Source organism: Streptomyces sp. NBC_00377 (assembly GCF_036075115.1).
Lineage (GTDB): Bacteria > Actinomycetota > Actinomycetes > Streptomycetales > Streptomycetaceae > Streptomyces.
Genome location: NZ_CP107958.1, coordinates 1144949 through 1375634 on the forward strand (window position 1 = coordinate 1144949; position 230686 = coordinate 1375634).

Genomic DNA, 230686 nt, shown 5'->3' on the forward strand with positions numbered 1-230686 from the left:
TCGCCGCGGCGCTGGCCGGGGACTTCCCCGAGGCCTGAGCCGAAGGCGCCCGGGAACCGGGCCGAAGCCCTGGCCCGAAGCGACGAGCGGCCCGGCGGTGCGCGTCACCGCCGGGCCGCTCGTCGTACCCGGGACCGCTCCGACCCCTGGCCCGGACCCCGGACCGCTCAGGCGGTCGTCCGCTGTCCCCGCCGGTGCGCGATCTCGCCGAGGACGACGTCGACGACGAGGAAGCCGGCCAGCGGGATGCCGAGCAGCGGGACGAAGTAACCGAGCACGGCGATCGCCGCCATCAGCGGGACGAGGACGTACGGCGGGACCTGCGCCCAGGCGCCGCGGGGGATCGGGCGGCCGAAGGCGGAACCGCGGCCGCGCTGCCACCACATCCGGTAGCCCCACACGATCAGCAGGACCAGGGACGCCGCGAGGAGCATCAGTGCCAGCTGGTTGGCCAGGCCGAACAGGACGCCGGTGTGCAGGTCGATGCCCCAGCGGGTCAGCTTGGCGAGCAGCGGGTGGTCGTCGAAGCGCAGGACGTCGGTCACCTTTCCGGTGCCCGGGTCGATGGCCACCGCGTCCTGCTTCTCGGGCCAGCTGCGCTGCACCTGCTTGACCACATAGGCGGAGGAGGCGTCCGCGGGCGGGACGATCTCGACGGGGTCGCCCAGTCCCTCGGCGCGTGCGGCGGCCAGGATCGTGTCGAGACCGACGCCGTGCTCGCCGTCCCCGCCGGTGCCGGAGGCCGCTTCGTGGCCGGCGTGGTCACCGCCGCTCGCGGTCGCGGAGACCGACGGCGTGGCCTGGCCGAGGGAGGTGCGCAGCACGTCGATGTTGGCGCCCGCGTAGGTGGACCAGGTCAGGCCGGTCGCCGACAGGAAGATGAAGCCGGCCGCGGCCCACACCCCGACGGTGCCGTGCAGGCCGAGGGTGCGGCGTCGCCCGCTCGTGCCGCGGACCCTGCGCAGGGCGCGGCGGCGGGAGAACCACAGGACCAGGCCGCCGCCGGCTGTCACCCACAGCCAGCTGGCGGCGAGTTCGCTGTAGAGGCGGCCGTTCTCGCCGAGGTGCAGATCGCGGTGGAACTCGTCGATCCAGGTGCGCAGGGGCAGCGCGCCGGTCGAGCCGTACTGCTCCAGCGCCCCGCGCACCTCGGCGGTGTAGGGGTCGACGAACACGGCGAGGGTGTGGGTGGCGCCGACTCCCTCGACGCCGGACAGCATCACGCGGGTGGTGGCGTCGTCCTGCGGCGAGGGGCGCACTGCCGAGACGGTGCCCTCGGGGTGGGCCTTGCGGGCGGCGTCCACCTGCCGGGAGATCGGCAGCTTCGTGTCGCCGGCCGGCACGGTCATCTCGTGGGAGTAGACGAGCTTCTCGGCCTGGAAGGCGCCGGCGTACAGGAATCCGGTGACGGCGGCGACCAGCAGGAACGGCGCCACGAACACGCCGGCGTAGAAGTGCAGGCGTAGCACCAGCGGGCGCAGCGGGGCCCACGGGCCGCGGGACCTCGGCGCGGGGGCCGCCGCTTGCGGGGCCTCGTCCGACGGGAGTTCCTCCGCTCGGGCGGAGCCGGCTGCGGGGGAGGTCGAGGGAGGGGTGGACATGGGTGGGCTTCTCCGAGGGCAGGGGACGGGGCCGGGGACAGCGCTCCGGGGGAGGTTCTCAGCCGTGACGCACCAGTAGTCGGAGGGAGCCGGCGCCGAGTTCCCGGCGCATTTGGTGATGTGCGTCACACACCCTCTCGCCGTGGCATGCTGGCCGGATGGCATCTCCCCGTCCCCTCACGTCCCTTGCCGACCGGATCGAGGAACTCCTCGCCCCCGGTGGCCCGTTGCCCGTCGTCGCGGCCGGCGACCCGGTCCTGCGGTCGGGCACGTCGCGCTACGAGGGCCAGCTCGAACCCGCCCTGCTGGCCCGGTTCGTCGAAGCCCTGCGCGTCACCATGCACGCGGCGCCGGGCGTCGGGCTCGCCGCCCCACAGGTGGGTGTGGGACTGCGGATCGCCGTCATCGAGGACCCGGCGCCGGTGCCGGAGGAGGTGCGGCTGGCCCGCGGCCGGGTGCCCCAGCCGTTCCGGGTCCTCGTCAACCCGTCGTACGAGCCCACGGGTTCCGCCCGCGCCGCCTTCTTCGAAGGATGTCTGAGCGTGCCGGGCTACCAGGCGGTGGTGGCCCGGCACGCCGAGGTGCGCCTCACGGGCGAGGACGAGCACGGCCGGCCGCTGGACGAGGTGTTCGGCGGCTGGCCCGCCCGTATCGTCCAGCACGAGACGGACCACCTCGACGGTCTGCTCTACCTCGACCGGGCCGAACCGCGCTCGCTCTGCGCCAACCAGACCCTGCTCGAGCGCTGGACGCAGCCGACGGCGCAGGAGGCGGCGAAGGCGCTGGGCTTCGAACTGCCCTAGGCGGGCGGGCGGTTCGCCCGTGCGGTGTCAGTGGTCCCGGTACGCCTCGAGGAGCCGCAGCCACACCTCGCTGAGCGTGGGGTAGGACGGGACGGCGTGCCACAGGCGGGCGATCGGCACCTGGCCTACCACGGCGACGGTCGCGGAGTGGATCAGCTCTCCGACGCCGGGGCCGACGAAGGTGACCCCGCGCAGGATCTCCTGCTCCAGGTCGACGACCATCCGGGCGCGCCCCTTGTAGCCCTCGGCGTACAGGCCCGCTCCGGCCACCGAGGACATGTCGACGTCGACGGCGCGCACCCGGTGTCCGGCCGCTTCCGCCTCGGCGAGCGAGAGCCCGACGGCGGCCGCCTCCGGGTCGGTGAAGACGACCTGGGGGACGCACTCGTGGTCGGCCGTCGCGGCGTAGTCGCTCCACGGGTCGGTCTCCGTGAGGGGCGTGCCGGCGGCGCGGGCGGCGATGGCGGCGCCCGCGATCCGTGCCTGGTACTTGCCCTGGTGGGTGAGGAGCGCGCGGTGGTTGACGTCGCCCACCCCGTAGAGCCAGTCGGTGCCGGTGACGCGCAGGCTGTCGTCCACGGTGAGCGAGGAGCCGGGTGCCAGGCCGACCGTCTCGAGGCCGATGTCGTCGGTGCGCGGGGCACGGCCCACGGCGAAGAGGATCTCGTCGGCCTCGATGCGTTCGCCGGTGTCGGTGACGACCACGACGATGCCGTCGGAGCGGGTCACCGACGTCACCGAGGTGCCCGTGCGCACGTCCGCGCCGGCCTCGGTGAGCGCCTCGGCGACCAGTTCGCCCGCGAACGGCTCCATCCGGTCGAGCAGGCCCTTGCCCCGCACCAGCAGGGTGACCTGGGAGCCGAGGGCCTGCCAGGCGGTGGCCATCTCGGTGGCGACGACACCTCCGCCGACGACGACGAGCCGGCCGGGCGCGCTCTGGGCGCTGGTGGCTTCCCGGCTGGTCCAGGGCCTGACCTCGGCGAGGCCGGGCAGGTCGGGCAGTGCGGCACGGGTGCCGGTGGCGACGACGACAGCGTGGCGGGCCGTCAGCACGGTGTCCCCCACCGTCACCGTGCGCGGGCCGCTCAGCCTGCCGTGGCCGCGGTGGAGGTCCGCGCCGATGCTCTTGAGCCAGTCGACCTGGCCGTCGTCCGTCCAGTCGCCGGTGAACCAGTTGCGGCGGGCGAGGACCGCCTCCGTGTCGAGCGGGCCCTGCACCGACTGCCGCAGGCCGGGCAGCCGGCGGGCGTCGGCGCGGGCGATCACCGGGCGCAGCAGGGCCTTGCTGGGCATACAGGCCCAGTACGAGCACTCGCCGCCGACGAGTTCGCTCTCCACGACCGCGGTGGTGAGGCCGGCCGCACGGGTGCGGTCGGCGACGTTCTCCCCCACGGGCCCGGCCCCGAGCACCACGACGTCGTATGTGTTGGTTTCCGTTTCCGTCATGGGGTCAGTCTGGTGGGTGGTGTGCGGCGTGGCCACACGGGTAAGGGCGCGGAATACGCGTCCGGCCGGCCGTGTTGTCGCCGACGGCTTCACCCCATGTCAGGGCACCCCTGACAGGAAGCACCGGGAAGAGGGAATCACGCCATGAGCAGCACCGTGGAGCTCACCAAGGAGAACTTCGACCAGACGGTCACCGACAACGACTTCGTCCTGATCGACTTCTGGGCGTCCTGGTGCGGCCCGTGCCGGCAGTTCGCCCCGGTCTACGACAAGGCGGCGCAGGAGAACCCGGATCTGGTGTTCGGCAAGGTGGACACCGAGGCGCAGCCCGAGCTGGCCGCGGCCTTCGGTATCCAGTCGATCCCGACGCTGATGATCGTGCGGGACCGGGTGGCGGTGTTCGCCCAGCCCGGCGCCCTGCCCGAGGCCGCCCTCACGGACGTCATCGGACAGGCACGCGGACTCGACATGGACGAGGTCCGCAAGTCGATCGAGGAGCAGCAGGCCAAGGCCGGGGCCGACGGCTCCCCGGCCGCCGAGGGCGAGTGACCCCTAGAAGGGGTACGGCGCCACGTCACCCCGTACGGTCGTCCAGCGCACGTCGGTGAAGGCCTCCAGGTTGGCCTCGCCGCCGAAGCGGGCGCCGGTGCCGGACGCGGCGACCCCGCCGAAGGGCGCGACGGCCTCGTCGTTCACCGTCTGGTCGTTGATGTGCACGATGCCGGTCGGGATGCGGTCGGCGAGGTCGAGGCCGCGGGCGGGGTCGCGGGTGACGATGCCGAGCGAGAGGCCGTAGGAGCTGCGCGCGGCCAGCGCCGCGGCCTCGTCCGCCGTGGTGAAGGAACGCACGGGGGCCACCGGGCCGAAGACCTCCTCCGCGTAGGCGGGGGTGTCGTCGTCGACGCCCGCGAGGACGGTCGGCCGGTAGAAGAGGTCGTCGTGCGTGCCTCCGGCGGCGAGTTTCGCGCCTGCCGCGGTGCTGGCCTCGACCAGGCCGTGCACCTTGGCGAGCTGGCCGCCGTCGATGAGCGGGCCGAGGTGGACCTGCGCGCGGTGCGGGTCGCCGACGGCGAGGGCGTCGGCCTTCGCCGCGAGCCGCTGGACGTACTCCTCGTAGAGGGAGGCGTGCACCAGGTGGCGGCCGGTGGTCATGCAGATCTGGCCCTGGTGGAAGAACGAGCCCCAGGCCGCCGTGGAGATCACCGCGTCCAGATCGGCGTCCTCGAGCACGATCAGGGCGGAGTTGCCGCCGAGTTCCAGGTGGGCCCGCTTGAGGTGGCGTCCGGCGGCCTCCCCCACGGCCCGTCCGGCGCCGGTGGACCCGGTGAAGGAGATCACCGGCACGCGCGGGTCCGAGACCAGGGCCGCGCCGGTCTCGGCGCCGCCGGGGAGGATGTGCAGCAGGCCCTCGGGCAGGCCGGCCTCCGCGAAGACCGCGGCGAGGGCCAGGCCGCCGCAGACCGCCGTGCGCGGGTCCGGCTTGAGGACGACCGCGTTGCCGAGAGCGAGGGCGGGCGCCACGGAGCGGATCGACAGGATCAGCGGGGCGTTGAACGGCGAGATCACGCCCACGACGCCGACGGGCACGCGCCGGGTGTAGGACAGCCGGGGCGCCTCACTGGGCAGCACCTGTCCGGCCGGACGGGAGGCCAGGGCGGCGGCCTCGTAGCACTCCTGGGCGGCGACGTGCAGTTCGAAGTCGGCCTTGCCGGCTATGGAGCCGGACTCGCGGACGATCCACTCGCGCAGTTCGTCGGCGTGCGCGCTGAAGAGGTCGCCGGCCTTGCGCAGCACTGCGGCGCGCACGAAGTGGGGCAGGCGGGCCCACTCGGTCTGCGCGGCGCGGGCGGCCTCGGCGGCCGGACGGACGTCCTCGGCGCCGGCCAGGAAGACGGTGCCCAGCGAGTCGCCTGTGGCGGGCTCGGTGATCGTGTAGCGGGGGCCCGACAGGGTACGGGACTGCCAGTTCTTGGGGTCGAGCAACGGCATGAAGGCTCTCCGATCGGTGTCCCGCGGGACTCGCGGCTCTCACAGGGGGAGGGGAAGTCCCGTGTAGTTGGCCGCCAGTTCGGCGGCGGCGTGGCGCGATGCGGTGATGCGGCGCAGCCGGGCGAGCTGCATCCGGTGGTCGAACGCATCTCCATCTGGTTGAGCATGCAACATCTTAGTCATGTCGTCGGAAAAGCGCGTCGCCTGCCACACACGTCGCAGACAGAGATCCGAGTACCCGTCCAGCAGCCGGGTGGACCCGTCGGCGTACAGGCCGGCGAAGGCGCCGGCGAGCAGCCGGACGTCCGAGACGGCCAGGTTGAGCCCCTTGGCGCCGGTCGGCGGGACGATGTGGGCGGCGTCGCCGGCGAGCAGCAGCCGGCCGTGGCGCATCGGCTCGTGGACGAGGCTGCGCATCGGCGTGACGGACTTGGCGGTGATCGGGCCACGGCGCAGCGTCCAGTCGGCGTCGACGGCGAAGCGGGTGGAGAGTTCGTCCCATATCCGGTCGTCGGGCCAGTCCTGCGGCCGGGCGCCCCTGGGGACCTGGAGGTAGAGCCGGGAGAAGCGGGGCGGCCGCATGCTGTGCAGGGCGAAGCCGCGTTCATGACGTGCGTAGATCAACTCGTCGCAGGAGGGCGGCACTTCGGCGAGGATGCCGAGCCAGGAGTACGGATAGTCGTGCGCGTACGTCCGGCAGGCGGCGGCCGGGAAGGCGCCGCGGGCGATGCCGTGCGAGCCGTCGCAGCCGACCACCCAGTCGCAGGCGAGGGTCCGCTCGCGGCCCTCGTGCAGGAACCGCACGACGGGCTCCCCGCTCTGCGGCTTCTCCACCGCGAGCGCCTCCGCCTCGAACAACAGGGGCGGGCCGTCGGCGAGTTGGAGGGCGACGAGATCCTTCACGATCTCCGTCTGGGCGTAGATCGTCACCGTGCGGCCGCCGGTGAGGGCGGGGAAGTCGAGGTGGTGGCGTTCCCGGTCGAAGCGCAGCTCGATGCCGTGGTGCACCAGGCCCTCGGCGTCGAGCCGGTCGGCGGCGCCGGCCGCCCGCAGGGCCTCTACCGTCCCCTGCTCCAGCATTCCGGCCCGCTGGCGCCGCTGCACGTACTGCCGCGTCCTGCTCTCCAGGACCACGCAGTCGACGCCCGCGAGGTGCAGCAGGCGGGCGAGGAGCAGCCCCGCGGGGCCGCCGCCGATGATGCCGACCGTCGTACGCATGGGCATGCCTCCCCTCGGACCGTAGTTCAGGTGGAGTCGCGCTGCACCACGGAGGCTCCGAACGGCTCGTGCGGCTCGGGGGCTGCCGCGGGGCTGCGGACCGCCCGGTCGACCAGCGAAGCGAGGTCGCGGCCGGAGGGGAGTTCGATCCGGACGGTGCTGAGCCGGGGCCGCAGCAGCCGCCCGAGCATCAGGTCGTCGGCGCCGATGACCGCCACGTCCTCCGGGACGCGTACACCCTCGTCCTGGAGGGCGCGCATCAGCAGCATGGCGTACTCGTCGTTGTAGGCGAACACGCCGTCGAGGCCGAGGGCCGGCCAGCGGCCGGCGAGGGCGGCCGCGGACTCCTCCGTGAAGGCGAGGGGCAGCTCGGCGACCGTGGCGTCCGTACCGTCGAGCGCCTCCCGGGCGCCGGCCAGACGGGGCGCGGAGAAGATCTCCATGCCGCGTTCGGCCGGGACGACCACACCGATGCGGCGGCGGCCGCGGGCGTACAGATGCCCGGCGGCGCTGCGGCCGACGTCGGCGTGGTCCAGGAGCACCGCGCGGGCGCCCTCGACCGGCTCGGGGCTGAGGGTCACCACGGCCCGGGCGCCGGACCGCTTGAGGACCGCGACCCCCTCCGGACCGATGCCGGGGCTGGGCACCAGCACGGCGACGGGCCGCAGTTCGGCCCAGGCGCGGGCGGCGTCGTCGCCGTGCAGACCGGTGGCGCCGTACTGGACGACGGTGTAGTCGAGTCGGCTCAGCGCCCCCTGGAACTCGTGCACGAACCGGGAGTACAGCGGTCCGGCCGGGACGGGCAGGGTGGGCATCAGGACCATCCGGCTGTGTCCGGCCCGCAGGGTGCGGGCGGCCGCGTGCGGCACGTACCCGAGTTCCTCGGCGGCCTCGTGGACGCGGCGGCGGGTCGGCTCGCTGATGCGTACGGCGCTGGCGTTGTTCAGGACGTAGGAGACGGTCGCGCGGGAGACGCCGGCCAGGCGGGCCACGTCGGCGCTCGTGGGCACGGGGCCCGGCTCCGGCGACTTCGTCGGCGCGGGCGGGTTCGGTATCTGCACCATGACGTACGGCATCTTGGCAGAAGCTGTGCGCGGGGTTCCGGGCGGGGGACGCCGAATCCGACGGCCCCACCGCCCCGCGGGTCCCCGAGGACCGGGCGGCCGGCGTCGATCTCGGTGACGCGGAGACCGCCGGGGCCTCTGCCCTGGATCACTGCGCGGACGGGGACGAGAGCCTGCGGGCCCTGGTCGCCGACGCCGAGGGCCCCGGGTGCCGCGCCTGGTCCACGCCCTGCCGACGGGTCACCGCGGGGACCGCGCCCCCGGCGTCACCCTGCTCGGCGACGCCGCCCACCTGAGGTCGCCGTTCGCGGGCGAGCGCGCCGACCGGCCCTGCCGGACGGCGCAGAACGGGGACGCGCCCAGACCGCACGTACGGGCGAGCCCGAGCCGGTGCTCGCCGCCTACGAGGAGAAGCTGCTCCCGCGCGGCGCGGCAGCCGCCGCCCAGTCCGCGCACAGAGGCACGGCCCTGTTCGCCGAGGACGCGCCGCGGGCCGTGGTCGACCTGTTCACGGCGCGGGTACGACCGACGCACCCCCGGTCGCACCGCCCGTGACGGCGCTGGTCACCCGGTCGACCAGTTCGCCCCAGCCGGCCTCCAGCCGTGCCGGCGGCATACCGCACTGCCGGGTGAGGTGATGGACGAGGACCGGGTTGAGATATCCCATCAGCGTGTGGGCCAGCAGGTCGGCGTCCGCGTCGGGCAGGGCCTGGCGCAGCAGCAGCGCCACATGACTGTGATGCAGACGGCGCGGGGGCACGGAGTACCGGCGGTCCGGTCCGGGCTCGGCCGCCAGTTGCAGGTCCAGTTCGTCGACCGCGCGCCGCAGCATGGCGACGCCGAACGCCCTCAGCCGCTCCACGGGCGAGGCGCCGGGCCCCAGGGGCGGGGGGCCGCCCAGGAACGCGGCCTGGAAGTTGCGCTCCGAGTGGTCGAGAAGCGCGGTCAGGAGCCCGGTCCGGTCACCGAAGCGGCGGAACACGGTGCCCTTGCCCACGTTCGCCGCGGTCGCCACCGCCTCCATCGTGACCCCGGCCGCGCCGTGCTCGGCGATCAGCCGGGCGGCGGCGTCCAGCAGCCGGGCCCGGTTGCGGGCCGCGTCGGCGCGCAGGCACGGCTCGTCGCCGGCCGGTCCCACTTGCAGGAGTTCGGACTCGGTCGTGCTCTCCTCGGGCTCCGGACGGGGAGGCAGAACAACGGACATGAACTCAGCGTAAAGCATCGGGAAGATAACTGGACCGCGGTCCGGTTAGGGTGCTAGAACAATAAACGGACCTCGGTCCGGATTCGTCACTGCATGTTTCAGCCTCTGGGAGTTCCCATGTCTGTCCGCATCCTCGCGCTCGTCGGCAGCCTTCGCGCCGGTTCGACCAACCGCCAGCTCGCCGAGGCGGCCGTCAAGGTCGCGCCCGAGGGCGCCGAGGTCGACCTCTTCGAGGGCCTTGCCGAGATCCCGTTCTACAACGAGGACCTCGACGTCGAGGGCAGCGTCCCGGCCGCCGCCGCCAAGCTGCGCGAGGCCGCCCAGGCCGCCGACGCCTTCCTGCTGTTCTCCCCCGAGTACAACGGCACCATCCCGGCCGTCCTGAAGAACGCCATCGACTGGCTGTCCCGCCCGTACGGCGCGAGCGCCTTCGGCGGCAAGCCCGTCGCCGTGGTCGGCACCGCGTTCGGTCAGTTCGGTGGCGTGTGGGCCCAGGACGAGGCCCGCAAGGCCGTGGGCATCGCCGGCGGCAAGGTCATCGAGGACCTCAAGCTCTCCATCCCGGGCTCGCTGACCCGTTTCGCCGAGACCCACCCGGTGGACGACGCCGAGGTCGCCGCCCAGCTGACCGAGGTCGTGGCCCGTCTGCACGGCCACGCGGGCGAGACCGTGGCCGCCTGACCACGACTCCCACCGGCCCGGCACCGGGCCGGGACGACGCAGCACCATGACGAAGGTCCGAAGGGGTCCGGAGCGTTCTCCGGGCCCCTTCGGCCGTGTGCGACCGTCCTCCCGTCGTCCGAGAACACACCGGACCCGCCCCGACACGCCGACCGGGCTCCCCGGAACACCGCCGGCGTCCCCGGGCACACCCCGCCGGGCACCCCCGCAGGACCGGCTCCCGCGTTTCCGTCGAGTAACCGGATCGGCGAATGTCGGCCAACCCGCTGACCGTTCCTCGCCACGTCTGATAGTGCTGGGGAATGCAGACCCTCTATCGACGACTGCTCGACCTGATGCCCCGGATCGGCGTCCGGGTGACCGACCTGGGGCCGGGGACCGCGGTGGTCTCGCGGCGCGGCGGCCCCTACCGGGTGACCGGCGCGGGCAAGGACACCTGGGTGCTGCGGCGGGCCGGGGACGGGGAACGGCCCGGCGTCGCCGAGGGCAGCGCCGTACGGCTGGGCGACACCGGCGCGCTGCTCCTCATGGAGGCCGCGAGCGGGCAGGACGAGCGCAGACTTCAGCTGGCCGCCGCCGAGTACCTCTGCACCCAGCACGTGACCGCGATGCTGGAGCTCTACGGCGTGAACTGCGTCTTCGACGTCGGTGCGAACAACGGCCAGTACGCCAAGCGGCTGCGCCGACTCGGCTACACCGGCCGGATCGTGTCCTTCGAGCCCACCTCGGAGACGTTCGCGCGGCTGGAGAAGGCCGCCGCGGACGACCCCGACTGGCACGTGCACCGGTGCGGGCTGGGCCGCGAGGAGACGACGGCCGAGATCCACATCGGCTGGAAGACGATGAACTCCCTGCTGCCGGCCAGCGACTACGGCAAGGGCCGCTACAGCCGGTTCGCGAAGGCCGACACCGAGGAGATCCGCGTCCGCAGGCTGGACGAGGTCATGGCCGAGGCGCTGGACGGCCTCGCCGATCCACGCCCCTACCTGAAGATGGACACCCAGGGCTACGACCTCGAGGTGTTCGCCGGGGCCGGGGAGCGGATCGCCGAGTTCGTGGGGATGCAGTCCGAGGTCGCGGTGCTGAAGCTGTACGAAGGCAGTCCGGGAATGGGCGAGGCCGTGGCGAAGTACGAGGCCGCCGGGTTCGGCATCACCGGCATGTACCCGGTGACGCGCGAGGCGGCCACGGGCCGGGTGATCGAGTTCGACTGCGTGATGATGCGCGCGGACGCGGCGCCCGCACGGTAGAGCGGTCCACGCGGCGCCTACCCGGCGGAACCGTCCCCCAGCGCCTCCTCCTGGCGTCCCGACACCCGCAGGCGGGTGAAGGTCATCACCGCGAGGACCACCACGATGAAGCCGAGCGAGAAGGGGATGCCGATCTCGGGGACGTGGACCCCGGACTCGTGCAGCGCGTGCAGCAGCCTTCACGCCGATGAATCCGAGGATGACCGACGTGGCGGGGTGCGGCCGTCACCCGCCGGACGGCGGGCAGGTTCCGCCGGACGGCGGTGCTCGGACAGGCGGATGGTGCGCAGATCATGGGCCGTACGAGCCGCCGCGCAAACCACGCTCTGCGCCCCGCGTGAGGAGACCCCATGACGTCCGTCCCACCGCCCTTCGACCCCGAACTCGGCGCCGCCCTGGAACTCATCGCGGAGATGATCCAGCCGGGGCTGGCCGCCGAGGACATCGAGGCCGTCCGTCAGGGGCCGGGGATCGCCCTGCTCGCCGAACTCGACCTGACCCTGGGCGGGGCCTTCACGGTCGAGGACCGGGTGGTGCCGGGGCCCCAGGGCTCCCCCGACATCTCGCTGCTCATCTGCCGGCCCACGTCACCGGCCCCGGGCCGCCCGCGGCCGGTCGTCTACCACGTGCACGGCGGCGGCATGGTCCTCGGCAACAACCGGGTCGGCGTGGACGTCATCCTGGAGTGGGCGCGGGAACTGGACATGGTCGTGGTCTCCGTCGAGTACCGCCTCGCTCCCGAGCACCCGCACCCGGCGCCCGTCGACGACGTGTACGCCGGTCTGCTGTGGACCGCGGAGCACGCCGACGAGCTGGGCGCGGACCCCGAGCGGATCGTGCTCGCCGGGGCCAGCGCGGGCGGCGGCCTCACCGCGGCCCTCGCCCTGCTGCTCCGCGACCGTCAGGGCCCCCGGCCGCTCGGTCAGGTACTGATGTGCCCGATGCTGGACGACCGCAACGACACCCCCTCCAGCCACCAGATGGCGGGCCTCGGCGTCTGGGACCGCACGGCCAACGAGACCGGGTGGACGGCCCTGCTCGGCGAGCGGCGCGGCGGCCCGGAGGTCTCCCCGTACGCGGCCCCCGCCCGCGCCGAGGACCTCGCCGGGCTGCCGCCGGCCTTTCTCGACGTGGGCTCCGCCGAGACGTTCCGGGACGAGGTCGTCGCCTACGCCTCGCGGATCTGGCAGGCCGGCGGTATCGCGGAACTGCACGTCTGGCCGGGCGGTTTCCACGGCTTCGACGGCTTCGCGCCCCAAGCCGCACTGTCGAAGTCGGCCCGGGCAGCCCACCTGAACTGGCTGCGCAGGCTCCTCGCGGAGTAGGAGCCACCACGCCGCCGCCGGCCGCCGGGAAGGGGCAAGGGCGTCACCGCCGCCCGAAGGCCCAGGGGCCGGCGGGCACCCGCAAGGGGCCGGGGCGCAGCGGCGCCCGTAGGGGTCAGGGGCTGGCGGCACCCGTAAGAAGCCGGGGGCTCGGATGGGCGGCGCCTGCCAGAAGCCGGGGCTCGGCCGGACGGCGCCCACCAGAAACCGGGACTCGACCGGACGGCGCCCGCAAGGGGAAAGGGCTCGGCGGCGCTCGGACCGTACGGAACCGCCTTCATGTCGGTGGTCCCGTGCGGCAGGGCGTCCCACGGGCCCCCCTGCGGGCCCGTCCACCCTTCGCCACCGGTCACGGGTCGCTCGGAAGCGACCGCCGAGGCGGGGTCCCGACGAGAGGCCGGGGCCGCACCCCTGCTGTTCGGTGCTCGCGTGGCGCATCATGGCCGTATGAAAGAGCTGGCCGGGCGCCTGACCGCGCTGGATCCGGACGCCGGTGCCGCCGTGCGGGTCATCGCCTACTTCGACCGGCTGGCCGAGTCACGGGCCGGGGTCGAGGCCCTGGTGCGCGGGGCGGCGGTCCTCGCCGGGGTGCCCGCGCGGCTCGTGGACGCCGACCGGCGGGTGCGGATCCGGGTGGAGCCGGACGGCACGCGCCGGGACACGGATCTGCCACCCGACCCGGACTGGCCCTGCACCTCCCTGACCCCCGACGGCGCTCCGGCCCTGTGGCTGGAACGCGCCGGTGCGCTGCCCAGCGTCGTGGACGCGGTGATCCTGGAACGGGCGGCCGGCGCGGCACGCGTCGTGCTCGACCGCACCCGCGGACGGGCGCCGCTCGACGATCCCGCCCTGGTGGAGACCCTGCTCGACGCCACGGCCGCCGAACCGGCCCGGCTGCACGCGGCCCGCCGTCTCGGTCTCGGTCCCGGCCCGGCCCGTGCCCTGGCCACGCCCGGCGGACGGCCACGGGTGCTGCCCGCGGACGCCGCGGACGCGGTGCCGGCCGGCCGGGTGGGGGTCGGGCAGGCCGTGCCCGTCCCTGAGCTGCCCGCTTCCTGGGCGGCGGCCCGCACCGCGCTCCGCTTCGCCTCGGACGGCACCGCGCAGGACCCGGGCCCCCGGGTCGTGTACGCCGACGAACTCGGCGGCATCGCCCTGCTGGCCGACCTGGTGAGGCCGGGGGCCGAGCCCCCGCCGGACGTCCACGCGGTCGAGGCGGCCGCCGCGGACGCCCCCTGGCTGCTCACCACCCTGCACGCCGTCACCGCCACCGCGAGTCTGCGGGCGGCCGCGGCCGAGGCGAACGTCCACCACTCCACGCTCCAGGACCGGCTGACCCATGCCGAGCATCTGCTGGGGTGGCCGGTGCGCACGCCCCAGGGCCGGCTGCGGCTGCATCTCGCGCTGACGATGCGGCGGCTGACGCGTCCGTAGGCGGCATCCCCTCGCCGAGGAGGGCGGGAGCGCGGGAGGGCGTTCAACCGATCGGTTGAACGGGGACCGCACCGTCCGCGCGTCGTCCGCTCCGTCCGGACGACGCGCACCGACCGCCGGGGGCGGCAGGATCGACCTCGGCCGTGGCGCCCGGTCCCGCATCCCCCTCAGCGTTCGAAAGAGGTTCCCCCGCCATGCCCAGTTTCCCCAGCCGAAGGCGCCTGCTCACCACCGGAGCCGGTGCCGCCCTCGGCCTCGGTGCCCTCGGCGCCGCCCCCGCCCCGGCAGCCGCGTCCTCGGCGCCGACCGCTCCCCGTCGGGCCTCCGGCGCCGAGGAGACCAGGTCGCTCGACGAGCTGTACCGGGCCGCGCTCGCGGAAGGGGGCAAGCTCGTCATCTACGCCGGCGGGGACACCCCGACCCAGCAGGACGGCACCAAGGCCGCCTTCCTGAAAGCCTTCCCCGGCATCGACCTCACCCTGGTCGTGGACTACAGCAAGTACCACGACGTCCGCGTCGACAACCAGTTCGCGACCCGCACCCTCGTCCCCGACGTCGTGCAGCTCCAGACCCTTCAGGACTTCGAGCGCTGGAAGTCCCAGGGCCGGCTGCTGCACTACAAGCCGGCCGGGTTCTCCAAGGTGTACGACGGTTTCAAGGACCCGCAGGGCGCCTGGGTCGCGATCGGCGCGATCGCGTTCAGCTTCATGTACGGGACGGCAGCGGTCGGTTCGGACGCCCCGCGCACCCCGCTGGATCTGGTCGACGCCAAGTGGAGGGGGCGGATCGCCTCGTCCTTCCCGCACGACGACGACGCGGTCCTCTACCTGTACTCGCTGTACGTCAAGCACTACGGCTGGGACTGGGTGGCGAAGCTCGCCGCCCAGGACGTGCGGTTCGCGCGCGGCAGCAACTCCCCCGGGGAGGCCGTGCGTGCCGGCACCCACGCGATCGGCGTCGGTGGCTCGGGCTCGCCCCTGTCGACCGGCCCGGTGAGGTTCGTCGCGTCGGACAGCACTCCCTTCATGGCCTGGGGCCAGCGAGCGGCGATCCTCAAGGCGGCCAGGAACACCACGGCCGCCCGGCTCTACCTCAACTGGCAGTTGTCCACCGCCACGCAGCAGAACTCCTTCAACGGCTGGTCGGTGCGCACCGACATCACTCCCCCGGCCGGTCTGAAGCCGATCTGGGAGTACGCCAACGCCAACGTCGACGGCTTCCCGCGCTTCATGTCCGACCGTGCCGAGGTGGAGCGGCTGAAGCAGACGTTCGCCCTGTACTTCGGTGAGGTGAAGGGCGACCCGACGCCGGGCACGCTCGGTCTGCACCCGGGGGCGTGACGGAGGGCGCCCGTCGCCCTCACACCCTCCCTACAGTCAACGGATAGACTCGCGACCCCTGTTCGAACGGATCATCCTCCGAGGGGTTCCGCCGTGTCCGACCTTGCTCCCGTCCCTTCCTCCACGAGGACCGCCGGCGGGAGCCGGTCGGCGTTGGACCACGTCTCCCATCTGACGTTCTTCCTCGTCCTCGGTGCCGGGCTGGTCCGGCTGGCCCAGCTGAGGATCGGGCTGTGCTGGGAGATGGTGACCGTCAGCGGGCTGCTCGCGGTCGTCTACGCGTGCGGGCCGGCCGCCGGGGCGCGGCTCGGACGGTACGCGCGGCCGGTGTGGGTCGGGGCGCTGCTGGCGCTGTGGACCGCCCTCGTCCTCCTGGCCCCCGGGTCACTGACCGCCGCTTACATGTGGTGCGCGCTGCCGTTGGCCTGCGCGGCGCTGCGGGTGCTCGGCCCCCGGGCGGCCGGGGTGGCCGTGGCCGTGCTCACCCTGATCCTCGCCGCTCAGCTCAAGCGCAGCGCCGATCAGTTCGACCTGGAGTTCGTGCTGATCCCGGTGGCCGCCGTGTGGGGCACCGTGGCCCTCTACCGCGGCCAGCAACACGACGCCGCGCAACGGCTGCGGCTCGTCGAGGAGTTGCGGGGCACCCGGGACGTTCTGGCCCGGCAGCAGCGGCAGGCCGGTGTGCTGACGGAGCGGGCCCGGATCGCCCGTGATCTGCACGACACCCTGGCCCAGGAGCTCGCGGGCGGCGTCATGCTGCTCCAGGCGGTCGAACGGGACTGGGAGGCCCGTCCGGACGTGGCCCGCACCCGGGTCCGGGCCGTCGCCGACGGTCTGCACGCCAACCTCGTGGAGACCCGCAGGATCATTCGGGACCTGACGCCTTCGGCCGTGGACGAGGCCGGTCTCGAGGGTGCGCTGCGGCTGCTGTGCGCCCGGGCGGAGGCGGAGGGGGCGGCGACCCGCGTACGGTTCCGCTCGCTGGGCGCGCCCCGCCCCGTCGTGGACGGCTCGACGGCCGCGACCCTGTTCCGGGTGGCCCAGAGCACCCTGGCCAACGTGCGCGAGCACTCCCGGGCGGTGAACGTCATGGTGACCCTGCACGGCCACGCCGACCGGGTGGAACTCGAAGTGCGCGACGACGGCACCGGGTTCGAGGCGGGAGCCGGCGCTCCCGGTCAGGACCGCGGGTTCGGGCTTCCGGCGGCCCGGGCGCGGCTGCGTGAGTGCGGCGGCGATCTGGAGGTCGGCAGCGTGCCGGGCCGGGGCACCTCGGTGCGGGCCACGGTGCCCGCGACGTCCGCCTCCCGGCCGGCCGGAGTGCCGAGCGCGGTGGCCGTGCGGTGACCGGCTCTCCGTTGCGTCTGCTGCTCGCGGACGACCATGCGGTCGTCCGGGCGGGGCTGCGCGCGCTGCTGGAGGGCGAGCCGGACCTGGCGGTGGTCGGCGAGGCGGGCACCGGGGAGGAGGCCGTCCGGCTGGCGGCGCAGCTCGTCCCGGACGTGGTGTTGATGGACCTGCGGTTCGCCGGTGACGGAGCCTCGGTGGACGGCGTCGAGGCCGTGCGTCGGCTCGCCGTCGCAGCCCCGGGGGTACCCGTGGTGATGCTGACGAGTTTCTCGGGCCGGGCCGACGTCGTGCGGGCGCTCGAAGCGGGGGCGCGGGGCTATGTCCTCAAGGCGGGACCGCCCCGGGAACTGTTTCGGGCCGTGCGCGGCGCGGCCGTCGGGGCGCTCGGGCTGGCCTCCGCGGTGGTGGGCGACCTCGTCGGCCAAGTGCCTGACCCGGAGCGGCAGTTGAGCGGGCGGGAGGTGGAGGTGGTGCGGCTGCTGGCCGACGGGCTGAGCAACCGCTCGATCGCCGAGGCCCTGTTCCTGAGCGAGGCGACGGTCAAGACGCACCTGGTGCGCGTCTACCGCAAGCTGGGTGTGGACAACCGGGCGGGAGCCGTGTCGGAGGCAGTGCGCAGGGGGCTGCTGGATCTCGCGTGAGACATCCGGACGGGGCGCCCGGCGTGCGGGGCCCCGTCCGGGCGGGTCAGACCTTGGCCTGCTCGGGTGCGGCGGCCTGGTCGGGCGTGTCCTCGCCGGCCGGCGACGTGCGGGCGGCGGGGATGACGGCGGCGATGCCCGCGGAGATCAGGGCGAGTCCGCCGCCGACCAGGAGCGCGGTGCGGAACCCGGCCTCGGAGGCGAGGGTGTGACCGCCCATGGTCGTCGTCATCTGGGAGAGGATCACGCCGATGACGGCGGAGCCGATGGATGTGCCTAGCGACCGCATCAGGGTGTTGAAACCGTTGGCCGCGGCGGTCTCCGTGATCGGGGCCGAGCTCATGATCAGGGCCGGCATGGCGCCGTAGGCGAGGCCCACACCGCTGCTGGTGATGATCGTGACCACCATGACGCCCCAGGCCGAGCCGATCAGACCCATCGAGGCGAAGTAGCCGGCGGCCAGCACCAGGGTGCCGCAGACCAGCGTGAACTTCGGGCCGCGGGCGTTGGTGAGCTTTCCGCCGAGCGGGGAGACCAGCATCATCATCAGACCGCCGGGCGCGATCCACAGGCCGGCCGCGAGCATCGACTGACCGAGGCCGTAGCCGGTGGCCTCCGGGAACTGGAGCAGCTGCGGCATGACCAGCATGCTCGCGTACATGCCGAAGCCGACGAAGATCGAGGCCACGTTGGTCAGGAGCACCCGGGGGCGGGCCGTGGTGCGCAGGTCGACCAGCGGGTCGGTGGTGCGCACCTCCCACACGCCCCAGCCGGCCAGTGCCACCACGGCGACGGTGAACAGGCCGAGGGTGGTGCCCGAGGCCCAGCCCCAGTCGGCGCCCTTGGAGACCGCGAGCAGCAGCGAGACCAGGCCGACGCCGAGGCCGAGCGCGCCGGGCAGGTCGAAGCGCTGGCCCTTGGCGCCGGCGGGGACGTCCGGGACGAGCAGATGGATCAGAACGGCGACGACGACGGCCAGGACTGCCGAGCCCCAGAACAGCACGCGCCAGTTCGCGTACTGGGCGACCGCGGCGGCCAGCGGCAGGCCGATGGCGCCGCCGATGCCCATGGAGGCGCTGACCAGCGCGATGGAGCCGCTGAGCTTCTCGGCCGGTACGACGTCGCGCAGCAGTGCGATCCCGAGGGGCACCATCCCCATGCCCATGCCCTGAAGACCGCGTCCGACGATCATGGTCACGACGTCGGAGGCGAACGCGCACACCACCGACCCCACGATCAGCGGCACGGAGCAGGCGAGCAGCATCCGGCGCTTGCCGACCAGGTCGCCGAGGCGGCCGACGACCGGCACGCACACGGCGGCCACCAGCAGGGTGACCGTGATCACCCAGGCGGCGTTCGAGGACGAGGTGTCCAGGATCTGCGGCAGCTCGGCGATGAGCGGGGTGACCAGGGTCTGCATGATCGCCGCGGTGGTACCGGCGAAGGCCAGCGTGGCGATCACGGCGCCCGGGCGGGCCGTGGGTGGGAGAGCGGGGGCGCCCATGGGACTCCTCGACGTGGAGGTGGTGAAGGATCCGCGCACAGGTCTGCGCGAAGGAACGACCTGAAGGATGTGCATCGTACATGTCTTATGTATCGAGCACATGCTGTGGTCGTTGCACAGTGGTGTGCCAGGATGGTGCGGGCGCACGGAAGCAGGAGGTCGGGCACATGGAGTCGCCGACGCACGAGGTCGAGTACGAGCAGATGCTGCTCAGCCGTCACACGTTCCTGAACCAGCGGGGCGGCCGCCGCAACAACAGCCTCATGGAGCGCAGCGCCTACATCCTGCTGAGCCGGATCCGGGTGCAGGGACCCATGTCGATCGGTGAGCTCAGTGACGCCTTCGGCCTGGACGCCTCCACCCTGAACCGGCAGACGGCGGCGGCGGTGCGGGCGGGTCTCATCGAGCGGATCCCCGACCCGGAGGGCGGGATGGCCCGCAAGTTCCGGCTCACGGACGAGGGCACGCGCCTGCTGGACTCCGAGCGCGAGGGCATCGTGGAGATCCTGGACCAGGTGATGACCGACTGGCCGGACGACGACATCGCCGCCTTCGCGGAGTACCTGCGGCGCTTCAACTACGGCATCGAGGCCATCGGCGGGCGCCCCTGGCCCCGCCCCTGACGGCGGATCCCGGCGGGCCCGTCGCGCGCGGCGGGGCAGCGGCCCCCCGGGACGGCGGCCGGGTCAGCTGCGGGTCCTGGTGACCCGCACCATGGAACCGGCTGCTGGGCGCCCGAGCACGGCGCTGACGCCGGTGTCCCGGCGAGCGCGACCAGTCGGGGCCTGCGGGTGAGGAAGGCCAGGTTATGGCGGTCACCTCTGCTGCCGCGGCCTTGCGTCCGGCGCCGTCGGACGGGAGGCGGGCACCCTTCGGCAACGCGGTGAAGCGGCTCGCCGGCGCGCGCTGTCGGCGGCGAGGCCGTGCGCTACGGCACCGTGGGCGCCGCGGACGGGCCCGCGCCGCCCAGTTGCCGGATCGTCCCGCCGAGCGCGGGCCGGAATCCCGAGAGCATCTTCGGCTGCGCGCTGACGACCCAGCGGGAGCCCACGAGGTACTGCCCTCCGTAGATGGCGGCGGCCTCGAGCCACGACTCCTTGTACCGCTCCTCGGGGAAGGTGGTGATGAGGTAGTCGGCCTCCTGCGTGTGGCAGACGCCCTGGCGCAGCTCGTCCGCGTCGATGCGGATCTTGGCCGTGCACCCGGTCAGGCCGGCGATCACCTCGACCTTCGCCGGCGCCACGACGCCGGCCGCGGGAGCCGCGGTGACGGTGGCCGCCGTGGGCGTGCCCTTCGCGACGCCGATGTCCTCCTCGGAGCCGCTGCACGCGGTGGTGAAGGTGAGCATGGCCAGGCTGCCGGCCAGTGCGGCACCGCGCACGAGGCGGGCCGTGGGCTGCTGAAGCACGTACAACTCCGTAGTCGGCACTCTCCCCGTCACCTCCCGTGCGCCCGCGGGGACGCCTGTGGACGGGCTTCGGCAAGGGGTACGGGTGCAGGTGGACGCCCGTTCAGCCGTCGCCGTGGCACCGAGCGGTCCTGCTGCCGGAGCGGGCGGTCCCGCCGGGGAACGGGCTCGGCGCCCGTCAGGCAGGCGACTTGTCTAAGGTGAGAGGGAGCACCGCCTGCCCGGGAGTCCTCATGACCGGTCCCCGTCGGAAGCGCCCCACCGACGTCAACGGCGCCATCGAGCCCCCGGGCAACGCCGAGACGGTGGTCGGCGTGCTGTCGGTGACGGTGCTGGTGGAGGTCCTCGGCGTCCTGTCCGGTTCCGAGGTGTGGCTCCTGGGGCTCCTGGTCATCCTGCCGGGCACGGCGTCGGCGCTGTGCACCGTCCAGCAGACGAGGTTCGTCGCCGCCTGGACCACCCTGTTCGTCAGTCTCACCCTGTTCCTGCGGGCCGGTGACGGCGGCCGGTGGCTGGACCGGGCCCTGCTGGTGCTGCTCACCCTCGCGCTGGGAGTCGTCTCCGTCTACGCCTGCCACCGGCGTATCGCACGCGAGCAGGAGATGCTGCGGCTGCGCTCCACCGCCGCCGCCATGCAGCGGCACATCCTGCACCCGCTGCCCCTGATCACCGACGACGTGCTGGTCAACGGGGTCTACGAGCCCGTGCAGGAGGACCGGCTCGTCGGCGGCGACATCTACGACGTGGTCGCCTCGCCCTGGGGCACGCGCGTGCTGATCGGAGACGTGCAGGGCAAGGGACTGGCCGCCGTGGGCGCCGCGTTCGCCGTGATCGGCGCCTTCCGTGAGGCGGCCCACCGGGAGCCCACGCTCACCGCGCTCGTCGACGCCCTGGACGCCTCGGTCGTGCGGCACAACTCCTACGCCGAACAGAGCGGCGACGACGAGCGGTTCGTCACCGCGCTGATCATCGGCGTGGACACGGGTTCGGAGGCGCAGGTCGTCAACTGCGGGCACATTCCGCCCTGGCTGCTGCACGAGGGCGCCGTCACCGTCCCGGCGGTGGACTCCGGCGTCCCGCTCGGGCTCGGAGAGCTCGCCATCGAGCCCACCACGGTGGACTGGTTCGCGTTCCCGGCCGGGGCGACGCTCCTGCTGAGCACCGACGGCCTCACCGAGACCCGCGCCCACGACGGCACGTTCTACCCGGTCGACGAGCGGCTGATGAAGCACCTCGACCTCTCCCCCACCGAGCTGCCCCTCGCGCTGCACGAGGACGCCCGCGCTTTCGCCGGACACGACCGCCGCCAGGACGACGTCGCCGTGCTGACCGTGCGCCGGTCACCGCGGTACTGAGCCGGCCGCGGCGGCGGACCACCGGGCCGGGCCCCCGCTTCGTCCCGGCCCCGGTCCACCACGCGCAGGTGGCGAGGGGCGGCTCAGGCCCAGGCGGTCGCCGCCACGAACGAGCTGTCCTGACGGAACAGGTCGGTGCCGTCCGGCTGTTCCACCCGCAGCTGGTAGTTGTAGTGGCGCAGGTAGTAGCCGGGGTAGTTGTACGACTCGAAGCGGACCGAGCCGCTCGCCGCGCCCGTGCGGGCGATGAACGTGGCGTCCCTCGCGAAGGTGGAGGTGCCGTCGTTGGGGTCGAAACGCCCCCGGAAGGAGTAGTGACGGAGGTAGTTGCCGGCGGCGTCGCGGAAGGAGTACGCGTTGGCGTCGGCGAGACCGGCCACCACGGTGAAGGTGGACGCCTGCTTCTCGGCGGTGCTGCTGGAGCTCGTCACCACGGGCAGGTTGAGCAGCGCGGACTGCTCCTGCCAGTAGCGGGTGGTGTAGTTGGCGGAGCGGAAGGAGCGGGTGGCGTTCTTCGTGAGGCTCGGGCCGCCGGTCACCGTCTCCTTGATGACCGTGAAGTGCCGTGCCGTGCCCGAGATGCCCGGCAGTGCCTTGGGCGCGCTCCAGCTGGCGAAGGAGTCGTAGCTGTCGCTGTAGTAGTAGTTGCCGTCGCCGTAACCGTCGAAGAAGATCCGCCAGGCGCCGTTGTCGAGCTGGATGACCGACGGGCCCTCCCGGTAGCTGCCCCAGCCCGCCCAGTCGCCGGTCCTGGTGATCGTGTAGGGGCCGGCGAGGCTCGAAGCCGTGCCGTACTCGATGTACTTCGCCGTCTCGTTCTTCGTGAACGCGTGGTAGGTCGAGCCGGTCCTCACGATGCAGGTGTCGATGTGGTTCGCTCCGATGCCGGACAACGCGACCGGTGAACTCCAGCTGGTGAGGGCGGAGTTGGTGGCCTTCAGCAGATACGGGGTGAAGATCCACTCGTCGCTGGTCACCGAGCAGGACACGATGACGTTGACGCTGCCGTCGCTGTCGACGAACCACTCCGGCGCCCAGGCGCGGGAGAGGCCCGCGATCGGGACCGTGTAGTCGTACAGGAAGGTCCAGTTGACCCGGTCGGAGCTGCGGGCGAAGCCGATGGTGGTGCTGGCGTCCTGCCAGGTGTGGGTGGTGTAGGTGATGTAGTAGTAGCCGTTGGTGTGCTTGAAGACGCTCGCGTCGCGGATGCGGTTGGCCGGCGGGGTGTAGGCGGAGGACTGCACCAGCCGGAAGTCGGTGGCGTCGTCGGACTGGTAGACGTTCACCGTTCCGTCATCACTGTTGAGGAACGGCACGATGGTGTAGCGCGTGGCCGATCCGGCGGCCGGCGCGGCGGCGAGGGCCGTGCCCAGCAGGCCGGGGGCCTCGCCGACCACCAGGGCCGCGACGGGCAGCGCGGCCATCGCGCGCAGCAGGGCACGGCGGGACGGGGTGGAGGGACGTGTCGTCATTGGTGCGGCTCCCCTACGACTCAAGGTTCGAAATTCCGAACGAAGTTCGGAAAGTCGATCAGAAGGTAGGGGCGAGGCAGGTACGCGTCAATCCTTTGCACAGGAACGGGCGATGCCTGTGGGACAGCTGTGGCGGAGGGGCGCCCGCTCCGCGGCGGACCACCGAGGCCCTCCCGCCCCGCGCGCCGTTCCGCCGTCCGGCCGCCAGAGGTTACCGTGCGGTAGACAACGTCGTTCCGGAGGTGCCCCGTATGACGCCCGACCGTGCCGCAGGTCTGACAGCCACCGCCCGCGCACTGGCCGAGGGCGAGGTCTCCTCCCGCGCGCTCGTGGAGCGGACCCTCGCCCGGATCGAGGCGAGCCAGGGCACTTTGAACGCCTTCAGGATCGTCCGGTCCGAGGCCGCACTCGCCGAAGCCGACGCCGCCGACCGGCAGTTGGCGGCCGGGAAGCGGGGTCCGCTCCTCGGAGTCCCGGTCGCCGTCAAGGACGACATGGACGTCGCGGGTGAGCCGACCGCCTTCGGCTGCCAGGGCACGCACCCGGCGGTCACCGAGGACGGTGAAGCGGTACGGCGGCTGCGCGCGGCCGGAGCCGTGATCGTCGGCAAGACGAACACCTGCGAGCTGGGGCAGTGGCCGTTCACCGAGGGGCCGGCCTTCGGCGCGACCCGCAACCCGTGGAGCACCGAGCACACCCCGGGCGGCTCCTCCGGCGGCTCGGCGGCCGCGGTCGCGGCGGGGCTGGTACCGGCCGCGCTCGGCTCGGACGGCGCCGGCTCCGTACGCATCCCCGCCTCCTGGACGCATCTGGTCGGCATCAAGCCGCAGCGCGGACGCGTCTCGACCTGGCCGCGCGGCGAGTCCTTCCACGGCATCACGGTCAACGGCACGCTGGCCCGCACGGTCGCGGACGCGGCGCTGCTGCTCGACGCGGCGAGCGGCAACCACGCGCACGACCCGCACCGGCCGCCCGCGGTCGACGCCTCGGCGGCGGCGGGCCGCGACCCCGGCCGGCTGCGGATCGCGCTGTCGCTGAAGCCACCGTTCACCGCCGTGCCCGCGAGGCTGCGCCCCGAGGTGCGCGCCCGGGTTCTCGAACTCGCCGAGAGACTGGCGTCGTCGGGCCACACCGTCGAGGAGGCGGACCCGCCGTACGGGCAGATCGGCCTCACCTTCGTGCCCCGGGCGACGGCCGGTCTCGCCGAGCGGGTCGCCGAGGCGCCCTTCCCCACGCTCCTGGACCGGCGCACCCGGGGCTCCGCCCGGCTGGGCCGACTGCTCGGCGGGGTCCCGCTGCGCGCGGCCCGTCGCGCGGAAGCGGTGCTGCACCGCCGCATCGGCGCCTTCTTCGAGACCTACGACGTGATCCTCGCGCCGACGACGGCCGCGCCCCCGCCCCGCATCGGCGCCATGCTGCACCTGAGCGGCTTCGCCACCGACCGCGCCATGATCGCCGCCTGTCCCTACGCCTGGCCGTGGAACGTGCTGGGCTGGCCCGGCGTCAACGTCCCCGCGGGCTTCACGCCCGACGGGCTGCCGGTCGGAGCGCAGTTGCTCGGTCCGGCGAACAGCGAGCCGCTGCTGATCTCGCTCGCCGCCCAACTGGAGGCGGAGCTGCGCTGGCACGAACGGTGGCCGCGGGAAGCCGTCGCCGACTCCCCTGCCGGATGAGCGCGTTCCACCCGTACCCTGTGACCATGGACGACGCGTCGATGGTCGGGCTCATGGGGCGGGTCACCGGGACGATCGGGCCGGGGCTCGTCGGCGAGGTGATCGTGCGGGTGCGCGGCGGGGCCGAACACTTCCTCGCGCACGCGGCGGACGGCACGGGCCGCATCGAGTGCGGCACGGTGGTGATGGTGGTGGAGCATCTCCCTCCCAGGACGGTCTATGTCACCCGCGCATACGACAGTTGAGCCCTCCGCGGCGCAGGTGAGAGCGGTTCTGTGCGTCTTCGGGAACGTACGCGTCAAGATTGCAACAAGGATTCACCGACGTCTTCAACCCTGATCCGGACAGGCGCACACTCCCTTCGTTCGGTGCCGAAAGGGCACCATCACAAGGGGGCGTATGCCGATGGTTGTCGGCGTCGTTGCGGGGGCGGCGGTTGTCGCCGTTCTCGTTCTGATCGGTCTGTTCAAGATGATGTGGCGAGTCGCCGAACCCAACGAGGCACTCGTCATCTCCGGCTCCAACCACCGCACGGAGGGCCTCGAGGCGGGAATGGGTTTCCGCATCGTCACGGGGCGGGGGACGATGGTGATGCCCGGGGTCCAGGTGGTGCGCAAGCTGTCGCTCGACCTGAAGGAGACCGAACTGCACGTGGACTGCGTGACCCACCAGGGCGTTCCGCTCAAGGTGCGGGGCGTGGTCATCTTCAAGGTGGGCGACGACTTCGTGTCGATCGCCAACGCGGCCCGGCGTTTCCTGGACCAGCAGAAACTGATGTCGGAGCGGGTGCACAACGTCTTCGCCGGTCATCTGCGGTCCATCGTGGGCGGGTTGACGGTCGAGGACATGATCCGCGACCGGGAGAAACTCACCGGGCAGACCCGTGCCGCCTGCGGCACGGAGATGGAGAAGCTGGGCCTGATCGTGGACTCGCTCCAGATCCACGAGATCGAGGACCCGACCGGCTACATCCGCAACCTGGCGATGCCGCACGCGGCGGCGGTGCAGCGGGACGCGCGCATCGCGCAGGCGGAGGCGAACCGTCTCGCCACGGAGGCGGAGCAGGCCTCGTTCGCCCGGATGGCGGAGGCCACCCGTGACAGCGAGATCCTCCAGGCCGGTTACCAGGCCGAGCGGGACAAGGCGGGCGCGAGGGCCCGTCAGGCGGGGCCCCTCGCTGACGCCGCCTCCCGGCAGGAGGTCGTCGTCCAGGAGACGCGGGTCGCCGAACTCGAGGCGCACCGGCGGGAGCAGCAGCTCCAGGCGGACGTCCGCAAGCCCGCGGACGCCAAGGCCTACGAGAAGCGGACCCTGGCCGAGGCGGAGCGCGACGCCCGGATCTCGGCGGCACAGGCCAAGGCGAGGGAGACGGAGCTCGCGGCCGCCGCCGAGGCGACCCGGGTGAAGGCCGCCGCCGGCGCCGAGGCCGAGGCGACCAGGAGCCGGGGCGAGGCCACCGCGGCCGCCACCCGGGCCACCGGTGAGGCCGAGGCGGCAGCCGCGCAGGCCAGGGGACTCGCGGACGCCGAAGCGGCGAAGGCACAGGGTCTCGCCGAGGCGGAGGCCATCAAGGCCCGCGCCGCCGCGCTCGCCGAGAACCAGGAGGCGGTCGTCGCCCAGCAACTCGCCGAGAACTGGCCGGAGATCGTGAAGGCGGGCGCGTCCGCCTTCGGCAACGTCGACAACATGGTGCTGCTCAACGGCGCCGACGGCATGGCGGACGTCTTCGCCAAGGCACTCACGATGGGAGGGACGGGACTCGGTCTGGCCCGTCAGCTGCTCGCCTCGATGAATCAGAACGGGCAGGCGGTGAACGGGACTTCGGCTCTCAACGGGGTACCGGGCCCGCCTTCGCAGAAGGTGCCGGTCGAGGAGGGCTGACCCTCGGACGACGCGGTCACGGGGGCAGCCCTTAAGGTGCCCCCGTGACCGCGTTTACCGATGCAGACGTCCCGGGCCGCTTCGGCCCCTCCGCCACGACCGAGGCCGACCCCCGCGAGGTCGGCCGGGTGCGTACCGAGTACGCCCCCGCCCACGACGGCGACCCGGACCCCGGCGAGATCGTGTGGACCTGGGTGCCCTTCGAGGAGAACGACGGCCGGGGCAAGGACCGCCCAGTGCTGGTCGTCGCCCGGGAGGCGGGCGGAACCGTCCTCGCCGTGCAGCTGTCCAGCAAGCGGCACGACGGCGACCGCGAGTGGGTACCGATCGGCAGCGGGCCCTGGGACCGGACCGGGCGGGACTCCTGGGTGGACGTCGACCGCGTCCTGCGGCTGCACGAGGACGGCATGCGACGCGAGGCCTGCGCACTGGACCGGATGCGTTTCGACCTGGTCCGCCACCGGCTGCACCTGCGCTACGGCTGGACCTGAGGACGCCCGGGGCCCCGGGAACCCGCCCCACCCTCGCCGCTCGGCCGGGCCGTGTCCCCCGGCCGGGCCGGGCCGCCGGGCCGGCTCGTGTCGGTCAACCCCGTCGAACACCTCGGCCCGATCATGTCGCCCGGCCATGGCGAGTCGCCCGGCCGGTCGGCTCATGTCCCTCAACCCGTTCGTACACCCCGGCCCGGCCGTGCCGCCCGGCCATGGCGAGTCGCCCGGCCGGTCCGCGCCGCCCGACCCGGCTGTCGCCCGACCCGGTTGAGCCGGGCACGGCCCCGGGCACCCGATCAGTCGAAGGCCGTCCGGAAAGCGCCCAGCACCGCGTTGCCGGGGGTGCGGTCCAGCACGCCGAACACCACATGGTCGAATGTCCGCTCGAACCGGCCGCCGAGGCCGAGCAGCGCCCTGAACGCCCCCGCCACCTGGGCGGGGTCGTTGCGGAACACCCCGCAGCCCCAGGCGCCCAGCACCAGGCGCCGGTAGCCGTGCGCGGCGGCCGTCTCCAGGACCCGCCCGGCCCGGACGGCCAGCGCGCGCGGTATCTCGGACGCCCGCTGCGGGGCCGTCCTCAGCACCACGCCCGCGTTCGGGGCGGCGGACGTCAGGAAGCCGGCGCCGTAGGGCTCGTCGAGCAGGCGGCCCCGGTCGTCGCGGAAGACCGGCACGGCAGGTGAGTGGATGACGCGGTCCGTGTAGAACGGGTCCCGGTGGGCACGGTGATGGTCGTAGAACTCCCGGGCCTCGAGCAGGCAGGTGTACAGCGCGGAGGCCCGGCACAGGGCCTCCTCCTGCGCCTGGGCGCCGTTGAGGTAGCCGCCGCCGGGATTGCGTGCCGAAGCGAAGTTCAGGACGGCGACCGGGCCGGAGCCGGCCAGCCGCCGGGCGGCCTCCAGGCTGCTCTCACCGGTGACCTCCACGAACGTGCGCCCGGCGAGCCGGTCCCCGCCCGCCTCTCCCCCGGCGACGGTGTCGCCGCGGGAGGGCGCCGGGGAGGGCGCCAGGGAGGTCACGGACGGGCTCGCCGGCACCTGGACCGGCCCCGGTCCCAGCATCCGCGTCCCCGTCCGGGCGGCCTCGATCGCCGCGCCGAGGAACACCTCGCGCCCGCCGGACGCGCGGTAGGACCCCGCCTCGACGATCTCCTCCGTCTCCCGCGCGATGCCCCGCAACCGGGCGCTCATGGCGCCACCCCCGTGGACGCCATGACCGCTCGCAGCGCGGCCACATCCGCCCCGCCCGTCTCCCCCGTCGTGCTCACACACGCATCGTGAGCGATGCTGGACATCGCACGCAACGGGGTTTCCCGGTCCCGGGAACGCTTCGAGGACCGGTCGGGAACGTCTGGGAAACAGATCGAATCCGATCCGGAATGCACCATTGTGCACCCTTGTGCGAATCCGTTCGAGGGTTTTGGGTGGAACGAGCGATGCCGGGCCGGCCACACCGAGGCCGATCCGGTGGCATGGTGGAATCTCAGGAGGATCCCGACATGTCCGACTCGGTAAGCGACTGTACCGACGAGACGGAATCCCGCAGCGCCCTCACCGAAGCCGAGGTGGAGGCCCTGGTCAGGGGGATCTGTTTCAAGACCGGCCCGCCCCGCACCGTCGGGGTCGAGGTGGAATGGATCGTCCACGAGCTGCGCGCGCCGCAGCTCCCCGTCACACCCGAACGACTCGAAACGGCCTACGCCGCACTGCGGACCGTTCCCCTGAGCTCACCGCTCACCGTCGAACCCGGCGGCCAGCTGGAACTGAGCTCACCGCCCGCCGCCTCCCTGATGGAGTGCGTGAACACCGTCTCCGCCGATCTGGCCGCCGTCCGCACGGCCCTGGGAGAGCAGGGACTCGCCCTCTCCGGCAACGGCACCGATCCCTGGCGCACCCCCCGGCGGTTCCTGCGTGAACCCCGCTACGACGCCATGGAGGCGTGCCTGGACCGCACCGGCCCGGCCGGTCGCGCCATGATGTGCACCTCGGCCTCCGTGCAGGTCTGCCTGGACGCCGGGCACGACGAGCCCGGCCCCCTCGGGCACGGGCGGCGCTGGTGGCTGGCGCACACCTTGGGCGCGGTCCTGGTGGCGGCCTTCGCCAACTCGCCGCTGCTCGCCGGCGCCCCCACCGGCTGGCGTTCCACGCGGCAGCTGCTGTGGATGGAGATCGGCGCCGGCCGCGCCGGCGGACCCGTGCTGGACGGCGATCCGCGCACGGCCTGGGCCCGTCATGTGCTGGACGCGCCGGTGATGTGCCTGCGGCGGGAGAGCGGGCCGTGGGAGGTGCCCGACCGGCTCACCTTCCGGCAGTGGACCCGGACGGGAGCACCGACCCGCGACGATCTCGACTACCACCTCACCACGCTGTTCCCGCCGGTCAGACCGCGCGGCCATCTGGAGCTGCGCATGATCGACGCGCAGCCGGGCGACGACGGCTGGATCGTGCCGCTCGCCGTGACGACAGCCCTGTTCGACGACCCGGAGGCCGCCGAGATCGTCTACCGCGCGGTGAAGCCGCTGGCCGAGCGGGCCCGGCCGCGGCCGGCCCCGCACAATCCGCTGTGGATCGACGCGGCCCGGTACGGGCTCACCGACCCGGAGCTGCACGAGGCCGCCGTCACCTGCTTCACCACGGCCCTGCGCGCCCTTCCACGCCTCGGCGCCACCGAGGCGGTGACGGACACCGTGACGGACTACCTGGAGCGGTACGTCCGCCGGGGCCGCACTCCCGCCGACGACCAGCTCGACCGCCTGCGCGGCACGGACACCCGCGCGTACGGGAAGGACCTTCGCTCATGACCGACCCCGCCCTGGACACCGGGCCCGCCGTGGACGCGGATGCCCCGCAGGCCGGTACCGCCCCGGACGCGGACACCCTCCGGACCCGCGTGCTCGCCTCCCTCACCACGGCCCGGGAACGCACCACACTGCTGACCAGCTGTGTCGAGGAGCCCGAACTCACCGCTCAGCACTCTCCGTTGATGTCCCCGCTGGTGTGGGACCTCGCGCACATCGGCAACCAGGAGGAGCTGTGGCTGCTGCGCACGGTGGCCGGCCGTGACCCGATGCGCCCCGAGATCGACGGTCTGTACGACGCCTTCGAGCACTCGCGTGCCGAACGGCCCTCCCTGCCGCTGCTGGCGCCGGACGAGGCCCGCCGGTACGCGGCGGAGGTGCGCGGCCGGGTGATGGACGTGCTGGAGTCGGCCGACTTCGGCGGCAGCCGGCTGACGGAGGCCGGCTTCGCCTTCGGAATGATCGCGCAGCACGAACAGCAGCACGACGAGACCATGCTGAGCACCCATCAGCTACGGGCCGGGCCGCAGGCGCTGACCGCGCCCGATCCCGAGCCGGCGCCGCTGTTCACCGGCCCGGCCGAAGTCCTCGTGCCCGGCGGCCCGTTCACCATGGGCACCTCGGGCGAACCCTGGGCACTGGACAACGAACGGCCGGCACACCGGCGCGAGGTGGCTCCCTTCCACATCGACACGACCCCGGTGACGAACGGCGCGTACCAGGCGTTCATCGCGGACGGCGGCTACGACGACGAGCGCTGGTGGACGAAGGAGGGGTGGGCGCACGTCCGTCGCGGCGGCATCCACGCACCGCTGTTCTGGCAGCGCGACGGCGGGCAGTGGCTGCGGCGCCGCTTCGGAGTCACCGAGGTGGTACCGCCCGACGAACCGGTACTGCACGTGTGCTGGTACGAGGCCGACGCCTACGCCCGCTGGGCCGGGCGCCGCCTGCCCACCGAGGCGGAGTGGGAGAAGGCCGCCCGCTTCGACCCGGCGACGGGCGGCTCGATGCGCTACCCGTGGGGTGACGCCGACCCCGCCCCCGAACACGCCAACCTGGGCCAGCGCCATCTTCGCCCGGCCCCGGCGGGCAGCTACCCCGCCGGTGAATCCCCGCTCGGGGTGCGGCAGCTGATCGGTGACGTGTGGGAGTGGACGTCCAGCGACTTCCTGCCGTACCCCGGTTTCCGGATGTTCCCGTACAAGGAGTACTCGGAGGTGTTCTTCGGCCGCGACTACAAGGTGCTGCGCGGCGGTTCGTTCGCGGTGGATCCGGTGGCCTGCCGGGGCACGTTCCGCAACTGGGACCACCCGATCCGGCGGCAGATCTTCTCCGGGTTCCGCACGGCTCGCACGGGAGCCGTCTGATGTGCCGTCACCTGGCGTACCTGGGGTCCGCCGAGCCGCTCGGCCGGCTCCTCTCGGAACCCCCGCACAGCCTGTACCGCCAGTCCTGGGCACCCCGGCGCCAGCGGCACGGGACGGTCAACGCCGATGGTTTCGGGGTGGGCTGGTACGCGGAGGGCGACCCGGTGCCGGCCCGGTACCGCCGGGCGGGACCCATCTGGGCGGACCTGTCCTTCACCGACCTGGCCCGGGTCGTCCGCAGCAGGGCCCTGCTGGCCGCGGTACGGGACGCGACGCTGGCCGGCGCCGACGCGGAGGCCGCCGCGGCGCCGTACGCGGCCGGGACCTGGCTGTTCAGCCACAACGGGGCGGTCCCGGGCTGGCCGGGCGCGCTGGAGTCGCTCACCGGTTCGCTGCCCGCCGTGGACCTGCTGTCGATGGAGGCGCGCAACGACTCCGCGTTCGTCTGGGCACTGGTCCTCGCCCGGCTGCGCGCCGGGGACACCGGGAGCCAGGCCCTGGCGGACACGGTGACCGAGGTCGCCGCGGCGGCTCCCGGCGCGCGTCTCAACCTGCTCCTCACCGACGGGGAGTCGATCACCGCGACCGCCTGGGGCGACACCCTCTGGTACCTGGCCGAGCCCGGCAGGGGCACGGTCGTCGCCTCGGAACCGTACGACGACGATCCGCGCTGGCAGGAGGTCCCCGACCGCACCCTGCTCGCGGCGAGCCGCGCCGACGTCCTGCTGACCCCCCTGAAGGAACCGAGCACGGACACGGCGTCCGCACCACCCGAGGAGACCGGCACGTGACCCCGTTCCCCATCATCCGCACCCTCCCCGAGGACGCGACGGACGCCGCCCTGCGCGCCGACGTCCCGCGCGTTCTCACCGCAACCCCGAAGACGCTGCCGCCGAAGTGGTCGCCGGGTGTCCCCGGAACGAGCTTCCGGAACGCCCACAGTCTGCTGTCAACCGAAGCGAGGCACCCGTGACCGGCATCCGCACCTACGGCTACACCGACACCCTGGACGCCGAGCATTACGCCAGGGCGCTGCGCGCCGACATCCGAGACGGCCTGACACGTACTCCGAAGTCCACGGCGCCCACCTGGTTCTACGACGCCCGGGGCAGCGAACTGTTCGAGGAGATCACCCAGCTCAAGGAATACCCGCTGTGGCGTGCGGAACTCGGGTTGTTCCAGCTCCATGCCCGCGACATCGCCGAGCGGACGCGGGCCCGCAGTCTCGTGGAACTCGGCTCGGGCAGCAGCACGAAGACGAAGCTGATCCTGGAGGCCCTCGGCCCGGCGGGCCTGCACTACGTCCCCGTCGATGTCAGCGAGGACGCCCTGCACCAGGCCGGCGCCCAACTCGCACAGGAGTATCCGGGACTCGTACTCCACGCCCTCCGCGCCGACTTCACGGCTCCTCTGGTACTGCCCGAACTCCCGTCGGACGAACCGCGGTTGCTGGCCTTCATCGGCAGCACCCTCGGGAACTTCCGCCGACCCGCGCGCGTCCCCTTTCTGCGGAAACTCCGCAGCATCATGCGCCCGGAGGACTTCCTGCTGCTCGGCGCCGACCTGGTCAAGGACACGGAGGAGATGATCGCCGCCTACGACGACGGCGAAGGCGTCACCGCAGCGTTCGACAAGAATCTCCTGTACGTCCTCAACCGTGAACTGGACGCCGATTTCGAACCCGATGCCTTCGAGCATCGGGCGGTGTGGAACAGCGAGGAACAGCACATCGAGATGAGGCTGCGCAGCCTCGCCGATCAGGACGTGGAGATCCGGCGGCTCGGCCTCACGGTGCATTTCGACCGTGACGAAGAGTGGATCACCGAACGCAGCGCGAAATTCACCACGGACGGGCTGCGGGCGGAACTGGCCGCCGCGGGCCTGAAGATCGACCAGATGTGGACCGATCCCGACGCCGACTTCGCGGTCGTCCTCGCGGCTGCTCCCTAGGCAGATCCGACTGCCCGACGTGGCACAGGGCGGGCAGTCGGTACACGGCTCGTGATCCTGGTACTCCGGTTCCCGACCGGAGTACCAGGATCCGCCGGCGGAGTACGGGCCACCGGTGGAACGCCACCCCCTGAATCGCCGTCAGTCCGGGAGGAGCAGCCGGCGGCTCTCTCCCGGTCGCACGCGGACCGTACGGCCCGGCAGCCTGATCTCGATCGGTGAACGGTCGGAGGGCGGCACCGTCACTTCCAGCCGACCGCGTTCGAGACGCAGCCGAACGCCCCAGTGCCCTCGGTAGTGCAGGGAGAACCCGTAGGCCGACAGCTCGGGCAGGGGCACCGGATCCAGCCACAGCGCGCCCGCGCGGGTCTCCAGTCCGGGCAGTCCGCGCTGGACGAGGTCGAGCGTGCCGGCCATCGCGCCCAGGTGGATGCCCTCGCCCGTGGTACCGCCCTGAAGATCGGCGACGTCGCCGAGCAGGGCTTCCTGGCAGTACGTCCACGCCTCCGCCCACCTCGCCCGGGCCAGGACCCAGCCGTGGACCAGGCCGCTGAGAGTGGAACCGTGGCTGGTGCGGCGGAAGTAGTGGTCGACCGTCCGGCGCCAGGAGTCGTCGTCGAGCCGATGGCCCAACCGGTCGAAGAGTTCGCGGAGTTCGGCCGGCGGGAACAGGTAGCCGAGCATCAGCACGTCGGCCTGTTTGGACGCCTTGTAGCGGTTGACGGTGTCGCCCTCCGCCTCCAGGATCCGGTCCAGGCGCCGGATGTCGCCGTACCGCTCGCGGTAGCCGTCCCAGTCCAGTTCCGCGAGATCGCCGTAGCCCTCGAACTGGCTGATGACACCGTCGTGGAAGGGTATGTGGAGGGTGCGGGAGACGTCCTCCCACTGTTCGAGTTCGCCGTCGTCCAGGCCCGTACGCTCCGCGAGTTCGCGCCGCCGCGGTTCCGGCAGGGTCCGCAGCACCTCGGAACCGCGGGTGAGCACCCAGGCGGCCATGACGTTGGTGTAGGCGTTGTCGTCAAGGCCGGGCCGCCGCGCGCCCGGATACGCGTCGTGGTACTCGTCGGGGCCCATCACGCCCCGGATGCGGTGCCGGCCCAGCTGCTCGTCCCAGGTGGCCGAGTCGGCCCAGAAGCGGGCGATCTGGAGCAGCATCTCAGCGCCCTTGGTGTGCAGGAACTCGGCGTCACCGCTGGCCTCGCAGTACCGCCACACGTTGTACGCGACCGCCGAGCCGACGTGCCGCTGGAGACGTGAGTGGTCGGGCAGCCAGTGCCCCGAGCGGGGGTTGAGGTGGAACTGCTGCGTCTCCTCACGTCCGTCGCTGCCGCTCTGCCACGGGTACATCGCCCCCCGGCGGCCGACGGCGCGGGCGGCGGCACAGGCGCGGTCCAGGCGGCGGTGACGATAGCGGAGCAGGGCGCGGGAGATCTCCGGGAAGTGCAGGACGAGGTAGGGGAGCACGAACAGCTCGTCCCAGAAGACGTGGCCGCGGTAGGCCTCGCCGTGCAGTCCCCGGGCGGGGACACCGACGTCCAGGTCCGCTGTGTGCGGTGACAGCGTTTGCAGGACGTGGAAGAGGTGCAGCCGCAGGACCTGGCCCGCTTCGCCGGGAACGTCCAGTTCGGCCCGCCGCCACAGCTGGTCCCAGGCCGTCAGATGCCCTTCGAGCAGTTCGTCGTAGGGCGGCGCCGCGCTCACCCGGTCGATCGCGGCGTCCAGCGGGTCGCTGATGGCGGGGTCGCGGGAGGTGTGCAGGGCGACGGTCTTGTCGACCGTGGAGGGACGGCCGGGAAGCAGGCGCAGCCGCATGCGTTGAGCGACGCGCGCCGCCTCGTGCCGGTCGGCGACCGGGGCGTCGGCGGTCAACCGGGACGCCATGCCGATGCGGATGTCGGAGGTGCGGGTCCGGCAGCGCAGCCACACCGTGCCCGGATGCGCCGAGCCGGTGTGCAGCCGTGTGAGATGGCGGCCGTCCAGGTCCTGGTAGCGGGCCACCCCGGCGTTGGAGACCCCACCGTCCAGCACCGCCTCCACCTCGAGGTCCCCCGCGAATCCCTCGGCCGTGAACTCGGTGCGCAGGGCCGCCAGATGGGGGTCGGCCATGTGCACGAGCCGTTGCTGCCGCACCGCGAGCACCCGGTCCTCGCCGAGCGCGTACCGTGTGCGGCGTTCCAGGAGCCCTGAGGCCAGGTGCAGGACCTGCCGGTGATCGAGCACGTCCGCCGTGTCGGGCGTGAGCCATTGCTGCCCGGCGGGGCGGAACCGGAGGGGCAACCAGTTCACGACGTTGACCATGTCCTCGTTCTCCACCCGGCGCCCGGCCACGTCCGTGGTGAGCCGGTCGTAGCAACCGGCCACATAGGTCCCGGGATAGTGCACGTCGTCGGCGGCGCACTCCGGCAGCGCCCCACGGGTGGCGAAGTAGCCGTTGCCCAGCGTGCACAGCGACTCCCGCAGGCGCTCCTGAGCCGGTTCGTAGCCGTCGTACTCCCAGGTCCAGCCCGTCACCGCCGCACCCCCTCGTCGAACAGGTCCGCGAGGTCGTCCACCGGGGCGGTCCCCGGGGCGCCGTGCACCCGCGCCGGGTCGGTGACCACTTTGCCGGTGTCGCCCGGGACCGCCGAGGCGTCCCGCAGCTCGGCGGCGAGCGCGCCACAGGGTCGGGTCGCGGCCATGGCTCTCCCTCCGGGTGGCCGACTACCACGTTCACACCGTCCGCGGCAGGACCGCCACCGGGACGGGGCCACGACCGTGTCCGGGCCGGCCGCCGGGAGCCCGGCCGTCGTCCGGCCGGCACACCCGGTGCTGCCGGGGGCGAAGGGCCAGCACCTGGGCCGCCTCGCCCACCCCCCGTACCGCGCGGGCCCGCAGGCCCGCCTCCCGACCGCCGTCCCGGGTCCGAGGCCGAAGACCGTCGATCCGCCGTCGGTCCCCGACCGCCCCGAGAAGGGCCCGGTTCGGACCCCGGTCCGGCGCCCCCCGAGACGGGCGGTCCGACGCGCACCCACGGCTCGCGCGGGCCCCCGGCGTGCTCTCCATGTGTCTCGCGAGCCGCTGCTCCTCACCGGGAGCCGTCACCGTGCGCGCCCGGCCGCGCACCAGCACGCTCCGGCTCCGCCGAACGCCTCGTCAAGGCCTCGGCGACGCCCTTCGCCCAGGTCTCGATCGCGCCGAAGTCGCGGAAGTCACCGCCCTTTCCGGCACGGAGGATCATCCCGGCGACCCGTCCCTCGGCGCCCTCCTCCAGGCGCCCGCCGAAGGTGACGTGCTCCCGGACGTCCAGCCGTGTCATGGCATGGCGTACACCCCGCACGGGTGGGATGTCCCGCTCGGAGGCGGAGGCGTCGAGCGGTCCGCTGCTGAAGAACCACACCGGGCGCTCGGCCAGCTCGGTGCGGTGCCGGCGGACGAACCGCCGCGCTTCCTTGTGCCAGCGCCCGGCGTAGAGCGCGCCTCCGACCACGACGGCGTCGTAGCGCGCGACGCTCCGCACGGAGCGGGCCGGACAGGACTCGACGGTCAGGCCGCCCTTGCGCAGGACGTCGGCGACGGCTTCGGCGATCTCCGCCGTGGACCCGTTCGTCGTTCCGTAGGTGACCAACACGGTGTCGGTCATGGTCGTCCGCCTCCTCTCACAGGCGGCGCAGCCAGTCGTCGGCCACGCCGTGCACCGCCCGCTCATCGACGCAGGCGAGCGTCGTCCAGCCGGTAGGTGAGCTCACCGGCCACGTCGACCGCACCGTCGGTTTGGCGGGTCGTGGCGGTGACGCTCTCGCAGGTCTTCTCCATGGCTCTGGTCACTTCGATGGTCCGGCGGAGCGACGTGCGTGCACAGGGCTGTACGGGGGCGGACACGGGCCGACCGGCCCTCCCCTCGGCGGCCGAACGGCCCTCCCCCGGTGGCCGGCCGGCCCCGCCGGCCCGGCGTAGCGCCCCGTCCGCACCGGTCGGTCGTCCGCGACCGGTCCGGGCCCGCCGGAGAACAGAGGGTGGTGGTCCCGTGCGCGGCCGAGCCGGCGCCTGTCCGGCCGTGGCGGGTCGACTCCCTCGCAGCGACGGCGACGCCGCTGCGCAAGCCCTCGGCCGGTGAGCCGGCGCCGGCTTCGGAAGGTCCGCCACCGCCGGGGCGAACGGCTCTGTGTGCAGGGGGCGTTGGGTTCGCCGCGGTGCGGTGGGCACGCGCGCGGGCGCCGCAGGCCTCGCTCCCGACCACGCATCGGTGGATCATGAGGTCAGACGACGGAAGGCGGCGGATGTCCCAGGTCTCGCTCGGACCGGTCCCGGGGTGGCGGCGGCTCGCGCCCGGCCTCGCGGCCCTCCTCGGCTACCGGCGTTCCTGGCTCGCGGGCGACCTTCTCGCGGGCGGGACGGTGGCCGCGTATCTCGTGCCGCAGGTCATGGCGTACGCGGGCGTGGCCGGTCTGCCGCCGGTCGCCGGGCTGTGGGCGATCCTGCCGGCCCTCGGCCTGTACGCCCTGTTCGGCTCCTCGCGCCTGCTCTCGGTGGGGCCCGAGTCCACGACGGCCCTGATGACCGCAGCCGTGGTCGCGCCGCTCGCGGCCGGCTCCCCGCAACGGTACGCATCACTGGCGGCGGCCCTCGCCGTCACGGTGGGCCTGCTGTGCCTGCTGGCGCGGGCGGTGCGGCTGGGCTTCCTCGCGGACCTGCTGTCCCGGCCCGTCCTGATCGGCTATCTCGCCGGGGTGGCGCTGATCATGATGGTGGACCAGCTGGCCAAACTCACCGGGGTGCGGACGGCCGGCTCGGAGTTCTTCCCCCAGTTGTGGTCCTTCCTCACGCACCTTCCGCAGGCGCACCCGGCCACGGTGGTCTTCTCGGCGGCCACGCTCACGTTCCTCTTCCTGGTGTCCCACTACCTGCGCGCCGTGCCCGGCCCGCTGCTCGCCGTCGTCCTCGGCACCACGGCCGTGGCGGTCTTCGATCTCGACGGTCGCTACGGCCTGAAGGTCATCGGAGAGGTGCCGTCCGGTCTGCCCGGCGTGGCCCTGCCGGACCTGGGCGAACTGCCTGACCTCGTCCTGCCCGCCCTGGGCGTGCTCCTGGTCGCCTACACGGACTTCATCCTGACCGCACGGGCGTTCACGGACCCCGACGACCCGGGCCCCGGGCTCGACGCGAACCAGGAGTTCCTCGCCCTGGGGGCGGCCAATCTGGGCGCCGGGGTCCTGCACGGCTTCCCGGTGAGCAGCAGTGCCAGCCGTACGGCCCTCGCGTCTTCGGCCGGCGCCCGCAGTCAGGCGTACTCCCTGGTCGCCGGAGCGGTGGTGCTCGCCGTTCTGCTCTTCCTCAGCCCGTTCCTCAGCCGCACCCCGTCCGCCGTGCTCGGGACGCTCGTCGTGTACGCCGCGGTCCGCATGATCGACCTCGCCGGGTTCCGCCGGCTGGCCTCCTTCCGGCGCCGCGAGCTGCTCCTGTCCTTCGGCTGTCTTGCCGGGGTCCTCGCCCTGGACATCCTGTACGGGGTGATCGTCGCCGTGGGTCTGTCGGTGGCCGAACTCCTGACGCGCGTGGCACGCCCGCACGACGCGGTCGAGGGTCTGGTGCCGGGGGTGGCGGGCATGCACGACGTGGACGACTACCCGCAGGCCCGCACCATCCCGGGCCTGCTCGTCTACCGCTACGACTCACCGCTGTTCTTCGCCAACGCGGAGGACTTCCGCCGCCGGGCACTGGCCGCCGTCGACGACCAGCGCGAGCCCGTCCGCTGGTTCGTTCTCAACACCGAGGCCAACGTCGAGGTCGACATCACCGCGCTGGACGCCGTCGACGAGCTGCGCCGCGAACTCGTCCGCCGGGGCATCGTGTTCGCCCTCGCCAGGGTGAAGCAGGACCTGCGCGACGACCTCGACGCGTACGGTCTGACGGACTCCGTGGGCGAGGGCCTGGTCTTCCCCACGCTGCCCACCGCGGTTGCCGCGTACCGGAAATGGGACGGCGAGCGGTGACGGACCGGTGCCGAACGGTCCGGCCGTTGGACCAGGTGGCCCATGGCCGGGCCGCAGGGCCCGGCCCACGCTGGTCCTGAAAGTCCGTACACCACGCCGGGAGGCATGCCATGAACGCGTCCCTCACCCCCAGCATGCTGCGCTCACTGTCCGCCGAGCACCGCCGGCGGCTCATGCGTCTGGCCCGGGAGGTATCCATCCCCCAGGGGACGCGCCTCTTCGAGGAGGGCCAGCGAGCCGACCGCTTCTGGATCATCCGCACCGGCAGCGTCGACCTGGACATGCATGTGCCGGGCCGCCGGGCGGCCGTCATCGAGAACCTCGGGCACAACGAGCTGATCGGCTGGTCCTGGCTGTTCACCCCGCACAACTGGCATCTGGGCGCCGAGGCGATCACCCCGGTGCGGGCCTACGAGTTCGACGCGACGGCGGTCCGCTCCCTGTGCCAGGAGGACCCGGCCCTGGGCAACGACGTCACCCGGTGGGTGGGCGAGATAGTCGCCCACCGTCTCCGCTCGGCCAGGACCCGCCTTCTGGACCTGTACGCCCCCTACGGCGCGGGCAGCACCCTCTGACCCCGCCCTGACAACGGACGAAGGAGCGCACACCCGGCGCCCGCTGCGGGCGGGTCCGTCCGCAGCGGGCGCCGGGAGCCGTGATGTCGCCTGACCGGGCCGGGGACCCGGCGGGCGGAGAGGCTCCGCCGCACTAACGGGCGAGCGACCCGTTCTGGGCGTCGGACGCGGAATGCCACGCGTGCATACCCGCCCGGGACGCCTCCTTGGCCTGCTGCCACTTCGCGGCCGCCTGCTGGGACGGGGGCACGTCCATGTCACGGATCATGCGCCGCCCTGCCGCGAACAGAGCCGAGGCCCCGACAGCCATGCCGGCCCATGCCACCACGGCGCCGGCCGCGGTGAGCACGGCGCCGATCCTGACGAGCCTGGTGTCGATGTCGATCATCCGATGGGACTGCATGTGGTGGTTCATGACTCCACCATCCAACGGGGGGAACCGCCTCGCATCCCGACCGACCGACGGTTCGGGAAGCCGTACGCGATCGGCTCCACATCGCGGGGATGCCTTCGGCACGTTCTGGACCGGGGCCGAGCCCGCTCGCCGGAAGGTGTCCACCGGCTCACCGGCACTTCCTCGCGAGTCGGCGGCACGGTGGAAAGGGGCCGCTCTGCGCTGCCCGTCCCCCGGCCGCCTACTGACCGGCGGGCGCGATGCGGCGGCCGGTGAGACTTTCGACCCGGATCGATCACCCACGTCTCGCGTTCGCCGCCCACCCATGGTGTGGAATGGGCCCGCTGGGTGAGTTCGCGAACGGCCTCGGGCGGCCCGTCACCTGCCGGCCGCTGCCGCGAGGGGAGGCGACGGGTTCGCAGGGGGGACGGCAGCCGGATCGGCGGTCGGCGGGGTCGCGGTCGTCGCCGGACCGCCGGGCGGCGCCGGCGCGGGCGGGGGCGGGGCGTCGGCTCCCGGCTCCTCCAGGCAGTCGACGAAGCTGACGAAATCACGCTGGTCGATCCCTTCGGCGACCACGAACCCCTTCGCGTCGTGACTGCGCAGCAGGCACATGTCGTAGCGGGCGACGGCCGGGAGTGACTCCTCCGGTTCGGCGGTCCGGTACTCGTGGCGGCCGACCAACTGACAGGAGTCATAGCGGATCAGAGGGCCTCTCGGTCCCACCGTGTAGCGGTGCGCCCGGAGTTCGGTGGCGAAGTCCTTGAAGGCGACGCCGGTGTCGTCGCAGTCACTGAAGTGGACCGTGCCGCTCTTCCAGACGCAGTCGATGATCCGCGCGTCGGGGTTGCGCACCTCGAACCGGATGTCCTGGGCGTGGAACCGCTGCACCGAGTCGTGGTGCTGGGCGACGGGAAAGCGGAAGAAGGTGCTGGTGGTGCCGTATTCCTCGGTGCTCTCCGGGCGTGTGCCGGTGATGATGTACGAGCCGCCCCGGCAGGCGATCGATCCGCCATAGGGGAATTCGAGGAAGTTGCCCCACTCGTACTCGACCTTCATGTCGGTGAACCAGTAGTTGAGGAACTGGTCCTGCTCGTTGGGGTCCTGCCCGTGTCCGGTGACCCCCGAGTACAGGAACGCACGGCGGTAGCTTCCGCCGACCCGGCACGCGTCCCACTGCATCTCGGAGTTGGTGTCGGTGCCGTCCAGGGCCAGCCCGTACTCCCACTCCCCCATCCACTCGCACTCCGAGAACCGGTAGTCCTGCGCCTGCCCCGTGGAGTAGGAGGTGAAGAAGGAGGCGCCCGGCGTGGCCGACCGGAACTGCATCCGCTCGAAGGAGATGTTCGACCAGATGTCCTCGTTGCGGCAGAGGTAGGAGCCCGGGCCCTGGGCCGGGCGGAAGATCAGCGTGGTCATGCGCTTGCCGGCTCCGGAGAAGCGCAGGCCGTTGGCCGACCGCAGTGGGGCGACGCCGTTCAGCAGCGCGTTCGGACGCGTGATGAGGTACTCGCCGGCCGGGATCTCGATCACGGTGCGCCCGACCCCGCGGAAGATCCGGGCGGCGGCGAGCGCGTAGGCGAGCTCGAACGCCGCACTGTCGTCGACGCGTCCGTCGCCGACCGCTCCGAGGTCGGCCACGTTGATCACGCGCGCCAGCAGGTCGGCGGACGAGCGGTCCCGCCAGGGCCCCTCGGCGCCGACCGGTCCCGCGAGGCCCCCTCCCGTCGCCACGGCGGCGGACGCGCTGTGGCCGGTCAAGGCCGTGGCGGCCAGCACCGTCAGTCCGCCACGCAGAATGTGCCGACGGCTGACACGAGACATCCCACCTTCTCGCTCTGCCATAATTGCCTTCTTTCCAGCGATTTCTTGCATTGTGGGAGAAAATGACCGAGTTCGCCGAAACGCTCAGACAGCTGTCCGCAGCACAGAAGCCCGCGAAGGGGACGTCGCTCTACACCCGGTTCGTCAACCGGCCGGCCGGCCGGCTCCTGGCCGCTCTGGCCTTCCGGGTGGGGGCGACACCGAACCAGTTGACCGTCCTCGGGGCCGCGTTCACCTTTCCGGCACTGGTCACGGTGGCCCTGCTGCCGCCGGGGCCGACGACGTCGCTCTGCATTGCCGCGTCGTTGGCCGTGGGGTTCGCGCTGGACGCCGCGGACGGTCAACTGGCGCGGAGTCAGCGCTCCGGCAGCCCGTCGGGTGAGTGGCTCGACCACGTCCTGGACTGCGCGAAGATCGTCACCCTCCACCTGGTGGTGCTGGTGTCGTTCTACCGGTTCTTCGCGCTGCCCAGCCGGGCCTTTCTGCTGGCGCCGATGCTCTTCCAGCTCGCGGCCGTGGTGATCTTCTTCGCCGGAATCCTGACGGAGAAGCTCAAGCGGCCGGCGCCGGGCGACGCCCGGGCCGGGTCGGCCCCCGCCCCGGCCCCGGCCCTTCGGTCCGTGCTGCTGCTGCCGGTCGACTACGGCCTGACCTGCCTCAGCTTCCTATTCCTGGGGAGCCAGGACCTCTTCCTCGCGTTGTACTGCACGCTGCTGGTGGCCCACGTGCTGTTCATGGCCGCCTTCCTGGTGAAGTGGTACCGGGAGTTGAGCTGAGCGGATCTCCGGCGAAGGCTGCGCGGAGAGCAGTTGCAGAGCTCCGCGCAGCACGGTGCTGGAGGTGTGCGGGGTGTACGGGAAGTAGACGACCTCGACGCCGACCCGTGCGAAGCGGCGCTCGAACTCCTCCCACTTGGGCGTTCCCCGCCAGTCGTCGCCTTTGAAGATGACGTCGAAGTTGACCCGCTCCCACGTCTTCAGCTTGTCGACGTCCCACTCCACCACGGCCTCGTCCACGTAACGCACGCTGCGGACGATGTCCAGGCGCTCGGCGAGCGGGACGATCGGGGGCCGGCCCTTCAGATGACTGACCAAGGCGTCGGAGGTCACCCCCGCCACGAGCCGGTCGCAGTGCCGACGTGCTTCCCGCAGGATGTTGAGGTGTCCGACGTGGAACAGGTCGTAGACCCCCGGAGCGAAGCCGATGCGTGTCATCGCGCCTCACCCGTGACGTGTCCGGGGGCCTCGGACGGTGCGGCCCCGTGGTCGGCCGTGCCCCGCTCCGGGGCGTTCGACGGCCGGTTCGCCGCGTCACCCGCCGCCCGCGTCGCGGGCTTCTTCGGCACGGTCACGTCCAGGGCGCGGGACTTGGCCGAGGTGTTCGTCCCGTCCGTCACCTCGATGCGGTAGCTGTGCCGGGAACCGGGGCGCACCGGGTCGGTGTAGGTCATCTTCGGAAGGTTCCAGTACGTGGACCGCTTGGTCTGGCGTGCCACGAGCTTGCCGTCCCGGTAGATCCGGTACGTCAGTGACGCGTCGTCCCGGTCCCAGGTGGCGCGCCAGGCGAGGGTGACCTTGTCGGCCGTCGCGGAGGACAGGGACAGGCCGGGAACCTTCGGGGCTCCGGTGTCGCGGCTCCCGAAGCGGGTGAGTCCCTGCTGCGGTTGCTCGTTGACCTGAGTGAACTCGCCGCCCACCCACAGGACGCCCTTCGACACCACCAGGGCGCGGGGACCCACCTCTTCGCCGAGTCCGCCGTTGGTGTCGGGGAACCAGTGCAGGATCCTCCGGTCCGTGACGGACTGGGCGAGGAGGTGCTGGCGGTCTCCCCTGTCGGGGAACCCGCCGGGCGTCTCGTTGCAGTTGTGCGCGTGCGAGGCGCTGTAGAGGACGCCCTTGAAGGGGACCACCGCCTGGGTCGCCCCGAAGCAGGTGTCCTTCCAGACCATGGTTCCGTTGGCGAGCCGGCCGGCGATACGGCCGTCGTAGATGCCCGGCCCGTGGCCCTCGGCGCCGACGAAGAAGCGGCTGTCGTCGCGTGCGATGGTCTTCACCGAGGACTGGGAGGGGAACCAGCCCGGGTAGGAGAGCACCGTCGCGCCGCTGGTGGGGTTCAGCGCGACCAGTGAGCGCGCCGGCCGTCCGTTGACCGTCTCGAAGTCGCCTCCGACGAAGAGCCGGCCGTGCGACGGTGCGGCCGACAGGGCACGCACCGGCTGGTCGATGTCCGCCTTGAACGGCAGCAGCGCGCCCTTGGTGTCGACCGCGGCGATACGGCTCCTGACCTGGCCGGCCACCCGGCCGAAGTCACCTCCCAGGTACACCACGCCGCCCGTCGCCTCGATGGCCCGGACCGTGGCGGACACCCCTGGATGGAACTCCTTGCGCACCGAGCAGCCCGCGGTGTCGACAGCGGCCATGTTGGCCACGGGGGCGGATGCGGCGCGGTCGAAGGAGCCGCCGACGTAGAGGACCCGCCCGTCGGGGGAGGCCTTCATGGCGCGCACCGTGTGGCCGAGGCCCGTGAACGACGGGGCGCACGGCAGGAGTTTGCCGGTGGCGGCGTCGAACGCGGCGAAGTTGTGACGCGCCACCTGGCCCTGGCCGCGCGCGGCGCCCGGTGGACGGATCGAGTCGAAGGAGCCGCCGACGTAGACGACGCCGTTCGCGGCGGCCAGCGACCAGACGATGCCGTCCGTCTGCCAGGTGGACAGCGCGTCGGCGGCGAGGGTTCCTGGGTCACCCCCGGCGGCCACGGCCTGGGAGGCGTCGAGCAGGGCCGTGGTGCAGACGAGGGCCGCGACGGCGGTCCTCGTGACCGATTTCGTACGAAGCTTTCTCAGGCGCAAGGCAAACCCCGGGATCGCAGTGGTGTGAGTGGTACGAGCGGAGAGGCGCCGCCTGGGAGCTCACGCAGCGCGGCGACGCAGCACTCCGACCAGCTCATCCAGGCTCAGCGACGCCCGATATCTCCACAAACTAGTACTAAATACACACACCCCCAAGGCCATTCCCACGGCGAGTCCTGACGGAGTGTCACCCATCCTCACGTGGACGACCGCCGGCACCACCGAGGCGAGCAGCCCGACGCCGAGGGCGCTGCGGTAGCCGCGGTCCACGGTCGTGAAGCCGAGGCACAGCCGGACGACCACGGCCGCCGCGAGGTTCTCCACGACCATGGCCGCGCCCCAGGAAACGGCGGCGCCGAGCACGCCCCAGGCCGGAACCGCGAGTACGCCGACGGTCAGCTGCACGGTGAACGCCACCGTCGTGACCGCCAGATGCCAGGAACTCCTGCCGGACATGAGGAGCACCGTCTGGGCGTTGCCGACCGCGACGTTGGCCATCGAGGCGACGCACAGCACCACCAGGGCGGGCGCGCCCTCGGCGAACTCCGGTCCGAACACGGACAGGACCGTCGTCGGGAACCCGGCCACGAGGACGAACAGCGGCCAGGAGAAGAGCACGACCCAGCAGGTCGAGACGCGGTGCAGGCCCTGCGCGCCGGCGGTCTCGCCGACGGCGAGCAGACGGCTGAGCTCCGGTGCGACGGCGAGCCGGACGGCGAGTTGGACGAGGGTGCCCGCGGTGACGACGCGCGCGACGGCGGTGTACACCCCCGCCTCGCCCGACGTGGCCAGGACCGACAGCAGGACGACACCGACCCAGACCGCGCCGATGTCGAAGACGGAGGAGACCGCGCGGGGCGCGGCGAAGCTCCAGAAGGTACGCCAGGGCACGGGTTCATGCCCGGTGGAGGGCACGGCGTCGCGGCCTGCGCGGCAGCGGCGCAGGGCGAACCAGGCGGCCAGGGAACCCGCCAGGGTGGGCAGCACCCAGGCCGCGGCCAGCGACAGCACTCCGGGCACATAGCAGGCGACGGGGATCGCGATCAGCACCCGCAGGACCGGTTTGCCGATCTGCTCCACGCCGACGAACGGCACCACCGTGCCGTATCCCCGGGTGGCGCCCAGCAGAACGGCGCCGGCGGTGGCGACGGGCAGGAAGGATCCGAAGATCCGCACCAGGGCCACGGCGTCGGCGGGCGGCAGGTGCGGCAGCAGTGTGGTGGCCACCGCGGGGAAGATCAGCAGGGGCACGGCGGCCGCGGTGCCGGCCAGCGTGGCCGGCAGGACGGCCGTGCGCAGCAGTGCGTCGACCGAGCGGCCGTCGTTGACGGCGAGGTCGCGCGGAACGAAGCGGACGAGCCCGGTGTCCGCGCCGAGCTTGCAGGCGCTGCCGGCGATGGTGAACAGGGCGACGCCCGTGAAGATCGCTCCCGCCCCCTGGGCGCCGACGGCCCGGGTGATCAGGCCGACGAGAAGGAACGAGAAGACGGCGTTCGCGACGGAGCCCGCCATGCCCCACCACCCGCCCCGCGCGGCCGCGGCCACCCCGCTCGGGGCCGGGGCGGCCCCTGCGCGGGGCGGAGCGGTCGCTTCGGATGCCGTCACCGGCGGGAGACCGTGAGCGTGCCGTCCTGAACGGGGAGGTCCATGGTCGACGAGTCCGTGTACGAGGCGGGCCCGTACTGCCGGCGACGGCGCAGCATGCGGGGGACGGCGAGACGCCGGCGCGGGCGTCCGGCGTCGAGCACGGTCCCGAGCAGGCGTCCGCCGGCGCAGCCGATCAGCTCCTGCACCTGTCGGAGGTCGTCGCGCCGGGTGCCGCCCAGGTCGGCGACGACGACGATGCCGTCGACCCGCTGGGCGACCACCAGGGCGTCGGCGTTGTCGATGAAGGGTCCGGTGACCACGACGGTGGACGAGCCGCCGTCGGGCAGTGCCCGGTGGGCCGCACGGGTGTGCGCTCCGTAGGCTCCGCTCGAGGAGAAGGCGAACCGGCCGGTGACGTCGGCGTCGACGAGGACGCTCCCGGCCGGGAGGAACGCCTCCTCCAGGGTGGGGGCCTCGTAGGGCATCAGCGGCATGCGGGTGGCGAGGTCGGAGGTGTCGGGGGCGGCGTCCACGAGCAGCACCTCGTCCCCGTCGTCGGCGAGCGCGGCCGCCAGGTTGGCGGCGACCTCCTCGGCGGCGGCGGCTTGGCGGGGAGCCACGACGAGCACCCGGCCGAGGCCGGACGGTCCGGCGATCTGCCGCAGCCGGAAGGCCATCGCACGGTAGGCCTCGGCACGCAGGCCCTCCGTTCGGCCGACCCTCAGCAGATCGTCACCCGATCCGCCTTCCCTCGGCAGCATGCCGAGCACCGGTGCGCCCATGGCGGTCTGCGCCTCGCCGACCGACCGGATGCGGGTGTCCAGGGACGAGCGCACCCAGGCCATCACGATGCCGAGGAGGAGACCGCAGACCAGCCCGAGGGCGAGCAGGGTGCGCAGACCGGGTCCCACCGGCAGGGCGGGCGGCACGGCCCTGCGGACGACGTCACCGGCGTCGGTGTCGCGGGACCGGATGTCCAGAACGCGCTTCTGCAAGGTGTAGAGCTGGTTCTGCGCGGCGGACTTGGCGGCCAGCTGGTCGCCCGCCAGCTGCTGGTTGAGGACGGAGATCTGCTGGTCGAGGGCGCGCGTGGCCCGCTGCACGGCGGCCTCGTTACGGCTCTTGCGGTCGCCGAGATAGGCCTCGGCGAAGGCGTTGGCGCCACGCGCCGCCCGCTGGGGGGTGCCGGCGGTGAACTCGAAGCGGAGCACCTGGGACTTCTGCGGATTGGTGACCCGCACCCGGGCCCCGAGGCCGGCGGCCCGGGTGTCGGGCTGTCCCATGAGGCGTGCCGCGCGCAGGGCGACGGCCGCGCTGCCCGCGATCTGCATCTCGGTGGTCATGCTGACCTGGTTGTCGGCGCTGACGCCCACCGCGCCGAACGGGTCGGCGGTGGAGCGCACGAGGGCTTCACTGGTGGAGGTGTAGGTGTGGGCGCGCTGCTGGGCGAGGGCCAGCCCGCTCAGCACTCCCAGGAGGAGTCCTAGTGCGATGAGGACGCGGTGGCGCAGGAGCCGGCGCAATTGGTCGCGTAGTTGGTCCGGCTCGTCGTACCGGTCGTCGAAGTGGATGGGTCCGGTCACGGGTGCCCTCCTGTTCCGGGGATCGATGCGTGACGGGTGGGTGCGGTCGGCATGGCCGTTGAGGGGAACCGGAACGGCCGGGCCGTGGGGGTGCTGATCAGCAGCGGAATGGCCACCAGGAGCGTCAGCGGGCCCGCGATGGCGAGCAGGCTGCCGCGCAGGAAGACCATCTGGTAGAAGGCGAAGGCCGGAACGAGGAGGGCCGCGAGGGTGCCCGGTTGCTCGCGCAACCGGTGGCAGACGTCGTCCGCACGCCGTCCGGCCGCGCCCAGCAGACAGAACACGAGGATCACCGCGAAGGGGCCCGCCCACAGGTAACTCTCGATCCACAGCGGCGCGGAAAGGTTGTGGAAGTCGTATCCCGCGAACCGGGCCAGGGTGATGCCGGTGTCCTCGGGCTTCTCCGGCCACATGGAGCGCGGCACCATGAACAGCGGCGGGCCCAGTACGCCCTCGGGCGAGAATCCGTTGTCCCGTGCGTAGTCGAGCCCGGTCTCCAGTTGCTGGAAGGCGTCGAAGTCGCCGTTGCTGGTGAACTGGTAGGCCAGGGAGACGACGGCGAGCTCCTCCCGGTCGCTGTAGCGGAAGTAGTCGCTGTAGGGGAAGAGGACCAGCAGCGCCGCGACGAGGGCTGCCGCCATGGCGCGGAAGGCACGCGGCCGGCGCAGCAGAGGAATCGTGAACAGCAGCGTCAGCAGGACCATGCCGGCCCAGAACCTCGGCTTGCTGATGGGGTTGTTGACGACGACGTTGAGCGCGACGAGCACGGGCAGGAGGAGCCAGCGGACCCCGCGCAGCCACCGGTCGCCGCCGGGCAGGAGCCGTACGCGCAGCAGACCCAGCAGGGCCCAGAACGCGGGCACCGACAGCGACCAGGTGACCAGGGACCGCAGGGAGGCGTCCGCGGCGCCGGTCTCGGTGATGGCCTGACGGCTGGTGAAGTACGCGCCCAGCCGCCCTGGCTGGCCCGAGATCACCAGCACCGCGAGAGCGAGAGCGACCGCGCAGAGCGCCAGCAGGCGCCAGGGCGCGAGACGGCGGGAGAGCAGGCGTTCCACGAGCCCCGGCCGGGCGGTGCCCTCGCGGGTGGCGAGGGTGTGCTCGCGACGGGCGGCGAAGGCCGTGCCGGCGCTGTAGGCCAGGAGTCCTAGTTCGATGACCGCCGCCGCTCCGAGCGCGGTCCCCTCACCGGTCCGATAGGGCCAGGGGTAGGCGTCGGCGGCGAGCATGGCCAGGGGTGCCAGACCGAGCCAGATGTAGGCGAAGACCCAGAATCCGAGGGCGACGAAGCGCAGCGTGCGGGCGGTGAGCACCCGGGAGAGCGCACCGCCGGCGTGGGCCACGACGACACCTTGCAGAGCCAGTGCGGCCGACATGTGCACGCCGCGCGACTGGAGGATCAGCCCGGGCAGCAGGACGGTCAGCGTCACGGCCCAGAGGAAGACCCCAGTCACACTGCGGACGCGAAGGTCCTGCATCCCGACCCCTCTGCCGAGCGAGTATTTAGGGTGAAACATCACTGAACGATATATAGCGCTCATATCCTCGGAATCCGGCTTGGCGCGCACAAATCATCAACCTCTACACATTGAGTCCGTGCCAAATCTCCCCACGACGAAGCCATCGGGTGACGCGCAGGACCGGGCGGCGCGTCAATCACCATAAATCATGACAAACGTGCTTGCTTACTGGCGCGGGTCTCACTGACCGCACATCAGATCGCCGGATAAGCAGAGGAGTTGCGCCATGAGCAAGCAGGTCGACGTCGTCGTCGCCGGCGGTGGGGGATTCATCGGTGGTCATCTCGTGGGCGACCTTCTTGCCCAGGGGCTGACGGTCCGCTCCATCGACGTCAAGCCCCGCCACGAGTGGTACCAGGTCCACCAGGACGCCGAGAACGTGATCGCCGACCTGTCGCTCCTGGAGAACGCCCGCGCGGGTGTCCGGGGCGCCCGCCAGGTGTACATGCTCGCCGCCGACATGGGCGGCATGGGCTTCATCGAGAACAACAAGGCCGCCTGCATGATGTCCGTGCTCACCAGCACCCACATGCTCCAGGCCGCGCACGAGGCCGGAGTGGAGCGCTACTTCTACTCCTCGTCCGCCTGCGTGTACGCCGCCGACCGCCAGACCGACGCGGACGTCACGGCGCTCAGGGAGCAGGACGCCTATCCGGCGCAGCCGGAGGACGGCTACGGCTGGGAGAAGCTCTTCTCCGAGCGCATGTGCCGCCACTACAGCGAGGACCACGGGTTCGTCACCCGCGTCGCCCGCTACCACAACGTGTACGGTCCGCACGGCACCTGGACCGGCGGACGGGAAAAGGCGCCGGCCGCCGTCTCCCGCAAGGTGGCCGAGGCGGTCCTCTCCGGCGACCACCGGATCGAGATCTGGGGCGACGGCCGGCAGAGCCGTTCCTTCATGTACATCGACGACTGCCTCCAGGGCAGCCAGATGATCATGAACGGGGACAGTGGCGAACCGGTCAACCTCGGATCGTCGGAGCTGGTCACCATCAACCAACTCGTCGACATCGTGGAGCAGATCGCGGGTGTCCGCTGCGAGCGCACCTACCTGCTCGACGCTCCGCAGGGCGTGCGTGGCCGCAACTCCGACAACACCCTGATCCGGCAGATCCACGGCTGGGAACCGTCGATCGCCCTGGTCGACGGTCTGGAGAAGACCTACGCCTGGGTCTACGACCAGGTCAAGTTCTCCCACTCGTGAGGCCCATCGAACACCAGGGCAGGGAGAGCCGATGAGGATCCTCGTCCACGACTACAGCGGTCACCCGTTCCAGGTCCAGCTGAGCCGGGAGCTGGCCCGCCGCGGTCACGACATCGTCCACTCGACGTGCACGGCCTACGTCTCCGGCAAGGGCGACCTCACCTCGGACACGGCCGGCCTGCGCTTCGTCACCATCGGGGACGGCACGGCGCTCAGGAAGGAGGCGTACTTCCACCGGCTCCGCCAGGAGACACTGCTGGGCTTCGAACTGGCCCGGCAGGTACGGCGGGAGAAGCCCGATGTGGTGATGCTGTCCAACATGCCCATCCCGACGCTGGTCGTGACGACCGCCGTTCTGCGGCGGCTGCGCATCCCATGGGTGCTGTGGCATCAGGACGTCACCGCCGTCGCGCTCAAGACCTTCGCCGCCGCCGACGTCGCCAAGGCGATGGGCGTGGCGGCCAAGGTCTTCGAGGCGGGCGAGAAGTGGTCGGCGCGCCGGGCCTCGGCCATCGTGGTGATCGCCGAGTCCTTCGTACGGGTGCACCGGCAGTGGGGCACCGCCGGCAAGGTCACGGTCATTCCCAACTGGGCGCCCCTGGACGAGATCGTCCCGGTGCCCCGGGACAACGCCTGGTCGGACGAGCACGGGCTGACCGGTGTACGGACCGTGCTGTACTCCGGCACCCTGGGCCTGAAGCACAACCCGGTCCTGCTGGTGCGGCTGGCGGAGCGGCTGCGCGACCGGGGCGCTCCGGTGCGGCTCGTCGTCGTCAACGACGGTCCGGCCGTGCCCGTCCTCAGACGGGCGGCGGCCGACGCGGGCATCGAGCTGACCCTGCTGCCCTTCCAGCCCTACGAGCGGCTGCCCGAGGTGCTGGGCACGGGCGATCTGCTCGTCGTTCTGCTGGCGGCGGACGCGGGTGAGTTCTCGGTCCCGTCCAAGACGCTGTCGTATCTGTGCGCCGGGCGCCCCGTGCTCGGCCTGCTGCCCTCGGACAACCTGGCCGCGCAGTTGCTCCGGCAGGCGGGGTCGGCGGTCTTCCCACCGCTGGAGTCCTCGCTCGACGACGCCTCCGCCTGGGCTCAGGAGGTCCTGGCCGACCCGGCGCACGCCGAGTCCCTGGGCAAGGAGAGCCGGGCCCTGGCCGAGCGGGAGTTCGCCCTGGAGGACTGCGCCGCACGCTTCGAGGACATCCTCCGTGCGGTGAGCCGCGGTTCGGCGCGCTGAACCGGGCCGCCGGTCGCCTCGGCCTCACCCCGGGTGAGGCGGATCCGAGGCGGCCGGCGGCCGCGGCGTCTCAGGTCGCGGCCTGCCCCGGACCTTCCCGGTAGACGTCCTCGAGCCGGTCCACGACCGCGCGGATGGAGAAGACCTCGTCGATCGCACGCCGGCCGGCGTCGGCCAGCCGGCGGCGCAGCGCCTCGTCGACGAGCAGCCGGGCCACCGCGTCGGCCAGGGCCTGCGGACTGCCGTCGGTGACCAGTGCCGCCTCCCGGCGCGCCAGTTCGGCCGCGATGCCGCTGCTGTCCGTGCACACGACCGGAGTTCCCTCGGCAAGCGCTTCGAGGACCGTCATCGGGAACGGCTCGTCCACGCTCGGCAGGACGTACACGGCGGCCTTGCGATAGGCCTCGAGTGCCGCGGCGTGCTCCAGCGCCCCGCCGTAGGAGACCTCCTCGTCCACGCCCCGGTCGGCGACCAGCCGGTTCACCGCGGCCAGTGACCCTTCGTCAGCCCCGTAGAGCGTGAACCTCGCCTCGGGGATCTCCTTGTGGACCAGGGCCGCCATCTCGACGAAGGCCTCGGGCCTCTTGCGCGGATGCAGCCGGGCGAGGAAGATCACCTCCCGTTCGTCGCGCGGACGCGCGCCCGCTCCGTCGGCGGACACGCGCAGCCCGTTGGACAAAAACACCAGCGGGGGCCCGTCGGGGCCCAGCACCTCGGTCAGTGCCCGCCGCTCCCGCTCGGTGAGCACCAGGCAGCAGCGCGCCCGGCGCAGCAGGGGCACGTACAGACGGTCGAAGACACGCGCCACGGCACCGGTGCGGGGCTCGACCATCCCGTGCGTCTGGGTGACGAACTCCTTGCGGCGCAGACGGGCGACGACGAGCCCGGCGAGGGAGACGAGGTCGCGTCCCGCATGAAGGTGAACCGTGTCGGCGCGCCCCATGGCCCGCCACAGATCCACCAGCAGCCGGGGGTTCATGAGTCCGAGGCACCCCCGGCCCGGAACGAGGCGCCGAGCCGGGCGGGAGACGAAACGGACGCCTCCGATGCGTTCCGCGGCCCGTTCCCTGCCACGCCACAGCGCCACGAGCGTCACGTCGTGACCGCGCGCGGCGCACTCCTCAAGCTGGGCGACGGCCACACTCGTCGGACCTCCGAAGGCCCCGTCGTCGCTGACGAGCGTGACCACATGGACCAGTCTCACGCCGTGGCTCCTTTCGCGGATGCGGGCGCAGCCGTCGTCGACGGGCCACCCGTGGTGAGGACCGAATCCGGCGCGAGATCGTGGTGCGCGACGGCGCAGGCGCCCACCACGGCGCCCCGGCCGACGGTGACCCCGCGCAGCACGACCGCGCGGGCGGCGACCCAGCTGCCCGGCTCCAGACGGATGGGGCCGTTGTCGAACTCGAAGGTGGCCGAACGACGACGATGGCTGCCCGTGCACAGCAGGGCGCTCTGCGAGAGGCAGGAGTCGCTGCCGATGGTGACGGGTTCGAGGTTGAGGATCCAGGCGTCCTCGCCGATCCAGACGTCGTCGCCGACGTCCAGTTTCCACGGCCAGTGGACGCGCACCCCGCGCCTGATCAGCACCCGCTGTCCGATGCGGGCGCCGAACGCGCGCAGCAGCACCGGCCGCAGGCGGGCCGGGAACCACCACTTGACGAACAGCAGATGGAGAGCGGCGTACCAGGCCGCCTGGACGAGCAGGGGGCGTCCCTTGTCGTATCCGGCACCGGTGAACCCGCGCAGGGATCGCCGTGCGCCGGGGGTCGGTGCCGACGGGGCCTGTATGGCCGGCGTCCGTGCGGACGGATGCTGTGCGGCTGTGGTGTGTGCCATGACGGTGTCCCTTCCGAGGAGCCCAAGACGTCCACGTCCGGGATCCTTCACGCCCCAGGGGACGGATCGCCCGCGATCACCGCGTGTTGGCCGCACACCGGCCCGGATGGAGGATGTGGCCCCGAGGGGCCACACCCCTCCTCAGTAGGCGCCCTGACCGTCCAGCACCGCGCGAAGGGTGCGGGCCATGACGCTCAGGTCGCCGGACAGCGACCAGTTGTCGACATAGCGCAGGTCGAGCGCGACCGTTTCCCGCCAGGACAGGTCGGACCGTCCGCTCACCTGCCACAACCCGGTCAGGCCCGGTTTGACGTGCAGCCGGCGCATCTCGGTCCCGTTGTACCCGGCGACCTCCTCCGGCAGAGGGGGACGCGGGCCGACCAGGGACATGTGACCGAACAGGATGTTGAACAACTGGGGCAGTTCGTCGAGCGAGTAACGGCGCAGGATGCGCCCCACAGGGGTGACCCGGGGGTCCTGGCGCATCTTGAACATGTGCCCGTCGTTCTCGTTCTCCTCCTTCAGCGCGCTCTTGAGGCGGTCCGCGTCGACCACCATCGTGCGGAACTTCCACATGGCGAACGACCTGAGGTGCCGGCCGACCCTGGTCTGGCGGTAGAGGACCGGGCCGGGTGAGCCGAGCGGCACGGCCAGCGCCAGCAGGAGCAGCAGCGGCGAGAGCAGGACGATCAGCGCCAGGGCTCCCACCCGGTCGACGACGGCTTTGACCAGCGTGTGCACACCGCGCTGCAACGGTGGTGCGATGTCCAGCAGGGTGAGGCCGGCCGCCGAGGTCAGCCGCACCCGTCGGCGTGCCACGTCGATGATGCCGGGCAGCACCATCAGCGAGCGGCCCCCTTCGTACAGCGCCCAGGACAGCCGGCGGATCCGCTCGCCGGACATGTACGGGCCCGGTGCCACGAAGACCAGGTCGGCCGCGAGTTCGTCGGCCGCGCCCAGCACGGCGGCGGCGTCCGTCTCGGGCTCGTCGCAGGGCAGCGTCACGCACACCGGCACCCCGGAACGCACCTCGCCGTCGCCCACCGGACAGGCTCCGACGATGACGTACTCGTGGTCGGTGCGCTGGGCGAGTTGCTCGACCACCGCGTCGAGTGCCGAGGCCTCGCCGACGACCAGCACATGGCGCAGGGCGCGGGCGTTGCGGCGGGCGGCCAGCAGATGACGGTGGATCATCGTCTGGCAGACCGCCGTGAGGATCAGGGCGGGGATGAGCGCGGTGAAGGCCTCAGCGGGAACACTGCCCAGTCCGCAGACCACGCGGAGCGTCGCCAGGGCGCCGACCAGGACGAACCAGTCCCGCATCACCGCCCGCAGAACGCCCCCGTCGCCCCAGGCCAGGGGGGTGTAACGCTTGCTGACCACGCCGATGAGCGGCCACAGCAGGGCCGCGGCGGCCGCCAGGCGCAACGGGTGGGGTTCATGGACTTTCACGATCGTCGCCGCCACGGGCAGGGCCGCGGCGAACAGGTCCACGCATACGGAGAGCGGGTAATACCAGAGAGTGCGCCTTTCCTGACGGTGGAGGGGATGGCGCGCCACGGGGATCGGCGCCTGTCGGGACATCGCGATTCTGAACCGCCGCATGGTCTCTTTCGAACCCCCAAATCGCAGTTCACGGGCGCAGCCGCATGGACCACAGACGCACAGCCACACCCTTGACGTGATCCTTATATCATCAGATGGATAGCTAAATCAGACTTTCAACCCTCGCCATGCGCGGCTGTCGGGAAGACCCACGAACAGGGGAACGAGGACCCGACGTATCGCGCCCCGCCACGGCTTGGGGCACCGTGGAGACGTGTGACACACGTGACGAGGCCGTCATGGCCGAGAGGAGCACCCCGATGTCGAACCACACCTACCGGGTCACGGAGATCGTCGGCACCTCGCCGGACGGCGTCGACGACGCCATCCGCAACGGCATCACCCGCGCGTCGCAGACCCTGCGCAACCTCGACTGGTTCGAGGTGACCCAGGTGCGCGGACAGATCGAGAACGGCGACATCGCGCACTGGCAGGTGGGACTGAAGGTCGGCTTCCGCCTGGACGAGTCGGACTGACACCGAGCGCCGGCCCCGGGTCGGGCCCGGTCCGCACCCCCGCCCACGCCCCCCGGGCCCGGAGGCCGTGAAGCCGCCCCTCGGGCCCGCCGGGCCACGGCCTGTCAGGTACGCCCCTCGCCCTCCTGCGCCTGCTTCAGTTCACCCGAGGAAGCGGCCCAGCGCGCCCGGACGACGGTGAAGCCCGCCCGCTCCGCGTCGTCGCACACCAACTCGTCGTCGTCCACCAGGACGCGCACCTCGCGGCCGCGGGCCAGCCCGCGAAGGATCTCCAGCTTGGTGCGCCGGGCGGGCCGGCGGTCGTCGTTGCGCCGCATGTGCACACGCCCGTTCGGCAGCCCCTGCGCGGCGAGCCACTCCAGCGTGTCGCGCCGGCAGCGCTCGGGCCGGCCGGTGAGGTAGACGACCTCGCACTCCTCGGCGGCGGCCAGCGCCAGCGTCACGCCCTGAGGGAGCGGCGGGTCCTGCGGCGCGGCCGCGAAGAACGCGTCCCAGTCGCGCGGCCTGCGCTCCAGGAACCGCTGCCGGTGCGCCGTGTCGGCGAGGGTGTTGTCCAGGTCGAAGACGGCGACGGGCCGCTTGGTGCTGTCGGTCACGCCATACACCCTAGACAGTGCGCCCTCGGGCCCGTCATCTCAGCCCGTCATCGCAGCAGCCCGCCCTCGGCCCGCCCGCGCATCCGTGCAACGGCGTCGTGGTGACGGCGTACGGGCGCGATCCGCTGCGCCCCGGGGCCGATCCGGGGCGGCACACCGGGTGACCCCGGACACGACGTCGCGCCGTACGGAATCCGGCGGGATCCGCGGTGTTGAACCCTGTATGAGCTCCGTGATCGCCTCGGCCCGCTTCTCCGTCCTCGACCGCTCCCGCACACGCGAGGGGCACACCGGAGCCGAGGCGCTCCGGGACACCGTGCTGCTGGCGCGGGAGGCGGAGGCGCTGGGCTACCACCGGTTCTGGGTCTCGGAGCACCACGGCGTACCGGGGGTCGCCGGGTCCGCGCCCACCGTGCTGGCCGCCGCCGTGGCCGGCGCGACGGACCGGATCCGGGTCGGCACCGGCGGCGTGATGCTGCCCAACCACCGGCCCCTGGTGGTGGCCGAGCAGTTCGGCGTCCTGGAGTCCCTCTTCCCCGGGCGCGTCGACATGGGGCTGGGGCGCTCGGTGGGCTTCACCGACGGCGTGCGCAGGGCACTGGGCAGGGGCAAGGACGACGCGGACGACTTCGCCGAGCAGCTCGAGGAGCTGCTCGGCTGGTTCATCGGCACCTCCCCCACGGGGGTGCGGGCGCGGCCCTCAAACGGGCTGACCGTGCCGCCGTTCGTGCTGGCCATGGGCGAGGGCGCGGACATCGCCGCCCGCGCGGGGCTGCCGATGGTCATCGGCGACCTCCGCGACCGCGAGAGGATGCGGCGCGGCATCGACCGTTACCGCGCCCGTTTCCGGCCCTCGCCCTGGGCGCCGGAGCCCTACGTCGTCGTCTCCGGGACGATCGCCGTGGCAGGGACGCCCGAGGCGGCACGACGGCTGCTGATCCCCGAGGCCTGGTCGATGGCGTACTCGCGCACCCACGGCACCTTCCCGCCGCTGCCTCCCGCCGAGGAGGCGCAGGCCCGCGCGATGACCGCGAAGGAGCGCGGCTTCTACGAGTCCGGCCTCACCGGCCACCTCGCGGGCACCGAGGAGCAGGTCGCGCAGGAACTGGAGACCGTGCTGAAGGAGACGGGGGCGCAGGAGGTCCTGGTCACCACCAGCACCTACGACCGCGCCGCGCTGCTGGACTCCTACCGCCGGCTGGCCGGCATCGTGCAGGCCGAGCGGAGCGACGGCTGACGGCCCGTCGCCGATCGGCCCCCAGCCGGCCGGCCGGCCCGTCACCGGGCGTGGGCGGCCTTCGCGCATCGGCTTGCGGGGTTTGTCCCGCCCCGCACCGGCCGCGCGGCCGAAGATCCGTACGGCGTCTCCCCCACGCCGAGCCCGGACGAGCCGTACGGCGACGAGCCGTCCACGCGGGACGGTCCCGTCCGGGTCAGGGAGCCCGCGAGCACAATCTCCGGAACGTGGACGGCGACATCCCGCGTGACGTGGTGACCCAGGGCGTGTCTGACAATTCCCGCCGGGCGCGCGGCGTCCGGCACGGCACTCCCCCAGCCTTCGGCCGGGGGTGCCCCCACGCCGCGTTGTCGCATCACCCGAGTACATCCAGTACGCGGGCGATGCTCCGCCTTGCGATGCACCGCACCGGACGCCACGCGCTGATCCGACGCGAATTGTCAGACACGCCCTAGCCCCGTTGCTCCCGCCACACCCGGTAGTGGTCCAGCAGGGTCTCCTCGATCGGGCGGTAGGAGAGGCCCAGTTCCTCGGTGCTCCTGCGGTTGTCGACCCTGAAGCGGATGCCGAGGTGGTTGCGGATGTACTCCTGGGAAAGGCCGAAGGCGGGGCCGAGGATACGGACCGGCCAGTGCGGGAGGGCGGTCCGGGGCAGCCGCCGGTTCTTCGGATGATGCTTCAGCAGGGCCTGCGACATCTGGTGGAAGGAGGTCATCTCCTGTGCGGCGACGATGTAGCGGCCCTGGGCGTCGGGTCGTTCCGCCGCCGCTATGTGGGCCGTCGCGACGTCCCGTACGTCGGCCGTGGTGAAGCTGAAGTCCGGTGCGCCGTAGAAGAAGTACCCCTTGAAGAGTTCGTCCAGGAGGAACAGGCTGCCGGAGTCCGAGGCGGGGGTGAGGGACGGGCCCAGGATGAGGCCGGGGTTGACGGAGACCATGCGCCAGCGGCTCTGGGCGGCCTCCGCCTCCCAGGCGGCCCGCTCGGCCACCGTCTTGGCGTAGTGGTACGGGTTGTTCTCCACGGTGCTGGTGGTGTTGAAGTACCTCTCCGACAGGGTGTGGTCGTCCATCTTCCGTACGTCGGCGTAGTCGCCGAAGATCGCGCCCACCGTCGAGGTGAACACGAGGCGTTGGACGGTCTCCGTGCGCTCGATGGCCGCCAGGACGTTGCGGGTGCCGGTCAGGGCCGGCTCCACCATGTCCCGTCGGCCGTCCTTGATCTTCTCCGGCATGAGGAAGGGGGAGGCCACATGGAAGACCACCGCGCAGCCCTTCATCGCCTCGTCGAAGGAGCCCTCTTCCAGGAGGTCCGCCTCGAAGAGGTCGAGGCGGCCGGGCTGTGCCTCCCCGAGGGCGCGCAGGGGCTGGAGTCTGGCGGTGTCCGTCGTGCCGCGCACGGTGGCGTGCACGTGGTAACCGCGCTCCAGGAGCTGCCGTACGAGATGGGCGGCCAGGAAGCCGCTGCCCCCCGTCACGAGTGCCGTCCGGCCGGCCTGGCTTCCGTTCACACGCGCCCCCCTCAGAGACCGAGACGCGTCATGATCCCATCAAGTCACCCCGACGGCCCCTCCCCCGCCCCGAATCGCTCCGGCCCGCGCGGTGGCACCCACGTCCTCGACCGGCACCCTGCGGTCGGGATGACCTCCCGGCGCGAGCGCGGGCATGACCTCGATCTCCGCGCCGGCCTCGCCCCGCACCCGGGCTCCGGCCGCCGTGGCCAGCGTTCTGCGGTCGGGGTGGGTGTCCGGCGCGAGCGCGGGCAGCACTTCGACCTCCGCCACCAGCCCCCGCGTCGACGCCACCCGCCACAGTGAGGTGAGAAGCGGGTCGTCGCCGACGAACGCGGCCGCGGTGCCGGCCGCTCCGTCACGGTCCCGGTAGCGGATGCGTACGGGCTGCACCGGGACCCGGGCGTCCAGGGCGGCCTGGAACACCGCCCGGCGGAAGTGCCCCTGGGCGCGGCCGCACCAGGTGCTGCCCTCGGGGAACACGGCGACCGCCTGTCCGGCGCGCAGCGCGTCGGCGATCCGGGCGACCGTGGCGGGCAGGGCGCGCAGCCGGTCCCGGTCGATGAACAGGACACCGCCGCGGGCGACCAGCGTGCCCGCCACCGGCCACCGCCGGATCTCGGCCTTGGCGAGCATCCGGGCCGGGCGGACGGCGGCCAGCAGCGGGATGTCCAGCCAGGAGATGTGGTTCGCGACCAGGAGCAGCCCGGTGCCGGTGGGCGCGGTCGCGCCGGTGATCCGGACCCGCACTCCCGCCGCCCGTACGACGGTCCGGCTCCACCACCGCACGGTGCGGGCCGGGAGCCGGCCGCTCATCGGCGCCAGCATCACCCCGGCCAGGACCAGCACGACCACCGCCGTGAGCCGCAGCGCGGCGCGGAGTGCGGTCGCCCGGGACGCCGTCGGCGCCACGCACGCGCGCGGGGTGCAGGGCGCGCTGGGCAGCCAGACGCTCATCAGGCCGGGACGAGGGAGAGGAAGTGCCGCAGGTAGCGCTGGTTGCCCCGGCTCATCGGCAGCAGCACATAGAGGTCGGCGACGCCGAAGTCGGGGTCGAAGGCGGGTTCCCCGCACACCCAGGCGCCGAGGCGGAGATAGCCGCGCAGCAGTGCCGGCAGTTCGGTGCGGGCGGCCCGGCCGGCGGGGACCGGGGTCCAGGGCAGCAGCGGCCGTACCCGGTACTCCGGCGGCGCGAGGTGCTTGTCACGCACCCGGTCCCAGGTCGCCGCCGCCAGGGCGCCGCCGTCGGCCAGCGGGACGGAGCAGCAGCCGGCCAGCCACTCGTGGCCCCGGTCCACCATGTAGCGGGCTATCCCGGCCCAGATGAGTCCGATGACGGCTCCGTCGCGGTGGTCGGGGTGCACGCACGAGCGGCCGACCTCGACCAGGCCGGGCCGGATCGCGTCGAGCGGGCTCAGGTCGAACTCGGCTTCGGAGTAGAGCCGTCCGGCGACCGCGGCCCGCTCGGGGGGCAGCAGCCGGTAGGTGCCGACCACTTCACCGGTGGCGTTGTCCCGGATGAGCAGGTGGTCGCAGTAGGCGTCGAAGGCGTCGGTGTCCAGATCCGGTTCGGGGCCGTCGAGCCGGGCGCCCAGTTCCCCGGCGAACACCTGGTGACGCAGCCGCTGGGCGGCCCGGACGTCCTCCTGGGTGCGGGCGAGCGACACGAGGTAGCCGGAACCGGCCGGCGGTACGGCGAGAGCGGGAGGGGAGAGGGGCATGGCGGTCATGGAGGTCTCCTGCGCCGGGCGGAAGAAGCGTGGGGTCGGTGCACGGGGAATCCGCACCTGCTTTCTTCCGCGCCCGGCTGGCCTCGGCGTGACCGGCGCGGGGCTCGTGGATGTGCGGCTGCTGAATGCCGGGAGTCGGCGGCCGTCCCGCGCCTCACATGCCTGGCGGGGCCGGGGATGAGCACCACTCCCGGCCCCGCCCGTCCGCACCTTGTCGGCGAACGTCTCTTCTCGAAGCGGGCGTCCGGGCAGCCCCCTTGGGCCCCTAGGGCACGGGAAGCCGCGCGACCGGCGGCCGGACCCGGCAGCCCCGGGGACCCGCGGACCCGCGGACCGGGGACTGCGAGCGGCGGGCGGCGGGCGGCGGGCGGGAACCGGGGGCTGGGGAAGGCGGGCGGGGACCGGGACCCGGGGGACGGCGGGCGGGGACCGGGGGACGGCGGGCGGGGACCGGGGGCCGGGGACGGCGGGCGGCGGCCGGGGACCGGGGGGCATCCTCCGTCTGCGGACCTACCGCTTCGTGACCTTCCTGGTGGCCCGCAGCCACTCCTTGTTCATCCCGGTGATGGACATCAGCGGGATGCCCTTCGGGCAGGCGGTCGCGCACTCGCCCGCGAGGGTGCATCCGCCGAACCCCTCCTCGTCCATCTGCGCCACCATGTCCAGCACCCGCGTCTCCCGCTCGGGCGCCCCCTGCGGCAGTACGTTCAGGTGGTTGACCTTGGCGGAGGTGAAGAGCATGGCCGCCCCGTTCGGGCAGGCGGCCACGCAGGCCCCGCATCCGATGCACTCCGCGTGCTCGAAGGCGAAGTCGGCGTCGGGCTTGGGCACGGGCGTCGCGTGGGCCTCGGGCGCGGCGCCCGTCGGGGCGGTGACGTAGCCGCCCGCCTGGATGATCCGGTCGAAGGCGCTCCGGTCGACGACCAGGTCCTTGACGACCGGGAAGGCCGCGGCCCGCCACGGCTCGACGTCGATCGTGTCGCCGTCGCGGAAGGACCGCATGTGCAGCTGGCAGGTGGTGGTCCGCTCCGGACCGTGCGCGTCGCCGTTGATGACCAGCGAGCACGCGCCGCAGATGCCCTCGCGGCAGTCGTGGTCGAAGGCGACCGGGTCGTCGCCGCGCAGGATGAGTTCCTCGTTGAGGGTGTCGAGCATCTCGAGGAAGGACATGTCGGGGGAGATGCCGTCCACCTCGTACGTGGACATGGCGCCGTCGGCGTCGGCGTTCTTCTGCCGCCAGACGCGCAGGTTGAGCCTCATGCGTAGCTCCGCTGGGTGGGGTGGACGTACTCGAAGACCAGGTCTTCCCTGTGCAGGACGGGCGCCTCGCCCGTCTCGGTGAACTCCCAGGCGGCCGCGTACCCGAACTCCTCGTCGCGCCGGGCCGCTTCACCGTCGGCGGTCTGTGACTCCTCGCGGAGGTGGCCGCCGCAGGACTCGGCGCGGTGCAGTGCGTCGAGGCACATCAGCTCGGCGAGTTCCAGGTAGTCGACGACGCGGTTCGCCTTCTCCAGCGACTGGTTGAACTGCTCTCCGGTGCCCGGCACCTTGATGCGGCGCCAGAACTCCTCGCGGATCTGCGGGATCCGCTCGAGGGCCTTGCGCAGGCCGGCGTCGCTGCGGGCCATGCCGCAGAACTCCCACATGAGTTCGCCGACCTCGCGGTGGAAGGAGTCCGGAGTGCGGTCGCCGTCGACCGAGAGCAGCAGGTCGAGGCGGTCCTGGGTCTCCGCCAGCACCTCCTGGACGACGGGGTGTCCGGGGGTCACCTCGCCCTGGTGCGGATGGCGGGCGAGGTAGTCGTTGATGGTCGACGGGAGGACGAAGTAGCCGTCGGCGAGGCCCTGCATGAGGGCGCTCGCGCCGAGCCGGTTGGCTCCGTGGTCGGAGAAGTTGGCCTCCCCGATCGCGAACAGGCCGGGGACGGTGGTCTGGAGGTCGTAGTCGACCCACAGCCCGCCCATCGTGTAGTGCACGGCGGGGTAGATCCGCATCGGGACCTCGTACGGATCCTCGTCGGTGATCCGCTGGTACATGTCGAAGAGGTTGCCGTACTTCGCCTCGACGGCGGCCCGCCCCATTCGTGCGACGGCGTCGGCGAAGTCGAGGTAGACGCCCTGTCCTGCGGGGCCCACTCCCCTGCCCTCGTCGCAGACGTTCTTCGCGGCGCGGGAGGCGATGTCCCGGGGGACCAGGTTGCCGAAGGAGGGGTAGACGCGCTCCAGGTAGTAGTCGCGCTCGTCCTCGGGGATCCGGTTCGGCGGGCGGTCGTCGCCCTTGGCCTTCGGCACCCAGATCCGGCCGTCGTTGCGCAGGGACTCGCTCATCAGCGTCAGCTTGGACTGGTGGTCGCCGGTGCGAGGGATGCAGGTCGGATGGATCTGGGTGAAGCAGGGGTTGGCGAAGTACGCGCCGCGCCGGTGGGCCCGCCAGATCGCGGTGGCGTTGGAGTTCATGGCGTTGGTGGACAGGTAGAAGACGTTCCCGTATCCGCCGCTCGCGAGAACGACGGCGTCAGCGAAGTACGTGTCGATCCTGCCGGTGATCAGGTCCCTGGCGACGATCCCGCGGGCTCGGCCGTCGACGACGATCAGGTCGAGCATCTCGGTGCGAGGGTGCATCTCGATGTTGCCGGCGGCGATCTGCCTGCTGAGGGCCTGGTAGGCGCCCAGCAGGAGCTGCTGGCCCGTCTGGCCGCGGGCGTAGAACGTACGGGACACCTGGACGCCGCCGAAGGAGCGGGTGTCGAGCAGACCGCCGTACTCCCGGGCGAAGGGCACGCCCTGCGCCACGCACTGGTCGATGATCTCGACCGAGATCTGCGCGAGCCGGTGCACGTTGGACTCCCGCGCCCTGAAGTCGCCGCCCTTGACGGTGTCGTAGAAGAGGCGGTGGACGGAGTCGCCGTCGTTGCGGTAGTTCTTCGCCGCGTTGATGCCGCCCTGGGCGGCGATGGAGTGGGCGCGGCGCGGGGAGTCCTGGTAGCAGAACTGCACGACGCGGTAGCCCTGTTCGGCGAGTGTGGCGCCGGCCGAGCCGCCCGCGAGGCCGGTGCCCACGACGATCACCGTGTGCTTGCGCCGGTTGGCCGGGTTGACGAGTTTCGCCTCGAAGCGGCGCTTGTCCCAGCGTTCGGCGACGGGGCCGGAGGGCGCCCTGGTGTCGGCGAGGGGCTCGCCGGTCGAGTATGCGGTGTAGGTCATCTTCAGTTCACCACTCCGGTCATGACGCCCACGGGGACGGCGACGAAGCCGGCCGTGAGCATCAGCGCGAGGACGTCGGCCGTCGCCTTCAGGGCGCGGTCGCGGGTGCGGCTGCCCGCCCCGAGGGTCTGGGCGGCGGCCCAGAAGCCGTGCCGGACGTGCAGGCCGAGCGCCAGCATCGCGAGGATGTAGACGACGTTGCCGTACCAGGTGGAGAAGGTGTCCACGACGTTCTGGTACGGGTGGCCCTCCTGGAAGCCGCCGCTGTGGACCGTGCCGGTCGTCAGGTCCAGGAGGTGCCAGACGATGAACAGGGCGAGGATGATCCCGCCCCAGCGCATGGTGCGGGTGGCGTAGCTCGCCCGGGGCTTGCTGTGCACGTACCTGCTGGGCCGCGCCCTGATGTCGCGGCGGCTGAGCTGGTAGGCGGAGGTGGCGTGGGCGACGACGGCGGCCACCAGCACGACGCGGATCAGCCAGAGCGTCCACTCGTAGTGCATGAACGGTTCGCCGACGGTGCGCAGCCAGTGCGCGTAGTGGTTGAACTCGCCCGGCCCGAAGAAGATCTTCAGGTTTCCGATCATGTGGGCGACCAGGTACAGCAGCATGATCAGGCCGCTGACGGCCATCACCGTCTTCTTGCCGACGGAGGAGTTCCACACCGTGCGTGCCATGGACGGCCGTCGGCCCGTCCGCGTTGCCAGAGCCATGTACCGAGACGCTAGGGGCGGTACCCCCCATCGGTCCAAGACATGGTCCGGCTCGTTTCCATAGCCTGCGCCTATCATGGTTGGATGCAGTTCCAGCAGCTCCAGTACTTCGTGGCCGTGGCCGAGACCCGGCACTTCACCCGCGCCGCCGAGCTCGTGCATGTCGCGCAGCCCTCGCTGTCGCAGCAGATCAAGGCGCTGGAACGGGAGTTGGGCGCGGATCTGTTCCAGCGCGCGCGGGGCAACATCACGCTCACCGACGCCGGTGAGGCGCTGCTGCCGCTGGCCCGGCGGATCCTCGCGGACACCGAGACCGCGCGGTACGAGGTGCAGGAACTGGCGCAGCTGCGCAGCGGGCGGGTGCGGCTGGGGGCGACGCCGAGTCTGTGCACGGGTCTGCTGCCGGATGTGCTGCGCGCCTTCCACGACCGCTACCCGGGCATCCGGCTGATGATCGAGGAGGGCGGCTCGCACGACCTCGTGCGGGAGCTGGCGCGCGGCGCCCTCGATCTCGCCCTGGTCGTGCTGCCCCTGCCGACCCCGTCCCCGGCGCTGACGACGGTGGAACTGCTGCGCGAGGACCTGGTGGTGGTGTCCTCCCCGGAGGCCTCCCGGCCGGGGACGGGGCGGCGGACCGTACGGATCGCCGATCTGGAGGGCGAGCGTCTGGTGATGTTCCGGCACGGCTACGACCTGCGGGAACTGACCGTGGCCGCGTGCCGGGCGGAGGGGTTCGAGCCGGACTTCGCGGTGGAGGGCGGAGAGATGGACGCGGTGCTCGGCTTTGTGCGGGCCGGGCTCGGGATGGCCGTCGTTCCGCGGATGGTGGCCGCCCGCTCGGGCCGGGGCCTGCGGGTCACCCCGCTCGCCCGGCCCGGCCTGCACCGCGCGATCGCCCTCGCCCACCGCAGCGATGTGGCACCGCCCAGGGCGGCCCGCGAACTCCAGCGGATGCTGCTGGAGCGGTGAGAGCCGCCCGTGGCCGATCTGCTCACCGGACGGGCCGGACCCCGCGTCCGCGGCGGTCCCGTGTCCTTCGCATGACGGGCCCGGCCGATGTCAGCCCCGGACGGCCGGCTCGAGTACCTCCTCGCACCACTGACGGAAACCCGTGGGAGCCGTGTGGGGAGTGCTGGGCTGTGCGGCGCCGTAGAAGCCCTGGCTGTTCAGGGCGTCCACCATGTCGGCGATGCCCTGCGCCCAGGCCTCGTCGGCGCCGTGGCGCGTCAGCATCGCCTTCTGCTCGGCGGCGGTGATCTGCCGTACCCGCACGGGACGGTTCAGCACCTCCGAGAGGACGCGGGCCATGCCCTCGGGGGTCAGCTCGTCGGGACCCACCAGGGGAACGTCCTGGTACCCGGTCCAGGAGGTGTCGAGGAGCAGCCGGGCCGCCTCGGCGGCGATGTCCCGGGTGGCGCAGGTGCGCAGCACACGGTCCTGCGCGAGCGCCTCGGTCCAGACGCCCTCGTCGCGGATCGATGCCGTCTGACGGAGCAGGTTCTCCATCAGGGCCGGTGGACACAGCGCCCGGTAGTGCACGCCCGTGGCGGCGACGGCCTCGTCCATGGCCAGGCCGGCCGAGATCAGCCCGGCGTTCTCGGCGATGCCCCGGCCCAGGGTCGAGACGGCCACGACCCGGCCGACGCCCTGGGTGCGGATCACCTCGCACAGCGGCTCGGTGAAGGCGCGGAAGTGGCCCGTGACACTGTCGGCCGAGGGCGTCGGCGGCACCAGCCAGAAAATCTGGTCGGCGCCCTCGCACGCCTCCTTCAGGACGGCCGGGTCGGCGTGCGACCCCTGGACGACCTCGACCCTTTCGCGGTTCTCCGGGGAGAGCCGGGCGGGGTCGCGGACGATCACCCGGACGGGGGGCGAGGCGGTGCCGGCGTCCAGCAGACGGGCCAGGACCTCACGGCCGATCTGCCCGGTCGGAGTGGTGACGACGATCATGAACTGCTCCAGGATCAACGGTGGTCGGTACGGCGTCGAGCCTGCTGCGCCGGGCATCCGAACGGAAGGATCGATCGGCTCCCGGTTGTTACCCTCAGGGCAATACCGATCGGAGGGCCACCCGTGGAGTCCCGTCCGCTGCGCTATTTCGTCGCCGTCGCCGAGGAGCTGAACTTCGCCCGTGCGGCCGAGCGGCTCGGCATCTCCTCGCCACCCCTGTCCCGTGCGATCCGCTCTGTGGAGACGGAGCTGGGCGTCACCCTGTTCGAGCGGACCACCCACCGCGTCGCGCTGACCCCGGCGGGGGAGGTCCTCCTGGAGGAGGCCAGATGGGCCCTGGACGCCCTGGACGCGGCCGGGCTCCGGGCGCGCCGCGCGGCCGCAGCCGAACCGAAGCTGGTGCTGGCCGTGAAGGCCGACGGGGACGCGGGGCTGCTGGAGGCGATCCTCGCGCGCTACGCGGCCGGTCCCGCGGCACTGCCGGTCGCCGTCCGGCTGTCCGCGTGGCAGGAACAGTCCCGGCTGCTGCGCCAGGGCGAGGCCGATGTCGCCCTGGTGTACGAGCCGTACGACCGCACCGGCCTCGACACGGAGGATCTGACCGCCGAACCGCGGGTCGCCGCCCTCTCCGTGAGCCATCCGCTCGCGGCCCGGACCGGGCTGCGCCTCGCCGACCTGGGGCTGCGCGAGGACGAGGCACTCCGGTTCATCGACGAGGTCCGCGGCAGGGGCCAGGACCTCGCCCAGCTCCTCGCGCTCGTGGGCCTGGGCGATCTGGTCGCCCTGCTGCCCGCCTCCGTCGCCGACCGCTACCCCCGGCCGGGAGTCGTCTACCGGCCCGTGCTCGACGCGCCCGCCGCCGTCATGGCCGTCGCCTGGCCCCAGCAGTCGCGCTCGACGGCGACGGCGGCGCTCGTGCGGGCGGCCGTCGCGGCCGCGGAGGCCGCGCGGGGTCGGGTCGCGGGCTGACCGCGGCGACCCCTGGGGCCTGTCGTTCGGATCAAGTCGCGCGTCACGCCGGCCTGCAAGGCACCGTGAGTCAGGCCGACCTGCTCCAGACGACAGGCGCTAACCGGCGGCGGGCGGCACCGGCGTGCCCTGGTGGTAATACATCCGCCAGCCGGTCTCCTCGCTCTGTTTGCGCCACAGCGAGCTGCGCCGGGCCCGGCGGCCGTCGAAGTCGGTGTCGTACGTCAGGTGCACCAGGCCGGGGGCCAGGACGACGCCCGTGATGTCCGACGGCTCATAGCGCGGGCCGCTCGCCGAGCCGCCCGGGTGGACGGGCAGCTGGGCGAGCATGTCCGCGCACGTGTAGCGCCGCCCCGAGGAGCCGACCTCGACGAACTCGGGGTCGAGGAGCCGCTCGAAGCGGGCGCGGGAGGAGCGGACGGTGGGGTCCATGAGCGCCAGCTCGCCCGCGATCGCCTTGTTCACGTCGTCTGTTTCTTCGGTCACCCGGAGATCGTCCGTGCTCACCCGGCACGTCCGCAACCGGGTTGTCCCTCATCCCGTCGCGTCCACCAGGGCCAGGTGGTGGAGCCTGTCCGGCGGGCCCGGGCGGGCGTAGTACCAGCCCTGGGCCGTGTCGCAGCCCAGTATCCGCAGCTGCTCGGCCTGCGCGCCGGTCTCCACGCCCTCCACCGTGACCGCGAGGTCCAGGCTGTGGGCGAGCGAGACGATCCCCTCGACGATCTTGAGGTCGACGGGGTCCGCCGGGAACTGCTGCATGCCCTGGGTGAAGGAGCGGTCCAGCTTGAGCACGCTCACCGGGAGGCGACGCAGGTTGGCCAGGTTGGAGTAGCCGGTGCCGAAGTCGTCCAGGGCGATGTCGACGCCCATCTCGGCGAGCCGGCGCAGCGGCTTGAGCAGGTCGTCGTCGGCGCCGATCAACGCCGACTCCGTCACCTCCAGGCACAGGGCCTCCGGTGCGACGCCCGCGCGTTCCAGGATGTCGACGGTGTCCTGCACCAGACCGGGATGGGTGAGCTGGCACGGGGAGAGGTTGACGTTGATGCGCAGAGGGTCGGTGTCGCCACCCCTCTCCCGCCACTCGCCGACCTGGCGGACCGACTCCTCCAGGACCCAGCGGCCCAGCGGCACGATCAGCCCGGTGTGCTCGGCGAGCGGGATGAAGCGGTCGGGTCCGAGTACCCCGTGCTGCGGGTGCAGCCAGCGCACCAGCGCCTCCGCGCCGCGCACGCTGCCGTCGCCGAGGTGGACGAGCGGCTGGTACTCGATGAAGAACTCGCCGCGGTCGAGGGCCGCCGGGAGCGCCGTGGTGAGACCGTGGCGGGTGATCGCGCGGGCGTCGGCCTCCGCGTCGGCGAGCTCGAAGCGGTTGCCGCCCGCCGACTTGGCCCGGTACATGGTGATGTCGGCGCTGCGCAGCACCTCGGCCGCGCTGCGCTCCCCCGCCGGGCCCTCGACGATGCCGATGCTGCCGCGCACGGTCAGCTCCCGGCCGTCGATGCGCACCGGCGCGAGCAGGGCGTTCATGATGCGCGCGGCGAGCTCGTCGACCTCACCCCGGGTGTCGGGGCCGGTGGTCAGCGCCACGAACTCGTCGCCGCCGAGGCGCGCGACCATCTCGCCCTGCGCGGTCGCGCAGGACTGCAACCGGTCGGCGACCTCGACGAGCAGCCGGTCGCCCGCCGCGTGACCGAGACTGTCGTTGATGGTCTTGAAGCCGTCCAGGTCGAGGTAGCACAGACCGAAACGCTGGCCCTCGCCCGTCGCGCCGAGCGCCTTCTCCAGGCGTTCGAAGAACAGGGTGCGGTTGGGCAGGCCGGTGAGCGCGTCGTGGGTGGCCTCGTAGCGCAGGCGGAGGTTGAGCAGCCGGCGCTCGGTGGTGTCCTCCATCAGGGCCAGCGAGTACTGCGGGTTGCCGTCGGCGTCCCGCAGCAGGGACACCGTCAGGTTGGTCCACAGAACCGTTCCGTCGGGGCGGCTGAACGCCTTCTCCGTGTGGTAGTGCTCCCGTTCGCCGCGGACCAGCTCGTCGTAGAGTTTCCACAGCTGGGGTGCGTCCTCGGGATGGGTCAGGTCCTGCACCCTGCGGCCCCTCAGGGTCTGCTCGGAGCCGCCGAACATGCGCAGCAGGGCGCCGTTGACCTGGAGGACGTTGCCGTCCAGGTCGGCGATGGCGATTCCTATCGCGGCGCCTTCGAAGACCGCCCGGAAGCGGGCCTCGCTCGTGTGCAGCGCCTGCGCGACCACGCCCTGGGCGCGGAGCGCGGCCTGGGCGATGGCCTCCTGTTCGGCGAGCGTGCGCTCACGCAGCGCCTGCGCGTACCCGGCCGCCATGGCGTGCTGGAGCCGTGAGGCGCGGGTGCGCAGGTCCTCCGGGGGGCCGTCCTCGCCGCAGTAGAGCACCAGGTAGGCGTCGACGCAGTCGAGGGAACGGCTGAGGGCCTCGGGGTCGGTGCAGTGCGCGTCGACGAGGGCGGCCCCCACCGCCTTGCCGGTGTCGGCGTCGAAGCCGCGCTCCAGCAGTGCCTCCCGCAACCGCCGGGCCAGCGGCAGGAGTTGTTCCTCGAGTTCGGGCCGGGTCAGCGACGTCGCGGTGACCGGGAACACGGCCCGGCTCCAGATCGTCGCGAACCGCCGCAGTCTGTCCTGCGGCCCGTCCGGTTCCGCGGTCACGCCGCGCGTCCCACGCCGGCGAAACCGGAGAGGGCCCAGGGGTCCTCGTCCTCCGGCGCCGTGTCCGGCCGCCAGTGCGGCATCGGCACCAGTCCGGGCTCCACCATGTCGTACCCTTCGAAGAACCGCCCGATCTCGTCACGCGAGCGCATGACCAGCGGATTGCGAATGTCCTTGTACACGTCCAGCGCGCCCTCGGCACGCTCCGGTGGCAGCGGGATTCCCTCGTACGAGGCATGCGTGAGCACGAGCAGACTGCCCGGCGCGAGCGCGGCACCGAGTTCGGCCACCGCGGCGTACGGGTCGTCCGCGTCCTCCACGAAATGCAGTACGGCGACCAGCAGCAGCGCCACCGGCCGGTCCAGGTCGAGCAGTTGCTCCACCTGCGGGCTGCTGAGGATCTCCCACGGTTTGCGCAGGTCGGCGGCCACGACGCCGGTGTCGGCGTTGCCCGCCAGCACCGCTTGGCTGTGCGCGACGGCCACCGGGTCGTGGTCGACGTAGACCACCCGTGCTCCCGGGCTCGCCGCCTGGGCGACCTCGTGCACGTTGCCGAAGGTGGGGATGCCTGACCCGATGTCGAGGAACTGGCTGATGCCGTCGTCGGCCGCGTACCGCACGGCTCGGCGCATGAACGCCCGGTTCGCCTGGCTGATCTTCGGAAGTCCCGGCATGAACGCCATGGCCTTGCGGGCCGCTTCCCGGTCGACCTCGAAGTTGTGCGAGCCGCCCAGGTAGTGGTCGTAGATCCGCGAGACGCTGGGCACCGAGATGTCGATGCTCCGAGGGGCCCAGGCGGGTCGCTCCATCTGTCTCTCCAAGGCGTAGGCGATCCGGTGTTCGAGCTGAGGCTACTGATCGCCCGCCAAAGGGGCGAGCAGAAACGGAAATTGACCGTCCGTTCCCGGTCACTGCCTGCGGCACGTGCCGAATCGACGTCCCCCGAAGGGCTGCTCGAGGCACCCGGGTCGTTCCGGCATCTTCCCGGAGGGTCCCGAGGGCGGCGAAAGTCTACGCACAGGTGGTGGTGGCGGGACAAGCACGAAGACCGGGCGTGACGCCCGGCGCCACGACCGGATGCCATGGCAACGCACAACGGTCCGCCCCCTCCGTGCGGCGCGGAGGGGGCGGACCAACGGTCGTGCGCGATGGGTCAGGTGCGGGATATCGGCCCTGGGGAGGCGATTCCTACTGGCCCGGCGCTCCGACCAGCTTTCCGTTCGGCGCGACGGCGTACCACGTGCCGCCGACGCCCTGGCCGTTGATGTCACCGGGCTTCTTGTCACCGGAGAAGGTGTAGATCGGCGAGCAGTTGATGGTCTGCTGCTTGGTGCCGTCGGACCGGGTGAAGTTCATGTAGCCCTTCTCCTGGATGCCCTTGGTCTCGCCGAACTCGACGGGGGCGACCGCCGGCCACTTCTCCAGGCAGGCGCCGTTGCAGTTCGAGACCGGCTGGGGCCAGGCCTTGTCCTTCAGGAAGCGGTAGACCGTCATGCCGTTCTTGTCGACGACGATGTCACCGAGATTGGCGTCCTTGCGGACCGACAGACCGGGCAGCGAGGCCTCGGACGCGGAGTCCGACTTGGCCTTCTTGCCGTCGGGGGCCAGCGCGAACCACTTGTTGCCCACGCCCTGGCCGGTGGTGTCGCCGGCCTTGGTGTCCTTCGCGTAGTAGTAGGCGGGCCAGCCGCCGACGGTGAGCTGCTTGGTGCCGTCGGTCCGGGTGACCTCGCCCAGGAGCGACTTGTCGATACCGTCGCCGGCGGCGACGTCATCGGCGGACACCGGCGGCCAGGCGGTCGCGCAGTCGCCGTCACAGTTCGACTTCGGGGGTTCCGCGGTGTCCGCGTCGAAGCGGTAGAGGGTCTTGCCGGCACCGTCGGTGAGGATCTTCCCGAGTTGGCCGTTCGCGGAGATCTCCAGCCCACCGGCGCCCTGGGCCTGGGCACCGGTGCCCGTACCGGCGCCACCGGTGGCACTGGCGCTCGCTCCGGAGCCGACACTGCCGTAGCCGCTGCCGACGCCCGCGATGCCACCCGCCGGAGCCGTGGCCCCGACGTTCTGGCTCGACGCCGACGTGCCGCTCTCAGAACCGCACGCCGTCGTCAGCGCCAGTACGGCCACAGCGCTTGCCGCGAGTGAGGCGCTCCGCCAGGTGGTCTTCATCGTCAACAACTCCCCGATCGTCACAAAGGTGTTGCAGCGCCCTGCTGCGCCGCCGCACGGCACTGAGTACGCATGGTGACCGTCGTTGTGTTCAAACCCGGCCCGAAAATCTTTCCCCGGCCTGTGACACCGCCCCCGGCGGAGCCCGCGGATCGCACACGCGCACGGTGTGCCGGACAAGCGAACGCACCGTCCGGCAAACCCGGGAGCGGCAACTTCCCCCGTTCGGGGCAATCCCCGCCGGGCGTCGGCGTGGGCCGGTGACGGAGGCCGCATGATCTCCGTCGTGCATGGACCCGAACCGACCCGATCCGCCCTCCTCACCAGGGCGTTGGCCCTGGTGACCGTGGCCTGGATCCTCGCGGCCGCCCCGGCCGGGCCGGCCGCGGCCGACGCGTGCGCGTACGCCTCGACCGGCCCGGACGGCACCGAGGCGGTGGCGGTCGCGGGAGGGTACTCGTGGCCGACTCCCCCGGTGTGCCCGGAACCGGAACCGACGCCCACGCTGGCCCCCGACCCGCCGAAGCCGGAGCCTCCGGCCGAGCCGACGCCGAGCCCTCCACCCACCCCGGCCCCGCCCCCACCCCCCGAACCGACGCCCCCGCCTCCTCCGCCGCCCCCCGCGCCGAGGCCACCGCCGCCCGAGCCGCGCCCGAAGCCGCCGGCGGCACCCGCGCCCCGCCCCGCGCCACCGCTCCCGCGGGCGGCCCCCACGCCGACCCCCGTTCCCGAGCCCACGCCGCGCCCGACGGCGACCCCCGTGCGCTACCCGGCGTACCACGCCTCACCGCACCGGCGGACCGTCCGCCACGGCCAGTCGCCGGTGACCTACGTCCTGCTGATCACCGTGCCCGCGGTGATCGCCGTCGCCGCGCTGCGGCCGCGCTAGTGCCGACCCTGGAGGCATCTCTTGCCGGAATGGCTTGTTCTCACCCTCGCGATGCTCGCCGCCTGTGCGGTGGTGGTCGTCATCACCCTCCTACGGCACCGCAGGGCGCCCGAGGACGAGGACCCCTCCGAGACCCCGGACGTCATCGAGTACATGACGATGTGGATCGGTGTCGTGTACGCCATCGTCCTGGGCCTGGCCATCGCCGGCGTCTGGGAGGCGCGCAGTGTCGCCCAGGACCACGTCCAGGCGGAGGCGCAGGCGCTCCACGAGGTCTCGGAGCGGGTGCGGGTCTACCCGGCCGACGTCCGTGACCGCATTCGGGAGGATGTCAACGCCTATGTCGGACACGTCGTCACCACCGAGTGGAAGTCGATGGCCGACGGCGGCGGGGTGACGAAGCGGGGCGACGAACTCCTCCAGAAGGTCCGGGTGGACGTCACCGACTACCAGCCGACGTCGGACTTCCAGGCGCAGGCGTATCAGCCGCTCCTGGACCAGATCGCCGCCGCGGACCAGGCACGCAACGCCCGGGCCGAGTCGACCGGGGCCACCATGCCCGGTGTGGTGTGGTTCGGGCTGCTGGCCGGGGCCGTCATCACCATCGGCATGGTGTTCGCGCTACAGATCCGGCGCACTCCCCGCGAACTGGTCCTGGCCGGGCTGTTCTCCGCGCTGATCGCCTTTCTGCTCTTCCTCATCTGGGACTTCGACGCGCCCTACAGCCGGGGGGTCACCGCGTCCGCCGAGCCGTTCCTCCGGCTGTTCCCCGGGCTCGGGGGCTGACGTCCGCTCATCTGACGCCGCCGGGGGACGGCCGCCACGCCGGCGCCGTCCCCCGGTTGCCGCAACGACGTCCCCTGAGCGGCCCACACCCTTGCCCCATTCGCGCGACTGCGATCGCGGGAGCGCACACCTGTTCCTAGCGTTTCGCTCATCGAGGCGCATGTACGGCGCAAGCGGAAAAAGGTCCGCGGCTGCTCCTCGGGGACCGGAGGATCCACCATGCACGCGATACGCGTCGCTTCGGCCGCACTGCTGGGCCTGACCGCCCTGGCCCTCTCCGCACCGGCCGCCGTCGCGAGCGACGACGACAACCACTACGTCATGTCCAACGGCTACGACGTGCTGCCCTCGACGGTCGCGGCCGGCGGACGGGTGACCCTCCAGGTGGACCGCGGAACCAGTGGCTGCCGGAGCTCCGTGACGGTCCACTCGGGGGTCTTCGACACGGTCGTCATCCCGCGGGGGTCCTCGTCGGCGGTGGCCGTGGTCGACCGGGACGCCAGAGCGGGCGCCTCGTACCGGGTGACGTTCGACTGCGGCGGGATCAGCGCCGTCAAGGAGCTGACGATCGCCGGCGGCCGCCCGGTCGATCCGCTGCCTCTGCCCTACCCGGTGCCGCAGGGTGTGCACGCCGGCGAGGGCGGCAGCGTCGCCGGGTTCGATCTCGAGGAGATCGGCCTCGGCGCCGCGCTCGTCGCGGGCTCGGTCGGCGCCGCGTACCGCTTCGCACGACGCCGCGCCGGTGAGGACGCCGGCTGACGGCGCACCGCCGACGGCCCTCCCGCGCGCGGGCCTTCGCGCCGGATCCCGAACGGGACCGGGGCGAAGGCCCGCGCCGGGTGCGACGTGCGGTCTCCCCGGGGACCGGTCTCAGACGCGGCGCTCGGCGCGGCGCCTCATCCAGAACAGACCTCCGCCGAGCAGGGCCGCGGCGACGAGCCCGCCGCCGATGGCCATGTCGGTCGGGGTGGCGCCGGTCGTGGTGCTGCCGCCGAGTCCGCCGCGGACACCGCCGATGACGGTGAAGGCGGCCGGGCGGGTCAGGGTCCGGCCGGAGCAGTTGACGGTGATGTCGTAGGCGCCGGGCCGGGCGTTGCTGTTGACGGTCGCCGTGCCCCTGGCCGTCTGGTTGACGCCGTTGATCGGCGTCAGGTTGGTCTGGGGGAACGCCGCCGAGGTCATGGTGCCGCCGCCGGGGCAGCCGTCGACGGTGACCGCCAGCTGGCCGCCCCGGGCGATGACGGCGGGCAGGGCGACGATGTTGCTCGGATTGGCGCCCATGCCGTCGCGTGCGACGGCGGCTGGGGCGGTGACGCCGAGGGAGGCGACCGCGGCGGCCGAGACCACCGAGGCCGCCAGAACACGAGTGATGCGCATGTGATCCTCCGCGGAAGGCGCCCCGGGGCCCGTCCCCGGCATGTCGGCGAGAAAGCACCTCCCGAACAGACCCTCAGATGCCGTGCACGTGCCCGCATTTCGGGAATGGTCCGTCCTGGTGAGAGGACACGCCGAGCGAAATGCACACAATCGGATATAGCCGCAGGTCACGGACCGTCAGAAAATTCCTGCCGTCGGCAACTCGGATGGCGCACCGAAAGGTGCCGGGGCCACCCGTTCGCCGCTTCCCCGTCGCCGGTTCCGTTTCGGGGACTTAGCTTTCTCCTATGCGCGAAGGGACGTGGTGACGGCCACGTCGAAAGGGGATGGCGAATGTCTGCGTACGAGCTGTCCGAGGCGGCGGAAGAAGAGGAGCGGCGGCGGAAGCGCGCCCCCTGGGGCGTGATAGCGCTTGTTCTGCTGACCGGTCTCGCGCTCATCCGCAACGGGTCGGGAGAGTTCGACATCGGGCCGCCGCAGCCCGCGTCGGCGGCGGCCGCGGACAGCCGCACCGCCGCCGGGGCCCTCGGGCGGACCCCGGCGCCGCTGGCGTTCGCCGTGCCCGACCGGGTGCGGATCCCCGCCATCCGGGTGGACGCGCCGGTCATGTCGGTCGGCCTGGACGCCGACGGCTGGGTGGGCGCGCCGCCGCCGGAGGACCCGAATCTGGCCGGCTGGTTCACCGGTGGCGTCTCGCCCGGTGAGAAGGGCACCGCGGTCGTCGTCGGCCATGTCGACAACACGCTCGGGCCGGCCGTCTTCTACGGTCTCGGGGCCCTGAAGAAGGGAAACCGCGTCGAGGTGTCGCGGATGGACGGAAAGACCGCGGTGTTCGAGATCTACGGCATCGAGGTGTTCGAGAAGAACAACTTTCCCGGCGACCGCGTCTACGCCTCGAAGGGGGCTCCCGAATTGCGGGTCATCACCTGCGGCGGCGGTTTCTCGAAGGCGAACGGGTACGACGGCAACGTCGTCGCCTTCGCCCGCCTGGTCGAGGTCCACTGAGCGGTTCCCGACCGGGCGGGCGGGGGGCTCGCGTCAGGCGTACGGCCGGCGCGGGACGGTGAGGTGATAGCCGGAGTCCAGGAGTTGCGGCAGATACGCGCGCAGGGCCCGCACGCTCTGCGAGCGGTCGCCCCCGGCGTCGTGCGAGAGCACCACGACTCCGGGGGCGGCCCCTTTCTCGACCCGGCCGACGATGGTGCGGGTGCCTGGGGTGGTCCAGTCGAGGGTGTCGACGGTCCAGGCCATCGGCTCCATGCCCAGTTCGGCGCCGATCTGGAAGGCGGCGCGGTTCCAGGCCCCGTACGGGGCGCGGAACCAGCGGGGCCGCTCCCCGTAGCCCTCCTCGATGACATCGCTGGTGCGGGTCATCTCGGAGCGGATCCGGCGGCGGGTGAGGCGGGTCAGCAGGGGGTGGGACCAGGTGTGGTTGCCGACGATGTGGCCCTCGTCGGCCATCCGTCCCAGCAGTTCCTGGTTGTCCGCGGCCATCTCGCCGCATACGAAGAACATCGCGCGCACGTCGTAGTGGGCCAGTGTGTCGAGGATGCCGGGGGTGTAGCGGGGGTCGGGTCCGTCGTCGAAGGTCAGCACCATGGTGCGGCCGCGGCCGGTCATCCTCAGCAGCGGTTCGTGGCGTACCGGGGTGCGGCCCGGGGCGGCCTGCGGGGGGCCGTAGCCGGTCAGTGGCTGAAGGCGGTAGGCGGTGGGCTTCAGCGGCAGGCGGTGCGCCGTTGCGCCCGCGGCGGGGGCGGCCGCGCCGGGCGGTTTCCCGTCCTCGCCCCACAGGAACACTCCGGCCGTGCCGAGTGCTCCGGCGGCCGCGGCGCCGGCGAGCAACACCCGTCGCCGTGTGATCAACTGATCGTTCTTCATGCAGTCATCAGTCGCCCGGTGCGCGCCCGACGCACCACACCGGCACCGGACCGGCGGCACGATTCCACCCGCCCGGCTCAGTCCGTCCGGGCCGGGTGGTCGAACCGGTCATTGCGCGGTGACGCCGCGTCACCGGGCGGGCGAGGCCGGTCTCAGCGGTGCCGCACCAGGGGGAACGGCAGCGTCTCGCGGATGGTGAGGCCGGTGAGGAACTTGACCAGGCGGTCGACGCCGATGCCGAGTCCGCCGGTCGGGGGCATCGCGTACTCGAGGGCGTCGAGGAAGTCCTCGTCGAGTTCCATCGCCTCGGGGTCTCCGCCGGCGGCGAGCAGGGACTGCTCGGTGAGGCGGCGGCGTTGTTCCACCGGGTCCGTCAACTCGGAGCAGGCGGTCCCCAGTTCGGTGCCGAAGGCGACGAGGTCCCAGCGTTCGGCGAGGCGCGGGTCGGTCCGGTGCTGCCGGGGAGCGGGGAGACGTCGGTGGGGAAGTCCTTGTAGAAGGTCGGGAGCAGGGTCCTGTCCTCGACCAGGCGCTCGTACATCTCCAGGACGACGTCGCCCCGGCCGTCGTCCGGCGGGTGAAGGGGCGGGCGTTGGCGCCGCCGTGGATCCGCTGGAGCATCGGGGTCTCGACCTCGAGGTACCCGCGCTGCAACAGGCCCTGGCGCAGGGCCTGCACGGCGTGCGAGCGGGCCCGGACGACGTCGCGGGCGGCGGGGCTCGCGACCAGGTCGAGGTAGCGCATGCGGACCTTGGCCTAGGGGTCGGTGAGGCCGCGGCGTTTGTCCGGCAGGGGGCGCAGACACTTGGCGGTGAGCTGCCAGGAGCTGACGAAGACGGTGGGCTCGCCCTTGTCGCTCGCCCCGGCCGTGCCGCTCACGAACGAGCAGGCCGAGGTAGACGACGACCAGCCACCAGGCGATCTTCTTGCGGGCGGCGGTGGCGGCGGCCAGCAGGAACAGGAAGACGGCGTAGGCCAGGTTGGCGCTGACCGGGACGATCAGCAGGTCCAGGAAGCGGACGACGGGGCGCAGCAGGCGGCGCAGCGGTGGGACCAGGGCCAGCAGGACGCAGAGCAGGCCGAGGGCGCCGAGGAAGGCCGCGAAGCCTTCGGGCACCCGGCCGAGGAGGCGGCCCGCCGGCCGCCGTGCCCGGCCCGTGCCGGCCTCGGCCGTGGTGGTCCCCACGGTGGCACTCATGGTCCGGCTCCAGGAACACCGGGGCCGCGACGCTCGTCGAGCGGCCCGCGCACCGGGCGGACCTGCGGCTTCCGATAGCCTCTGGCCGTGACGGAACAGCACGCGCAGCAGCCTGCGCACCAGTTCGAGCGGGGCACGGACGGACCCAAGGTCATTCTCGTCGGCGTGGACGGCTCCGACTCCTCGCTGCGGGCCGCGGCCTACGCGGGCGGCCTGGCCCGGCGCCAGCACGCCCTGCTCGCCGTGGTGTACGTACAACCGGTGCTGGCGGCGGGCGCCGCGCTGGGGGTGCCGGTCTCGGAGACGACCGACGAGATCGCGAAGGACCTGGTCGCGCAGATCAGGGAGGCCACCGAGCGCACCCGGGGGATATTCGACGTGCGCTGGGAGTTCCACACCTTCCACGGCGACCCCTACGGAGGTCTCGCGAAGGCGGCGGACCAGCTCAAGGCGGACGCGGTGGTGGTGGGCGCCTCCGAGCAGGCCGGCCACCGGATCGTGGGATCCGTCGCGGTGCGGCTGGTGAAGGCGGGGCGGTGGCCGGTGACGGTGGTTCCGTAGCCCCCGGCCGCCTCGCCGGGCTGCCCCGGGCCGGTCTCAGTTCCGGTCTCGTTTCCCGGTCTCATCGCCCGGTCTCACTCCCCGGTCACCAGCCCGCTCTTCGCGGCGCCCCGGCTGAGGACGACCTCCCTGATCCGGTCGCGCACCCCCTCGACGTCGGCGCCCTGGGCGAGGGCCTTGCCGAGGTCGACCACCCGGCCGGCGTCGATGTCGAACATCTGCGGCAGGAACTCGGCTTTGCGCACCTCCCAGCGGCCGCCGGCCCTGGTGGGTGGGGCGAAGGTGAAGCGGGCGACGGTGGACTGGTTGCCGCGCGGATCCCGGACGCCCTGGTGATTGAACATCTCGCCCGCGATCTGGTCACCCATCCCGTAGACGACCCAGGTGCCGTTGACCTTCTCGTAGGCTTGCGGGACATGGGCGTGCGTACCGAGGATCAGGTCGATGTCGGGGCGGCCGTCCGTGCGCGACGCGGTGAGGGTGCGCGCGAGGGAGAGCTGCCGTTCGTCCGGGGCGTCCTGCCATTCGGTACCCCAGTGCACGGAGACGACGACCACGTCGGCGCCGGCCTTGCGGGCCGCCTTGGCGTCGGCGAGGATCCTGTTCTCGTCGAGGAGGTTGACGGTCCAGGGCTGTCCCACCGGCAGCGGACGGCCGTTGGTGTCGTAGGTGTAGGCGAGGTGGGCGACGTTCGCCGGACCCGCGCGCAGGAGGGTGACCGAGTTGCCCTCGGCCTCGGTGCGCGCGGTGCCCGCGTGCCGTACGCCGGCGCCGTCGAGCGCGTCGAGGGTGCGCCCCACACCGGCGGCGCCGTCGTCGAGGCTGTGGTTGGAGGCGGTGGAGCAGCCGTCGTAGCCGGTCGCGGCGAGGGCCGCGGCGATCTCCGGCGGGGACTTGAAGTCCGGGTAGCCCGTGTAGTCGCCGTTCGCGCCGTACACGGTCTCCATGTGACACAGCGCCAGATCGGCGCGGGCGACCACGGGCCGGATGCCCGCCAGCATCGGGCGGAAGTCGTAGCCGGCGCCCCCTGCGTCGAAGCCTGCACGGTCGATGACGGAGGTGTGCGGGAGGATGTCGCCGGAGGCGACGAGCGTGAAGCCACGGGAGGCGGACGGCGCCGGGCGGCCGGGCCGCTCGGCCGCCCGGTGGTCCCGGGCCTGGCAGGCGGCAGCCGAGGCGAGGAGGGCCGTCAGGGCCAGGGCCACCTGGTGTCGGCGTGCGATCACCGCTTCACCCCACGTCCCATGATTTGTCATATTTACGCATGGTTCAGTACTAATCCATGCGGGGCGGCCGCCGGCCCCGGCACTCCCTTCGTCCGGACCCGATGCCCGCGATCGGCGTAGTCGGGACCGTTCGTCGGACCGTTCGTCGACGCGATCGACCGTCCGTCGCAGACCCCTGCGCGCGCCCTGTCCCGAACCGGCGCACTGCGGTGCCATACGCCCATGACCGCCGGAACCGCCCTCAACGCCAGGACGACGACCGCCGAACACGAGCTGGCCGCACTCCAGCGCGAGCACGGCCGACCCCTGTTCGCGCTGCTGCTGAGGCTGTGTGACGGCGACCGCCAGCGCGCCGAGGACCTCGTCCAGGAGACCCTCGTACGCGCCTGGCAGCATCCCGAGGCCCTGCGCGCCGACACCTTCGACTCCGTACGGCCCTGGCTGCTCACCGTCGGCCGGCGGCTCGCGATCGACGCGCGGCGGGCCCGCCAGGCACGGCCTGCGGAGGTCGGCGACGCCGTACTGGAGAACGCGCCCGTCTGCGCCGACCACGCCGAACGGGCGGCCGCCGCCCTCGATGTGCGCGAGGCTGTGAAGACACTCACTCCGGAGCACCGTGAAGTCCTGGTGCTGGTGTATTTCCAGGGGGCCAGTGTGGCGGAGGCCGCCGCGGCGCTCGGGATCCCGCCCGGTACGGTGAAGTCCCGCGCGTACTACGCGCTGCGCGCCCTGCGCCGGGTGCTTCCGGGATATGCGGCCGACCTGCGCTGAAACCCACGGCTGGGCAAAGGCTTCGTAAAGCGCCTTGCCGAGCACCCCCTTGGGGTAATCGGGTGTCCTTATCCGTGTTCCGGACGGGGCCCGGTGACCGGGTCCCCTGCGTCCCGGCGACGGGCGAGCGCAAGCACCGGAGGAAGGCAGGAAGGGATGCTGCACAGAGGTCACCAGAGTACGGACGGCACCGGCGGCGGTGAACTCACCGTCCCCATGGCCTGGTTGTACGCCGAGTACATCGCCGACGAACTGCTGCGGACCGGCGATCTGATGCCGCCGACGTCCTTCGAGTTCCGCGCCGGGCGTGACGCGCTGGCGCTCACCATCTTCCTGTCCGACACCGACGGCGAACTGCCCGGCATCCGGGTCGTGACTCAACTGGAGACCTGGCTTTCGCTCACGGCGTACGACCAGCCGTGGCAGGACTGGGTCGGTGAACGTATGTCTCAACTGAGGGCCGAGGCCGCCCGGTCCGACGGACCGGCGCCCGACCTCGACCTGGCGGCCGCGGCCTGGCGCTGGCTGGAGGAGACGGAGCTGCTCGCTCCCGATCTCAACGCGGTCCCCGGCGGTGCGCCGGCGGCCGGCGAGGACGACGGACCCAAGGTCTGGACGCCCGCCTGGCAGCTCGGGTTGCCTCTCGGCCACCTGGCGATTCATCTTTTCTAGATTCACACCAATCCGCGGGCCGGACCGCTCCGAACATCTGGGTCACGATTCGGTACGTGGCTTGAGTGATTCGTCGGCCGGGTGCGTACCGGTGGGAGCAAGGAGTAACCCCACTGGCACTCAACGGCACGAGGTTTCGGCATGAGGTCCCTGGAAAGGCATCGCGACGTCGGCGCGTACGCGCTCGGCGTGCTGGACGAAGCGGAAGCCTTCCGCTTCGAGGATCACCTCATGGAGTGTCCTCAATGTGCGGCGCAGGTAACCGAGTTCGGCCCCACCGCACGACAGATGATGCTCTACCGGCGCGCCACCCCGCGCGCCGTGCACCCCTTCGCCGGGCCCGGCCCGCAGCTGCTGGACCGGCTGCTCGCCGAGGTGGCGGTCCGGCACCGGGCCGTGCGCCGGCGGGTCCTGTACGCGGTGGCCGCCTCGGTGGTGGTCGCCCTGGCCGGCCCCGTGCTCGCGATGATGGCGGGCGGCGGCAGCGGCGGCGGCGAGAGCGCCGTACGGGTCACCGCGACGGACGAGAAGTCCGGGGTGTGGGCGCAGGTCACCACCGAGAACGAGGCCTGGGGCAGCCATGTGCAGCTGGAGGTCAAGGACGGGGCGGGCCCCCGCTCCTGCCGGCTGATCGCCGTCGGCCTCGACGGCTCCGAGCAGACGGTCACCAGCTGGAACGTCCCCGAGCACGACGCCCGCCCCAACACCATGCAGGGCGCCGCGGCCTGGCACCCCGACGAGATCGCCCGCTACGAGCTGCGCACCTCGTCCGGAGAGCACCTGGTGACGCTCGACGCCCACTGACGTCCGCATGGAGTGAGTTCAGGTCACTTCGATGTCGGCGTCACGGGCCCCAGCGGGACGGGACGGGGCAGCCCCGGTCCGGCCGCCGGGCTACTTCAGCAGCCGTGACATCCTCCGGTCCGCCAGCGGCTTGCCGCCCGTCTGACAGGTGGGGCAGTACTGGAGCGAGGAGTCGCTGAAGGAGACCTCTCTGACGGTGTCGCCGCAGACCGGACAGGGTTCACCGGTCCGGCCGTGCACCCGCAGACCGCTTTTCTTCTCGGCCTTCAGGCGCCCCGCGGCCACACCCCGCGAGCGGTCGACCGCCTCCGTGAGCGTCGTGCGCAGCGCCTCGTAGAGGGTGTGGGTCTCCTCCGGCGTCAGCGAGGCCGCCAGCTTGAACGGGGACATCCTCGCCGCGTGCAGGATCTCGTCGCTGTAGGCGTTGCCGACGCCCGCGATCAGGCCCTGGTCGCGCAGGGCGCCCTTGAGCTGCCGGCGCTCACCCGCGAGCAGGCCGGCGAAGCGGGCCTCGTCGAAATCGTCGGCGAGCGGGTCGGGGCCCAGTCGGGCGACGCCGGGGACCTCCCGCGGGTCGTGCACGACGTACACCGCGAGCCGCTTCTGGGTACCGGCCTCCGTCAGGTCGAAGCCCTCCCCCGTCTCCAGGGCGACCCGCAGGGCCAAAGGCCCCTTGCCGGGGCGGGGCGGCGGACCGTCCGGAAGGCTGTCCTTCCAGTGCAGCCAGCCCGCGCGGGCCAGATGCGTGACGAGGTGGGGGCCGTCGCCCGTCGCCAGGTCGAGGAACTTGCCGTGCCGCCGCACGGCGGTGACCTCACGGCCCTCGAGCGCGGTGACGGGCGGGTCGTACGTCTTCAGCACACTGATCGCGACGGGCAGGACACGGACGATCCCGCGGCCGACGAGATGTCCGGCCAGGAAGTCCTTGAGCGCTTCGACCTCGGGAAGTTCCGGCATACGTCCAGGGTGCCATCAGTGACCTCGGTGTTCAGCTCCGCTCCGGCATCACGAACTCGCACCAGACGCACTTTCCGCCGCCGCGCGCCTCCACGCCCCAGGCATCGGCGAGCCGGTCCACCAGCAGCAGACCCCGCCCGGAGACCCCCGACTCGCCCGCCTCACGGCGGCGCGGGAGGGCGCTGGAAGTGTCCTCCACCTCGACGCGCAGCCGGTGCTCGGTGCCGGTGAGCACCCGCAGGGTGACGATCGCGGCGCCCTCGGTGTGCATGAGCGCGTTGGTGATCAGCTCGTCGGCGACCAGTTCGACCTCGTCGGAGCGGTCCCCGGCGCCCCAGGTACGGACGGCCGCGCGGATCATGTGCCGGGCCTCGCTGAGCGCCTCGGGGTCGCCGGGCGCCACATGCTGCTGGAGCCGGTTCCCGGCCTGGGGACTGTCGGGGCCGCGCCGGCGCAGCAGCAGCAGCGCCACGTCGTCGTCGCCGCCGCGCTCCTCGGCGACCTCGATGAGCTGGTCGGCGAGCTGGCGGACGTCCTCGGGGCCCGCGGCGATCAGGGCGGAGAGGGCCTTCATGCCGTCGTCCAGGTCGGCGCCGGGCTGCTCCACCAGGCCGTCGGTGCACAGCAGCAGGGTGTGACCTGGGTCGAGCTCCACCGTGCCGACCGGGTACTCGAGGCTGCCGAACTCGGCGGACAGGCCGAGCGGCAGCCCGCCGGGCAGCGGGAGGCGCCGGCAGGTCCCGTCGGGGCCGCGCAGCAGGGGGTCGATATGACCGGCGCGCACCACCTGGACGACCCCCGTGGAGAGGTCGGCCTCCGCGTACAGGCAGGTGGCGAAGCGGTCGGTGTCGAGTTCGTGCAGGAAGACGGAGGCGCGGGCCATCACGGTGGCCGGGGTGTGGCCCTCGGCCGCGTAGGCCCTCAGGACGATGCGCAGCTGGCCCATCACGGCGGCGGCATGGGTGTCATGGCCCTGGACGTCGCCGATGACGGCTCCGACCCGGCCTCCCCCGGAGGGGGCGCCCCCGGGGAGCGGGATCAGGTCGTACCAGTCGCCGCCGATGTCCCGGCCCTGGGAGCCGCCGATGGTGGCGGCGCGGTAGCGGACGGCGACGTCGGCGCCGGGGACGCTGGGGATGGTGCGCGGCAGCATGGCCTGCTGGAGGCCCTGCGCGATGTCCTTCTCCTGTTCGTAGAACATGGCCCGTTGCAGGCTCTGCGCGATGCTGCTCCCCAGGGCGACCAGTATGTTGCGGTCCTCCGGGGTGAAGCCCCGGCGGTCGCTGTAGAGCAGGCCCATCGCGCCGATCGGGCGGGCCTGCACGATGAGCGGCAGATAGGCCGCCGAGGTGATCTTCAGATCGCTGAGGTGCGGCCACAGCACGGGGTAGCCGCGGGCGAACTCCTCCGGCGACTCGATGAAGCGGGGCGTCAGGGTCCGCACGACCTCGCTCATCGGATAGGGCTCGTCGAGGCGGGTGACCAGCGTGCCGGGCACGAAGCTGCCCTCCGGGCCCTCGGCGATCAGCCGGATGCGGCCGGCCTCGACCAGGCCCATGACCAGGCTTGTCGCGCCGAGGTGGGTGAGGCCGTGGGTGTCCTTGAGGACGTCGATGACGTCGCGCACGGTGCGGGCGTGCGCCAGCGCCGCCGTGGTGAGCTGGACGACGTTGGTCTGCTCGCGGCGCGCGTCGTCGAGGTCGGCCTCGTCGCGGCGGGCGGCGAGATCGCTGAGCTCGTCGGTGGCGTCCCGCACGATGCCCACGATGCGACGCGGGCGGCCGGTCCCGTCGCGCCGGATGTATCCCTGGGTGTGGGTCCAGCGCAGGGTGCCGTCGCGCAGCCGCATGCGGAAGTAGGCGCCGTAGTTCTCGCTGCCGTCCTTGATGGCCTGGGCGACCAGCTCGTCGAGGCGGATGCCCTCGGCCGGCGGGACCCGGACGGCGAGGGTGACGGGGTCGCCGTCGTACTCGTCGGGCCGCAGGTCGAAGATCTCGTGGGCGCAGGCGTCCATGTGGAACTGCCCCGAGTCCAGGTCCCAGTCGAAGCTGCCCATACGGTTGAGCGCCAGGATCGGATCCGGGTGGGCGGGCCAGTCGTCCGGGAGGGACAGGGCGCTCGCTCCCCGATCAGCCATGGGCCCACCTTGCCAGGGTTTGCCCGATTCTTCGACCGGGGAGCGGGGGCGGGCCCGCGGCAACGGTTCAGCCCATGACGACGTCGACGGGGCTGCCGAAGACGCTGTCCGACGGGTCGAGCGCGTCGGACTCGTCCGGTCCGTCGGGGATCAGCCCGCCGCCGTCGGGCAGGTCGGGGATCTCCGGGACGGTCTCCGGGCCGATCTCGGCGGGATCGACACCGCGGTCGAGATCGGAACCGGACCCTTCGCCGGCGTCTGCGTCTGCGTCCGCGTCGGATACGACGGCGGAATCCGGGTGGGCGGCCGGTGGATCGGCGAAGGGGTCGCCGGAGACGACACGTCCTTCGGCCGCCGGGAGGACGGCGTCCGCGCCCGGCATCGTGATCTTCTCCTCCGCACCGACGCGTCCGGCGACGAGGAGCGCCGCCGAGAGCGCGCAGGCGGTGAGGAGTGTGGCAGTGGGTAGTCGCACCACGTTCTCCGCATCGTCTCGGTCCGTCCCCCTGGTGATTCGCCCACTATTGTCTGATCGGCACACCGGGGTCACGCAACTGGAGGATGCGGACACGAACAGTGACCGGGGGGACCGAGAGAAGGAGCGCAGGGCCGTGGACTGGTTCACCGCACCCGAGTACGGACTGAGCCGACTGGTGTTCCAGCGGGCCCTGGCCGGTCTGTACCTGGTGGCGTTCCTGACGGCGGCCCTCCAGTTCCGGGCGCTGCTCGGCGAGCGGGGGATGCTGCCGGTGCCCCGATTCGTCGAGCGGGTGCCCTTCCGGCGGGCGCCGAGCCTGTTCCAGCTGCGCTACTCCGACCGGCTGTTCGCGGGCTGCGCCTGGACGGGCTGTGCGGTCTCGGCGGCCCTGCTCGCCGGCCTCGACGGTCTGCTGCCCCTGTGGGCGGCGATGCTGCTGTGGCTGGTGCCGTGGGCGCTGTACCTGTCGATCGTCAACGTGGGCCAGACCTGGTACGGGTTCGGCTGGGAATCACTGCTGCTGGAGACCGGCTTCCTCGCCGTGTTCCTCGGCAACGACGAGGTCGCCCCGCCGGTCCTCGTGCTCTTCCTGATGCGCTGGATCCTGTTCCGGGTCGAGTTCGGCGCGGGTCTGATCAAGATGCGGGGCGACGCCTGCTGGCGGAAGCTGACCTGCCTCTACCACCACCACGAGACCCAGCCGATGCCCGGCCCGCTGAGCTGGTTCTTCCATCATCTGCCGAAGCCGCTGCACCGGGTGGAGGCGGCGGCCAACCACTTCACCCAACTCATCGTGCCGTTCCTGCTGTTCGCCCCCCAGCCGATCGCGACGGCGGCCGCGTCCCTGATGATCCTGACCCAGTTGTGGCTGGTGCTGTCGGGCAACTTCGCCTGGCTGAACTGGATCACCGTGGTCCTGGCCGTACCCGCGCTCGAACTGCCCGCCGGATCCCGGCCGGCCCCCGGCGCGCCCCTCTGGTACGAGACCGTGGTCCTCGCCGCGGCCGCACTCCTGCTGTTCCTCAGCCACCGCCCGGTGGTCAACATGCTCTCCCGACGCCAGGTCATGAACCGCTCCTTCGATCCGCTGCACCTGGTCAACACCTACGGAGCGTTCGGCAGCGTGAGCCGGATCCGCTACGAGGTGGTGGTCGAGGGCACGCTCGACGACGTGCCCCGCGAGGACTCCGACTGGCGGGAGTACGAGTTCAGGGGAAAGCCGGGCGATCCCCGGCGCCGGCCACGCCAGTTCGCCCCGTACCATCTGCGCCTGGACTGGATGATGTGGTTCGCGGCGCTCTCCCCCGCGTACGCCGGGGCGTGGTTCACCGCTCTGGTGGAGCGGCTGCTGGAGAACGACCGGGACACACTGAAGCTGCTGCGCCGCTCCCCGTTCCCGCCCGACGAGCCCCCGCGCCACATTCGCGCCCGTCTCTTCCGCTACCGCTACACGACCTGGCGGGAGTTGCGGGAGACGGGCGCGTGGTGGCGGCGGACGTATGTGCGGGAATACCTGCCGCCGACGCGGCTGGCGGGGACGGCTCAGAGGTCGTAGACCCGGACCGCGGTGGCTCCGAAGATCTCCGTGTGCGTGGCCGGGTCCGTCAACTGCCGTGCGAGCTCCAGTACTTCGCCGTAGGACGCGGTGGGCGTGCACACCGGCCAGTCCGAGCCGAACATCAGCCGGGCCGGGCCGAAGGCCTCCAGCACCGTGTCCGCGTACGGGCGCAGGTCCTCGGCGGTCCAGGACGCGGGGTCGGCCTCGGTGACCATGCCGGACAGCTTGCACACCGTGTTGGGCAGCGCCGCGAGGGCCCGCACCCGGGACGCCCAGGGCTCCAGCACGCCGGAGGCGATCGGGGGCTTGCCCAGGTGGTCCAGGACGAAGGTGAGTCCGGGCAGCCGGGCAGCCGCCTCGACACAGGCCGGGAGCTGGTGGGGCAGCACCACCAGATCGTGGACGAGGCCGGCGGCGGCCACGGCGGCGAGTCCGCGCAGTACGTCGTCCCGCAGCAGCCATCGCGGGTCCGGCTCGCCCTGGACCTGGTGGCGGATGCCCTTGAGGTGGCGGCCGCCGGGCAGCTCCCTCAGCCGGGCGAGTTCCTCGGCGATGTCCGGGCGGGTGAGGTCGGTCCAGCCGACGACCCCGGCGACCAGGTCGTTCGCGGCGGCGAGCGCCAGGAACTCGGGGGTCTCCGCGGCCACGGTGACCGTCTGGACGAGGACCGTACGGTCGACACCGGCCGCGCGGGCCTGCGGTGCGAGGTCCCCGACGGTGAAGTCCCGCCGCAGCGGGCTGCCTTCGGCGATCCAGTCCTGGTCCCGTACCGAGAGATCCCAGAGGTGGTGGTGCGCGTCGACGGTCATGGCAGCTCCCACACGACGGGCAGGCCGGCGGCGGCGCCCTCGTCGGAGTAGTCGTGCACCACCTCGAGCAGCCCGGCCATCCGCGCCTGCCACTCCACGTTGACCGGAAGTTTCTCCAGCTCGGCGAGGAGGCGTGCGTAGTCCTCGCACTCCAGCAGGTGGAACAGGTCGACGCCGCTTCGCCAGATCGTCCATGAGACGGCGCCGGCGGCGCGGATGGCGTCGGTCAGTTCCTTCGGCACCTCACGGTGGGCGGCCTCGTACGCGGCGATGCGGTCCGCGCGGACCCTGGTGTGCAGGGCGACCCTCATGACGGCTCCTCGGAGGTGAGCAGGCCCGTGTCCCGCAGTTCCCGCCAGAAGGCGGCGGGGACGGGAGTCGCGAACTGTTCGGCGCAGTCCCGTACCTCGGCCGCCGAGCGGGTGCCCACCAGGACGCTCGCGACGGCCGGGTGGGCGGCACAGAACGCCAGGGCGGCGGCCCGCAGGGTGATGCCGTGCCGGTCGGCGGTCTCCTTCATGCGCAGGGCCCGGTCCAGCAGCTCGCCGGGCGCCCGTGTGTAGTCGAACGTGGCGTCCGGCCCGGGGTCGGCCAGCAGACCGGAGTTGAAGGCGCCCCCGACCACCACCGACACCCCCCGCTCGACGGCGGCGGGCAGCAGGTCGGCTGCGGCCCGCTGGTCGAGCAGCGTGTAGCGGCCCGCGCACAGCACCACGTCGACGTCCGTGTCCCGCACGAAACGCGTGAGCATCTCCGCCTGGTTCATCCCGGCGCCGATCGCCCCGACGACGCCTTCCGAGCGCAGCTTCTCCAGCGCCGGGTAGCCCTCGCGGAAGGCCTGTTCGGCGTGGTCGTCGGGGTCGTGGAGGTAGACGACGTCCACCCGGTCGAGGCCGAGCCGTTCCAGGCTGGCCTCCAGGGAGCGCCGTACGCCGTCGGCGCTGAAGTCCCACACCCGGCGGTGGGTGGCGGGGACGGCGAAGCCGTCGGCCAGGTCGTCGCCGCCCCGGTCGGCCGGTTCCAGCAGGCGGCCCACCTTGGTCGAGAGGGTGTACTGCGCACGGGGGTGCGCGCGCAGGGCCGCGCCCAGACGGCGTTCGGACAGGCCGAGGCCGTAGTGCGGTGCCGTGTCGAAGTAGCGGATGCCCTGCTGCCAGGCGGCGGCCACCGCCGTGTGGGCCTGCTCCTCGCCGACCTCGGTGAAGAGGTTGCCGATGACGGCGGCGCCGAAGGCGAGCGGGCTGACCGGGACGCCGCTGCGTCCGAGGCTTCTCACTGGGCCACCGGCCGCAGCCGCAGGCCCTGCATCCCGCCGTCGACGGCGAGGGCGGTGCCGGTGGTGGCGCCGGACAGCGGGCTCGCGAGATAGGCGATGGCGCCGGCGACCTCCGCGGCCCTGACCAGCCGGCCGGTGGGCTGACGGGCCTCCAGGGCGGTGCGTTCGGCGGCCGGGTCGTCGGCCGCGTCGAGCAGCCGGCCCACCCACGGGGTGTCCGCGGTGCCGGGGTTGACGCAGTTGACGCGGATGCCCTCGCGGACGTGGTCGGCGGCCATGGCGAGGGTCAGCGAGTACACCGCGCCCTTGGTCGCGCTGTAGAGCGCGCGCTGCGGCAGGCCGGCGGTGGCGGCGATGGAGCACGTGTTGACGATCGCCGCGTGCGAGGAGCGCCTCAGGTGCGGCAGGGCGGCGCGGGCCGTGCGGACCATGCCGACGACGTTGACGTCGAAGACCCGGTGCCATGCGGCGTCGTCATTGTCCTCGACCGTGCCCTGCGCGCCGATGCCCGCGTTGTTGACCAGGACGTCCAGCCCGCCGAGGCCGGCGACGGTGGCCTCCACCGCCGCCCGCACGGAGGCGTCGTCGGTGACGTCGGCGCGAAGCCCGAGAGCGGGCTCGGCCACGCCCGAGGGGTCCAGGTCGAGGACGGCGACCCGGGCGCCGCGCTCGGCCAGGAGCTCCGCGGTCGCCCGGCCGATGCCGGAGGCGCCCCCCGTCACCAGGGCCGTCAGCCCTTCGAAGTCGCTCACGCCGCCTTCTCCTTCCGGATCATGGGGTCGGCGTCCCGGAGCTCGCCGCCGGGGTGCGTGCACCACCCGCGGGTTGTCGGATCCGGGTCCGCTGCCGCATATTTATCAGACCACTTCCGCTCCGCAACACCCCCCGGGTAACTTTCGGGCGGGTTCACTGCTTCAAGTGGTCCGACCACTGCGAGGGCTGGATCGTGGGGCACCGGCGACAGGAGAGGCCACGTGGAAAACTCCCCGCGCAGCGGGACCGGCGCCGTGAAGGGCACGGTGACCCAGCGCGCCATCGAGCGGATCAAGGCGATGATCACCGACGGGCTGCTGGAGCCGGGCCAGCGGCTGCCGACCGAGCGTGATCTGGCGGCCCAGCTGGGCATCTCCCGCAGCTCGATGCGCGAGGCCATCCGGGCGCTCACCGTGCTGGGGGTGCTGGAGGCCCGGCACGGTTCCGGGATCTACGTCACCGCGCTGAACGCGGGTGATCTGCTGGAGACGTTCGGCGTGGTCGCCGATCTGTCCCGGGGACCGCGTCTGGTCGAACTGCTCCAGGTGCGCCGGATCCTGGAGTCGACGGCCACCGCGCTGGCGGCGGCCCGCATTACCCCGGACCAACTGGCCGTCGTCGAGGGGCATCTGGCGGCGATGAACGCGACGGACGACCCGGAGGAGATCCTCGCGCACGACCTGGAGTTCCACCGGGTGATCGCGGCGGCCGCCGGCAACGAGACGATGGCGGCGATCCTCGACGGTCTCTCCTCGCGCACCTTCCGGGCCCGGGTGTGGCGCGGCTACCAGGAGGAGGGCGCCTTCGCCCGCACCCGCCGGGAGCACGCCGCGATCCACCGCGCGCTGGCCGCCCGGGATCCGGAGGCCGCCCGGGCGGCGGCGGCCTCCCATGTGGGCGAGGTGGAGGAGTGGCTTCGGGCCCAGGTGCGTGCCGAGTCACGGCCGCCTCTCGACGCGGGACTCCCTGCGGGGCAGAGTTCTCCTCGTACCCGCCAGTAGCGCACACACCGAGGGAGCTGCCTGTGACCAGCTGGGTCGGCCGGACCGCCGTCGAGATCGCCGCCGCCGTACGCGCGAAGGAGGTCACGCCGCGCGAGGTGGTGGCCGAGCACCTGGCACGGATCGAGCGGCTGGACGGCCGGATCGGGGCCTTCCGTACGGTGCGGGCCCGGGCGGCCCTGGCGGAGGCCGACGCGCTGGCCGCCCGCGGTGACCTGGACGGGCTGTCACTGGCCGGGGTGCCGGTGGCGGTCAAGGACAACCTCGGCGTGCGGGGCGAGTCGACCCGGGTGGGCTCGGCCGCGACGCCGGACACCCCGGCCGACGCCGACCATGTCACGGTGGCCCGGCTGCGGGCGGCCGGTGCGGTGGTCGTGGGCCTGACCAACGTGCCGGAGCTGTGTGTCTTCGGCACCACGGAGGGCGTGCACGGCACGGCCCGCAACCCCTGGGACACCTCCCGCACGGCGGGCGGCTCGTCGGGCGGCAGCGCGGCCGCGGTCGCCGCCGGCCTGGTGCCGATCGCCCTCGGCAACGACGGCATGGGGTCGCTGCGCATCCCGGCGGCCAACTGCGGCCTGGTGACCATCAAGCCGGGCCACGGGGTGGTACCGGCCGGCATCGGGAACGGCGACTGGTTCGGGATGTCCGAGAACGGTCCGCTCGCGACGACGGTCGAGGACGCCCGGCTGATGCTGTCGGTCCTGGCGGACACCGACGTCGCGGCGGTCGAGGAGCCCGGTGCGCTCAAGATCGCCGTGTCCGTGCGCAGCCCGCTGGCCGGGGTCACGGTGAGCAAGCCGTACACGGGCGCGGCGCGGGAAGCGGCCGGGGTGCTGGTCCGGGCGGGCCATCACGTGGAGCGGGCCGAGCCGCCCTACCCACTGTCGCTGGGTGTGACGTCGCTCGCGCACTGGACGGCGGGCACGGCCGTGGACGCCGCGAGTCTGGACGCCCGGCTGCTGACCCGGCGCACCCGGGTGCACGCGGCATTGGGCCGGCGCTTCCTGCCGGGGGTGCGGCGCGGCTCGGCACGGGACGTCCTGCGCGGGCGTCTCGAGCCGTTCTTCGCGCAGTACGACGTGCTGCTCACGCCCGCGCTGGCCCGGCGGTCTCCGAAGTCGGCGCCGTGGGACGAGCGGGGCTGGCTGCGCAACGTCCTGGTGAACACGAACTACTCGCCGCTGACCCCACCGTGGAACCTGACGGGCTGGCCGGCGATGGCGGTCCCCTTCGGCACCCTGCCGTCCGGTGCTCCGACCGCCGTGCAGCTGGTGAGCCGGCCGGGGCGGGAAGGCGAACTGCTTCGGCTGGCCGGACAGTTGGAGGAGCTGCGTCCGTGGCGGCGGACGGCTCCGCTCGACTGAGCGGAGCCGAGAGCCCGGCATGGGCGCGCCCTGTGGGGCACGCCCATGCGAGCGATCGCGAGCGGGGATTCAGTCCACACTGGGCAGGATGTGGGGCTCGGCGAGGTCTTCCTCGTAGCCCGCCAGGCGGATGGGGGCGGAGCGGGCCCACACGTCGAGGCTGCCGATCTCGCCGGGCCGGCGGCCGGCCCGCTCCGGGCGTTCCTTGGGGCGTTGCTCGCGATTCGTCTTCTCCGGTGTCACCGCGCACTCCTTATGTGTCGGGTCACCCTCGGGGCGTGCCGGCCAGTCTGCGGTCCGGCGCCTGACGCTCCCTCGGGTCCTGCTCAAGTCGGTCGAGGACGCGGTGGCGCCGGCAACTTCTTGGAGGGCGAGCCGTTGTGAAGCGGCTTGTCCCATGACGGACCGTGGGTGTGGGTGGCACTCCGTACTGCTGTCCGTCGGTACAGGGTAACCAAATGAGCGGACAACCGCTCGATAGGGCTGAAAATTTGGGGTAACCATGGCAAGTCACCCGTATGTCCCCGCAGGTGAATTGAACCTTTTTACACCCTGACGCACCCTTCGGGTTCACCCGTTCGGGGGATGAGGGTGGGCGTGGCGTGCGCGTGGCGCTCGCGCGGAACCACGCACTCGTCGGCGAGTCCGCCGCGCAGTTCAGGCGCTGTTCGTCCGGCCGCAAACCGGCCATGGTCTGCTGGCGTCCGGCAAGGGCTGTCTCGCGGAAGGACTGACGCATGGAGCTGCGCAGCGTCGAGGAGCTGATGGACCTGCTGTACGCCTGCCGGGGCCTGCGGGACACGCCGGACCGCGGCGGGCCGGGCGCCGATCTGCACGATCACGCGCTCCGGACGGCCGCGCTGCTGCGCCGCAGCCGTCCGGCCGACAAGGAACTCCAGCTCACCGGGCTGGTCCACCCCATAGGCCATCTGCTGTCACCCGCCGACGCCACCGGCCGGCCGGAACGGGCCGCCGACGCCGTACGGCCCCTGCTCGGCAGCCGCGTCGCCCGCCTCGTCGCCCTGCACCCCTGGCACGGCGCCGACGACGACCTGTTCAGCCTGCGCCAGGCCGACGAGGACGGCCTGGCCGCCGGGTTCGACGCGGGCGTGCTGGAGGACTGGCGCACGGTACTGGAACTGGTGGCGACCCGGAACTCCCGCCTCGGGGCTGTCGACTGACGGCTCGTCATGAGACCGTACGCCGATGACGTCGTCGTACGGGTTACGGGACAGGGCCGCCGTCGTCACGGGGGCCACGCGCGGGATCGGCCGAGCCGTGGCACGAGCGCTCGTCGACGCCGGGGCGCGGGTGTGCGTCAGCGCACGGGACCCGGACCAGGTGCGCCGCGCGGCCGACGAGCTGGACGGCGTGGGACTGGCAGGTGATGTCGGGGACCCCGGCCATCCCGAGGCGCTGACGCGGCTGTGCCTGGAGGCGTTCGGCCGGCTCGACGTGCTGGTCAACAACGCGGCGACCAACCAGCCCTACGGACCGCTCATGGAGGCCGACCCGCTCGCCTGGCGGGAGGCGTTCACCGTGAACGTCGAGGCGCCGCTGCGGCTGGTGCAGTGCGCGTGGCGGGGCTGGATGCGCGAGCACGGAGGAGCCGTGGTCAACATCTGCACCGAGGGCGCGACCCATGTCGGACCGCGGGTGGGCGCGTACGGCACCAGCAAGTCGGCCCTGCTGCACCTCACCCGGCAGCTCGCGGGCGAACTGGGCCCGGGGGTGCGGGTGAACTCCGTCTCCCCCGGCCTGGTGAGGACCGAGATGGCCCGCTTCCGGTGGGAGCCGGAGGAGGCGCGGATCGCGCCGGGTCTGCCGCTGGGCAGGATCGGTGAGCCCGAGGACGTGGCGCGGGCGGTGCTGTGGCTGGCCTCGGACGAGGCCGCCTGGGTCACCGGCGCCGACCTGGTGGTCGACGGCGGCACGAGGGTGCGGGCGGCACGCCCCGGACCCTCGGAGGAGGACCCGGCGGGCGTCACCCGCACCCCGGGCCCTCACCACTTGCCGGGCGCGTAGTCCTTCAGGAATACCCCGTACAGATCCTCGCCCTGCTCGCCGCGCACGATCGGGTCGTAGACGCGGGCCGCGCCGTCGACCAGGTCCAGCGGGGCGTGGAAGCCCTCCTCGGCGAGGCGCAGCTTGTCGTAGTGCGGTCGCTCGTCGGTGATCCAGCCCGTGTCGACCGAGGTCATGAGGATGCCGTCGCTCTGGAACATCTCCTGGGCGCTGGTCCGCGTGACCATGTTCATCGCGGCCTTGGCCGCGTTCGTGTTCGGGTGCCCCGCGCCCTTGTAGCCGCGGCCGAAGACACCTTCCATCGCCGAGACGTTCACGACGTACGCACGCCCGCTGCTCGCCTTCCCCGCGGCGTCGGCCATGGCCGGGCGGAGCTTGCTGATCAGGATGAACGGTGCCGTGTAGTTGCACAGCTGGGTCTCGAGGAGCTCCACCGGGGAGATCTGCTCGATGGTCTGCACCCAGGTGTTGCTGTCCACGACGTCCGGGACCAGACCGCCCGCGTCGATGGCGGTGCCGTCGAGGTGCCGGGCGATGCTGGCGTTGCCCGCCACCAGGGCGAGGTCCGCGACCTGCTGCGCGTCCGGCCCGCCGGTGCCCAGGGGCAGCGCGGCGAGCCCGTCGACCGCACCGGAGCCGAAGGCGCCGATGACATGGTGGGCGGGCAGCTCACCGGCGGGCAGCGGGGCACTCTCGCCGCCCACCAGGGCCGCGTAGGCGGAGGGCAGACGGCGTACGGTCTGGGTCGCGTTGTTGACGAGGATGTCGAGCGGGCCCGCCTCGGCGACCCGGTCGGCGAGGGCGACGGCCTGCGCCGGGTCGCGCAGGTCGATGCCCACGACTTCCAGGCGGTGCATCCAGTCGGCGGAGTCGTCCATGGCCATGAAGCGGCGGATGGCGTCCTTCGGGAAGCGCGTCGTGATCGTCGTGTGGGCGCCGTCGCGCAGCAGCCGCAGGGCGATGTACATGCCGATCTTGGCGCGGCCGCCGGTGAGCAGCGCGCGCTTGCCGGTCAGGTCGGCGCGGGCGTCGCGGCGGGAGCGGTTCTCGGCGGCGCAGTCCGGGCAAAGTTGGTGATAGAAGTAGTCGACCTCGACGTACCGGGTCTTGCAGGTGTAGCAGGAGCGCGGGCGCTGGAGTATCCCCGCGACCCGGCCCTCCTCGGTGACCGAGGACGGCAGGATCCCCTCGGTCTCGTCGTCGATGCGCTGGGCGGAACCGGTCGCGGTGGCCTCGGTGACCGCCTTGTCGTGCGCGGTCTTGGCGGCCCGGCGGTCCTGGCGGCGGCGCTGCTTGACGGTGCGGTAGACGCCGGCGGTGGCCCGGCGCACGGCGATCGCGTCGGGGTGGTCGACGTCCAGCTTGTCGAGCTCGTCCAGCACGGCGAGGCAGACGGCGAGCCGCTCCGGGTCGATACCGGGCCCGTGCACGACCTCGTCCACGACCTCCTGCGTGATCGCCGCCGAGCCGTCCTCTGTCACCGTCATCGCGCTGCCGCTTCCCTGATCACCCGTGCGGCGCTCCGACCGAGTCCGCCCTCGAACGGTGGATTTTACGGAGCACCGGGCCCGTCCTCCAAACCCGTTCGCGTCAAGACCCGCAGGCCGTGATGAGCGTCTCCACCTCGGCGGTCAGGGCCCGCGCGAACCGGTCGAGGTCGGGAACCGCCTCGGCGTCGGCGACGAGGCCGTAGTGGACCTGGCCGCGGTAGGTCGAGACGGCGACGGCCAGGGCCTGGCCGCGGGCCAGCGGGGCGTACGGGAAGACCTCGGTCACCGGGTTGCCGCCGAGCTTCAGACCGAGACTGGGCAGGGGCACGCTGGTGACGAGGATGTCGAACCAGAGCCGGGCGGCCTGGCCGACCAGCGGACCGCCGAGGCGGTGACCGATGGCCGGGACGTGGTCGGCGAGGAGGGCGACGGCGCCTGCGCCACGGCCGGGTCCCGCGTCCTTGTTGCGGTCCATGGCGGCGCGGACCGTGCCGAGCCGGCGCAGCGGGTCGGGGTCGTCGACCGGGAGCCGCATCAGGTACCCGGAGAGCCGGTTGCCCTGCGGGTGCGCGGTGCGCGGGCGGCGTTTGGAGACGGGGATGAGCGCGCGCGGCACGACGCCCTCGCTGCCGTCCCCCCGCTCGTCGAGCCAGCGGCGCAGCGCCCCGGCGACGACGGCGATCAGCACGTCGTTGACGGTGCCGCCGGCGACCTTGCGGATCCGGTGCACGTCGTCGAGGTCGATGACGACCCCGGCGGTGCGGCGGGTGCCGGTGGGGGCCGCGGTGAGGGCGGGGGTGGGCCGCATGCCCAGGGTGTGCACGGCGACGGAGGCGCCGATGTCGAGGGCCCGGCCCACGTCGGAGACGGCCCCGCGCAGCAGGCCGGGCAGCCGGCGCACATCGGGCAGGAGCCCGCGGGCCGGTTCGGCGGGGCGGGGACGGGGGGCGGGCAGATCCATGGGGTCGAGGACGGCCGCGGCCAGGGTCAGGGCGCGCAGACCGTCGGCGAGGGCGTGGTGGAACTTGAAGAGCACGGCGAAGCGGTCACCGTCCTCGCCGGGCAGCACGTGGGCCTCCCAGGGCGGGCGGCCGCGCTCCAGGGGCCGTTCCATGAGCCGGCCGGCCTCGGCCTGGAAGTCGGCGGCGGGTGCGTGGAGTGTGACGTGATGGAGGGGGTCGAAGCGCGGGTCCGCCTCCCGTGTCGCGCCGCCGAAGGCGAGCGGACGGCGCAGGTCGAACGGCTCCGAGCGGTCGAACGGCCGCCACACGTCCCGGATGCGCATCCGCAGTCCGGGGACGGCGGCGGCACGGGCCGCGAGCAGGTCGGCCGCATGGGCGCCCGCGGTGGGCGACTGCGCCGTGAAGACGCCGAGCGCGCCCAGGTGCATGGGGTGCTCGGCCGACTCGAGATTCCAGAACGCCAGGTCGAGAGGCGCCAGCAGATCATCAGCAGTCAAGGGCTTGCCTCGCGTCGACGAGAAGGGTGAGGCAAGCAGTCAAGCCGGTCCGGGCGATTACGGTCAAGTACGATCACGCTACACACAGTTAACACTGCATTAAGTTCAGGACACCAGCTGGCCCTTTCCCAGGGCGATGACGCCGCCCTTGGACACCGTGTACAGCTCCGCGTCCCGCTCCGGGTTCACGCCGATGGTCGCACCCGGAGGGACCTCCACGTTCTTGTCGAGGACCGCCCCCCGCACGACCGCACCCCGTCCGATGTGCACGTTGTCGTGCAGGATCGACCCTTGCACGACCGCCCCCGGGTCGACCACCACGCCCGGCGACAGCACCGAGCGGGTGACCTGTCCGCGGATCAGGCACCCCGAACTGATGATCGACTCACCGGCGATGCCGCCCGCGTTGAAACGCGCCGGGGAGAGCTGGCCCGAGTGGGTGTAGATGGGCCAGCTGCGGTTGTACAGGTTGAAGGCGGGACGCTCGGCGATCAGGTCCATATGGGCGTCGTAGTACGCGTCGAGCGTGCCGACGTCCCGCCAGTAGCCCTGGTCGCGGGTGGTCTCGCCGGGCACGTGGTTGTCGTGGAAGTCGTAGAGCTGGGCCTCGCCGCGCTCGGTGAGCTGGGGCAGGATCGATCCGCCCATGTCGTGGACGGAGGTCTCGTCCTCGGCGTCCCGCTGGAGCGCCTCGATGAGCGCCTTGGTGGTGAAGATGTAGTTGCCCATCGACGCGAACACGCGCTCGGGATCGTCGGCCAGGCCCGGCGGGTCGGCGGGCTTCTCCAGGAAGCGATCGACCGTCAGCCCGTCCGAACCCGGGGTGATCACCCCGAAGGACGGCGACTCGGCGCGCGGGACACGGATCCCGGCCACGGTCACGCCCGCGCCGCTCTCGATGTGCTGGGTCAGCATCTGGCGCGGATCCATGCGGTAGACGTGGTCGGCGCCGAAGACGGCAACGTACTCGGGCCGTTCGTCGTAGATCAGGTTCAGCGACTGGAGGATGGCGTCCGCGCTGCCGAGGTACCAGTGCGGACCGAGCCGCTGCTGGGCCGGGACCGGGGTGATGTAGTTGCCGAGCAGGCTCGACATCCGCCAGGTGGTGGTGATGTGCCGGTCGAGCGAGTGCGACTTGTACTGCGTCAGCACGCAGATGCGCAGGATGTCGGCGTTGACGAGATTGGACAGCACGAAGTCGACGAGCCGGTACGTGCCACCGAAGGTGACCGCCGGTTTGGCGCGGTCGGCGGTGAGCGGCATCAACCGCTTGCCCTCGCCTCCCGCCAGTACGATGCCGAGCACCGAAGGCCCACCACGTCGCATGGCCGCTCCCCTCACCCTGGTTGAACCATGCTTGCCCCCGGCCGGGGGAACTAAGCCTGTTTGACGATCTCCTCGTACAGCCGGACCGTACGCCTGGCCACCGCGTCCCAGCCGAACTCCCGCACCGCCCGGGCGCGCCCCGCCTCACCCATGCGGCGCGCGGCCTGCGCGTCGCCGAGGACGGCGTCCAGCGCACGGCCGAGCCCCGCCTCGAAGGCGTCGTCCCCGTCGTCCACCGGCACGAGCGTGCCGGTCACGCCGTCCTCGACGACCTCCGGGATTCCGCCGACCCGGGAGGCCACGACGGGCGTGCCGCAGGCCATCGCCTCCAGGTTGACGATACCGAGCGGTTCGTACACCGACGGGCAGACGAACACGGCGGCGTGCGTGAGGAGCTGGATCACCTCGGGGCGCGGCAGCATCTTCGGGATCCAGTGCACGCCGTCCCGGGCGCGGCTCAGCTCCGCGAAGAGGTCGCGGAACTCCTTGTCGATCTCGGGCGTGTCGGGCGCTCCCGCACACAGCACGACCTGGGCCGCCGGGTCGACGTCCCGGACGGCGCGCAGCAGGTGGGGCACGCCCTTCTGCCGGGTGATCCGGCCGACGAACAGCACGAACGGCCGGTCCGGGTCGATGCCGATCCGGGTGAGCGCGTCGGTGCCGTGGTCGGGGCGGTACAGGGCGGTGTCGATGCCGTTGTGGACGACGTGGACCCGCTCCGGGGCGAGCGTCGGGTAGCAGGTGAGGATGTCCTCGCGCATCGCGCCGGAGACGGCGATCACCGCGTCGGCCGCCTCCACCGCGGTCCGCTCGGCCCAGCTCGACAGGGCGTAGCCGCCGCCGAGCTGCTCGGCCTTCCAGGGCCGCAACGGCTCGAGCGAGTGCGCGGTCACCACGTGCGGCACGCCGTACAGCTCCTTGGCGAGATGGCCGGCGAGGTTGGCGTACCACGTGTGGGAGTGGACGAGCTCGCGGCCTTCGAGGGCGGCCGCCATGGCGAGGTCCACGGAGAAGGTGCGCAGCGCGTCGTTGGCGCCGTCCAGCACGGGCCAGGGGCGGTGCCGCTGGACCCCTTCGGTGCGGCCCTCGCCCCAGCAGTGCACGTCGAGATCGACCAGCCGCCGCAACTCGCGGGCGAGGAATTCGACATGGACACCGGCGCCGCCGTAGACGTCCGGCGGATACTCCCGGGTCAGCAGTCCCACTCGCACCCAATAACCCCCATCTCGGCGACCGGTTCCCTTCATGGTCACCCACGCGGAGCGCGTGGGGAAGAGCACGGCTGTCGTGTGAAGCAACAGTCGCCGCAGACGCCTCCCCCCGGCACCCGGTAGTACAGGCAGCAGCTGCGGCGCCGGAACGCGGTGCCGGTCAGCGTGCCGGTGCGGGCGAGAAGGGGGTGGCTGAACAGTTCGGCGGTGAGGGTACGCGCGCGTGCGGCGGCGTCCGGGCGGCCGTTCGCCCGCGCCCACGCCTCCAGCAGGCGGCCCGCTCCGGCGAGCGCGGACGCGGAGTTGCCGCGCAGCAGGCCCGGCGCGATCCGGTGGCGGGCGCGCAGCGCCGCGTGGAGCGGTTCGAGGTGACCGCCGAGGACCGTGGCGGCCACGGTCGCCGCGTCCCCGGGCCGGGCCCGCACCTCGGTCAGCCACAGGTCGTCGGGGGCGGAGGCGTCCGGATCCCAGCGCAGCAGGTCCGGGGCGAGCTCGGGGACGCTCCCGTACAGGACGGCGCAGCCCAGCGTCACCGACCACAGCCGGGCCGCGAGGCCCTGCTGGGCCACGGAAGCCCCGATCCGCTCCTCCGGGGCACGTAGGGCCCGGGTGACCTTGCGGACCCGGAAGGACAGCGGATCGCCGTGCGCGTCCGGTGCCTCTTCCTCCGAGGCGTCCGGTGCCGCTTCCCCCGGGGCCACCGGTGCCGCTTTCCCCGGGGGAACCCGGTAGGCCCGGGCCAGGGTGGGCAGCGCCGGCGTCGGGTCACCGGGGCCGCCCGGGGGTCTGCGCAGGGCGAAGAAGGGGCCGAGGGGGCGGAGCGCGGCGAGATCGGGGTCCAGGTCCACGAGCTGCAGTAATACCAAGGGCGCCAGGGGTGCGGGTCAGGGGGATCCCTGGGCCGTCACCCGCCTGAGGGAGGACAGCGGGCTCGCAGTACTCCATCGGTAGTAGGACTTATTGCGTGCTTAGGTACGACGACGGGAACAGATCGACAGGGCATCGTGTTGGTCATGGAAGCCGACCGTTCGCCGCGCCGGGCCCCGCGCCCCCGCCTCACGCAGAGGAGCAGCTGATGAGCGCCCTCGCGTTGTCCGTGGTCCTGTCGCTCGTGTCCGCTGTCGCGTACGCGGCCGGGGCGATCGTGCAGGAGCAGGTCGCGCTGTCCTCGCCCGGCGAGGAGTACGCTCCGCTGCGCCGTCCGGGCTGGTGGGCCGCGGTGGCGCTGAACGGTCTCGGCGGACTTCTGCACGTGGTGGCGCTCGCCTACGGTCCTCTCAGCCTGGTTCAGCCGCTGGGCGCGCTGACCATCGTGTTCGCGCTGCCCATGGCCGCGCTGTTCGTCGGCCGCAGGGCCGGGTCGACGGCCTGGCGTGGCGCGATCATGGCGACGGTCGGGCTCGCCGGTCTGCTGTCCCTGGTCGGGGCGTCCGACGCGCAGTCGCTGAGCACCCCGCAGCGGGTCACCGTGGCCGTGGTCACCGCCGGCGCGGTGGTGGCGCTGATGGTGGCCGGGCGGGCCGCGCACCGGCACCCGGCGGTGCGCAGCATGCTGCTGGCGACCGCGTCGGGCATAGCGTTCGGCATGTCGTCGGTGTTCACCAAGACGGTCGCGGTCGACTGGACCGGAGGCGTCTCGGCGGCCGACATCCCCTCGCTGGCCGTGATCGGTGTGCTGGCCACGGCCGGCATGCTGCTGTCGCAGGCCTCCTACCGGGGCGCGGGCCTCGCGGCCCCGCTCGCCACGCTCACGGTGGTCAACCCGGTGGTGGCGGCCGTGGTCGGCATCACGATGTTCGGCGAGACGTTCCGCTACGGGACCACCGGCACCGTGCTCGCGCTGGGCTGCGGTGTGGTGGCGGCGGGCGGACTCATCCTGCTCACCACGGAACGTCTCCAGGCAGAGCGGCCGGAGCCGGCGACGGCCCCCCTCCCCGCCCCGCGCAGCCGGACGGGCACCGCCACGGCAGCGGTCACCGGTGCGGCGGCGGTCACCGCCTCGCACGCCGGGGAGAGCGTCGGCGCGGTGGCGTCCGGGGCCGGCTTCCCGGAACAGCCGGCCGCGTCAGGGCAGGAGAAGGCGCGGCCCACCGAGGCGGTGCTGAAGGACCTGTCGTCGGCCGAAGCGGTGCTGATGAAGGACCTCTTGCCGGTCGGTGCGGTGTTCCAGGACGTCCTGCCGGTCGAGGCGCTCGGCGACTCCCTGTCGGTCGAGGTGCTCGACGAACGGCTCGTACCCGCACCGGCACCGGCGGACGGGGAGGACCGCTTCGACGAGGACCTGCCCGGCCTGGACGACCTGAACGTGCCCCCGTCGTTCTACACGCCGCTGTACGGAGGTCTGTACGTCCCGATGCCGGTCGTGGACCGGCATCGGGAGCGGGTCAAATCCTGACGCCGCCGGCGCGCAGATAGGCCACCGGGTCGATGTCCGTCCCGAAACCTGGCCCGGTCCGCACCTCGAAGTGCAGGTGCGGACCCGTGCTGTTGCCGGTGGAACCGGACCGGCCGATGCGCTGTCCGCCACCCACCGACTGACCGTCGCGCACGGAGATCGCCGACAGGTGGGCGTACTGCGAGTAGCGGCCGTCGGCGTGCCGGATGACCACCTGGTAGCCGAAGGAGCCGGCCCAGCCCGCGCTCACCACCTCGCCCGCCCCGACCGCCTTCACGGACGTGCCGGTGGCCACGGGGAAGTCGACGCCGGTGTGGTAGCCCTTCGACCAGGATGAACCGGTCGCGTGGTAGGGCGTTCCGGTGCCGGCGCCGACGGGCGACACGAGGGCATGGCCGGTCGACGGCCTGTCGTCGTCCCTGGATCTGGTGCTCCTGGCCGGCTTGCTCTTCTTGGCACCCGGGGAGGTCTTCGGCTTCTCCGTCCGGTGCTTGGTGCTCGGGGGCCTGCTCGCGGCGTCCGCCCGGTCGCTCAGACTCAGCCGCTGGCCCGGGATGATGAGATCGGGATCGCCGCCGATGGTCGTCCGGTTGGCCGCGTAGAGCCCCTGCCAGCCGCCGTCGACGTCCTCGGTGTCCGCGATCCCGGAGAGCGTGTCGCCGCGTACGACGGTGTACATCTGCGCGGTACCCGCCCGGGACTGGGGTGTGCTCTGCGGCCGCACGTCGTCCAGGGACGTCTTCGACGTCTTGGCGGACGACTTGGACGACTTGGACGGCTTGGACGACGACCCGGAGTGCTTCGTCGACGTGCCGCCCGGGTGGATGTCGGGGGTGTCACCGCCGCGGCTCAGTCCGGCCCGCACCGAACAGACGGGCCAGGCGCCGGGCCCCTGCCCGTCCAGCACCTTCTCGGCCACCGCGATCTGCTGGTCCCTGGTGGCCAGATCCGCACGGGGCGCGTACCGCGTACCGCCGTACGCCTCCCATGTGGACTGGGTGAACTGGAGTCCGCCGTAGTAACCGTTGCCGGAGTTTATGTTCCAGTCGTTGGTCGACTCGCAAGCCGCGACCTTGTTCCAGGTGTCCACGTCGGCCGCCTGAGCGGCACCGGTGGCCATCAGCGGCAGCGCCATACCGGCACCGCCCGCCGTGACGGTGAGTGAGGCCCGGTTGATCCTGTTCGGCTGATACCGGCGGTGCCGGCCGCGTACGGCCATGGAGTTCCCCCTCGACATGCGTCAGGAGGGGCAAAAGTAAGGGCGCCGAACAGGCCATGACAAGACGACAACCGGCCGCTCCGACTCGCGGGTGACCGCAGGACGCCCCGCGCGGGAATCCGTCACCGGACCCGTCAAGATGGTTCTCAGGACGATACTGACCGGATGCACGGGCACACCCCTGAAGGAGCCAACCGTATGAGCACTTCAGCTCAGATCGGCGTCACGGGACTCGCGGTCATGGGCCGCAATCTCGCCCGCAACTTCGCACGCAACGGCTACACGGTCGCGTTGCACAACCGCACGGCGGCACGGACGCACGCCCTCGTCGAGGAATTCGGCCACGAGGGCGAGTTCGTCGCCACCGAGACCGCCAAGGAGTTCGTGGCGGCGCTGGAGCGGCCCCGCCGCCTGGTGATCATGGTGAAGGCCGGCGAGCCGACCGACGCGGTGATCCGCGAGTTCGCCCCATTGCTGGAACCCGGCGACATGATCATCGACGGTGGCAACGCGCACTTCGCCGACACCCGCCGCCGGGAGCGCGAACTGCGCGAGCAGGGCCTCCACTTCGTCGGCACGGGCATCTCCGGTGGCGAGGAGGGCGCGCTGCACGGGCCTAGCATCATGCCGGGCGGCTCGCCGGAGTCGTACGAGTCGCTGGGCCCGATGCTGGAGAAGATCTCGGCGAAGGCTGCGGACGGAACACCCTGCGTCACGCACATCGGACCGGACGGCGCCGGCCACTTCGTGAAGATGGTCCACAACGGCATCGAGTACGCCGACATGCAACTCATCGGCGAGGCCTACCAGTTGCTGCGTGACGTGGCCGGGTACGAGCCCGCGCAGATCGCGGACATCTTCCGCACCTGGAACACGGGCCGCCTGGACTCCTATCTGATCGAGATCACCGCCGAGGTGCTGTCCCATGTGGACGCGGCGACGGGCAGGCCCTTCGTGGACGTGGTCGTCGACCAGGCGGAGCAGAAGGGCACCGGCCGCTGGACGGTACAGATCGCGCTGGACCTGGGCGTTCCGGTCTCGGGCATCGCGGAGGCCGTCTTCGCACGGTCGCTGTCGGGGCACGCGCCGCTGCGCGAGGCCTCGCGCGGCCTGGCAGGGCCCAAGGCGGCCGCCCTCGGCAAGGCGGAGGCGCAGGCCTTCGCCGACCGGGTGGAACAGGCGCTGTACGCCTCCAAGATCGTGTCGTACACGCAGGGCTTCCACGAGATCGCCGCGGGCAGCGAGGAGTACGGCTGGGACATCGACCTGGGCGCCGTCTCCTCGATCTGGCGAGGCGGCTGCATCATCCGCGCGGCCTTCCTCGACCGGATCCGCGCCGCGTACGACACCCGGGCGGACCTGCCGAGCCTGCTGTCCGACGCGACGTTCGCCTCCGAGATCGCGGCGGCGCAGGACCCGTGGCGTGAGGTGCTGGTCGCCGCGACGCTCCAGGGGGTGCCCACGCCCGGGTTCGCGGCGGCGCTCGCGTACTACGACGCGTTGCGCGCGGAGCGGCTGCCTGCCGCGCTCACGCAGGGGCAGCGGGACTTCTTCGGGGCGCACACCTACCGAAGGGTGGACCGGGAGGGCGCGTTCCACACCCTGTGGGGCGGGGACCGGTCGGAGGTGGACGCGTAACACGCCCCCGGCTCCCGGTGTTCCGGGGCTCCCGCGGTGGGCGGCGCCGAGGCCGCCCACCGCTGCCGGCTCAGCTCAGGGGCGGACCCGGTTCCGGGCTGGGCACCGGCTCCGGCCCCGGCGGGATCGGCGACGGGTCCGGGGGCCCCGGCTGCGGGGGTGGTGTCGGACCGGGGCCGGGCGGGTGAGGCCCGGGCGGCTGCGGCTCGGGAGTGGGCACCGGGCCGGGGAACGGATCCGGTGGGACCGGGTCCGGACCTGGCATCGGCCCGGGCGGGACGGGGTCGGGGTACGGGTCGGTCATCATGTCCTCCGGCCGCTTGCGAGGGCTTGGCTTCTGAACTACTCCCCCGCGTACCCGGCACCACCCCGCGCACTCACCCGGGCGGACCCGCCCGGCCGAGGCGTCAGAAGCGGCCGGGGTGCGCGCGCAGCCAGTCCTTCGCGGCGCGCAGCAGCGCGGGGTCGGCCGCCGGAGCCTCGTCGGGGTGACGCTCGGCCCACTTCACGACGTACGGGCACAGCGGCGCCACGGGAACGCCCTCGCGCGCGGAGATGGTGTACAGCTCCCGCGCCAGCGACCCGGCGATGCCCTTGCCCTCGTGGGCCGGCTCGACGATGGTGTGCACCGGGACCAGGGCGGGCGCGGGCGACTCCAGCACGAAGTACTCGATGTGGCCCACCACCTCACCACCGTCACCGAGGGCCTCGAGGCGGCCCGCCGCCCGGTCGTCGCGGATCTCGATGTCGCTCATGAGCACTCCCGGTGCGGTGGTGACGATGCCTGTTCGGGTCAGACCGACACTGCCTGCGGGCTGCGCTCCTGGTCGGAGCCGGGTACCGGCTCCGAGGGATCCGCCCCCAGGGCCACGATCCGGTTGTCGCGGTCCACGTGCACGACCCGCGGCTCCAGCGCCCGCGCCTCCGCGTCGGTCACCTGAGCGTAACTGATGATGATCACCAGATCCCCGGGGTGCACGAGATGGGCGGCGGCCCCGTTGATCCCGACCACGCCCGAGCCCCGCTCCCCCTCGATGACGTAGGTCTCCAGGCGCGCCCCATTGGTGATGTCGACGATGTGGACGAGCTCCCCCGGCAGCAGATCGGCGGCGTCCAGCAAGTCGGCGTCGATGGTCACCGATCCCACGTAGTGCAGGTCGGCCTGAGTGACGGTGGCACGGTGGATCTTGGACTTGAACATGGTGCGCAGCATGGAGATACTCCCGGAATTCGGCTCCCTGCCTGTTTTCCGCAGGTCAAGGGCTGTGTGCCGTCAGCCTACGGACGGCGCGCGGGAACCACAGGGAGATCTCCGTCACATCGGTGGCGGCGGCGCATTCATTGCCGGTGCTCGGAAGTCCCTTTGTGGAACCCGTTGTCAGGAGTACCCGTTGTAGGGCGCGAGCCACCCTGCGGCGTGGCGGTCGCCGCGCGTGAAGACCGCGCCCCCTCGTCGGCCTCTCGAAGAGTCATCGGGATCGCCCGGCGGGTAGTCGAGTACGGCAGGGGTGCCGTCGGAGACGTACCGAATCGTCGTCGCGCCGTCCCAGAGGCAGATCACCGCGCCGTGCGGGGCTTCCACGCGCAATGAGCCGGAGTGCCGGGTGAGGACGGTTCCGGTGACGCGCTGCTCCAGCAGGGCCTGGTATCGCGCCGGTGTGATCGCACTGTCGCGAGGCGGTGTGGTGCCCGTCCAGTCGGGGGCACCGATACCGCGATCGCGCGCCGCGCGCCACATGCGCGGTACGAGACGCGGTGCCAGCTGCGGTGTGGCCATCCGGCCGCACATCCAGAGCAGCCGTCCGGCGCCCCGAGCAGGGCCGAGGGCGCGCCAGCGAATGCGTTCGGCGAGGTCGGCGGCCACGACGGCCGCCCAGGGGTGAACGGTGCCCAGCTCTCCCTGGGTACCCAGCCAGGCCAGATAGCGCTGCGCCTCGTCGAGGACGGCCGTCAGGCTCTCGGCCGGGATGCCGAGCACATACCCTCCCCGCGCGGCGAACACCTGGGGGCTGGTGGCGACCAGCAGCAGCACCGCGTGGGCCAGGTCTCCTGGCAGCAGTCCTTCGTCCTTGTCCGGTGGTTCCTGATCGCTCTCCAGCTGCTCCGTCCGACCCTGGTGGCGCAGTACCCTGCGCAGGGTGGCACGGGCGCGGTCGCTGAACGCGGCCTCCGCCAGTTCCGGCAGTCGGGTGGCCAACAGCCTCGTCAGTGCCTGTTCGGCGTGGTCGGGGTCCTCCGGTACGGGCAGGTCGCGTACCGCTTCGGACAGGTCGTACGACAGGACGGCGTCCACCATGAAGCGGCTGGTCAGCGTACCCAGTTCGGTCGGTTCCAGGAACGTGTCGCCCCTGGGTCCGGCATGCCGGCGCAGGAAGCCGGCCTGCTCCAGATAGACCACGGCGTCATGGAGCGGCTCGACACTGTCGTGCCCCTGATGGAAGGCGAATGTGTCGGTCCACCAGTCCTCCGCCTCCTCCAGCGAGGTCACGCGTCCCTGCACCGCTTCGGCCAGCAGATGGTCGGGCAGCCGGTCACCGATACGCGAACGAACGGTGTAGCCGACGGTCAGCCGCGCCTGCCACACGGGGCGTTCCGTCTCGTCCGCCAGCAGATAGGCCCAGCCCTCCCGCTCCCCCGCGCCGACCCGTCCGGCGCGGCCGAACATCTGCTGCACCATGGACACCTCGATCCGATTCTGGCCAAGGCGCCCGTCGCGCACGACGACGGCGCGTGCTGGGAGGTTCACCCCGGCCGCTACGGTGGAGGTGGCGACCAGGACGTCGGTCTCACGGGCCCGGAACGACTTTTCGGCCTCGCGCTTGTACGGCCAGTCGCGGTAGTGCAGTCCGACGCCGGCGCTGGCGCACAGCCGCTCGACGAGTTCTGTGTCGTCCGCGTCGACGCCGCGTGTTTGGGCCCCGCGGTCCGCGGCGATGGCTAGTGCCGTCGCACGCACTCCGCGTTTGCTGCTGCAGAAGACGAGCACGCTGCCGTCCTCGTCGGTCACGGTCCGGACCAGCCGCACGGCGGCGGAGGTCCGGGCAGCGGTGGACCGCATGGAGCGTTCGCCGTCGCGTGCGGCGGGCAGCAGGGGGATCTGCCAGGTCAGCCGGGTCGGCCGCCATGACGTACGGATCAGACGGGCACCCAGCCAGTCGGCGACCTCGTCGGCGTTGGCCACGGTCGCCGATAGTCCGACGATGCGGGTCTGGGCACTGTCCTCGCGTACCCGCGTGAGGACAGCTTCGAGCACGGCGCCCCGCGCCGGATCCCCGAGCAGGTGGATCTCGTCGACGACCAGGCAGCCGACCTCGGCAAGGACACCGCCCAGCGACCCGTTTCGACAGATCGCCTCGAACTTCTCGGTGGTGGCGACCCAGATGTCGGCCTCGCGGACGAGTTCGGTGTCGGTCGCGTATTCGCCCGTGAGCCGGACGACCCCGATGCCGTGCCGCCGCCAGTTCTCCAGTTCGCGGTCGAGTTCGTCGGTGAGCGACCGCTGAGGGACCAGCCAGGCGGCCTTGCGGCCCTGCGCATGGGCGCGCAGCGCGGCCACCATGCCGATGGGTGTCTTGCCCGCGCCGGTCGGGGCGACGACCATCACGTGGCCGTCGCCCTCCAGCAGGGCGGGAACGGCGTCGGCCTGGGCCGGGTTGAAGGTGGGGTGCGGCAACAGCCGGGCCCAGTCCTCGGGGACAAGATCGGTGACCGGCATGTACGAGGCCTCGTCGGCTTCCGGCAGATCCGCCAGGGCGTCCCACTGGGCCTCGAACGCGTCCCGGGCGGCGTGCGCCCCGGGTCCCGCGACGGGCGTGGGCGGCATGCGGGAACCCAGCCCCGCGAACGCGTGGGCGGGGTGGGCCACCAGATCCGTGGGACTGCCGAACTCGCCCACCGTGCCGACCTGTTCGTCCTCCGCCCAGTGCCGGACGCTGCGGAACGGAATGCCCCGTCCGGCCAGGTGGGCGCGCAGTTCTTCGAAGGCGGGGCCCTCGGGCAGAATGATCCGGATGTCATCGGCCGCCGTCACCGCCCCCTCGGGCGGCCGCCAGGCAGGGTCGGTGACCTTGCACCAGAACAGGCGGCGCTTCTCCGGCTCGGTGGGCATCGGCAGATCCGTCGGCCAGGCAGGTACGGGAGAAGCCGCGACCACGCTGATGGTGACGCCCGGCCCGGTAGGGCACGGGCCGAGGAATCTTTCGAAGCCCCGTGTCCCTTCGGACGCCCCTGCCGAGTTCGGCCGTGCTGTCACCCTGACACGCGTCCCCGTCGGGCCCACCGCGGCCGTCCGGCGAGACGCCCGCGCCGGGGACACGGCACCGGACTCGTTCGCCTCACCGGGCTCCGCCCCACCCGACTTCGCCGCGCCGGGCTGCGCGCACAGCTTTTCGTAGGTCTTTACGCCCAGGTCAGCGAGGGTATAAGCCGCCGGGCAGACCGGGCAGACGACGGCCACGTAGCGGTAGACCTTCCCCGCCGACTCGTACGGTCTGCGCAGCGAGTGCATCCGGCCGTCGCACTCGGGGCAGGGGCGTGCCACCTCCTCCTCGTAGGTCCAACCGGGCTCGGCGAAACGGGCGATGGGACCGTCGGCGGGCAGGACAACGTCCCAGCGCTCCCGTACGGCCTCCACGACCGTCAGACCGAGTTCGGCCATATCCCCCACGAGTCTCCCCCTCGTCCACCCGGTCGGCGGCGCTGTTCAGTCGACGATGATGCCGGGATAGCAATGATCATGATTCCAGTCGGGCTGAACGGCGTACCCGCAATGGCAGAGTGCCGGTCGGGCCGGCTCGCCCTCCGAGCGGCGGCGCAGGGCGACGGCGAGCGGCTGCCGGGCTAGCCAGGTCTCGGCAGTCTCACCGGCCCGTAGGCCGAGCGACTCGGGGGAGGCGCCGAGCCCGTCCAACAGTTCCTCGAAGAGGACATCGGCCCGCTGGAGCAGGAACCGCAGCACGTTGCCGCTGTAGCGGGGGTCCATGTCGTCCAGACGATGGCGGCGGTCCTGGGCGTCCTGCCAGACCTCGTCCTGGTTGAGGAGCGCCACATAGTGCTCCTCCAGGGTCCAGGTCCTGTCGGTTTCTGGGGCAGTTCCGCTCAGCCTCTCGCGCAGCGTCCGGTATGCCTCGTGCGCCGTGCGCAGTGGCTTCTCGAACGCCCCGGAGTTCTGCGACGCGAGGCGCTGGTAGATCTCCACGCTCTGCGCGGTCACGGCCAGCGCCTCCTCGGCACGGCCGCTCTGCGCGAGGTAGGTGCCGAGGGAGGAGAGGTCATCGGCCAGAGCGTGTTCATGGGCGGTGGGGTTGGCCGTCGCCAGCCGGCATCTGATGTCCGCTGCCTCCCGCAGGGCGGTCAGGGAGTCGTCGCGGCGGCGTGCGCCCCACAGCAGCAGCCCAAGAACGGACAGGGCCGTCGCCAGGTCGGACTCGTCGACCGCGACGGACCGGTCGAGCTCGGACGTGGACACCGTGGGTCCGGCTGCCACCAGGCGCCGGATGAGCGCGACCGCCCGTTCGGCAGCTGTCCGGGCGTCCGACCACCGACGCTGCTGCCGGCACAGAACGGCCTCGTTGACCAGGGTCACGGCCAGGCCGGCCCCGTAGGTCTCGGGGTCGGTGGCCGCCAGCCTCTGGAAGATTCCCATCGCCCGCTGGGTCACGGCGAGGGCCGCCTCGGGATCCCGGGCCTCGGACAGGTTCACGCCTAGGTGGGAAAGCGACAGGGCGAGTCCGGGTTCGTGCGCTGTGGGGTCGGCGTCCGCCAGTCTTCGGAAGAGACCAACGGCCTCTTCGGCGGCGTGGCGGCTCGCCTCCGTGCGGTCAGCCGAATGAGCACGCTCGCTCAGTTGGGCCAGAGCCATGGCGAGCGCAGGCTCGTACGTGGCAGCGTCGACGGCGGCGAGTTTCCGCAGGAGAGCGACCGCCTTCTCGGCCGCGGCCACCGCGTCCTCCCGGTGACCCGCCCTCTCCAGCCGGAACCCGAGGTTCTGGTACAGCCGGGCGTGCACGGAGGAGTCCTGGGTGGTGGCGAGGTGGCGTTCGGCGAGGCGCTCGGTGACCGCGGCGATGCCGGCATCTAGATCCGTCTGTCCGCGGTGGGGGAAGTGCGCGTCGACCGCCTCCAGGACCTCGGTGTCGAGGTCGACCGCGGCCAGCGCGGTCAGGGCAGCGCCGCCGGCGGCGACGGCCAGGGCCGGGTCCGCGCGCAGCAGGGTTTCCAGGTACCGGACGGCGTGCGGCCAGCGGTGCGGTGCCGCCGTGGAGGCCAGGAAGGTCAGAGCACGGGCCAGATGAGCGGGCGGCGAGCCGTCCGGGTCGCGGGCGACGAGCGTGCCGATGAGATCCGGCGCCCAGGGAGCCGTGGGGTAGCCGCTCGTGTCGTGGCCGGGGAGGGCCAGGGCGAGGAAGTCTTCGGCGAGCCGGTCGGGGTAGAGGGGTTCGAGGACCGCGCCGGGCTCCTCGGGCGGATAGCAGGTGGCGTGATCGGCCAGGAGCCGCGCGGGGCGCTCCATGCCGAGGCCGCCGAGCAGGGCCGTGCCGTCGTGGTGCGTGGTCGCGCCGGTGAGCGCGGCGGTGAACACCACCTGGCTCATGGCGCCGGGCGGGGTCTCGTACTCCAGGCCCTCCAGACGGAGTTCGTGGAGCCGGGTCCAATGCCTGCGTTCGCGGTCGAGCAGATATGCGGACAGGCCCGCCATGTCCTTCGGCGGGCTGCCGCCGCGAACGTGGGCGTCGACGGCCACCAGCGCTGCCATGTGCAGCGCCAGAACCAGGCCGAAGTCCGGCCGGTCCAGATAGCCAGGTACGGCGAGGGCGTTCGGGTCGGCGAGACCGTACTGCGCGGCGAAGCAGTCGCGGGCGACGGTGAACATGGCTCGGCGGGCGTCGAGTCCACCGCGGCGTTCATCGAGCGGTCGCAGTACGAGGTCGCCCGTCTCTGTCCCGGTGTCCTCCAGCGCGGAGCGTACGGCGGGCCAGGGGGCGATGGACCGGGCCAGCAACAGCAGCCGGGTCGGCAGGGCCCCGTCCAGCAGCTTGTTACTGAACAGCCATGTCAGATGCGAGAGGGGCCAGCGGTCGGCGTAGTCGACGACCAGGAGGAGCCCCGCGGCGCCGTCGAGCCGCAGGTCCTGGCTCCCTGGGTGCGGGTGGACCGTACCGGCGCCGTGGGTAGCCGAGACGACCTTCCAGCCCTTTGACGCGCTGTCGGCCGCGAACTGGGCCGCCAACCGGGTCTTGCCCTGGCCGCCGGCTCCGTGCAGCCAGAGGGCGGCGCGTGGGCCGTCACCGTCCCGCCATGCGGCCAGCTCCGTCCGTTCCTCGGCCCGACCGGTGAAATCCACGACCTGGAAGCGGGCATTGAGGAACCGACTGGGCTGGGAGGCGGTTCCGGCCGTGTCCCTCTCGCCGATTGAGGGGGCGGAGGCCGGGCCCGGAGCGGGCCGATACCGGGAGAGCAGGTAGACCGGGCCCCGGTCGGGAAAGACGTGCAGGTCGGCGCCGATGACACCGTAGCCGAACCCGCCGTCGACTCGGACCGTCTGCCGTGGCCCGGCTCCGGGCCGACTCACCGGGCGGCTCCTGCGCCTCCCGCCTGTCCGGGAGGCGCAGGGTGGACAATGACATTGCCGCCCAGCGCCGCGAAGACCTGCCCGTTGTCCTTGGCCACGTTGTTCTGCACCTGGGGCTGCCGCGTCTCGGGCAGCCGCTTCTTGATCTCCTCGGTCAGCTCACGCAGTTCGTCCGCGGCGTCCGGGTACTCGCCCAGGAGCGATTCCAGCTCCAGCATCCACAACGGGAGCAGGCTCTGGCGTACCCGCTCGGCGTCGCCGGCCCGCGCAACGAGTGCCTCGTTGTGGTCGAGCTGCGCCTCGATGGCGGTCTGCTGGTCCTCTCCGCGGCGACGGAACAGCCGTGCGACTCCGCCGCGCGCGACCGTCCACGAGTCGGTGGCCATGGCCGCGACGACCGTGGTTCCCCCGACCAGAACAAGTTCCTCCAGCATCCTGTCCCTCTCCCCGTACCCCAACGACGTTACCCTGCACGGACATTGTCCCCTCCCCCTGATCCCGTTCCGCACCGGGCAGCCGCGTTTCCTCTCCGGCGCCGCCGACCAGCGAGACGTGCTCTATGGGAGCAACCGGCTCGAACCCACCACCGACCGGCTCGCCGTCTCGCCGGGCCACAGAACCAAATCGGCCTCGGCCTCGGCCTGGAAGTGATGGGTGCCCTCAACGGGGACAAAGAAGGAAACTCTGCGAGCCTTTCCCGCCAGGCCCCAAAGGGTTCCGTGATCAGCCGCGAGCTTCGTGTGACGGGAGAGGCCTGAGTATGCCGAGGCGCTGTAGTTCGACGATGTGCTCTGCCGTGCGGCGCGGTGCTTCACCGCCGGTCACCAGCACGCCCGCCTCGATGTTGCGTCGCGCAGCGGACTCGGTCAGGTTGGCACTGCCGAGCAAGAGAGTGCGACGGTCGGCGACCGCCAGCTTGGCGTGCTGGCGCGAGCGGCCCAGTTCGGCCGGATCCCGTGCCCACGCCCACAGCAGCAGGCCAGGCACGGATGCGAACGCTTCGGCCGGTTCACTCCCCGACAGCAGGCCCCCTGCGCCGGCCAGCGTTTCGACCACGACGTGCGTCTGGACGCCCCTGGCCGCCGCCTCTGTCAGAGCCTTCGTCAGCGCTGGATACGGACGAGCCGCGTACGTCATCGCCAGCAGTTCATGCTGCGCCTCGCTGATGACCTCGACCAGCACCTGGGCTGTGGCACGCACCGGTACGGCCGGTGTCGAAGGGCCACTCCACACGGTGCGGACCCGGACCGTGTCCCGGGCCTGCCGCCGGGCGGCGACAAAGCCTCGCACGTAGGCAGCCGCCTCGGAGGCAGGCACCGACTCCGACTCCATGGCGTCGTAGAGCGCCGCGACAGCCGCGCTGACTCCTGGTGTCGCCAGCTCAGTGAGTATCCGTTCCCTGGTGCGCCCTTGGGCGAGCAGGCCTGCGAGGTCCTTGCTGCGCGAGAGGCCGAGGGCCGCGACGGCCGTCTCGGCAGCGCCCTCGAAGGCGGGTCGGCTCACGGCAGCAGACCGACCGGGGTAAGCACCGGATCCTTGTCCCCGGTCAGCGGAACGAGGAACCGACGGTCCAGGAACCGGTTGCCGCGTTCGCACGTGGTCTCCGATACGAACAGACAGACGTGGCACGCGGCTCCGTGGAGGAAGTCGGCCGGGTCCTGTGGCAGGCGCTCGGCGCAGAGCGGGTCGGCCGAACAGTGGCGGGCATCGGTCAGGGCCCGGCGCACGATCCGATCGAACTCCCGCTCCTCGGCAAGGGACACGAGTCCTCCCAAGGTGCCCTCGGAGTCCGGGACGGCCGTGTAGATGAGAATGCCGGTCCTTGGATCCTGTTCGTCACCGGCGTAGATCCGCTCGGCGAGCGAGGCGGAGTTGTAGCCGCACTCCAGAGCGATGGTGCGGATCAGCAGGTGGGAGAGTGTGTGCAGCGCGATGTACCGCGCTCCGGGCCAACCGTAGTAGGGGTCGAAGTCGCTGGTCTTGCGGTCCGACTTCCGGTTGGCGCGGAACCGTGCGTACGCCTGTCTGTGCGCCTCCATCTGCGGTGACTTCTCCATACGGGCGCTCCACTCGGCCATCAGATCGTCCCGCACGCGCAAGAAGACGCCCTCGCCGCGCACCTCACTGGCCGGTACCCAGTTACGGATCCCACGGGACAGCTCGACGCGCGTGGCGATCTCCGGCGATTCGGGGTCGGGCGCGTCGAGCCGGGTGAACCCGATCAGCGCTCGTGCCTCACGCAGCCGCTCAACCTGCCTGATATCGGCGAAAAGCTCGCTCAGACGGGTCGGCACGGGCATCTGCCGGAGTGCGAAATCGTCGCTCGGAGTGGGAACGGGACCGGAGAGCGCGTCCCATTCAGGTCCGAAGAGATCCGCCTGGACGTCGGGGGCGGAGGGGGCCGACCCGGGGGTTCCCTGCTTGCGGGCCGCGATCGCCGCGACCACCGCGTCGGCGTCGAACTCCTTGAGGAAGGTGAACTTGGGCATGCGCGCCATGAAGTCGAACTGGCCTCGGTCCTCGATCAGTTCGAGATCGGGCCAGTGGTCGTCCAGGAGCTTGCCGATGTCTCCACCCTGCGCCTTGGGCAGTGCAAGGGCGCTGAGGGTGAGCGGGAACCACTGGTTGGACGCGCCCGCCACCATCAGGACCGGCTCCTGGTCGCAGCCGTTCGTCTCGTAGGTGCCGAGATGCGGATGCCTTCCACGGCACCTGGGCAGGTTACGCCGGCCTCGTTCGCCCATGGCTTCCCGGATGTTGCGCTTCACGCCGCAGGCGACGCATTCGATGGTGACGTTGGCAGCCTGGTTGCCGCCATGGTCCTTCATGCGCAGCTTCGGGCGCGGTGTCTTGCCGCAGGCCTGCCCACGGTGCACGTACGTGGTGTACGGAAACTCGTCGAGATGGCCGGCGGTGCAGACGAGGGTGAAACGGGCCGCAACGGCCAGCGGCTTCCCCCGCTTGCAGTCGTGGACGAACTTCGCCTCGTGCGGCGTCCGTGGGTTGGCGTTGACGAAGGCGAACTCGCCCGAGTCGATCGCGGCCAGCACATTGCACGCGGTGCAGCGCAGCCACTGCGGGAAGGGCGTGACGGGTACGCCGACCCCCTGTGCCGCCCACCCCTTCGGGTCCGCGTCGGCGCCCTCCAGCCAGGGAGCGGCACGCAACTGCTCGACCTGGCCGCGCCCGTAGCGCTGGAGCGACCGGTTGACGGCGGCACGCAGCCGGGGTTCGTCGATGTCGTAGTCGGTGACACCGGAGTGACTCCAGGAGTCGATTCCCCGGATCAGGACGGAGAAGTTGGGCAGGTCGACGAGGGCTCCGACTCCGGCGGTGAACATGAGGTGGCTGGGCCGTACGGCGCCGACCCTGCGGTTGCTGCCCTGGCTGCTCATCGCTGTGCCTTCCTGACCGTGTCGGCCGTGACGGGGCCGTATTCGTCGCTGTCCACGGTGCTCGTCGTGTCCGGGTCGGTGTCGGACTCGGTCCCGCCGGAGGCGCCGAACGTCCAGTCGGGGCCGTCGCCCGAGGGTTCTTCCAGGAAGGCGCCGCCGCCGGGGAGGAGCAGGTTGATCTCGTTCTCCGTCTCGCGCATCGACATGCCGACGGTCAGCTCGGTCCACCGGGATCCGTCCGCCCGGCGCAGCAGGCCGTTCACGACGGTCGTCTTGTGCTTCTCCTTGCGGTAGGCGAGGGCCGAACTGCTCTCGTCGCGTTTGCGGCGCCATTCGTCCTTGAGCCGGTCCAGACGTTCGCTCAGGTACTCGCGGGCCCGGTCGCGCCCCACCCGTTCGGCGCGTTCAAGAAGCCGCCGTTCGACCTCCTGTGCGACCGGACCGTCGAGGTCGACGTCGTGGGCGTCGAGGTTGCGGGAAGAGTCGTAGACAGCGTGGCGCAGCGCGGCGACATAGGTGGCGGCGACGCCGCGGTCGAGCGCGCGGCGGGTGTACGGGGTCACCGACAGCGCTTCCACCTGACGGTAGAACGTCGCGTGATAGTGCTCGAAGTCCTCGTAGTGGGCGAGGTCGCGGGGGCGTGACCAGTTGTAGAGGGTCACCACCAGGCCCGGGCGGGCGGCGTCGCGGCCGACCCGTGAGGACGCCTGGATGTACTCGGCCGTGTTCTTGGGCTGGCCCACGACGAGCATCAGGCCGAAGCGGGAGACGTCGACGCCGACCTGCAGCATGGAGGTCGCGAGGACGACGTCGACGGCCTGCCGAAGGAACGGCGTCATGGACGCGCGGGGTTCGCGCTTGTCCTTCATGGCGGTGGCGTACTCGCGCAGGAAGGCTCGCCTGCGCACCGAGGTGTCCCGCTCGGGGTCGAACTCGATCTCCAGCCGCTTCAGGGCCGCGCCGATGTCCGAGGAGGAGATGCGCGAGGTCAGTTCCTGGATGCTGAGCATCCCGGCTCTGCTGACGATGCGGTCGGACAGCGTGTCCTGGCCCTTGCGGCTGCCGTTGGACCGCACTCGGGTGGTGATGTCGTCGTCCATGTACCGCCGCATACCGGCGAGTTCACGGGTCGCGTTGAAGTAGCCGACGAGCGTCATGTATGGGTCCGCCGGCCTGCCGTAGTCGTCGAAGAGCTGCTGCGCCGCGAGCAGCAGAATCTCCGCGACGCGGATCTCGGCGGCCTTGAGACGGGTGCCGTGCGCACAAACGCCGAGGTAGCGGCGGCCGGGATTCTCCCGGCTCAGTTCCACCTGCCGGGAGAAGAAGGTGTCGCCGACGTCGAGCACCTGGGGAGGGAAGACGGCGACCTTGCGGCCGAAGACACCGAGCACCTGGTCGGCGGCCCGCTTGGTGGTCGCGGTGGAGGCGACGATCTTGGGGCCGGCTTCGTGACGTCCTCCGTGCACGTCGGTGAAGCTCCAGGTGCACAACTGGTCGACGGCCGCCTCGAAGAGGCCCACGGTGGTACCGAGGGCTCCGGAGATCAGATGCAACTCGTCCTGGATGATCAGGTCCGGAGGTCGCAGGCGAGTGACGGGCTGGGCGGTGACGCCGGGCAGGTCGCCCCTGGCGTTGTGGCGTCCACCGCAGCCGGTCTTGGCATCCAGGTCGTCATGGCGGTAGCCGTGGCGGGGACACAGCTCGGTGACCCTGCCGAACAGCAGGCCCGAGTAGCCGTTCCACGGGAGCTGGGCGAACTTGTCGACCGTGGCGATCAGCAGCGAGGGGGCCAGCCGGTAGATCTCCTCGTCGACGGTGAGCACGGGGATGCCCTCGCCGAGCGCCTCGCGGCGGGAGAAGGGGCAGCGATCCTCCCCCTCGCCGCGAGGACAGTACAGCAGCACCCTGCGGCGCCCTTCGTCGTACTCCATGTTCGAGCGGGCGGTCAGCCCGCTGCCGCACCAGGGGCAGGTGAGGACTTGCAGGACCCGGGCATGCTTGTCGCTGGCGTTCTCCTTGGCTTCGGCGATCTGTTCCTTGGCCTCGTCGAACCAGTTCGGTGAGACGGAAGTGCCAACCCAGAGCCCGATCCGGAACGGGGTAGGTCCCCAGCGCCGGTCCCGCGCGAACTCCTCGCGGCGCAGTACTTCGCAGGCACTCACCAGGGCGGCGGCCCGCTGGAACTGCTGAGCGGTCAGCAGCCGCAGGGTGTACCGCATGAGAACGCCCACGCCCGCCTCACCGCTGCGGGCGTCCGCTCCCGAGCCGATGGTCCCCTGGAGCCGTCTCAGGGCGAAGGTGTAGGCGGCGAGTCCGAGATACGCCTCGGTCTTGCCGCCACCGGTCGGGAAGAAGAGCAGATCGACGAGGGCTTCACGGCCGGTACCACGGTGCGGGTGTCCGGGCTGGGTGAGGGAGTCGAGGTTCAGCAGGACGAAGGCGAGCTGGAACGGACGCCAGCTGGCTGCCGCCTTGCCCTTGCCGTGTACCTCGTCGTAGGCCTCTTGGTAGGAGCGGGAATCGTTCTCGCGGCCGGCGCGGGCGGTCGCGATGGCCGTGTTGCGGCGCTGCAGGGCCATGGCCCGGTTGGCGAACCGGAAGGCCATCAGGGCCGTCTCGTCGGCCACGAGCCTGTCGATGCCGAGGGTGATGCGGTCGCAGACCTCCAGCGCCTGCTCGATGGCGGTCTCGGCCGCTTCTCGCAGGTCCTCGGGGAGTGAGGCGGAACTGCGGCGCTGCTGTTCCAGCCACGTGCCGTACCCGTCGGCCAACGGGGCCAGAGCGGCGCTGAGTTCGGCCCGGCGGTCGGGCACGGCAAGTGCCGCCAGCTCGTCCATGCCCAGCTCCAGTCCCTGGAGGAGGTCCTGCTCTTCGAGTGCCGGCGCGGTGGTCGCCCTGACGTCGTACTCAGGAAGCCAGACGGTGGTCAGGCGGTGCGCGTTGCGCTCTCCGTCGCGAACGTGTGCGTGAACGGCGACGTTGCGGCCATTGGCGTGGCTGAGACTGTCCCGATAAAGCAGGCGCAGTCGCCGCTCCTCGGCGTCCTCGGGCGCGTTGTCGTGACTCGCCGGCTCGAGGGGGTCGTCGACCGGCAGGAAGACGGCAGCCTGGTCGTCGGGAAAGGCGGTGACGTCGATCTCGGTCTGGAAGAGCCAGTGCGCGTCGCGTGCGTCCGCGCTGTCCGGCTGCCGGTTCACCAATGCCAGTTCGACTATGCGCAGGTCCTCGGCGCCCGCGCGGCCCGTGTGCCGCCGTACCTGCACGTCGAGGACGACGGTGTCGCCGTCGAGTTGAACGGTGCGGTCCGCACCGTCGGTCACGTCGATGTCCACCAGACGCTCGACCTGATCACGTGACCAGGCCCGACGCGTCGTCCCCCGCTCGGTGGCCTCGTCCGACTGGGTGTAGCGACCCCAGCGGACGGTAGCGCTGAGCGTACCGACGGAGGCCGGCGCGGTGAAGGACAGTCCCATGGAGGATGCCCAGATGTGTCCGGCAGCCTGGGGACTCAACCGGTCCTGCAGGTCGCTGTCGTCACCTTCCTGCTCGTCACCCGACTCGCCGTCCGCGCCCTGGGCGGCCGCACGGGCGATCCGGTCCGCGGTGACGGCCTGGGGGCGCGGGCCGAGCATGCCGACCAGGTACCGGTCACGGGGACCGGAGGAGGCACTCGGCAGGGTTTCCGTCTCACCGTCCCAGGGGCCCAGCAGATCCCGGCGGATGTAGTGCACGAGTGCATCCCGCACGGCGTAGGAGTCCCCGGCACGGAACGTCTGGGGAACTTCGTCGAGCGGATGCGGAACAGCGGCCTGGGCAGGCTGGGCCGGCATGCGGTGGGTCCTTCCGGACAGGGCCGTTGGAGCACGGATGTGCACCGGTGGTGTGACAGCACGAGAAATATAGACCCGTTGACTCAGTTCACACAACGAATACGGGGGGTCCCTCGCTCTGCATTCCGTCAGTCTCTAGGCTGGTGCCCGCCCACCAGCCCGTCCGCGACCCGAGGACTCCCATGCCCCGTCTCGCCCTCTCCGATGACTTCGTCGCGGATCTGATCTCTCTGCAGAGGCCTGTCCAGAAGGAGGTCAACGACGCGATCCAGATGTTCCGGAGCCTGACCGTGCCTCAGCTCCACGCCAGCAAGGGAATGCATCTGGAGAAGCTCGAGCGGGCGCGCGACCCCCGGATCCGTACGATCCGGGTCACCAGGTTCTACCGGGGGGTTCTCCTCGCCCCGGACGACGGCAGCGAGTTGTTCACCCTCCTCAGGGTGGCACCCCACGACGAGGCGATCAACTGGGCCTGCAAGCGCGCCTATTCGGTCAACGGCGCCACCGGAGGCCTGGAGGTCCGCAATGTCGAGGCACTCGAGCAGATGGAGACCTACTTCGAGACGAAGGCGGTCCAGACCCCGGCCCGGCTCTTCGCGCACCACTCCGACACCGTGCTGCGTGACCTCGGCATCGACGAGCAGGTCCTGCGACTGGCGCGCGTGTGCGTCACCGCCGACGACCTGACGGTCATGGCGCCCCCCATGATGCCTGCCGACCAGTACGAGGTACTGGAATACCTGGCGGCCGACTACTCGCCCCAGGACGTCTGGGAGCAAGTGATCGCCCCGCGCGGGCAGACGGTGCGCACGGCGGAGGACCGACCGGCCGTCACGCTCAGCCAGGCGATCCTCAACACGCCCGACCGCATCGTGGAGGTCACCGGCCCCGGCGAGCTGGAGAGGATCCTCACCGAGGACTTCATCCGCTGGCGCGTCTTCCTGCACCCCGCCCAGCGCCGGTACGCCTACCACGCGGGCTTCAACGGACCGGCTCAGGTGACGGGCGGTCCCGGCACCGGCAAGACGGTCGTCGCCCTGCACCGGGTACGGCACCTGCTGCGCACCGGACGCAAGGAGGACCGGATCCTGCTCGCCACCTTCACCAACGCCATGGCGGCCGCCCTGCGGGACAGCCTGGCCCTCCTGCTCGGCGACGCGGACACGCACCTGCTCGACCGTGTCGACGTCACGACGGTGGACTCGCTGGCCGCCAGGGTCATCCGGGAAGCCCGGGGCAGCTCGCCGAAACCGCTGTCGGCGGCGGCGGAGAAGAGCGCGTGGGCCCGTGCCGCCGCGCGCGAGGACCTCCCCTGGTCGGAGCGCTTCCTGTCCCAGGAGTTCCGCAACGTCGTCCTGGCTCAGGGACTGCGGACGCCTGAGGACTACCTGCGATGTGTGCGCAGGGGGCGCGGCACACAGGTAGGGCGGGTGCAACGGGCCCGGTTGTGGCGGGTCATGGAGCGGTTCACGGGTGACCTGGCCTCGCGCGACTGCGCGACGTACACGATGGTGTGCGACCAGGCCGCCCGGATTCTGGCCGATCAGGGGCCGCGCTACCGCCACGTCGTGGTGGACGAGGCACAGGATCTGCACCCGGCCCAGTGGCGGGTGCTGCGTGCCTGCGTGGCCGAGCAGGCCGACGACCTGTTCCTCGTCGGCGATCCCCATCAGCGCATCTACGACTCCCGGGTCTCGCTGCGGTCCCTGGGCGTCAACGTGCGGGGACGGACGTCCCGGCTGCGCCTCAACTACCGCAGCACGGAGGAGATTCTGCGCTGGTCCGCGTCCCTCCTGGACGGTCAGCCGGTGGGCCGACTCGGTGAGGACGACGAGGACGACGGCGGCCAGGACTCGCTGCGGGGCTACCGTTCCGAACTGCACGGCCGCGTTCCGGTGGCTCGTGGCCATGCCAGCCAGGACGACGAACTGCGCGCACTGGTGGAGCAAATCCGCACATGGGTCGACCAGGACGGTGTGAAGCCGTCCGAAGTAGCGGTGTGCGCCCGGTTCAACACGCTGGTCGACGCTGTCATCGCCCGCCTGCGCAGGGAGGGTGTTCCCGCCGTCGCTGTCAAGGACGACCCGGGGCCGTCCGTGTCGGGTGTGCGCGTGGCGACGATGCATGCCATGAAAGGGCTGGAGTTCCGTTGTGTGGCTGTCGTCGGCGTGACGTCCCACGTGCTGCCGTTCGCTCCGCAGGTGACGCCCGCCGACGAGGACGCCGTGCAGCACCGTTCGGATCTTCTGGCCGAGCACTGTCTGCTCTTCGTGGCCTGTACGCGGGCGCGCGACGCGCTGGCGATCTCCTGGAGCGGTGAGCGCAGCCGCATGCTGGACCCGGTCGCCGGCTGAGCCGCACCGGTCCTGTCCCCGCGATCCGCAACCGGGCCCTTCCCCCCGCGAACCGAAGGCGGGCCCCTGGGACAGGGCCCGCCTCGTCACATTGCCGTGGCCAAGATCAGACGCGGATCTCCCGCACGACGACCGTGCGCGGCCTGCCCTGGGACGCGTCGTACGAGATCTCGCGTCCCGTTGGCTGCCAGGTCAGCGCGTGGCCGAGCGGAGAGGACGGAGAGACGATGTCCGCCTCCTCGGTGGGCAGTTCGGCGATCGTGTACAGAGTGTCGTCGTCCACCTGCCCGTCGAACTCCAGGCGGAGCAGGGCGCCTGGAATCACGACATCGGGGACAGCTCCTTCCCGCCCGACGCCCACGGAGTCGAGGAAGGTCCGCAAGAAGGCGAGGCGCTTGGTGCGCCGGTCGCGCTGCTCTGCCTGGGTCTTCCTGAGGAAGACCAACTGGGCCGCGTCCGCTCCTTCGGGGCTCTCGTGGGGAGCGTCGACTGCCGCCTGGAGTTGCTGCACCTCACGCACCAGCCGCTGGAAGGCCGCGGCGGGGATCTCCCGCACGGGCAGGGGGCTCGGCGCCGTCGGCCCTGGGGTCGCCGACTGCGCCTCGCCCTCGGACCGTACGACGTGCCCTGCCGAGCGGGCTGGACCGGTCGGCCGTGCGGCAGGTGCCGCCGCCCCGGCCGCCCGTGCGGGAGCAGCCCCGCCGTCCGCGGTCATGCCACGCGGCCGCGTCGGAGCAGGCGTCGCCCGTCGGGCCGGACCAGTCAGGGACTCGCGCGGGTCCGTGGCCCTGGGCGCGGGCACCGCACCCAGAGCGGCCGCGGTCCCGGTCGGCACCTGCGGTCGCGCCCTGTCCCGGCTCCCCAGCTCATGACTCGATGCGCCTCGCGGCTCGGACGGCCCGCCGTCACCGACCGCAGCAGCCGCCCCGGCCCCCGCCAAGGCCACATCGGCGGTCTCGACCGCATCACCGCCGGCCTCCGCCTCACCGGTCGGCTCCGTCCCGCTGGGCGCGACGTCGTCGGCGGAACCGGAGACCTCCGGCTCCCGCCCGCCCGGTTCGATGCCCAGCCGATCCAGCTCGGCCCACAGCGGGGCCAGCGCCTGCTCGCGGTCGAGGTGGAAGCGACTGCCGCGGATCCGGACGAAGGTCCAGTCGACGCGTTCCAGGTCGCGCTGTCTGGCGGCCGCGGTGTCGGCGTCCTCGCCCTCGGCGAAGGCGTCGCCGTCGCAGGCGACCGCGAGGCGACGCGTTCCGCCCTCCACGACCAGGTCGATCGTGTGGCGGCCCACCTTGTACCCCGGACGGACCCGGTGGCCCCGTGCCGTCAGTTCCAGGTACACCTTCTGCTGGAACAGGCTGTCGAACGCTTCGTGCCGGACGTCGGGCAGGAGCTCGCCCTCGACCGCGACGACGTCCTCCTCCGCGGGACGGGTCAGGTGGTCGAGCCATCGGCGGCGCAGATCATTCTCGTGGAACTGTTCGGCCCGCGCGCTGTGGAACACCCACACCTGGTCCTGGGCACGCGAGGCCGCCACGTTGATGCGCTGCTCGTAGGTCTTGCCGTTGAAGCCGCCCGGGACCGCTCCGGCGGCCGTGGTCGCCGAGTTGACGAACGAGATGAACATGACGTGCCGCTCGTCGCCCTGGAAGTCCTCGGCGTCGCCGACCCGGATGCGGCGCTCCTCGCGCTGCTCGTAGTCGAGGCGCTCGGCGAGCAGGTTCTCCAGTTCCGTCAGGTGTCCCTTGCTCGCGCGCAGGCTGACGACGCCCATGGTCTTGCCGTCGTAGGCGGGGTCGGCGCAGCAGCGCACGATCGCGTCGACGAGGGCCTCGGCCTCGGCGGCGTTGGTCAGCCGGGCGTTGGCGCCGACAGCTTCGCCGGTCTCGACGTACACGGTGCGCACCGGGGGCAGCCGGTCGGCGCCGTACTGCCGCAGGGGCAGCAGATCACGGTTGTAGCAGAGGTCGTTGGAGAAGGAGATGATCTCCGGCATGCACCGGAAGTGCTCCTTGAGCATGAGCGTGCCGCGGCCCGCCGAGAGGGCTTCCGTGAGGTCGAAGAAGCTGGACTCCGGGCCGAACAGGCTGCGGACGTCCGGTTCCAGCGCGGTGAGCAGGCGGTCCCTGAGGTGGAAGTACTCGTCCTGTTTGAGGCCGACGTTGGACGGACTGACCTGCTTGCTGTCGCCGACGACGACCATTCGGTCGGCGAGCCAGCTCAGCAGCATGGCCTCCAGGCCGGACTGGCTGGCCTCGTCGACGATGACGACGTCGAAGAGACCCGGCCTGTCCATGGGTACGGTCTCGGCGACCTGGTGCAGCGGCATGATCCAGGCCGGCACCGCCGTCTGCGCCTTGCGCAGGGCGGCCTGTGCGTCGCGCCGGTAGCGGTGCTGGTACTTGCCCTTGATGCGGCGGGCGGCCTGCTGGTACGCGCTGAGTGCCCGGGACTGGTCGCCGGTGAGCAGTCCGAGGCAGCGGTGCCAGGCGCGGGCGGCGGCGAGCCGCGCGAGCATGATGCGAGCTTCGTCGTCGGCCTCCGTCAGCCGCCGGCGCAGGGTTCGCTCGGCCTCGGGGTCGGTCAGCCGCTCCATGCGGTCGCGCCACGCGGACCAGGCCCAGGCCTCGGCGAGCGAGGGCAGTCGGGCGTCCCAGGCGCTGTCCTCGTGTGTGGCGGTGATCCGGTCAGCGAGGGCCGGGAACGCCTCGCGGACACGAGCGAGCGCCACGTCCTGCTCGGCTCGCAGCCGGGCGGCCTCGCGTACCTCGGCCATCTCGTCGCTGAACGCGCGGTAGCCGTCGGGGTCACGGTCGCGGACGGTGCCGAGTGCGCGCACCACGGCGGGCGCCACCGCGGGGCGGTCGCCCCAGGCGCGCAGCAGTTCCTCGGTGTCCGCGATGAGCTTGCGTGACTGTTCGGCCGCGCGCAGGGTGGTCGACGCGCGCAGCAGGGTGCGTATGGCGTTCTCGACCGACGGGTCGTGCCAGACGGCGACCGCGAGCGCCGGGGAGGTGGCCGCGGCGGTCAGGACGTCGGTGCGGGCGGCGGCGACGGTGAGCAGCGCGTCGAGTACCTCCGCGTCCTGCCGCAGCCGCGCGAGGCGCGGACCGTGTCCCTGCCAGGGGGCGACGGGCGTGCCCCACTCGGACTCCACCTGGGCCAGGCGCAGTTCCAGCTGGACGCGGGCGAGGACGACGGCCGACGTGGGGACGTCTTCCGGCGCCCGGCCGTCGACCCGTACCTGCTCCGCGAACGCGCCGGCCGTCTTCGCCAGCTTGGAGCGCATCCCGAGGGGGCCGCGCAGCTTCTGTCCCTGACCGAGACCGTCGTGCAGTGCGGTGACCTGGGCGAGCGCCGTGGCCGGGTCGTACTGTTCCAGGCCGCTGACCATGGACGTGCCCAGGACGGCGAGCGAGCTGTCGACGGCCGCCAGGGTTTCGATGACGGCGGTCCGCCGGCTGCGTGCCTGCCAGTCCTGCCCCTCCGTCACCTGCCTCAGGAACGTCGCGGCCCAGTCCCCGGCCGCGGCGGTGAGAGCCGTGGCGCGGGCGCGGGCGGTGGAGAACGCGTCGAGCGCCGAGGACAGCCGCTGCTGTTCGCCCTCGCCGAGGCTCCTGACGGCTGTGTCGTGCTCCGCGCACAGCGGGTCCTGGCGCGCGGCCGTATGCGCTTCCTCGGCCGACCGTACGGTGCGTACGGCCTGCTCGAAGTCGCCCGGGCCCGGCAGTTCGGAGGGGCCGGGCACCTCGGCCGCGAGGGCCTGGTGGTGCGGGGTGTACGCGCGGGTGGTGTGCAGCAGGCGCAGGACCTCGTCGGCGCTCAGGGCGGGCTGTTCCTGCGGGACCGGGCCGAGCCAGTCGTGCCGTTCCGCCTCGGCGGTGAGTCGCTCGGCGATCTCCTGCAGGCTGCCGCTGTAGTCGCCGATCTCTGCCTCGAAGCGGTGGGTCTCCTGTTCGCGCAGTGCGGCGAGGTCGCGCAGCATGGCCTGCTGGGCGGCGCGGGCCTGGGCGAGGCGTGTCTGGAGGGTGCGGATCCCCTTGCGGGAGGCCTTCTCGTCGTAGCCCGCGTACTCGCCGAGGATCCGCTGCACGGACGCCTCCAGCTCCCGCTGGGCGGCCGCGCCGTCCTCGGTGCGGCTCACGCACAGGTCCCGGACGGACTCGGGCAGCTTGTCCCGCAGGACGCGCAGGGCGCGCGGGGTGTGGCTGGTGATGAGAACGCGCTTGCCCTGGGCGAGCAGGTCGGTGACCAGGTTGGCGATGGTGTGCGTCTTGCCGGTGCCGGGCGGTCCCTGGACGACGACGAGCCGGTTGGCGCGCAGGCGTTCGGCGATCGTGCGCTGCTCCTCGTTGGCGGGCAGCGCGAAGTACATCTCGTCGCCGCTCTGCGCCGTCCCGTCGTCCTCCGCGGCCGCGAGGTCGGCCGCGGTCAGCGCGCCGTCCCGGCCGGCGATGTAGCTGAGCAGTGCGGTGGGCGGAGTGCCCGCGTCGATCTGGCGGGCGATGGCTTTGAGGGCGTCCATGGTGGAGCGGCGGCTGCGCTCACGCAGGACGAGTGCGGGGGTGAGCCCCACCTGCGGGACGTCGAGGCTGCGCGGCTTGGCGCGCTCGACGGTCGGCACGTAACTTCCGGCGCTGTGGGCTGCGTTGACCCAGCTGCGCAGGGCGGTGTGCACGGCGTCCAGGTGTTCGGGGTCGGTCACGTCCAAGGCGCCTTCCAGCACCTCGACGATCGTCTCGCGCACGGCGCCCGGCACGTGCTGGGCCCCTTCGAGCATGCCTTCTTCGAGTTCGAGGCCCGCGCCGGTGGGGTCGGGCGCGGCGGTGAGCGTGCCGGTGGACGGGTCGAGCCGGAGCGTGGCACGGTGCGTGATGAGGTGCCGTTCCACCCGCTGTCCGGCGGTCGTCTGCCAGGTGAGCCGGCCCAGCCCGAGCACGAGTTCGTACGCCTCACCGAGGTTGGCCGCGTCCTCGTGCATCTTGTGCAGGCGGTCGTACAGCCTGACCAGGGGGTCGATCGCACGGCGCCGTTCCGCCCAGGCGAGCCATTCCTGTTCCCAGGCGCCATACAGCTTCTCGATCTTCTCCCGCTGGGGGTGTTCGTCCAACTCGTGGTACGTCTTGTCGAGCGGGATCCCCTGGGACCAGTCGGGGAACTCGGGGTCGATGCGACGGCGCAGGTGCGGGGCGCGAGGCTCCTTGAAGTCACGGATACGGGTGTCGTCCACCCAGGGCGCGAGGAGAGGCTTGAGGTGCGGCGCATCCTCGCGTTCGGGGCGGGCGACGGTCAGCCAGGCCGGGTCGTCCCCCAGGAGAGCGCCGTCGATCATCACCTCGACTCCGTCGTCGTCCGGCAACTCGTCGAACCACACGGCGCCGGCCGCCCCGTCGAGCGTGCGCACGGGACGCGTCTTCGACTCCTCGGCCTCGGCGAGAAACCGGAAGATCTGCCGGACCCGAGCGCCGTCCAGGCTGTCGGCGGAGATTTCCGGGGCCAGCGACCGGGCGGTCCGACTCCCCGGGCCGGTCGGCTGGGCCGGGACGACGTCGGGCGCGGCCGGAGTGGTCGTGTGCTTGTCGCTCCTTGCCGGTTGAGTCGTGCGCCGGCGGTCCGCGACCGGGGCGCTCGCGTGCCGGCCGTCCGCTGCGGGCGCGCTCGTGCGCTGGTCCCTCGCGGCAGGAGCTGCGCGCCCGGCCCCGGTCACGGGCTCCCGGGCCTCGTCCGGCTCCGCGAACAGCGACTGCTGCCGCTCACCGAACAGTACGGACTGGTCGTACGCCATCGGTACGGGGCGCTCGCCGGCCACCGTGGCGGCGGCAGACGCCGTGCCGAACGTGACGCTCCCCCGGTCGCGCGACGGGAAGCGGACCTCGATGTCCAGGTCACCGGCGGTGCCGGCCGGAATGCTGTAGGCCCAGGTGACGGAGACCCTGCGCCCGGCGCGCAGGGTCCCCTCGAGGGCGTCGTCGATGACATCACTGCGGTAGTCCTGCACCTGACGGCCCGTCTTGCCGTACGGCCCTCCCCGCACCAGCAGGGTGACGCCGTCGAGCTCGAACGGCCGCCCGGTGCCGTTACTCAGGGAGAGCGTGCACCGCACCAGGTCGTCACCCTGCCGGTACCCGTGACTGTCCTCGGCGTCCGCCAGCACGTGGGGCACGACGTCGCCCACCCGCACATACAGGCCGTCGTCGTACTGGTAGACGGAACCGACCGGTCGCAGACCTTCGCCCAGCCCGCGCTCATCCTGACTCACACGCCCACCCCACCACTGCTCCTGAGGGCCATCCGGTGGCCCGTCCGGTCATCTCGCCCCGCCCACCACGAGCCCGATCACAAGGCGCCCCCCGGCGCACGAACTCTGGTGTGAACTGAGCACACATCGCGAGCGTAGCAGCAAAACCCGGACATCCATCCCGCCGCGACGCTCATCCGGCACAGATCACCCCCGGCGAGCGTTCATCGGCGACGCCGACCGACCTCGACAACACGTTCGATCCTGGCGTTCCTTCGTTATCGACGTTGACTTAGTTCACAAAGACCGACAAGCTTTCATCGACGTCACCTCAGAGGAAGGCAAAAGTGCCATGCATATGCAAGTGGTTGACGTGTCGCCCCAGTTGGCGGCGCAGTGGCTCACCCGCAACACCAGCAACCGGCCGCTCAGCAAAAGCACGGTGCAGCACTTGGCCGGTCAGATCCAGCGCGGGGAATGGCAGCTGACGCACCAGGGCATCGCCTTCGACGAGGACGACGTTCTCATCGACGGACAGCACCGCCTGGCCGCCATCGTCAAAGCCGGCGTCACCGTGCCCCTGACCGTCACGCACGGCGTGCCGCGCACGGCGTTCACCGTGATGGACACGGGCCGTAAGCGCACCGGCCGGGACACGCTGGCGCTCGCGGGGGAGGCCAACGCGACCCACCTGGCGGCAGCCCTGCGCGGACTGCACCTGTACCGCAATGCCCCCAACTCCGCGTGGAGCGGCGGCTCGTCGGTCACGAGCAACGACCAGCTCCTGAACCTGCTCGGCGAACACCCCGGTGTCCGAGACGCCCTGCACCACGGCATCGCGCTGAACCGGGGATGCCGTATCACCGTCACGGCCGCGACGATCGGCTGGTACGTCACCAGCGAGGCCAGGCCCGACATCGACCAGTCCGGCTGGGAGGCGGGGGTCGTCACCGGTGCCCGCCTGGAGCCGGGCGACCCGCGTCTGACGCTGCGCAACACCATGCTCAACCTGGCCCTGGGCAACGCGCACCGACGCCGCGACGACTCACGCGAGCACCTGCTCTACTACCTCAAGGCGTGGAACGCCTGGGTCGAGGGCCGCACCATCAAGCTGCTGCGCCGCTCCCCCAACGAGACGATGCCGCGCATCTCCAGCCGTTCGTCCTTGGCATCGGCGGACAGCTGCGCCTGAAAAGGCATAGATTCAGCACACAGCCGACCCCTCGGCACCACAGACACCGGACGGGGACGGGCCGGGTTCGTGCACCTGGTGAGGCAAGACGACGCAACAGTGTTCGCCGGCGCCCGCCTGTCGGCCTGGCACCGGCTGGGCACCGTCACACAGCACACGATGGAGACCGCGAAAATGGGGGAACTCACCATGGCCGAAGCTACGATTGACGCTGTCGACGGCGGCGACGATGCCGATCGGGAGTTTGTCGAGCATGAGCGGGCCAAGCTACGGGAGTTCGTCAAGGGGTTGAGCCCGGACGACATCAAGTCGGGTGGCTGGTTCACCAAGCTCAGCGCTCAGGCCCTGAGCTCCTACACCGACAAGGTCGACTGGCAGTATTTCCAGGAGCGGTACGAGGGCGTACCCGTGGATGTCATCGTCGATCAGCGGATGAAGATGGCGGCTCGGTACGCCGCGCTCGAAGGCGGGCTCTCTGCCGGGGCCTACTCGGCGGCCGTCGTCGCCACCCTCGGAAGTCTTGGTGGTGCCTCGCCGGCGACTGTCCCGGCCGCCGTCACGACCATGATGGTCGATGTCGCGTTCATCACCCGGCTTCAGCTCCGCCTGGCCTGGGACGTCGCAGTGCTCTATCGGGTCCCGCTCGACCTGTCCGACCCCGAGGACATGTGGAAGCTTATTCGAGTGGCCTTCACGATCAAGAGCGGGGAAGCGGTCCGGGAAGGTGTGGTCAAGGTGGTCCCGGCCATCGTGCGGCCGGTGATCAAGCGCTTCTACTCCGGAGCGGTACTGAGCGCCGGAAAGGGACTGCCGGTCGTCGGGAAGTACCTCCTGCAGAAGAACGTCATCAAGATCGGCATCCCCGTGGTCGGGGTTCCCCTTGCGGTGGTGCTGAACCGCTATACGACGCTGCTCGCGGGGCGGCACGCGCAGGCCGTCTTCCGGAACGAGGCGCGGGTGATCGAACTCGCCGAGCGGCTGAGCAAGCGCAGTCAGCATCCACGGTTGATGCTGTGGGTAGCGTGGCTCATCATCAGGGCGAACCGAAAAATCGCCGACGACGAGGCGCTGTTGATGCGGCACTTGGTGAGGCTGGTCAGGGATCAGCATCAGGTGGTCGACGAACAGCTTGCTCACCTTGTCGACATCGAGCCCGCCGAGGTGTGGCGGCGCGTGGACGCCGAGCCGGGGGATCTGAGCGACATCCTCGACGCAGCCGACCGGGTGGCCGCAGTGGACGGTGACGTCAACGCGGCCGAGAAAGCAGTCCTCGCCGAGCTTCGGGATCGCTGCCGCCGGGTCTGACGCCGTCATACGCCACTCCCACCATGGCGAGGACGACGCACGAGTTGTGCCCTGCCGGCAGTCCCGCGGCTTGATTCGGATGTTCGCCTATGTGCGGAGCCCGCTGCCCCCGTCGCCCGATCGATCCCCGAAGTCCCCGCTTCCCTTCCGGACCGTCTGTCCCGCCGGCTCCCCCAAGCCATCCCTCTGTTCAAGGAAGTGTCACGATGATCCGTTCAGGCACGGCCACCACGCAGGCCGACTGTCCGGCCTGAACGGCGGATCCGAACCATGGCCGAGGTTGACCCTCGACCTTGTCGAGGGCTCAGAGTTCCGGGTGTGGAGAACGACATGCGCAGTATCGGGGAGATGGCCCGGGACGGCGGACTGAGCGTGAGCGCGCTGCGGTTCTACGACCGGGCCGGCGTGCTGGTCCCCGCCTGGGTGGACCCGGTCAGCGGCTACCGCTGGTACGAGCCCGAGCAGCTGGAGGAGGCGCGGTTGCTGGCCCGGCTGCGCCGGGCGGGCATGCCGCTGGCCGACATCCGGCTCGTGCTGGCCGGCTGGGCCGGCGCCGACACGGACCTGGTGCGCGGTCTGCTTCAGGCGCACCTGCGCCGTCTCGAGCTGGGGCTGTCCGATGCCCGCAGCGAGTTCTCCACGCTCCGAGCGCTACTCGACCACAGGGAGACAGACCCCATGACCTCGCTCCACACCGCCACCGCCACCGCCCGGTTGTCCGTCCTCGCGCCCGAGCTGGCCGCCGCGCTGGACGCCGTCCGTTTCGCGGCCGGTACCGACGCGGAGCTGCCGATGCTCGGCGGAGTCCTGTTCGACCTCGAGGGCGACGGCCTCCACCTCGTGGCCACCGACCGCTACCGGATGGCCGTCGCGCAGGCACCCACGACCGGGCACGGCGGGCCCCGGACGCAGGTCGTCGTGCCTCTTCCGCTCGCCGACGCGATGCGGGCGCTGCTGACCGGTGAGGAGCCCGTGCAACTCGCGGTGGACGGTGACCGCGTGACGCTGGAGACCGGCGACCGGCAGACGGCCGGCCGGAGCCTCGGCCACGAGTTCCCCGACTACCGTCGCCTCGTCGACCTCCCGGCCGGTCGCCGGGTCCACGTCGATACGGCGGCCTTCCGTCAGGCCCTGGAGACGGGCCCGGTCCGCGCGAGCGAGACGCGTGAGCAGGACGGCGAGCTTTACGACCTCAGTGTGCTCAGGGCGGCGGAGAACGGGTCCGTGATCGTGTGCGACGACGGTGACGACGACCAGAACAACATGGCCGTCAACCGCGAGTTCCTCCTGGACGCGCTCGCCGCCGGGGCCCGGGACGAGCTGATCCTGGAACTGGGCGCGCCCACGGCACCGCTCGCCATCCGCCGACCCGACGACGAGGACGCCTTCTCGATTCTCATGCCGGTCCGGCTGGAGAACTAGGCTCCGTAAGGGGCCGCCCGGCCCTCGTCCAGGGCCGCCCGTCTCGACCGCGCGGCGGGGAGGAGGGCACCTCGTGCCGTACGAGTGACCTCGCGAAGGGCTCGCCGCTGCGCTGGGCGTACGTCATCCGCTCGCGGACCTCCCTCAAGGTGCGGGGGCGGTAACCGGGACCGCCGCAGCAGCTCTTGTGGAAGCGGACGCCGACGTGCAGCAGCACGGACAGCGTCCGCCAGGCCGCGGTGTCCCGGCGGCGGGGTGCGGCGAAGGCGGAGCCCACATGGATCAGCGGCTGCGTGCAGCGGGGGCAGATCCGCTCCCTGTCCCTGTCGTAGGGCTGCTTGTACGAGGCCCGACAGGGCAGGGAGACGTACGAGGTCTTCGCGTGGGCCATGTCAGCAGGGTAGGCGCCGCCCCGGCGCGACTCGACGGGATTTCGGCAGTGTGAGTGTCAGCACGTCAACTCACCCGACGTCCCAGGTTCGTTGGCACCCGTGGAGAGTGAGATCTGCTTGACCTTGCCGGTGTAGTCACCCACGGCTCCGTCCTCGATCGATCCGTCGGAGTAGTAGAGGGCGGACGCCCAGGGCTCCGGATCCTGCTCCAGCTCGTCCATCAGTCCTTTCATCGTCGCCGTACGGAAGTTGGTGTTCAGGCAGCCGCCGTCCATGTACGACCAGTCCGGGTTGGTGCCCTCCGTCGGCTCTGTCGCCGTCGCGTCGGACGGAAGCAGGGCGAGCGCGGCCTTCCGCGCCCGGTCTTCGTCGACCGGGGACGAGAAGACGATGTCCACGTTGATCAGGTGTTCCTTCAGAGACGTGGCGGAGGGAGTGGCGCAGACGACCTCGTCCTTCGCCAGGCGGTAGGCCACGGGGTCGCCGATGGGCATTCCCGTCTGCGCCGCGCACGCCTTGGACCACGAGACGCGCGGATAGCGTCCGTCCCACCAGGTCAGCGGCGATGCGAGGCCCCGGCCGCCCAGGTCGTCCTCGGACGGTCCGCCGAGGGTCTGCTCGGGAAGCGGGGTTTCCTTCAACGGGGTGACGTGGGGACAGAACTCCGTGCGCAGGAAGTCGGCCATCGCGGCGGCCTGGTCCTCGGTCGCACCGTCCGCCTCGTCCGAGTACCGGACGCCTTCCCATGTCCGGTATCCGACGGTCACGTTGCGGCACGTGGTGACCTGGACGACCGCGAGCCCACGGCGGTCCTCCAGGTCGGTCTCGACACCCACACCGAGGCCGTAGTTGTTGGCGTCGCCGATCTCGCCGAGCCGGTTGACCAGCGCGTCGTCGACACCGGCGGCCGCCAGGAAGTCCTCCATCGAGAGGTGGTCCCCGGTCGCTGCCTCCGCCGGCGCGGGGTCCGTGTCCGACTCGTCGGCCGGTGCGGTCGACTCCGTCCCGGTCACGTCCTCCGGGACGGCGGAGGTGTGCGCGGTGGAGGGCTCGGTGTCGCTCCCGCAGCCGCCGACGGCGAGCACGGCGGCGACGAGCAGGGCGGTGCCGGCGGCACGGCTGTATCGGGGCATGGGGCAACTCCGTGTGCGGTGAACAGGACTGGCTGATTGGCTGGTTGCCGGCTGTGGCGCCGAACTCCGCGTGCGGCGTATACGGAGGGCGGCATCACGTCTGCGGTCGGACCGCACCAAGGATCCCGAGGACGGCACTCATGGCGGGAACACCGCTCACTTCGGCCTCTTCTCCGGTCGAGCGCCGTCGACTCCGGGCAGGGGACGTGCACCCTGCAACGGGTTCTTCGCCTTCTTCCCCTGCTGCGTCTTCTTTGCTCGCGCCGACTGCTTCGCGTCCGCCGTCTTCTTCGCGTCCGCCGTCTTCTTGGCGCGCCGGCTCTGCCTCGGCTTCCGCGCCGGTGTGTCCGGTCGGCTGTCCAGCCAGCGGCGGGTGGTCGCCATCTCGGTGACCAACTGGGTACGTTGCGGTTCCGGCAGCCTCGTCAGCGCCTCCTCCGCCCGCACCATGAGAGCGGCTGCGCGCTTCGGCCCCCGTCTCTGCCGTGCGCTGCGCAGAGCATGCCGAATCTCGGTGTCGCGGTACAGGGGAACACCGGCGAGGCCCTCCGGCTCCGGCTTCGGCCGGGCCGCGGACTCTCGAACCAGGCCGCCCTTGACATGGACGATGGTCTGGCGCTGAGCGGGCTCCGCACTCTGCTGCGCGGCGAGCTGACCGTCCACGGTGAGCGGCAGCCTCGGCGGTGCCGTGCGGGACGGTACCCCGTACACGGCGAACGCCCGGTCCGCCTCACGCTGGCACCATCGTCTGAGTACCGCCGCCGTCGCGGGAACCCCGCAACCGACGGCGGCGACCACATCCCCCACGTAAGGCGGCGCGTCACCCTCCCCGGTCCTGATCAGCGCCGACAGTAGCGGGCTCCCCTCATCGCCGCCGGCCTCCTCCACGGCGACCAGCAGACCGATGCGGTCCGGGACCGACAGCCCGAGCAGGTCGCTTCCGGCGGTTCGGGCCAGCGCCTCCCAGGTGGGCCGGGTCCGGAACCTCGCGGCGCTCGTCAGCGCATCCTTCAGCGCTAACACCTGCTTTTCGCGGGACCGCCGCACAGGCGCTGACCCGCGCCTGACTCCCGCCTCGGCGGCCGGGCCGGTACCCGAACGCCGTCGCGGCTCCATTCCCGGGACCCGGAGCCCCGCAGGGGTCATCGCACAGGCATCGAGGGGCACCCAGTCGGTGCTGCGCCGGGGGTCCTCCGCCCTGAGACGGATGCGTCGTACCGCACCGTGCGTCTCGAAGCGGAAGCGGAGCAGGTATCCGTACTCGTCGTACAACTCCTCCATTGTCTCCGGCTGGGCCGCGCCCGGACCGAAGACCCAGTCGAGGGTAGCCGATTCACCGGAGAGCCTCTGGCGGGCCTGGTACCACTCGGCGTGCGCGAGCCTGCTGAACTGGAAGCGCACATGCTGCTTGGCCGCCCCCACCTGGAAGTCGACGGCGTCTCCGGGGCCGGATCCGAGGTCGCGTGAAGTGGTCTGCCCCTGCCGCCTGTTGAGTCCGGCCCATGCGGCGAGGTCGTCCTTGATGAACAGGTGGTCCGCGCTGGCCGCGCCGGTGGCCGTACGGTGGCAGGAGGTGTGGGGTCGGTGAGCGAAGTGGCAGACCTTGTCGCGGTACAGACGGTCCGACAGCTCGTTGCCGCAACCGCCTAGCTGGGTTCCGCACCAGTAGGTGTAGGCGGGGTGGCGTCGGCGCCAACGGGTCAGTTCGTCGGCGTCCGTCGGCAGGATGATCGCGCGTCCCGAGTTCCGGCTCCCGATCACCGCGGTCTGCACGAGTCTGCCGTCTGAGCCGTTCACGAATTCCCCCCGGGCCACGCGCGCCTGCCGGGAAGGCGGGCAACGGTGGATCGCCACCAGTATGTGACCCATGTACTCAGTTCACAAGAGGCCAGCGACCACTTCGATCATTCGAGCCACGGTCGGGTGGCCGGTGGCATAGGTTCAGCGATCGTCGGAATCCGAGGTCGGGAGGGCACATGCAGAAGGGCACGCTGGAGTACGAGCAGGCTCTGGACGCCGTGATCGAGATCCTGCGTTCACGGGCACGCCAGGGCGCGGCGCCCCTTTCGTACGGTGATCTGAGCAGCGAACTGGCACGGCTCGGTCATCACGTCACCGCCCACGAGGGCCCCATGCCTTACCTGTTGGAGGACGCCTCGGTGCTGGAAAGCCCCGATGGATCACTGCCCCTGCTGTCGGCACTCGTGGTGCTGAAGGACAGGGGCTGGCCGTCCGGCGGCTTCTTCAAGCTGGCCCGACGGCGGCCGTACGGGCGCTCGGGTGACGACGCGCTGCTGTGGATGCGGGAACTCAAGGCGCTAGCGGAGCACTACGCAGGCCGCTGACGCTCGCTTCGTCAGCGCTCCCATTCTCAACAAAGGCACTGCTGTCCCGGCGAGCCAGTCAGTGCCCTCTCTGGCCAAGTCAGCAGAAATCCTTATGCTCTGGCCATGACATCCGGATTGACGCCTCAACACACCCTTCGGACCTGGCTGTTGAATGTGCTGGCGGAGTTGGGGGGCAGTGCACCAACCGGTCGCGCACTCAAGCACATGGAACAACGCTACGGGACACTCCTCTCGTCCGAAGACCAGGAAGGAACGGAGCGAGACAATGAGCCCAAATGGCACAACAGAACCAGGTTTGAGCGAAAGAGGATGGAACGATCCGGTCTCCTGGTTCCGGCCCGGGAGTCACGTGGCGTCTGGACACTGACTGAAGCGGGCTGGGACCAGCTTCACCTCCCCGGAGACACGAACGCCGGGGTCGGGGCGGGGACGGAGGATCCCCCCGGGCCATCCGCACACACGCCGAAAGGAGACGAGGCACCCTCACGCGCCGAACAGACGACTCAACGCATAGTCAGGAGTACTGCCGTTGCGGACTATGTGAAACGAGTGCACGACTACAGTTGTCAGGTTTGCGGCATTCGGCTTGCAACACCAGCGGGAGCGTACGCAGAAGCAGCACACATCCGAGCCCTGGGACGCCCTCACGATGGGCCCGACATCCCAGCCAACGTACTCTGCCTGTGCCCGAACCATCATGTTCTCTTCGACTTCGGCATGTTGACCATAGGTAGTGATTTGACCGTCACTGATCACTCTCCTGGAGCTTCGCCACGTCGACTCAGAGAGATACCGGAGCACACAATCGACCGCCAGTACCTGGCATACCACCGCGCCCACCACAACGGAACAGCGCGGCCATTTACCTCGTGACAAACACACTCACGCTTGGGTCCTACGTTCCGGAGCGTGGGGGGGGCGTCGCGAGCGAAATCCGGCTCGTACGGGTTCTGCTACGTCGGTTCGCCGCGAGAGGACGTCAGAAAGACGATCGGTGCGGCAGGGCAGGTTTGCACACTTCTCGGATGATCGTGTCGCGCCCTGTGTAGAAGTATCTCCTCACGCGGACTTCACTCTGTGGCCCGTCGCCGACGCCGAACGGTACGGCTTCCTACCGCTCCACGGTGAGCTCAATGCCGCCGAGGTCGGCGCGGCGGTCGCGAGCGTCGGCCAACACTTGGGCCGCCCGTCATCTGTCGGACCGGGCAAGCGAGGTCACAGCCGCGTTGGCCCGGGGCTTGCTCTTGGACGCGACGGTCGTGTCGTTAGCTCCGCCCGTGTCGTAAGTCCCTAGCTCTCGCGCACCTGGCCGACGGCCTCGGTCCGGGCGTGGACTGGTCGGGGGTGCGGCGAGAGGTTCAGCGGTTGGTGTCGTACCTCCGCCCAGACGGTCTTGGTGTAGTCGTCGGGAACGTCGCATCCCCAGCGGTCGGCGTACACCTCGACCAGTAGCAGGCCACGCCCGGAGGAGGCGTCGACGGCCGGCGGCCCCAGATTCGTAGGCCGAGGGGGACGTCGTTCCGGGCGGGTGTCCGTCACCTCGACACGGAAGCGGTCGGGCAGGAGGAGCAGCGCCAGCCGGAAGTCCCGGCCGGGGAGGCTGCCGTGGCGGACCGCGTTCGACGCCAGCTCGGCCGTGACGAGGGCGACGGCACGGGCCGGGTCGGCGTCGTACGGGAGGTCCGTCCACTCGGTGAACTGCTGGACGGCGAGCCGGCGGGCGAGGCGGGCGCCGCGTCTGGTGGCGCTGAAGCGCAGGGTCAGTTGGCGGGCCGGAGCGTGAAGCGGCTTCGCCTCGTCGGTGAGGTGATGGTGGGTCACGGTGTCAGCGTGACGGGGTGGATGGCCCGCTGACCAGGTACGACGGCCGTACGTCGTCCTCGTCGTACGGAGTGGGCAGCCTGCCGTGGGTTCGGTTGTACGGGGCTTGTACGGGCGTTGTACGGGTCCGGCGCGTGTCCCGGTTCACGCGCCTCGCGTTGGACATGGACCGGTGGCGAGGGCGGCCGTGGGCGGGGCGCGGAACGGGATGGGAAGGGCGTGGGACTGTGAGGACGGTACGGGACGTACGGGAGACGCGGACGGGGCGGGGCGCGAAGACCAAGGACGAGGGGCCTGATGTGCCGGGCGTGTGGTCGGCGTACGGGGTGCTGTTGCAGTACCTGCGCAAGCGGGCCGGGTTGAACCAGCAGCAACTCGGGGACGCGATCGGCTACTCGCTGGAGCAGGTCGCCTCGGTCGAGCAGGGGCGGCGGCCGGCGAAGGTCGCGTTCACAGCGGCGGCGGAGCGGGTGTTGGAGGCGGGCGGGGTTCTGGAGGCGCTTCAAGGGGAGGTGGATCGGGCGAAGTTGCCGAGGTTCTTCCGTAACGTCGCACTGTTGGAGGCGGAGGCGCTGAGCAGGTTCTCGTACGATCCCCTCCTCATCCCCGGGCTGTTGCAGACGGAGGCTTACGCGCAGGCGCTGCTTGAAGCTCACTTCCCGCCCTTGGACGACGAGACCATCGAGGAACGCGTTGCAGCCCGTCTGGCACGGCAGAGCCTGCTGACTCGCAAGAGCCCGCCCGTGGTCTTCGTGTTCGTGGTCGAGGAGGACGCACTTCGACGTGTGGTGGGCAACAAGGCGGTGATGCGCGAGCAGTTGGAAAGCCTGCTGGCATGCTCGCAGAGGCGTAACGTCGAACTCCAGATCATGCCAACCGCCCGGGGTGCCCACAGCGGACTCAACGGGCCCATGGTGTTGCTGGAGTCGATGGACCGCACGCGACACGTCTACATCGATACGCAGGGTGTGGTGACCGTCAGGTCCAATGAGGATGAGGTCAGCGAGTTCTGGCTGCGGTATGGGATGCTGCGCACGCAGGCCCTCAACACCGAGGAGTCCGCCCGTCTCATCGAGCGCATGGCAGGGGAGCTATGAGCAGCGACCAGCACACTTCTCAGGCCGCCGAACTGGATTGGTTCAAGAGCAGCTACAGCGGGACGAACGGTGGCGACTGCGTGGAGGTGGCTGCCGGCCTGAACGGCGTGTACGTGCGGGACTCGAAGGTCACGGGTGGCGGGCCAATGCTGCGGGTCGGCCGGGGTGAGTGGGCGGCGTTCGTGGCGCTTGCGGTGGAGTAGGGCCGAGTACGGCTTCTGAGCGGAACGACGGGCTCGCTCGCGTCACTTGAGGTGACGCGAGCGAGCCCGTTGTCATGCTGCCGGCTCAGAACAGGGCGCCCTCAGCGCCCTCACCGAAACCCGACCCACCTCGCGCGGCGAGCTGCTCTTGGCGCTTCCGGATCGCCTCGGGGGACGGCGGGGGCAGGTCGGGGTGCTTCTCTCGCGCCTTCTTCTCCGTCACGCCTTTATGTATACCGAGGTGAATCTCGTCGGCGTATGCCTGGTGGTTCAGCTGACGAAGGCGATCGATGATCTCGGTTCGTGCGAGGAGCCCGATGGTGTACCGAGTGCCTTGGTCGGTCTCGTGGAAGCCGTGGTCGAGGGGGGACGTCTCGTGGGTCGGATCGGCGGTCCGAGTCTCCCCGGAATCGTCCAGGAGGTCGAGCCAGCCGTAAGCCTCGATTGTGGCTCGGTCGATCTCATCGTGGATACGGCGGAGGTCGACGATGTCCTCGTCTTGGCACTCAGGATTGTGGACCATGTTGTAGGTCGTGGTGAGACCCATGTTCCTGGAGAGCATTAGGTCACGGCGGAAGGTGTCGAGGTGGGCACCAGCGGCGCGGAGCCGGGAATTGAGAGAGGGTCGGACGAGAGTTGCAAAGACATCCGTGGGGGTGTACCGAAGGTCGCCCTTCATGGTGGAGGCCCGGTCAAGGGCCCACCAGTAATGTGGCGCACTAGACAGAACAGCCAACAGTGCACTGTCGTCGGACGCGATCACGACCGTAGCATCGCTAAATACCTGGCCTGTCGTAACCATAGCTGGCATCACCACGTGCGTGTGCCGAGTAATAACCATGCAGCGATCAAGCGGCTCGATAGCTTTGCGCATCTCAGGAGCGGGACGAGTAAATCGCCACCAGATCTCACGTCGACTCTTATCCTTACTCTTCTCCCTCTCCGGTTTCACCTCGCGAATGACTTTAGCCATCGCCTTTTCATAAAGCTGCGCGTCTTCCAAGGAGCGCGTCTGAAAGTCAATAATCCAGCGGTCAGTACCATGCTTGGGGTGCTGATTAACGTCCTGACCATTGAGATAGGGGAAAAGGACATCCTCGTATCGACTGTCCTCCGCAATCCACTGACGCGCCTCTGACTCCGCCAGAGTGAAACCCATGCCTAGCACATACGAACCGATGAATGCAATTCCGTCATTGCCTTCCAGAGATTCGGCCCACGAGGCCTCCCTAGTTGCAGGATTCAGCGACGTCGAAATACCGTTTGGCACTACAGCATCACCCAAAACATATTCAGCGGAATCCGCCATGGGTGCCTTACTTGTCCACACCGCACAGTACTCAAGAACTGCCGAATTAGACGGCCACGGTTTGCTTTTGATAGCTCGACGAATGGCGACTCCGTCGGCCCCTAGCTTGTCAAGACCAACCTCGCGGGAGTCGCCTTGAGCCAAAGTATTCGTCGCAATCAGGCCAGTAAGCCCTCTATCGTTCAACAGCTGATGAACCCGCAGCTCGAAGTACGCGGCTAGGTCGGCACTCCCGCGCTTGCCGCTCGCAATGTAGTCGACCATGTACTCACGATGGGCTTCGCCCATCGCGCCAGTGAGCTTCTGCCCCCCAAGGAACGGCGGGTTTCCCACAATCGCATCGAACCCACCCCTGCGCGAAAACACCTCCGGAAACACCAACGGCCAATGCACCGGCCGCCGCTCCAACGCCCCCTCCGGCAGCTCAGCCCCCAGCCACTCCTCCGCCGTAGCCCGAGCCGCCCTCACCACCTCGGAGTCGTCCTCGACCCCGTCCTCCATGATCCGCTGCACGATCCACGCAGCCCGAGGGAACAGGTCCCGAACCCGTTCCCCACCCTCCTCCTCGTACCAAGGCACCCGCCCCGAAGCGCAAGTGGCCAGCGCCGCCCCCGCGATCAGGTCCCCCACCAGCCGCAGTCGCCGCGAGTGCCGGTTGACCTCCTCCAACCGCTCCCGCTTCTCCTGGAGCGCCGGCAGGTCAACCCCCTTCACGGCCGTGATCGCCAACCGCTCTCGCGTGAGCTGGTCCACCAACTGCCGTGCCTGTTCGGCCAGTACGTCGGTCTGCCCGCTCGGCTTCATGTGCACCGACTGGATCTGCTCCATGTCGTGCACGCCGAGCAACGAGTCCCCCGCCACCAACCGGTCGTCCAGGAACGTGAACGGTCGCCCCGGGTCCATCGACACCAGCCACAGCGACAGCTTGGCCATCTCCACTGCCATCGGGTTGATGTCGACGCCGTACAGGCAGTGCTCGATGATCTGGCGGCGCGCCTCGACGACCACCGGGTCCTGCTCCGCGTCCGCCGCTGTCACCGCGTCCACGGCCCGGCCCGCCCGGTACGCCATCGCGTCCGCGCGGCCCTCGGACTCCCACGCCTCGATCAACCGATCCGCCAGGTAACGGCAGGCCGCCACCAGGAACGCCGCCGAGCCCATCGCGATGTCCGCAACCTTCAGGTCGAGGATCTGGTCCGCCGACTTCAGCCGCCACTCCCCCGTGTCCGCCGTCTGGAGCGGGCCGGGCTCGTACACCAGGGGCTCCAGCGCGTGCAGCACGACCTCCTCCGCGAGGAAGCGGGGGGTGTAGTGCGTGCCCGTGTTCTTGCGAAGCGAGGACTCCGTGACGTACAGCGCGCCGTTCGGGATGACCGTCGGCAGGCCGCGCAGATCGTCGCGGAGGATGCCGACGAAGGGCAGGAGCCGTTCCGTCAGCGCCGGGTCCTTGGTCACGGCGTTCAGGCGGCGACGGGCCTCCGCCGCGTCCTCCGTCCCCAGAGGAGCCAGCTTCTTCTCCAACTGGCCTGCCGTCGCCGGGGGCTTGGGGTCCTTCCACTTCTCGAAGACCGACTTCGCGAGCGTCTTCACCGAGCCGCCGGCCTTCGCCGCCAGCACCTCCAAGTCCCGCAGGGTGACCTCGTGTTCCAGACCCTCGGGGCCGATCAGCCCCACCATGTGCTCGGTTGCCCTGCGTCCGTCGAACGACAGCAGGCCCTCGTACACGTAACCGATCTGCTCGACGTCCAGCGCGCGGAAGCTGAGCGTGCGGACCTCGCGGTCCTTCCCTTTGCCGACGCGGACCTCCTGGACCGCCTGGAGCATGTGCAGGACCGTGCGGTCGTCGATGGGGAGGAGCGGGGTGGTGCGCTCCAGCCACGGGTACTTGTCCGGGTCGAAGATCGAGCCGTCGTAGGCGGGGAGGTGGAAGCCCGAGCCCGGGTGATCCACTCCCCCGTGAACGGCGTGGAAGAGGGCGATCAGGCGGTGCCAGGCGGACGTCGTGTGCTCCAGTGACGTCTCGCCCTCCTCGTCCGCCCGCGCCTTCAGCTCGTCGCGCAGGAAGCGGGCCGAGTAGGAGCGGGCGTACACCTCGTTGTCCGCCGGGAGCAGGCCCCGCTCCTCCGCGAAGAGCAGGAAGACGACGCGCATCATGACGGCCACCGCGCCGCGGTAGACCTCGCCCGCGCCGACGCCCGACGCGTGCAGGCCCGGCGCTCCGTGCTCGACCGCCCGTACGTCCGCGCGCCCTATGGCGTCGACGAGGAGTTCGACGGCCTGGCGGACCTGGACGCCCAGCGCCTCGGTGACGTCCTCGCCCGCCGCGAGGCTGGCCCTGAGCAGGCCCACCAGCGTCTCGGCGTCGTCGTACTCGAAGAAGCGGCGGCGGCGCAGCAGGGAGACGAACGCGCGGACGACGTTGCGCTCGGCGCGCTCGTTCCAGCCGATGGAGTCGAAGACGGCCGTGGTCGTGACGCCGCCCAGCGGGGCCCAGACCAGGCACCACCAGCGGCCGTCGGTGACCAGGCCGAGCGGTACGCCGTAGTGACGCAGGAGGCGGGCCAGGCGGTCGGCGGGGGCCGCGGACCAGTCGCCGCCACCGCCGACGCGGGCCGTGGGGGCCGTGCCCGCCGGGACCGTCAGGCCGAGCAGGCGTACGCGCTTGGCGGCCGACTCCACGTCCGGCTCGGCCGCCAGGTCCGCCCCCGGTTCCACCAGCGCGAAGTCGGGCCGCACCTCGGTGTTGTGCTCCGCCACGCGCAGGGTGAGACGGTCGAGGCCGTGGTGTTCCGCCTCACCCTGGCGGAACGCCAGCGCGTCGTCCCAGCCCAGCAGGCGGCCCAACAGGTAGGCCACCCACTCGTCGCGGCCGGCCGTGGTGTCCGTCTGCCAGTCGGCGTGGCGGGCGCGGAGGCGGGCGCGCTCGTCCTTCTCCAGGGCGTCGAGCTGGGGCCAGGCGCGCAGCAGGACGGGCATCGTCAGGAAGGGGCCGGAGACCTCGGTGAGGTCGAGCCACTCCTGGTGCTGCCTGCGGCCGTCGGCTGCCTGGGCCTTGGCGGCGGCTACTCCGGAGCTCACGGGGCGGCGGGGGCTCATCGGCGGGCTTCCTTTGCGGGGATCACGAAGACGACGGCGGCGGGGAAGAGGTGGGAGCGGGGCTCGCGGTAGCGGGCGGCGATGGCGGCGAGTTCGCGTGTCCGTTCGGCGGGGAGGCCTTCGAGGCGTTCCTGCCAGCGGCGGCGGTCGTCCTCGAACTGGCGGCGCTCGTGGCCTGTCAGCTCGTGGGTGGACAGCAGCGCGAGCTGTTCGCCCTCTCCGTCGCCCTCCTCCTTGAGCTTGGCGCGCAGGGTGGCCTCGAAGCGGTCGAGGGTCGCGGTGATACGGCGCTCCTCCTCCGCCCGGCGGTCGGCGAGCCTGCTCTCCAGCTGGCGGCCGAGTTCGCCGGCGCGGGCCTCCAGGGACCGGTACAGGGGGTCGCGGAGTCTCGGCCAGGCCTCGGTGAGTTCCCTGCGCAGGTGCGGGGCCGCCTCGACGCCCTCGGTGAGGGCCTGGGAGAGGACCCTGCCCTGTTCGTTGACCGACTCCCAGCGGCGGAAGCGGCCGGTGTCGCCGAACCAGCCGCCCGCGTACAGCACTTCCTCGTGCAGGCGGGTGCCGTCGGTGCCGACGAGGACGTACCGGGCGTACGCGGAGACGAGGGTCGTGGTGACGGCCGGGTCGTCGGAGACGACGGCGGTGACGCGGTGGAGGCCGATCGAGTCCGCGTTCCAGACGGCGGCGGTCAGCAGGCGTGTGGAGAGGGCCACGAGCGGGTGCTTGAGGTGGGCGAGGACCACGTCGTCCCTGCCCTGGGCGGCCACTGCCGGGGAGAAGGTGAGCGGGCGCTGCTCGCCCTCGCGGAGCTTGTGGGCGAGGCCGCGAGTCGCCCGCTCCCAACTGCCGGACAGGGGCTGCACGTCGAAGAGGTCGCCCGGCTCGAAGTCCTCCGCCCGCGTCGTGGACGGCAGCAGCGGCGGCTGGTTGTCCAGCGCGAGGGCGGTGTCCACGACGCGCTTGACGTTGCCCGGGGTGAGGCCGAGCGCGGTCACCGTCTCGTCGTACTGGTCGGCGAGCCGTTTCGTCTGCGCGGTGACGTTCTGCTCCGGCGCGACCTCGCCGCCCGTGCGGCGGCCCTTGATCGGCCTGGGCTTGGCGTTCTCGATGTCGACGGGCGCGGTGTCGCCGGTCATCCGGCGCTGGACGGCGTCGGCGAGGACGGCGTTGACGGAGCCGAGGTCGCGCTCCATGCGCGCGACCTTCTTGGCGACCCGGGAGAGAAACTCAAGGTCGGCCTCGTAGGAGCCGGCCTGGGCCTGCTGCCAGCCGGAGCCGATGAAGTGGGTGATCTCCGGGTCGTGCTTCTGGCCCCAGCGGTCGATGCGGCCGATGCGCTGTTCGAGCTTGTTGGGGTTGAAGGGGATGTCGTAGTTGATCAGGCGGTGGCAGTGGTTCTGGAGGTCGATGCCCTCGCCGGCGGCGTCGGTGGCCAGGAGGATGCGGACCTTGCCCTCCGCGCGGGACGGCTCGGTCTGGAAGCCGAGGCGGATGCGCTCGCGCTCCTCGGCGGACAGGCCGCCGTGCAGGCGCTCGACGCGGCCCCCGTCGGTGAGTTCCTCCTGCTGGAGGAGGTCGTGGAGCCACTTCTGGGTGTCGCGGTACTCGGTGAAGACCACGACCCGTTCGTTGGTCCACTTGCCGTGAGGGCGGCAGATCGCCTTGAGTTCGGCGATCAGCGCCTCGGCCTTGGAGTCGGGCGCGGCCTCGTGGGTGAGGGCCCAGCGCTCCATCTCCTGGAGCAGGTCCAGTTCCTGGCCGTCCTCCGCCGGGGTGAGCGAGGTGGAGCGGGTCAGGGCGTCGTCCTCGGCGTCGACCAGGCCCGTGTCGTCGAGGTCGGCGACGAGGTCGGCGAACTCCTCCAGCCACTCGGGGACTTCGGCCGCTGCCGTACGGCCGCGCGCGGGGCCGGTGTCCTCCAGGTGGGAGAGATAGACCTGGACGGTGTGCAGGAAGGCCGCCGGGGAGGAGAACAGCCGCTTCTTCAGCAACAGGGTCACCAGGTCGGCGGCGCGGCGGCCGCCCCGGGCCGTCGGGGCCAGCTTCTTGCGCCGCAACTCGGCGAAGGAGCTGAGCAGTTGGTGGATCTCACGTTCCTGCTGGGTGTAGTCGACGGAGAGGTCATGCATCCGGCGGTTCCGGAAGCGGCGCGTCACGCCGTCCCGTTCCATGATGGTCGACTTCAGGCGTCGTACGACGGTGTCCCTCAGCGCTTCCTTGTCCGGGTCGACGCCGCGTGCGAAGCGCTGGTCGTCGATGAGTTCGAGGAGGGCCGTGTACGACTCGGGGTAGCCGTTGTGCGGGGTGGCGGAGAGGAAGAGGCGGTGCTCGAAGTGCGGGACGAGGCGGCGGATCAGCTTGGTCTGCTGGGAGTCGACCGCGTACACCTGCTTGGGCGCGGCGGGCGCGACGTGGTGCGCCTCGTCGAGGACCAGTAGGTCGAAGAAGCGCTTGTGCTCGCCGTCGGTGCTCTCCTCGGGGGCGCCGATGACCTCGTCGAGGAGGCGTTGGGCCTTCTGTCCGCGCAGCCAGGGCAGGGAGACGATGGTCAACGGGTGCACGCGGAAGGGGTTGGCGGCCGTGCCGTGGGTGCGGCGCAGACGGGCGCAGTGCTCGGAGTCGACGATGGTGAACTCCAGGCCGAACTTCTCGGCCATCTCGTCGCGCCACTTGAGGGTGAGGCCGGCCGGGCAGACGACCATGGTGCGGCGGGCCCGGCCGCGCAGCATAAGTTCCTGCACGACGAGCCCTGCCTCGATGGTCTTACCGAGGCCGACGTCGTCGGCGAGGAGGAGGTTGACGCGGGGCGCGCCGACCGCCCGGGAAACCGGCTCCAGCTGGTACGGCTCGACGGCGACGCCGGAGCGGAAGGGGGCCTGGAGGGTCCTGCCGTCGGCGGAGGCGACGGCGGACCAGCGGACGGCGTCGAGGAACGCGGCGAGGCGGTTCGGGGAGTCGTAGGAACCCGTGGAGGCGTCGGGCAGGGAGCCTGCGGGCAGGACGCGGCGGCCGGGCTCGACCTCCCAGATCACGGAGAGGGTGTCGCCGAAGCGGCCGTCGGCGACGGACTGGAGGTGGACCAGGGTCGCGGGACGCCGGTTCTCCTCGCCGTCGGGGGCGGCCGGGGACGGCTCGACGCGGGCGACCACCCAGGACTGGCCGCGCACCTCGACCAGGTTCCCCTCTTCGGGGAGCGGCTGCGCCCCTGTCCGCTCGGTCTCGCGCTGAGCTGCTGGCGTCATGGGCGCTGTTCCCCTCGGTGTTCACCTGCCGTCGTCCGTAGACAGTGTCCCGTGTCCTGTCTCCCCTCCGGAACGACGTGACGGCAGGCTAACACGAGCCGTCACCTGTGAACAGAGATTACAAATCACAGGCGGCAGTTCGGATCCTTGGTGCTCATCAGCCCATGCGACGCAGCCGCTCCAGCAGCTTCCGGCTCCGTCCGTGCCCGGCGTCGGACTCGGGCAGGACCGTCTCCTCCTCGTCGGCCAGGCGGCGCAGCAGCTCCTCGGCCGCGTGCCGTTCCCCGGTGCGGACCAGCAGCACGGCGATCTCGTAGCGGGTGTCCAGCACGGCGGGGTGACCCGGCCCGAGCAGACTGCGCTGTTCGGCGAGGACGGACTTCAGCTCGTCCAGGGCCTCGCGGGTGCGGCCGAGCGCTCCCGCGCACAGCGCGGCTCCGGCCCGGGCGGCGAGCATGCCCGCTCGGTCGAGGCCGAGGGCGGCCATAAGCTCGCGGTACTCCTCCAGAGCGCGGGCGGGATGTCCCGCCCGGCGCAGGGCGGCCAGCTCGGCCAGCCGCGGGTGAGCGGGCGTGGTCCCGGTGGCGGGAGCCGGTCGGGGCGCCCAGGCGGCGAGCAGGGCAGCCACCTCCTCGGCGGAGGCGGGCCGGGCCTCGGGCTTCTTCTCCAACAGCCGCTCGATCAGCGCGCGCAGACCGTCCGGTACGTCGGCGCGACGGTCGGCGAGCGGCGGGACGGGGTCGTTGGCGTGCCGGTGATACAGCATGAACGGGCTGGAGTCGGTGAAGGGGGGCTTACCGGTCAGCAGTTCGTACAGGACGCAGCCCAGCGAGTAGAGGTCGCTCGCGGGCACGGTCCGGCCGACAGCCTGCTCGGGTGCCATGTAGACGACCGTGCCGGGAGTCGCGTTGGCGGCGGTGAAACGGGTCTCGCCGGGCTGGGGCTCCAGCGCCGCGGCCACCCCGAAGTCCAGGACCTTGATCTCCCCGTCGGGGGTCAGCATCAGGTTCGACGGCTTCAGATCTCGATGGACGACACCCTGGCTGTGGGCGTAGGACAACACCTCGGACGTGCGGCGGGCCACGTCCGCCGCCTGCTCGACGCCCAGGGGGCCGTCGTTCTTGAGGACGGCATCCAGGGCGCGGCCCGGGACGAGATCCATGACCAGATACAGCTCACCCTCGTGGTTGCCGTGGTCATGGACGGCGGGAACGCCCGGGTGCCGTAGGCGACCGGTCAGGCGGATCTCGCGCAGGAATCGGCGCTCCAGCATGCTCGGCTCCGCGCCACGGCCGTGGGTCGCGAGAAGCTTGACGGCCACCTCGCGGTCATGATCGCGGTCATGGGCCGCCCAGACGACGCCCATTCCGCCCCGGCCCAGCTCGTGCGTCAGCTCGTACTGTCCAAGGCTCCGCCGCATCGCGCCCCGCCCCCAGTTCCGGCGCCCGCCGCGCCCGCCGCCTCCGGCGGCCGGGAGCGTCACGGCACCCCGGCCGACCTAGCCATTCTGTCACCGGTCACGGGACTCCTGTGCCTTATGTGACCGAAAAAGTGCGGGCTACAACGATCGGAGCGCCCTCTGCGGTACCTGGTGACACGGTCGTTCACAGGAGCATCGGCCCCTGGGGGACGAGGAAGGGGCGACGCGGATCCTCGGGCGGCGTCCGCCTGACGGCCAGCCCAGGATCCGGCTCCGGCAGGTGGGGCGCCAGGCCCGCGTAGACCTCGGCCGCCGACGCGGGACGGTCGTCCGGCCGCTTGGCCAGCAAGGCCGTGATCAGGTCCTGGAGATCCCCGGGCACACGCACCCCCGCGTCGGCGACGAGGGGTGGGTGTGAAGCGAGATGGTGGGAGGCCAGGAGCGCCGGCTGGTCCGTGGGGAAGGGCGTCTCCCCGGTGAGCATGTGGTGCAACAGGCAGCCCACCGCGTACAGGTCGCTGCGGCCGTCGAGCTGGTCCCGACCGTCCAGCAACTCGGGAGAGGCGCAGATGAGGTTGCCGACGCCCTCGCCGGTCGTCGTCAGCCGCGGGTCGGTGTCGCTGAGCAGCTTGACCAGGCCGAAGTCGAGGACCTTCACGACGCCGTCGCGGCGGACCATGACGTTCTGCGTCTTGAGGTCGCGATGCACCAGGTCGGCCGCGTGGACCGCGGACAGCCCCGCGCACAGCTGGGCGGCGACGGCGGCGGCAGTGGGGACGTCGAACCGACCGTCCTCCTGCTGGTCGAAGAGGTGCTCGAGCGTGGTGCCGTCGATCAGTTCCATCACCAGGCAGCATGTGTCGTCGGTGATCGAAGCGTCGAAGACCGTGGCGACGTTCGCGTGGTCGAGGCGCGCGGCCGCCCGCGTCTCCCTGCCGAACCGTGTGAGTGCGGCGTCGCGGCTGCTCGCCACGGCCAGCAGTTCAGTGGCGACGGTCTTCACCGCGACGGGCCGGTCAAGAGGCAGGTCGAGGCCCTGCCACACGTGCCCCATCACTCCGCGGCCCAACACAGACTCCAGCCGATAGCGGTCATGGATCACCATTCCCGGCGCGAGACTCCACATATCTGCCGACCTCCACATTCCCTACACAACAAGATGGAACGTACACGCTGTGAACAAAGTCAATGAGGGTAGTAGCCTTCCCCGCATGAACGGCCGCTGGGAACGCCGACCAGCCCAGCCGCCAAGTACCTCGGAGACTGAACCATGAGTGCCCATGACGCCGTCCCCGTCAGCCTGGCCGAGATCGCCCGGATCGCCGGCGTCGGGCGAGCCGCCGTGAGCAACTGGCGCCGCCGCCACGACTCCTTCCCCACCCGGATCGGGGGCACCGACGTCAGTCCGCAGTTCTCGTTGGCAGAGGTCGAGCAGTGGCTGCGGGACAACGGCAAGCTCAGGGACATCGGCGGCCGGGAACTCCTCTGGCCGCGCTTCGAGGCACTCGGCAGCCGGAACGAGTCGGGGCTCGCCATCGCCGAGGCGGCTCGCCGGATGCGTTCCCCCAAGGCGCGGATCGCCCATCCCGAACTCTCCGCGCCAGCCCGTGCCCTGGTGGCGGAAGCGGCGAGGGTGGGACGGGACGAGGGACCGCGCGAGACCTTCGAGTTCCTGCTGCAACGATGGCTGGAAACCCATGTCCGGCAGCTCAGTACCACGCCGCCGCAACTCGCCGCGCTGATGGCCCGGATCGCCCTCGCCGTCCGCCTCGGCCCGGCGCAGGGCGAACTGACCCTCCTCGATCCTGCGTGCGGCACCGGACACCTGGCCGCCGCGGCCGTGCAGGAACACGACAACCCTGGGCTGGAGGTACTCGCGTGCGAAAGAGACCCGGCGCTCGCCGCGTTGACGGCCGGCCGACTCGAGTTCCTCGCGGAGGACCACGACATCCGGACGCGGATCGTCACCGCCGACGCACTGCGGGACGACCCTTTCGCCGGGGCGAAGGCCGACATCGCGCTGTGCAACCCTCCCTTCAACGAACGCGACTGGGGCTACGAGGAACTCGCCACCGACCAACGCTGGACGCACGGCCTACCCCCGCGCACCGAGCCCGAACTGGCCTGGGTGCAGCATCTGCTGTCCCACCTCAAGCCTGGCGGGGCCGCCGTGATCGTCCTTCCGCCGGCCGTCGCGTCACGTAAGGCGGGCCGCCGTATCCGCGGCTCCCTGCTGCGCACCGGAGCGCTCCGCGCCGTCGTCTCCCTGCCTCCCGGCAGCGCCCAACCGCACAGCGTGTCACTCCAGTTGTGGATCCTCCGCACCGCCCCGGACGGCCCCGCGGCCGCTCCCCCGAGCCAGGACGCCCTCCTGGTGGACGCCACCCGTTTCGCGAGGTCGGGAACGCGCGAACCCAGTCCCGACTGGGACAGCCTCGGCTCGTACGTAGTCACCGCGATGGCGACCCTCGACCATACCGGCCAGGAGCCGCCGCAGGGCGCCGTCCGTGTGCCCCTGCTCGACCTACTCGACGACGAGGTGGAGGTCACACCGGGCCGTTACACTGCGGCGGCGGCCGAGCCGTCCCGTAAGGAACTCGCCGTCGAGTGGGACGAGTTCGGGTCATTGCTCACCGATCTGGCCGATCACGCGCGGCGGCTGACCGCCCTCGACTTCGAGGCCGGGACTCCACAGACCACGACGACGGTGGGCGACCTCGTCAAAGCCGGAGCTCTGACACTGCGCGCCGGGCAGCAGCCGCCGGAGTCGGCCGCACCGGCTCGCGGGGCAGCCGTTCCGCTTCTCACCATCGCCGACCTCCTGCACCATGGCACCCCCAGCGGGACGGTCCCCGCCGGCTCGGCCCCGGCCGTCGCCGAGGAGGGCGACGTCGTGGTCACCGGAGTGGCTCGGGCCTTCAAGGCGTGGGTGCACGAGGGACCGCCCATGGCCCTCGGCCCTCAGCTGTACCTCCTGCGCGTGGACGCGGAGAAACTGGAACCCCACTTCCTCGCCGGCTGCCTGTGCGCGCCGGCCAACGGGCGTCAGGCCGGCACCCATGCCTCCAGCTCGTCCAGGGTCGACATCCGGCGTCTCCAGGTGCTCCAGCTTCCCTTGGAGAAGCAGACGGTCTACGCCGAGACCTTCCGTCGGCTGCGGACCTTCGAAGCGCTGCTCACCGCGGCCGCCAGTTCGGGCAAGGGGCTGGTGAGCGACATGAGTGATCGACTCGCAGCAGGCGGGCTGACTGCCTGACCCTCCTCCGGCCCGGACGGGGCCCGAACCACCCGTCCGGCATCCCTGGAGCTGTCCGAGGGGCGAACGCTCCGCACCCTCACCCGAGATCCTCCAGCAGCAGGTCGAGCGCCGCCTCCTCGTGCAGGGCGATGCCCAGGGCGTCCATGGCAGGGGCCAGTTCCGCGTCCCACACCGCCTCGGCCGACGGGCCGGTAAGGGCGATCTGCGGGGTGCCCAGCATCTGTGCGCGGGTCGCGAGGTACTCGTAGTCGGCCGCTCGCATCCGCCACGGCTCGGCGTCGTAGCGCTGCGTGATGCGGTTGGCCAGGGCGATGCCGGGCCAGTCGAAGTCGCCGTGGTAGGCGAAGGCGCAGCCGGCCGACGCGAGAGCATCCAGGAGGGTGAGGACAACCGTCGTCGCGCTTCCCGAGGTGCAGATCATGGGCGCCGTGCGGCCGGCGTCGGCCGCGGCCTCGACCACGCGTGGGTTCTCGCAGACGTGGACTCGGGTGCCGGGCGGCATCTTCAGGGTCAGCGTGCGGAGTTCGCGCAGGGTCAGGTGGGTTTCCATGTGGTGGCCGGCGCGCTCGCGCAGTGCCGCCTCCCGCCAGGTGCCGCCGGTGGGGCGCAGGCCGTACGCAAGAACCGTGCTGGAGACCTCGTCCGGAGTGACCGAGGCCATGCGCCATAGAGCCCGGCGGGCAGGCGCGTCGACGGGGAACTCGACACCTCGTGCCAGCGCGATGCCGCGCAGGACCAGCCGGGACAGCAGCGTGCCGTCGTCCAGGCCGTGCGCCGAGCCGGTGGCGCGGGTGGCCAGTTCGCCCCGGCCCCAGGAGGCCGGGGTGAGGCGTGGGTCCGTGCCGGGGAAGAGCGTCGCCAAGGTCTGGACGGCCTGAGTGATGACGGTGGTCGTAGTGTGCGGGTCCTGGCGGGCGAGTGTGCCGCCGCGTCGTATCTCCTCCAGCCACTGTGCCGTCCAGGGCTGAGCCGACAGCGGCGTGGCTTCCACCTCGGTCTGAGCCGTCGCCCAAAGGCGGGCCCGTTCAACCGCCGCCGCGTCGCGGACCGCCCGCCGGTCGGTCAGCGGTGGGCCCAGTTCCTCCAGCGTCGAGGCCAGGGTCCGTCCGACCGCGCTGGCCCGCAGGCGGGTGTCCAGGTCCGGCAGGCGGATCGTGGCGGTGAGGCCGGTGATCGGTCTGGCCAGGAGGAGGGACAGTGCCTCGCGCTCCTGTGCGTCCAGGTGCTCGAGTCTGATGGTTCCGGCCGGCAGGAGGCCGTTGCGTTCGAGCCGGGTGCGTGCCGCCGTCCAGAGGCGGGTGAGGCCCGGTCGGGTGAGAAACGCGAGGGCCTCGGCGTCCGGGGGATGTTCGTGGGCTCGTTCGGTTCCGGTCATACCGACACCAGCCTCCGCTGCCGCCCGTTCCACGTGTAGTGGAGCGTGGCCACGCCCCGCACGTGCGGGTCGCGCAGGCACTCGTAGATGTGGAGGGACGGTACGTCGGGCCAGTTTCCGATCAGTCGCTCACTGGTGAGGACGAAGTCGAGGTCCAGGTCGACCAGAATGCGGCCGAGGCGGGCGTGCGTGGGTTCGTCCACCTTGGCGAAGGCGTCGTCGAGGAGGATCAAGCGGGGTGCGTGCGGGGCGGCGTCGGCGAGGCTGGTGAAGTGCGCTGCCGCAGCGGCGAAGAGGACCAGGTAGGACAGGACCCGCTGTTCGCCCTGGCTCATGCCCGTGCGGCCGGAGAGTTTGCGGCGGCTGCCCGCTGCCGCGTCGTTCACCACCCAGGGGGTGAAGGTGAACCAGTCGCGGTAGTCCAGGGCGGTACGCAAGTGGGCCGTGTAGCCGGCGGCCGGGTCGGTGCGGCGGGCGTCCTCGATTCGGCGCTGGAGGACGTCGCGGAGTTGCTCGGACTGTTCGCGGGTGCGCAGACCGGAGGGGCTGCGCAGGAGTTCGACGGCCGCCTTCACGTCCGCTTCCACGCCGTCGGCCAGGCTCCAGTCCAGGGTGACGCCCAAGCCGTGTGATGTACGGACGGTGGCGAGGGTGGCGTTGAGGGCGGCGACCAGGGCGCTTGCGGCCAGCACCTGCGAAGACAGGTGGTCGCCCAGCTCCCCGGTCAGGAAGCGCTGGAAGACCTCGCGCTCGCGCTCCGTCAGACGGTCACGTGCCTCGGCGGCCTCGGCCGCGATGCGCTCGCCGACCGCGGCGATGTCGTGCGGGCCGTGGTCGTCGACGAGGCGGCACAGCTTGATGCCATCGCGTTCCTCCATCGTCGCGTCGTAGCCCCCGGAGAGCTGGTCGCGCAGTTCGGTGTGGCGGTTGAGGAGGGCGGTGTCCGAGACGTCCCGGCGTTCGGCATCCAGGCCGCGGCGCACTACGTCGACCAGCAGGCGCAGCGCTGCGATGTGCTCCCGCACATCGTGGTGGACGGGGTCCAAGGACTTCATCGCCCCTCGGTCCGCGTCGGCATCGGCGTCCAGACCCGCTCCCCTCAGCACGCCTGGCAAGGAAAGGGCCGTACGCAGTCTCCTGCCGCAGGCCAGTACCTCGGTTTCCTGGGCGGCGAGTGTCTGGCGACGCATCCTCTCGTCCTCTTCCGCCCGTACTCGCTGGTCGTGCACGTCGGCCATGTCCCTTCGCGCGCCCGGGAGCTGACGTCCGACGGCGTCCAGGCGGCGCTTCGTCTCGGCCTCGCGGGCGAGGATCTCCTGCTCCGTGGCGCCGAGAGCCTCTTCCAGGGCCCGGACGGTGCGGCGGGCGGCTTCCAGGCGACCCAGCGGTTCGGCGTAGTCGGACTCGGCCTCCTGGCGCGCCGACTCGGCACGCTCGTAGTCCGTCCGGCCGACGCGGTGGCCGTCGGCCGCGGAAAGGACCGCGCCCACCCGCCGTCGCAGCCGCTGCGCGCCCTGCCCGAGGCGGTCCAGGGCCAGTCGGACCGTCTGGAGTGCGGCCGGGTCCGCCGGGAGGTCGTGGGCACTCGCCGTCGCCTCGGTCTCGCGCCGGGCGACGACCGCGCGGGCTCGTGCCTGTTCCGCCTCGCGGGCGGCCGTGGACGCCTGCGAGGCGAGGGTTTCGGCGGCACGCCCGGCCTCGGCCGTACGAGCCCAGGTGTCCGTCAGCCCACGTGCCGGGGGCGGGCGGCGCAGGGTGTCTGCGACCTGGTCGCGGTGCTCGGTGAGGCTCCGCAGACCGCGCCTGCGTTCCACCAACTCCCCCTCCAGGGCGTCCAGTCGACGGTCGAGTTCCGCCAACGCTCGGCGGCGTGTCTCCGCACGCACCTCCGCGCCCACGTACTCGGCGGCCTGCTTGGTGTGGCGGCCGTGGGCGATGCCGAGCCGCCAGGAACCGTCGGTGCCGATCGCGGTGTGCGGCTCCGCCACGTCTACGTCTACGGTGCCGGCATCGCTGGTGAGGATCTCGCCACCGGCCAGAGCCACCGCCCCCAGCACCCGCTCGACCTGCTCCGCCGTCACACCGCTGTCGGGCGCGGCGACCGGCCGCAGCACTTGGGCGAGCGTCGCCCCGGCCACGGGTGCGCCTGGAACAAGCAGGGTGTCCCGCGTGGCCGGGTCGAGGACGGTGCCGTCGGCGCGCACCCAGGCGTCGAGCAGGCCGCACGCCTCCAGCGCGGCTTCCAGCCCTGCCCGCTCGTCCGGTTCCACGTCGTGGGCGAAGTCCACCAGCCGGTACAGGGGCGCTCCGGTGCCGGGTGTGCGGGCAGCCGTGCGGTGGGGCGGGGGCGGGGGCTCGGGATCGGCGCGACGTTCCCATTCCTCGCGCTGGTGCCGGAGGCGGTTTTGTTCGGCCTCCAGTTCACGGACGGTCAGGGAGAGGTCGTCGCGCTGCGCGCCCAGTTCCGCCAACCACGGGTCGACGGCCGACCTGGCCGCTTCGACCACCTCCTCGGGGACCTGAGCGGGCAGAGGACCCTCTGCCGGATCATGCGCGACCAGGGCGAGCAGGGCGTCCAAGGGCACCCCGGTGGCCTCCCGCAGCCGCTCGCTCCAGGCTCGGGCCGCGACGGCGTACGCCTCGGACTCGCGCACGGTTTCCTGTCGGCGCAGCTCAGCCCGACTGCGCGCGTGGTCCGCCTGTTCCTCCAGGCGCTCTCGGGCGGCGTCGGCCTCGGCGGCCTCGTTTCGGGCCTCGCTCGACCGGTCGATGAGGGCGCCCAGTTCGGTGACGAACCGGGTACGGTTCCTGATCACCGGCTGCGCGGCGTCGAGTCGGTCGTCCCACGCATGCAGCGCGACCGCGCAGGTCTCTGTCTCGACCGCCAGCACGGCACTGTGCCGTACGAGGCGGAAGTCGCCCTCTGGTGCGGTCAGTTCGGCCGTGGCGGCGGGCGCGACGGGCGCGACGGGTGTCGCCACGGGCTCCCCCAGATGCACGGGGTCGACCCCGGACCGCTCGGCTTCCCGCACCAACTCGCCGTATGTGGTGTTCAGTTCGACGAGCTCTTCACCGAGCCGCCCGGCTTCGGCGGTGAGACGTCGTCCTGCCTCCTCCTGATTGCCGTGCGCCTGATGGACGGCCTTGAAGGCGGCGGCAGCCGCGCTGTACAGGGCGGTGACAGTGGCGCGTTTCTCCCCGAGCTCAGCCAGGCTGCGGTATCCGGCGCTGGCGTGCAGCGCCGCAAGATCCGTCTCGGCGGCACTCGACTCGCCCTCGAGGGCCTCGATGCGGGCATCCAGTTCCTGCTCGCGCGCGCGAAGGCTCTCAGCCTTCCGTGCCGCGTCACCTGCGGACTTGCGGTACTCCATCAACTGCCCGAGTTCACCGCTCGCCTGGTCCGTGCGGCGGCGCAGCACCCCGTGCAGATAGCCGCGGTAGTCGGTCAGGAAGGTGTGCAGCGCCTGGTCGGTACGTTCGAGGCGCCCGAGGTAGGCCCTGACCGAGTCCAGGTCGTCCAGGTTGCGGGCCACCTTCTCCACGACCTCGTCGTCGAGGGCGGGCAGGGTCTCGGCGAGGACCGAGACCAGTCCGCCGGAGTCGATGCGGTCGCCGATGGTGGGACGGCGCAGCCGGTGCAGCAGGTGCAGCAGGTTGCGGTAGCGCGCTGGGTCGGTGAGGCCGAACAGGTCGCGGGCGACCCTGGCCCGGTGCTCGACGGCGCGGTCGGTGACGTTCTCGGCGCCGACGAGCGACTTGAGCTGGTCGACGGGGAGTGGCTGCCCGGCGGGGGCGAGGTCGAGTCCCTCGCCGACCCGCAGCCGCGTGGTGAAGAAGAACGGCTTCGCCGTCTTGGTCGACTGGGACGCGCGGACGGCCGCGCCGATCGTCAGGTGATGGTCGTCCCCCTCTTCGTCCGTGCGCGCGAACTCCAGCCACAGATGGCCCAGCCGGTTGGTCTGCCCGAAGCCGTCGAGCATCAGCCAGGCCAGGGTGGTGCGCCCGGTGCCCGTGGCGTCCAGTGCGCGGGCGTCGCCGTCGAGGAGGTAGGGCAGCAGCATCTCCAGAGCCTTGGACTTGCCGGCGCCGTTCTTGCCGCGCAGCAGCAGGCGTCCCTCGCCGAAGGCGAACTCCTGCTCGTCGTACTGCCAGACGTTCCGGATGCCCGCGCGGTGCAGTCTGTAGCGGTGGGGGGCCGGCGGGCGGTTCATCGGGGTGGCTCCTTGGAGGCGTCGTCCGCTGGGAACTGGTCGGTGCCGGACTTGTCTGTACGGTGCTTGACCGCCACCGTGGTGGCGTACCGGGCGGCTGTGGCGAGCAGGATCCAGCCGCCGTCTGTACTGCCCTGGCCGCGCGACTGGGAGACATCGGTGACGGAGCGGCCGTCGGCCACCGTCTGCTCGTATCCCTCGGGCAGGCCGTGGCCTTCCGCGCGCACGGGCCCGGCCGGGGCAATCAGACGCATCCGGACAAGGAGGTCGAGTACGGCCGCGAGGAATCCGTCCCGGTCCTCCAGGTGGCCGCGCTGCCAGTTGCTGCGCCTGCCGTACTCCTCGATCAGTTCGTCGAGCAGCTCGGGCAGCAGCCCGTCCGGGACGGGTACGCCGATGACCAGGCGTCCGCCGACTGCCGGATGGCCGGGGTCTTCGGGACGCAGCCGGTCGACCAGCCGCTCCATGAGGAGCAGCGCGGCTTGTGCCACCGTCCCGGTGCCCGGCAGGTGCAGGTCGGTGAGTTCGTCCTCGGTGTCGACCAGGGCGATGCCCTCGGCGCGGATCTCGGCCTCCAGGCCGAGCAGTTCGGAGAACGCCTGCGCCTCACGCCGCTGCCGGGTACGCAGCCATTCGCGCTCGGTGTCCGTGAGGTCGTCGAGGTGGACGACGGGGGTTTCGACGAGACGCCTGCGGACGTACGTACGCGGCCCTCCGAAACCGGGGTCGGCGGCCCGGCGCACGAGGTCCGCGCCGTCGCGGCTCTGGGCGAGCGGGCCAGCGACGACGACACGCGCGATCTCGCGGTCCACGGTCAGCAGCGCCTCACCGGCCCGTTCCTCGGCGACGGCCGCGACATGGCCCTCTGTCTCCGCCAGAACGCCCCAGTCGACGAGTTGCCGCAGCGCGGCTGCGAGGGTCCGTCGCTCGGCCTGCCGTCCGGTGTCGGTGATCTCGATGCCGCCGTCGACGGCCGCGGCCCGCAGGTCGGCGACAAGCTGGGAGAGCAGGAGCTGTTCCGGGGCGGTGACGAGGACCGACAGCGCGAGGGCCAGGTAGGCGTACGTCCGTGGGCTGAAGGGCGTTCCGGTCGAGGGTCGTTCCAGGTGGTGGCCCGAGCCCGGGCCGAGGCCTGCCTTGAACAGCCGGGCATACGAGGCCTCCACCAGCAGGCGGTATCCGAAGACCTGTTGGAAGCGCTGGGCCAGCCAGTCGGCGTGTCGCCTGATCAGCGGAAAGACGTCGCTGTGCGGTCCGGTGCTGGTGACCAGGGGGTGGGCCAGCAGGAGCCGGGCGGCGGTGCGGCGCTCGGCCGCGAGTGCGACGTCGTGCGCGGAAGGCAGTGCCATCAGGCGCTCGCCTCCCCCACCGCGGGCCTGGACGCGCTCTCGATGGCGACCGTGAGATCGTCCGCCGTCAGGTCACCGTCCACGGACTTGAGGACCGCGGACCTGCCGGGTGTGCGCCACGCGGTCAGCCGGATGCCGAGGTCCGCGTCGGCCGCCTGGGCACCGTCGAGCAGGAAGTCTTGGGCGTCCTTGTGCAGCTGGGCGTTGCCGAGAGCGGTCGTCAGCAGCTCCAGCAGCAGTCGCATCGCCGGTGCACTGAGGCGCACCTGCTCGAACCTGCCCGAGGCGCTGCGCAGTTCGTCCGCCGCCGCCTGCCGGGCCTCGGCCTGCTGCCGCGCCTGCTCCACGAGGCGGCGCTTCTGCTCGGAGTGGTCCTCGGCCGCCGCGGCACGTCCGCGCGGAGCCCTGCTGCCGCGCTCGCGCAGCGCCACCGGCACCTCCACCACGGGTCCGGTCCACCAGCTCACGTACGCCGGCACGGACCGATCGGGATCCGGTGCCACCCCCAAATGGCGTGCGCCGTAGAGCCCGAAGGCGGCGACCGCCAGGTCGTGGGCCTCTGCCGGCTCCGCAGCGTCGAACCAGGCCGCGAGCCGCAGCAGGTCCTTGCGCCGGGACATCTCACCGGAGGCCGAACGCAGCATCCGCTTGGCGTTGGCGAGCAGCGACTGCAGGGCACGCAGGGTGGCGTCCCGGAGCTGATCCACCTGGCTGGAGTGCCCTCCGGTGACGGTGAACCATTCGCGCAGCCCCTCCCAGTCCGCGAGGTCCCGTCCGCGGCTGCGCTGCACCCGCGTCTCCGGCAGCCCGTCGGCGAGCGCACCGATACCCGCCGCGTGCGCGTCGATCCGGGCGAGCAGCGCGGGCAGATGCGGCCAGACCGAGTCCAGGTGAGCCGCGATGCGCGGGGCCCGGAAGGAGATGTCCTCGGTGATGGCCTCCACGTAGTCGAGCAGCAGTTCCTTGAACCCCTGATACTCGGCCGAGTCGAGGTCGTAGCGCGCCAGCACCTGGCCCAGGTAGGCGTAGAAGTCCCGGACGGACTCAGCGAATTCGGCGAACTGCACGAAAAGCGTGCTGATCCGCTCCAGCGCCTGCTGCGGATCAGCGCCGCCCGGCGCTGCGGCCATGGCGGCGATCTCGCGCAGGCCGCGGTCGACGAGGGCCAGCAGCTCGCTGCTGACCTCGCGTGCCGCGTCCGCCCCGGCAAGTACCTCGTCCGCATCCCGCTGCACGCGTTCCCCGAGCTTCGACAGCTGGTAGCGGGACCGCGAGCGCTGGTATTCGGCGATGCTGGTCGCTTTGACGGTGTGCGTGCTGCGCAGCAGATTGCCCCAGCGCACCAGTTCTTCAAGTCTGCGGGTGAGCGTTTCCGCGTCCAGCTGCGTCCCCGCGCCGTCCGTTTCGGCCAGCTTGCCGAGAAGGTCGGGCACCGACAGGTCGGCCAGCAGTGTGCCGCAGAACACCCGCATCACTGTGACGTACTCCAGGCGCTCGGGCGCGCTGAGGTACGCGTACGCAGTCAGTCGCTGCCAGGCCTCGGCGCCGACTTCCTCCCCTTGTGAGGTCTTCCCCTCGTTCCCCTCCATGTCGTCGAGCCTACGGACCGTCGCTGACACTCCGGAGAGGAGTTGGGAAAATCCGGCCGCTCATGCGGACCGATCCCGCACCACTGGATCAGCAACCAGCCCCGCCACGGCCGATGGCCGTCGGCGTCAAGACTGATCAAGCGCTGATGCTGACCACTTGCTGACCGGGACGTGGCGATCACGGCTCTGATCTGCGGAAACACCCAACCGCTAGATCTTGGACTTGAACATGGTGCGCAGCATGTTGAACTCCTGGAGGACGGCTCCCTGCCGGCTTTTTGCAGGTCAAGGGCGGTATCACTCTACAACTGGCACACGCCTGACTCGAAGATTGTGAGGAACATCGCTTCACCCTGAAGAGAAGGCGCCCTGCCTGCACTTCTGCGAGGGCCAGGCCGTTGTGGCGCCACCCACCAAGCCTCTGCCCGGGCAGCCATCTCGCAATTTGTGAGGACTGACGCTGATCAGTTGCTGACTTACCTGACGACACATCAGGTACTTCCCGGGATCGCCTAGAACGTTCACCGTGGTCCACATCAGCGAGATCTACGTCCACTGGTACGCCGACCGCTCGAAGACGCAGCTGGCCATGCCGCTGGGGTGGACCGCAAGAGGGTCAGAAGTACATGAGAGCGCCATTCCACCCCGTGGCGACGCAACCGCCTTGCCATCATCACGGCGGCGCCCGGAGAGCCGGGAAAGGGGCGGGGAGCCAGGACGCGGAGGTCGCAGGGCGGGTCGGGTCAGATCTCGGGCAGCCCCGGGTCCTCGTCGATGGCCCGTAGCACCCGACGAGCCGCATCGGCGACCTCGGGCTGCACAGAGGCGGCCAGGCCCTCGATCACCCGACGGCCGGCGAGGACCGCCGCCCGCGCGGCGACCTCCCATCCCGGCTGCTCCTGGAAGTTCTTTCGCTTCGGCCCGCCGGCCGCGACCGCCGACGAATGCCATGTCCGAGTGCGGTAGATCTTCTCCAGCAGTTCCAGCAGTTGCGGCTTGCACGGCACATGAGGAGCCTCGGCCAGTTCCAGGAGAAAGGGAACGGTCGGGGCCGTGGCCTCACCGACGACGAATCCCAAGGCGCAGATGCAGTCACCAAGGTCGTCGATGGCGAGCCGGGCGACGTCTTCGCCACCCCACGCGATGCGGGAGAGCAACGGAGGGATGTCCCTGGCGGGGGCCTGCGCACCCCGCAGGTCCCCCCAGCGCACCCCGGGAACGCCCTTCAGCAGGCTTCCCATGACCAACACTCCTATCAACCGATGTCGAAGTACGTGTCCCTGATACCGAGCCGGGACATGACCTGCTGGCAAGAATCGCACCCGGGCAGAAGTTCCCTGTTGCGGGCGTGGTTGAAGGGCTTGTGCACCATGGCGAGGCTCCGACTTCCACGGATCGTGTCACCTGCCTCGAGTGCCTGCGTGATGCAGCCGATCTCGGCGCAGCCGGCGTGGTGATCCGTCTGGTTCACCACCCTGCGCAGCACGAGAGGCAGGTTCGCCTTGTCGTGGTCGGACCGGTTCCGGCTGAGGTCGAAATACGTGTTGCCTTCCGGCGTCCAGAGCACACTGGCCGCGCCCTCGTTCTTGCCGGGTCCGAGCCGTCGCAGGTCCGTGTAGGCCCGCAGCGGGCAGAAGAGAGGATTCTTCCGAGCGCTCTCGTTGTGGACGAGCAGCGTCGTCGCACCGGTCTGGACGTAGTACGTGTGCGCCGTGTCGACCGTCAGGTTGTAGACCGCTGCCTGCTGCGTCCAGGCGCTGACCGCGTCGACCTGGACCCAGGTACCGGAGCCGGTCTGGAGCCACTGGCCGGGCTTGAGTTCGCCGGCCTTCAGCCACTTCTTCAGGTCCGGCACCCAGAAGGGGTGGCCGTCGGTCGCGGTGATCGTGTCGGTGGCGTCGCCCTTGTCACCGTCCGTGTCGATAGTGAGCTTGACGAGGTGCTTCTCGCCCTTGCCCTCGATCGTGTCGGTGACCTTCTGCTTGGACGTCCTGCCGGTCGTCGGGTCGGTGGCGAGGACCTCGTCGCCCTCCTCGACCTTCTCGATCGGTTTGCGACTGCCGTCGGCCATCACGACTTCGGTACCGGGTACGAAGCTGTTGGCGCTGGCGAGAGAGGCCACGTCCCGGGCGGTGGAGACGCACTCCCCCACCGACTCGGCCTCTTCGAGGACCTTCTTGCCCTTCTTCGCCGCCTTCGCGATCTCGTCCGCGTACTTCGCCGCCTTCGCCGCCATCCGGCCGGCCTTCGCCGCCCGGACCGCCGCCGCGCCGGCGCCGCCGAGGACGATGCCACCCACCGTCGCCGCCGCCCAGGCGCAGGACTCCATGTCGCCCGTGGTGACGCAGTTCTTGATGTCGTTGAAGCCGGTGACGTCACCGACGACGTTGCCGACCGTCTTGACGTCGTCCCAGACCTCGCCCCAGTCGACCGCGTCCGAGACGGTCTCCACGACGCTGCCGGCCTGCTTGACGACCTCGTCGCGGATGGCGTCCGCGGCCCTGGCGGCATCGGCGACCACCTGGACGGCCGCGCCGACGACGATCGCCGGAAGGTTCGGGTCGGCCGTGACGATCGCCCTGCCGACGGCGATCAGCGGCTTGGTGGCCGCGAGGACCGCCGGGATCGGGTTGTGCTGCGCCGCGAACGAGGCCGCCTGTCTGGCCTTCTTCGTGACGTAGACCTTGGCCTGGTAAGCCGCTCTGGCGGCCTGTCTCGCCTTCTCGCGGGCCCATTCGGTGACGCCCGTCTTCTGACCGGCCCACTTGACGGCGTTGACGGTGGCGTCGACGACCGTCTTCAGACCCGACTTCCGGTAGACCCAGTTGGCGGCCTTGCCGACGTAGCTCAGAGCCAGCTTGAACGCTGCCCCCGGGTTGTTCCACGCCCACTGCACACCGTGCCAGACCGACTGGGCGGTCTTGGAGACATAGCTCATGCCCTGGTGGAGCTTCTTGCCCGTCCAGCTCACGGCCTTCTTGCACCAGCCGCAGCTCGGCCAGTGGCCGTCCGGGTCGGTGTAGTCCAGCGGGGCGCCGGCGCCGTAGGTGTAGCGGTTGGCCAGGATCGAGGCGCCGGAGCTGTAGATGTACGAGTCCTGGGAGTCGAAGGTGCCGGTCCCCGGGTCGTACCAGCGGGACTGCATGTCGACCTGGTCGGTGTCCGGGTCGGTCCAGTCGCCCTGGTAACCCACGTTGCCGTGCATGTCGGCCGTGCCGAGCACCTTGCCGAACGGGTCGAAGGCCGTCGACTCGTCCAGGGCGGAGGCCGCGCCGTTCGCCGCGGACATGCTGCCGACGACGTCGCCGTGCTTGTCCTCCAGCGTCAGCTGGGCCGCGCCGCCGTTCCCGGCGATCGACAGGAGCTCGTCCGCCGCGCCGCGGCCGTATGTGGAGTTCTGGTCCTTGACCGGGTCAGGTGCGAAGCCCGCGTAGGAGAAGTCCGCGCCGTTGCGGTCCGCTATGCGGTCCAGCGAGTCGTACGTGTACTGCGTTGCGGACTCGCCCGCCTTCACCAGCCGGTCGAAGGCGTCGAAGGTGAAGTCCTCCTTCAGACCGGAACTGGTGCGCGACGCGAGCGTTCCGCGTGACGTGTAGTCGTAGGTGTAGTCGCCGTCGGACAGTAGCCGGTTGCGCTCGTCGAAGGTGGCGGTCTTGCTGCCGTTCTTCACCCGGTTGCCGCTGTCGTCCCAGCCGTACGCCGTCGTCGTGCCGTCGGCCGTCCAGGAGGTGAGGCGGCCGGCTTGGTCGTAACCGTAGGTGTTGGTCCCGGCCTTGGCGGTGCCGACCGTGGTCTTGGAGGCCAGCCGGTCGTCGGTGTCGTAGCCGTAGTCGGTCGAGGCCATGGTCTGGCCGGCGCTGTTCTTCAGCGTGTCGGTGTCGAGCCGGCCGAGGTCGTCGTAGGTGAAGCCGCGGGACTGGCCCGCGCCGTAGTCGACCTTCTTGATCGCTCCCGCGCCGTCGTAGGTGTAGCTCTGCCGCACACCGGTCAGCGGGTCGGTCGCCGAGGTCAGCTGCTGCCTGGCGTAGCTGAAGCCGGCGGTGCCGGCCGCGTCGGTGCGGCTGGTGAGCAGGCCGTCGCTGTCGTAGGTGTACGTCGCGTCGCCGGACGGGCCGGTCGCCTTCAGCAGTGAGCCCCGGTCGTCGTACTCGTAGGTGTCGTCGCCCTTCGGGGAGGAGGCCCCGACCAGCCGGCCCGCCGGGTCGTACCGGAACCGCTTCTCGGGGGTCGTCACAGCGGCGCCCGTACCGGTCTCACGGATTCGCTGCCCGGCCTTGTCGTACTCGCGCTCGTGCACCACGTTGCCCGGCGCGGTGAGCTTCACGGGCTCGCCGTCGGCGTCGTACGCGGTCGTCCAGGTACGGGCTGCCGCGGACGGGTCGCGGGCGGTAACCGGCTCGATCACCGACTCGGCGAGGCCGAGCGTGTTGACGGTGTAGATCGTCGAGTTCCCGCGGCCGTCCGTGTAGCGGGTGCGGTTGCCGAGCGCGTCGTAGCCGAAGGACGTGGTGATGGACTTGGTGTCCGAGACCGGCTCGGTCTGGCTGGTCAGCCGGTTGAGGGCGTCGTACGCGTACGTCGTCGTACGGTTCAGCGGGTTGGTCGACGTGACCAGGTTGCCCGCCTTGTCATAGGTGTAACTGACCTTGCGCAGCTGGCTGTTGAACGGGTCCAAGTCCTGGTCCTGGACGAGCTGGCCGAGCTGGTCGTAGACCTTCGCCGAGGCGCGGCCCATACCGTCGGTGCGGCGCACCTCGCGGCCCGAGGCGTCGTAGCCAAGCTGGGTGATGACGCCGCTCGGCTCCTGCAGCCTGGTCAGCTGGCTGAGGCTGTCGTACGTGAACTGGCCGGCGGCCCCGCTCGGCGAGGTCTGCTTCACCACGTTGCCCGCGTCGTCGTACTCGTTGCGGGTGGTGAAGGCGCCCGGCCGCGGCTTGCGCTCGATCTGGGTGGTGGTGACCGGACGGTCCAGATCGTCGTAGGTCGTCTCGGCGCGGGCGCCGTTCGGGTCCGTGACGGACAGCACCTCGCCCGTACGGGTGTACGTGTACTTCCACTGGCCCCGCTCGTCGCCCGTGCCGACGGGCACGTCCTTCACGGTGAGCCGGTTCTGGCGGTCGTACTGGAACTTCGTCACGCGGCCGAGCGGGTCGGTGCTCTCGGTGACGTTGCCGAGCGCGTCGTACTTGTTGGTGACCGTCGGGGCGACGGTCTCGGTGGAGCCCGGCGCCGTGTAGGAGGGCGCGGTCCCCGTGACCGCGCGGCCCAGTCGGTCGTAGGCGGTCCGGTTGACGTTCCCCAGCGCGTCGACCGACTCCGTGACCGCACCGAAGGTGTCGTAACCGGTGAAGGTGGTCGGCCGGGTGGTGGCGGGCGTGCTGCCGCCGGACTCGGTCCGGACGGCGGGCGCGGTGACGGATACCGCCTGGCCCAGCTCGTCGTATCCGTACTCGGTCTTGTTGCCCGCCGGGTCCGTCTTGGAGGTGGTGAGCCCCCGGTCGTCGTAGGTGTAGCCGGTGGTGCGCGAGTCGGTGCCGTTCTCGACCGTCTCGGTCAGGACGTTGCCAGAGTCGTCGTACTCGTAGCGGACGGAGTCGCCGCTGACGCTCACCGGCCAGGGGACGTTGGAGGGGGAACCGCTGGAGGCCGTCGTCAGCACGTTGCCGGCGAGGTCGTAGGTGTACGTCGTGCGCCGCGCGAGTCCGTCGGGGTCCATGACCTCGGACTTCACCCGGCCGACCGGGTCGTACGTGTACGCGGTGACGAGCTTGCCGTTGCCGCTCGTCTCGGTCAGGACATTGCCGGCGCCGTCGTAGGTGTTGGACTCCACGACGATGTCGCGCTTGGTGCCGTCGGGGTTGTGGAAGTCCTTGAGTGTGATCGACTTGACCAGGTCGTCCCCGTAGTACTGGTACATCAGCGAGCGGCCCATCGAGTCCGTGTGCCGGACCAGCCGGCCGCCCATGTCGTAGGCGTACGACTGCAGGACGGTGTAGCTGTCGTCGCCGCCGTCGTCGTCCCAGTCGCGCAGCCGGGTCTCGGCCATCATGTTGCGCGCGGTGTAGACGTAGTCGAACTGGTTGCCGCCCGCGTCCACCATCGACGTCTTGTTGCCGAAGACGTCGTAGGCGTACGAGGTCTCGTCGCCCTCGGCGTCGGTGACCCGCTCCGGGCGGCCGTGGTCGTCGAGGTCGAAGGTCATCACGCGCGTGGCGTCGCCGCCCAGCAGGTCGCTGATCTCGGTGCGCACCACGTTGCCGTCGGCGTCGTAGTCCGTGGTGGTCCGCTGCTGGTGCTTGCCGGAGGTGACGGCGTTGGTCGCCGCCGGGTCGGTGAGGGTGTGGACCCGGGAGAGCTTGTCGTAGGTGAAGGTGGACGTCGTGCCGGCCGGCTGGGCGTCCGTGACGACGGTCTCGGCGATCTTGCGGCCCAGCGCGTCGTACGTGTACTTGGTGACGCCGCCGGACGGATCGGTCACCCAGGCCAGGTCGCCGTTCTTGTAGTACTGGTAGCGGGTGATCTTGCCGCGCGGGTCGGCGGAGGTCAGCGGGAGGCCGGTGGGAGTGTTGCCGCCGCCGATGGCCGGCTCGGCGCCGGTCGTGTAGGTGTTCCTGGCCGTGCCGCTGTCGGGCGCCGTCTGGGTGAGCAGCGCGCCACTGGTGTTGTACGTGTACTTGGTGAGGAAGCGGTCGTCGGTGGGGCCGGTCGAACGGCCGTCGCGGGTCTCGGACGGCTGGTCGCCCCGCAGGTCGAAGTCGCCGGCCGGCGCCGGGTAGGTGGTGTACGAGGTCTGGCAGTCGCCGGCCGAACGGCAGGTCGTCCGGCTGGTCACGTTGCCGCGGTCGTCGTAGCCGAGGGTGACCTTCTCACCGTTCTCGCTGGTGATCCCGGTCTGGAAGCCGTTGTCGTCGTAGGTGAAGGAGCGGATGGCGACACCGTCGACCGGGTACCTGATGAAGTCCGGCCCGTCGCCACCGTGACCGGGCGGGTTGGTGCAGAAGGCCGGGTCGCCCGGGTCGGGCTGGGTGCAGACCTGGCCGGGGTCGGTCGGCGACGGGGACGGGGCCGCGGTGACGGACTCCCGGGCGCCCAGCGCCATCGGCTCGCCGTAGCGCAGCTGCCGCGACGACAGCCCGTCGTACTCGTAGAAGTACGGGGCGTCCATCGGGTCGCGCACCTCGACGGTGCGGCGCAGGTCCTTGTCGTTGCCGAAGACCGCGGGTGTGCCGATCTCCCAGGTGCCGCCGTTGCGGTCGGTGTACTCCTGGACGCGGTCGCGGGTGGTGTCGTACTGGACCTCGGAGGCGATGCGGCCGCTGGGCAGTGTCGTCCTCGTCAGGACGTCGGCGGTGCGGCCGCCCTCGCGGTAGTGGGCGGCGACGGCCGCCGTTCCCAGCGGGTGGTGGTAGACGGCGACGTCGTCGATGGTGCCCGCGAAGGACTTGGCGGCGGTGGAGCCCCAGCCCGGCCAGGAGGCGGGGCCGGTGGCGTAGGCGGCGCCGATCTGGTTGAAGGTGAGGTTGGTCTGCAGCGGCTGCTTGCCCGTGAGGGTCCCGGAGAGCTTGCCGTCCAGATAGAGGCTCTGGGCGGAGCCGGACATCGACAGCACCGCGTGGTGCCACTGGCCGTCGTTGACGTTCTTGGTGATGTCGGTGATCGGCCCGGCCGTGCCGGTCCAGAACTGGCCGCGGAGCTTGCCGTCGGTGCCCACGTAAAGCATCGGGACACCGGTGCCGGGTGTGGTGCCCCAGGCCTTGTCCTGGTAGCCGGCGAGCGGGCCGCCGACGCCGCCGGCGATCGTCTTGAACCACACCTCCACCGCTTCGTCACGGCTCTTCTTCAGTGTGCCGGCGGGCAGGTCGACGCGTGAGGTGGCGCCGTCGAAGGACGCGGCGGTGCCGGGGTCGCCGGTGATCGCGCCGGCGGCCTTCACGGTGACGTTCTGGTAGGTTCCGCGGTCCTTGCCGAGGTTGGCCTCGTTGGCGCTGTTGGCCGCGGTGCCCTCCTCCTCGCCCAGGCGCCAGTAGGACTCGGGGCGGGAGTCGAGCACGGTGGTGGCGTAGTGGCTGCCGCTGCCGTAGGCGTACTGGGTGCAGCCGTTCAGCGGGTCGCAGACCTTGTCCAGCAGATCGCCGGTGTAGCCGTACGTCCAGGCCAGCGGGGCGCCGTCGACCGCGGTCGTCTGGACCTTGGTGACATGCGCGCCGGTCCAGGTGAAGGTCAGTGAGCGGGAGGTGCGGTTGTTCGTCGCGGTCGCGAGCTTGCCCGCGCTGTAGGTGTAGGTGACCGAGTTGGAGTACGCGTCGGTGATCCTGGCCAGGAGACCGGTCGTGCTGAAGTCGTACGTCGTACCCGACTTGTCCTGCAGCGTGTAGGTGCCGGCCGTGGAGTCGAAGGTCAGCTTGGCGAAGCGGCCGGGCGGTGGGGCGTACGTCCCGTCCGCGTTCTTGCCGAAGCGGACGTCCTGCCCGTCGGGGTAGCGGATGACGACGTTGCCGCTGCCATCGTCGTCCGGCGTGAGCCGCATGTCGAAGCGGGTCGTCCAGCCTGCGCCGAAGGCGAGGTCACGCCGAGGATCGAGGCTGTTGTACGTGCGGATCACCGTCAGGTCGGGACCGACGCCGGCGAGGGACGCGTCGGTCGCGCTGGAGGTGAAGTTGCCGACGTTGGGGTCGAACTCCTTGCCCTGCGCACCGGAGAGCCGCGAGGTGATCTCGGGCTGCGGAACGGTGGCGACCAGCGCCACTTGCTGGGTGGGCACCTCGTTGGACGCGTCCTTGACGAAGCCACGCCACAGATAGGTCTTGCCCCACTTCAGCCGGCCGGAGGGCACCGGGTACGCAGAGCTCGCCTGATAGGCGGAGGTGGTGCAGGCGGTCGGCTTGCCGGCCTTGTCGGACTCGCAGATCTCGAACTTGTACTGGAGCGTGGAGCCGGGGGGCGCGTCGATGTCGGTGCCGGCCGCCCACAGTTGCGGGGTCAGGGTCTGGGCCTGGTAGCCGTTGGGCGGGGACTGCTCCTTGACCACCGGCGCGATGTCGAAGACCTGGAGGGTCAGGCGGCCCGGCGGCACCTGCTCGTCCGTGAAGACCTTGCCGCCCTGGCGCACCATCGTGAAGTCGAGCATGTAGACGCCCGGCGGGAGTGCCTTGATGGTAGCGTCGACCGTCGCCTTGGCACCGTGGGCCACGTTGCCGGTGAGGCTGCCCGCACGCTGCTGCGTGACCAGTTTGCCCTTCTTGTCGTAGGCGCGGTAGGCGAGGTAGTAGGTGGACGGCGTCCAGGTGTCGGCGCCCTTGTTGGTGACAGCGACCTTGACCTTCCCGGCCTGGTTCTGCAGCACCGGCGGGTCGGGGACCGGCTTGGGGAAGCTGTAGGACGCGTTGTACGGGGAGTGCGTGACGTACAGCTTCGGCGGGTTGGCCGTGGCGTGGCCGGTGAACTTCTTGAACGCGAGCGAGTCGGTGGCCGAGGCCCGCAGGGACAGGCCGTAGTTGGCCTGGGTGCCGTTGACCCAGCGCTGCACCAGGTCACGGCCGCCCTTGCCGAGGTCGAAGAGCTCACCGGCGGTGGGGCAGGCGGACTGCGACTGGCCGAAGCCTATGTAGCCGTAGGCGAAGGACTTCGACGCGAGGGCGCCGCCGACCGAGGGGCCGGGGTAGGCGGTGCCGGTGCCGGCGGTCCACGACCCGGTCACGGGGTGGACGGAGACGGAACGCGGCTTGCAGGAGGCCGAGTCGAAGTTCACGACCTGGAGCTGCACACCGAAGATCTGGTGGTACCTGAGCTCCTCGTCGAGGCCGGGGAAGCCGAGGTAGGCGGCGGAGGCGCCGTCCGGGCCCTTGCCGACATGCAGTTCGCTGGAGCCGACGACGGAACCGCCGCTGCGGACCGTCATGGAGGTGGAGGCGGACGTGGTGTCGACGGAGGGGTCGATGCGGACGGGGTAGGCACGGGCCGGGTCGGCGAGCCAGTCCCGGTCGGCGGTCACCTTCAGCGCCTGGCCGCCGTCCTGCCGCTGGACGAGTTCGTATGTCACGGCGTGCGAGACGGCGTGGGCGGTGTCCTCCATGAACCCGGCCGGAATGACGGCGCGGGTGCGGCCCTTGGCGTCGGTCAGCAGAATCGATCCGCCGTCGGCCTGGGCGGTGAGGCCCTCGAGGTGGAGCGGGAAGACGAAGCTGTTCGGGGCGGTGGCGGACTTCAGGACGAGGGTCTCCTTGACCCCGCCCGCCTGCGAGTCGAGCCAGAGGTCGGTCCCGGGGAGCACCTGCTCGTAAGCGACGCGGGCACCGTCCGCGGTGCCCGCCACAGAGGCGGCGCCGCTCAGCCCGTAGCCGAAGGACTCACCGGACGGCAGGGTGACGGAGGCGAGTTCTCCGGCGTCGGCCTGCTCGGCCAAGCGCAGGTCCACGGAGTCGGCGGCGTTCACCCAGCCGCTTCCCTGCTCGACCAGTTCGCTGTCGATGGGCAGCCAGACCCCGTGGTCGTCCCGGTAGTTGATCGGATCGGTGGAGATCTCGCTGGTGCGGGTGCCGTCCTGGTTCGCGTACGTACGGCTGCGGGCGTCCCGCTCCGAGACGATCTCCTTGCTCGTGCTGCGGTCGAAGCCCTTGACCTGCGCGGGGGCCGGCGTGGTGACTTCAACCGCGTTCTTCCGGACCGTGGGCCGGGCGGCGGAGGGACTCTTCAGCGGGTACTTGGCTCGCAGAGACCGCGGCGCGTCGTCGTTGCGCTTACCACCCGCTAAGTGGCTAAGGCCCTCGGCACTGCCCCAGCGCTGGCCGGGGCCCTTGGCGGCGGCCGGCTTCCCCGGGAAGACGGGGATCCCCATCCCTGCGATGGCGAGCGAACCAACGGTGATGACCGCGGTCACGGCGAGTGCGATGGCCTGTCCCCAACGTGAACGCAGGAGTCTTGGCATCAATAACTTGCGCGCGAGTGTCCGGTACGTCGGCACGGCCCCCCCAGGACGAAAAAAGATCAGCTGCGAGCCTGACGGTTCGTCGGAGGCTTTGTCGACTCTTTGCCCAGTCCGTTCACCTGACCGTTATCCCATCGTGATCACCTCCCCTCGGCACCGAACATAGGCTTCCTGACCGCCACTTACGGATCACGCTCACAGGGGGCTTCCGCCGGAAGCCACGAAGCAGGCTGCCCTGGGGCACCTTGTTCGACGGAAGGACACGACGAATCCACATGGCATTAACTCCACACCGCAGAGTCGGCCGACTGGTCTCCGTGACAGCGGCCGCAGCGGCCGCACTGCCGCTGCTCGTCGCCGCGCCGGGCACGGCACGCGCCGCCGATTCGGCGACCTGCCCGGCCAACGGCCGTACCTACGTCACCAACGCGGCCGGTGAGCTCCTGCAGTACACGATGGCCGATCCGCTGGCCGGTTCGCCCTTCTCCTCCTATCAGAAGGTGACCGCGGGCTGGGGGTCGTACGGGAAGGTACTCGCCGGCCCGGCGGGGCAGTTCTACGCGTTCAAGTCGGATGGCACCTACTACGCGCACCGCACGGAATCCGGCACCTGGGACGTGGCCCCCAAGCGCGTCAGCACCGCCCTCGGATGGCTGTCGAACGCGGCAGATCGTGAGCAGGCCACGGTCGACCGGTCCGGCTGGCTGTGGGTCGCGGACAACCTGGGCCAGCTGTACGCCTACCGCTACGACGCCTCGATCGAGGGCCTGCGGTCGCTGAAGGTCCTGGACAGGGGGTGGGACCGCTACAACCTGATCACCGCCGGCGACTCGGGCGTTCTCTACGGTCGGGCGACCGACGGCAGGCTCTACCGTTCCCGTTACGACTTCGCCAGCCAGCGCTGGATCGAGCGCCACGTCCTTGTCGGCTCCGCGGGATGGGGCAACTTCAAGACCATCACCGCCGGCGGCGGCGACACCGTGGTGGCCGTGCAGACGTCTGGCGCCGCAATGTACTACCGCTACGACGAGAACACCGGCACCTGGCCCGTACTGGCGAAGCAAGTGGCGGCCGGCGGCTGGCAGAACTTCCCCAACGTCACGTCCGAGCCGGACAACTGCAACCTTGTCGTGAACCACACGCCGGCGGCGGCGCCGGTGCCCCTGGAGTCGTACACCCCCAACTCCGTCATGCAGGCGTCGGACGGCAAGCTGGAGCTCGCCTACACCGACAACATCGGCCGCCTGGTCCACGGCCGCACCGACCCGGCCGACATCAACGGCGCCCAGTGGACGGTGATCTCCGAGCAGGAGGCCTTCACCGGCCGGCCCTCGCTCGCCGAGCACACCGACGGCCGCGTCGTCGTCACCGCCCACACCACCTCCGCCGGCGTCTGGCAGCGCGACCAGGCCGCCAAGTCCAGTGCCGACTGGGCCGCCTGGAAGGACCTGGCGGGCGCGATGCGGCAGCACGCCCGCACGGCGAAGACACCCTCGGGGCTGCTGGTGCAGTTTGCGGCGGACGCCGACGGTGCGCCCTGGTACCGCCTCGAGAACGTGCCGAACAACACCTTCATGGGCTGGATTCCGCTGTCCGGCACCGGCTTCACCGGCCCCCTCACCGCCGTCACCGTGCGCGACGGCATCCAGCTCTTCGGCAGAAAGGCCGACGGCACCCTCTCCACCGCCCTCTTCAAGGAGGACGGCACGCTCTCGGCATGGGCCGCCATCGGCACCCAGGCCATCACGGGCACCCCGTCGGTCATCATCTACCCCGGCTACCGGATGCGCGTCTTCGCCACGGACACGAGCGGCAACGTGGTCACCACCGCCCAATCCGCAGAGGGCGGAGCCTACGGGACCTGGCAGACCGCCGCCGGCGTCACCGCACAGGGCTCCCCCAGCGCCGTGATCTCCCCGCTGACCGGCCTCACCGAGGTCGTCGTCCGCGGCACCGACGGCTACATCCACAACACCGGCGAGACCACCCAGGGCAGCGGCGCCTGGCGCACCTGGCAACAGGTGAGCTTCGAAACATCGGCCACCGAACCGACCGCCTTCACCTACACCAACCCCACCGGCCCGACCTGGGCCTACACCTTCCGCACCTCCGACAACCAGACCCGCATCTACCAGGTCCAGCAGACCTCTTCGCTCAGCGCGATGCGCGCCGAGGCCGACGCGCCGGACTTCCAGGACAACAAGCTGCCCACCCCGCCGGCCAAGTGACCACACCGTCCGGGGAGGGCGAGAACGAGCAGCCCTCCCCGGACGCCCACCCCCGTTCACACGGCACCCGCCCTACGGCCGTCACAGCGCCATTCGTCGACGGCCACACCGAGGACAGCCGCCCGGCGGGAACGAGGCTGCTCGAAGCACCTCGCGACCGGCTCCCGCCTGCGGGTCAGCCAGGCGGCCGGTACGGCGTTCCCGCCGACGAGTTGGCCCAAGGCCGGGTAATCAAGCTAATTTTCCGTCAACTGAGCATTCTGCATGGCCGGTTGACTCCGCCGTTCACCTTCAAGATCCGCTATTGGAGATCTTTGTTCACCTGGTTGAAACGGCAGCGTTCACCGTCCGACGCTTAACGTCCATGTCATGAACCGGATTTCACCTCGCGCACTGATCTCCGCCACTACTCTGGCCACGGCCCTGGCGACCGCCCTTCCGCTCACCGGCGCGCTGCCGTCCGCTCCCGCGGCGGCTGCCGTGTCGCTGACCTGCGGCTCCAACGCGGCCACATACACCCTTGACTCCGCCGGCAAGCTCAACAGAACCGACATGCCGGACCCGGCGGTCGGCAATGCTCTGCCCGCCGGCAGCACCATCGACACCACCTGGACCGGCTACGGCCATATGCTCGCCGGCCCTGGAGCGACCTTCTACGGGATCAAGTCGGACGGGCTGTATTACAGCCACCGGATCAGCTCCAGCAGCACCTGGGACGTCCACCACCGGAAGATCAGCTCCAGCTTCGCCCAGTTCAGGGCCGCCGGCCGGATCGACGACATCACCATCGACCGCGGCGGCTTCATATGGACGCTCTCCGGCGCCACCAACGACCTGCGCTGGTACCGCTACGACGCGACCGCCGACGAGTTCGTCGAGGGCAGTGGCAAGATCGTCGACATGGGCTGGAACTACGACGCCATCTTCGCGGGCGACCGCGGCGTCATCTACGGCCGCGACGCGACCGACGGCAAGCTCTACCGCTCGCGCTACGACTACACCACCCAGCGCTGGATCGAACGCCACGTGCTGGAGTCCGCCGCCGACTGGAGCGACACCAAGTTCATGCCGTCGTACGGCGGTGAAACGCTGTTCCGCGTCAAGGGCAACGGCGCGGTCGGGTACTACCGCTTCGACGAGGACATCCGCGACTGGCCCGTCTACAACAAGCAGGTCGAGGCGTCCGGCTGGGCCGGCTACGTCTCGGTCTCGGCGGCGCCCGACATCTGCAAGCTCAACGTGAACCACACACCCGCGGCCACGCCGGTGCCCCTGGAGTCGTACACCCCCAACTCCGTCATGCAGGCGTCGGACGGCAAGCTGGAGCTCGCCTACACCGACAACATCGGCCGCCTGGTCCACGGCCGCACCGACCCGGCCGACATCAACGGCGCCCAGTGGACGGTGATCTCCGGCCAGGAGGCCTTCACCGGCCGGCCCTCGCTCTCCGCGCACACCGACGGCCGTGTCGTCGTCACCGCCCACAACACCTCCGGCAGCGTCTGGCAGCGCAATCAGACCGCCGTGAGCAGCGCCGACTGGGGCAACTGGATCGATCTGGCCGGCGCCGTGCAGCAGCACGCCGTCACCGGCAAGACCCCCACCGGTCTCATGACCCAGCTCGCCCTCGACGCGAGCGGCAAGCCCTGGTACCGCATCCAGCAGCGCGCCAACGTCGACTTCATGGGCTGGATTCCGCTGTCCGGCACCGGCTTCACCGGCCCCCTCACCGCCGTCACCGTGCGCGACGGCATCCAGCTCTTCGGCAGAAAGGCCGACGGCACCCTCTCCACCGCCCTCTTCAAGGAGGACGGCACGCTCTCGGCATGGGCCGCCATCGGCACCCAGGCCATCACGGGCACCCCGTCGGTCATCATCTACCCCGGCTACCGGATGCGCGTCTTCGCCACGGACACGAGCGGCAACGTGGTCACCACCGCCCAGTCCGCAGAGGGCGGAGCCTACGGGACCTGGCAGACCGCCGCCGGCGTCACCGCACAGGGCTCCCCCAGCGCCGTGATCTCCCCGCTGACCGGCCTCACCGAGGTCGTCGTCCGCGGCACCGACGGCTACATCCACAACACCGGCGAGACCACCCAGGGCAGCGGCGCCTGGCGCACCTGGCAACAGGTGAGCTTCGAAACATCGGCCACCGAACCGACCGCCTTCACCTACACCAACCCCACCGGCCCGACCTGGGCCTACACCTTCCGCACCTCCGACAACCAGACCCGCATCTACCAGGTCCAGCAGACCTCTTCGCTCAGCGCGATGCGCGCCGAGGCCGACGCGCCGGACTTCCAGGACAACAAGCTGCCCACCCCGCCGGCCAAGTGACCACACCGTAGAGGGGGCCGTGGCGGCCCGCCGGTCGGCACGCCGCCCGCCTCCACCGCCGCCCGTTCTGCCCTGCTTCCTTCCGTCCTGTCGGCACGGGGACGGGGCAGGCAGGGCGGCGGTCTGCAAACGGCCAGGTCCTCACCGCACCAGAAAGGTCTGCGCCGCCGTGTCCCGGCTACGCAACAGGCCCTCGTCGCCGCCCTCGTCGCGCTGCCCCTGATCCTCCTCGGAGCCGTCGCTCCGCCTGCCACCGCCGACGGTCGCTGCCGGCCACGAGGGCTCGCTCTCATCCAACTGCCGTCCCACAGCTTGCGCTCCGGTGTGCCGTCGGCGCGTCCGCCGCTCCGGTGCACCGCCCGGCCGGGTCCTCACCCGAGGTCCTCCAGGAGCAGATCGAGCGCCGCCTCCTCGTGCAGGGCCCGCCAAGCTAAGGAGAGGCCGGACGTTCCGTGCCGGACCACGCGGCGCAGCTCCTGCAACCTCTTCGCGTCGCCCTACTGCCTGCGGGCAGTGGAAACGGAACCTAAGGGGATGGACGCGTGACCGCTCTCAGGCGTCCTCGTCATGAATTCGCGCACCCAGATCCTCCGCCCACTCCAGCGCCCACGCCTTGAGTTCTTCGATCTGCCGGGAGGTGAGCCCGTACGCGGTGTAGTCCTCATCCTCGTACCAGTCCGCGCCGATGAGCCGGTCCCGGAGGTCTTCGAGGCTGAACTCGGCGGGTGCGACGGCGGCCCAGTGATTCGAGGTCGGCGGTGGAGCGGTGACGGGAGGCAGGATGTCGATGAGGTCGCGGACGGTGCCGCGGTCGGCGAGAGCGCGGACCTTGGTGCCGATCACGTCGTCAAGGGAAAGAACGGGGCCGTAGGGGGTCTGGGCGGGCGGAGCCCAGAACGCCTCCTAGAGGACGTCGACCTCGCACTCCTCGCCGGTGTCCGGATCGGTGACGAGGAACCGACCGCTGAGCGAATCGGTCTGAACGTGCGTGGTCCGCCATCCGCGCGCACTGAGACCTGCCGTGAGTCAGGCGACGATCACCTGCATCGGAGCGGGATTCTCGGTGGCGACGTCGAGGTCGCGGCTGAAGCGTTCGACCAGGCCGTGGGCCTGCACGGCGTACCCGCCGGTGAGGACCAGGGGTAAGGGGAGCCGACGTCGAGGATGTCGGTGAGGAGACGCTCGTGGAGCGGAGTGAGCTTCACGCGGCGGTCGTGTCGGCCGGAGAGGTGCGGAGCAGCTCAGGGAAGGCGCCCTCCCAGACCTCGCGGAAGTAGGGACTGATCAAGCGCCGCAGTACGGGCCACTGCTCGGTGAGCAGCCGGTGGTGCAGGAGAGCCACCAGGTCCTCGCGCAGTCCTTCGGCGAGGACGGTCCGGTAGAGCGTCATGCGGGACTTCGGACGGTCCAGGCTGTAGCTCGTCCGCCCGGACCAGACGATGTGTAGCGGCAGGTCCACGCTGCCCTCGACCGGGCCGGCCAGCTCCTGCAAGCGCTCGGGCAGTCGGCTGCGGTAACGGCCCCGCAGCACCTCGGCGCGGGGGGCGGCGATCGTCGGGTCCATACATCCAGTATCGCTACTGGGAGGCGGCGGCATGGTGGATGAGCCCATTCACTCAGGACCCATGTAGCGAATGGGCTGTCGCGTCACGCAGCGAACCTGCCAAGCGGAGCCAGGCACCTGTGTCCAGGTCCCCCGTCATTGCCGCCATCTGGTCAGCAGGTGGGACGCTCCCGCGCCCGATGCTGACCGTTGACTGACCCGGAGGCGACAATCAGGGCTCTGACCTGCGGAAACACCCAAACGCTAGATCTTGGACTTGAACAGAGTACGCAGCACTTTGGACTCCTAGAGACGGCTCCCCGCCAGCTCTCTGCAGGTCAGGGGCGTCATTCACTGTACATTGGCCTGCCTTCGAATCGAAGGCTTGCCACAACATCGAGCGCCGCGGTGAGCAGGTCCCTCATCTGCGCAACTGCGCTGACCAAGCTGCCGCGAAGCCGTCGACCAGGGCCACGTACGAAAGACCGCCCGGTCCCATGCTGATTGCATGCTGACTTACCAGATGGCCTGTCGCCTCGTCCGCGCGTGACCGGCGTTGACAGACACCGAAACACCAGCCGCACCAGCGAGTGCGCGCAAGCGCTGGATACCGTCGAATCCGGGAGCATCCGCTTCGATGCCACCCTGAATTACCTCCTGCGCGCCATGCGGCCACCTGACTGACGGCTCATGGCCACGGCTTCGTACGGCCGGCCGAAGCCTGCCGGGTGTCCGCGCCGGAGTTCACGTGCCGCTCGGTCTCCTGAGGGCCGTGCCAGTCCAGGCACATCACGGTGGCATCGTCTTCGAGCCGGCCGCCTGCAGCCTCACGGACGGCGGACGTCAGCATCAGCGCCGTCTCCCGCGGGTGCAGGTCCCGGGTGTGCTCCAGCAGGGCAGGCAGGTCGACCGTCCCCCCATGACGTTCGAGCATGCCGTCGGTGAGCATGAGCAGACGGTCACCGGGGCGCAGATCGACGTCCTGAACGCGGTAGGGGTGACGCGCGGACACCGACAGCCCGAAGGGTCGGTCCACCAAGCAGGCCATCTCCTCCGCGGTCCCCTCACGCACGCGCAGTGGCCAGGGATGCCCGGCGTTGACCAGCTGGGCCCGCCCGGTGCTGAGGTTGACGCGCAGCAGCTGCCCGGTGGCATGCCCCTGGCCGTGGTCGGCCAGCGCCTGGTCAGCCCGGTGGGCCTGTTCGGCCAGACCGGCTCCCGTGCGACGGGCGCCGCGCAGGGCGGCCACCAGGACCGTGGCAGCCAACGCGGCGTCGATGTCGTGGCCCATGGGGTCGGTCACCGACACGTGCAGAGTGTCGCGGTCCAGGGTGTAGTCGAAGGTGTCGCCGCTGAGGTCTTCGGAGGGCTCCATGCTCCCGCACAGGGTGAACTGCGCAGCCTCGCACGACAGCGACGGGGGCAGCAGCTGGTACTGGATTTCCGCTGCCAGAGTGGGGGGACGGGAGCGTTTGCCCCAGGTGTACAGGTCGGTGAAGCGTCCGTTGGCGATCACTATGTAAGCCAGGGCGTGGGCTGCTTCCTTGACCCCATCGAGGACGTCCTCACCGGCGGCGGCCGGCAGAAGCACTTCCAGCAGCCCGATCGCGTCCCCCCGGTTGGTGACCGGCACGATCACCCGCTGCCCCTGGCTGCTCGCCTCCTGGTACAGCCGCTGGGTGCAGACCACCTGCTCGTAGGCGCTGCCGAACATGGGAATCCGCTCCGCTTCCCGCCCGCCCTCGCCCGCCCCGGCGGTCGACAGCCGCACTACCGTCTTTCCCGTCAGGTCGACGATGAGAAAAGAGACCTTCGTGGCCTCGAAACGCCGCCGTAGGTGCTCGGCGACCACATCGACGGCAGCCACCGGCGCCGCCGTCTCCGCGGCCGTCAGCAACCGGGGAAGTGCACTCTGTCCACTACTCACGGCCGTGGCCCCTTCCACAAGCCCCTCCTACAGCATGGGAACCTCCACGGTGAGCGTCAATCGGTGAGCGGTCACGGCAGGTCAAAACGCCATGTATTTCGCGGAGCTGATTCGGTGAACGTCCGGCGCGGAGATGATGCGCGGCAAGGACGGCGACGCACGGCGCACGGCGCACGGCGCACGGCGCACGGAAGACCAGAGCCTGCCGCTGTCCGTCATGGTCACCCCGGCCGGCGTGACCGACCGCGACGCGGCGAAGGAAGTCCTGTTCTTCGGCCGCGCCCTCAAGATCGTCAGCCCGCAGACACGCGCGCGACCACGAACGGCTCATCCCGCACTCGGCGTCTCTCATCACCTGGGTCGCCATCACGCTCGTGACCGGTCGGAGCTTCGGCGGACACCACGACCGGGCATCCACTCCGACGGGGGCACCGCCTCGACCGCCTTGAAGGCAGCGCCCGGCACATACAACCTACGGGCGCCCGCGGCTCTGGAAGTCATTCCTCGGGCTCGTGGCGTTCCTCGCCGCTCCGAGGGTCCTCCACGGGGACCGTGTATGCCTTGCGGGTGCCGGTGTCGATGAGGATCTGTGCGGCATCGGTGACGTTGCCGGCCCGGACAGCCCTGGCCATCGCGGCACGGGCGGCCTCCACTGTCGCCTGCGGCGGAACCACGAGAAGGGAGAAGTGGTCCTGGTCGCCGCGAGTGATCAGGATGGTGTCGTCACCCACCGGAAAGGAGTCGATACGGACGACCTGGTCGTCGATCACCAGGCGCGGGGGAAGTTCATCCCAAGCGGTGACGTCCAGACCGACGCGCGCGACGGAGCCGAGGTGGACGGTCAGCGCGTGGACGAGGTCGGGCAGCTCGGCACCGATGTCGCGGGAACGCGGCCACCACGCACCGTCGAGGTTGCCTTCCCGGGACCGTGTCGTCTCCAGCCGCAGAAGGACCGTCCCGGGTTTCGCGGCCCGATGGATCGCGTCCGGCAGAAGACGGGGAGCGCGAGGGATGTCGGATTCGGTCATGGCTTGTCCGCCTGTCTGCGGGAAACGGTGCCGCCGCCGAACGCGGGACCTCGTCCTCTCACCGTAAGCCGTGCCCCGCCGCAGCATCTGCGCCGACGGTTCCGGGCCTCGTTGCCGATCGGTGAAATGCCTGCTCACGCACACATCCCGGGACCTCCGCAGCGGCGTAGAGCGAAAGGACCGGGAGTGGCTTTGCTCTCGTTGGGCAGCCACACCCCCGTGCGGCGTCCGAGGGCGTCTTAGGTGAGCGAGGTGAGCAGTCCGGCCGCGTCGGTGACGGCGGTGGGCTGGGCGCGGGCCGGATCCATGGTGCTCTTGGTGACGTGGCAGTCCTTGGAGCTGGTCGTGCTGGTGGTGCAGGTGGCTCCGGGGGTGACCTGGGTGGCGGTGACGACGCTGCTCGGGAGTTCTCCCGTGGCAGGCGTGTAGCCGGTGGTGGTGCTTTGGGACAGGCTGGTGTTGTTGGGGGCGGTGGAGTGTGGCGTGCGGGTGGTCAGTGTGCTGCGGCCGTAGCTGTCATAAGCGGTCGCCGCCACGTCGATGAACGCGGTCGCGGTGGTACCGGTGGCAGCGGACGCCTTCTGGACCAGGGTGGCATCGCCAGTCGTGGGAAGCTTCGGGTTCTGCTGGCCGTCGCCGTCGCAGGCGATGCTGAGTGGATGCTGACTCGTCTGACACATCTGACGCCTCGCCAGGTGAGCTGGGGATCGATGGCACGCGACTCGCCCGGTGCCGATTCGACCCCTGCCCGTGGACGGGTGCGGGCTTGGAGCGGGACCGAGGGGTGGACTCACCTGACATCACCGCCGGCGTATACCGCCGCTCTCGATAGCGTGAGCACCCACGGCATGGAGTCCCCGTGTGTCCGGCTGATCTGACGGCTTCCGACGGAAGGTGCTGAGGCTGCAATGAGTGAACCGACAAAGCCCGAGGTCCGCGTTCCGGCGGGCGACGCTCCTACCGAGCTGACCATCCGGGACCTGGTCGTCGGTGACGGGGTGGAGGTCGGACCGGGCATGGTGGTCAGGGTCCACTACGTCGGGGTGACTCTCGAGTCCGGGAAGGAGTTCGATGCCTCCTGGGATCGGAGCGAGCCGTTCAAATTCGCCCTGGGCAGCGGCAAGGTCATCAAGGGCTGGGACCGGGGAGTGAGAGGGATGAAGGTCGGCGGTCGGCGCGAGATCATCGTTCCTCCGCGGCTCGGATACGGCGATCGGTCGCCCTCACGGTTGATCCCGCCGGGGTCGACCCTGATCTTCGTGGTGGACCTGCTGGACTCGTATTCCCGCGCAACCGGGTGGAGCAACGCCCAGCGGCGGGTCGAACCCTAGCGCTCGGCCAGGGCCTGGCGGGTTCGGATGCCGTTGCTTCGACGGAGAAGGCGCAAGCACCACAGCGCGCTTCGGTGACCCGGCCTCCGCCCTCACCTCCCGGCCCGCCGACCACGGCCGCCGAGGCGCCCAGGTGAGCGAGCAGTGGGCCGGTGACGGAACGAGCGCCCTCGCAGACGAAGTCCATCAGCAGACTGACGCCCCCGAACACCACCACGAACCGCCACGCCGAGAGCCCCCGGGGAGGCGGGTCCGGCGGTTCGGGTGGGGTGCGGGCGGGCTTCATGAACTCCGCCCCAGGGTGTCGCGTGCCTGGCAGGCCGGACATGGCCTCCTGGACATCGGACCACCTCCTGTAGCCGCTCTCCTCTTCACCGGACGAATCCGGCTGGCGCATCCTCTCTCGACACGCTGCGGCAGTCAGGTGGGGAGGCGGGCGCCGGCGGCTCTCCCGCGCCCGCCGGACGTGCGTGGCGCCGTCTGCGCTCAGTCGGCCCGCTCGGTGGCCGGGTCGTACTCGCCCGTCTCCGCAGGCGAGGCAACGGACGGGGCGGGGCTGCGGCGCTCCTGAGCGTGGGCGTATCCCGTCAGACCGACCAGCACGGCCAGCAGCACGGCCGACGAGCCCGCCGTACCGAGGTCGAGACCGCCTTTCGCGACCGGCTTGGTCAGGAAGTCGCCGGCTGTCGCGCCGAGCGGGCGGGTCACCACGAAGGCGAGCCAGAACAGGAGCACGTTCGGCACGGCGGGCACCCGCATCAGGGCCACCAGCACCAGCAGGACGCCGGTCACCAGCGCCGCCCCGCCGGCGTAGCCGAGGCCCGAACTGTCGGACAGGAAGTCGCCCATCGAGGTACCGAGCGTGTTGGAGACGAGGATCGCCGACCAGAACAGCGCCTCCCCGCGGAAGCTGACGATGTCACGGATGACGAACGTCATCCCGGCCAGCTTCCAGGCGGCGAAGATGGCGACCAGGACCGAGATCAGGATCGCCGCGCCCGTCGGGTAGCCCAGACCGAGGCCCTGCGGCCCCCAGCCCAGCGAAGCGGCGCCGCTCGAGAGGTACTTGGCGCTGGCGTCGCGGTTCATGAAGTCGGACATCGTGGTGCCGGCCATGCTGGTCGACAGGATGACCGTCCAGTAGAAGAACGGGTTGTAGCGGCGGGAGCGCAGCTGAACGACCAGGGTCACCACGAAGAGCAGGAACAGGGCGATCGTGGTGAGGAAGTAGCCGAGCTTCAGGGTCTGGGCGAACAGGTCGCCGGCCGTCTCGCCCAGGGTCGTCGCCGCGATCTTCATGATCCAGAAGGCGAGGGTGACCTCGGGCAGTTTCTTCATCACCGACCTGGTCGTGGTCGCGGCCCGTTGCTGCCGGGCGGCAACGGCTAAGTCGGTGAGTACTTCGGGATGCTCCATCGTCGGACACTCCTCTTCGTGGGGGGTGTGCAGGGCGCCTGTCTCCGCGGGGAGGACGGGCACCCCCTGCGACACACGGGCCGACCGCGGAGGCCGGCCGTGGTGTCCGATCTTGTCGGTGATCGCCTGAACGCTTCCTGAACGCATTCCCAGCCGTTCAGGCCGCCTGCCGGGCGACGCGCGCGGGGTCCGCGACGTCCTTGCGGGTCACCGCCAGGTACCCAGGTCGCCAGAGCGGCCGCGCAGGCCGCCAGCAGCCAGGCGCGATCGGCGACGGCAAGGCGGTCGGCGCCGGCGTCCACCGTGTGCCGGTGTGCGGCGAGCACCCAGACGGCCGCCACCACCACGGCCGCGGTGACGGCGAGCTGCCAGGGCCGGCCGAGGCCGCGGGACAGCGGAGCGTCGGTGGCACTCATTGCCGCCCTCCCGCCGACGGGGTGGGTGCTCGGTACACGCGCAGGCCGGCCACCCGGTGCTCGGTCCAGGCGCGGGCGTAGCCGGGCGGGCCGGCGCCCGGTGCCACGAGTGTGGCCGTGGGCAGACGACGGGCGGTCCGCCGGATGCCGGCCGACGTGGTGTTGGCGTCGTGGCCGACGGTCGCGGCGGAGGAACAGCCCGCGTAGTAGGCGATCGGGACGTCGTTCACCCCCGTGACCAGACAGGGCGGGCGAACGCCCAGCCGGTGCAGCCCTGCGGCGACGGAGGCCCACTCGCGGTGGGCTGCGGTGGTCCGGCTCACGGTGTCCTTGAGCACCACGAGCTGCGCGGCCAGATGCCCGACCAGAGCGAGGGTCAGCAGCGTCACGGTCAGCGGCCGACGGATCCGTCCGGGCGCCCGCACCAGGTGCACCAGGAGATCGGCGACCGGAACGGCCAGCAGCGCGTAGGCGGGCAGCAGGAAGCGGGGCGCCGCGTAGCCGATCATGAAGAGGTAGGGGAAGGCCGCCGAAGCGGCGCAGGCCAGCGGTACGAGTGTGGCGGCGGACCGCCGGGCGCGGATGGCGACCACCACCGCGAGAACGGCGAGCAGCGGCAGGGCGTACCACCACAGGGTCTCCAGGACGGGGGGCGCGGCACTGGTGCACGGGCGGCACAGAGTGCGTCCGCCCAGCGCGCGCAGTTGGTCTCCGACGGCGATGTTCCAGCCGAGCCCGCCCTGGATGCGGGATGCCTCGGACAGGCGGTGCACCAGTCCGCCGTAGGAGACGTACGCCTCGATCACCCACTCGGCCGCCCCGGCGACCAGGCCGCCGACCAGCGCCCCCAGCAACGCGGGATGCCGCCACCGCCGTACACATACCAGCACGACGAGCAGGGGCAGGGCCGCCCAGCCCGCGTCCGTGGGGCGCATCAGGGCCATGAGGGCCGCGCTCAGGCCCACGCCCCACAGGGCCGCGCGGTCGGAGCGGTGCGCCTGGGCGCGCAGGAAGCAGCCCGTCCCGGCCAGGGCGCCGATGGCGACCCAGTAGTTGGGCATGGCCTGAGGGGCGTAGAACAGCGTCACCCACAGGGTGGCGAACAGGGCGCCCGCGGTCGCGAGCACCCGGGCGGGGAAGACGCCCTGCCAGGCGCGGAGCGCGAGGAGGAGGCCGAGACCGGACAGGCCGGCCAGGTAGATCCGCAGCAGCACCGTGGACGACGACCAGGCGACGACCGGCGCCACCAGCAGCGGGACGCCACGGGCGCGCGGGGCGCTGAAGAACGCGGCCGGTGCGTCGGAGGAGACCTGGCTGACGTAGACCGACTCGTCCCAGCCGAGACCCATCCGGGGTCGTACGAGAAGGAGCTGGGCCAGGGTGAACGCGCCGGCCACGACCGCGAGCGCCACCTCGCCCCGGGATCGTGGGGTGAGGCGAACGGCCGTCGGTGGGTCGGGCCTGCGCGGGCCGGTCGACGTGGCTGACGCGCTGTCCGTGGCCTGAGGGCCGTCTCTCATCACTCACCCCTTGCTCCTACAGCCTGTGGGGCCAGATCAACCCTACAGACTGTAGGGTCTGCGGCGGCGTCTCGGTCCGGCACGCCCCTACGCGCTGTAAGGTTTCAGACATGGCTGGCACGGGCCCGCGGGGCAGAGCCGAACGGCGTAACGCCGGTGAGCTGGAGAGCGAGGTGCTCGCCGCACTGTGGGCGGCGGACGGGGCGCTGACGCCGGCGGAGGTCCAGGCCGAACTGGGCGGCGACCTCGCCTACAACACCGTGCACACCATTCTCAGGCGCCTGTACGACAAGGGGCTCGTCCTGCGGGACGCGGACGGGCGGCGCGGCGCCTACCGGCCGGCCAAGGACGCCGCCGAGCTGACCGCGCAGGCCATGCACGAGGCGCTCGACCGGGGCCCGGACCCCGTAGCGGCGCTCCAGCGGTTCGTCACCGGACTGAGCGCCGAGGAGGAACGGGCGCTGCGCGAGCTGCTGGGGGGAGAGCAACGGTGAGGGTCGATGCGTACACACCGTTCCTGCTGTCGCTCCTGCTTGCCGGGGTCTGTCCGCTGATCGGCGGCCGGGTGGCACCGGCGCTCGCCGCCCGCGTGCTGGCCGGTGCCGCCGTCGTCAGCGCGGTGGCGACCGCATGGTTTCGGCTGGCTGGGCCTGTGTCTGAGCGCCGTGGCCCGCTGGCTTCCCGAACGGCTGACCCCCGGTGCGGCGGACCCGGACCCCGGCTCGGCGCGCGGGACGGCAGAACCGACGGGCAGCACGGCAGGGGGCCGAACGCACACGGCATCGGAACAGACGGACGTGGCAGGCGAGCAGAGGGAGGACCATGCGCCGGACGATCCTGGTCGTCGAGGACGATCACGCCCTGCGTGACGTGCTGATCCGCGGACTGCGCGACGAGGACTTCGACCCCGTACCCGCACCGGACGGCGCCACCGCCCTACGACTGGCCACCCCCGACATCTCCGGCGCCGTGCTCGACATCGGACTGCCGGACGCCGACGGACGCACGAGCTGCGCACACCCCTGAGCCGGATCATCGCCGAACTCGACTGGTGGCAGACCCTGCCCCGCACCGCCGACCAGACCCACGCCACCCACAAGGTCATCGCGGAGGCCGCCCAGTCCATGCGCACCATCTGCGACACCCTCCTCGACGACGCCCGCGACGGCACACCCACCGCTCCCGGCACCGCCGAGATCCTCCCCACGCTGCGACGCCTCACCGAAGTCCTCGACACGCCGTCCCACTTGACGGTCGCCGCCGACGGCCCGCCTCTGGAGGCCGGAGTCCCACCCGCGTTCCTCGAACGCATCGTCAGCCCGCTTTTGACCAACGCCTGCCGCTACGCCCGTTCCAAGGTCGCCGTCCGCGCCTACCGCGCACCCGACGGCGTACGCATCGACGTCATCGACGACGGCCCGGGCGTACCGCCCCCGTTCGCCGGACAGCTCTTCGAGCCCGGTCGGCGCGCGGATCCCTGCGACGGACACGACGGAGCGGGCCTGGGACTGCCGCTGGCGCGACGCCTGGCCCGCTCCGCCGGCGGCGAGGTGATGTACGACCCCGGACACACCCCCGGGGCACGGTTCGTGGTCAGCCTGCCTGCCGGGTGACCACGCCGCACTCGACGCCACCGGCGTATCACAGCGTGATGTCACGCCGGACGTCCTTGTGGGAGACGGCCAGGTGGCCGACGAAGCCGAGGATGGCCACCGTCCAGGACAGCGTGACCGGGCGTGGCGACGTTCGACGCGGCCGCGCGACGCTGCGGACCGGGGGCCGTACGGAGGCGACCGCCACGGATGACCAGCCCGTGGGGTGGAGAGCGAGCCCACGGCCCCCGTGCACCGCCTGCCCTCTCCGCGGCGACCTGGCCGTTGGTTCAGCCGGGAATGGGATGGTGCGCCCTGGCGAACTGCTCCACGACGGCGGCGCAGAAGGCGGGCAGGTCGGACGGGCCGCGGCTGGTGATCAGTTGCCCGTCGACGACCACCTCCTGGTCGGCGACGACCTCCGCGCCGGCGTTGCGCAGATCGGTGCGGATGCTTGGCCAGGACGTCAGGCGGCGGCCGCGCACGGCGTCGGCTTCCGCCAGCGTCCACGGGCCGTGGCAGATCGATGCGACCGGTTTCCCGCTGGCCATGAAGTCCCTGACGAACCGCACCGCGTCGCGGTTCATGCGCAGCTGGTCGGGGTTCATGGTGCCACCGGGCAGGAGCAGGGCGTGGTAGTCGTCGACGGAGGCGTCGGCGACCAGGCGGTCCACGGGGAAGGTTCCTGCCGCGTTGAGGTCGAACTGGCGGGCCTGGATCTCGCCGGGATGGAGCGAGACGATCTCGGTCTTCGCCCCTGCGCCCTGCAGCGCACCGCGCGGCTGGTCGAGTTCCACGCGCTCGACTCCGTCGGTGGCCAGAATCGCCACCCTCATCCCCTGAAGTTCCTGTGTCACGGTACGGCTCCCTTCACGAGTCGCTGCTTGTACGACGCGAGCGGCAGGGACACCCGGCGGGGCCCGGTCCGGATCCCTTTTCCGGACCGGGGACTGCAAGCCGCGGCCGAGGGTGCCCCGAGCATGTATCAGCCGGAGCTGCCGTCCGGGTGGAGGACGACTTTGGTCCGAGCCCAGCCGTCGCCGCGGGCGCCGACGTGCTGGTATCCGTCTGCTGCCTTGCTCAGTAGGAGTTCGTTTCGACACGCGCGTAGAGGACCTCGGCATGTCGGTTCAGATCGGTGACATGCACCGGGCCGCGACTGCTAGAGCAGCCGGTCGAACACCGCGGTCACGCCGTCCCAGTGGCTGGTCTGCGGGTTCTTGACCTCCGGGTACAGGATTTTGAACGTCTCGGCGAGGGCCACGCTGAGACCGCCGATGATCTCGGGGTAGCGCTCCTCGGTCTCCTGGGTGGGTGTCCTGTCAAGCGGAGGGTGCGCGGCGAGCTGTTCCAGGTTCGGCTTCAGATCGACCTCCTCGTCGAGCCGCCGGAACCGGTGGATGCTTTCTTGAAGGCCCTTGGTGATCGGTAGGTCCCACGGTTCGACGGTATCCCGGCCATTGGCCTTGGCCGACGCCTGGCCGACGACCAGGAGGTCGTAGAGCTTGGCGTCCACGAAGTCGCCGTACCGCTTGAGGTCGTTCTTGTCCACGTCGAGGCCTGCGGCGGCGCGGAAGAACCTCTCGAACTTCGACACAGCCATCACGGTCATGCCTCTCGCCTCCTTACCGGGAACCGGACGGCGTCGTTCGCTTCAGCCGGCGCCGCCATCGGCTGTTACCGGTCGAGGTTCGCAGAGCCCGCCTGCTGAGCGCCTCCGCACCCCGGGCCGAAAAAGAACACCCGCTCCTACCCTGGCAGAGCAGCGTGAATGCGCGGGCATCCCCCGGCCAGCCGTACGGCCGTCCCTCCGCAGGAAGCTGCCCGGGATTGCAGCGCCTCGGACGAGAGCCTCTGAATCGACCTGGCAGTGTGGCTGACGGCCCGACAGCTCGCCTCCGTCGAACGCTCTCGACGCCGAACGGGCCGGCCGGGCCGAACGGGCCGAACGGGCCGAACGGGCCGAACGGGCCGAACGGGCCGAACGGGCCGAACGGGCCGAACGGGCCGAACGGGCCGAACGGGCCGAACGGGCCGAACGGGCCGAACGGGCCGAACGGGCCGAACGGGCCGAACGGGCCGAACGGGCCGAACGGGCCGAACGGAAACGCGACGGAGGGAAAAGCCGACCGCGCGCCACAGGAACGGCGCCCTGACGCCCACCCGGCAGACCGGCGCCGGTGTCCCCTGTGCAGTGGCGGAGGCCGCCTGCACTCGTGCTCGCAGGTCTATGGAGCCCGCCGCTTTTCCGCCCGCCGGGAGCAGGCACGGTGGGGCCCACATCCGGAGCATGGAAATGGCCACTTCCGAGGCACCTGCACCATGACGCGCACCAGGCCGCCACCCCCACACGCACGAAGCACCCTTCGGTGGCTGTCTCAGGTCCCGCGGCAGGCAGTCACAAAGTTTCAGAAAGGGAACGGTTCATGGACTACCACACCTTCCTCGACACCATCACCCGGCGCGCCCCCGTCCCCCCGGAGAAGGCGGAGCCCCTCACCCGTGCCACCCTGGAAACACTGGCCGAGCGGCTCACCAGGGGTGAGGCGGAGGACCTCGCGTCCGAACTGCCCAAGCCGCTGAAGGAACCGCTGGTCTCTCCCACTCCGGAAGCCGAGCCCTTCGGACTCGACGAGTTCATCAATCGGGTGAGCAGGCGAGCAGGGGTGAGCCCGGACGAGGCCCGCGAGGGCGTTCGGGCGGAGCTGAGCACCCTGAAGGACGCGGTCAGTGATGGCGAGTTCCGCCACGTAATGTCCCAGCTGCCCCGGGACTTCGAGGCCCTCGTCGGCGCCCCCGGCTAGACGGAGCCAGGTCGGCGCCATCATCCAGGACACGGAACCGGCCGTACCCCCGGCGGCCACCGACACACGGCGCGCGGAGCGCACTCCTGCTTGGAACGCCGGCGCTACGTCGGCCAGGGGATGCGCGAGGAGCTCCGGTTGCGCCGACCTCAGCAGGCGTCTGACGCGCCCGGAGACCCGGCATGAAATCGCCGGAGGATCACATGACACAACCGACAGTTCCTTCAGCCGGCGCACCCGTGGACGTCGAAGGCGGGGCGCAGCGGCCGTTCTCCGAACACGCGGCCATGGCCAGGGCGTATCCCGGCGACAGGATGACCGTTGGCGCCATCACGCCCCTGGAGGGCTTCGAAGGGCCCGTGCCGTCCCTGGCGGGGCACGTCGAGCGGATCCAGCAGGCCGAGCGGGCCGGCTTCGCCTCGGTATGGGTCCGTGACGTGCCGCTGCTGGACCCGAGCTTCGGGGACACCGGGCAGGTCTTCGACCCGTGGGTGTACCTGGGGCAGCTCAGCGCCCGCACCACCTCGATCACACTGGGGACAGCCAGCATCGTCATGCCGCTGCGGCATCCATTGCACACCGCCAAGGCGGCCGCCTCGGTGGACCAGCTGTCCGGCGGACGCCTCCTGCTCGGGGTGGCCACCGGTGACCGGCCCGTGGAGTTCCCGGCCTTCGGTCAGGACCTGGGCAGCCGGGCCGAGAGGTTCCGGCAGTCGCTGGAGTACTTCCGTGTCGTCCTCGAGCACCGTTTCCCGCACGTGGAGTCGCCGCTCGGCCGGATGCGCGGCACCGATCTGCTGCCCAAGCCGGTGTACCGGCGGATCCCCGTACTGATGACGGGACACGGCAGGCAGGACGTCCGGTGGATCGCCGACAACACCGACGGCTGGCTGTACTACACCCCGCCGCTCCAGCAGCAGGCCGAGAACATCGAGCGGTGGCGGGAGCTGACCCGGGGCGACGGCGGTGGGTTCAAGCCGTACGCGCAGGCCACCTATCTGGATCTGACCGAGGACCCGCTGGCCCTGCCCCGGCGCATCCACCAGGGCTTCTCGGTGGGCCGGGTGTCGTTCCTGGGGATGATGCGGGCCTGGCAGGACATCGGCATCGATCAGCTGATGATCAACTTCAAGCACAGCCGCCGTCCGGTCGCCGAAGTGATCGACGAACTGGCCGAACACGTGCTGCCGCACTTCCCGCCCGGGCGCTTCGGGGCGCACGGCGAGCACCGGCGGCCCGTGGAGCGGACCGGGTCCTGAGGAAGCACGACCCCGGCGCGCTGCGCGTGACAGGCCGGGCTCAGTCCCGGACGGCCCCGGACTGCGCGTAGTCGCACGTGCCCTCCGCCCGGAACTGCCGGGCCGCCCTGGTCACCTCCGCGCCGAGGCCGCGCAACTGGTCCGCGACCGCCTGGTCGGTGAGGCGTCCGTCGCCGTCGAAGACCCGGGAGGACCGCGGGACCGCGAACACCAGCGGCACGGCCCAGCCGCGCATCGACCGCACGATGAACTCCATCGCGTTGATCGCCTGGAGGCCCTGCACTCCACCGGCGGTCGTCAGCATCCCCACGGGTTTGTTGCTGAGGTAGGGCGGGTCGTGGTCGGCCAGGAGGGCGAGCCAGTCCACCGCGTTCTTGAACGCGCCGCTGACCGACCCGTGGTAGGTCGGGCTGCTCCACAGCAGGGCGTCGGCGGCCTGAACGGTGTCCGCAAGCCGGCGGGCGGACGCGGGGATCCCGTGCTCGGACGTGTAGAACGGGAGATTCAGCCGCTTGAGATCGATCACCTGGGTGTCGGCGCCCGCGTCGGCCGCCCCCTCGACCGCCACACACAGTGCGGTGAGGCTGGTCGACGGAGTGCGCAGCGAACCTCCCATTCCGACGACGAGTGGGCGCGCCATCCTGTCAACTCCTTCAGAGCATCTCCAGGGGCGTGGGCCCGCGGGGCGGCGGGAACGCCTCGTCGAGGGCGTCGAGCGCCTCGGTGGGAAGGTGGAGGTCCAGCGCGCCGCGGTTCTCCCGCACGTGGTCGGGTGATCCGGAACGCGGGATCGCGGCCACCCCCTGTTCCAGCACCCAGGCGAGTGCCACCTGGGCCGGCGTTGCTCCGAGCGCCCGGGCCACGGCACCCAGAGCCTCGACCTTGAGCAGCCGCCCCTGCTCGATCGGGGAGTAGGACATGACCGTCACCCCGGCCTCACGGCACCAGGGGAGAAGATCCCACTCGATGCCGCGCCGGGAGAGGTTGTACAACACCTGGTCGACGGCCACGGCGTCGCCGCCGGGGAGGGCCGTCAGCTCGACCATGTCGGCGACGTCGAGATTGCTCACGCCCCAGTAACGGATCTTCTCCGCCTCCATCAGGTCGGTGAACCCCGCAAGGGTCTCCTCGAGCGGCCACCGTCCCCGCCAGTGCAGCAGGCAGAGGTCCAGCCGTTCCGTACGGAGCCGCCGCAGGCTGCCCTCGCAGGCGGCGACGGTGCCCTTCCGGTCGGCGTGGCGGGGCAGCACCTTGCTGACGAGGAAGACCTCCTCCCGGCGTCCGCGGAGGGCCTCCCCGACGAGCTCCTCGGCTGCGCCGTCGCCGTACATCTCCGCCGTGTCGACGACGGTCATACCCAGGTCCACGCCCAGCCGCAGCGCGGCGATCTCCTGTTCACGCCGGGCCGGGTCCTCGCCCAGGTACCAGGTGCCCTGCCCGAGCGCCGCGATCTCCTCACCGGTGGGGAGCGCGATCGTTCTGGCCGATTCCGCCGACATCTCGGGCCTCCCGTCCGCACGCGGATCCGTGTCACGCGCACCCGCACCGGGTGCCCAGGTCCGTGCCTCCCAGACAACCGGTGTCGCATGCGCCGCAGAACGGTTCCGCCTCGAGCCGGCCGCGACATCTGCCGCAGCATCCGCTGAGACGCACGCTGCGTCGTCCGTAGGCAGCGTCGGACGTTCGCGTCCGGGACGGCCTGCCGCACCCCGGCGCCGAAGGCGGCGGACCCCAGGGCGGCAAGGGAGATGAGCGCGGCACCGAGCGCGGTGTCGACCCCGACGCCGATCGGGTAGAGCCGGGCCCGCCGCGGATGGTCGGTGAGAAAGATCGCCCACGTCCCAATCGGCACCGTCCAGGTGTTTCCTGACAGCCTCGGCGATGTCGGAGACGTCGGCCTGCTCGCTCACGCTGAGCGGGACGGGGCGGTCATCGTGTCGACCTGCCACCCGGCCCGGTCACGGACTGCCCGGCGGAAATGGTCGGGCAACCGGGGGGCGAGAGCCCGGGCGATCTCCGACGGCAGACCGGTGCCGGCCGACAGCACGACACGCACGGATCTGCCGGAGGAGGTCTCGGGCACGTCAGTCGTCATGACCACACCTTCGTGTGCGCCTCGCGCCGTGGCGGCCGCAAGGGACCGGCGAGCCGCGGGCGTCAGCCACCGCGCCCCGGCGCACACGCAGCGTCCGGGCCGCCGGCGCCTGACACGGGCGCTATGCCGAAGGACCCGGAGTCACCCGGCGGATTCGAGGGCCTGGGAGAAGTCCGTTCCGAGCTGCGACATCAGGTCGTCGAACTCCTTCTCGCTGATCGCCTCCCGGAGCACGGCCAGTACGGTCCGCACACCCCTGTCGGCTTCCTCCTCCTTGAGCATGGTGCGTTCGGCCACGCGCCGCACACTGTCGTGGTGGCCGAAGCGCTCGATGCGGTCCGTGGTTCCCCTGCGCACCGCGTCCGCGAGGCCCTCGGGGAGCTCGGTGATCAGGTCCCTGGCCTCCCCGGGGCTCAGCCTGTGGGCCAGCGTCTCGAGCGTGGCCCAGGTCAGGTCTGCCGCCTCCTGCCGGCTCAGTCCGGTGCGCTCGGCGACGGTACGTGCGAATTCCTGCTCATCCATGCGTCGTCCTCCTTCGCTGCTGTGTTGCGACGAACGGCGCGGCCCCCTGCAAGCCTGCCACGCCGACCCGGCCCCCGCCCGCGCACGGACGGCGGTGACCACGACCACCCACACCTTGGCGCCTCCGCGCTCCGTGGTGTGCAGGGCCTCGCCGGCCAGGTTGAGCTCGTCGTACTGCACACACAAGGGCCACGCCATGAGAGCGCCGACGTAGCCGAACTTGCGCCGCGACCGGTGGGGCAGCCCCAGCTGCGGGCCTGGGCCGAGTGCTGGGCCACGAAGGAGGTTTCGAGGTGTGAGCGGATCCGGGCGTGGAAACCCGAAGGGCCCCGACTCCAGGGAGGCGTCATGGACGCCCATGTCACTGCCCAGGGAAGCCCCATCGCCACGGTCAACCCGTACACCGGTGAAAGGGTTCGTGAGTTCCCGGCGCTGAGCACGGAGGACGTAGGGCGCGCGATAGACGCGGCGCACCGCAGCTTTCCGAACTGGCGTACCCGGTCGACGGCCGACCGGGGGGCCCTCGTGCAACGCGCCGGCCGGCTCATGAGGGAGCGCAAGGAGGAACTGGCCCACCTCCTGACCCTCGAGGTCGGCAAGCTGATCGACTCGAGCCGTGCGGAGGTCGACCTCGCGTCCGACATCCTCACCTACTACGGCGACCACGGTCCCGAGTTGCTGGAAGATCGACTCCTGCCGGTGCCCGAGGGCACGGCCGTGCTGGCGAACGAGCCGCTCGGTGTCCTTCTCGGTGTGATGCCGTGGAACTTCCCGCTGTACCAGGTGGTCCGATTCGCGGGCCCGAACCTCGTCCTCGGCAACACGGTCCTCCTCAAGCACGCGAGTAGCTGCCCCCAGTCCGCACTGGCACTCGAGCAGCTGTTCACGGACGCGGGTGTGCCGACCGGGGTCTACACCAATCTTTTCGTGCGGGGCAGAGACGTCGGGAAGATCATCGATGACTCTCGTGTGCAGGGAGCGTCACTGACCGGAAGCGAGCGGGCGGGCGTGAGCCTGGGCGAGATCGCCGGCCGCAATGTCAAAAAGTCCGTCCTCGAACTAGGTGGCAGTGATCCCTTCGTCGTGCTGGACGGTCACAACATCGCGCGCACCGTGTACGCCGCGTTCCTCGGACGGATGGGCAACACCGGGCAGTGCTGCGTGGCGGCCAAGCGCTTCATCGTCCTCGCCGACGTCTACGACGCCTTCCTCACCGGGCTGCGTGACCGGATGAGCGAGGTGCAACCGGGAGATCCGGCCGACCCCGCCACCACGCTCGGCCCGCTGTCCTCCGAGGCGGCGGCCGAACTCCTGATGGAACAGGTTCGTGACGCGGTGGACAAGGGAGCCACAGTGGTGCTGGGCGGCGGGCGGCCCGACCTGCCGGGCGCCTTCGTCGAGCCGACCCTTCTCACCGACGTCACACCGGACATGCGGGCCTACCGGGAAGAGCTCTTCGGCCCCGTCGCCACGGTCTACCGGGCCGCCGACGAGGACGAGGCCGTGGCACTGGCCAACACCTCCCCCTACGGCCTGGGAGGCGCGGTCTTCGCCGCCGACCCGGAACGTGCTCGCGGGGTCGCGGACCGGCTGGAGGCAGGCATGGTGTGGATCAACCACCCGACTGCGTCCCGCCCTGAGCTGCCCTTCGGCGGCATCAAGCGCTCCGGCTACGGGCGCGAACTCGGCGACGTGGGCATCGTGGAATTCGCGAACCGCAAGCTCGTGCGCTACGTCGACGCCGACGCCCCGATCCAAGAAGTGCTGGGCTGACCTACGAGCCGGGCGGCCGCGCTCTCCTTGGCGAGTTGGGGTGTGGGAGCGGAACAGGCTGCGTTCGAGCGGCTACAGCAGCGGCTCGCCGGACGCGGGACGGCTCCCCCGGGCACCGCGGGAATGGCCGGCGCGCTTCGTGGCCTTCGCCCTGGTCGACCGAGGCGACGACCTGACCGGCCGGCCGTTCGGGCGGCGCTGGAGGCGTCGTTCGCGGACCGCGGCCTGGCGGCGCCGTTCACCGTTGACGCCGGATTGGCTGGCGTGGACGGCGGCCGGGGTGGAGGGGCTGTGGACACGTTCCCCGGCGCAATCCGGGGCATCGTCTCTTCTCTCGTACCCGTGGGGCGACCGGACCTGTGCATTCCTGACTCGCCAGACGCAGGCGTGGAGCCACCCGGTTCGTCACCCTGGGGAGTGCTCGAGACTCCCCATGTGCACCGGGGGGAACCCGGTCTGGGCCACCAGGTGCGGCCCCTGCCGCATGGTCAGCCCGGCGCCTTCGGACAGGTCGGAGATCCATGGGGTCAGTCGGCGGCTCGGAGGTGCAGGCTGTGCCGACCCTCCTCGTCGTTCGGACCAGGGCGAGACGCTCGTCGGCAAGGCCGGCGAGGCACCCGCGCACGTCCTGCGTTCGTGGGTCGAGCAGGCGATGGCGGCCGGCGAACCACCGCAGGAGGGTGAACACGATGGACCACCGCGGCAGCCCCCGGAAGCGTAGAACAGAACTGCACCCGGCCGGTCCGCCGCGCCGGGTGAGGAAGGCGGTGCCGCGCCCGCAATCCGCGCATCGCGAGTTGGGAGGAACGATGCGGAACCGGACACTGAACAAGATCGGCACACGGCTGTTGCGTCTGCGCCACGACTCGTCGCACAGCTCACAGGACCGGGCGACGCCGGCCGGCTACGGACTTGACCGCAGGCAGGTCGCCGAATTCGTCGCCGGCACGCTGGACGCGGAGGGCGAGGCGGCGCTCGCCCATCAGGTGGCGCGGCTGCTGCCCTTCCACTGGACCTGGCCCGGCCGGGTCGCGCAGGCGATGTCGCAGCTCACGAACCACTTCGGTGATCAGCGTGAGCTGATGGCCTGGCTGGATCGGCACCCCGGCCTGCCACGGCTGGTGGCCCGCCTGTACGTCTTCATGGGCCTCCTCGACCGGTACAGCGCGGCGCCCGCGGTCGTGACCGCGATGCGTGAGTACCGGGAGGGGACACCGTATCCGCCGGGCCTGGAGCCCTACCTGGTGCCTGCCACCGATGACGACACCCTCGCGAGCATTGCTTTCAAGGTCGAGAAACTACTCGGCGAGGAGCGGACCCGGGAGGCCGTCGAACTGGCCCTGGCCACTGCGGCATGGCTGCAACAGATCGCGCCACGGGCGCGGGAACCCAGTCCTGAGGTCGGTGACTTGGACGAGCTGATGGGGCAGGCGCGGCAGGATATCGGGGCGGCAGCAGCCGACATCTGAACACGACTGTCTATGGGGCGGTGAACGGCATGGCGGTGAAACTGAACGCGAGGGCGTTCAACCACGCAAGAAAACTGACCGAAGAGGGCCGGATCGTCCTGGACGACCGGGACGAGTGGAGCGAGCACCGGCCTTCGGCAGCGGACGAGAATGCCTACCTCGAGGAGCACGGATTCAACGAGTACGCGAGGTGGTACCTGGGCATCGATGACGAGATGGGAGAAGAGACCAAGGGCCGGTACAAGTTCCCCTACGGCGATTTCGATCGTGTCCACCGCTGCGGTGTGCTCTCTGCCGAGGTACGCGCCGCACAGCAGAAATACGCGGACATCGAGAACGCCGCCGCGCACCTGCACGGACTGCTGGACGGCAGGCGGGCCGGGACCCGGTGACAGCGCCGGCAAAAGTGCACCCTCACCCGGGCCCCCGGCGACGGGTCGCCCAGTGGCCCTGGGCGTCGCAGGGAGTGTGGTGATCGGCGGCGGGGCCGCTGCGGTGGCCGGAGCCGTCCTCATCGCCGGGTCGACCCGACCGTCATGAATCACGACTGCCGCGGCCGATGCCGGATCGGCCGTCACTTCCAGAGAGCCGGCAACGCGACTGCGACAACCCCGGCACCTTCGCTCACAACCACTTCGAGGGCCGGGTGTGAGTCATGACCCGCACCCGGGCGAGGGCGGAACGCGGCGTCAGCCGCCGGCCACGGCGCGCACCGCCTCCTCGACCGGGGTGGACCCGCTGATCAGCTCGAGAATGCGCCGGGCGGTCCTGGGCTCGTGGAACAGGGCGGCGAGCACCGCGGCCACGTCATCGCGCGGCACCTGGCCGCGGTCGGTGTGCTCGGCGAGCGTGACGCGGCCGCTACCGGGGTCGTCGGTCAGCAGCCCCGGGCGCAGAATCGTCCAGTCCAGTCCCGGACGGGAGGCGATGTCGGCGTCCGCCTCGCCCTTGGCCTTCAGGTAGGCGGCGAACACCGGGTCGGTGCCAGGCGGCGGCGGGCTGTCCACGCCCATCGCGGAGATCACCAGGAAGCGGCGAACCCCGGCGCGCTCGGCCGCGTCGGCAAGGAGGATGGCCGCGTTCCGGTCCACCGTCTGCTTGCGGGCCGCGCCGCTGCCCGGTCCGGCGCCGGCGGCGAACAGTGCCGCGTCGGCGCCGCCGAGGTGACCGGCCACCTCGTCCACCGAGGCGCGCTCCAGATCGCACACCACCGGTTCCGCGCCGTCCGCCCGCAGGTCGTCGGCGTGGTCCGGGTTGCGGATCAGCCCTGTGACGTTGTCGCCGCGCGCCGAGAGCAGCCGAGTCAGCCGGCGCGCGATCTTTCCGTGTCCACCCGCGATCACCATGTGCATAAGGTCATTCTTGCCACAGGCAACCGCTCACGCCGGGCTGCGGGACTGCCGCGGCAGGTCGGGTCCCCCGGTTGCCGCAAAGTCGGCGTACTCGCGCACCGCGCTGGTGCGCGAGACCACCCGGCCACCGGGTCGCGCCGCAGGTGCTCGGGGATTCACGATCGCGCTTCTGTCGTCAGGAGCGCGCGAGCCGGGCCGCGAGATAGGGCGCGGTGGCGCTGCGGCGGGCCCTCGCCACCTTGGCCGGTGGGCCCGCCGCGACGACCCGCCCGCCCGCGTCGCCACCGCCCGGACCGAGGTCGATGACCCAGTCGGCGGTGGCGATCGTGTCCAGGTCGTGCTCGACGAGGACGACCGTGTTGCCGGCGTCGACAAGTCGGTGCAGCTGTCGCAGCAGCAGCGCGATGTCCGAGGGGTGCAGCCCCGCCGTCGGCTCGTCGAGCAGGTAGAGCGCGTGCCCGCGGCGGGCTCGCTGCAGTTCGGTGGCCAGTTTGATGCGTTGCGCCTCACCGCCGCTGAGTTCCGTCGCGGGCTGGCCCAGCCTCAGGTACCCCAGTCCCACCTCGCGCAACGTCTCCAGACTGCGGGATGCGGCCGGGACGGCGGACAGGAATGTGGCGGCGGCGTCGACGGACAGCGCCAGTACTTCCGCGATGTTCTTGCCGCGGTAGGTGACTTCCAGCGTTTCGGCGTTGTACCGGGCGCCTTCGCAGGTCGGGCAGGGCGCGTAGGTGCCGGGCAGGAACAGCAGTTCCACCGCGACGAATCCTTCGCCCTGGCAGGTCTCGCACCGCCCTTCGGGCACGTTGAAGGAGAACCGCCCGGCCGAGTAGCCGCGCGCCCTGGCTTCGTCCGTCGCCGCGTACAGCTTGCGCACCGCGTCGAACATCCCGGTGTACGTGGCCAGGTTGGACCGGGGCGTTCGGCCGATGGGCCGTTGGTCGACCCGGACCAGCCGGTCGAACGACTCGACCCCCGACGCGTCCTGGACGTCGACCTCCAGCTGCGCCTCGTCGGGTTCCTCGGGCACGAGTCCGAGGTGGCCGCGGACGACCTCGGCGAGCACCTGCGTCACCAGTGTCGACTTTCCGGAACCGGACACGCCCGTCACCGCCGTCAGTACGCAGAGCGGTACGTCGACGGACACGTCGTGCAGATTGTGGCGGGAGACTCCGCGCAGGTGCAGCCAGCCGTGCGGTGTGCGCGGGCGGTGATCGAGCGGCTGGGCGCGTCCGAACAGGTACTGGCTCGTGGCCGACTCGCCGACCCGCTCAAGGCCGGCGACCGGGCCGCTGTACAGCACGCGTCCGCCGCCCTCGCCCGCACCGGGGCCGATGTCGACCACCCAGTCCGCCCGCCGTACGACGTCCATGTCGTGTTCCACGACGAACAGCGAGTTGCCCGCCGCCTTGAGGCGGTCCAGCACGTCCAGCAGCGGTTCCGCGTCAGCCGGGTGCAGGCCCGCGGAGGGTTCGTCGAGGACGTAGACGACGCCGAACAGCCCCGAGCGCAGCTGGGTGGCGATCCGCAGGCGCTGCGCCTCGCCCGGCGACAGGGTCGTCGAGCGGCGCCCGAGGCTGAGATATCCGAGGCCCAGGTCGAGCAGTACGTCGATCCGCGCGACCAGATCGCCGCAGATCCGGACCGCGACCTCGGTCGTCTCACCGGAGCGGGCGGTCGACGTGGTGGCGTCGGCCTCGGACCGCCCCGCGACGGGCCGCAGCAGCGCCACGACCTCGGTGAGCGGCAGCGCGTTGATCTCGGCGATGGTACGTCCGGCGAAGGTCACGGCGAGCGCCTCGGGCCGCAGCCCGCTGCCGTGACAGGCGGGGCAGGGCACACTCCTGACGAACCGGAGCGCCCGTTCGCGCATCCTTTCGCTCTTGGAGTCGGCGAGGACGTGCATGACGTGCTTGCGGGCGCTCCAGAACTTGCCCTGGTAGCCGTAGTCGACGCGGTCCTCCTCCGGCTCGATGTACACGGAGGGCTGTTCGTCCGTGTACAGCAGCCAGTCCCGGTCCTTCTTCCTGAGCCTGCGCCACGGCCGGTCGATGTCGATCCCCAGACCGTTCACGACACTGCGCAGGTTGGCGCCCTGCCAGGCGCCCGGCCAGGCGGCGATCGCCCCCTCGCGGATGGTCAGCGAGGGATCCGGGACGAGCAGGTCCTCGGCGACGTCGTGCACGACGCCCAGTCCGTGGCACTTGGGGCAGGCGCCGGCCGCCGTGTTGGGTGAGAACGACTCGGCTTCCAGCCGTGCGGCCCCGGGCGGATAGGTGCCGGCGCGGGAGTACAGCATGCGCAGCAGGTTGGACAGCGTGGTGATGGTGCCGACCGTCGAGCGCGAGCTGGGCGACCCGCGTCGCTGCTGAAGGGCAACGGCCGGTGGCAGTCCGGTGATTTCCTGCACGTGCGGTGCACCGACCTGTTGCAACAGCCTTCGGGCGTACGGTGCTACGGACTCGAAGTAGCGCCGCTGGGCCTCCGCGTAGAGCGTGCCGAACGCGAGCGAGGACTTGCCCGAACCGGAGACGCCGGTGAAGGCGACCATCGCGTCCCGCGGAAGGTCGACATCGATGTTCCGCAGGTTGTTCTCACTGGCGCCCCGGACATGCACGAAGGGGTCGGTCGCGTCTTTGTTCACCCTTCCTGATTACCTGATCGCGCCGGGAACCGCGCGACAGGCGCCGTCACCGAGCCCGCTCACACGAGCGGGATGACGCCTCGGCGCGGACCCTCACGGTCCAGGTGCTCGAAGCCGCGGGCTGCGCAGCTCGCCCCGCCGGGCAGGGCCGAGGCTGCTTTGCGGAAGACGCGACGCTCCGCCACCGGCCCGGATTCGCCCGCCCTGCGCGTCCGCCGGAGGCGGGCGACCGTACTCCCCGGGGAGTAACGGACCCTTCCCGCCACCCCCGGGAGTACCCACGAACTCGCCCTCCCGCGCGACGAATCCGTCTCCGCGCGCCGGAATCCTGGTGTGTGCCAGCCAGCCGGAAGTTCGGACGAGGGGAGGGCCCCGACATGGGGGCCATGGATACCAAGGAGACCAAGAGGTCTATGGGGACCGCGAAGAGGGGGACGGGTGTGCGGCGCGGGCGGGCCGTGCCCTGGCTCGTGCTCGGGCTGTGGATCGGGGTGCTCGCGATCGTCGGCCCGTTCGCGGCGAAGCTCTCCGAGGTGCAGCACGACCGGATCACCGACTATCTGCCGGCGAACGCCGACTCGACCCAGGTCGCCAAGATCGAGGACAAGCTGCCGGGCGGCGAGATCACAGAGCTGGTCCTCGTCTACCACCGCGACGGCGGACTCACCGCGGCCGACAAGGCGACGGCGGCCGAACAGGCCGACCGGATCGCAGGCGAGCACGTCCTGACGGCCACCCCGCAGGGCGTACCGTCCGCCGACGGCGCCACGCTCATGTACCCGGTGACCAGCAACGAGCCCGGCACCGACGAGAAGAAACGGGACGCCCTCGTCCATGACGTGCGGGAAGTCGCGCACAGCGAAGGCGGGTTGAGCGTCAAGGTGGGCGGGCCGGCGGCAATGGCCACCGACGCCGGCGAGGTCTACGACTCGCTCGGCGGACCGCTCCTCTACACCACCGTCGCCGTGGTCGCCCTGCTCCTGATCCTCATCTACCGCAGCCCGGTGCTGTGGCTGGTCCCGCTCGTCGTCGCGGGCATCGCCGACTACATGTCGATGAGCGTCGCCTACGGCCTCAACCAGGCCTTCGGTACGACGGTTTCGGGCCAGAGCTCGGGCATCATGACGATCCTCGTCTTCGGCGCGGGCACGGACTACGCCCTCCTCCTCGTCTCCCGATACCGCGAGGAACTGCGGCGCGTGGAGCAGCCGTTCGACGCCATGGTGGTCGCCCTGCGCGGCTGCGGGCCCGCCGTCCTCGCGTCCTCCGGCACGGTCGCCGCCGGTGTGCTGTGCCTGCTCGCCGCCGACCTCAACTCCAGCCGAAGCATGGGCCCGTTGGGCGCGGTGGGCGTGCTGTGCGCGCTCGTCACCATGCTGACCTTGCTCCCCGCGATCCTGGTACTGCTGGGCCGCCGGGTGTTCTGGCCACTGGTTCCCGCATACGGCAGCACACCCAAGACGCCCCGCCTGTCACTGTTCGCCGCGATGGGCAGCTCCGCCGGACGCCGGCCCCGGGTGGTCCTCGCGAGCGGCGCGGTCCTGCTCGGCGCGCTCGCCCTGGGCATGCTGAACCTGCCGGGACCGGGCAAGGAGGAGGACTCCTTCGTCGACAAGCCGGAGTCCGTCGTCGCGATGCAGACCCTCGCCGAGGCCTATCCCGACCGGGGCAGCCAGCCCATCAGCGTCATCACCCCGGCCGGACGGGCCGACAAGACCCTGACCACGATCCGGAGTGCCGACGGGATCAGCGACGCACGAAAGGAACGTACGGGGGGCGGCTGGACCGAGATCACCGTCTTCGCGAAGGACGCGCCCCAGTCGGCGGCCGAGACCACGACCATCGAGAAGTTGAGGGCGGACCTGAAGGGCTCCTACGTCGGCGGGCCGAGCGCCCAGCAGATCGACCTGGTCGACACCAACGCACGGGACGTATGGGTGGTGGTCCCCATCGTGCTGCTGTCCGTGCTGCTGATCCTGATCGCGCTGCTGCGCTCGCTCGTCGCGCCGCTGATGCTGGTGGTCGCCGTGGTCGCGGTGTGGGGGGCCTCGCTCGGTGTCGGCGGAATGGTGTTCGGCCCGCTCCTCGGCTTCGACGGCACGGACCCCGGACTCGGCCTGCTGTCCTTTGTGTTCCTGGTCGCCCTCGGCGTCGACTACGGCATCTTCCTCATGCACCGGATGCGCGAGGAGTCCCTGCGGGGCGCGGAACCGGCGACGGCCGCTCTCACCGCGCTGCGCACGACGGGCGGCGTCATCGCCTCCGCCGGGCTGGTCCTCGCGGCGACCTTCGCGGTGCTGACCAACATGGGCCTCGTGCAACTCGTCGAACTCGGGTTCGTGATCGCGGTCGGGGTGCTCCTGGACACCTTCCTCGTCCGGACGTACCTGGTGACGAGCGCGAGCGTGGCGCTGGGCCGCCGGGTGTGGTGGCCGGGCGCGCTGTCCCGCAGGCCCGACCCGGACGCCGTACGACCGGAACGGTAGCCGGAACCCATATGACATCCGTCGTACGAGCCGATGGGCGCCCCTCCCTGACGGCGGGGCGCCCATCGGCGGAGGATGGCCCCGTGCAGGCGACGACGACCACCAACACGACCATGAACACCCATACGACCACGAACACCGGAAGAGAAGCCCCAGTCGGGTGGGGCGAGCGGATCATGGCGGCGATCATCCGCGACCCGCGCAGCGCCCCGCACGCGATCCGCAACGACGTGCTGCTGGCGCTGACCGGCGCGCTGACCGGCGCGCTCATCGCCCTGTTCACCGGCGAGGGAAGCATCCATCCGGACGTACTCGACGAGGGCAGACGCCCAGACGCGCTCGGCTGGGCGCTGCTGCTCGGCGCGTACGTGCCGATCGTGTGGCGGCGGCGCCGTCCGATGCTGGTGCTCGTGGCCCTGCTGGCGTTCGTCGTGCCGTACCACGCGCTCGACTACAACCACTCCGCGCCGACCCCGGCCTCGTACATCGTGCTGTACACGGTCGCCGTCACCGGCCGCCCGCTGCGCACGATGGTGACCGGAGTCGTGGTCCTCGGCATCGCCCTGAGCGTGATGCTCACCGTGAACAGGCACCAGGCCATTGAACTGCTACAGACCTCCGGCTGGGTCATCGCCGTGCTCTTCCTCGGCATCGACGTCCGCTTCTACCGCCAGTACGTGTCGGCCATCGTCGAACGCGCCGAACGGGCCGAACGTACGCGCGAGGAGGAGGCCCGCCGCCGTGTCGCCGAGGAACGCCTGCGCGTGGCCCGGGACCTGCACGACCTGCTGGCCCACACCATCACCCTCGTCGGCGTCCAGACGTCCGTGGCCGCCCACGTCCTGGCCGCCGACCCGGGCCGCCTGGACCGCGCGGCCGTCGCCAGGGCCCTGGACGACATCGCCGAGACCTGCCGTACGGCGCGCGGTGAACTGCGTACGACGCTGGAGGTGCTGCGGGCCGGCCAGGGCGAGGGCCGCGGCCCGCTCCCCGGCCTGGCCGGTCTGCCCGACCTCGCGGAAACCGCGCGGGCGGCGGGCGCCGAGGTCGAGCTGGCGGTACGGGTGGCGGAGGCACCTCCTGCCGCGGGCGCGGCGGCCTACCGGATCGTCCAGGAGGCGCTCACGAACGCCGTACGGCATGGGGGACGGGAGGATCTGACGGTACGGGTGCTGCTGTACGAGGATGAGGGCGCGCTGCGGGTGGAGGTGACGGACGACGGGGCCGGGGACGCGGGAAACATCCCGGGGACGGACGGGTTCGGGCTGGTGGGGATGCGCGAACGGGCGCGGAGCGTGGGCGGGACACTGGACGCGGGGCCGGGGAAGGGCGGGGGGTTCACGGTGAGCGCGGTACTGCCGTTGCCGATGAACAGGGAGAGAGCGGAGGGGGCCAGGTGACGGCCATTCGGGTACTGCTGGCCGATGACCAGACGCTCGTACGGGCGGCGTTCGCGATGCTCGTCGAGTCGGCGCCGGGCATGGAGGTGGTGGGACAGGCGGGAACCGGCCGCCAGGCCGTCGAACTGGCCCGGAGTGCCCGCGCCGACCTGGTCGTCATGGACCTCCGGATGCCCGACCTCGACGGTATCGAGGCGACCCGTCTGATCGCCGCCGACGAGGACCTGGCGGGCGTGAAGGTGCTGGTCCTGACGACGTACGACACGGACGATCACGTGGTGGAGGCGCTGCGCGCGGGCGCGTCGGGCTTCCTGGTCAAGGACACCAGGCCCGCGGACCTCCTGGACGCGATCCGCACGGTGGCGGCGGGCGAGGCCCTGCTCTCACCGGGTCCCACGGCCCGCCTGATCGCCCGCCTCCTGCGCAACGCCGAGGCACCGCCCCCGACGGGCGGCCCCGAATGCCTCTCGGAACGGGAACGCGGGGTGCTGAGACTGGTCGCCCGGGGCCTCAACAACACGGAGATCGCGGAAACCCTGGGCCTGAGCCCCCTGACCGCGAAGACCCACGTCAGCCGGATCATGGGCAAGCTGGGCGCGCGGGACCGGGCCCAGCTGGTGATCGTGGCGTACGAGTCGGGGGTGGTGACACCGGGGGCGGGGTGAGGTACGCGGGAAGGCCTGTGACCAGGACGTGCCGGTGGGCCGGACCGTGGTGCGGTACGGCCCACCGGCACGTCCTGGTCCACACATCATCCGAACAGGCGCCGTTGGATCTCCCGTCGGTAGTCCTCCAGCGTCCGGTCGAGGTGTACCGCCGTGGCGTCGGCGGCCTCGTCGGGTCGGCCGTCGTGAATGGCGCGGTAGATCGCCTCGTGTTCCTCGACCGCGGCCGCGGTGCCCTCGCCGAGGCTGTCGTGGATGCCGATCGCGCTGGACCGGCGCTGCAACCGGCGGGCGTCACGCACCGCGCTGCCGAGCAAGGTGTTGTGCGAGGCCGCGGCCACCGCCGTGTGGAAGTCGTCGTCGCCCTGGTTGAAGACGTCGACCTCGCCATGGACGTACCCGTGCCGGCACTGCTGCATGGCGACCTCGACGGCGCGCAGTTCGGCGGGCGTGGCACGGGTGGCCGCGAGCCTCGCGGCGGCCATCTCCTGAACCCTTCGGAACTCGAACAGCATGAGCACGTGATCGAGGTCCACGGGCCGGAAGAAGCCGCCCCAGCGACTGGTGATCAGCATGCCGTCGTCGTCCGCTCGAACAGTCCGCGCCCCTTGTGCGCCCGGACCCGGCCGAGCGCCGAGAGGATTTTCACGGCTTCCCGGACCACCGCTCGGCTGGTGTCCAGCTGCTGGGCCAGATCGTTCTCGGTGGGCATCCGGTCGCCGGGGCACTGTGGTTCCCGCTGACCTCGGTCCTGAGCCGCCGGGGCTCCCGGCTGGTCCGCCTCGTGCGGAGGTCGCCCTACGCGGTGGGCATGCTCGCCATGGCGTGGATGCCGGTGAGGCATGACGGCCTGACGGACGCGCGGACCGGCGACGCCATCACCGGCGTCCTGGCGCTCTGTCTCCTGGCCTACGCGCTCCGGTCGCTGACCCGGGACATGCCCGGACTGGGCGGAGCGTCGGGCCGGGTGGGCGTCTCCACCGGCATCGGCGGCCCTTGCGACCGTTTCTGGCACGGATCGACGGCCATGGGCACGGCCATCATGCTGCTCATGCGCCACTGACACCGGGTGGCACCCGGTGGCACCCGGTGGCACCCGGTGGCACCGGACAGTCATGGTGTCTGTCACGGCCCGGTTGCCTCCTGCCCAGCCTTCCGAGCCACCCGTCCGATGCGGTGCCGCTGCATCAGCCCGACCGACAGTGCAGTCACTCGACGCCCGCAGCAACCTCGACGGCACCCCGGACACGGTGCTCGCGGTCATCCGCCCCCACCACAGCACGACCGCCGCACGGCCTTCGCTCATCCCGGTGTCCGCTCCGCTCGGGCCGTGCGAGTCCGAGGCAGAGATCCCATGACGCCGCCGACCCTCTGCCGAACCGACACACCACTCGGATGCCTGTCACCGTGTGACACCGTGTCTTTTCCGGTCCGCGCGTCACCCGGACGGCGCGCAGCGCATGCGACGGCCCGTGACCCGGGACCGGCTGCCGACTGCCGACTGCCGACTGCCGGCGGTCGAGCCCCTCCGGCGGGCTCATGCGGCCACCCGATGACCCGACCTGCGGCCCGGAATCACAGCACCCCTGGTTGACACCCCTGCGACACCTCCACCATGCTTGTACTAATTCATTAATGGAAATACGCTGGATCAGGGGAAGGCGATGTGATCGAGTACCGGATCGACCGCGGCAGCGGCGTACCGGCCTACGTGCAGATCGTCGAGCAGACCGAACGGGCGCTCCGGATGGGCACCCTGCGGGTCGGGGACAAGCTGCCCACGGCCAGGGAAGTGGTGGCGGCGACCGCCATCAACCCCAACACCGTCCTGCGGGCCTACCGCGACATGGAGCAGGCCGGTCTGGTCGAACTGCGCCGTGGCCTGGGGACCTTCGTCACGCGGTCACTCGCCCGGCCCGGCGCCGAGGACGACTCGCCGCTGCGCAGGGAGATCATCGACTGGGTGGCACGCGCACGGGCCGAGGGGCTGGAGCGGGCCGATCTCCTCGCCCTCGTCACAGCCACCCTGGACGCCTACGCCAATGAGCACGAGCACGAGCACGACAGCAGAGCCCCGGGCGACCGGGAACGAAAGGAGGACCCATGACCGGGCCTGACGCGCCGGCCGCGCTGAGCGCCACGGGACTCGGATTCAGGTACCGCAGACGGGGCGGCCCGGCGCTGCGGGACTGCGAGTTCACCGTACCCGCCGGCCGTGTCACCGCCCTCGTCGGACGCAACGGCGCCGGCAAGAGCACCCTGCTGCACCTGGCCGGCGGACTACTGCGGCCGCGCTCCGGCACACTGCGTGTGCAGGGCGTCGTACCCGGCACTGCCGAAGCCCGCGCCCGGGTCGCCCTGCTCACCCAGGACAAGCCGCTCTACCCGCGGTTCACCGTGGCGGACACCCTGCTGATGGGCGAGAGACTGAACTCCTCGTGGGACCGAACCACCGCCGAGCGGACCGTCCGCGAAGGCGGCATCCCACTCCACGCCCACGTCGGCGAGCTGTCCCCCGGACAGCGCACGCGCGTCGCACTCGCCCTGGCCCTGGGCAAGCGGCCCGAACTGCTGCTTCTGGACGAGCCGCTGGCCGACCTCGACCCCGTGGCACGAAGCGAGATCACGGCGGGGCTGATGGCCGAGGCCGCCGAACGCAGCATGAGCATCGTGCTGTCCTCGCACGTCCTGCCCGAACTCGAGGAGACCTGCGACCGGGTACTGGTCCTGCGGGACGGCCGCGTCGAACTGAGTGAGGACGCCGAGTCACTGCGCGACAGCCACACGATACTGACCGGCCCTGTCGACCAGGCCGACACCCTGGCCAGGGAGCACGCAGTCGTACAGCGCCGCACGGCAGGCAGACAGCTGACCGCCCTGATACGGCAGGGCGGACCACTGCGGGGCGACTGGCACGTCGAACGGCCCAGGCTGGAGGACATCCTGATCGGCTACCTCGAGGCCGGAGCCCCGGGGCACCCCGCTCGGGGCGAGCGGACGCAGGTGGCGGCGTGAAAGGCTCCCTCTGGCTCGCATGGCGCCAGCAGCGCGTGCTGGTCGGTATCGGCGCGGCCGCCCTGGTCGTGGCTGCGGCGATCGCCGCGTACTACCGGTCGGGCATGCTCGACGCCCTGCACAGCGGGCTGTTCGACGACTGCGGCACCGGGCCGCTGCACTGCAGCCGCTCCGACACCGGCCTGCCCCTGCTGCTGGACGTCGAGCCGCTGAAGTACCTCGGAGTGCTCAACATCGCCCTGCCCGTCGTCATCGGCGTCTTCTGGGGCGCTCCGCTGCTGGGCCGCGACCGGGAACTGGGCACCCACCGCATGGTCCTCGCCCAGAGCGTGAGCCGCGGTCAGTGGTTCGCCTCCCGGTCCGCCCTGGCCACGGCGACCACGATCGCCCTGTCCGGCCTGCTCGCGGGCGTGTTCAGCTGGTGGTGGCGACCGGCCGCCGACCGGAGCTACGGCCTCTTCTGGTACGACGTCACTGCCCTGAGCGGCTCGGGTCCCCGGGTCGTCGCGGCCGCCCTGTTCGGCCTGGCGAGCGGCACCCTGCTGGGCCTGCTGGCCCGCCGGGTCCTGGCGGCGATGGGTCTGACCCTGCTGGTGACGGGGCTGACGACGCTCCTGCTGGAGTGGGCGCACCGGACACGGCTGCTGGTCCCGCCGCACACCTACGTCAGCGCCGGCATCCTCCCCAAATCGCCGATGGGCGAGAAGTGGTCGACCGGCACCTACGGCCTGATCACCACTGGCGGCCGCCACGACGACGTCCTGAACTGCCCCTTCCCGTCAGGCGCGGAGCTCAGGGAGTGCATGGCGACGCACGGTTACGTCGCCCGCTTCTACGAGGCCAACCCGGCCGGTGACTACTGGACCTTCCAGTGGACCGACACCGCGATCCTCGGCGGCCTCGCCGTTGCGCTCACGGTCGTCACCGTGCTGCTCCTGCGCCGCCGCGTCTGACCGCGGCGACCGCGTCGAGGCCCGCCTTCTCCTTTTCCCGGCTCACTTCTCTCTTTCGTCCCCCACCGGGATCCCCTTTCGCACAGAGGTCGCTTCGCCATGCCCGCTGACGCCAGGTCGCCGAGGACGCTGCGCAACAACCGCGCCGCCCCCACCCACCAGATCGGTTACGCCCTCCGCCACCCCGGTCGCGTCACGCCGTACCTCCGACGGGGCGGCCGGGACGCCTGGCTGCGCCTGAAGCACGACGAATGCCTCGGGCACGAACACCAGGCTGGGAGAAGACTTCTGCTACCGCACCGAGACGCTTCTGAATCTGGCGCGCAGGCATGGCCTGCACGCCCGTCTCATGGAGGACTGGGAGAAGCGCCCGGACGGCCGGTCGAAGATACGGGTCAGCCGCTCCCCCCTGCCCACCGATCGAGACTGTCAGGTGCCTGACACGCAGAGCGGCGCAGGCGCGCCTGGCAGCAGCGATGACGGCGGCTGCCCATGACTCTCCGGGGACGCCCACCCCGCCCTCCTGGGGGAAGGCCGACCTCAGGGGTCAGGCGGGTGCCGCCCGACATGACCACTCCGCCGCTTCTGCGTCTTCCCGGTACATCCCTCTCTCCCTCTCACCCCCTCCTTGCCGGCCACTGAACCCACGGGCTGAGAGCAACCCGAGCGCCGTGCACGTCATCAGTAACCCCTGGCAGCAACAACCCGAACCCGGGAAAGGTCTCGTATGCCTCTGAATGCGCGAATACGGCGGTCTCGCATACTCGTCGCCGTCGCAACAGCCGTGGCCGCCGTCCTGGCCGTCGCGCTGACCCTGGCCCTGACGGTCACGACCTACGATCACACGTCGCCGCGTGCCGCCCGGGACAAGGCAACGGGGTCGGTGACCGGGAACGTCGACTGCCGTAAGGCGAAATGTGTGGCTCTCACGTTCGACGGCGGCCCCAGCCCGACGACGCCCGGACTGCTGGACATCCTGAAGCAGCACCATCTGCACGCCACGTTCTTCGTGCAGGGCAGGGGCCACATCGCGAAGTATCCCGAGATCCTGCGTCGCATTGCTGACGAGGGGCACGAAATCGGCAATCACACCTGGACTCACGAGAGGTTGACGGATCTCGACACGGACGACGCCCGGCAGGAGCTGGCCCGGACACAGGACGCCATCGAAAGGATCATCGGCTCGAGACCCACCCTGATGCGTCCACCGGAGGGTCGCACCGACGACGACGTGGCCGACGTCTGCCGGGACTTGGGGCTGGCGCAAGTGCTGTGGACTGTCACGGCCAAGGACTACGAGACAACCGACTCGGCCCTGATCACCAAGCGGGTGCTCGACCAGACTCGCCGTGACGGCATCATCCTGCTGCACGACCTGCACAAGGGCACCGTGCCCGCAGTCCCCGGAATCATCGAGGCTCTCGAGCAGCGCGGCTACAGCATCGTGACGGTCTCGCAGCTACTCGCGCCCGCCAAGCCGCAGCCGGGGATGGTCTACCGGTGACGAACCGGATCGCGACGGTGATGCAGTACTCCGGCGGTCCGCCCTCGCGGGCTGCGCCGCGGGTCCGTCCGCCGAGGTGACGGGACGGCTGCTCACGGCTAGTGGCGTGCACCGGCTTCGGCGGGGCGTCAGCGGCAGGGGCCGGCTGTGATGCCGCTGCGTCCAGGGTGGAAGATCCATGCCCGCCGACCGGGACGGTCGTCCTGCTGTAAGAGGTGGCTCCCCCAGCTCCTTGTCGAACACGGGATGTGAGCAGGTGGGGCTCGCGGGTAGGAGTGGTGCAGTCGTCCTCAGACCCCCTCCCGGCGGCGTTGTTCCGACGGAAGCGGTTCCCGGAGCGTGATAACGATGGATGTGTCGCACCACAGCCGTCCCGCACCGGCTGACGTGCACCGGCCGCAGGAGCCGGATGATCTCGCCGTCAGGATCACCGAACTTCAGCGGGACAACAGCCGGCTGCAAACGGCCATCACCTCACATGCCGCGATCGATCAGGCCGTCGGCGTGGTCATCGCCCTCGGCGGACTCTGCCCCCGGCAGGGCTTCGCGGTCCCCAAGGACGTCTCCCAGCACACCAACCTCAAGCTACGGACGATCGCCGAGCTCGTCGTCGAGTGGGTGAGCACCCAGCGGCTGCCCGACGATGTCCAGCACGCCCTCGACACCGCGCTGAGGAGGGCGCGGTCCGCCTGACCGGCGTCGGAGCAGCAGGTGGCCTGCGACGACACCCGTCGGCTGTGCGGTGCCGCCGACACGGCCCGAGGCGCCGCGCCGCCTGCCGGTGGGATGCGAGCAGGTGCGGCCCCGCCCTGCGTTGCCGGTTCGGGCGGCCGCGGGGAGGAGAAGGGGTGAGGACGGAGGCCGTCACACTCCCCGTCCTCACCTCTTCGACGTTACGACGCGCCGGTCGCTCCGGCAGGGTGAGGCGATCACGGCCTCGCCCGCCGGTCCCCCCTCACCTCGCTTCGACTTCGACGTCGCGAGGGAGGGCCGGACGGCCTGCCGGGCGTCTCCGTCGCAGGCCGTTCGACGCGGGGGCGGTGAGGGACGGCTGTAGGGGTAGTCGTGCAGGACGGGTACCGCGCCCGGACACACGCTTCCCGGCGGCAGCGTGGGGTTCTGGTCATGGTGGCGAGTCGGAGGTACGGCGCATGGACGGTAGTGGTGAGGGAGGACGGATGATGCTCGCCGAGCTGCTGGCCGCGAGTCACCTGATGCCGATCGAGTTGCTGCCTTCCAAAGCCACCGAGTGCGCGCGCGTCGCCGGCTTCCACGAGGTGCTGATCTACATGGCGGATCTCCAGCGCACGTCGCTGTGTCTGCTGACGGGCGAGGAGGCGGCGGACCGGGAGCACGCGGCGCAGTTGCCGATCGAGGGAACGGTCGCCGGGCGGGCCTACCAACACGGGGACATCCTGCCCGCCGCACCGGCCGATGCCGGCGTCTTCCAGTGGTGGGTGCCTCTGCTGGACGGCACCGAACGCATCGGCATGCTGCGCATCAGCGCCGACCGCGACGACGCTCACGTCCGCACCGACATGGAGGCGCTGGCCGCGCTCATCGCGTTGATCATCGTCAGCAAGCGAGGAACCAGCGATGCGCTGGCCAGGCTGGTACGCACACAGTCGCTGAGCCTGCCGGCCGAGATGCAGTGGAATCTGCTGCCGCCGCGGACGTACGCGGACGGCCGGGTGGCGATCTCCGCCTCGCTGGAGCCGGCCTACGACATCAGCGGCGACGTCTTCGAGTACGCCGTCGACGGACCCCTGGTCCATCTGTCGATCTTCGACGCGATGGGGCACGACACCGCCGCCGGCCTGTCCGGCGCCCTTGCGCTGGGCGCGTGCCGCAACGCCCGGCGTCAGGGCGCCGACCTCGTCACCAAGGCCGAAGTCGTGGAAGCCGCCCTGATCGAGCAGTACGGCCGCAAACGCTATGTCACCGGCATCCTGGCCACGCTGGACACCCGCACCGGCGTCCTTCAGTGGGTCAACCGCGGTCACCACACGCCGATCATCATCCGCGACAACCGCTGGAGCACGAACCTCGTCTGCCCACCGGGCCACCCCATGGGCACCGACCTCGGGCTCCCCAGCACCTTGTGCACCGAGCAGCTTCAGCCCGGCGACCGCATCGTCCTGTACACCGACGGCATCACCGAGGCCCGCCGCCCGGGCGGCCCCGAGTTCGGACTGAACCGCTTCACCGACTTCCTCATCCGCCACCACGCCGACGGCCTGCCCGTCCCCGAAACCCTGCGCCGCCTCATCCACGCCGTCCTCGACTACCACGACGGCCGGCTCCAGGACGACGCCACCGTCTTGCTGTGCGAATGGATCGGTCCGTATCTGGAACCGGTCCGCGAGGCCGCCGACCTGGCCGGTCTGTCCTCGAACGGGCCGAGGGACGACAGCGAGCACCACAGGAGCACCACGCCGTGAGCACTTACTCCGACCTGCGGATCGACGTGAGGGAAGAACCCGGTCGCGTCACCGTCGCCGATGTGAGCGGGCCTCTGGACCTGCACACGGCCCCCTTCCTCCATCAGCAGCTCACGCGCACCCTGGAGAGGAATCCGGCCTTGATCCTGAACCTGGCCGGGGTCAGTTTCTGCGACTCCTCCGGCCTCAACACGCTCATCCGGCTGCATCGCCGCGCCCAGGACGCCGGTGGTCGTCTCATGCTCGCCGCGCCGCCCGCGCACCTGAGCCGGATGCTCGTCCGGACCGGCCTCGACACCGTGCTGCACAGGTACGCGAGCGTTGGCGAAGCCCAGGCCCAGCGCCCCGCACGCTGACCGGGCAAGCCGCCCAGCGGAGCGCCGACCGCCTGGTCGGCATTGCCATGACGTGGTTCCACGCACGTCTGCCCCCGACCCCGACCCCGACCCCGGCCCCCGCCCGCCCGGCAGGGCCGCAGGGCCGCAGGGCCGCAGGGCCGCAGGGCCGCAGGGCCGCAGGCAGGGACCGCACGGTCCCGAGGGACCGCGCCGCGGAGCCCCCGTCCGCCGTCCCTCAGTACGTGTCGGCGTCGGGGATCACGTGCATCGCGGCCTCCTCGGCCGACGCCCCGGCACCGTCCAGACCCACGTCGGAAGCGACGAGGTCGGTCTCGGTGTTGGCATGGCTGCCCTCGTCGGGCGCGAGCAGCCGTCCGGCGCGCTCGTCCCCGACCTCGTGGTCGATGAGCTCACCGTCGGTGTCCCAGGTGTCCCCGATGCCGTCGCCCTCCGGGACACCGATGTCCGGCACCTCCTCGGAAAGACGCTCGTCCAGGCTCTCGCCCCGCCAGCGCTCCGACGCCGTGACGCCGGTGTGCTCCACGCCCCAGGGCCTCTCCGGGGGCGAGTAGCCCTCGTCCAGGGCCTCTTCGCCCGCCCGGTAGTCCAGGGTGTCCGACGCGTCCAGCAGCCCGGCGTCGTCCTGCACCTCGGAACCGTCCGGCTGGTAGACATCGTCACCCATTGCTTCGTCGGCCACTTGCGCTCCATCGTTGTTCCCGGGGGCCGGAGGGCGCGGGACAGCCGCCCCTCGCCAAGCCCGTCCGCTGCACCGCGCCATCCCGGCGAAGACCGTGACGGTGACGGGCCACCAGTGTCGCGCCCTGGCTCCCTCGCCACCCCCCGGACGCCGAAACCGTGCGCTCGTGAGCAAGAAGTGGGCGTGCGAAGGACGCGCCCGCCGGAATTGCCCCAGGTGCGCGACCACGGCTCGCCGCTGTGGCGCGACTCTCCGGGGGACATTCCGTAGGCGGCCCGGAAAGCACGCCTGAAGTGGGCGGCACCCGTGAGCGGCATGGACGACGGGCCGACCGCGGAGGGCCGTGCCCGCCGCCGGCCCGGGAGCGCCGGGCCCGGGAGCGGAGTCCGGTCGATCAGTTCGACGTCCGGTGGGTCGAGGCCGGGGTCGGGGCGGCCGGTTCCGCTCGCTGGAAGGTGCGGTACAGCAGCCACAGCGCCGGGACGAGCAGGACGGCTCCGCAGGCCAGGACGATCAGGCAGGCGGAAAGCACGGCGGGCTGCGAGGCCGCCTCGTCGACCGTGAGGCTGCCGACCAGCATCGCCGGGTACTGGGCCGCGCCCCAGGACCACAGGATCGCGGCCACGGCCAGTGCGGCCGCCGCACGGGCGGCGACGTGACGCCGGGTCAGCAGGAGGCCCAGTCCGACGACGCCGCTGACCGCGCTGAGCACCACCAGGGGGAGCGCCCGGTGGGTGAGCCCGTGGAACAGTTCGGGGGCGTCGGCGTGCAGCACCGCCGTACCGGCGAGGGCGACCGCGCCGCCGGCCAGCCCGCTGACCACGGCCCGCCGGGCGAACGCCCGCGCCAGCCCGGGAGCGTCCTCGCGGGCGGCGTCCGCGCACAGGTAGACGGCCGCCAGATGGGCACAGGCGAGGACCGCCAGCACGCCGCCGAGCACGGACGTGGGGTTGAGCCAGCTGGTGATCACGTCTCCCTGTGCCAGCCCGGCCGGCACCCGGCCGGAGGCCACCGCGCCGGCCACGGCTCCCAGGAAGAACGGGGTGACCAGCGAGGACACGGCGAAGAAGATGCCGAACAGCCGCTGCTGCCACAGCTCGGTACTGGCCTTGCGGAAGGCGAACGCGGACCCGCGGGCGATGATGCCCAGCGCCGCCAGGGTCAGCGGCAGGTAGAGGGTGGACATCACGGACGCGAAGACCGGCGAGAACCCGGCCCACAGCAGGACGATCACGAAGATGAGCCAGACGTGGTTCGCCTCCCAGATCGGCCCGATGCTGTGCTCGATGAGCCGCCGCTGCTCGCGGCCCTGCCGGGCGCCTCCGGCGAGCAGGTCCCACACGCCGGCGCCGAAGTCGGCGCCGCCGAACAGGGCGTAACACGTCAGTCCGACCCACATGACGGCGAGGGCGGTGTCGGCGAGCACGGGGCCTCCAGCGGTGGGTGGCGTTCGTCGCGGGACGGGAAGGGGGCGGACGGGTGGAGGAGGGAGACCCGCCGACGCGGACGGTCGGCGCCCGCCGCCCCCTCAGACGACGGGATAACTCTTCACGTCCGCCTCCTGCGGGGCGACCGGTACGGCCGTGCCCCGGGCCAGGCGGCGCAGCACGTAGACCGTCGCCACGGTCATGGCGGCGTACACCACCAGCAACAGCCACAGACCCACCATCAGTCCCGGCGCCGGATTGACGGCGTCCCGCACGCTCATCACCCCCCACACGATCCAGGGCTGCCGGCCGAGCTCGGTGACCGTCCAGCCGCTCTCCAGGGCCACGGCGGACGCCGGACCGGCGAGCGCGACCAGCGCGAGCAGCAGCCGGCTCCCCCGGCGGTCGAGCAGTTCCCCGCCCGTGTGCCGGGTGCGCCACCAGGCCAGCAGCAGCCACAGACCGAGCCCCAGCAGGAAGAAGCCGACGCCGACCATGAGGTCGAAGGCCCAGTGCACCCCGGTGACCGCCGGCCACTGGTCCCGGGGCACCTTGTCCAGCCCCTGAACGACCGTGTCCCTGCGGTAGCCGACCAGCAGGGAGAGTCCGTCGGGGATCTCCAGCCCGTACTTCAGCCCCTCGTCCCCGGCGACGCCGCCGAGGGTGAGGGGGACGTGGGAGCCGGTGCGGTACACGCCCTCGATGGCCGCCAGCTTGGCCGGCTGGTACTCGGACAGGAAGCGGGCGGCCCAGTCGCCCACCACGAGCTGGAACGGGGCGGCCAGCGCGCCCACGGTGAACGGGATGGCGAAGCCCGCCTTGTGGTAGGCGTCGCGGCGGCCCCGCAGCAGGGCGACCGCGTAGACGGAGGCCGTCAGGAAGGAGGACACCATGAACGCGGCCAGGATCATGTGCAGCGTCTGGGGCGGGCTCGCCGGGTTGAACATCGCCGCCCACGGGTCGACGTGGACGATCTTCCCGTCGCGCAGGGTGAAGCCGCGCGGCTGGTTCATCCAGGCGTTCGCGCAGACGACGAAGAACGCCGAGGCGGTGCCCGCGACCACGATGGGGAGGCCGGTGAGCAGGTGCATGCGCGGCGACAGCCGGTCCCAGGCGTACAGGTAGATGCCGAGGAAGATCGCCTCGATGAAGAAGGCGATGCCCTCCAGCGCGAAGGGCAGCCCGATGACCTGGCCGAACCGTCCCATGAGGCCGGGCCACAGCAGCCCCATCTCGAAGCTGAGGATGGTGCCCGACACGGCGCCCACGGCGAACAGCACGCCCATGGCCCTGGCCCAGCGCCGCGCCAGCAGTTTCAGGGCCGGACTGTCCCTGCGGATTCCCAGCCACTCCGCCAGGAGGGTGAGCGCGGGCAGTCCGACCCCGAGGCAGGCGACGATGATGTGCCAGGCCAGGGAGAAGCCCATCTGTGCCCGCGCGGCGGACAGGTCCCCTTCCGTGGCGGCCCCCGCGAGAACCAGGACGGGCCAGGAGCCGGCGGTCACCGCTGCGTCGTACACGAAGCACACTCCCGGGCGCTGGAGGACCACTACCCGTGACCCGCCCGCCCGTCCGTCGGTTCACGGCACGGGTCCACGACTTCTCAGGGGTAACCGGTGCCCGCCCCGCCGAACCGGCGCGCGGGGCACATCACCCGGACGCCCCGGTCCGGACGCCTCACAGTGCGCTCGCCTCCGTCATCCCCGGCTGGTCGAACTGCGTCCGGTGCAGTTCCGCGTACCGTCCGCCGGTCGCGAGGAGTTCGTCGTGCGTGCCGCGTTCCACGATCCGGCCGGACTCGACGACCAGGATCAGGTCGGCGGCGCGCACGGTCGACAGGCGGTGGGCGATGACGACCGCGGTACGGTCCGCGAGGGCCTCGGCGAGGGCTTCCTGGACGGCCGCCTCGGAGGTGTTGTCCAGGTGGGCGGTGGCCTCGTCCAGGATGACGACGCGCTGGCGGGCCAGCAGCAGCCGGGCGATGGTCATGCGCTGGCGTTCACCGCCGGAGAGACGGTAGCCGCGTTCCCCGACGACCGTGTCGAGGCCGTCGGGGAGGGAGCGGACGAGGTCGTCCAGGCGCGAGCGGCGCAGGGCGTCCCAGAGTTCGTCCTCGGTGGCCCCGGGCCTGGCGAGCAGCAGGTTCGCGCGGACGCTGTCGTGGAAGAGGTGGCCGTCCTGGGTGACCATGCCGAGGGTGGCCCGCAGGGAGCTCGCGCTCACGTCCCGGACGTCGACCCCGCCGATGCGGACGGCGCCCGCGTCGACGTCGTACAGACGCGGCAGGAGTTGGGCGACGGTCGACTTGCCGGCGCCGGAGGAGCCGACGAGGGCGACGGTCTGCCCGGGTTCGGCGCGGAAGGAGACACCGTGCAGGACCTCGGCGCCGCCGCGGGTGTCGAGGGAGGCGACCTCCTCCAGGGAGGCCAGGGAGACCTTGTCGGCGGACGGGTAGCCGAAGCGGACGTCGTCGAACTCGACGGAGACCGGGCCCGGGGGCACCTCGCGGGCGTCCGGTTTCTCCTCGATGAGCGGCTTCAGGTCGAGCACCTCGAAGACCCGCTCGAAGCTGACCAGGGCGCTCATCACCTCGACGCGGGCTCCGGCGAGGGAGGTGAGCGGGGCGTACAGACGGGTCAGGAGCAGGGCGAGGGCGACGACGGCGCCCGGTTCGAGGGTGCCTTCGAGGGCGAGACGGCCGCCGAGGCCGTAGACGAGGGCGAGGGCCAGGGCGGAGACGAGGGTCAGGGCGGTGATGAAGACGGACTGTGCGGTGGCCGTACGGACGCCGATGTCCCGGACGTGGGCGGCCCGGGCCGCGAACTCCGCCGACTCCTCCTCGGGCCGGCCGAACAGCTTGACCAGCGTGGCGCCGGGTGCGGAGAAGCGCTCGGTCATCCGGGTGCCCATGGCCGCGTTGAGCGCCGCCGCCTCACGCTGCATGCCGGCCATCCGTCTGCCCATGCGCCGGGCCGGGAGCACGAACACCGGCAGCAGGGCCAGCGCGAGCAGCGTGACCTGCCAGGACAGGGTGAGCATCACGGCGAGCGTGAGGACCAGGGTGACCAGGTTGGACACCACTCCGGAGAGGGTGTTGCTGAAGGCGCGCTGGGCGCCGATCACGTCGTTGTTGAGTCGGGAGACGAGCGCACCCGTACGGGTACGTGTGAAGAACGCGACCGGCATCCGCTGCACATGATCGAACACAGCCGTGCGCAGATCGAGGATGAGTCCCTCCCCCAGCGTCGCCGAGAGCCTCCTGCCCAGGATGCCGAACGCCGCCTCCAGCACCGCGATGCCCGCGATGAGCAGGGACAGCCGGACGACCATGCCCGAGTCGCCGTGCGACACGATCGCGTCGACGACCCTCCCCGCGAGGACCGGGGTGGCGACGGCCAGCAGCGCGGTCAGCACCCCCAACAGGACGAATTGCGTGATACGGCGGCGGTGCGGTCGTGCGAACGCGCCGATGCGGCGCAGTGTCACGGGGTCGAAGGGGCGGCGTTCCTGCTGGGCGTGCATGACGCTGTAAAGCTGCGTCCAGGCGGTGCTCTCCATGCTCATGGGAACGACCGTAGGACCTCAAGCAACCTTGAGGTCAAGATTTTCCCCACCTGTCGGGTGCAGACCTCCCCGCTGCCGAAGGATCAGACGAAGGACCCGATGACCGTACGTAATGTTCCGTCCCCGCTTCCGCAACCCGCAGTTGGCGTCCTGCGGAGAGCCTCTTCGAGTGTGACAGTGGTTCCTGTTCCCGTTCCCGTGCCGGTTCCCGTTGCCGTGCCCGTGCCGGTCCCCGCGGCCGTGGCTGTGCCTGTATCGGTGCCCGTTGCTCCGGGCAGGCCGGCCCGACGCGTGCCGGTGCGGCAGCTGCTCTGTCTGCTTCCGCTGCTGCTGGTCACCGTGGTCGCGGTGCGCCACCGGTCCGTGCTCGCCGAGGGCTTCGCGCAGTTGCGGAGCGCGCAGTGGCCGTGGCTGCTGGCCGCGGTCGGGGCCACCTGCCTGACCTGGGTCGCCGCGGCCGTCACCCGGCAGGGCGCGGTGGTGGAGCGCTTGCCCGCGGGGCGGCTGCTGGCCGCGCAGTTCGCGGCGGGCGCGGCGAACCACCTGCTGCCGACGGGACTCGGCGCGAGCGCGGTCAACCTGCGTTTCATGGCCGTGTGCGGGGTGCCGCTGGCCCGCTCCTCCGCGGCCCTCGCGCTGTACCTGCTGGCGGAGGGCGTGGCCCGGGTGGGTCTGCTGAGCGTGCTGCTGCTCGTCTTCCCCGACGCGCTGCGGCTCGGCTCCCTGCTGCCCGACGGGGCGCTCGGCCCGCTGCTGGGCGGCCTCGGGGCGGCCGTCCTCGTGGTGGCGGGCGCGCTCGCCCTCGTACGGAGGCTGCGGTCGGCGGTGTGCTCCTTCCTGCGCACCGCGCTCGGCGAGGCGCGCTCGGTGCACTCCTCGCCGGCCCGGGCGCTGGCCCTGTGGGGCGGCTCGCTGGCGTTCCCGCTGCTCCAGGCGACCGGTCTGGCCGCGGTGGGACTGGCGTTGGGGCTGCCGGTGCCGGTGGCGCACATGGTGGTCGCCTACCTGGCGGCCACGGCGGCCGTCGCGCTGGTCCCGACGCCGGGCGGGATCGGCTCGGTGGAGGCGGCGCTGATCGTGGCGCTGGTGGCGGCGGGCGGCCCGGTCGCGATCGCGACGGCCGTGGTGCTCGGTTACCGGATCATCACGGTGTGGCTGCCGCTGGTGCCGGGGGCGCTGACGCTGGGGGCACTGGTACGGATGAAGGTCATCTGAGGCACCTCACGGCCCTTGGCCCCGACCCCGGCCCCAGCCGCCGAGCCGGCGGTCCCTCGGTGGCCCGACGCCCCGGTCCGGGCCGGCGGTCCCACGGTCTCCCGATGCCCCGGTCCCTCCCTCCTGGGGGACATCCGGCACGGCCGAGCTGCGGGAGTCGGCCACCGTGGCCGGTCCTCGGGTGCGAACTCCCGTGCCGGATACGGCAGGATGGACGGTCGCGCCCGTCTCACGGACGAGGCGCGACCGCACACCCCGGAACGAACAGGTGACATCGTGACGAGACTTCGCATCCGGCCGTCGGCGGCCCCGTGTGCCGCGGACCGACTTCCCGGAGGTGACCGGTGAACCGCGCCCTGACCTTGGACGACGGAGTCATCGCCGGGATCGCCCTGGCCACCGGCCTGTTGGCCGCCTTCCTGTCGCGCACGCTGCTGCGCTGGCTGGCGAAGCACGCCAAGCGCACTAAGTGGAGCGGCGACGACGTCGTCGTGGACGCGCTGCGCACGGTGGTGCCGTGGACGATGATCGCCGGTGGTGCGGCGGCCGCCGCCGCGGTGCTGCCGCTGACCAAGACCGTGCAGCACACCGTCAACCAGTGCCTGACGGTCCTGCTGATCTTCGTGGTGACCGTGTCGGCGGCGCGGGTCGTCGCCGGGCTCGTGCAGTCGGTGACGTCGTCCCGTTCCGGTGTCGCCGGGTCGGCCACGATCTTCGTCAACATCACCCGGATCCTGGTCCTCGCCATCGGCTTCCTGGTGGTCCTACAGACGCTGGGCATCTCCATAGCGCCGCTGCTGACGGCCCTGGGCGTCGGCGGTCTGGCCGTGGCGCTGGCCCTCCAGGACACCCTCGCGAACCTCTTCGCGGGCATCCACATCCTCGCCTCCAAGACCGTTCAGCCCGGTGACTACATCAAGCTGAGCAGCGGCGAGGAGGGCTACGTCGAGGACATCAACTGGCGCCAGACGACCGTGCGCGCGCTCTCCAACAACCTCGTCGTCATCCCCAACGGTCAGCTCGCCAAGACCAACATGACCAACTACATGCGTCCCGAGCAGCAGTTGACCATCCTGGTGCAGGTGGGCGTGGCCTACGACAGCGATCTGGAGCATGTGGAGCGGGTGACCTCGGAGGTCATCGCCGAGGTCATGAAGGGCGTCGAGGGCGCCCTCCCGGACCATGAACCCGCCATCCGCTTCCACACGTTCGGCGACTCGCGGATCGGTTTCACGGTGATCCTGGGCGTCGGCGAGTTCAGCGACCAGTACCGGATCAAGCACGAGTTCATCAAGCGCCTGCACCGGCGCTACCGCGAGGAGGGCATCCGGATCCCGGCGCCCGCCCGCACCGTGGCCCTGCAATCGGGCACGGTCGTCATCCCGCAGCAGCGGACCGGCGACGGGGTCGTGCAGGGCGAGTTGTCCGCCCTGCACGACTGACGGCGGCCCGTCGGCTCAGAGCGTGGCCGAGTTCTCGTGCCAACGCGCGGCGGTCTGCCGGCGCGGGGCGGTGAGGGACGGCGTCACCGGGGTGACCGTCCAGTCCGGATGGCCGGGCATCCTCGGTGTCGTCGTGCCGTACAGCCAGTCCCGCAGGAAGCCGGACACGTCCTGCCCGCTGGTCTGCGACGCGACGGCGATGTAGTCCTCCGTGGACGCGGAGGAGTTGCGGTGGCGGGCCAGGAAGGTCCGCTCGACCTCGTGGAAGGCGTCCTCGCCGACGAGTTGCCGCAGCGCGTACAGGACGAGGACGCCGCCCAGGTAGCGCTGGCTGTCGAAGAGGTTGGCCGCGTTGGGCGCGGCGACCGGGCCGGACGTCCTGCGCCACTGGTCGCCGCGCGCGTAGGTGTCCTTCATGCGGGCCTCGAAGGAGGTCAGGCCGAGGGAGTCGGCCCAGCCCCGCTCGTAGCGGTAGAGCAGCCCGTAGAAGTCGGCGTGGCCCTCGTTGAGCCAGAGATCGGCCCAGGTGGCGGGGCTGACGCTGTTGCCGAAGTACGAGTGGACCAGCTCGTGCATCATGTGCGAGCCGATCTTCGGCTCCGCCTGGAGCAGGTAGTTCGGCTTGTAGAGCGTGAGGGTCTGGGTCTCCAGGCCCGTGAAGTCGAAGGCGTTCGGGGCGTCGGAGTTGCAGGGCAGCAGTCCGTACGTCTCGAAGGGGTAGGCGCCCAGCCGTCCCTCGAGCCACTCGACCAGGCCCGGGGTGAGCGCGAGGGCGGGCTCCAGCGCCTCGGCCCGCGCCACCGGGACGACATCGCGCAGCGGCAGCCCGTGCGGGCCCTGGCGCTCCTTGACGACGTAGTCGCCGACCGTGATCTGCACCAGCTCGGTGGCGATCGGCGAGCGGGAGCGGTAGGTGTACGCGGTGCGGTCGCCGGCCAGGTCCTCGGTGCACACCAGCGAGCCGCTCGCGACGGCCCGCAGGGTGCTGGGGACGGTGATGCGGAAGGTGAAGTCCGCCTTGTCCGACGGGTGGTCGTTGCAGGGGAAGACGGTGTGCGCGGAGTCCGGCTGGGGGCAGATCGCGAACCCGTCGGCCGTGGGGACCCACGCGGTGTGGGCGAGCGTACGGCGCGGGTCCGCCGTGTAGGTCACGCAGACGGTGACCCGGGCGCCGGCGGGCAGGGCCCGGGCCGGTGTGATCCGCAGCTTCTCGTCCTCCTGCTCGAAGCCGGCGTCGCGGCCGTCGACCCGCACCGTGCGGACGTCCAGACCCAGGGCGTCGAGCGAGAGACGGGTGAGGGCCTGGGTGGTGCGCAGCTCCAGGGTCGCTGTGGCGTCGACGAGCGTGGTGGCGGGGTCGTAGGAGAGGTCGAGGTGGTAGGCCGCGACGCGGTAGCCGTCGTTGCCGAGGTTCGGGAAGACGGGGTCGCCGAGGGTCTCGGGGGCCGGGGCGTCGTCGGTCTTCGGGGTCGCGTACGCCGTGGTTCCCCCGGCGAGGACTGCTGCCGTGCCGATCAGCGCGGCTGCCGGGGCCGTCACTCTGGTGCGATATCTCATGGTCCGCTTTCGCTCGGGCGGCCGGGTGGTCGGTCCGGCCGTCGGATCAGGTCGAGGATCTACGTGCATGACCACCGAAAGCGGAACTTCGGTTGCCCCGTGAAGCAAACATGTACATGGCGAAGTAGGGGGAGACCCCTGTCGAGCCATTCCCCGTCACGAGATATCTTGATGTCGAGCAATGTTGCAGACGTGGAGCGGAGCACCCGGTGACTGACTCGACCATCATCTATACGCACACTGACGAGGCCCCGGCCCTGGCGACGTATTCCTTCCTGCCGGTGGTCCAGGCGTACGCCTCGCAGGCGGGTGTCGCGGTCCGGACGCGGGACATCTCGCTGGCCGGGCGCATCATCGCCGTGTTCCCTGAGTACCTGACCGAGGACCAGCGGATCCCGGACGCGCTGACCGAGCTCGGCGAGCTGGCCAAGACGCCCGAGGCCAACATCATCAAGCTGCCGAACATCTCGGCGTCGATCCCGCAGCTCAAGGCCGCGGTCGCCGAGCTCCAGGCGCAGGGCTACGCCCTGCCGTCCTACCCGGACGACCCGAAGACCGACGAGGAGCGGGACATCCAGGCCCGCTACGACAAGGTCAAGGGCTCCGCCGTGAACCCGGTCCTGCGCGAGGGCAACTCCGACCGCCGCGCCCCCGCGTCGGTCAAGAACTACGCCAGGACCCACCCCCACCGCATGGGCGCCTGGTCGTCGGAGTCGAAGACCAACGTCGCCACCATGGGCGAGAACGACTTCCGCTCCACCGAGAAGTCGGTCGTGATCTCCGAGGCCGGCACGCTGAGGATCGAGCTGGTCGGCGACGACGGCACCACCACGGTGCTGCGCGAGTCGGTACCGGTCCTCGAGGGTGAGGTCGTCGACGCCTCCGTCCTGCACGTCGCCCCGCTGCGCGAGTTCCTCACCGCGCAGATCGCCCGGGCCAAGGCCGAGGGCGTGCTGTTCTCCGTGCACCTCAAGGCCACCATGATGAAGGTCTCCGACCCGATCATCTTCGGTCACGTGGTGCGCGCCTTCTTCCCCAAGACCTTCGCGAAGTACGGCCAGGTGCTCGCCGCGGCCGGACTGACCCCGAACGACGGTCTGGGCGGCATCTACAAGGGCCTCGAGTCCCTGCCGGAGGGCGCCGAGATCAAGGCCTCCTTCGACGCCGAGCTCGCCGAGGGCCCGGCCCTGGCGATGGTCGACTCCGACAAGGGCATCACCAACCTGCACGTGCCGTCCGACGTCATCGTCGACGCGTCGATGCCGGCCATGATCCGCACCTCCGGCCACATGTGGGGCCCGGACGGCCAGGAGGCCGACACCCTCGCGGTGCTGCCGGACTCCTCCTACGCCGGTGTCTACCAGGCCGTGCTCGACGACTGCCGCGCCAACGGCGCCTACGACCCGTCGACCATGGGCTCGGTCCCGAACGTCGGCCTCATGGCGCAGAAGGCCGAGGAGTACGGCAGCCACGACAAGACCTTCGAGATCCCGACCACCGGCACGGTCCGCCTCGTCGACCAGGCCGGGAACGCGGTGATCGAGCAGACGGTCTCCGCCGGCGACATCTTCCGCGCCTGCCAGACCAAGGACGCGCCGATCAAGGACTGGGTGAAGCTGGCCGTCACCCGCGCCCGCGCCACCGGCGACCCGGCCGTCTTCTGGCTGGACGAGACCCGCGCCCACGACGCCAACCTGATCGCCAAGGTCAACGCCTACCTGGGGGAGCACGACACAGAGGGCCTGGACATCCGCGTCCTCGCTCCGGTCGAGGCCACCAAGCTGTCGGTGGAGCGCATCCGCCGCGGCGAGAACACCATCTCGGTGACCGGCAACGTCCTGCGCGACTACCTGACGGACCTGTTCCCGATCCTGGAGCTGGGCACCAGCGCCAAGATGCTGTCGGTCGTCCCGCTGATGGCGGGCGGCGGCCTGTTCGAGACGGGCGCCGGCGGCTCCGCGCCGAAGCACGTCCAGCAGCTGATCAAGGAGAACTACCTGCGCTGGGACTCCCTGGGCGAGTTCTTCGCGCTCGTGCCCTCCCTGGAGCAGTACGCCGACTTCACCGGCAACAGCCGCGCCAAGGTCCTCGCCGACACGCTCGACCGCGCCACGGCGACCTTCCTCAACGAGGACAAGTCCCCGACCCGTCGCGTCGGCGGCATCGACAACCGCGGCAGCCACTTCTACCTGTCCCTGTACTGGGCGCAGGAGCTGGCCGCGCAGACCGAGGACGCGGACCTGGCCAAGGCCTTCGCCCCGCTCGCCGAGACCCTCGCGGCGAACGAGCAGACCATCGTCGACGAGCTGAACGCCGTCCAGGGCAAGCCGGCCGACATCGGCGGCTACTACCAGCCCGACCCGGCCAGGGCGGCGGCGTACATGCGCCCGTCGACCACCTGGAACGAGGCCCTGGCGACCCTGAGCTGACGCATCGAAGCTCGTCGCAGCCCCGACCGGCGCCGCCGGCCGGGGCTGCGGTGTCTTCCGGCCCGCGAGGACGCACCACTCCTGGGAAGTTCGAGGGCGAGGCCCTCCTTCCGGAGTCCCGGCATCCGCGCGTCTTCGGGACCCGGTGGGCGGGAGGACGGCTCGGCACCGAGGCTCCCGGCAGCGGCTCGGACGCAGTGTGGGGGCGCGACGGCGGACCGGACGCCGTAAGGGTGCGCGACGGCGGACCCGGTACCGGGGGTCTCGGGCGGGCGGCCGGTGTGGCACCTTGATCACATGTCGTCGGCCCACCCTCCAGGAGTTGCCCCCATGCCGTCCTTCGTCTTCCTGCCCGGTGCGGCCGACTCACCGGTGATCCTGCATGTGCCGCACTCGGGACGGGAGATACCGGCCGCGGTGCGGGCGGGCATCGTGCTGGACGACGCGGCGCTGGAGCGGGAACTGGACCACATCACCGACTCGCACACCGCGGAGATCGCCGAGGAAGCCGCGCGGCTGGCGGGTGCGGCGCCCTGGCGGTTCGTGAATCGGCTGTCGCGGCTCGTCGTCGACCCGGAGCGGTTCCCGGACGAGCGTGAGGAGATGCGGGCCGTCGGCATGGGCGCCGTGTACACCCGGACCACGCACCGCGAGGTGCTGCGGCCCGAGCAGACCGACCCCGAGCCGCTCGTCGCCCGCTACTTCCGGCCGTACGCGCAGGCGATGACCGACGCCGTCGCCGAGCGGCTGGCCGCCGTCGGACGGGCCGTGATCATCGATGTGCACTCGTACCCCACCGAGCCGCTGCCCTACGAACTGCACGGCCACGGGCCGCGGCCGCCGGTCTGCCTCGGCACCGACGGATTCCACACCCCGCCCGCACTGCTCGCCGCCGCGCGGAAGGCGTTCGGGGAGGTGGGTGAGGTCGGGCTGGACAGCCCGTTCTCCGGGGCGTACGTGCCCCTGGCGCAGTACGGGAAGGACCCGCGGGTGAGCGCCCTGATGGTGGAGATCCGCCGGGACACGTACATGACCGAGCCGGGCGGCCCGGCCGGTCCCGGGCTCACCCGGCTCGCCGCGGCACTGGCGACCCTGGTGGACGGCGCCACCGGCTGACTCCGGCCGCCCCCGTCCGCCGAACTCACGGTCACCGGACGCCCGCCGGACCCGGGTCCGAGGCCCTGCGGCCGACCCGACACCAGGCACGCGGTCACCCGGGGGCGACCGGCCGACCGGCCGACTCACGGCCACCGGCAGCCCGCCGACTGCACTCGCGGCACGGACCTCCACCGGCCGGCCCAGCGACAGGACTCGTGGCCACCGGATGCTCACCGGGCACGCGGTCACCCGGTGCCCAGGGGCTGCCCGGCCTGGGGTCACGGGCCGGGTGGGGATCGGAGGTCAGGCTCGCAGCCACTCCGTCACGACCACCTCGGCGCCGGTCCGCAGGCGCAGGGCGAACGGACCGCTGGGCGGAGCGTCGCAGGCGAAGCGGCCCAGGTCGTCCGCGGTGAGCGCGGCGCCCGCCCGGGGACCGTGCAGGACCTCGATCGACGCCGGCTGCGGCGGCAGCAGCTGACCCAGGAGACCTTCCTCGGTCACCTCGACGTCGACCGTCAGCCCGCCCGTGTGGAAGGTCAGCATGCGGGGCACGTCCACCGCTCCGCGCACCGGGATGGCGTCGACCAGCGAGTCGAACGTCAGCTCGGCGATCCGTGCGTCGAGATCGTGCAGCGCGTAGGCCTCGATGGCGGCCCGGCGCAGCTCGGCCGGCACCGGATCCAGGACGGCCGCGGCCTGGCGGAGTTCCTCCTCCAGCCGGTCGTGGTCGAACTCCTCGTCGACGAAGGGGACTTCGCCGAAGATGTCGTCACCCTCGTCGCCGTTCATGCCGTTCATGCCGTTCACAGGGCTCCCCGTGCGTCGAGTCGGGCGCGCAGGCGGCGCAGACATCGCTGGCGCATCGGTCCGATGCTGCCGACGGCGATGCCCAGGGCGGCCGACACCTCCTGATAACTGGGCGGCGGCGAGGCGATCAGCACCCGCAGCAGTTGGCGGCAGCGCTCGCCGAGCGCCTCGAACTCCTGCCACAGGAACCGGACCCGCTCGCTCTGCGCGGCCGCCTCCTCCGAGTCGAGGACCGACTGCTCCGGGGTGCGGTCCTCGCTGGCCCGGTCGAGCAGCAGGGGATCGTCGGTCGGGGTGAGCCGCCTTAAGCTCTTGATCACTTTGAGGCACTCGTTGCGCGCGGTGCTCGCGAGCCACGAACCGGCCTTGTGCGGCTCGCGGATCCGCCCGAGATGCTGGGCGAAGCGGAACCACACGGTCTGGTAGACCTCGTGCCCGTCGGCGTCGGACAGCCGGTGTGCGCGCACGACCGACCAGACCAGCGGGCTCAACCCGTCCACCAGCGCCTTCCAGGCCGCCGTGTCACCGTCGACGGCGGACTGGACGAGCGCGCCGACATCAGTACGGTCCACGGCCCCACCCCTCGTGTACGGCCTGTCATCGTACGCCGTGGCGGGGCCCCTCTCGTTCGTCATGCCGGCCTCATACCGGACCGACCGGGACCGGCCGCCACGTGGGCGGCAGCAGCGCCGGGACGTGCGTGCCCCGCACCTCCGCGAACTCGGAACGCTCGGCGAGCAGTTGACGGGCCGCGGCGCGCGGATCGGTCATCCGGCGGGCGCTCATGTGGGCCGCCACGAGCCCGGCCGCCAAGGGAGTCGCGAAGGACGTGCCGCTCCAGGACGCCAGTCCCTCGAACATCACCTGGTCCGGCTTGCCCGGGGTGACCTGCTGCGCCTCGCTCAGCACGCCGACGTGACGCGGGGAGCGGCAGGTGCAGGAGTAGGTGAAGCCGTAGCGGCAGGTCTCGTAGGTGGAGTGCTGGTAGACGTACGGGACGGGAGTGTCGAAGCCGGTGAGGGCGCTGACGAGGCGCTCGCCCGGGGCGTACACCTTCACCCAGGCGCCGTGGTTGCTGAAGCAGGCGCCGAACTCGCCGTCGCCGCGCAGGGCGCCCACTGACAGCACCGCGTCGGCGTAGTCGGGCAGCGAGGCGTAGGCGGCGGGCCAAAAGGGCGAGGCGCTGCCGTTGTTGCCGGCGGCCGCCACCAACAGGGTGTGCTGTGAGCGGAGTTCCTCCATGAACGCGGCCACGCCGAGGAGGCCGTCGACGCGTCCGTTGGACGTGCCGGCGGAGAGGCTGATGATGTCGGGCCAGCCGTCCTGGACGGCGTCGAACAGGCGCTCCCCGAACTCCGACTCCAGGACGGCGCCGGCGTCTTCCAGGGTTCCCCGCACGGTGATGTCGGTCCGCGGCGCGACCGCCGCGACGAGTCCCGCGATGAACGTGCCGTGTCCGACGTACTGCTGGAGGATCCCGTCCTCGTCGGTCTCCCTGACCTGGGCGTCGCCCTCGGTGCGGGCCAGCAGCGGCCAGGAGCGGTAGTCGTGGGTCAGACCGGTGTCGACGACGAGCACGTCGACCGTGTCGCCGTCGGTGGCCTGCGCGCCGTCCGCCGTGCGGACCGGGGCGGGGTTGGGCGGTGCGCTGCGCGGGGCCGGCACCGGTTCGTCGCCGGGGCAGGCGTTGACCGCGATCGACACCAGGTGGTTGCGGCTGACCAGCCGGCGGCCCGTACGGCCTTCCGTCTCGCGCAGCGCGCGCAGGGCCCCCGCCACGGTGCGGTCGGTGCCGCGGCCTCCCTCACCGGGGTCGCCGACCCGGATGCGGGTGATGCCCGAGCGGTTGGTCTGCGGGCCGGCCCTGCGCACATGCTCCGGGGTCAGGCCGTCGGTCGCGGTGAAGTGAGAGCGTACGGCGTCCTCGACAACCCGGGCCTCCTCGCCGTCGCGTGCGAGGACAACGCCCTTCTCGTAGATGAACTCGGCGGAGTCGTCCGGTCCCATCGCCAACGGGACGTCGGGCAGCGCGCGTTGGATGTGATCGAACTGCTCGTGGAATCGCTGTGGTGCCATGGGCGTGTCCTCCCCCTGCAGCCGGTATTCGTCAGCATGACCCGCGAGGCGGTCGTCTGATACAGGTGGTGCGACGGCGGATGGGGGTGGTGCGGTTGCGGACGCACGCCCCCTGGCTACGCCGAGTCCGTTGACGCGACGTCCGATTGTTACTGGTGGATACGGTGCCGAACCGGTGTCGTGCGCAGACCGGAGCACTACCATCCGTCGAGTGACAGCGGTAACGACAGCGGGAAACGACTCGGTTCTCGAACTGCTGCCGATGGTGTTCGCCGCCCCGGGCGACGCGCTGTCGCGGGCGGAAGGACTGCTGGACACCGACCCGACGCCGTTGC

At 71.4% G+C, this 230686-nt stretch carries 176 protein-coding genes and 8 pseudogenes (2 of these 184 cut by a window edge); 81 read left to right on the top strand and 103 right to left on the bottom strand.

Annotated features, from left to right (window positions below):
* On the top strand, nt 1-38 hold the end of the coding sequence (locus tag OHS71_RS05170; protein WP_328477250.1) for a tetratricopeptide repeat protein. The gene continues 334 nt to the left of window position 1, outside the view; only the last 38 of its 372 coding nucleotides appear in the window; its start codon lies off the left edge, out of view; it ends in the stop codon at nt 36-38.
* Between the two features lie 129 nt (nt 39-167).
* Here OHS71_RS05170 and OHS71_RS05175 read toward each other — a convergent pair whose 3' ends face one another.
* On the bottom strand, nt 168-1601 hold the full coding sequence (locus OHS71_RS05175; RefSeq protein WP_328477252.1) for a PepSY-associated TM helix domain-containing protein: 1434 nt from the start codon (nt 1599-1601) through the stop codon (nt 168-170).
* A gap of 158 nt (nt 1602-1759) precedes the next feature.
* Here OHS71_RS05175 and OHS71_RS05180 point away from each other — a divergent pair, with 158 nt between their 5' ends.
* Nucleotides 1760-2404 (top strand): peptide deformylase, encoded by a 645-nt coding sequence (locus OHS71_RS05180; protein ID WP_328477254.1) that lies wholly within the window; start codon nt 1760-1762, stop codon nt 2402-2404.
* 27 nt (nt 2405-2431) lie between these two features.
* On the opposite strand, the gene OHS71_RS05185 is transcribed toward OHS71_RS05180, so the two are convergent.
* Nucleotides 2432-3850, bottom strand: a complete 1419-nt coding sequence (locus tag OHS71_RS05185; protein ID WP_328477256.1) for a dihydrolipoyl dehydrogenase family protein — start codon at nt 3848-3850, stop codon at nt 2432-2434.
* 144 nt (nt 3851-3994) lie between these two features.
* Between OHS71_RS05185 and trxA the strand changes: the two genes are divergently transcribed.
* Entirely contained in the window at nt 3995-4399 is a 405-nt protein-coding gene (gene trxA, locus OHS71_RS05190; RefSeq protein WP_328477258.1) for a thioredoxin, read from the top strand.
* A gap of 3 nt (nt 4400-4402) precedes the next feature.
* On the opposite strand, the gene OHS71_RS05195 is transcribed toward trxA, so the two are convergent.
* The 4 genes from OHS71_RS05195 to OHS71_RS05210 all read right to left on the bottom strand — a co-directional run bounded on the left by OHS71_RS05195 (nt 4403) and on the right by OHS71_RS05210 (nt 9343).
* On the bottom strand, nt 4403-5839 hold the full coding sequence (locus OHS71_RS05195) for an aldehyde dehydrogenase family protein (protein WP_328477260.1): 1437 nt from the start codon (nt 5837-5839) through the stop codon (nt 4403-4405).
* Nucleotides 5840-5878: 39 nt separating this feature from the next.
* On the bottom strand, nt 5879-7057 hold the full coding sequence (locus OHS71_RS05200) for a 4-hydroxybenzoate 3-monooxygenase (protein WP_328477262.1): 1179 nt from the start codon (nt 7055-7057) through the stop codon (nt 5879-5881).
* Nucleotides 7058-7083: 26 nt separating this feature from the next.
* Nucleotides 7084-8133 carry a LacI family DNA-binding transcriptional regulator gene (locus OHS71_RS05205; protein WP_328477264.1) on the bottom strand — a complete coding sequence of 350 codons (1050 nt, stop codon included), beginning with the start codon at nt 8131-8133 and terminating at the stop codon, nt 7084-7086.
* Between the two features lie 496 nt (nt 8134-8629).
* The gene (locus OHS71_RS05210; protein WP_328477266.1) at nt 8630-9343 is read right to left on the bottom strand and encodes a TetR/AcrR family transcriptional regulator; all 714 of its coding nucleotides are present in this window, start codon (nt 9341-9343) and stop codon (nt 8630-8632) included.
* Between the two features lie 99 nt (nt 9344-9442).
* Here OHS71_RS05210 and OHS71_RS05215 point away from each other — a divergent pair, with 99 nt between their 5' ends.
* Nucleotides 9443-10006: an NADPH-dependent FMN reductase gene (locus OHS71_RS05215; protein WP_328477268.1), complete on the top strand. Its 564-nt coding sequence runs from the start codon at nt 9443-9445 to the stop codon at nt 10004-10006.
* Nucleotides 10007-10308: 302 nt separating this feature from the next.
* Entirely contained in the window at nt 10309-11256 is a 948-nt protein-coding gene (locus OHS71_RS05220; protein ID WP_328477270.1) for an FkbM family methyltransferase, read from the top strand.
* A 17-nt stretch (nt 11257-11273) separates the two neighbouring features.
* Here the strand turns inward: OHS71_RS05220 and OHS71_RS05225 are convergent.
* A pseudogene (locus tag OHS71_RS05225) lies at nt 11274-11463 on the bottom strand (TerC family protein); the annotation flags it as partial.
* Between the two features lie 143 nt (nt 11464-11606).
* Between OHS71_RS05225 and OHS71_RS05230 the strand changes: the two are divergent.
* The 5 genes from OHS71_RS05230 to OHS71_RS05250 all read left to right on the top strand — a co-directional run bounded on the left by OHS71_RS05230 (nt 11607) and on the right by OHS71_RS05250 (nt 17346).
* Entirely contained in the window at nt 11607-12581 is a 975-nt protein-coding gene (locus OHS71_RS05230) for an alpha/beta hydrolase (protein ID WP_328477272.1), read from the top strand.
* A gap of 447 nt (nt 12582-13028) precedes the next feature.
* Nucleotides 13029-14015 (top strand): helix-turn-helix domain-containing protein, encoded by a 987-nt coding sequence (locus OHS71_RS05235; protein WP_328477274.1) that lies wholly within the window; start codon nt 13029-13031, stop codon nt 14013-14015.
* A 194-nt stretch (nt 14016-14209) separates the two neighbouring features.
* Nucleotides 14210-15355, top strand: coding sequence for an ABC transporter substrate-binding protein (locus OHS71_RS05240; RefSeq protein ID WP_328477277.1), 1146 nt, complete (start codon nt 14210-14212; stop codon nt 15353-15355).
* 153 nt (nt 15356-15508) lie between these two features.
* A complete protein-coding gene (locus tag OHS71_RS05245; RefSeq protein WP_328477279.1) occupies nt 15509-16702 on the top strand; it encodes a sensor histidine kinase in 1194 nt (397 codons plus the stop codon).
* Nucleotides 16699-17346 (top strand): response regulator transcription factor, encoded by a 648-nt coding sequence (locus OHS71_RS05250; protein ID WP_328477281.1) that lies wholly within the window; start codon nt 16699-16701, stop codon nt 17344-17346. The genes OHS71_RS05245 and OHS71_RS05250 overlap by 4 nt, the downstream gene beginning before the upstream one ends.
* A 46-nt stretch (nt 17347-17392) precedes the next feature.
* On the opposite strand, the gene OHS71_RS05255 is transcribed toward OHS71_RS05250, so the two are convergent.
* A complete protein-coding gene (locus tag OHS71_RS05255; RefSeq protein WP_328477283.1) occupies nt 17393-18850 on the bottom strand; it encodes an MFS transporter in 1458 nt (485 codons plus the stop codon).
* Between the two features lie 167 nt (nt 18851-19017).
* Between OHS71_RS05255 and OHS71_RS05260 the strand changes: the two genes are divergently transcribed.
* Nucleotides 19018-19473 carry a MarR family winged helix-turn-helix transcriptional regulator gene (locus OHS71_RS05260; RefSeq protein WP_328477285.1) on the top strand — a complete coding sequence of 152 codons (456 nt, stop codon included), beginning with the start codon at nt 19018-19020 and terminating at the stop codon, nt 19471-19473.
* Nucleotides 19474-19778: 305 nt separating this feature from the next.
* Here OHS71_RS05260 and OHS71_RS05265 read toward each other — a convergent pair whose 3' ends face one another.
* Nucleotides 19779-20198, bottom strand: coding sequence for a hypothetical protein (locus tag OHS71_RS05265; protein ID WP_328484399.1), 420 nt, complete (start codon nt 20196-20198; stop codon nt 19779-19781).
* 293 nt (nt 20199-20491) lie between these two features.
* Here OHS71_RS05265 and OHS71_RS05270 point away from each other — a divergent pair, with 293 nt between their 5' ends.
* Entirely contained in the window at nt 20492-21613 is a 1122-nt protein-coding gene (locus tag OHS71_RS05270; RefSeq protein ID WP_328477287.1) for a PP2C family protein-serine/threonine phosphatase, read from the top strand.
* A gap of 83 nt (nt 21614-21696) precedes the next feature.
* On the opposite strand, the gene OHS71_RS05275 is transcribed toward OHS71_RS05270, so the two are convergent.
* Nucleotides 21697-23085 carry a glycoside hydrolase family 43 protein gene (locus OHS71_RS05275; protein WP_328477289.1) on the bottom strand — a complete coding sequence of 463 codons (1389 nt, stop codon included), beginning with the start codon at nt 23083-23085 and terminating at the stop codon, nt 21697-21699.
* Between the two features lie 251 nt (nt 23086-23336).
* On the opposite strand from OHS71_RS05275, the gene OHS71_RS05280 reads away from it, so the two are divergent.
* From OHS71_RS05280 to OHS71_RS05295, 4 genes are all read left to right on the top strand, one after another.
* Nucleotides 23337-24758 (top strand): amidase, encoded by a 1422-nt coding sequence (locus tag OHS71_RS05280; RefSeq protein ID WP_328477291.1) that lies wholly within the window; start codon nt 23337-23339, stop codon nt 24756-24758.
* Between the two features lie 26 nt (nt 24759-24784).
* A complete protein-coding gene (locus OHS71_RS05285) occupies nt 24785-25003 on the top strand; it encodes a hypothetical protein (RefSeq protein WP_190149244.1) in 219 nt (72 codons plus the stop codon).
* A 154-nt stretch (nt 25004-25157) separates the two neighbouring features.
* Entirely contained in the window at nt 25158-26639 is a 1482-nt protein-coding gene (locus OHS71_RS05290) for a flotillin family protein (protein WP_328477294.1), read from the top strand.
* Between the two features lie 44 nt (nt 26640-26683).
* A complete protein-coding gene (locus tag OHS71_RS05295) occupies nt 26684-27130 on the top strand; it encodes a type II toxin-antitoxin system PemK/MazF family toxin (RefSeq protein ID WP_328477296.1) in 447 nt (148 codons plus the stop codon).
* A gap of 296 nt (nt 27131-27426) precedes the next feature.
* Here the strand turns inward: OHS71_RS05295 and OHS71_RS05300 are convergent, their stop codons facing one another.
* Complete coding sequence (locus OHS71_RS05300) at nt 27427-28320, bottom strand: TIGR02452 family protein (protein WP_328477298.1); 894 nt, start codon at nt 28318-28320, stop codon at nt 27427-27429.
* Between the two features lie 308 nt (nt 28321-28628).
* Between OHS71_RS05300 and egtA the strand changes: the two genes are divergently transcribed.
* From egtA to egtD, 5 genes are read left to right on the top strand one after another with little or no spacing between them, the layout of a single operon-like run.
* Nucleotides 28629-29930 (top strand): ergothioneine biosynthesis glutamate--cysteine ligase EgtA, encoded by a 1302-nt coding sequence (egtA, locus tag OHS71_RS05305; protein WP_328477300.1) that lies wholly within the window; start codon nt 28629-28631, stop codon nt 29928-29930.
* On the top strand, nt 29927-31294 hold the full coding sequence (egtB, locus tag OHS71_RS05310; RefSeq protein ID WP_328477302.1) for an ergothioneine biosynthesis protein EgtB: 1368 nt from the start codon (nt 29927-29929) through the stop codon (nt 31292-31294). Before egtA ends, egtB begins: the two co-directional genes overlap by 4 nt.
* Complete coding sequence (egtC, locus tag OHS71_RS05315) at nt 31294-32085, top strand: ergothioneine biosynthesis protein EgtC (protein WP_328477304.1); 792 nt, start codon at nt 31294-31296, stop codon at nt 32083-32085. The genes egtB and egtC overlap by 1 nt, the downstream gene beginning before the upstream one ends.
* A complete protein-coding gene (locus OHS71_RS05320; protein WP_328477306.1) occupies nt 32082-32267 on the top strand; it encodes a hypothetical protein in 186 nt (61 codons plus the stop codon). The genes egtC and OHS71_RS05320 overlap by 4 nt, the downstream gene beginning before the upstream one ends.
* 5 nt (nt 32268-32272) lie before the next feature.
* Entirely contained in the window at nt 32273-33244 is a 972-nt protein-coding gene (gene egtD, locus OHS71_RS05325; protein ID WP_328484400.1) for an L-histidine N(alpha)-methyltransferase, read from the top strand.
* A 141-nt stretch (nt 33245-33385) separates the two neighbouring features.
* On the opposite strand, the gene OHS71_RS05330 is transcribed toward egtD, so the two are convergent.
* The 3 genes from OHS71_RS05330 to OHS71_RS05340 form a co-directional block, all read right to left on the bottom strand.
* Nucleotides 33386-35755: a glycoside hydrolase family 65 protein gene (locus tag OHS71_RS05330; protein WP_328477308.1), complete on the bottom strand. Its 2370-nt coding sequence runs from the start codon at nt 35753-35755 to the stop codon at nt 33386-33388.
* Complete coding sequence (locus OHS71_RS05335; protein WP_328477310.1) at nt 35752-35922, bottom strand: hypothetical protein; 171 nt, start codon at nt 35920-35922, stop codon at nt 35752-35754. Before OHS71_RS05335 ends, OHS71_RS05330 begins: the two co-directional genes overlap by 4 nt.
* A gap of 386 nt (nt 35923-36308) precedes the next feature.
* A complete protein-coding gene (locus OHS71_RS05340) occupies nt 36309-36863 on the bottom strand; it encodes a flavodoxin domain-containing protein (protein WP_328477312.1) in 555 nt (184 codons plus the stop codon).
* Between the two features lie 637 nt (nt 36864-37500).
* Here OHS71_RS05340 and OHS71_RS05345 point away from each other — a divergent pair.
* Nucleotides 37501-39213 carry a SulP family inorganic anion transporter gene (locus OHS71_RS05345; protein ID WP_328477314.1) on the top strand — a complete coding sequence of 571 codons (1713 nt, stop codon included), beginning with the start codon at nt 37501-37503 and terminating at the stop codon, nt 39211-39213.
* A gap of 110 nt (nt 39214-39323) precedes the next feature.
* Nucleotides 39324-39788 (top strand): cyclic nucleotide-binding domain-containing protein, encoded by a 465-nt coding sequence (locus OHS71_RS05350; protein WP_328477316.1) that lies wholly within the window; start codon nt 39324-39326, stop codon nt 39786-39788.
* 133 nt (nt 39789-39921) lie between these two features.
* Here the strand turns inward: OHS71_RS05350 and OHS71_RS05355 are convergent, their stop codons facing one another.
* Nucleotides 39922-40203: a hypothetical protein gene (locus OHS71_RS05355; RefSeq protein ID WP_328477318.1), complete on the bottom strand. Its 282-nt coding sequence runs from the start codon at nt 40201-40203 to the stop codon at nt 39922-39924.
* Nucleotides 40204-40560: 357 nt separating this feature from the next.
* On the bottom strand, nt 40561-42006 hold the full coding sequence (locus OHS71_RS05360; protein WP_328477320.1) for a glycosyl hydrolase family 28-related protein: 1446 nt from the start codon (nt 42004-42006) through the stop codon (nt 40561-40563).
* Nucleotides 42007-42068: 62 nt separating this feature from the next.
* On the opposite strand from OHS71_RS05360, the gene OHS71_RS05365 reads away from it, so the two are divergent.
* Nucleotides 42069-42782: a CDP-alcohol phosphatidyltransferase family protein gene (locus OHS71_RS05365; RefSeq protein ID WP_328477322.1), complete on the top strand. Its 714-nt coding sequence runs from the start codon at nt 42069-42071 to the stop codon at nt 42780-42782.
* On the opposite strand, the pseudogene OHS71_RS05370 reads toward OHS71_RS05365, so the two are convergent.
* The 5 genes and pseudogenes from OHS71_RS05370 to OHS71_RS05390 form a co-directional block, all read right to left on the bottom strand.
* Nucleotides 42739-43220 (bottom strand): annotated as a pseudogene (locus OHS71_RS05370) (adenylyltransferase/cytidyltransferase family protein). The gene OHS71_RS05365 and the pseudogene OHS71_RS05370 overlap by 44 nt on opposite strands.
* Nucleotides 43217-44854, bottom strand: a complete 1638-nt coding sequence (locus OHS71_RS05375; protein WP_328477324.1) for a fibronectin type III domain-containing protein — start codon at nt 44852-44854, stop codon at nt 43217-43219. Before OHS71_RS05375 ends, OHS71_RS05370 begins: the two are co-directional and overlap by 4 nt.
* Nucleotides 44855-44914: 60 nt before the next feature.
* Nucleotides 44915-46459, bottom strand: coding sequence for an oligosaccharide flippase family protein (locus OHS71_RS05380; protein ID WP_328477325.1), 1545 nt, complete (start codon nt 46457-46459; stop codon nt 44915-44917).
* Nucleotides 46456-48024 (bottom strand): hypothetical protein, encoded by a 1569-nt coding sequence (locus OHS71_RS05385; protein WP_328477327.1) that lies wholly within the window; start codon nt 48022-48024, stop codon nt 46456-46458. The genes OHS71_RS05380 and OHS71_RS05385 overlap by 4 nt, the downstream gene beginning before the upstream one ends.
* Nucleotides 48021-49502, bottom strand: a complete 1482-nt coding sequence (locus OHS71_RS05390; protein ID WP_328477329.1) for a hypothetical protein — start codon at nt 49500-49502, stop codon at nt 48021-48023. The genes OHS71_RS05385 and OHS71_RS05390 overlap by 4 nt, the downstream gene beginning before the upstream one ends.
* Nucleotides 49503-49770: 268 nt before the next feature.
* On the opposite strand from OHS71_RS05390, the gene OHS71_RS05395 reads away from it, so the two are divergent.
* Nucleotides 49771-50751, top strand: a complete 981-nt coding sequence (locus tag OHS71_RS05395) for an NAD-dependent epimerase/dehydratase family protein (RefSeq protein WP_328477331.1) — start codon at nt 49771-49773, stop codon at nt 50749-50751.
* A 31-nt stretch (nt 50752-50782) separates the two neighbouring features.
* Nucleotides 50783-51982, top strand: a complete 1200-nt coding sequence (locus OHS71_RS05400) for a glycosyltransferase family 4 protein (RefSeq protein WP_328477333.1) — start codon at nt 50783-50785, stop codon at nt 51980-51982.
* 70 nt (nt 51983-52052) lie between these two features.
* Here OHS71_RS05400 and OHS71_RS05405 read toward each other — a convergent pair whose 3' ends face one another.
* The 3 genes from OHS71_RS05405 to OHS71_RS05415 all read right to left on the bottom strand — a co-directional run bounded on the left by OHS71_RS05405 (nt 52053) and on the right by OHS71_RS05415 (nt 55315).
* Complete coding sequence (locus tag OHS71_RS05405) at nt 52053-53186, bottom strand: glycosyltransferase (RefSeq protein ID WP_328477335.1); 1134 nt, start codon at nt 53184-53186, stop codon at nt 52053-52055.
* Nucleotides 53183-53821: a putative colanic acid biosynthesis acetyltransferase gene (locus OHS71_RS05410; RefSeq protein WP_328477337.1), complete on the bottom strand. Its 639-nt coding sequence runs from the start codon at nt 53819-53821 to the stop codon at nt 53183-53185. The genes OHS71_RS05405 and OHS71_RS05410 overlap by 4 nt, the downstream gene beginning before the upstream one ends.
* 141 nt (nt 53822-53962) lie before the next feature.
* A complete protein-coding gene (locus tag OHS71_RS05415) occupies nt 53963-55315 on the bottom strand; it encodes a sugar transferase (protein ID WP_328477339.1) in 1353 nt (450 codons plus the stop codon).
* 371 nt (nt 55316-55686) lie between these two features.
* Here OHS71_RS05415 and OHS71_RS05420 point away from each other — a divergent pair, with 371 nt between their 5' ends.
* Entirely contained in the window at nt 55687-55902 is a 216-nt protein-coding gene (locus OHS71_RS05420; protein WP_328477341.1) for a dodecin, read from the top strand.
* 104 nt (nt 55903-56006) lie between these two features.
* On the opposite strand, the gene OHS71_RS05425 is transcribed toward OHS71_RS05420, so the two are convergent.
* Complete coding sequence (locus OHS71_RS05425) at nt 56007-56498, bottom strand: phosphatase domain-containing protein (RefSeq protein WP_328477343.1); 492 nt, start codon at nt 56496-56498, stop codon at nt 56007-56009.
* A gap of 223 nt (nt 56499-56721) precedes the next feature.
* Here OHS71_RS05425 and OHS71_RS05430 point away from each other — a divergent pair, with 223 nt between their 5' ends.
* Entirely contained in the window at nt 56722-57735 is a 1014-nt protein-coding gene (locus tag OHS71_RS05430; protein ID WP_328477345.1) for an LLM class flavin-dependent oxidoreductase, read from the top strand.
* 451 nt (nt 57736-58186) lie between these two features.
* Here the strand turns inward: OHS71_RS05430 and OHS71_RS05435 are convergent, their stop codons facing one another.
* The 6 genes from OHS71_RS05435 to OHS71_RS05460 all read right to left on the bottom strand — a co-directional run bounded on the left by OHS71_RS05435 (nt 58187) and on the right by OHS71_RS05460 (nt 64849).
* Nucleotides 58187-59242 (bottom strand): NAD-dependent epimerase/dehydratase family protein, encoded by a 1056-nt coding sequence (locus tag OHS71_RS05435; protein ID WP_328477347.1) that lies wholly within the window; start codon nt 59240-59242, stop codon nt 58187-58189.
* Between the two features lie 39 nt (nt 59243-59281).
* Nucleotides 59282-60199, bottom strand: coding sequence for a lysophospholipid acyltransferase family protein (locus OHS71_RS05440; protein WP_328477349.1), 918 nt, complete (start codon nt 60197-60199; stop codon nt 59282-59284).
* On the bottom strand, nt 60199-60972 hold the full coding sequence (locus OHS71_RS05445) for a GNAT family N-acetyltransferase (protein WP_328477351.1): 774 nt from the start codon (nt 60970-60972) through the stop codon (nt 60199-60201). Before OHS71_RS05445 ends, OHS71_RS05440 begins: the two co-directional genes overlap by 1 nt.
* A gap of 510 nt (nt 60973-61482) precedes the next feature.
* Nucleotides 61483-62232, bottom strand: a complete 750-nt coding sequence (locus OHS71_RS05450; RefSeq protein ID WP_328477353.1) for a succinate dehydrogenase/fumarate reductase iron-sulfur subunit — start codon at nt 62230-62232, stop codon at nt 61483-61485.
* Nucleotides 62229-64175, bottom strand: a complete 1947-nt coding sequence (locus OHS71_RS05455; RefSeq protein ID WP_328477355.1) for a fumarate reductase/succinate dehydrogenase flavoprotein subunit — start codon at nt 64173-64175, stop codon at nt 62229-62231. Before OHS71_RS05455 ends, OHS71_RS05450 begins: the two co-directional genes overlap by 4 nt.
* Before the next feature lie 2 nt (nt 64176-64177).
* Nucleotides 64178-64849, bottom strand: a complete 672-nt coding sequence (locus OHS71_RS05460) for a succinate dehydrogenase (RefSeq protein WP_328484401.1) — start codon at nt 64847-64849, stop codon at nt 64178-64180.
* A gap of 120 nt (nt 64850-64969) precedes the next feature.
* Here OHS71_RS05460 and OHS71_RS05465 point away from each other — a divergent pair, with 120 nt between their 5' ends.
* Entirely contained in the window at nt 64970-65854 is an 885-nt protein-coding gene (locus OHS71_RS05465; protein ID WP_328477357.1) for a LysR family transcriptional regulator, read from the top strand.
* A 90-nt stretch (nt 65855-65944) separates the two neighbouring features.
* Here the strand turns inward: OHS71_RS05465 and OHS71_RS05470 are convergent, their stop codons facing one another.
* Entirely contained in the window at nt 65945-66835 is an 891-nt protein-coding gene (locus tag OHS71_RS05470; RefSeq protein ID WP_328484402.1) for an NAD(P)H-binding protein, read from the bottom strand.
* A 123-nt stretch (nt 66836-66958) separates the two neighbouring features.
* Between OHS71_RS05470 and OHS71_RS05475 the strand changes: the two genes are divergently transcribed.
* Entirely contained in the window at nt 66959-67804 is an 846-nt protein-coding gene (locus OHS71_RS05475) for a LysR family transcriptional regulator (protein ID WP_328477359.1), read from the top strand.
* A gap of 99 nt (nt 67805-67903) precedes the next feature.
* Here OHS71_RS05475 and OHS71_RS05480 read toward each other — a convergent pair whose 3' ends face one another.
* From OHS71_RS05480 to OHS71_RS05495, 4 genes are all read right to left on the bottom strand, one after another.
* Nucleotides 67904-68236, bottom strand: a complete 333-nt coding sequence (locus tag OHS71_RS05480) for a nuclear transport factor 2 family protein (RefSeq protein WP_443047154.1) — start codon at nt 68234-68236, stop codon at nt 67904-67906.
* A gap of 102 nt (nt 68237-68338) precedes the next feature.
* The gene (locus OHS71_RS05485; protein ID WP_328477363.1) at nt 68339-70477 is read right to left on the bottom strand and encodes a putative bifunctional diguanylate cyclase/phosphodiesterase; all 2139 of its coding nucleotides are present in this window, start codon (nt 70475-70477) and stop codon (nt 68339-68341) included.
* Complete coding sequence (locus tag OHS71_RS05490; RefSeq protein ID WP_328477365.1) at nt 70474-71286, bottom strand: SAM-dependent methyltransferase; 813 nt, start codon at nt 71284-71286, stop codon at nt 70474-70476. The genes OHS71_RS05485 and OHS71_RS05490 overlap by 4 nt, the downstream gene beginning before the upstream one ends.
* A 379-nt stretch (nt 71287-71665) precedes the next feature.
* Nucleotides 71666-72643: an SCO0930 family lipoprotein gene (locus tag OHS71_RS05495; protein ID WP_328477367.1), complete on the bottom strand. Its 978-nt coding sequence runs from the start codon at nt 72641-72643 to the stop codon at nt 71666-71668.
* A 274-nt stretch (nt 72644-72917) separates the two neighbouring features.
* On the opposite strand from OHS71_RS05495, the gene OHS71_RS05500 reads away from it, so the two are divergent.
* From OHS71_RS05500 to OHS71_RS05510, 3 genes are all read left to right on the top strand, one after another.
* Nucleotides 72918-73532 carry a hypothetical protein gene (locus OHS71_RS05500; RefSeq protein WP_328477369.1) on the top strand — a complete coding sequence of 205 codons (615 nt, stop codon included), beginning with the start codon at nt 72918-72920 and terminating at the stop codon, nt 73530-73532.
* A 21-nt stretch (nt 73533-73553) separates the two neighbouring features.
* On the top strand, nt 73554-74318 hold the full coding sequence (locus OHS71_RS05505) for a bestrophin-like domain (RefSeq protein ID WP_328477371.1): 765 nt from the start codon (nt 73554-73556) through the stop codon (nt 74316-74318).
* 219 nt (nt 74319-74537) lie between these two features.
* On the top strand, nt 74538-75077 hold the full coding sequence (locus tag OHS71_RS05510; protein ID WP_328477373.1) for a hypothetical protein: 540 nt from the start codon (nt 74538-74540) through the stop codon (nt 75075-75077).
* A gap of 111 nt (nt 75078-75188) precedes the next feature.
* Here the strand turns inward: OHS71_RS05510 and OHS71_RS05515 are convergent, their stop codons facing one another.
* Complete coding sequence (locus OHS71_RS05515) at nt 75189-75695, bottom strand: hypothetical protein (protein WP_328477375.1); 507 nt, start codon at nt 75693-75695, stop codon at nt 75189-75191.
* 333 nt (nt 75696-76028) lie between these two features.
* Between OHS71_RS05515 and OHS71_RS05520 the strand changes: the two genes are divergently transcribed.
* A complete protein-coding gene (locus tag OHS71_RS05520) occupies nt 76029-76700 on the top strand; it encodes a class F sortase (protein ID WP_328477377.1) in 672 nt (223 codons plus the stop codon).
* Nucleotides 76701-76733: 33 nt separating this feature from the next.
* On the opposite strand, the gene OHS71_RS05525 is transcribed toward OHS71_RS05520, so the two are convergent.
* The 3 genes and pseudogenes from OHS71_RS05525 to OHS71_RS41280 form a co-directional block, all read right to left on the bottom strand.
* On the bottom strand, nt 76734-77573 hold the full coding sequence (locus OHS71_RS05525) for a polysaccharide deacetylase family protein (protein WP_328477379.1): 840 nt from the start codon (nt 77571-77573) through the stop codon (nt 76734-76736).
* Nucleotides 77574-77725: 152 nt separating this feature from the next.
* Nucleotides 77726-78449: pseudogene (locus OHS71_RS05530) on the bottom strand (amino acid--tRNA ligase-related protein); the annotation flags it as partial.
* A 16-nt stretch (nt 78450-78465) separates the two neighbouring features.
* Nucleotides 78466-78771, bottom strand: a pseudogene (locus OHS71_RS41280) (hypothetical protein); the annotation flags it as partial.
* A gap of 87 nt (nt 78772-78858) precedes the next feature.
* Here OHS71_RS41280 and OHS71_RS05535 point away from each other — a divergent pair.
* Nucleotides 78859-79332, top strand: coding sequence for a universal stress protein (locus OHS71_RS05535; protein WP_328477381.1), 474 nt, complete (start codon nt 78859-78861; stop codon nt 79330-79332).
* A gap of 74 nt (nt 79333-79406) precedes the next feature.
* On the opposite strand, the gene OHS71_RS05540 is transcribed toward OHS71_RS05535, so the two are convergent.
* Nucleotides 79407-80558 (bottom strand): CapA family protein, encoded by a 1152-nt coding sequence (locus OHS71_RS05540; protein WP_328477383.1) that lies wholly within the window; start codon nt 80556-80558, stop codon nt 79407-79409.
* Nucleotides 80559-80780: 222 nt separating this feature from the next.
* Between OHS71_RS05540 and OHS71_RS05545 the strand changes: the two genes are divergently transcribed.
* The 3 genes from OHS71_RS05545 to OHS71_RS05555 all read left to right on the top strand — a co-directional run bounded on the left by OHS71_RS05545 (nt 80781) and on the right by OHS71_RS05555 (nt 82805).
* The gene (locus tag OHS71_RS05545) at nt 80781-81329 is read left to right on the top strand and encodes a sigma-70 family RNA polymerase sigma factor (RefSeq protein WP_328477385.1); all 549 of its coding nucleotides are present in this window, start codon (nt 80781-80783) and stop codon (nt 81327-81329) included.
* A 156-nt stretch (nt 81330-81485) separates the two neighbouring features.
* Nucleotides 81486-82001 carry a hypothetical protein gene (locus OHS71_RS05550; RefSeq protein WP_328477387.1) on the top strand — a complete coding sequence of 172 codons (516 nt, stop codon included), beginning with the start codon at nt 81486-81488 and terminating at the stop codon, nt 81999-82001.
* Between the two features lie 141 nt (nt 82002-82142).
* On the top strand, nt 82143-82805 hold the full coding sequence (locus OHS71_RS05555) for a zf-HC2 domain-containing protein (protein WP_328477389.1): 663 nt from the start codon (nt 82143-82145) through the stop codon (nt 82803-82805).
* A 90-nt stretch (nt 82806-82895) separates the two neighbouring features.
* Here the strand turns inward: OHS71_RS05555 and OHS71_RS05560 are convergent, their stop codons facing one another.
* From OHS71_RS05560 to OHS71_RS05570, 3 genes are all read right to left on the bottom strand, one after another.
* Nucleotides 82896-83762, bottom strand: coding sequence for an Fpg/Nei family DNA glycosylase (locus OHS71_RS05560; RefSeq protein WP_328477391.1), 867 nt, complete (start codon nt 83760-83762; stop codon nt 82896-82898).
* A gap of 31 nt (nt 83763-83793) precedes the next feature.
* A complete protein-coding gene (locus tag OHS71_RS05565) occupies nt 83794-85899 on the bottom strand; it encodes a SpoIIE family protein phosphatase (RefSeq protein WP_328477393.1) in 2106 nt (701 codons plus the stop codon).
* Nucleotides 85900-85966: 67 nt separating this feature from the next.
* Nucleotides 85967-86374 (bottom strand): hypothetical protein, encoded by a 408-nt coding sequence (locus OHS71_RS05570; RefSeq protein ID WP_328477395.1) that lies wholly within the window; start codon nt 86372-86374, stop codon nt 85967-85969.
* A 136-nt stretch (nt 86375-86510) separates the two neighbouring features.
* Between OHS71_RS05570 and OHS71_RS05575 the strand changes: the two genes are divergently transcribed.
* Complete coding sequence (locus OHS71_RS05575; protein WP_328477397.1) at nt 86511-87932, top strand: lipase maturation factor family protein; 1422 nt, start codon at nt 86511-86513, stop codon at nt 87930-87932.
* Here the strand turns inward: OHS71_RS05575 and OHS71_RS05580 are convergent.
* From OHS71_RS05580 to OHS71_RS05595, 4 genes are read right to left on the bottom strand one after another with little or no spacing between them, the layout of a single operon-like run.
* Nucleotides 87920-88744, bottom strand: coding sequence for an amidohydrolase family protein (locus OHS71_RS05580; RefSeq protein ID WP_328477399.1), 825 nt, complete (start codon nt 88742-88744; stop codon nt 87920-87922). The two genes, OHS71_RS05575 and OHS71_RS05580, sit on opposite strands and share 13 nt — an antisense overlap.
* Complete coding sequence (locus OHS71_RS05585) at nt 88741-89055, bottom strand: L-rhamnose mutarotase (protein WP_328477401.1); 315 nt, start codon at nt 89053-89055, stop codon at nt 88741-88743. The genes OHS71_RS05580 and OHS71_RS05585 overlap by 4 nt, the downstream gene beginning before the upstream one ends.
* Nucleotides 89052-90020, bottom strand: coding sequence for an aldo/keto reductase (locus tag OHS71_RS05590; protein WP_328477403.1), 969 nt, complete (start codon nt 90018-90020; stop codon nt 89052-89054). The genes OHS71_RS05585 and OHS71_RS05590 overlap by 4 nt, the downstream gene beginning before the upstream one ends.
* Nucleotides 90017-90772 (bottom strand): SDR family NAD(P)-dependent oxidoreductase, encoded by a 756-nt coding sequence (locus OHS71_RS05595; protein WP_328477405.1) that lies wholly within the window; start codon nt 90770-90772, stop codon nt 90017-90019. The genes OHS71_RS05590 and OHS71_RS05595 overlap by 4 nt, the downstream gene beginning before the upstream one ends.
* Nucleotides 90773-90994: 222 nt before the next feature.
* Between OHS71_RS05595 and OHS71_RS05600 the strand changes: the two genes are divergently transcribed.
* Both OHS71_RS05600 and OHS71_RS05605 read left to right on the top strand, forming a co-directional pair.
* Complete coding sequence (locus tag OHS71_RS05600) at nt 90995-91774, top strand: FadR/GntR family transcriptional regulator (protein ID WP_328477407.1); 780 nt, start codon at nt 90995-90997, stop codon at nt 91772-91774.
* Between the two features lie 23 nt (nt 91775-91797).
* On the top strand, nt 91798-93141 hold the full coding sequence (locus OHS71_RS05605) for an amidase (RefSeq protein ID WP_328477409.1): 1344 nt from the start codon (nt 91798-91800) through the stop codon (nt 93139-93141).
* Between the two features lie 69 nt (nt 93142-93210).
* On the opposite strand, the gene OHS71_RS05610 is transcribed toward OHS71_RS05605, so the two are convergent.
* Nucleotides 93211-93384 (bottom strand): hypothetical protein, encoded by a 174-nt coding sequence (locus tag OHS71_RS05610; RefSeq protein WP_020127513.1) that lies wholly within the window; start codon nt 93382-93384, stop codon nt 93211-93213.
* A 494-nt stretch (nt 93385-93878) separates the two neighbouring features.
* On the opposite strand from OHS71_RS05610, the gene OHS71_RS05615 reads away from it, so the two are divergent.
* Nucleotides 93879-94322: a hypothetical protein gene (locus OHS71_RS05615; protein WP_328477411.1), complete on the top strand. Its 444-nt coding sequence runs from the start codon at nt 93879-93881 to the stop codon at nt 94320-94322.
* A 25-nt stretch (nt 94323-94347) separates the two neighbouring features.
* Nucleotides 94348-95166, top strand: a complete 819-nt coding sequence (locus OHS71_RS05620) for an SDR family oxidoreductase (RefSeq protein WP_328477413.1) — start codon at nt 94348-94350, stop codon at nt 95164-95166.
* Here the strand turns inward: OHS71_RS05620 and OHS71_RS05625 are convergent.
* From OHS71_RS05625 to OHS71_RS05645, 5 genes are all read right to left on the bottom strand, one after another.
* On the bottom strand, nt 95145-96653 hold the full coding sequence (locus OHS71_RS05625) for an SDR family NAD(P)-dependent oxidoreductase (protein WP_328477415.1): 1509 nt from the start codon (nt 96651-96653) through the stop codon (nt 95145-95147). The genes OHS71_RS05620 and OHS71_RS05625 overlap by 22 nt on opposite strands.
* 103 nt (nt 96654-96756) lie before the next feature.
* On the bottom strand, nt 96757-98115 hold the full coding sequence (locus tag OHS71_RS05630) for a wax ester/triacylglycerol synthase family O-acyltransferase (RefSeq protein WP_328477417.1): 1359 nt from the start codon (nt 98113-98115) through the stop codon (nt 96757-96759).
* Nucleotides 98116-98220: 105 nt separating this feature from the next.
* Nucleotides 98221-99441: a glucose-1-phosphate adenylyltransferase gene (gene glgC / locus OHS71_RS05635; protein WP_328477419.1), complete on the bottom strand. Its 1221-nt coding sequence runs from the start codon at nt 99439-99441 to the stop codon at nt 98221-98223.
* A gap of 50 nt (nt 99442-99491) precedes the next feature.
* A complete protein-coding gene (glgA, locus tag OHS71_RS05640; RefSeq protein ID WP_328477421.1) occupies nt 99492-100652 on the bottom strand; it encodes a glycogen synthase in 1161 nt (386 codons plus the stop codon).
* 38 nt (nt 100653-100690) lie between these two features.
* Nucleotides 100691-101518 carry a (2Fe-2S)-binding protein gene (locus OHS71_RS05645; RefSeq protein ID WP_443046860.1) on the bottom strand — a complete coding sequence of 276 codons (828 nt, stop codon included), beginning with the start codon at nt 101516-101518 and terminating at the stop codon, nt 100691-100693.
* 209 nt (nt 101519-101727) lie between these two features.
* Here OHS71_RS05645 and OHS71_RS05650 point away from each other — a divergent pair, with 209 nt between their 5' ends.
* Entirely contained in the window at nt 101728-103047 is a 1320-nt protein-coding gene (locus OHS71_RS05650) for a DMT family transporter (RefSeq protein ID WP_328477423.1), read from the top strand.
* Here OHS71_RS05650 and OHS71_RS05655 read toward each other — a convergent pair.
* Nucleotides 103037-104266 carry a transglycosylase family protein gene (locus OHS71_RS05655; RefSeq protein ID WP_328477425.1) on the bottom strand — a complete coding sequence of 410 codons (1230 nt, stop codon included), beginning with the start codon at nt 104264-104266 and terminating at the stop codon, nt 103037-103039. The two genes, OHS71_RS05650 and OHS71_RS05655, sit on opposite strands and share 11 nt — an antisense overlap.
* Before the next feature lie 198 nt (nt 104267-104464).
* On the opposite strand from OHS71_RS05655, the gene gndA reads away from it, so the two are divergent.
* Nucleotides 104465-105904 (top strand): NADP-dependent phosphogluconate dehydrogenase, encoded by a 1440-nt coding sequence (gene gndA / locus OHS71_RS05660; protein WP_328477427.1) that lies wholly within the window; start codon nt 104465-104467, stop codon nt 105902-105904.
* A 407-nt stretch (nt 105905-106311) separates the two neighbouring features.
* Here the strand turns inward: gndA and OHS71_RS05665 are convergent, their stop codons facing one another.
* The 8 genes from OHS71_RS05665 to drmA all read right to left on the bottom strand — a co-directional run bounded on the left by OHS71_RS05665 (nt 106312) and on the right by drmA (nt 120699).
* Nucleotides 106312-106659, bottom strand: a complete 348-nt coding sequence (locus OHS71_RS05665; protein WP_328477429.1) for a GNAT family N-acetyltransferase — start codon at nt 106657-106659, stop codon at nt 106312-106314.
* Nucleotides 106660-106697: 38 nt separating this feature from the next.
* Nucleotides 106698-107117, bottom strand: coding sequence for an aspartate 1-decarboxylase (gene panD / locus OHS71_RS05670; RefSeq protein ID WP_020127501.1), 420 nt, complete (start codon nt 107115-107117; stop codon nt 106698-106700).
* A gap of 165 nt (nt 107118-107282) precedes the next feature.
* The gene (locus OHS71_RS05675) at nt 107283-110561 is read right to left on the bottom strand and encodes a DEAD/DEAH box helicase (RefSeq protein WP_328484404.1); all 3279 of its coding nucleotides are present in this window, start codon (nt 110559-110561) and stop codon (nt 107283-107285) included.
* A gap of 45 nt (nt 110562-110606) precedes the next feature.
* A complete protein-coding gene (locus tag OHS71_RS05680) occupies nt 110607-113474 on the bottom strand; it encodes a tetratricopeptide repeat protein (RefSeq protein ID WP_328477431.1) in 2868 nt (955 codons plus the stop codon).
* Complete coding sequence (locus OHS71_RS05685; protein WP_328477433.1) at nt 113471-113908, bottom strand: hypothetical protein; 438 nt, start codon at nt 113906-113908, stop codon at nt 113471-113473. Before OHS71_RS05685 ends, OHS71_RS05680 begins: the two co-directional genes overlap by 4 nt.
* 289 nt (nt 113909-114197) lie before the next feature.
* Nucleotides 114198-114977, bottom strand: a complete 780-nt coding sequence (gene drmC, locus OHS71_RS05690) for a DISARM system phospholipase D-like protein DrmC (protein ID WP_328477435.1) — start codon at nt 114975-114977, stop codon at nt 114198-114200.
* Entirely contained in the window at nt 114974-116869 is a 1896-nt protein-coding gene (locus OHS71_RS05695) for a DUF1998 domain-containing protein (protein WP_328477437.1), read from the bottom strand. The genes drmC and OHS71_RS05695 overlap by 4 nt, the downstream gene beginning before the upstream one ends.
* Nucleotides 116866-120699 carry a DISARM system helicase DrmA gene (gene drmA, locus OHS71_RS05700; RefSeq protein WP_328477439.1) on the bottom strand — a complete coding sequence of 1278 codons (3834 nt, stop codon included), beginning with the start codon at nt 120697-120699 and terminating at the stop codon, nt 116866-116868. The genes OHS71_RS05695 and drmA overlap by 4 nt, the downstream gene beginning before the upstream one ends.
* 182 nt (nt 120700-120881) lie before the next feature.
* Between drmA and OHS71_RS05705 the strand changes: the two genes are divergently transcribed.
* A complete protein-coding gene (locus tag OHS71_RS05705; RefSeq protein ID WP_328477441.1) occupies nt 120882-123053 on the top strand; it encodes a UvrD-helicase domain-containing protein in 2172 nt (723 codons plus the stop codon).
* 106 nt (nt 123054-123159) lie between these two features.
* Here the strand turns inward: OHS71_RS05705 and OHS71_RS05710 are convergent, their stop codons facing one another.
* Nucleotides 123160-129312: an AAA domain-containing protein gene (locus OHS71_RS05710; protein WP_328477443.1), complete on the bottom strand. Its 6153-nt coding sequence runs from the start codon at nt 129310-129312 to the stop codon at nt 123160-123162.
* 337 nt (nt 129313-129649) lie between these two features.
* Between OHS71_RS05710 and OHS71_RS05715 the strand changes: the two genes are divergently transcribed.
* The 3 genes from OHS71_RS05715 (at nt 129650) to OHS71_RS05725 (ending at nt 133210) form a co-directional block, all read left to right on the top strand.
* The gene (locus OHS71_RS05715; protein WP_328477445.1) at nt 129650-130483 is read left to right on the top strand and encodes a hypothetical protein; all 834 of its coding nucleotides are present in this window, start codon (nt 129650-129652) and stop codon (nt 130481-130483) included.
* A 99-nt stretch (nt 130484-130582) separates the two neighbouring features.
* Nucleotides 130583-131788 (top strand): hypothetical protein, encoded by a 1206-nt coding sequence (locus OHS71_RS05720; RefSeq protein WP_328477447.1) that lies wholly within the window; start codon nt 130583-130585, stop codon nt 131786-131788.
* A gap of 330 nt (nt 131789-132118) precedes the next feature.
* Entirely contained in the window at nt 132119-133210 is a 1092-nt protein-coding gene (locus tag OHS71_RS05725) for a DNA polymerase III subunit beta family protein (RefSeq protein ID WP_328477449.1), read from the top strand.
* Here OHS71_RS05725 and OHS71_RS05730 read toward each other — a convergent pair.
* The 3 genes from OHS71_RS05730 to OHS71_RS05740 form a co-directional block, all read right to left on the bottom strand.
* Nucleotides 133185-133601 (bottom strand): deoxyxylulose-5-phosphate synthase, encoded by a 417-nt coding sequence (locus tag OHS71_RS05730; RefSeq protein WP_328477451.1) that lies wholly within the window; start codon nt 133599-133601, stop codon nt 133185-133187. The genes OHS71_RS05725 and OHS71_RS05730 overlap by 26 nt on opposite strands.
* 57 nt (nt 133602-133658) lie before the next feature.
* Entirely contained in the window at nt 133659-134735 is a 1077-nt protein-coding gene (locus tag OHS71_RS05735; RefSeq protein WP_328477453.1) for a hypothetical protein, read from the bottom strand.
* Nucleotides 134736-134891: 156 nt separating this feature from the next.
* Complete coding sequence (locus tag OHS71_RS05740; RefSeq protein WP_328477455.1) at nt 134892-136532, bottom strand: hypothetical protein; 1641 nt, start codon at nt 136530-136532, stop codon at nt 134892-134894.
* Between the two features lie 179 nt (nt 136533-136711).
* On the opposite strand from OHS71_RS05740, the gene OHS71_RS05745 reads away from it, so the two are divergent.
* Together OHS71_RS05745 and OHS71_RS05750 are read left to right on the top strand one after the other, a co-directional pair.
* Complete coding sequence (locus tag OHS71_RS05745; protein WP_328477457.1) at nt 136712-137080, top strand: hypothetical protein; 369 nt, start codon at nt 136712-136714, stop codon at nt 137078-137080.
* 105 nt (nt 137081-137185) lie between these two features.
* Nucleotides 137186-137956, top strand: a complete 771-nt coding sequence (locus tag OHS71_RS05750) for an HNH endonuclease (RefSeq protein WP_443046863.1) — start codon at nt 137186-137188, stop codon at nt 137954-137956.
* 417 nt (nt 137957-138373) lie between these two features.
* Here OHS71_RS05750 and OHS71_RS05755 read toward each other — a convergent pair whose 3' ends face one another.
* Nucleotides 138374-138904: an ATP-binding protein gene (locus OHS71_RS05755; RefSeq protein WP_328477459.1), complete on the bottom strand. Its 531-nt coding sequence runs from the start codon at nt 138902-138904 to the stop codon at nt 138374-138376.
* Nucleotides 138905-139131: 227 nt separating this feature from the next.
* On the opposite strand from OHS71_RS05755, the gene OHS71_RS05760 reads away from it, so the two are divergent.
* Nucleotides 139132-140001, top strand: coding sequence for a helix-turn-helix domain-containing protein (locus OHS71_RS05760; RefSeq protein ID WP_328477461.1), 870 nt, complete (start codon nt 139132-139134; stop codon nt 139999-140001).
* Nucleotides 139998-140204: a DUF397 domain-containing protein gene (locus OHS71_RS05765; protein WP_328477463.1), complete on the top strand. Its 207-nt coding sequence runs from the start codon at nt 139998-140000 to the stop codon at nt 140202-140204. The genes OHS71_RS05760 and OHS71_RS05765 overlap by 4 nt, the downstream gene beginning before the upstream one ends.
* A gap of 85 nt (nt 140205-140289) precedes the next feature.
* On the opposite strand, the gene OHS71_RS05770 is transcribed toward OHS71_RS05765, so the two are convergent.
* The 4 genes from OHS71_RS05770 to OHS71_RS05785 form a co-directional block, all read right to left on the bottom strand.
* Complete coding sequence (locus OHS71_RS05770; RefSeq protein ID WP_328477465.1) at nt 140290-144609, bottom strand: Eco57I restriction-modification methylase domain-containing protein; 4320 nt, start codon at nt 144607-144609, stop codon at nt 140290-140292.
* Complete coding sequence (gene drmD / locus OHS71_RS05775; protein WP_328477467.1) at nt 144606-147848, bottom strand: DISARM system SNF2-like helicase DrmD; 3243 nt, start codon at nt 147846-147848, stop codon at nt 144606-144608. The genes OHS71_RS05770 and drmD overlap by 4 nt, the downstream gene beginning before the upstream one ends.
* A gap of 157 nt (nt 147849-148005) precedes the next feature.
* Nucleotides 148006-149268 carry a serine/threonine-protein kinase gene (locus tag OHS71_RS05780; protein ID WP_328477469.1) on the bottom strand — a complete coding sequence of 421 codons (1263 nt, stop codon included), beginning with the start codon at nt 149266-149268 and terminating at the stop codon, nt 148006-148008.
* Nucleotides 149269-149452: 184 nt separating this feature from the next.
* Entirely contained in the window at nt 149453-150412 is a 960-nt protein-coding gene (locus OHS71_RS05785) for a serine/threonine-protein kinase (protein ID WP_328477471.1), read from the bottom strand.
* 126 nt (nt 150413-150538) lie between these two features.
* On the opposite strand from OHS71_RS05785, the gene OHS71_RS05790 reads away from it, so the two are divergent.
* Nucleotides 150539-152524, top strand: a complete 1986-nt coding sequence (locus OHS71_RS05790) for an N-6 DNA methylase (protein ID WP_328477473.1) — start codon at nt 150539-150541, stop codon at nt 152522-152524.
* Nucleotides 152525-152603: 79 nt separating this feature from the next.
* On the opposite strand, the gene OHS71_RS05795 is transcribed toward OHS71_RS05790, so the two are convergent.
* The 6 genes from OHS71_RS05795 to OHS71_RS05820 all read right to left on the bottom strand — a co-directional run bounded on the left by OHS71_RS05795 (nt 152604) and on the right by OHS71_RS05820 (nt 171927).
* The gene (locus OHS71_RS05795) at nt 152604-153902 is read right to left on the bottom strand and encodes a TIGR02679 family protein (protein WP_328477475.1); all 1299 of its coding nucleotides are present in this window, start codon (nt 153900-153902) and stop codon (nt 152604-152606) included.
* Entirely contained in the window at nt 153899-158113 is a 4215-nt protein-coding gene (locus OHS71_RS05800) for a TIGR02680 family protein (RefSeq protein WP_328477477.1), read from the bottom strand. Before OHS71_RS05800 ends, OHS71_RS05795 begins: the two co-directional genes overlap by 4 nt.
* Nucleotides 158110-159462, bottom strand: coding sequence for a TIGR02678 family protein (locus tag OHS71_RS05805; RefSeq protein WP_328477479.1), 1353 nt, complete (start codon nt 159460-159462; stop codon nt 158110-158112). The genes OHS71_RS05800 and OHS71_RS05805 overlap by 4 nt, the downstream gene beginning before the upstream one ends.
* A complete protein-coding gene (locus OHS71_RS05810; RefSeq protein ID WP_328477481.1) occupies nt 159462-161051 on the bottom strand; it encodes a TIGR02677 family protein in 1590 nt (529 codons plus the stop codon). The genes OHS71_RS05805 and OHS71_RS05810 overlap by 1 nt, the downstream gene beginning before the upstream one ends.
* 743 nt (nt 161052-161794) lie before the next feature.
* A complete protein-coding gene (locus OHS71_RS05815) occupies nt 161795-162292 on the bottom strand; it encodes a hypothetical protein (RefSeq protein WP_328477483.1) in 498 nt (165 codons plus the stop codon).
* Between the two features lie 14 nt (nt 162293-162306).
* The gene (locus OHS71_RS05820; RefSeq protein ID WP_328477485.1) at nt 162307-171927 is read right to left on the bottom strand and encodes a polymorphic toxin-type HINT domain-containing protein; all 9621 of its coding nucleotides are present in this window, start codon (nt 171925-171927) and stop codon (nt 162307-162309) included.
* A gap of 365 nt (nt 171928-172292) precedes the next feature.
* Between OHS71_RS05820 and OHS71_RS05825 the strand changes: the two genes are divergently transcribed.
* Nucleotides 172293-174203 carry a tachylectin-related carbohydrate-binding protein gene (locus OHS71_RS05825; protein ID WP_328477487.1) on the top strand — a complete coding sequence of 637 codons (1911 nt, stop codon included), beginning with the start codon at nt 172293-172295 and terminating at the stop codon, nt 174201-174203.
* A 369-nt stretch (nt 174204-174572) separates the two neighbouring features.
* On the top strand, nt 174573-176540 hold the full coding sequence (locus OHS71_RS05830) for a tachylectin-related carbohydrate-binding protein (protein WP_328477489.1): 1968 nt from the start codon (nt 174573-174575) through the stop codon (nt 176538-176540).
* Nucleotides 176541-177092: 552 nt separating this feature from the next.
* Here the strand turns inward: OHS71_RS05830 and OHS71_RS05835 are convergent.
* The 5 genes from OHS71_RS05835 to OHS71_RS05855 form a co-directional block, all read right to left on the bottom strand.
* On the bottom strand, nt 177093-177383 hold the full coding sequence (locus OHS71_RS05835) for a hypothetical protein (protein WP_328477491.1): 291 nt from the start codon (nt 177381-177383) through the stop codon (nt 177093-177095).
* A 358-nt stretch (nt 177384-177741) separates the two neighbouring features.
* Nucleotides 177742-178104 carry a hypothetical protein gene (locus OHS71_RS05840; protein ID WP_328477493.1) on the bottom strand — a complete coding sequence of 121 codons (363 nt, stop codon included), beginning with the start codon at nt 178102-178104 and terminating at the stop codon, nt 177742-177744.
* A gap of 667 nt (nt 178105-178771) precedes the next feature.
* On the bottom strand, nt 178772-180010 hold the full coding sequence (locus OHS71_RS05845; protein WP_328477495.1) for a PP2C family protein-serine/threonine phosphatase: 1239 nt from the start codon (nt 180008-180010) through the stop codon (nt 178772-178774).
* 497 nt (nt 180011-180507) lie between these two features.
* Nucleotides 180508-181038, bottom strand: a complete 531-nt coding sequence (locus OHS71_RS05850) for a DUF5994 family protein (RefSeq protein ID WP_328477497.1) — start codon at nt 181036-181038, stop codon at nt 180508-180510.
* Between the two features lie 239 nt (nt 181039-181277).
* Entirely contained in the window at nt 181278-181718 is a 441-nt protein-coding gene (locus OHS71_RS05855; RefSeq protein ID WP_328477499.1) for a hypothetical protein, read from the bottom strand.
* A 228-nt stretch (nt 181719-181946) separates the two neighbouring features.
* On the opposite strand from OHS71_RS05855, the gene OHS71_RS05860 reads away from it, so the two are divergent.
* Nucleotides 181947-182369 carry an FKBP-type peptidyl-prolyl cis-trans isomerase gene (locus tag OHS71_RS05860; protein ID WP_328477501.1) on the top strand — a complete coding sequence of 141 codons (423 nt, stop codon included), beginning with the start codon at nt 181947-181949 and terminating at the stop codon, nt 182367-182369.
* 486 nt (nt 182370-182855) lie between these two features.
* Here the strand turns inward: OHS71_RS05860 and OHS71_RS05865 are convergent, their stop codons facing one another.
* Nucleotides 182856-183785, bottom strand: coding sequence for a COG4705 family protein (locus tag OHS71_RS05865; protein ID WP_328477503.1), 930 nt, complete (start codon nt 183783-183785; stop codon nt 182856-182858).
* A 412-nt stretch (nt 183786-184197) separates the two neighbouring features.
* Complete coding sequence (locus OHS71_RS05870; RefSeq protein ID WP_328477505.1) at nt 184198-185721, bottom strand: hypothetical protein; 1524 nt, start codon at nt 185719-185721, stop codon at nt 184198-184200.
* A gap of 110 nt (nt 185722-185831) precedes the next feature.
* On the opposite strand from OHS71_RS05870, the gene OHS71_RS05875 reads away from it, so the two are divergent.
* From OHS71_RS05875 to OHS71_RS05890, 3 genes and pseudogenes are all read left to right on the top strand, one after another.
* Nucleotides 185832-186215 carry a BlaI/MecI/CopY family transcriptional regulator gene (locus tag OHS71_RS05875; protein WP_328477507.1) on the top strand — a complete coding sequence of 128 codons (384 nt, stop codon included), beginning with the start codon at nt 185832-185834 and terminating at the stop codon, nt 186213-186215.
* Between the two features lie 328 nt (nt 186216-186543).
* Nucleotides 186544-186735: pseudogene (locus OHS71_RS05880) on the top strand (DNA-binding response regulator); the annotation flags it as partial.
* A pseudogene (locus tag OHS71_RS05890) lies at nt 186723-187334 on the top strand (sensor histidine kinase); the annotation flags it as partial. The pseudogenes OHS71_RS05880 and OHS71_RS05890, both read left to right, overlap by 13 nt.
* A gap of 28 nt (nt 187335-187362) precedes the next feature.
* On the opposite strand, the gene OHS71_RS05895 reads toward OHS71_RS05890, so the two are convergent.
* From OHS71_RS05895 to OHS71_RS05905, 3 genes are all read right to left on the bottom strand, one after another.
* A complete protein-coding gene (locus tag OHS71_RS05895; protein WP_328477511.1) occupies nt 187363-187521 on the bottom strand; it encodes a hypothetical protein in 159 nt (52 codons plus the stop codon).
* An 82-nt stretch (nt 187522-187603) separates the two neighbouring features.
* Nucleotides 187604-188170, bottom strand: coding sequence for a type 1 glutamine amidotransferase domain-containing protein (locus OHS71_RS05900; RefSeq protein WP_328477513.1), 567 nt, complete (start codon nt 188168-188170; stop codon nt 187604-187606).
* A 305-nt stretch (nt 188171-188475) separates the two neighbouring features.
* Nucleotides 188476-188925: a DUF1931 family protein gene (locus tag OHS71_RS05905; protein ID WP_328477515.1), complete on the bottom strand. Its 450-nt coding sequence runs from the start codon at nt 188923-188925 to the stop codon at nt 188476-188478.
* 814 nt (nt 188926-189739) lie between these two features.
* Between OHS71_RS05905 and OHS71_RS05910 the strand changes: the two genes are divergently transcribed.
* Both OHS71_RS05910 and OHS71_RS05915 read left to right on the top strand, forming a co-directional pair.
* Entirely contained in the window at nt 189740-190117 is a 378-nt protein-coding gene (locus OHS71_RS05910; RefSeq protein ID WP_328477517.1) for a DUF2267 domain-containing protein, read from the top strand.
* A 203-nt stretch (nt 190118-190320) separates the two neighbouring features.
* Nucleotides 190321-191376, top strand: a complete 1056-nt coding sequence (locus OHS71_RS05915) for an LLM class oxidoreductase (RefSeq protein WP_328477519.1) — start codon at nt 190321-190323, stop codon at nt 191374-191376.
* Between the two features lie 40 nt (nt 191377-191416).
* Here the strand turns inward: OHS71_RS05915 and OHS71_RS05920 are convergent, their stop codons facing one another.
* The 4 genes from OHS71_RS05920 to OHS71_RS05935 form a co-directional block, all read right to left on the bottom strand.
* Nucleotides 191417-192016, bottom strand: a complete 600-nt coding sequence (locus OHS71_RS05920; RefSeq protein ID WP_328477521.1) for an NADPH-dependent FMN reductase — start codon at nt 192014-192016, stop codon at nt 191417-191419.
* Nucleotides 192017-192029: 13 nt separating this feature from the next.
* Nucleotides 192030-192875: an aldo/keto reductase gene (locus OHS71_RS05925; protein WP_328477523.1), complete on the bottom strand. Its 846-nt coding sequence runs from the start codon at nt 192873-192875 to the stop codon at nt 192030-192032.
* A 407-nt stretch (nt 192876-193282) separates the two neighbouring features.
* Nucleotides 193283-193471, bottom strand: a complete 189-nt coding sequence (locus OHS71_RS05930; protein ID WP_328477525.1) for a hypothetical protein — start codon at nt 193469-193471, stop codon at nt 193283-193285.
* 141 nt (nt 193472-193612) lie between these two features.
* On the bottom strand, nt 193613-193993 hold the full coding sequence (locus OHS71_RS05935; protein ID WP_328477527.1) for a DUF2267 domain-containing protein: 381 nt from the start codon (nt 193991-193993) through the stop codon (nt 193613-193615).
* 348 nt (nt 193994-194341) lie between these two features.
* On the opposite strand from OHS71_RS05935, the gene OHS71_RS05940 reads away from it, so the two are divergent.
* From OHS71_RS05940 to OHS71_RS05950, 3 genes are all read left to right on the top strand, one after another.
* Complete coding sequence (locus OHS71_RS05940; protein WP_328477529.1) at nt 194342-195766, top strand: NAD-dependent succinate-semialdehyde dehydrogenase; 1425 nt, start codon at nt 194342-194344, stop codon at nt 195764-195766.
* 809 nt (nt 195767-196575) lie between these two features.
* Nucleotides 196576-197235 (top strand): hypothetical protein, encoded by a 660-nt coding sequence (locus OHS71_RS05945; RefSeq protein WP_328477531.1) that lies wholly within the window; start codon nt 196576-196578, stop codon nt 197233-197235.
* 29 nt (nt 197236-197264) lie between these two features.
* Nucleotides 197265-197627, top strand: a complete 363-nt coding sequence (locus OHS71_RS05950) for a hypothetical protein (protein ID WP_328477533.1) — start codon at nt 197265-197267, stop codon at nt 197625-197627.
* A 297-nt stretch (nt 197628-197924) separates the two neighbouring features.
* On the opposite strand, the gene OHS71_RS05955 is transcribed toward OHS71_RS05950, so the two are convergent.
* The gene (locus OHS71_RS05955) at nt 197925-198587 is read right to left on the bottom strand and encodes an SDR family oxidoreductase (RefSeq protein WP_328477535.1); all 663 of its coding nucleotides are present in this window, start codon (nt 198585-198587) and stop codon (nt 197925-197927) included.
* A gap of 175 nt (nt 198588-198762) precedes the next feature.
* Nucleotides 198763-201231, bottom strand: coding sequence for an excinuclease ABC subunit UvrA (gene uvrA, locus OHS71_RS05965; RefSeq protein ID WP_328477537.1), 2469 nt, complete (start codon nt 201229-201231; stop codon nt 198763-198765).
* Nucleotides 201232-201644: 413 nt separating this feature from the next.
* Here uvrA and OHS71_RS05970 point away from each other — a divergent pair, with 413 nt between their 5' ends.
* The 3 genes from OHS71_RS05970 (at nt 201645) to OHS71_RS05980 (ending at nt 205782) form a co-directional block, all read left to right on the top strand.
* Nucleotides 201645-203717 carry an MMPL family transporter gene (locus OHS71_RS05970; RefSeq protein WP_328484406.1) on the top strand — a complete coding sequence of 691 codons (2073 nt, stop codon included), beginning with the start codon at nt 201645-201647 and terminating at the stop codon, nt 203715-203717.
* A 113-nt stretch (nt 203718-203830) separates the two neighbouring features.
* Nucleotides 203831-205117: a sensor histidine kinase gene (locus OHS71_RS05975; protein ID WP_328484407.1), complete on the top strand. Its 1287-nt coding sequence runs from the start codon at nt 203831-203833 to the stop codon at nt 205115-205117.
* The gene (locus OHS71_RS05980; RefSeq protein WP_328477539.1) at nt 205114-205782 is read left to right on the top strand and encodes a response regulator transcription factor; all 669 of its coding nucleotides are present in this window, start codon (nt 205114-205116) and stop codon (nt 205780-205782) included. The genes OHS71_RS05975 and OHS71_RS05980 overlap by 4 nt, the downstream gene beginning before the upstream one ends.
* Before the next feature lie 86 nt (nt 205783-205868).
* On the opposite strand, the pseudogene OHS71_RS05985 reads toward OHS71_RS05980, so the two are convergent.
* Nucleotides 205869-206626: pseudogene (locus tag OHS71_RS05985) on the bottom strand (FadR/GntR family transcriptional regulator).
* Between OHS71_RS05985 and OHS71_RS41285 the strand changes: the two are divergent.
* The 8 genes and pseudogenes from OHS71_RS41285 to OHS71_RS06030 all read left to right on the top strand — a co-directional run bounded on the left by OHS71_RS41285 (nt 206555) and on the right by OHS71_RS06030 (nt 214051).
* Nucleotides 206555-206845: a DUF5134 domain-containing protein gene (locus tag OHS71_RS41285; RefSeq protein WP_443047155.1), complete on the top strand. Its 291-nt coding sequence runs from the start codon at nt 206555-206557 to the stop codon at nt 206843-206845. The pseudogene OHS71_RS05985 and the gene OHS71_RS41285 overlap by 72 nt on opposite strands.
* A gap of 603 nt (nt 206846-207448) precedes the next feature.
* Nucleotides 207449-207889 (top strand): GntR family transcriptional regulator, encoded by a 441-nt coding sequence (locus OHS71_RS05995; RefSeq protein WP_328477541.1) that lies wholly within the window; start codon nt 207449-207451, stop codon nt 207887-207889.
* Nucleotides 207886-208386: pseudogene (locus tag OHS71_RS41290) on the top strand (ATP-binding cassette domain-containing protein); the annotation flags it as partial. The gene OHS71_RS05995 and the pseudogene OHS71_RS41290, both read left to right, overlap by 4 nt.
* 407 nt (nt 208387-208793) lie before the next feature.
* Nucleotides 208794-209750, top strand: coding sequence for a transporter (locus OHS71_RS06005; RefSeq protein WP_328477545.1), 957 nt, complete (start codon nt 208794-208796; stop codon nt 209748-209750).
* 727 nt (nt 209751-210477) lie between these two features.
* Nucleotides 210478-211254, top strand: a complete 777-nt coding sequence (locus OHS71_RS06015) for a polysaccharide deacetylase family protein (RefSeq protein WP_328477547.1) — start codon at nt 210478-210480, stop codon at nt 211252-211254.
* Nucleotides 211255-211602: 348 nt separating this feature from the next.
* The gene (locus OHS71_RS06020; protein WP_328477549.1) at nt 211603-211947 is read left to right on the top strand and encodes an ANTAR domain-containing protein; all 345 of its coding nucleotides are present in this window, start codon (nt 211603-211605) and stop codon (nt 211945-211947) included.
* A gap of 458 nt (nt 211948-212405) precedes the next feature.
* The gene (locus tag OHS71_RS06025; RefSeq protein ID WP_328477551.1) at nt 212406-213695 is read left to right on the top strand and encodes a PP2C family protein-serine/threonine phosphatase; all 1290 of its coding nucleotides are present in this window, start codon (nt 212406-212408) and stop codon (nt 213693-213695) included.
* Nucleotides 213692-214051 carry an STAS domain-containing protein gene (locus tag OHS71_RS06030; protein WP_328477553.1) on the top strand — a complete coding sequence of 120 codons (360 nt, stop codon included), beginning with the start codon at nt 213692-213694 and terminating at the stop codon, nt 214049-214051. Before OHS71_RS06025 ends, OHS71_RS06030 begins: the two co-directional genes overlap by 4 nt.
* 217 nt (nt 214052-214268) lie before the next feature.
* On the opposite strand, the gene OHS71_RS06035 is transcribed toward OHS71_RS06030, so the two are convergent.
* From OHS71_RS06035 to OHS71_RS06050, 4 genes are all read right to left on the bottom strand, one after another.
* On the bottom strand, nt 214269-214718 hold the full coding sequence (locus tag OHS71_RS06035; protein ID WP_328484409.1) for a DUF5709 domain-containing protein: 450 nt from the start codon (nt 214716-214718) through the stop codon (nt 214269-214271).
* 409 nt (nt 214719-215127) lie between these two features.
* Entirely contained in the window at nt 215128-216159 is a 1032-nt protein-coding gene (locus tag OHS71_RS06040) for a cytochrome d ubiquinol oxidase subunit II (protein ID WP_328477555.1), read from the bottom strand.
* A gap of 102 nt (nt 216160-216261) precedes the next feature.
* On the bottom strand, nt 216262-217680 hold the full coding sequence (locus OHS71_RS06045; RefSeq protein ID WP_328477557.1) for a cytochrome ubiquinol oxidase subunit I: 1419 nt from the start codon (nt 217678-217680) through the stop codon (nt 216262-216264).
* Nucleotides 217681-217837: 157 nt separating this feature from the next.
* Nucleotides 217838-219718: an ABC transporter ATP-binding protein gene (locus tag OHS71_RS06050; RefSeq protein WP_328484410.1), complete on the bottom strand. Its 1881-nt coding sequence runs from the start codon at nt 219716-219718 to the stop codon at nt 217838-217840.
* A gap of 105 nt (nt 219719-219823) precedes the next feature.
* Here OHS71_RS06050 and OHS71_RS06055 point away from each other — a divergent pair, with 105 nt between their 5' ends.
* Nucleotides 219824-220939: a lysylphosphatidylglycerol synthase transmembrane domain-containing protein gene (locus OHS71_RS06055; protein WP_443046865.1), complete on the top strand. Its 1116-nt coding sequence runs from the start codon at nt 219824-219826 to the stop codon at nt 220937-220939.
* 344 nt (nt 220940-221283) lie between these two features.
* Nucleotides 221284-222381 carry a mechanosensitive ion channel family protein gene (locus tag OHS71_RS06060; RefSeq protein WP_328477561.1) on the top strand — a complete coding sequence of 366 codons (1098 nt, stop codon included), beginning with the start codon at nt 221284-221286 and terminating at the stop codon, nt 222379-222381.
* Between the two features lie 15 nt (nt 222382-222396).
* On the opposite strand, the gene OHS71_RS06065 is transcribed toward OHS71_RS06060, so the two are convergent.
* A complete protein-coding gene (locus OHS71_RS06065) occupies nt 222397-223920 on the bottom strand; it encodes a M1 family metallopeptidase (protein WP_443046866.1) in 1524 nt (507 codons plus the stop codon).
* A gap of 227 nt (nt 223921-224147) precedes the next feature.
* Between OHS71_RS06065 and OHS71_RS06070 the strand changes: the two genes are divergently transcribed.
* Together OHS71_RS06070 and OHS71_RS06075 are read left to right on the top strand one after the other, a co-directional pair.
* Nucleotides 224148-226367, top strand: a complete 2220-nt coding sequence (locus OHS71_RS06070; protein WP_328477565.1) for an NADP-dependent isocitrate dehydrogenase — start codon at nt 224148-224150, stop codon at nt 226365-226367.
* Nucleotides 226368-226697: 330 nt separating this feature from the next.
* The gene (locus OHS71_RS06075) at nt 226698-227483 is read left to right on the top strand and encodes an N-formylglutamate amidohydrolase (RefSeq protein WP_328477567.1); all 786 of its coding nucleotides are present in this window, start codon (nt 226698-226700) and stop codon (nt 227481-227483) included.
* A 285-nt stretch (nt 227484-227768) separates the two neighbouring features.
* Here OHS71_RS06075 and OHS71_RS06080 read toward each other — a convergent pair whose 3' ends face one another.
* The 3 genes from OHS71_RS06080 to OHS71_RS06090 form a co-directional block, all read right to left on the bottom strand.
* Nucleotides 227769-228257, bottom strand: coding sequence for a hypothetical protein (locus OHS71_RS06080; protein WP_443047156.1), 489 nt, complete (start codon nt 228255-228257; stop codon nt 227769-227771).
* A gap of 14 nt (nt 228258-228271) precedes the next feature.
* Nucleotides 228272-228847 carry an RNA polymerase sigma factor gene (locus OHS71_RS06085; protein ID WP_328477571.1) on the bottom strand — a complete coding sequence of 192 codons (576 nt, stop codon included), beginning with the start codon at nt 228845-228847 and terminating at the stop codon, nt 228272-228274.
* A 70-nt stretch (nt 228848-228917) separates the two neighbouring features.
* The gene (locus OHS71_RS06090) at nt 228918-230351 is read right to left on the bottom strand and encodes a S8/S53 family peptidase (RefSeq protein WP_328477573.1); all 1434 of its coding nucleotides are present in this window, start codon (nt 230349-230351) and stop codon (nt 228918-228920) included.
* Nucleotides 230352-230613: 262 nt separating this feature from the next.
* Between OHS71_RS06090 and OHS71_RS06095 the strand changes: the two genes are divergently transcribed.
* Nucleotides 230614-230686 carry the start of a CHAT domain-containing protein gene (locus tag OHS71_RS06095; RefSeq protein WP_328484411.1) on the top strand. The gene runs 2492 nt beyond the window's last position, so the window shows 73 of its 2565 coding nt (coding positions 1-73); it begins with the start codon at nt 230614-230616; its stop codon lies off the right edge, out of view.

Bases quoted from the DNA above. Each gene is read 5' to 3' on its own strand.
- OHS71_RS05175 (WP_328477252.1), bottom strand. From the start codon at position 1,601: ATGTCCACCCCTCCCTCGACCTCCCCCGCAGCCGGCTCCGCCCGAGCG.
- OHS71_RS05180 (WP_328477254.1), top strand. From the start codon at position 1,760: ATGGCATCTCCCCGTCCCCTCACGTCCCTTGCCGACCGGATCGAGGAA.
- OHS71_RS05185 (WP_328477256.1), bottom strand. From the start codon at position 3,850: ATGACGGAAACGGAAACCAACACATACGACGTCGTGGTGCTCGGGGCC.
- trxA (WP_328477258.1), top strand. From the start codon at position 3,995: ATGAGCAGCACCGTGGAGCTCACCAAGGAGAACTTCGACCAGACGGTC.
- OHS71_RS05195 (WP_328477260.1), bottom strand. From the start codon at position 5,839: ATGCCGTTGCTCGACCCCAAGAACTGGCAGTCCCGTACCCTGTCGGGC.
- OHS71_RS05200 (WP_328477262.1), bottom strand. From the start codon at position 7,057: ATGCGTACGACGGTCGGCATCATCGGCGGCGGCCCCGCGGGGCTGCTC.
- OHS71_RS05205 (WP_328477264.1), bottom strand. From the start codon at position 8,133: ATGCCGTACGTCATGGTGCAGATACCGAACCCGCCCGCGCCGACGAAG.
- OHS71_RS05210 (WP_328477266.1), bottom strand. From the start codon at position 9,343: ATGCTTTACGCTGAGTTCATGTCCGTTGTTCTGCCTCCCCGTCCGGAG.
- OHS71_RS05215 (WP_328477268.1), top strand. From the start codon at position 9,443: ATGTCTGTCCGCATCCTCGCGCTCGTCGGCAGCCTTCGCGCCGGTTCG.
- OHS71_RS05220 (WP_328477270.1), top strand. From the start codon at position 10,309: ATGCAGACCCTCTATCGACGACTGCTCGACCTGATGCCCCGGATCGGC.
- OHS71_RS05230 (WP_328477272.1), top strand. From the start codon at position 11,607: ATGACGTCCGTCCCACCGCCCTTCGACCCCGAACTCGGCGCCGCCCTG.
- OHS71_RS05235 (WP_328477274.1), top strand. From the start codon at position 13,029: ATGAAAGAGCTGGCCGGGCGCCTGACCGCGCTGGATCCGGACGCCGGT.
- OHS71_RS05240 (WP_328477277.1), top strand. From the start codon at position 14,210: ATGCCCAGTTTCCCCAGCCGAAGGCGCCTGCTCACCACCGGAGCCGGT.
- OHS71_RS05255 (WP_328477283.1), bottom strand. From the start codon at position 18,850: ATGGGCGCCCCCGCTCTCCCACCCACGGCCCGCCCGGGCGCCGTGATC.
- OHS71_RS05260 (WP_328477285.1), top strand. From the start codon at position 19,018: ATGGAGTCGCCGACGCACGAGGTCGAGTACGAGCAGATGCTGCTCAGC.
- OHS71_RS05265 (WP_328484399.1), bottom strand. From the start codon at position 20,198: ATGCTCACCTTCACCACCGCGTGCAGCGGCTCCGAGGAGGACATCGGC.
- OHS71_RS05270 (WP_328477287.1), top strand. From the start codon at position 20,492: ATGACCGGTCCCCGTCGGAAGCGCCCCACCGACGTCAACGGCGCCATC.
- OHS71_RS05275 (WP_328477289.1), bottom strand. From the start codon at position 23,085: ATGACGACACGTCCCTCCACCCCGTCCCGCCGTGCCCTGCTGCGCGCG.
- OHS71_RS05280 (WP_328477291.1), top strand. From the start codon at position 23,337: ATGACGCCCGACCGTGCCGCAGGTCTGACAGCCACCGCCCGCGCACTG.
- OHS71_RS05285 (WP_190149244.1), top strand. From the start codon at position 24,785: ATGGACGACGCGTCGATGGTCGGGCTCATGGGGCGGGTCACCGGGACG.
- OHS71_RS05290 (WP_328477294.1), top strand. From the start codon at position 25,158: ATGCCGATGGTTGTCGGCGTCGTTGCGGGGGCGGCGGTTGTCGCCGTT.
- OHS71_RS05300 (WP_328477298.1), bottom strand. From the start codon at position 28,320: ATGAGCGCCCGGTTGCGGGGCATCGCGCGGGAGACGGAGGAGATCGTC.
- egtA (WP_328477300.1), top strand. From the start codon at position 28,629: ATGTCCGACTCGGTAAGCGACTGTACCGACGAGACGGAATCCCGCAGC.
- egtB (WP_328477302.1), top strand. From the start codon at position 29,927: ATGACCGACCCCGCCCTGGACACCGGGCCCGCCGTGGACGCGGATGCC.
- egtC (WP_328477304.1), top strand. From the start codon at position 31,294: ATGTGCCGTCACCTGGCGTACCTGGGGTCCGCCGAGCCGCTCGGCCGG.
- OHS71_RS05335 (WP_328477310.1), bottom strand. From the start codon at position 35,922: ATGGCCGCGACCCGACCCTGTGGCGCGCTCGCCGCCGAGCTGCGGGAC.
- OHS71_RS05340 (WP_328477312.1), bottom strand. From the start codon at position 36,863: ATGACCGACACCGTGTTGGTCACCTACGGAACGACGAACGGGTCCACG.
- OHS71_RS05345 (WP_328477314.1), top strand. From the start codon at position 37,501: ATGTCCCAGGTCTCGCTCGGACCGGTCCCGGGGTGGCGGCGGCTCGCG.
- OHS71_RS05350 (WP_328477316.1), top strand. From the start codon at position 39,324: ATGAACGCGTCCCTCACCCCCAGCATGCTGCGCTCACTGTCCGCCGAG.
- OHS71_RS05355 (WP_328477318.1), bottom strand. From the start codon at position 40,203: ATGAACCACCACATGCAGTCCCATCGGATGATCGACATCGACACCAGG.
- OHS71_RS05360 (WP_328477320.1), bottom strand. From the start codon at position 42,006: ATGTCTCGTGTCAGCCGTCGGCACATTCTGCGTGGCGGACTGACGGTG.
- OHS71_RS05365 (WP_328477322.1), top strand. From the start codon at position 42,069: ATGACCGAGTTCGCCGAAACGCTCAGACAGCTGTCCGCAGCACAGAAG.
- OHS71_RS05390 (WP_328477329.1), bottom strand. From the start codon at position 49,502: ATGCAGGACCTTCGCGTCCGCAGTGTGACTGGGGTCTTCCTCTGGGCC.
- OHS71_RS05395 (WP_328477331.1), top strand. From the start codon at position 49,771: ATGAGCAAGCAGGTCGACGTCGTCGTCGCCGGCGGTGGGGGATTCATC.
- OHS71_RS05400 (WP_328477333.1), top strand. From the start codon at position 50,783: ATGAGGATCCTCGTCCACGACTACAGCGGTCACCCGTTCCAGGTCCAG.
- OHS71_RS05410 (WP_328477337.1), bottom strand. From the start codon at position 53,821: ATGGCACACACCACAGCCGCACAGCATCCGTCCGCACGGACGCCGGCC.
- OHS71_RS05420 (WP_328477341.1), top strand. From the start codon at position 55,687: ATGTCGAACCACACCTACCGGGTCACGGAGATCGTCGGCACCTCGCCG.
- OHS71_RS05430 (WP_328477345.1), top strand. From the start codon at position 56,722: ATGAGCTCCGTGATCGCCTCGGCCCGCTTCTCCGTCCTCGACCGCTCC.
- OHS71_RS05440 (WP_328477349.1), bottom strand. From the start codon at position 60,199: ATGAGCGTCTGGCTGCCCAGCGCGCCCTGCACCCCGCGCGCGTGCGTG.
- OHS71_RS05445 (WP_328477351.1), bottom strand. From the start codon at position 60,972: ATGACCGCCATGCCCCTCTCCCCTCCCGCTCTCGCCGTACCGCCGGCC.
- OHS71_RS05450 (WP_328477353.1), bottom strand. From the start codon at position 62,232: ATGAGGCTCAACCTGCGCGTCTGGCGGCAGAAGAACGCCGACGCCGAC.
- OHS71_RS05455 (WP_328477355.1), bottom strand. From the start codon at position 64,175: ATGACCTACACCGCATACTCGACCGGCGAGCCCCTCGCCGACACCAGG.
- OHS71_RS05460 (WP_328484401.1), bottom strand. From the start codon at position 64,849: ATGGCACGCACGGTGTGGAACTCCTCCGTCGGCAAGAAGACGGTGATG.
- OHS71_RS05465 (WP_328477357.1), top strand. From the start codon at position 64,970: ATGCAGTTCCAGCAGCTCCAGTACTTCGTGGCCGTGGCCGAGACCCGG.
- OHS71_RS05470 (WP_328484402.1), bottom strand. From the start codon at position 66,835: ATGATCGTCGTCACCACTCCGACCGGGCAGATCGGCCGTGAGGTCCTG.
- OHS71_RS05480 (WP_443047154.1), bottom strand. From the start codon at position 68,236: ATGGACCCCACCGTCCGCTCCTCCCGCGCCCGCTTCGAGCGGCTCCTC.
- OHS71_RS05490 (WP_328477365.1), bottom strand. From the start codon at position 71,286: ATGGAGCGACCCGCCTGGGCCCCTCGGAGCATCGACATCTCGGTGCCC.
- OHS71_RS05495 (WP_328477367.1), bottom strand. From the start codon at position 72,643: ATGAAGACCACCTGGCGGAGCGCCTCACTCGCGGCAAGCGCTGTGGCC.
- OHS71_RS05500 (WP_328477369.1), top strand. From the start codon at position 72,918: ATGATCTCCGTCGTGCATGGACCCGAACCGACCCGATCCGCCCTCCTC.
- OHS71_RS05510 (WP_328477373.1), top strand. From the start codon at position 74,538: ATGCACGCGATACGCGTCGCTTCGGCCGCACTGCTGGGCCTGACCGCC.
- OHS71_RS05515 (WP_328477375.1), bottom strand. From the start codon at position 75,695: ATGCGCATCACTCGTGTTCTGGCGGCCTCGGTGGTCTCGGCCGCCGCG.
- OHS71_RS05520 (WP_328477377.1), top strand. From the start codon at position 76,029: ATGTCTGCGTACGAGCTGTCCGAGGCGGCGGAAGAAGAGGAGCGGCGG.
- OHS71_RS05525 (WP_328477379.1), bottom strand. From the start codon at position 77,573: ATGAAGAACGATCAGTTGATCACACGGCGACGGGTGTTGCTCGCCGGC.
- OHS71_RS05545 (WP_328477385.1), top strand. From the start codon at position 80,781: ATGACCGCCGGAACCGCCCTCAACGCCAGGACGACGACCGCCGAACAC.
- OHS71_RS05550 (WP_328477387.1), top strand. From the start codon at position 81,486: ATGCTGCACAGAGGTCACCAGAGTACGGACGGCACCGGCGGCGGTGAA.
- OHS71_RS05555 (WP_328477389.1), top strand. From the start codon at position 82,143: ATGAGGTCCCTGGAAAGGCATCGCGACGTCGGCGCGTACGCGCTCGGC.
- OHS71_RS05560 (WP_328477391.1), bottom strand. From the start codon at position 83,762: ATGCCGGAACTTCCCGAGGTCGAAGCGCTCAAGGACTTCCTGGCCGGA.
- OHS71_RS05565 (WP_328477393.1), bottom strand. From the start codon at position 85,899: ATGGCTGATCGGGGAGCGAGCGCCCTGTCCCTCCCGGACGACTGGCCC.
- OHS71_RS05580 (WP_328477399.1), bottom strand. From the start codon at position 88,744: ATGACCGTCGACGCGCACCACCACCTCTGGGATCTCTCGGTACGGGAC.
- OHS71_RS05585 (WP_328477401.1), bottom strand. From the start codon at position 89,055: ATGAGGGTCGCCCTGCACACCAGGGTCCGCGCGGACCGCATCGCCGCG.
- OHS71_RS05615 (WP_328477411.1), top strand. From the start codon at position 93,879: ATGGAGCTGCGCAGCGTCGAGGAGCTGATGGACCTGCTGTACGCCTGC.
- OHS71_RS05620 (WP_328477413.1), top strand. From the start codon at position 94,348: ATGACGTCGTCGTACGGGTTACGGGACAGGGCCGCCGTCGTCACGGGG.
- OHS71_RS05625 (WP_328477415.1), bottom strand. From the start codon at position 96,653: ATGACGGTGACAGAGGACGGCTCGGCGGCGATCACGCAGGAGGTCGTG.
- glgC (WP_328477419.1), bottom strand. From the start codon at position 99,441: ATGCGACGTGGTGGGCCTTCGGTGCTCGGCATCGTACTGGCGGGAGGC.
- OHS71_RS05650 (WP_328477423.1), top strand. From the start codon at position 101,728: ATGAGCGCCCTCGCGTTGTCCGTGGTCCTGTCGCTCGTGTCCGCTGTC.
- OHS71_RS05655 (WP_328477425.1), bottom strand. From the start codon at position 104,266: ATGGCCGTACGCGGCCGGCACCGCCGGTATCAGCCGAACAGGATCAAC.
- gndA (WP_328477427.1), top strand. From the start codon at position 104,465: ATGAGCACTTCAGCTCAGATCGGCGTCACGGGACTCGCGGTCATGGGC.
- OHS71_RS05665 (WP_328477429.1), bottom strand. From the start codon at position 106,659: ATGAGCGACATCGAGATCCGCGACGACCGGGCGGCGGGCCGCCTCGAG.
- panD (WP_020127501.1), bottom strand. From the start codon at position 107,117: ATGCTGCGCACCATGTTCAAGTCCAAGATCCACCGTGCCACCGTCACT.
- OHS71_RS05675 (WP_328484404.1), bottom strand. From the start codon at position 110,561: ATGGCCGAACTCGGTCTGACGGTCGTGGAGGCCGTACGGGAGCGCTGG.
- OHS71_RS05685 (WP_328477433.1), bottom strand. From the start codon at position 113,908: ATGCTGGAGGAACTTGTTCTGGTCGGGGGAACCACGGTCGTCGCGGCC.
- OHS71_RS05695 (WP_328477437.1), bottom strand. From the start codon at position 116,869: ATGAGCAGCCAGGGCAGCAACCGCAGGGTCGGCGCCGTACGGCCCAGC.
- drmA (WP_328477439.1), bottom strand. From the start codon at position 120,699: ATGCCGGCCCAGCCTGCCCAGGCCGCTGTTCCGCATCCGCTCGACGAA.
- OHS71_RS05705 (WP_328477441.1), top strand. From the start codon at position 120,882: ATGCCCCGTCTCGCCCTCTCCGATGACTTCGTCGCGGATCTGATCTCT.
- OHS71_RS05715 (WP_328477445.1), top strand. From the start codon at position 129,650: ATGCAAGTGGTTGACGTGTCGCCCCAGTTGGCGGCGCAGTGGCTCACC.
- OHS71_RS05725 (WP_328477449.1), top strand. From the start codon at position 132,119: ATGCGCAGTATCGGGGAGATGGCCCGGGACGGCGGACTGAGCGTGAGC.
- OHS71_RS05730 (WP_328477451.1), bottom strand. From the start codon at position 133,601: ATGGCCCACGCGAAGACCTCGTACGTCTCCCTGCCCTGTCGGGCCTCG.
- OHS71_RS05735 (WP_328477453.1), bottom strand. From the start codon at position 134,735: ATGCCCCGATACAGCCGTGCCGCCGGCACCGCCCTGCTCGTCGCCGCC.
- OHS71_RS05745 (WP_328477457.1), top strand. From the start codon at position 136,712: ATGCAGAAGGGCACGCTGGAGTACGAGCAGGCTCTGGACGCCGTGATC.
- OHS71_RS05750 (WP_443046863.1), top strand. From the start codon at position 137,186: ATGACATCCGGATTGACGCCTCAACACACCCTTCGGACCTGGCTGTTG.
- OHS71_RS05765 (WP_328477463.1), top strand. From the start codon at position 139,998: ATGAGCAGCGACCAGCACACTTCTCAGGCCGCCGAACTGGATTGGTTC.
- OHS71_RS05770 (WP_328477465.1), bottom strand. From the start codon at position 144,609: ATGAGCCCCCGCCGCCCCGTGAGCTCCGGAGTAGCCGCCGCCAAGGCC.
- drmD (WP_328477467.1), bottom strand. From the start codon at position 147,848: ATGACGCCAGCAGCTCAGCGCGAGACCGAGCGGACAGGGGCGCAGCCG.
- OHS71_RS05780 (WP_328477469.1), bottom strand. From the start codon at position 149,268: ATGCGGCGGAGCCTTGGACAGTACGAGCTGACGCACGAGCTGGGCCGG.
- OHS71_RS05785 (WP_328477471.1), bottom strand. From the start codon at position 150,412: ATGTGGAGGTCGGCAGATATGTGGAGTCTCGCGCCGGGAATGGTGATC.
- OHS71_RS05790 (WP_328477473.1), top strand. From the start codon at position 150,539: ATGAGTGCCCATGACGCCGTCCCCGTCAGCCTGGCCGAGATCGCCCGG.
- OHS71_RS05795 (WP_328477475.1), bottom strand. From the start codon at position 153,902: ATGACCGGAACCGAACGAGCCCACGAACATCCCCCGGACGCCGAGGCC.
- OHS71_RS05800 (WP_328477477.1), bottom strand. From the start codon at position 158,113: ATGAACCGCCCGCCGGCCCCCCACCGCTACAGACTGCACCGCGCGGGC.
- OHS71_RS05805 (WP_328477479.1), bottom strand. From the start codon at position 159,462: ATGGCACTGCCTTCCGCGCACGACGTCGCACTCGCGGCCGAGCGCCGC.
- OHS71_RS05810 (WP_328477481.1), bottom strand. From the start codon at position 161,051: ATGGAGGGGAACGAGGGGAAGACCTCACAAGGGGAGGAAGTCGGCGCC.
- OHS71_RS05815 (WP_328477483.1), bottom strand. From the start codon at position 162,292: ATGGGAAGCCTGCTGAAGGGCGTTCCCGGGGTGCGCTGGGGGGACCTG.
- OHS71_RS05830 (WP_328477489.1), top strand. From the start codon at position 174,573: ATGAACCGGATTTCACCTCGCGCACTGATCTCCGCCACTACTCTGGCC.
- OHS71_RS05840 (WP_328477493.1), bottom strand. From the start codon at position 178,104: ATGGACCCGACGATCGCCGCCCCCCGCGCCGAGGTGCTGCGGGGCCGT.
- OHS71_RS05850 (WP_328477497.1), bottom strand. From the start codon at position 181,038: ATGACCGAATCCGACATCCCTCGCGCTCCCCGTCTTCTGCCGGACGCG.
- OHS71_RS05855 (WP_328477499.1), bottom strand. From the start codon at position 181,718: ATGTGTCAGACGAGTCAGCATCCACTCAGCATCGCCTGCGACGGCGAC.
- OHS71_RS05860 (WP_328477501.1), top strand. From the start codon at position 181,947: ATGAGTGAACCGACAAAGCCCGAGGTCCGCGTTCCGGCGGGCGACGCT.
- OHS71_RS05865 (WP_328477503.1), bottom strand. From the start codon at position 183,785: ATGGAGCATCCCGAAGTACTCACCGACTTAGCCGTTGCCGCCCGGCAG.
- OHS71_RS05870 (WP_328477505.1), bottom strand. From the start codon at position 185,721: ATGAGAGACGGCCCTCAGGCCACGGACAGCGCGTCAGCCACGTCGACC.
- OHS71_RS05875 (WP_328477507.1), top strand. From the start codon at position 185,832: ATGGCTGGCACGGGCCCGCGGGGCAGAGCCGAACGGCGTAACGCCGGT.
- OHS71_RS05905 (WP_328477515.1), bottom strand. From the start codon at position 188,925: ATGACCGTGATGGCTGTGTCGAAGTTCGAGAGGTTCTTCCGCGCCGCC.
- OHS71_RS05910 (WP_328477517.1), top strand. From the start codon at position 189,740: ATGGACTACCACACCTTCCTCGACACCATCACCCGGCGCGCCCCCGTC.
- OHS71_RS05915 (WP_328477519.1), top strand. From the start codon at position 190,321: ATGACACAACCGACAGTTCCTTCAGCCGGCGCACCCGTGGACGTCGAA.
- OHS71_RS05920 (WP_328477521.1), bottom strand. From the start codon at position 192,016: ATGGCGCGCCCACTCGTCGTCGGAATGGGAGGTTCGCTGCGCACTCCG.
- OHS71_RS05925 (WP_328477523.1), bottom strand. From the start codon at position 192,875: ATGTCGGCGGAATCGGCCAGAACGATCGCGCTCCCCACCGGTGAGGAG.
- OHS71_RS05930 (WP_328477525.1), bottom strand. From the start codon at position 193,471: ATGACGACTGACGTGCCCGAGACCTCCTCCGGCAGATCCGTGCGTGTC.
- OHS71_RS05935 (WP_328477527.1), bottom strand. From the start codon at position 193,993: ATGGATGAGCAGGAATTCGCACGTACCGTCGCCGAGCGCACCGGACTG.
- OHS71_RS05940 (WP_328477529.1), top strand. From the start codon at position 194,342: ATGGACGCCCATGTCACTGCCCAGGGAAGCCCCATCGCCACGGTCAAC.
- OHS71_RS05945 (WP_328477531.1), top strand. From the start codon at position 196,576: ATGCGGAACCGGACACTGAACAAGATCGGCACACGGCTGTTGCGTCTG.
- OHS71_RS05950 (WP_328477533.1), top strand. From the start codon at position 197,265: ATGGCGGTGAAACTGAACGCGAGGGCGTTCAACCACGCAAGAAAACTG.
- OHS71_RS05955 (WP_328477535.1), bottom strand. From the start codon at position 198,587: ATGCACATGGTGATCGCGGGTGGACACGGAAAGATCGCGCGCCGGCTG.
- OHS71_RS05970 (WP_328484406.1), top strand. From the start codon at position 201,645: ATGGGGACCGCGAAGAGGGGGACGGGTGTGCGGCGCGGGCGGGCCGTG.
- OHS71_RS05975 (WP_328484407.1), top strand. From the start codon at position 203,831: ATGAACACCCATACGACCACGAACACCGGAAGAGAAGCCCCAGTCGGG.
- OHS71_RS06015 (WP_328477547.1), top strand. From the start codon at position 210,478: ATGCCTCTGAATGCGCGAATACGGCGGTCTCGCATACTCGTCGCCGTC.
- OHS71_RS06020 (WP_328477549.1), top strand. From the start codon at position 211,603: ATGGATGTGTCGCACCACAGCCGTCCCGCACCGGCTGACGTGCACCGG.
- OHS71_RS06025 (WP_328477551.1), top strand. From the start codon at position 212,406: ATGGACGGTAGTGGTGAGGGAGGACGGATGATGCTCGCCGAGCTGCTG.
- OHS71_RS06035 (WP_328484409.1), bottom strand. From the start codon at position 214,718: ATGGGTGACGATGTCTACCAGCCGGACGGTTCCGAGGTGCAGGACGAC.
- OHS71_RS06050 (WP_328484410.1), bottom strand. From the start codon at position 219,718: ATGGAGAGCACCGCCTGGACGCAGCTTTACAGCGTCATGCACGCCCAG.
- OHS71_RS06055 (WP_443046865.1), top strand. From the start codon at position 219,824: ATGACCGTACGTAATGTTCCGTCCCCGCTTCCGCAACCCGCAGTTGGC.
- OHS71_RS06075 (WP_328477567.1), top strand. From the start codon at position 226,698: ATGCCGTCCTTCGTCTTCCTGCCCGGTGCGGCCGACTCACCGGTGATC.
- OHS71_RS06080 (WP_443047156.1), bottom strand. From the start codon at position 228,257: ATGAACGGCGACGAGGGTGACGACATCTTCGGCGAAGTCCCCTTCGTC.
- OHS71_RS06090 (WP_328477573.1), bottom strand. From the start codon at position 230,351: ATGGCACCACAGCGATTCCACGAGCAGTTCGATCACATCCAACGCGCG.